At 39.9% G+C, this 230,686-nt stretch carries 205 protein-coding genes, 3 tRNA genes and 5 pseudogenes (2 of these 213 only partly in view); 88 read left to right on the forward strand and 125 right to left on the reverse strand.

The genetic code is table 11. From position 1 onward, the window contains the following. The 3 genes from QL986_RS00255 to QL986_RS00265 all read left to right on the forward strand — a co-directional run. Positions 1 to 984: the 3' portion of a SulP family inorganic anion transporter gene (locus QL986_RS00255; RefSeq protein WP_008110467.1), read on the forward strand. It extends 573 nt beyond the left edge of the window; only the last 984 of its 1,557 coding nucleotides appear in the window; its start codon lies beyond the left edge, outside the window; its stop codon occupies positions 982 to 984. Positions 985 to 1,242: 258 nt separating this feature from the next. Beyond that, positions 1,243 to 2,316 (forward strand): histidine kinase, encoded by a 1,074-nt coding sequence (locus tag QL986_RS00260; protein ID WP_008110465.1) that lies wholly within the window; start codon positions 1,243 to 1,245, stop codon positions 2,314 to 2,316. Further along, the gene (locus QL986_RS00265; RefSeq protein ID WP_024601033.1) at positions 2,313 to 3,137 is read left to right on the forward strand and encodes a LytTR family DNA-binding domain-containing protein; all 825 of its coding nucleotides are present in this window, start codon (positions 2,313 to 2,315) and stop codon (positions 3,135 to 3,137) included. Before QL986_RS00260 ends, QL986_RS00265 begins: the two co-directional genes overlap by 4 nt. A 61-nt stretch (positions 3,138 to 3,198) precedes the next feature. Here the strand turns inward: QL986_RS00265 and pyk are convergent, their stop codons facing one another. Then, on the reverse strand, positions 3,199 to 4,635 hold the full coding sequence (gene pyk / locus QL986_RS00270) for a pyruvate kinase (protein WP_008112452.1): 1,437 nt from the start codon (positions 4,633 to 4,635) through the stop codon (positions 3,199 to 3,201). A gap of 350 nt (positions 4,636 to 4,985) precedes the next feature. Between pyk and gndA the strand changes: the two genes are divergently transcribed. Continuing rightward, complete coding sequence (gene gndA / locus QL986_RS00275) at positions 4,986 to 6,359, forward strand: NADP-dependent phosphogluconate dehydrogenase (protein WP_013464864.1); 1,374 nt, start codon at positions 4,986 to 4,988, stop codon at positions 6,357 to 6,359. Positions 6,360 to 6,425: 66 nt separating this feature from the next. On the opposite strand, the gene ansA is transcribed toward gndA, so the two are convergent. Next, positions 6,426 to 7,436, reverse strand: coding sequence for an asparaginase (ansA, locus tag QL986_RS00280; RefSeq protein WP_290190966.1), 1,011 nt, complete (start codon positions 7,434 to 7,436; stop codon positions 6,426 to 6,428). 70 nt (positions 7,437 to 7,506) lie between these two features. Then, positions 7,507 to 9,372 (reverse strand): signal peptide peptidase SppA, encoded by a 1,866-nt coding sequence (sppA, locus tag QL986_RS00285; protein WP_290190967.1) that lies wholly within the window; start codon positions 9,370 to 9,372, stop codon positions 7,507 to 7,509. Positions 9,373 to 9,694: 322 nt separating this feature from the next. Here sppA and QL986_RS00290 point away from each other — a divergent pair, with 322 nt between their 5' ends. The 6 genes from QL986_RS00290 to QL986_RS00315 all read left to right on the forward strand — a co-directional run bounded on the left by QL986_RS00290 (position 9,695) and on the right by QL986_RS00315 (position 14,495). Further along, the gene (locus QL986_RS00290) at positions 9,695 to 11,656 is read left to right on the forward strand and encodes an NADPH-dependent 2,4-dienoyl-CoA reductase (protein ID WP_024601030.1); all 1,962 of its coding nucleotides are present in this window, start codon (positions 9,695 to 9,697) and stop codon (positions 11,654 to 11,656) included. Between the two features lie 395 nt (positions 11,657 to 12,051). Continuing rightward, entirely contained in the window at positions 12,052 to 12,600 is a 549-nt protein-coding gene (locus QL986_RS00295) for an NAD(P)H nitroreductase (RefSeq protein WP_013464866.1), read from the forward strand. A 203-nt stretch (positions 12,601 to 12,803) separates the two neighbouring features. Beyond that, entirely contained in the window at positions 12,804 to 13,181 is a 378-nt protein-coding gene (locus QL986_RS00300) for a hypothetical protein (protein ID WP_024601029.1), read from the forward strand. A gap of 98 nt (positions 13,182 to 13,279) precedes the next feature. Next, positions 13,280 to 13,370: transfer RNA gene (locus tag QL986_RS00305), tRNA-Ser, on the forward strand. A 114-nt stretch (positions 13,371 to 13,484) separates the two neighbouring features. Continuing rightward, the gene (locus tag QL986_RS00310; RefSeq protein WP_013464868.1) at positions 13,485 to 13,808 is read left to right on the forward strand and encodes a hypothetical protein; all 324 of its coding nucleotides are present in this window, start codon (positions 13,485 to 13,487) and stop codon (positions 13,806 to 13,808) included. 69 nt (positions 13,809 to 13,877) lie between these two features. After that, positions 13,878 to 14,495, forward strand: a complete 618-nt coding sequence (locus QL986_RS00315) for an FKBP-type peptidyl-prolyl cis-trans isomerase (RefSeq protein ID WP_008112467.1) — start codon at positions 13,878 to 13,880, stop codon at positions 14,493 to 14,495. A 78-nt stretch (positions 14,496 to 14,573) separates the two neighbouring features. Here the strand turns inward: QL986_RS00315 and QL986_RS00320 are convergent, their stop codons facing one another. Both QL986_RS00320 and QL986_RS00325 read right to left on the reverse strand, forming a co-directional pair. Then, positions 14,574 to 16,964: a TonB-dependent receptor gene (locus QL986_RS00320; protein ID WP_016899921.1), complete on the reverse strand. Its 2,391-nt coding sequence runs from the start codon at positions 16,962 to 16,964 to the stop codon at positions 14,574 to 14,576. A gap of 173 nt (positions 16,965 to 17,137) precedes the next feature. Further along, positions 17,138 to 17,527, reverse strand: a complete 390-nt coding sequence (locus tag QL986_RS00325) for a YkgJ family cysteine cluster protein (RefSeq protein ID WP_008465669.1) — start codon at positions 17,525 to 17,527, stop codon at positions 17,138 to 17,140. Positions 17,528 to 17,735: 208 nt separating this feature from the next. On the opposite strand from QL986_RS00325, the gene QL986_RS00330 reads away from it, so the two are divergent. The 3 genes from QL986_RS00330 to QL986_RS00340 all read left to right on the forward strand — a co-directional run bounded on the left by QL986_RS00330 (position 17,736) and on the right by QL986_RS00340 (position 19,394). After that, a complete protein-coding gene (locus QL986_RS00330) occupies positions 17,736 to 18,161 on the forward strand; it encodes a tetratricopeptide repeat protein (RefSeq protein ID WP_008112472.1) in 426 nt (141 codons plus the stop codon). A 135-nt stretch (positions 18,162 to 18,296) separates the two neighbouring features. Further along, on the forward strand, positions 18,297 to 18,770 hold the full coding sequence (locus tag QL986_RS00335) for a hypothetical protein (protein ID WP_016899922.1): 474 nt from the start codon (positions 18,297 to 18,299) through the stop codon (positions 18,768 to 18,770). A 27-nt stretch (positions 18,771 to 18,797) separates the two neighbouring features. Further along, positions 18,798 to 19,394, forward strand: coding sequence for a DUF1287 domain-containing protein (locus tag QL986_RS00340; RefSeq protein WP_016899923.1), 597 nt, complete (start codon positions 18,798 to 18,800; stop codon positions 19,392 to 19,394). A 97-nt stretch (positions 19,395 to 19,491) separates the two neighbouring features. Here QL986_RS00340 and yfaE read toward each other — a convergent pair whose 3' ends face one another. From yfaE to ubiG, 5 genes are all read right to left on the reverse strand, one after another. After that, the gene (gene yfaE, locus QL986_RS00345; RefSeq protein WP_008112475.1) at positions 19,492 to 19,764 is read right to left on the reverse strand and encodes a class I ribonucleotide reductase maintenance protein YfaE; all 273 of its coding nucleotides are present in this window, start codon (positions 19,762 to 19,764) and stop codon (positions 19,492 to 19,494) included. Continuing rightward, entirely contained in the window at positions 19,764 to 20,894 is a 1,131-nt protein-coding gene (nrdB, locus tag QL986_RS00350) for a class Ia ribonucleoside-diphosphate reductase subunit beta (protein ID WP_013464873.1), read from the reverse strand. The genes yfaE and nrdB overlap by 1 nt, the downstream gene beginning before the upstream one ends. Before the next feature lie 73 nt (positions 20,895 to 20,967). Beyond that, positions 20,968 to 23,250 (reverse strand): class 1a ribonucleoside-diphosphate reductase subunit alpha, encoded by a 2,283-nt coding sequence (gene nrdA, locus QL986_RS00355; protein WP_016899924.1) that lies wholly within the window; start codon positions 23,248 to 23,250, stop codon positions 20,968 to 20,970. A gap of 411 nt (positions 23,251 to 23,661) precedes the next feature. Beyond that, entirely contained in the window at positions 23,662 to 24,342 is a 681-nt protein-coding gene (locus QL986_RS00360) for an HAD-IA family hydrolase (protein ID WP_024600989.1), read from the reverse strand. Further along, positions 24,342 to 25,052, reverse strand: coding sequence for a bifunctional 2-polyprenyl-6-hydroxyphenol methylase/3-demethylubiquinol 3-O-methyltransferase UbiG (gene ubiG, locus QL986_RS00365; protein WP_016899926.1), 711 nt, complete (start codon positions 25,050 to 25,052; stop codon positions 24,342 to 24,344). The genes QL986_RS00360 and ubiG overlap by 1 nt, the downstream gene beginning before the upstream one ends. A 178-nt stretch (positions 25,053 to 25,230) precedes the next feature. On the opposite strand from ubiG, the gene gyrA reads away from it, so the two are divergent. The 10 genes from gyrA to QL986_RS00415 all read left to right on the forward strand — a co-directional run bounded on the left by gyrA (position 25,231) and on the right by QL986_RS00415 (position 35,968). Beyond that, the gene (gene gyrA / locus QL986_RS00370) at positions 25,231 to 27,930 is read left to right on the forward strand and encodes a DNA topoisomerase (ATP-hydrolyzing) subunit A (protein WP_008465686.1); all 2,700 of its coding nucleotides are present in this window, start codon (positions 25,231 to 25,233) and stop codon (positions 27,928 to 27,930) included. A 98-nt stretch (positions 27,931 to 28,028) separates the two neighbouring features. After that, positions 28,029 to 29,111 (forward strand): 3-phosphoserine/phosphohydroxythreonine transaminase, encoded by a 1,083-nt coding sequence (serC, locus tag QL986_RS00375; protein ID WP_016899927.1) that lies wholly within the window; start codon positions 28,029 to 28,031, stop codon positions 29,109 to 29,111. Continuing rightward, positions 29,111 to 30,388 carry a 3-phosphoshikimate 1-carboxyvinyltransferase gene (gene aroA / locus QL986_RS00380; RefSeq protein WP_016899928.1) on the forward strand — a complete coding sequence of 426 codons (1,278 nt, stop codon included), beginning with the start codon at positions 29,111 to 29,113 and terminating at the stop codon, positions 30,386 to 30,388. Before serC ends, aroA begins: the two co-directional genes overlap by 1 nt. Positions 30,389 to 30,495: 107 nt before the next feature. Then, positions 30,496 to 31,206, forward strand: a complete 711-nt coding sequence (gene cmk, locus QL986_RS00385; RefSeq protein ID WP_016899929.1) for a (d)CMP kinase — start codon at positions 30,496 to 30,498, stop codon at positions 31,204 to 31,206. 95 nt (positions 31,207 to 31,301) lie between these two features. Further along, positions 31,302 to 32,969, forward strand: coding sequence for a 30S ribosomal protein S1 (gene rpsA / locus QL986_RS00390; RefSeq protein ID WP_002961176.1), 1,668 nt, complete (start codon positions 31,302 to 31,304; stop codon positions 32,967 to 32,969). Between the two features lie 66 nt (positions 32,970 to 33,035). Beyond that, positions 33,036 to 33,323, forward strand: coding sequence for an integration host factor subunit beta (gene ihfB, locus QL986_RS00395; RefSeq protein WP_024600987.1), 288 nt, complete (start codon positions 33,036 to 33,038; stop codon positions 33,321 to 33,323). A 21-nt stretch (positions 33,324 to 33,344) separates the two neighbouring features. Next, positions 33,345 to 33,626: a LapA family protein gene (locus QL986_RS00400; protein WP_008114742.1), complete on the forward strand. Its 282-nt coding sequence runs from the start codon at positions 33,345 to 33,347 to the stop codon at positions 33,624 to 33,626. A 2-nt stretch (positions 33,627 to 33,628) separates the two neighbouring features. After that, positions 33,629 to 34,765 carry a lipopolysaccharide assembly protein LapB gene (lapB, locus tag QL986_RS00405; protein ID WP_024600986.1) on the forward strand — a complete coding sequence of 379 codons (1,137 nt, stop codon included), beginning with the start codon at positions 33,629 to 33,631 and terminating at the stop codon, positions 34,763 to 34,765. A 33-nt stretch (positions 34,766 to 34,798) separates the two neighbouring features. Beyond that, complete coding sequence (gene pyrF / locus QL986_RS00410) at positions 34,799 to 35,503, forward strand: orotidine-5'-phosphate decarboxylase (RefSeq protein ID WP_016899932.1); 705 nt, start codon at positions 34,799 to 34,801, stop codon at positions 35,501 to 35,503. A 90-nt stretch (positions 35,504 to 35,593) separates the two neighbouring features. Continuing rightward, positions 35,594 to 35,968 (forward strand): hypothetical protein, encoded by a 375-nt coding sequence (locus QL986_RS00415; protein ID WP_016899933.1) that lies wholly within the window; start codon positions 35,594 to 35,596, stop codon positions 35,966 to 35,968. A gap of 55 nt (positions 35,969 to 36,023) precedes the next feature. Here QL986_RS00415 and QL986_RS00420 read toward each other — a convergent pair whose 3' ends face one another. After that, positions 36,024 to 36,854, reverse strand: coding sequence for a S1-like domain-containing RNA-binding protein (locus QL986_RS00420; protein WP_010389931.1), 831 nt, complete (start codon positions 36,852 to 36,854; stop codon positions 36,024 to 36,026). A gap of 2 nt (positions 36,855 to 36,856) precedes the next feature. Continuing rightward, the gene (locus tag QL986_RS00425) at positions 36,857 to 38,179 is read right to left on the reverse strand and encodes a DEAD/DEAH box helicase (RefSeq protein ID WP_290190968.1); all 1,323 of its coding nucleotides are present in this window, start codon (positions 38,177 to 38,179) and stop codon (positions 36,857 to 36,859) included. A 205-nt stretch (positions 38,180 to 38,384) separates the two neighbouring features. Between QL986_RS00425 and QL986_RS00430 the strand changes: the two genes are divergently transcribed. Continuing rightward, a complete protein-coding gene (locus tag QL986_RS00430; protein WP_013464881.1) occupies positions 38,385 to 39,392 on the forward strand; it encodes a rhodanese-related sulfurtransferase in 1,008 nt (335 codons plus the stop codon). Positions 39,393 to 39,451: 59 nt separating this feature from the next. Here QL986_RS00430 and QL986_RS00435 read toward each other — a convergent pair whose 3' ends face one another. Next, complete coding sequence (locus QL986_RS00435) at positions 39,452 to 39,889, reverse strand: hypothetical protein (RefSeq protein WP_016899934.1); 438 nt, start codon at positions 39,887 to 39,889, stop codon at positions 39,452 to 39,454. A 221-nt stretch (positions 39,890 to 40,110) separates the two neighbouring features. Between QL986_RS00435 and QL986_RS00440 the strand changes: the two genes are divergently transcribed. The 4 genes from QL986_RS00440 to QL986_RS00455 all read left to right on the forward strand — a co-directional run bounded on the left by QL986_RS00440 (position 40,111) and on the right by QL986_RS00455 (position 46,897). After that, positions 40,111 to 41,127, forward strand: a complete 1,017-nt coding sequence (locus tag QL986_RS00440) for an efflux RND transporter periplasmic adaptor subunit (RefSeq protein WP_016899935.1) — start codon at positions 40,111 to 40,113, stop codon at positions 41,125 to 41,127. Positions 41,128 to 41,129: 2 nt separating this feature from the next. Next, positions 41,130 to 44,210, forward strand: coding sequence for an efflux RND transporter permease subunit (locus QL986_RS00445; protein WP_016899936.1), 3,081 nt, complete (start codon positions 41,130 to 41,132; stop codon positions 44,208 to 44,210). An 86-nt stretch (positions 44,211 to 44,296) separates the two neighbouring features. Continuing rightward, positions 44,297 to 46,192, forward strand: coding sequence for a putative nucleotidyltransferase substrate binding domain-containing protein (locus tag QL986_RS00450; RefSeq protein WP_016899937.1), 1,896 nt, complete (start codon positions 44,297 to 44,299; stop codon positions 46,190 to 46,192). A gap of 3 nt (positions 46,193 to 46,195) precedes the next feature. Then, a complete protein-coding gene (locus tag QL986_RS00455; protein WP_016899938.1) occupies positions 46,196 to 46,897 on the forward strand; it encodes a 3'-5' exonuclease in 702 nt (233 codons plus the stop codon). 78 nt (positions 46,898 to 46,975) lie between these two features. Here QL986_RS00455 and QL986_RS00460 read toward each other — a convergent pair whose 3' ends face one another. From QL986_RS00460 to pxpB, 4 genes are all read right to left on the reverse strand, one after another. Continuing rightward, the gene (locus tag QL986_RS00460) at positions 46,976 to 48,556 is read right to left on the reverse strand and encodes a BCCT family transporter (RefSeq protein ID WP_013464887.1); all 1,581 of its coding nucleotides are present in this window, start codon (positions 48,554 to 48,556) and stop codon (positions 46,976 to 46,978) included. A 799-nt stretch (positions 48,557 to 49,355) separates the two neighbouring features. Then, the gene (gene asnB, locus QL986_RS00465) at positions 49,356 to 51,020 is read right to left on the reverse strand and encodes an asparagine synthase B (protein WP_016899940.1); all 1,665 of its coding nucleotides are present in this window, start codon (positions 51,018 to 51,020) and stop codon (positions 49,356 to 49,358) included. 295 nt (positions 51,021 to 51,315) lie between these two features. Beyond that, positions 51,316 to 52,257, reverse strand: coding sequence for a biotin-dependent carboxyltransferase family protein (locus QL986_RS00470; protein ID WP_016899942.1), 942 nt, complete (start codon positions 52,255 to 52,257; stop codon positions 51,316 to 51,318). After that, positions 52,254 to 52,910, reverse strand: a complete 657-nt coding sequence (gene pxpB, locus QL986_RS00475; RefSeq protein ID WP_013464891.1) for a 5-oxoprolinase subunit PxpB — start codon at positions 52,908 to 52,910, stop codon at positions 52,254 to 52,256. Before pxpB ends, QL986_RS00470 begins: the two co-directional genes overlap by 4 nt. Positions 52,911 to 53,270: 360 nt before the next feature. Between pxpB and msrA (QL986_RS00480) the strand changes: the two genes are divergently transcribed. Continuing rightward, positions 53,271 to 54,557, forward strand: coding sequence for a peptide-methionine (S)-S-oxide reductase MsrA (gene msrA / locus QL986_RS00480; RefSeq protein WP_013464892.1), 1,287 nt, complete (start codon positions 53,271 to 53,273; stop codon positions 54,555 to 54,557). A 642-nt stretch (positions 54,558 to 55,199) separates the two neighbouring features. Here msrA (QL986_RS00480) and QL986_RS00485 read toward each other — a convergent pair. From QL986_RS00485 to QL986_RS00525, 9 genes are all read right to left on the reverse strand, one after another. Beyond that, on the reverse strand, positions 55,200 to 56,078 hold the full coding sequence (locus QL986_RS00485) for a LysR family transcriptional regulator (protein ID WP_013464894.1): 879 nt from the start codon (positions 56,076 to 56,078) through the stop codon (positions 55,200 to 55,202). A gap of 247 nt (positions 56,079 to 56,325) precedes the next feature. After that, positions 56,326 to 56,982 carry a 3-oxoacid CoA-transferase subunit B gene (locus QL986_RS00490; protein WP_013464895.1) on the reverse strand — a complete coding sequence of 219 codons (657 nt, stop codon included), beginning with the start codon at positions 56,980 to 56,982 and terminating at the stop codon, positions 56,326 to 56,328. Between the two features lie 15 nt (positions 56,983 to 56,997). Beyond that, complete coding sequence (locus QL986_RS00495) at positions 56,998 to 57,696, reverse strand: CoA transferase subunit A (RefSeq protein WP_013464896.1); 699 nt, start codon at positions 57,694 to 57,696, stop codon at positions 56,998 to 57,000. Between the two features lie 29 nt (positions 57,697 to 57,725). Continuing rightward, positions 57,726 to 58,622, reverse strand: coding sequence for a hydroxymethylglutaryl-CoA lyase (locus tag QL986_RS00500; RefSeq protein ID WP_013464897.1), 897 nt, complete (start codon positions 58,620 to 58,622; stop codon positions 57,726 to 57,728). After that, positions 58,622 to 60,613: an acetyl/propionyl/methylcrotonyl-CoA carboxylase subunit alpha gene (locus QL986_RS00505; protein WP_290190969.1), complete on the reverse strand. Its 1,992-nt coding sequence runs from the start codon at positions 60,611 to 60,613 to the stop codon at positions 58,622 to 58,624. The genes QL986_RS00500 and QL986_RS00505 overlap by 1 nt, the downstream gene beginning before the upstream one ends. Positions 60,614 to 60,621: 8 nt before the next feature. Next, positions 60,622 to 61,392: an enoyl-CoA hydratase/isomerase family protein gene (locus tag QL986_RS00510; RefSeq protein ID WP_016899945.1), complete on the reverse strand. Its 771-nt coding sequence runs from the start codon at positions 61,390 to 61,392 to the stop codon at positions 60,622 to 60,624. A 12-nt stretch (positions 61,393 to 61,404) separates the two neighbouring features. Next, positions 61,405 to 63,012, reverse strand: coding sequence for a carboxyl transferase domain-containing protein (locus QL986_RS00515; RefSeq protein ID WP_016899946.1), 1,608 nt, complete (start codon positions 63,010 to 63,012; stop codon positions 61,405 to 61,407). A gap of 10 nt (positions 63,013 to 63,022) precedes the next feature. After that, on the reverse strand, positions 63,023 to 64,198 hold the full coding sequence (locus tag QL986_RS00520) for an isovaleryl-CoA dehydrogenase (RefSeq protein WP_013464901.1): 1,176 nt from the start codon (positions 64,196 to 64,198) through the stop codon (positions 63,023 to 63,025). Between the two features lie 37 nt (positions 64,199 to 64,235). Further along, complete coding sequence (locus QL986_RS00525; RefSeq protein WP_008114692.1) at positions 64,236 to 64,670, reverse strand: MerR family DNA-binding transcriptional regulator; 435 nt, start codon at positions 64,668 to 64,670, stop codon at positions 64,236 to 64,238. Between the two features lie 329 nt (positions 64,671 to 64,999). Here QL986_RS00525 and QL986_RS00530 point away from each other — a divergent pair, with 329 nt between their 5' ends. The 7 genes from QL986_RS00530 to QL986_RS00560 all read left to right on the forward strand — a co-directional run bounded on the left by QL986_RS00530 (position 65,000) and on the right by QL986_RS00560 (position 72,649). Beyond that, complete coding sequence (locus tag QL986_RS00530; RefSeq protein ID WP_013464902.1) at positions 65,000 to 66,181, forward strand: acetyl-CoA C-acyltransferase; 1,182 nt, start codon at positions 65,000 to 65,002, stop codon at positions 66,179 to 66,181. A 70-nt stretch (positions 66,182 to 66,251) separates the two neighbouring features. Next, on the forward strand, positions 66,252 to 67,742 hold the full coding sequence (locus tag QL986_RS00535; RefSeq protein WP_013464903.1) for a CoA-acylating methylmalonate-semialdehyde dehydrogenase: 1,491 nt from the start codon (positions 66,252 to 66,254) through the stop codon (positions 67,740 to 67,742). Between the two features lie 118 nt (positions 67,743 to 67,860). Beyond that, positions 67,861 to 69,018 (forward strand): acyl-CoA dehydrogenase family protein, encoded by a 1,158-nt coding sequence (locus QL986_RS00540; RefSeq protein ID WP_016899947.1) that lies wholly within the window; start codon positions 67,861 to 67,863, stop codon positions 69,016 to 69,018. 10 nt (positions 69,019 to 69,028) lie between these two features. Beyond that, positions 69,029 to 69,808: an enoyl-CoA hydratase gene (locus QL986_RS00545; RefSeq protein WP_024600975.1), complete on the forward strand. Its 780-nt coding sequence runs from the start codon at positions 69,029 to 69,031 to the stop codon at positions 69,806 to 69,808. Then, positions 69,808 to 70,965 carry an enoyl-CoA hydratase/isomerase family protein gene (locus QL986_RS00550; protein WP_024600974.1) on the forward strand — a complete coding sequence of 386 codons (1,158 nt, stop codon included), beginning with the start codon at positions 69,808 to 69,810 and terminating at the stop codon, positions 70,963 to 70,965. The genes QL986_RS00545 and QL986_RS00550 overlap by 1 nt, the downstream gene beginning before the upstream one ends. A gap of 4 nt (positions 70,966 to 70,969) precedes the next feature. Continuing rightward, on the forward strand, positions 70,970 to 71,869 hold the full coding sequence (gene mmsB / locus QL986_RS00555; RefSeq protein WP_290190970.1) for a 3-hydroxyisobutyrate dehydrogenase: 900 nt from the start codon (positions 70,970 to 70,972) through the stop codon (positions 71,867 to 71,869). Positions 71,870 to 71,878: 9 nt separating this feature from the next. Continuing rightward, entirely contained in the window at positions 71,879 to 72,649 is a 771-nt protein-coding gene (locus QL986_RS00560; protein ID WP_024600973.1) for an SDR family oxidoreductase, read from the forward strand. Positions 72,650 to 72,755: 106 nt separating this feature from the next. Here the strand turns inward: QL986_RS00560 and QL986_RS18850 are convergent. After that, positions 72,756 to 73,188: pseudogene (locus QL986_RS18850) on the reverse strand (phage integrase N-terminal SAM-like domain-containing protein); the annotation flags it as partial. A 253-nt stretch (positions 73,189 to 73,441) separates the two neighbouring features. On the opposite strand from QL986_RS18850, the gene QL986_RS00570 reads away from it, so the two are divergent. The 5 genes and pseudogenes from QL986_RS00570 (at position 73,442) to QL986_RS00590 (ending at position 77,229) form a co-directional block, all read left to right on the forward strand. Then, a complete protein-coding gene (locus QL986_RS00570; protein WP_013464909.1) occupies positions 73,442 to 73,717 on the forward strand; it encodes a hypothetical protein in 276 nt (91 codons plus the stop codon). Between the two features lie 190 nt (positions 73,718 to 73,907). Further along, positions 73,908 to 75,022: pseudogene (locus tag QL986_RS00575) on the forward strand (transposase). 211 nt (positions 75,023 to 75,233) lie between these two features. Beyond that, positions 75,234 to 75,559: pseudogene (locus QL986_RS00580) on the forward strand (IS3 family transposase); the annotation flags it as partial. Positions 75,560 to 75,742: 183 nt separating this feature from the next. Then, entirely contained in the window at positions 75,743 to 76,225 is a 483-nt protein-coding gene (locus tag QL986_RS00585) for a hypothetical protein (protein WP_290190971.1), read from the forward strand. Positions 76,226 to 76,677: 452 nt separating this feature from the next. After that, positions 76,678 to 77,229, forward strand: a complete 552-nt coding sequence (locus QL986_RS00590) for a cytochrome b (protein ID WP_290190972.1) — start codon at positions 76,678 to 76,680, stop codon at positions 77,227 to 77,229. Between the two features lie 49 nt (positions 77,230 to 77,278). On the opposite strand, the gene QL986_RS00595 is transcribed toward QL986_RS00590, so the two are convergent. Next, positions 77,279 to 78,826 carry a methyl-accepting chemotaxis protein gene (locus QL986_RS00595; protein WP_290190973.1) on the reverse strand — a complete coding sequence of 516 codons (1,548 nt, stop codon included), beginning with the start codon at positions 78,824 to 78,826 and terminating at the stop codon, positions 77,279 to 77,281. A 183-nt stretch (positions 78,827 to 79,009) separates the two neighbouring features. Next, on the reverse strand, positions 79,010 to 80,527 hold the full coding sequence (locus QL986_RS00600) for a leucyl aminopeptidase (protein ID WP_024600968.1): 1,518 nt from the start codon (positions 80,525 to 80,527) through the stop codon (positions 79,010 to 79,012). A 239-nt stretch (positions 80,528 to 80,766) separates the two neighbouring features. Here QL986_RS00600 and QL986_RS00605 point away from each other — a divergent pair, with 239 nt between their 5' ends. Beyond that, entirely contained in the window at positions 80,767 to 82,584 is a 1,818-nt protein-coding gene (locus tag QL986_RS00605) for a phosphotransferase (protein WP_290190974.1), read from the forward strand. Positions 82,585 to 82,642: 58 nt separating this feature from the next. Further along, the gene (locus tag QL986_RS00610) at positions 82,643 to 83,074 is read left to right on the forward strand and encodes a DUF3859 domain-containing protein (RefSeq protein WP_024600966.1); all 432 of its coding nucleotides are present in this window, start codon (positions 82,643 to 82,645) and stop codon (positions 83,072 to 83,074) included. A 63-nt stretch (positions 83,075 to 83,137) separates the two neighbouring features. Here QL986_RS00610 and QL986_RS00615 read toward each other — a convergent pair whose 3' ends face one another. The 3 genes from QL986_RS00615 to QL986_RS00625 form a co-directional block, all read right to left on the reverse strand. Further along, a complete protein-coding gene (locus tag QL986_RS00615; protein WP_008114664.1) occupies positions 83,138 to 83,554 on the reverse strand; it encodes a VF530 family DNA-binding protein in 417 nt (138 codons plus the stop codon). Between the two features lie 72 nt (positions 83,555 to 83,626). Then, positions 83,627 to 84,619 carry an MDR family oxidoreductase gene (locus tag QL986_RS00620; protein ID WP_290190975.1) on the reverse strand — a complete coding sequence of 331 codons (993 nt, stop codon included), beginning with the start codon at positions 84,617 to 84,619 and terminating at the stop codon, positions 83,627 to 83,629. Positions 84,620 to 84,668: 49 nt separating this feature from the next. Beyond that, a complete protein-coding gene (locus QL986_RS00625; RefSeq protein ID WP_016900341.1) occupies positions 84,669 to 85,304 on the reverse strand; it encodes a TetR/AcrR family transcriptional regulator in 636 nt (211 codons plus the stop codon). Positions 85,305 to 85,667: 363 nt separating this feature from the next. On the opposite strand from QL986_RS00625, the gene rmf reads away from it, so the two are divergent. Continuing rightward, positions 85,668 to 85,838, forward strand: coding sequence for a ribosome modulation factor (gene rmf, locus QL986_RS00630; protein WP_008114656.1), 171 nt, complete (start codon positions 85,668 to 85,670; stop codon positions 85,836 to 85,838). Positions 85,839 to 85,901: 63 nt separating this feature from the next. Here rmf and fabA read toward each other — a convergent pair whose 3' ends face one another. Further along, positions 85,902 to 86,417 (reverse strand): bifunctional 3-hydroxydecanoyl-ACP dehydratase/trans-2-decenoyl-ACP isomerase, encoded by a 516-nt coding sequence (gene fabA / locus QL986_RS00635; protein ID WP_008114654.1) that lies wholly within the window; start codon positions 86,415 to 86,417, stop codon positions 85,902 to 85,904. Between the two features lie 195 nt (positions 86,418 to 86,612). Here fabA and QL986_RS00640 point away from each other — a divergent pair, with 195 nt between their 5' ends. The 3 genes from QL986_RS00640 to QL986_RS00650 are packed head-to-tail and all read left to right on the forward strand — an operon-like array spanning position 86,613 to position 88,721. Continuing rightward, positions 86,613 to 87,470, forward strand: coding sequence for a 6-carboxytetrahydropterin synthase (locus QL986_RS00640; RefSeq protein WP_290190976.1), 858 nt, complete (start codon positions 86,613 to 86,615; stop codon positions 87,468 to 87,470). Beyond that, the gene (locus QL986_RS00645) at positions 87,463 to 88,281 is read left to right on the forward strand and encodes a M23 family metallopeptidase (RefSeq protein ID WP_138764561.1); all 819 of its coding nucleotides are present in this window, start codon (positions 87,463 to 87,465) and stop codon (positions 88,279 to 88,281) included. The genes QL986_RS00640 and QL986_RS00645 overlap by 8 nt, the downstream gene beginning before the upstream one ends. A 5-nt stretch (positions 88,282 to 88,286) precedes the next feature. Next, positions 88,287 to 88,721 carry an acyl-CoA thioesterase gene (locus tag QL986_RS00650; RefSeq protein WP_008114650.1) on the forward strand — a complete coding sequence of 145 codons (435 nt, stop codon included), beginning with the start codon at positions 88,287 to 88,289 and terminating at the stop codon, positions 88,719 to 88,721. 185 nt (positions 88,722 to 88,906) lie between these two features. On the opposite strand, the gene QL986_RS00655 is transcribed toward QL986_RS00650, so the two are convergent. The 11 genes from QL986_RS00655 to QL986_RS00705 form a co-directional block, all read right to left on the reverse strand. Further along, positions 88,907 to 90,229 (reverse strand): Na+/H+ antiporter family protein, encoded by a 1,323-nt coding sequence (locus QL986_RS00655; protein ID WP_138764560.1) that lies wholly within the window; start codon positions 90,227 to 90,229, stop codon positions 88,907 to 88,909. Continuing rightward, positions 90,226 to 92,199 carry a DUF3488 and transglutaminase-like domain-containing protein gene (locus tag QL986_RS00660; RefSeq protein ID WP_290190977.1) on the reverse strand — a complete coding sequence of 658 codons (1,974 nt, stop codon included), beginning with the start codon at positions 92,197 to 92,199 and terminating at the stop codon, positions 90,226 to 90,228. The genes QL986_RS00655 and QL986_RS00660 overlap by 4 nt, the downstream gene beginning before the upstream one ends. Continuing rightward, entirely contained in the window at positions 92,192 to 92,953 is a 762-nt protein-coding gene (locus tag QL986_RS00665) for a DUF58 domain-containing protein (RefSeq protein WP_290190978.1), read from the reverse strand. Before QL986_RS00665 ends, QL986_RS00660 begins: the two co-directional genes overlap by 8 nt. A 232-nt stretch (positions 92,954 to 93,185) precedes the next feature. Next, positions 93,186 to 94,091, reverse strand: coding sequence for a MoxR family ATPase (locus QL986_RS00670; RefSeq protein ID WP_215521665.1), 906 nt, complete (start codon positions 94,089 to 94,091; stop codon positions 93,186 to 93,188). Between the two features lie 8 nt (positions 94,092 to 94,099). After that, a complete protein-coding gene (locus QL986_RS00675; RefSeq protein ID WP_013464929.1) occupies positions 94,100 to 94,483 on the reverse strand; it encodes a response regulator in 384 nt (127 codons plus the stop codon). A 414-nt stretch (positions 94,484 to 94,897) separates the two neighbouring features. Next, positions 94,898 to 95,263, reverse strand: a complete 366-nt coding sequence (locus QL986_RS00680; RefSeq protein ID WP_290190979.1) for a DUF1090 domain-containing protein — start codon at positions 95,261 to 95,263, stop codon at positions 94,898 to 94,900. A gap of 27 nt (positions 95,264 to 95,290) precedes the next feature. After that, a complete protein-coding gene (locus QL986_RS00685; RefSeq protein ID WP_290190980.1) occupies positions 95,291 to 96,259 on the reverse strand; it encodes an ATP-dependent 6-phosphofructokinase in 969 nt (322 codons plus the stop codon). Positions 96,260 to 96,449: 190 nt separating this feature from the next. Next, positions 96,450 to 97,022, reverse strand: coding sequence for a tRNA-(ms[2]io[6]A)-hydroxylase (locus tag QL986_RS00690; RefSeq protein ID WP_013464932.1), 573 nt, complete (start codon positions 97,020 to 97,022; stop codon positions 96,450 to 96,452). Positions 97,023 to 97,096: 74 nt separating this feature from the next. Further along, on the reverse strand, positions 97,097 to 97,729 hold the full coding sequence (locus QL986_RS00695) for a sulfotransferase (protein WP_096040833.1): 633 nt from the start codon (positions 97,727 to 97,729) through the stop codon (positions 97,097 to 97,099). Between the two features lie 6 nt (positions 97,730 to 97,735). Continuing rightward, complete coding sequence (locus tag QL986_RS00700; protein WP_290190981.1) at positions 97,736 to 98,410, reverse strand: hypothetical protein; 675 nt, start codon at positions 98,408 to 98,410, stop codon at positions 97,736 to 97,738. A gap of 231 nt (positions 98,411 to 98,641) precedes the next feature. Next, positions 98,642 to 99,010: an MAPEG family protein gene (locus QL986_RS00705; RefSeq protein ID WP_290190982.1), complete on the reverse strand. Its 369-nt coding sequence runs from the start codon at positions 99,008 to 99,010 to the stop codon at positions 98,642 to 98,644. Between the two features lie 120 nt (positions 99,011 to 99,130). On the opposite strand from QL986_RS00705, the gene QL986_RS00710 reads away from it, so the two are divergent. Further along, a complete protein-coding gene (locus QL986_RS00710) occupies positions 99,131 to 100,492 on the forward strand; it encodes a DUF2254 domain-containing protein (protein ID WP_028835242.1) in 1,362 nt (453 codons plus the stop codon). A gap of 85 nt (positions 100,493 to 100,577) precedes the next feature. Here the strand turns inward: QL986_RS00710 and QL986_RS00715 are convergent, their stop codons facing one another. The 3 genes from QL986_RS00715 to ggt all read right to left on the reverse strand — a co-directional run bounded on the left by QL986_RS00715 (position 100,578) and on the right by ggt (position 105,242). After that, the gene (locus QL986_RS00715; protein ID WP_290190983.1) at positions 100,578 to 101,288 is read right to left on the reverse strand and encodes an SIMPL domain-containing protein; all 711 of its coding nucleotides are present in this window, start codon (positions 101,286 to 101,288) and stop codon (positions 100,578 to 100,580) included. Positions 101,289 to 101,400: 112 nt separating this feature from the next. Next, positions 101,401 to 103,095, reverse strand: a complete 1,695-nt coding sequence (locus QL986_RS00720) for an NAD-dependent malic enzyme (RefSeq protein WP_028835240.1) — start codon at positions 103,093 to 103,095, stop codon at positions 101,401 to 101,403. A gap of 368 nt (positions 103,096 to 103,463) precedes the next feature. Then, on the reverse strand, positions 103,464 to 105,242 hold the full coding sequence (gene ggt / locus QL986_RS00725; protein ID WP_064664136.1) for a gamma-glutamyltransferase: 1,779 nt from the start codon (positions 105,240 to 105,242) through the stop codon (positions 103,464 to 103,466). Positions 105,243 to 105,339: 97 nt separating this feature from the next. Here ggt and rrtA point away from each other — a divergent pair, with 97 nt between their 5' ends. Continuing rightward, positions 105,340 to 105,933 carry a rhombosortase gene (gene rrtA, locus QL986_RS00730; RefSeq protein ID WP_290190984.1) on the forward strand — a complete coding sequence of 198 codons (594 nt, stop codon included), beginning with the start codon at positions 105,340 to 105,342 and terminating at the stop codon, positions 105,931 to 105,933. Between the two features lie 37 nt (positions 105,934 to 105,970). On the opposite strand, the gene QL986_RS00735 is transcribed toward rrtA, so the two are convergent. The 7 genes from QL986_RS00735 to QL986_RS00765 all read right to left on the reverse strand — a co-directional run bounded on the left by QL986_RS00735 (position 105,971) and on the right by QL986_RS00765 (position 114,345). Further along, entirely contained in the window at positions 105,971 to 108,472 is a 2,502-nt protein-coding gene (locus tag QL986_RS00735; protein ID WP_290190985.1) for a prolyl oligopeptidase family serine peptidase, read from the reverse strand. Between the two features lie 105 nt (positions 108,473 to 108,577). Continuing rightward, positions 108,578 to 109,747, reverse strand: a complete 1,170-nt coding sequence (locus QL986_RS00740) for an endonuclease/exonuclease/phosphatase family protein (RefSeq protein ID WP_033103442.1) — start codon at positions 109,745 to 109,747, stop codon at positions 108,578 to 108,580. Beyond that, complete coding sequence (locus QL986_RS00745) at positions 109,747 to 110,676, reverse strand: putative sulfate exporter family transporter (protein ID WP_064664140.1); 930 nt, start codon at positions 110,674 to 110,676, stop codon at positions 109,747 to 109,749. The genes QL986_RS00740 and QL986_RS00745 overlap by 1 nt, the downstream gene beginning before the upstream one ends. A 4-nt stretch (positions 110,677 to 110,680) precedes the next feature. After that, positions 110,681 to 110,905 carry a DUF2798 domain-containing protein gene (locus QL986_RS00750; protein ID WP_013464944.1) on the reverse strand — a complete coding sequence of 75 codons (225 nt, stop codon included), beginning with the start codon at positions 110,903 to 110,905 and terminating at the stop codon, positions 110,681 to 110,683. Positions 110,906 to 110,974: 69 nt separating this feature from the next. Further along, positions 110,975 to 112,120, reverse strand: coding sequence for a 5-(carboxyamino)imidazole ribonucleotide synthase (locus tag QL986_RS00755; RefSeq protein ID WP_290190986.1), 1,146 nt, complete (start codon positions 112,118 to 112,120; stop codon positions 110,975 to 110,977). Between the two features lie 2 nt (positions 112,121 to 112,122). Beyond that, positions 112,123 to 112,605, reverse strand: coding sequence for a 5-(carboxyamino)imidazole ribonucleotide mutase (gene purE, locus QL986_RS00760; RefSeq protein ID WP_013464946.1), 483 nt, complete (start codon positions 112,603 to 112,605; stop codon positions 112,123 to 112,125). Between the two features lie 153 nt (positions 112,606 to 112,758). Further along, positions 112,759 to 114,345, reverse strand: a complete 1,587-nt coding sequence (locus QL986_RS00765) for an ABC-F family ATPase (protein WP_082918352.1) — start codon at positions 114,343 to 114,345, stop codon at positions 112,759 to 112,761. Between the two features lie 617 nt (positions 114,346 to 114,962). Here QL986_RS00765 and QL986_RS00770 point away from each other — a divergent pair. Next, positions 114,963 to 116,171: a porin gene (locus QL986_RS00770; protein ID WP_028835233.1), complete on the forward strand. Its 1,209-nt coding sequence runs from the start codon at positions 114,963 to 114,965 to the stop codon at positions 116,169 to 116,171. A gap of 96 nt (positions 116,172 to 116,267) precedes the next feature. Here the strand turns inward: QL986_RS00770 and QL986_RS00775 are convergent, their stop codons facing one another. Further along, entirely contained in the window at positions 116,268 to 116,450 is a 183-nt protein-coding gene (locus tag QL986_RS00775) for a hypothetical protein (protein ID WP_024602491.1), read from the reverse strand. 111 nt (positions 116,451 to 116,561) lie between these two features. Here QL986_RS00775 and QL986_RS00780 point away from each other — a divergent pair, with 111 nt between their 5' ends. Next, entirely contained in the window at positions 116,562 to 117,083 is a 522-nt protein-coding gene (locus tag QL986_RS00780; RefSeq protein WP_290190987.1) for a TetR/AcrR family transcriptional regulator, read from the forward strand. 333 nt (positions 117,084 to 117,416) lie between these two features. On the opposite strand, the pseudogene QL986_RS00785 reads toward QL986_RS00780, so the two are convergent. Together QL986_RS00785 and QL986_RS00790 are read right to left on the reverse strand one after the other, a co-directional pair. Then, positions 117,417 to 118,290: pseudogene (locus tag QL986_RS00785) on the reverse strand (alpha/beta hydrolase-fold protein). Then, positions 118,287 to 118,796: a GNAT family N-acetyltransferase gene (locus QL986_RS00790; RefSeq protein WP_290190988.1), complete on the reverse strand. Its 510-nt coding sequence runs from the start codon at positions 118,794 to 118,796 to the stop codon at positions 118,287 to 118,289. Before QL986_RS00790 ends, QL986_RS00785 begins: the two are co-directional and overlap by 4 nt. A gap of 99 nt (positions 118,797 to 118,895) precedes the next feature. Between QL986_RS00790 and QL986_RS00795 the strand changes: the two genes are divergently transcribed. Then, complete coding sequence (locus QL986_RS00795) at positions 118,896 to 119,099, forward strand: hypothetical protein (RefSeq protein WP_013464954.1); 204 nt, start codon at positions 118,896 to 118,898, stop codon at positions 119,097 to 119,099. A gap of 15 nt (positions 119,100 to 119,114) precedes the next feature. On the opposite strand, the gene QL986_RS00800 is transcribed toward QL986_RS00795, so the two are convergent. The 3 genes from QL986_RS00800 to QL986_RS00810 form a co-directional block, all read right to left on the reverse strand. Next, positions 119,115 to 119,585 (reverse strand): GNAT family N-acetyltransferase, encoded by a 471-nt coding sequence (locus QL986_RS00800; RefSeq protein ID WP_290190989.1) that lies wholly within the window; start codon positions 119,583 to 119,585, stop codon positions 119,115 to 119,117. A gap of 17 nt (positions 119,586 to 119,602) precedes the next feature. After that, positions 119,603 to 119,797, reverse strand: a complete 195-nt coding sequence (locus QL986_RS00805) for a CPXCG motif-containing cysteine-rich protein (RefSeq protein ID WP_036956501.1) — start codon at positions 119,795 to 119,797, stop codon at positions 119,603 to 119,605. Positions 119,798 to 119,891: 94 nt separating this feature from the next. Then, positions 119,892 to 120,491, reverse strand: a complete 600-nt coding sequence (locus QL986_RS00810) for a MepB family protein (RefSeq protein WP_290190990.1) — start codon at positions 120,489 to 120,491, stop codon at positions 119,892 to 119,894. 123 nt (positions 120,492 to 120,614) lie between these two features. Here QL986_RS00810 and msrA (QL986_RS00815) point away from each other — a divergent pair. Next, positions 120,615 to 121,211 (forward strand): annotated as a pseudogene (msrA, locus tag QL986_RS00815) (peptide-methionine (S)-S-oxide reductase MsrA). A 143-nt stretch (positions 121,212 to 121,354) separates the two neighbouring features. Here msrA (QL986_RS00815) and QL986_RS00820 read toward each other — a convergent pair. After that, the gene (locus QL986_RS00820; RefSeq protein ID WP_167380509.1) at positions 121,355 to 121,522 is read right to left on the reverse strand and encodes a hypothetical protein; all 168 of its coding nucleotides are present in this window, start codon (positions 121,520 to 121,522) and stop codon (positions 121,355 to 121,357) included. A 394-nt stretch (positions 121,523 to 121,916) separates the two neighbouring features. On the opposite strand from QL986_RS00820, the gene QL986_RS00825 reads away from it, so the two are divergent. The 3 genes from QL986_RS00825 to bktB all read left to right on the forward strand — a co-directional run bounded on the left by QL986_RS00825 (position 121,917) and on the right by bktB (position 125,864). Then, positions 121,917 to 122,798, forward strand: coding sequence for a LysR family transcriptional regulator (locus QL986_RS00825; protein ID WP_033103433.1), 882 nt, complete (start codon positions 121,917 to 121,919; stop codon positions 122,796 to 122,798). A 182-nt stretch (positions 122,799 to 122,980) separates the two neighbouring features. Next, the gene (locus QL986_RS00830) at positions 122,981 to 124,438 is read left to right on the forward strand and encodes an aerolysin family beta-barrel pore-forming toxin (RefSeq protein ID WP_290190991.1); all 1,458 of its coding nucleotides are present in this window, start codon (positions 122,981 to 122,983) and stop codon (positions 124,436 to 124,438) included. 232 nt (positions 124,439 to 124,670) lie between these two features. Next, complete coding sequence (gene bktB / locus QL986_RS00835) at positions 124,671 to 125,864, forward strand: beta-ketothiolase BktB (protein ID WP_290190992.1); 1,194 nt, start codon at positions 124,671 to 124,673, stop codon at positions 125,862 to 125,864. A 239-nt stretch (positions 125,865 to 126,103) separates the two neighbouring features. Here the strand turns inward: bktB and QL986_RS00840 are convergent, their stop codons facing one another. The 8 genes from QL986_RS00840 to QL986_RS00870 form a co-directional block, all read right to left on the reverse strand. After that, on the reverse strand, positions 126,104 to 126,412 hold the full coding sequence (locus QL986_RS00840; RefSeq protein ID WP_290190993.1) for a DUF6419 family natural product biosynthesis protein: 309 nt from the start codon (positions 126,410 to 126,412) through the stop codon (positions 126,104 to 126,106). Positions 126,413 to 126,533: 121 nt separating this feature from the next. Then, the gene (locus QL986_RS00845; protein WP_290190994.1) at positions 126,534 to 127,112 is read right to left on the reverse strand and encodes a cold shock domain-containing protein; all 579 of its coding nucleotides are present in this window, start codon (positions 127,110 to 127,112) and stop codon (positions 126,534 to 126,536) included. Positions 127,113 to 127,224: 112 nt separating this feature from the next. Further along, positions 127,225 to 127,458 carry a hypothetical protein gene (locus tag QL986_RS00850; RefSeq protein ID WP_290190995.1) on the reverse strand — a complete coding sequence of 78 codons (234 nt, stop codon included), beginning with the start codon at positions 127,456 to 127,458 and terminating at the stop codon, positions 127,225 to 127,227. Positions 127,459 to 127,657: 199 nt separating this feature from the next. After that, positions 127,658 to 128,110 carry a GNAT family N-acetyltransferase gene (locus QL986_RS00855; RefSeq protein ID WP_273179913.1) on the reverse strand — a complete coding sequence of 151 codons (453 nt, stop codon included), beginning with the start codon at positions 128,108 to 128,110 and terminating at the stop codon, positions 127,658 to 127,660. 572 nt (positions 128,111 to 128,682) lie between these two features. Then, positions 128,683 to 129,033 carry a hypothetical protein gene (locus tag QL986_RS00860; RefSeq protein WP_290190996.1) on the reverse strand — a complete coding sequence of 117 codons (351 nt, stop codon included), beginning with the start codon at positions 129,031 to 129,033 and terminating at the stop codon, positions 128,683 to 128,685. An 81-nt stretch (positions 129,034 to 129,114) separates the two neighbouring features. Then, positions 129,115 to 129,489 carry a hypothetical protein gene (locus tag QL986_RS00865; RefSeq protein WP_290190997.1) on the reverse strand — a complete coding sequence of 125 codons (375 nt, stop codon included), beginning with the start codon at positions 129,487 to 129,489 and terminating at the stop codon, positions 129,115 to 129,117. Positions 129,490 to 129,609: 120 nt separating this feature from the next. Beyond that, positions 129,610 to 129,789, reverse strand: a complete 180-nt coding sequence (locus QL986_RS18855; protein ID WP_356741458.1) for a toll/interleukin-1 receptor domain-containing protein — start codon at positions 129,787 to 129,789, stop codon at positions 129,610 to 129,612. A gap of 124 nt (positions 129,790 to 129,913) precedes the next feature. Then, the gene (locus QL986_RS00870) at positions 129,914 to 131,356 is read right to left on the reverse strand and encodes an amidohydrolase family protein (RefSeq protein WP_290190998.1); all 1,443 of its coding nucleotides are present in this window, start codon (positions 131,354 to 131,356) and stop codon (positions 129,914 to 129,916) included. A gap of 75 nt (positions 131,357 to 131,431) precedes the next feature. Here QL986_RS00870 and QL986_RS00875 point away from each other — a divergent pair. Together QL986_RS00875 and gloA are read left to right on the forward strand one after the other, a co-directional pair. Then, positions 131,432 to 132,969, forward strand: a protein-coding gene (locus tag QL986_RS00875; protein ID WP_290190999.1) for an IS3 family transposase whose coding sequence is annotated in 2 segments (ribosomal slippage) — positions 131,432 to 131,894 and positions 131,894 to 132,969 — 1,539 coding nt in all. Because the reading frame shifts where the segments join, the coding sequence is not laid out codon by codon here. A gap of 411 nt (positions 132,970 to 133,380) precedes the next feature. After that, positions 133,381 to 133,908, forward strand: coding sequence for a lactoylglutathione lyase (gloA, locus tag QL986_RS00880; protein ID WP_013464970.1), 528 nt, complete (start codon positions 133,381 to 133,383; stop codon positions 133,906 to 133,908). A 72-nt stretch (positions 133,909 to 133,980) separates the two neighbouring features. Here gloA and htpX read toward each other — a convergent pair whose 3' ends face one another. From htpX to bioB, 5 genes are all read right to left on the reverse strand, one after another. Then, on the reverse strand, positions 133,981 to 134,844 hold the full coding sequence (htpX, locus tag QL986_RS00885) for a protease HtpX (RefSeq protein ID WP_016900359.1): 864 nt from the start codon (positions 134,842 to 134,844) through the stop codon (positions 133,981 to 133,983). A gap of 139 nt (positions 134,845 to 134,983) precedes the next feature. Then, positions 134,984 to 135,667: a dethiobiotin synthase gene (gene bioD / locus QL986_RS00890; RefSeq protein WP_016900360.1), complete on the reverse strand. Its 684-nt coding sequence runs from the start codon at positions 135,665 to 135,667 to the stop codon at positions 134,984 to 134,986. Positions 135,668 to 135,685: 18 nt separating this feature from the next. Further along, positions 135,686 to 136,504, reverse strand: coding sequence for a methyltransferase domain-containing protein (locus tag QL986_RS00895; protein WP_016900361.1), 819 nt, complete (start codon positions 136,502 to 136,504; stop codon positions 135,686 to 135,688). Next, the gene (locus QL986_RS00900) at positions 136,501 to 137,655 is read right to left on the reverse strand and encodes an 8-amino-7-oxononanoate synthase (protein ID WP_016900362.1); all 1,155 of its coding nucleotides are present in this window, start codon (positions 137,653 to 137,655) and stop codon (positions 136,501 to 136,503) included. Before QL986_RS00900 ends, QL986_RS00895 begins: the two co-directional genes overlap by 4 nt. A gap of 55 nt (positions 137,656 to 137,710) precedes the next feature. Next, positions 137,711 to 138,751, reverse strand: coding sequence for a biotin synthase BioB (bioB, locus tag QL986_RS00905; protein WP_016900363.1), 1,041 nt, complete (start codon positions 138,749 to 138,751; stop codon positions 137,711 to 137,713). Positions 138,752 to 138,846: 95 nt separating this feature from the next. Between bioB and bioA the strand changes: the two genes are divergently transcribed. From bioA to QL986_RS00935, 6 genes are all read left to right on the forward strand, one after another. After that, positions 138,847 to 140,148 carry an adenosylmethionine--8-amino-7-oxononanoate transaminase gene (bioA, locus tag QL986_RS00910; protein WP_290191000.1) on the forward strand — a complete coding sequence of 434 codons (1,302 nt, stop codon included), beginning with the start codon at positions 138,847 to 138,849 and terminating at the stop codon, positions 140,146 to 140,148. Positions 140,149 to 140,328: 180 nt separating this feature from the next. Continuing rightward, entirely contained in the window at positions 140,329 to 141,141 is an 813-nt protein-coding gene (locus tag QL986_RS00915) for a hypothetical protein (RefSeq protein WP_028835208.1), read from the forward strand. After that, positions 141,142 to 142,188, forward strand: a complete 1,047-nt coding sequence (locus tag QL986_RS00920) for an extracellular solute-binding protein (RefSeq protein ID WP_016900366.1) — start codon at positions 141,142 to 141,144, stop codon at positions 142,186 to 142,188. Further along, positions 142,188 to 143,687, forward strand: coding sequence for an iron ABC transporter permease (locus QL986_RS00925; protein ID WP_076921319.1), 1,500 nt, complete (start codon positions 142,188 to 142,190; stop codon positions 143,685 to 143,687). Before QL986_RS00920 ends, QL986_RS00925 begins: the two co-directional genes overlap by 1 nt. 13 nt (positions 143,688 to 143,700) lie before the next feature. Next, on the forward strand, positions 143,701 to 144,711 hold the full coding sequence (locus tag QL986_RS00930; RefSeq protein WP_213608202.1) for an ABC transporter ATP-binding protein: 1,011 nt from the start codon (positions 143,701 to 143,703) through the stop codon (positions 144,709 to 144,711). 30 nt (positions 144,712 to 144,741) lie between these two features. Then, on the forward strand, positions 144,742 to 145,371 hold the full coding sequence (locus tag QL986_RS00935; RefSeq protein ID WP_013464981.1) for a Vat family streptogramin A O-acetyltransferase: 630 nt from the start codon (positions 144,742 to 144,744) through the stop codon (positions 145,369 to 145,371). Between the two features lie 3 nt (positions 145,372 to 145,374). Here QL986_RS00935 and QL986_RS00940 read toward each other — a convergent pair whose 3' ends face one another. Beyond that, the gene (locus tag QL986_RS00940; protein WP_013464982.1) at positions 145,375 to 145,809 is read right to left on the reverse strand and encodes an ATP-binding protein; all 435 of its coding nucleotides are present in this window, start codon (positions 145,807 to 145,809) and stop codon (positions 145,375 to 145,377) included. 291 nt (positions 145,810 to 146,100) lie between these two features. On the opposite strand from QL986_RS00940, the gene asnS reads away from it, so the two are divergent. Next, positions 146,101 to 147,498, forward strand: coding sequence for an asparagine--tRNA ligase (gene asnS, locus QL986_RS00945; protein ID WP_013464983.1), 1,398 nt, complete (start codon positions 146,101 to 146,103; stop codon positions 147,496 to 147,498). A 57-nt stretch (positions 147,499 to 147,555) separates the two neighbouring features. Here asnS and QL986_RS00950 read toward each other — a convergent pair whose 3' ends face one another. The 3 genes from QL986_RS00950 to QL986_RS00960 all read right to left on the reverse strand — a co-directional run bounded on the left by QL986_RS00950 (position 147,556) and on the right by QL986_RS00960 (position 150,499). Next, positions 147,556 to 148,635 carry a heparan-alpha-glucosaminide N-acetyltransferase domain-containing protein gene (locus QL986_RS00950; protein ID WP_016900370.1) on the reverse strand — a complete coding sequence of 360 codons (1,080 nt, stop codon included), beginning with the start codon at positions 148,633 to 148,635 and terminating at the stop codon, positions 147,556 to 147,558. A 187-nt stretch (positions 148,636 to 148,822) separates the two neighbouring features. Further along, positions 148,823 to 149,749, reverse strand: coding sequence for an FAD-binding protein (locus QL986_RS00955; RefSeq protein WP_013464985.1), 927 nt, complete (start codon positions 149,747 to 149,749; stop codon positions 148,823 to 148,825). Then, entirely contained in the window at positions 149,750 to 150,499 is a 750-nt protein-coding gene (locus QL986_RS00960) for an electron transfer flavoprotein subunit beta/FixA family protein (protein WP_138765401.1), read from the reverse strand. Between the two features lie 219 nt (positions 150,500 to 150,718). Between QL986_RS00960 and QL986_RS00965 the strand changes: the two genes are divergently transcribed. The 5 genes from QL986_RS00965 to QL986_RS00985 all read left to right on the forward strand — a co-directional run bounded on the left by QL986_RS00965 (position 150,719) and on the right by QL986_RS00985 (position 156,477). Then, a complete protein-coding gene (locus QL986_RS00965; RefSeq protein ID WP_024602546.1) occupies positions 150,719 to 152,365 on the forward strand; it encodes an electron transfer flavoprotein-ubiquinone oxidoreductase in 1,647 nt (548 codons plus the stop codon). Between the two features lie 101 nt (positions 152,366 to 152,466). After that, positions 152,467 to 152,931 carry an acyl-CoA thioesterase gene (locus QL986_RS00970; protein ID WP_024602547.1) on the forward strand — a complete coding sequence of 155 codons (465 nt, stop codon included), beginning with the start codon at positions 152,467 to 152,469 and terminating at the stop codon, positions 152,929 to 152,931. Between the two features lie 249 nt (positions 152,932 to 153,180). Further along, a complete protein-coding gene (locus QL986_RS00975) occupies positions 153,181 to 153,750 on the forward strand; it encodes an outer membrane beta-barrel protein (RefSeq protein ID WP_013464990.1) in 570 nt (189 codons plus the stop codon). A 168-nt stretch (positions 153,751 to 153,918) separates the two neighbouring features. Continuing rightward, positions 153,919 to 154,623 carry a tRNA (N6-threonylcarbamoyladenosine(37)-N6)-methyltransferase TrmO gene (tsaA, locus tag QL986_RS00980; protein ID WP_024602549.1) on the forward strand — a complete coding sequence of 235 codons (705 nt, stop codon included), beginning with the start codon at positions 153,919 to 153,921 and terminating at the stop codon, positions 154,621 to 154,623. A gap of 129 nt (positions 154,624 to 154,752) precedes the next feature. Next, entirely contained in the window at positions 154,753 to 156,477 is a 1,725-nt protein-coding gene (locus QL986_RS00985; RefSeq protein WP_024602550.1) for a proline--tRNA ligase, read from the forward strand. Positions 156,478 to 156,636: 159 nt separating this feature from the next. Here QL986_RS00985 and QL986_RS00990 read toward each other — a convergent pair whose 3' ends face one another. Genes QL986_RS00990 through QL986_RS01000 form a run of 3 tightly spaced genes read right to left on the reverse strand, consistent with a single transcriptional unit; the run spans position 156,637 to position 159,435 of the window. After that, positions 156,637 to 157,845, reverse strand: a complete 1,209-nt coding sequence (locus tag QL986_RS00990) for an ABC transporter permease (RefSeq protein ID WP_024602551.1) — start codon at positions 157,843 to 157,845, stop codon at positions 156,637 to 156,639. Continuing rightward, positions 157,838 to 158,626, reverse strand: coding sequence for an ATP-binding cassette domain-containing protein (locus QL986_RS00995; protein WP_033103409.1), 789 nt, complete (start codon positions 158,624 to 158,626; stop codon positions 157,838 to 157,840). The genes QL986_RS00990 and QL986_RS00995 overlap by 8 nt, the downstream gene beginning before the upstream one ends. Continuing rightward, the gene (locus QL986_RS01000; protein ID WP_024603029.1) at positions 158,623 to 159,435 is read right to left on the reverse strand and encodes a DUF3025 domain-containing protein; all 813 of its coding nucleotides are present in this window, start codon (positions 159,433 to 159,435) and stop codon (positions 158,623 to 158,625) included. The genes QL986_RS00995 and QL986_RS01000 overlap by 4 nt, the downstream gene beginning before the upstream one ends. A 107-nt stretch (positions 159,436 to 159,542) precedes the next feature. On the opposite strand from QL986_RS01000, the gene QL986_RS01005 reads away from it, so the two are divergent. Continuing rightward, complete coding sequence (locus QL986_RS01005; protein ID WP_024603030.1) at positions 159,543 to 161,171, forward strand: M28 family metallopeptidase; 1,629 nt, start codon at positions 159,543 to 159,545, stop codon at positions 161,169 to 161,171. 85 nt (positions 161,172 to 161,256) lie between these two features. Then, complete coding sequence (locus QL986_RS01010) at positions 161,257 to 162,426, forward strand: putative manganese transporter (RefSeq protein WP_024603031.1); 1,170 nt, start codon at positions 161,257 to 161,259, stop codon at positions 162,424 to 162,426. Positions 162,427 to 162,506: 80 nt separating this feature from the next. Here QL986_RS01010 and QL986_RS01015 read toward each other — a convergent pair whose 3' ends face one another. The 6 genes from QL986_RS01015 to seqA form a co-directional block, all read right to left on the reverse strand. Further along, a complete protein-coding gene (locus QL986_RS01015) occupies positions 162,507 to 164,075 on the reverse strand; it encodes a dihydrolipoyllysine-residue acetyltransferase (RefSeq protein WP_290191001.1) in 1,569 nt (522 codons plus the stop codon). An 8-nt stretch (positions 164,076 to 164,083) separates the two neighbouring features. Continuing rightward, entirely contained in the window at positions 164,084 to 165,061 is a 978-nt protein-coding gene (locus QL986_RS01020) for a transketolase C-terminal domain-containing protein (RefSeq protein WP_013464999.1), read from the reverse strand. Then, entirely contained in the window at positions 165,061 to 166,275 is a 1,215-nt protein-coding gene (locus QL986_RS01025) for a thiamine pyrophosphate-dependent dehydrogenase E1 component subunit alpha (RefSeq protein WP_024603033.1), read from the reverse strand. The genes QL986_RS01020 and QL986_RS01025 overlap by 1 nt, the downstream gene beginning before the upstream one ends. Before the next feature lie 265 nt (positions 166,276 to 166,540). Then, on the reverse strand, positions 166,541 to 167,593 hold the full coding sequence (astE, locus tag QL986_RS01030) for a succinylglutamate desuccinylase (protein WP_290191002.1): 1,053 nt from the start codon (positions 167,591 to 167,593) through the stop codon (positions 166,541 to 166,543). Positions 167,594 to 167,674: 81 nt separating this feature from the next. Then, a complete protein-coding gene (gene pgm / locus QL986_RS01035; RefSeq protein ID WP_013465002.1) occupies positions 167,675 to 169,312 on the reverse strand; it encodes a phosphoglucomutase (alpha-D-glucose-1,6-bisphosphate-dependent) in 1,638 nt (545 codons plus the stop codon). 9 nt (positions 169,313 to 169,321) lie between these two features. After that, on the reverse strand, positions 169,322 to 169,906 hold the full coding sequence (seqA, locus tag QL986_RS01040; protein ID WP_008113782.1) for a replication initiation negative regulator SeqA: 585 nt from the start codon (positions 169,904 to 169,906) through the stop codon (positions 169,322 to 169,324). A 489-nt stretch (positions 169,907 to 170,395) separates the two neighbouring features. Between seqA and QL986_RS01045 the strand changes: the two genes are divergently transcribed. The 5 genes from QL986_RS01045 to fur all read left to right on the forward strand — a co-directional run bounded on the left by QL986_RS01045 (position 170,396) and on the right by fur (position 172,928). Then, positions 170,396 to 171,163 (forward strand): alpha/beta fold hydrolase, encoded by a 768-nt coding sequence (locus tag QL986_RS01045; protein ID WP_290191003.1) that lies wholly within the window; start codon positions 170,396 to 170,398, stop codon positions 171,161 to 171,163. 95 nt (positions 171,164 to 171,258) lie between these two features. Next, positions 171,259 to 171,480 (forward strand): DUF2788 domain-containing protein, encoded by a 222-nt coding sequence (locus QL986_RS01050; protein WP_008113777.1) that lies wholly within the window; start codon positions 171,259 to 171,261, stop codon positions 171,478 to 171,480. Between the two features lie 2 nt (positions 171,481 to 171,482). Continuing rightward, the gene (gene ybfE, locus QL986_RS01055) at positions 171,483 to 171,761 is read left to right on the forward strand and encodes a LexA regulated protein (RefSeq protein WP_008113775.1); all 279 of its coding nucleotides are present in this window, start codon (positions 171,483 to 171,485) and stop codon (positions 171,759 to 171,761) included. A gap of 13 nt (positions 171,762 to 171,774) precedes the next feature. Next, a complete protein-coding gene (gene fldA, locus QL986_RS01060; protein ID WP_008113772.1) occupies positions 171,775 to 172,302 on the forward strand; it encodes a flavodoxin FldA in 528 nt (175 codons plus the stop codon). 182 nt (positions 172,303 to 172,484) lie between these two features. Next, complete coding sequence (gene fur / locus QL986_RS01065; protein ID WP_013465004.1) at positions 172,485 to 172,928, forward strand: ferric iron uptake transcriptional regulator; 444 nt, start codon at positions 172,485 to 172,487, stop codon at positions 172,926 to 172,928. A gap of 72 nt (positions 172,929 to 173,000) precedes the next feature. Here the strand turns inward: fur and glnS are convergent, their stop codons facing one another. Then, positions 173,001 to 174,665, reverse strand: a complete 1,665-nt coding sequence (gene glnS, locus QL986_RS01070) for a glutamine--tRNA ligase (protein ID WP_128583830.1) — start codon at positions 174,663 to 174,665, stop codon at positions 173,001 to 173,003. Positions 174,666 to 174,879: 214 nt separating this feature from the next. Between glnS and QL986_RS01075 the strand changes: the two genes are divergently transcribed. Beyond that, complete coding sequence (locus QL986_RS01075; protein WP_128583832.1) at positions 174,880 to 175,950, forward strand: DUF3083 family protein; 1,071 nt, start codon at positions 174,880 to 174,882, stop codon at positions 175,948 to 175,950. 77 nt (positions 175,951 to 176,027) lie between these two features. Here QL986_RS01075 and sucD read toward each other — a convergent pair whose 3' ends face one another. From sucD to sdhC, 8 genes are all read right to left on the reverse strand, one after another. After that, complete coding sequence (gene sucD / locus QL986_RS01080; protein ID WP_024603036.1) at positions 176,028 to 176,900, reverse strand: succinate--CoA ligase subunit alpha; 873 nt, start codon at positions 176,898 to 176,900, stop codon at positions 176,028 to 176,030. Further along, a complete protein-coding gene (gene sucC, locus QL986_RS01085; RefSeq protein WP_008464053.1) occupies positions 176,900 to 178,066 on the reverse strand; it encodes an ADP-forming succinate--CoA ligase subunit beta in 1,167 nt (388 codons plus the stop codon). Before sucC ends, sucD begins: the two co-directional genes overlap by 1 nt. Positions 178,067 to 178,241: 175 nt before the next feature. Continuing rightward, positions 178,242 to 179,759, reverse strand: a complete 1,518-nt coding sequence (gene odhB / locus QL986_RS01090) for a 2-oxoglutarate dehydrogenase complex dihydrolipoyllysine-residue succinyltransferase (protein WP_290191004.1) — start codon at positions 179,757 to 179,759, stop codon at positions 178,242 to 178,244. 3 nt (positions 179,760 to 179,762) lie between these two features. After that, positions 179,763 to 182,582, reverse strand: a complete 2,820-nt coding sequence (gene sucA, locus QL986_RS01095; RefSeq protein WP_064662497.1) for a 2-oxoglutarate dehydrogenase E1 component — start codon at positions 182,580 to 182,582, stop codon at positions 179,763 to 179,765. Positions 182,583 to 182,669: 87 nt separating this feature from the next. Beyond that, on the reverse strand, positions 182,670 to 183,386 hold the full coding sequence (locus QL986_RS01100; protein WP_008112091.1) for a succinate dehydrogenase iron-sulfur subunit: 717 nt from the start codon (positions 183,384 to 183,386) through the stop codon (positions 182,670 to 182,672). 10 nt (positions 183,387 to 183,396) lie between these two features. Next, positions 183,397 to 185,169, reverse strand: coding sequence for a succinate dehydrogenase flavoprotein subunit (sdhA, locus tag QL986_RS01105; RefSeq protein WP_013465011.1), 1,773 nt, complete (start codon positions 185,167 to 185,169; stop codon positions 183,397 to 183,399). Then, positions 185,170 to 185,517: a succinate dehydrogenase, hydrophobic membrane anchor protein gene (sdhD, locus tag QL986_RS01110; RefSeq protein ID WP_290191005.1), complete on the reverse strand. Its 348-nt coding sequence runs from the start codon at positions 185,515 to 185,517 to the stop codon at positions 185,170 to 185,172. It lies immediately after the preceding gene. Beyond that, positions 185,508 to 185,885 (reverse strand): succinate dehydrogenase, cytochrome b556 subunit, encoded by a 378-nt coding sequence (gene sdhC, locus QL986_RS01115; protein WP_076916082.1) that lies wholly within the window; start codon positions 185,883 to 185,885, stop codon positions 185,508 to 185,510. The genes sdhD and sdhC overlap by 10 nt, the downstream gene beginning before the upstream one ends. A gap of 406 nt (positions 185,886 to 186,291) precedes the next feature. Between sdhC and QL986_RS01120 the strand changes: the two genes are divergently transcribed. The 3 genes from QL986_RS01120 (at position 186,292) to QL986_RS01130 (ending at position 189,345) form a co-directional block, all read left to right on the forward strand. Further along, the gene (locus tag QL986_RS01120; protein WP_013465014.1) at positions 186,292 to 187,578 is read left to right on the forward strand and encodes a citrate synthase; all 1,287 of its coding nucleotides are present in this window, start codon (positions 186,292 to 186,294) and stop codon (positions 187,576 to 187,578) included. A gap of 111 nt (positions 187,579 to 187,689) precedes the next feature. Continuing rightward, positions 187,690 to 188,916 (forward strand): SufS family cysteine desulfurase, encoded by a 1,227-nt coding sequence (locus QL986_RS01125; RefSeq protein ID WP_290191006.1) that lies wholly within the window; start codon positions 187,690 to 187,692, stop codon positions 188,914 to 188,916. A gap of 12 nt (positions 188,917 to 188,928) precedes the next feature. Continuing rightward, positions 188,929 to 189,345 (forward strand): SufE family protein, encoded by a 417-nt coding sequence (locus QL986_RS01130; RefSeq protein WP_024603040.1) that lies wholly within the window; start codon positions 188,929 to 188,931, stop codon positions 189,343 to 189,345. Positions 189,346 to 189,381: 36 nt separating this feature from the next. Here the strand turns inward: QL986_RS01130 and tcdA are convergent, their stop codons facing one another. Genes tcdA through QL986_RS01165 form a run of 7 tightly spaced genes read right to left on the reverse strand, consistent with a single transcriptional unit; the run spans position 189,382 to position 196,842 of the window. Then, complete coding sequence (tcdA, locus tag QL986_RS01135) at positions 189,382 to 190,179, reverse strand: tRNA cyclic N6-threonylcarbamoyladenosine(37) synthase TcdA (protein ID WP_290191007.1); 798 nt, start codon at positions 190,177 to 190,179, stop codon at positions 189,382 to 189,384. Then, positions 190,180 to 190,860, reverse strand: coding sequence for a TIGR01621 family pseudouridine synthase (locus QL986_RS01140; protein WP_058154677.1), 681 nt, complete (start codon positions 190,858 to 190,860; stop codon positions 190,180 to 190,182). Then, positions 190,853 to 191,617 carry a 3-deoxy-manno-octulosonate cytidylyltransferase gene (gene kdsB, locus QL986_RS01145; protein WP_058154678.1) on the reverse strand — a complete coding sequence of 255 codons (765 nt, stop codon included), beginning with the start codon at positions 191,615 to 191,617 and terminating at the stop codon, positions 190,853 to 190,855. The genes QL986_RS01140 and kdsB overlap by 8 nt, the downstream gene beginning before the upstream one ends. Further along, positions 191,605 to 191,802 (reverse strand): Trm112 family protein, encoded by a 198-nt coding sequence (locus QL986_RS01150; RefSeq protein ID WP_008112074.1) that lies wholly within the window; start codon positions 191,800 to 191,802, stop codon positions 191,605 to 191,607. The genes kdsB and QL986_RS01150 overlap by 13 nt, the downstream gene beginning before the upstream one ends. Then, positions 191,792 to 192,772 carry a tetraacyldisaccharide 4'-kinase gene (gene lpxK, locus QL986_RS01155; protein ID WP_058154680.1) on the reverse strand — a complete coding sequence of 327 codons (981 nt, stop codon included), beginning with the start codon at positions 192,770 to 192,772 and terminating at the stop codon, positions 191,792 to 191,794. The genes QL986_RS01150 and lpxK overlap by 11 nt, the downstream gene beginning before the upstream one ends. Then, on the reverse strand, positions 192,769 to 194,514 hold the full coding sequence (gene msbA / locus QL986_RS01160) for a lipid A export permease/ATP-binding protein MsbA (protein ID WP_013465021.1): 1,746 nt from the start codon (positions 194,512 to 194,514) through the stop codon (positions 192,769 to 192,771). Before msbA ends, lpxK begins: the two co-directional genes overlap by 4 nt. A gap of 60 nt (positions 194,515 to 194,574) precedes the next feature. Continuing rightward, on the reverse strand, positions 194,575 to 196,842 hold the full coding sequence (locus QL986_RS01165; RefSeq protein WP_290191008.1) for a DNA internalization-related competence protein ComEC/Rec2: 2,268 nt from the start codon (positions 196,840 to 196,842) through the stop codon (positions 194,575 to 194,577). Between QL986_RS01165 and QL986_RS01170 the strand changes: the two genes are divergently transcribed. Next, complete coding sequence (locus QL986_RS01170; protein ID WP_013465022.1) at positions 196,822 to 197,328, forward strand: DUF2062 domain-containing protein; 507 nt, start codon at positions 196,822 to 196,824, stop codon at positions 197,326 to 197,328. The genes QL986_RS01165 and QL986_RS01170 overlap by 21 nt on opposite strands. A 97-nt stretch (positions 197,329 to 197,425) precedes the next feature. Here QL986_RS01170 and QL986_RS01175 read toward each other — a convergent pair whose 3' ends face one another. The 21 genes from QL986_RS01175 to QL986_RS01275 all read right to left on the reverse strand — a co-directional run bounded on the left by QL986_RS01175 (position 197,426) and on the right by QL986_RS01275 (position 226,418). Continuing rightward, positions 197,426 to 199,165: a DUF3466 family protein gene (locus QL986_RS01175; protein WP_013465024.1), complete on the reverse strand. Its 1,740-nt coding sequence runs from the start codon at positions 199,163 to 199,165 to the stop codon at positions 197,426 to 197,428. Positions 199,166 to 199,176: 11 nt separating this feature from the next. Next, positions 199,177 to 201,090 carry an ABC transporter ATP-binding protein gene (locus QL986_RS01180; protein ID WP_024603048.1) on the reverse strand — a complete coding sequence of 638 codons (1,914 nt, stop codon included), beginning with the start codon at positions 201,088 to 201,090 and terminating at the stop codon, positions 199,177 to 199,179. A gap of 15 nt (positions 201,091 to 201,105) precedes the next feature. Next, positions 201,106 to 201,345, reverse strand: a complete 240-nt coding sequence (locus QL986_RS01185; protein ID WP_290191009.1) for a glutaredoxin family protein — start codon at positions 201,343 to 201,345, stop codon at positions 201,106 to 201,108. After that, positions 201,338 to 203,455 (reverse strand): bifunctional 23S rRNA (guanine(2069)-N(7))-methyltransferase RlmK/23S rRNA (guanine(2445)-N(2))-methyltransferase RlmL, encoded by a 2,118-nt coding sequence (gene rlmKL, locus QL986_RS01190; protein ID WP_024603050.1) that lies wholly within the window; start codon positions 203,453 to 203,455, stop codon positions 201,338 to 201,340. Before rlmKL ends, QL986_RS01185 begins: the two co-directional genes overlap by 8 nt. Positions 203,456 to 203,545: 90 nt before the next feature. After that, complete coding sequence (locus QL986_RS01195) at positions 203,546 to 204,076, reverse strand: cell division protein ZapC (protein WP_036954637.1); 531 nt, start codon at positions 204,074 to 204,076, stop codon at positions 203,546 to 203,548. A 131-nt stretch (positions 204,077 to 204,207) separates the two neighbouring features. Then, positions 204,208 to 205,218, reverse strand: a complete 1,011-nt coding sequence (gene pyrD, locus QL986_RS01200) for a quinone-dependent dihydroorotate dehydrogenase (protein ID WP_024603052.1) — start codon at positions 205,216 to 205,218, stop codon at positions 204,208 to 204,210. 106 nt (positions 205,219 to 205,324) lie between these two features. Continuing rightward, entirely contained in the window at positions 205,325 to 210,166 is a 4,842-nt protein-coding gene (locus tag QL986_RS01205; protein ID WP_290191010.1) for an NAD-glutamate dehydrogenase, read from the reverse strand. 210 nt (positions 210,167 to 210,376) lie between these two features. Beyond that, the gene (locus QL986_RS01210) at positions 210,377 to 212,698 is read right to left on the reverse strand and encodes an MMPL family transporter (protein WP_138686943.1); all 2,322 of its coding nucleotides are present in this window, start codon (positions 212,696 to 212,698) and stop codon (positions 210,377 to 210,379) included. Continuing rightward, positions 212,698 to 213,693 (reverse strand): YCF48-related protein, encoded by a 996-nt coding sequence (locus tag QL986_RS01215; RefSeq protein WP_290191011.1) that lies wholly within the window; start codon positions 213,691 to 213,693, stop codon positions 212,698 to 212,700. Before QL986_RS01215 ends, QL986_RS01210 begins: the two co-directional genes overlap by 1 nt. Before the next feature lie 124 nt (positions 213,694 to 213,817). After that, positions 213,818 to 215,182 carry a DUF1329 domain-containing protein gene (locus QL986_RS01220; RefSeq protein WP_138686945.1) on the reverse strand — a complete coding sequence of 455 codons (1,365 nt, stop codon included), beginning with the start codon at positions 215,180 to 215,182 and terminating at the stop codon, positions 213,818 to 213,820. A gap of 13 nt (positions 215,183 to 215,195) precedes the next feature. After that, positions 215,196 to 217,292, reverse strand: a complete 2,097-nt coding sequence (locus tag QL986_RS01225) for a DUF1302 domain-containing protein (protein WP_290191012.1) — start codon at positions 217,290 to 217,292, stop codon at positions 215,196 to 215,198. Between the two features lie 253 nt (positions 217,293 to 217,545). Further along, complete coding sequence (locus tag QL986_RS01230) at positions 217,546 to 217,767, reverse strand: DUF2835 family protein (protein WP_016900377.1); 222 nt, start codon at positions 217,765 to 217,767, stop codon at positions 217,546 to 217,548. Between the two features lie 3 nt (positions 217,768 to 217,770). Continuing rightward, positions 217,771 to 220,365 (reverse strand): aminopeptidase N, encoded by a 2,595-nt coding sequence (pepN, locus tag QL986_RS01235; protein WP_290191013.1) that lies wholly within the window; start codon positions 220,363 to 220,365, stop codon positions 217,771 to 217,773. Positions 220,366 to 220,415: 50 nt separating this feature from the next. Beyond that, positions 220,416 to 221,879 carry a Na+/H+ antiporter NhaC gene (gene nhaC / locus QL986_RS01240; protein ID WP_290191014.1) on the reverse strand — a complete coding sequence of 488 codons (1,464 nt, stop codon included), beginning with the start codon at positions 221,877 to 221,879 and terminating at the stop codon, positions 220,416 to 220,418. Positions 221,880 to 222,058: 179 nt separating this feature from the next. Beyond that, positions 222,059 to 224,083 (reverse strand): carboxy terminal-processing peptidase, encoded by a 2,025-nt coding sequence (prc, locus tag QL986_RS01245; protein ID WP_290191015.1) that lies wholly within the window; start codon positions 224,081 to 224,083, stop codon positions 222,059 to 222,061. A 27-nt stretch (positions 224,084 to 224,110) separates the two neighbouring features. Next, entirely contained in the window at positions 224,111 to 224,749 is a 639-nt protein-coding gene (gene proQ / locus QL986_RS01250) for an RNA chaperone ProQ (protein WP_290191016.1), read from the reverse strand. A gap of 16 nt (positions 224,750 to 224,765) precedes the next feature. Beyond that, entirely contained in the window at positions 224,766 to 225,044 is a 279-nt protein-coding gene (locus QL986_RS01255) for a hypothetical protein (protein WP_008112039.1), read from the reverse strand. Next, positions 225,044 to 225,502 (reverse strand): GAF domain-containing protein, encoded by a 459-nt coding sequence (locus QL986_RS01260; RefSeq protein WP_008112037.1) that lies wholly within the window; start codon positions 225,500 to 225,502, stop codon positions 225,044 to 225,046. The genes QL986_RS01255 and QL986_RS01260 overlap by 1 nt, the downstream gene beginning before the upstream one ends. A gap of 128 nt (positions 225,503 to 225,630) precedes the next feature. Next, positions 225,631 to 226,011 (reverse strand): hypothetical protein, encoded by a 381-nt coding sequence (locus QL986_RS01265; RefSeq protein ID WP_290191017.1) that lies wholly within the window; start codon positions 226,009 to 226,011, stop codon positions 225,631 to 225,633. 174 nt (positions 226,012 to 226,185) lie between these two features. Beyond that, positions 226,186 to 226,276, reverse strand: a tRNA-Ser gene (locus QL986_RS01270). A 51-nt stretch (positions 226,277 to 226,327) separates the two neighbouring features. Then, positions 226,328 to 226,418, reverse strand: a tRNA-Ser gene (locus tag QL986_RS01275). 252 nt (positions 226,419 to 226,670) lie between these two features. On the opposite strand from QL986_RS01275, the gene QL986_RS01280 reads away from it, so the two are divergent. Genes QL986_RS01280 through QL986_RS01305 form a run of 6 tightly spaced genes read left to right on the forward strand, consistent with a single transcriptional unit; the run spans position 226,671 to position 229,371 of the window. After that, positions 226,671 to 227,336, forward strand: coding sequence for a Bax inhibitor-1/YccA family protein (locus QL986_RS01280; RefSeq protein WP_008112034.1), 666 nt, complete (start codon positions 226,671 to 226,673; stop codon positions 227,334 to 227,336). Positions 227,337 to 227,391: 55 nt separating this feature from the next. Beyond that, positions 227,392 to 227,745: a sulfurtransferase complex subunit TusD gene (tusD, locus tag QL986_RS01285; protein ID WP_008112031.1), complete on the forward strand. Its 354-nt coding sequence runs from the start codon at positions 227,392 to 227,394 to the stop codon at positions 227,743 to 227,745. Next, complete coding sequence (gene tusC / locus QL986_RS01290; RefSeq protein ID WP_008112028.1) at positions 227,742 to 228,098, forward strand: sulfurtransferase complex subunit TusC; 357 nt, start codon at positions 227,742 to 227,744, stop codon at positions 228,096 to 228,098. The genes tusD and tusC overlap by 4 nt, the downstream gene beginning before the upstream one ends. After that, on the forward strand, positions 228,095 to 228,361 hold the full coding sequence (locus QL986_RS01295) for a DsrH/TusB family sulfur metabolism protein (RefSeq protein ID WP_028835169.1): 267 nt from the start codon (positions 228,095 to 228,097) through the stop codon (positions 228,359 to 228,361). The genes tusC and QL986_RS01295 overlap by 4 nt, the downstream gene beginning before the upstream one ends. A 3-nt stretch (positions 228,362 to 228,364) precedes the next feature. Beyond that, positions 228,365 to 228,694: a TusE/DsrC/DsvC family sulfur relay protein gene (locus QL986_RS01300; protein WP_008112024.1), complete on the forward strand. Its 330-nt coding sequence runs from the start codon at positions 228,365 to 228,367 to the stop codon at positions 228,692 to 228,694. Continuing rightward, entirely contained in the window at positions 228,694 to 229,371 is a 678-nt protein-coding gene (locus QL986_RS01305) for an rRNA large subunit pseudouridine synthase E (protein WP_008112023.1), read from the forward strand. The genes QL986_RS01300 and QL986_RS01305 overlap by 1 nt, the downstream gene beginning before the upstream one ends. Positions 229,372 to 229,428: 57 nt before the next feature. Here the strand turns inward: QL986_RS01305 and QL986_RS01310 are convergent, their stop codons facing one another. After that, on the reverse strand, positions 229,429 to 230,686 hold the 3' portion of the coding sequence (locus QL986_RS01310; RefSeq protein WP_024603062.1) for a diguanylate cyclase. It continues 17 nt past the right edge of the window; the window shows 1,258 of its 1,275 coding nt (coding positions 18–1,275); its start codon lies beyond the right edge, outside the window; its stop codon occupies positions 229,429 to 229,431.

A 230,686-nucleotide genomic window follows, 5' to 3' on the forward strand; every position in this document is an offset into this window, starting at 1 on the left:
TTAGTGATTGGTCTTGATTTAGAAGCACGTACGGTACTTGATTTCTTAAAAGGCATGACAGGAAATGAAGCTGCAACCATTGCCGGTGGCTTACCACAGTTTCATATTCCTATGGTCCCTTTTAACCTAGAAACACTACAAATTATCTTTCCATATGCGCTTATTCTTGCAGCTATTGGCTTAATTGAATCGCTGTTAACGCTAAGCTTGATTGACGAAATTACAGAAACCCGTGGCCATTCTAATAAAGAATGTATTGGCCAAGGTGCGGCCAACGTCACATGTGGTTTCTTTGGTGCAATGGGTGGCTGTGCCATGATTGGCCAATCTATGATCAATATTAATTCAGGTGGGCGTTCGCGTTTATCAGGTATTAGTGCCGCATTGATGTTACTTGCATTTATTATCTTCGCTTCAAGCTTAATCGAAATGATCCCACTGGCCGCATTAGTTGGGGTTATGTTTATGGTGGTGCTGGGTACGTTTGAATGGGCGAGTTTCAAAATGATGAAACGCGTGCCTTTATCTGATGCTTTTGTAATTGTATTAGTTTCGGGTGTAACGGTTATTACCGACCTTGCGATTGCGGTGTGTGTAGGTGTTATTGTCTCTGCGTTAGTGTTTGCATGGCAGCATGCAAAACATATTTACACAACTAACTATATTGATAAAGAAGGTTCAAAAGTGTACGAGCTACATGGGCCTTTATTTTTTGGTTCGGTTAAAAACTTTGCTGATTTATTTGATGTTAAGAACGACCCCAAAGATGTGATTGTTGAGTTTAAATACAGTCGCGTTGCGGATCATAGTGCGATTGAGGCCATCGACAGCTTAGCTGACAAATACAATAAAGCGGGTAAAAAGCTGCACTTGCGTCACTTAAGTAAAGACTGTACAGAACTACTGCATAAAGCACGTGACTTAGTTGAAGTGAACGTAATTGAAGATCCGACTTATAAAGTTGCTTCAGATAAGCTTGCTTAAAAAATAAAAGTAAACATTGATAAGCGAAAGGTGGATGCCTTTCGCTTTTTTTATGCGTTTTAAATCATCCGCAAGGGGTAATTGCAACACGAGTTTTAGTTTGTTTGACGTAACCACTAAACCAGAACTGAGCATCCATCCTGTATTTATTTAATTTATTGTTTGCGATAGGGCTATTAAAAAGTAAGACAGTTGGTAGTGCTATACCTGACGATAAATCGATATAATAGTGACAAATTTACAAGGTAATAATTAATTTTGAATTGGCAGTCTTTAATTGATAACAGACAACGTTTTTTCTGGCTTTTGCAAATTGCAGGCTGGATAGGTTATGCGTTAGTTAACTATATTGGTTCTAAAGTATTCGAAATGCGTGATATTTACGTATTCGTTATTTTACTAAACGCCTATGCGGGCTGTTTAATGACTGTGCCTCTGCGTTATATTTATCGCAAAATTTGGAATGCCTCACCTTGGGTATTAATTATTGTTGTATTTGGCGCCTCTTATATAACCGGTACATTATGGGCCGTGGTGCAAAAGTTTAACCTGTGGGAAATTTATCGCCACGGATATCGTCCTGAAGAATGGTTTTATTATTTACAACAAGGACTCGATTCTGTTTATATTATTTTGTGTTGGAGTGGTTTGTACTTTGGGGTTAAGTATTACCAGTTATTACAAAGTGAACGTCAAAAAGCCTTAAAAGCAACCACGATGGCGCACGAAGCGCAGTTAAAAATGCTTAGATACCAGCTAAATCCTCATTTTTTGTTTAATACGCTCAATGCAATATCAACCTTAGTTTTGGTAAAAGAAAATAAAGATGCTAACTTGATGGTATCTAAATTGAGTGACTTTTTACGCTATACACTTAATACTGATCCAATTAAAAAAGTGCCGCTGGAGCAAGAGTTACATGCATTAATGCTCTATTTAGAAATTGAACGTGTACGTTTTGATGAGCGCTTACAAGTTAATGTGGACGTGAGTGAGCAGGCCAAACAAGCATTAGTGCCAAGCTTAATATTACAACCGATCATCGAAAATGCCATTAAGTACGCCATTGCCCATATGTCAGAAGGTGGTGTTATTGATATAAAAGCGCAAGTTTTTGCTAATGAATTATTACTTGAAGTGGGCGATAATGGGCCTGGCACTGATATTGAAAATGGTCAGTTAGTTAATGCACAAGGCGTAGGGGTGGCAAACACCCGAGACAGATTAAAAACGCTCTACGAAAATAATTACTCGTTTGTATTATCACATAATACGCCAAGTGGATTAAAAGTTAATCTGCGAGTCCCGTTTGAGAAGGCTGTGAAGAAATGACAAGAATAAAAACGCTTATTGTTGATGATGAACCATTAGCACGTAAAGGTTTAGCCGTCAGGCTTGAAGAGTTTTCTGATATTGAAGTGATCAAACTGTGTAGCTCAGGTTTTGATGCGATTGAAAGTTGTAAAAACGAAAAAATTGATCTTGTCTTTCTTGATATTCAAATGCCTGGTATGAACGGTTTTGAAGTCGCACGTGTTTTAAGTGAAAGCAGTAAAGATTTACCTGCCATTGTGTTTGTTACGGCGTTTGATCACTTTGCTGTTAAAGCATTTGAAATTCATGCTTTAGATTACATTTTAAAACCCGTTGATGATAACAGATTAAAACAGGCGGTAGAAAAAGTGCATACCTATTTAAAAACTCAGCAGGATAACGCCCATAAGAAAAAACTAGCGAGTTTCGTAGCAGGGATAACAGGCAATAACTGCGAAGAAATTTTAAAGAAATTAGCCACTGGCGATACCCTTACAGATCGTCGTTATCCTGAATCATTGGCCGTAAAAGAGCAGGGCGAAATTGTCAGAGTACCCGTTGCTACTATACAGTGGGTAGATGCGGCAGGTGATTACATGTGTCTGCATTGCCAAGATGGGCAAACGCATATATTACGTAAAACCATGAAAGAGCTTGAACAAGAATTAGATCCAAGCTTATTTGTACGTGTTCATCGCAGCGCGATTGTTAACACCAAACAAATTAGCAAGCTGGTAACTCAGGTTAGTGGTGAATATTTATTAGTGTTAGATAACGGACAAGAGCTCAAAGTAAGTAGAAGTTACCGTGATAAAGTAAAAGCAGCATTAGCAAGCTAATTTTAATAAATAGCATAAAAAACGCGAGCATATAGCTCGCGTTTTTTTATGCGCGTTACAGTTACGAAACAGTGACTATTTTCATCGTGTTGGTTGCACCAATCGTTTCCATCGCATCGCCGTGGGTAATAATCACGGTATCGCCTGCTTGTAAAGAGCCTGCGGCTACGAGTGTGCTTAATGCATCTTTAACCATGCTATCTTTTTCACATTTTGTAGAGTCAAAAAATACAGGGTAAACACCACGATACAGCGCTGTTTGACCTAATGTACTTGCATGACGTGAAAGTGAATAAATAGGCAGTCCAGAGCTAATACGCGACATCAATTTTGCCGTGCTACCTGACTCAGTAAGGGTGATAATCGCTTTAACAGAGTCTAAGTGGTTAGCTGCATACATAGCTGATAAGGCAATTGATTCGGCATTAGAAGAAAAACGGCTGTCTAAACGATGTTTAGAAACGTGTGTTTCTTTTTGCGACTCAGCACCTAAACAAACACGCGCCATAGTAGCAACGGTTTCTTCCGGGTAATCACCAGCGGCTGTTTCAGCAGAAAGCATCACTGCATCTGTGCCATCAAGTACTGCATTGGCAACATCCATAACTTCTGCACGTGTTGGCATAGGGTTATCGATCATCGATTCCATCATTTGCGTAGCGGTTACAACGGTACGGTTCAATGAACGAGCACGACGAATAATGAGTTTTTGTTTACCCATTAGTGCAGCATCACCAATTTCTACACCTAAGTCGCCACGGGCAACCATAACAGCGTCAGACGCTAAAATAATGTCATCAACTGCTTCTTGTGTTTCTACTGCTTCAGCACGCTCAATTTTAGCTAAAAGCTGTGCATTAGAGCCTGCAGCCTCCGCTAATGAACGCACATAACGCATATCATCGCCACTGCGAGGAAAAGAAACTGCAATGTAATCAACGCCAATTTCAGCAGCGGTGATTAAATCTTCTTTATCTTTTTCCGTAAATGCAGGTGCCGTTAAGCCTCCACCTAGACGGTTAATCCCTTTATTATTAGAAAGTACGCCGCCAACAGTCACAATGGTATGAACTAAGTGACCTTCAACACTTTCTACGGTGAGTTGAATTAAGCCATCGTTTAATAGCAATAAATCACCAGGGGCAACATCTTGTGGTAGCTCTTTATAGTCAATACCGACGGCGTTAATATCGCCTTGGCCTTTTTCCATTTTGGCATCAAGAATAAATTTTGCACCAACAGATAAGGTCACTTTGCCTTCTTTGAAGGTTGAAACGCGAATTTTTGGGCCTTGTAAGTCAGCGAGAATCGCGATGTGCTTACCAAGTTTAGTTGCAATATCTCGAACAGCTTGTGCACGGTCTTTATGATCTTGTGCAACACCGTGTGAGAAATTTAATCGAACGACATTTGCGCCTGCACGAATAATTTTTTCTAAGTTATTATCTCTATCTGTTGCAGGTCCAAGTGTCGCGACTATTTTTGTACGTCTTAACATTAAATTCTCCTGTGTGCTTTTTTTAAGCAAGTTGACGGTTATTTTGTTTTTAGCGATTACTAATAAAGAGCAATCTTTAGTTTTATGCAATTTTTATAACATTGCGACTATTATATACAAAATGAATATGTCATCATTATGACACCGGTGTCACAGGGCGTCAATGATCTAAAAATTTAAATAGCACTGCTATTTCTTCCCCTGAGAGGGCGGTTGTTTGATATAATTGCGGCGTTTATTTTAGCTGTAATAAATGCATGTAGCTTTGCTCATGGCTGCGGTCTGAGTATAATGCACGCGGTATTATTTTAATTTACTAACCAAATAGTTGTTACCGAGGAGGGCACTAAATGCAAGTTGCATTAGTAGGGTTAGGCGTTATGGGGAAAAATCTTGCCCTGAACTTGATTGAAAAAGGGATAACGCTTGTCGCTTATGACAAAAACCCAAATGCGGGTGAAGAATTACTAAGTTGTGCTAAATCACAAGGCATGGCTGATAAACTTCACATTGTCTCTGATTTAGGGGATATGGTTAGGCGTTTAGAAGCACCGCGTTCTATTTTATTACTTGTGCCTGCTGGTGAGTTAGTTGATGCGGTTTGCAACGAGCTTATTGAAGCGGGTGTTCAGTGTAGTGATATTATTGTTGATTGTGGTAACAGTAATTATAAAGACGGTATTAACCGTAAGCTCAAATACCAAGATAAGTTTGAATTTGCCACTATGGGTATTTCAGGCGGTGCCGAGGGTGCACGTCACGGTCCAGCTATGATGGCCAGTGGTTCTGAAGGTGGTTGGGAGCGTGTCGAGCCATGGTTTACAAAGGTTGCTGCAAGCTATAAAGGCGAGTCGTGTTTTGCGCGTGTAGGGCAGTCAGCTAGCGGCCATTTTGTAAAAATGGTTCACAATGGAATTGAATACGCACTCATGCAACTGATTGCAGAAATGTATCAGCTATTGCGTCACGGCACTAATCGCTCACCTAAAGAAATTGCAGAGATATTTAACGAATGGTCTCAAGGGCAACTAAATAGCTATTTACTGTCAATCTCAAGCCATATTTTATCACTTGAAAATTCGCATAATGTGCCGCTTGTAGATTTAATTGACAATAAAGTAGGCGCAAAAGGCACCGGTTTATGGACAGCACAAAACGCCCTTGAATTAGGTATTGCGGTACCGTCGTTAGTGGCTGCTGTACAAGCTCGTCATTTAACCAATGCGTGTAATACCACTGCCGCACAAGAAATGACATACAGCGCACAAAATACCACGCAAGTTGATATTGATTTAGATGAATTAAAAGATGCGTTTACCCTTGCGAGCCTGTTGGCCTATCGTCAAGGACTTGCATTAATTAAAGGCGCTTCACGAACTCATCAATGGAAAGTTGATTTAGCGAAAACGCTACAAACATGGCGTGCAGGGTGTATTATCCGTGCTGATTACCTTGATAGTGTAGCGCAAGGCGTTGAGTTTATTGATACCCTTGAAAAAGAGTCATTAGCGATGCGTAAAGTGACTGGCCAAGCCGTTATGACGGGTCTGGCGTTTCCTGTGCTTAGTGCAACACAAACCTACTTAGCAACGCTAACAACACCAAGTAATGGGCACTTAGTTCAAGCCCAGCGTGATTACTTTGGTGAGCATGGCATTAAAACCCACAGTGGTGAAACGTGTCATTTAACTGACTTAGTTGATATTGACGCAAAAGTTCGTTAATAAAATCTAAGTAATTAAAAAGGACGCTAAGTAGCGTCCTTTTTTGTTATTCGCTTAACTGATTACTTAACGGGTCAGCTCACCACGCAGGTTATCTTGCATTAAATGGCGAATTGTTTCAATTTCTAGGTTTTGACTAAACAAGTAATGCAGCTTAGTTAAGCATGCTTCTAAGGTCATATCGTAACCGCTGATCACGCCTATGTTTAACAGCGCATTACCCGTGGCATAACCGCCCATGTTCACTTGGCCTTTTAAACATTGGGTTAAATTAGTAATAATAACACCCCGTTTACTTGCTTCATCCAGAATCGCTAAAAACTCAGGGTCTTGTGGCGCATTGCCTACACCAAAGCTTAGCAGTACAAGGGCTTTAATATTGCCATTAACTAAGCTTTTTACTACTTCTTTGCTGATCCCTGGGTATAAATACAGCACGCCAATAGCTTGCGGTGTAATAGGGGTAACTTGGAGTTCATTTTCTACATACGGGCTTAATTGCCCTTTGAACAGCTGAATATTAATACCTGAAAGTGCAAGCGGCTCTAAGTTAGGTGAGGCGAATGCATCAAACCCATCTGCATGGGCTTTAGTGGCACGATTACCTCTGAACAACTGATTATTAAAAAATAAGCTGACTTCTGCAATGGGATAGTTAGCCGCTAAATACATTGCATTAAGTAGGTTAACTTGGCCATCTGAGCGTAATTGAGACAGCGGAATTTGTGAGCCGGTCACAATAATAGGTTTAGTTAAGTTTTCAAACATAAACGAAAGAGCTGATGCAGTATAGGCCATAGTATCGGTGCCATGCAGTACCACAAAGCCATCGTAATCTTGGTATTTACTTTTTATGTCATCGGCGATGAGTTGCCAATGAGCCGGTGACATATCTGAAGAATCTATAAGCGGGCAGTATTCATGAATATCAAATAGTGGCATTTCTTCACGATTAAACTCTGCGTTATTAACCACGGTTTCGGTTAAAAACCCTTCAGCAGGAATATAGCCGCGGATTGATTTTTTCATTCCTATGGTACCGCCAGTGTAAGCGATATAAATGCGTTTACGTTTCATAAAAAAAGCCCAGTAAAAAAACTGGGCTTAGTATAACGCTAACTGCTAATCAATACAGCCTGTTAAGGCACTATTGTGCAACTGTACACTCTAAACAGCGGGCATAAACACCTTGTGGATCGTTATAATCTTTTAGGTTTTCTACTTCAATGCTTAATTGTTTAATAACACTTTGCAGATTAGCTTGGCTGGCTAATACTGCTGTTTTTTGTGTTTCAAGCCCAAGTACTGATTTAACGGCGGCACTGCCGAAAATATCTTGAAGCATTTTTTCTTGTGGGCTAAGCGATTGCTTAATTGTTTTAACGTCATAGTAGTTAAGCTTTGCAAGCTCTGCAGCTGCTTTAATCGCATCTTGTTTATTACCAAGTTTATCAACTAAACCAAGCTCTTGAGCTTGAGAGGCAATCCATACCCGACCTTGGGCAATTTTATCAACTTGCTCTGGGGTCATATTACGTGCCTCAGCAACCACATCTAAAAAGCGTCCATATGCTTCTTCAACACTCATTTGAATAACTTTAGCCATTTTCTCGTTAAGTGGGCGAGTGATTGAAAAACCTGCCAATTCGGTGGTCGCTACGCCATCTGAATACACGCCTATTTTAGCGAGGGTATCTTCAAATGTCATAAAGGTACCAAATACGCCAATTGAACCGGTAATTGTACTCGGCGCTGCCCAAATTTCATTGGCCGCCGATGCAATCCAATAACCGCCTGATGCAGCTACTGAGCTCATTGATGCAATAACGGGTTTACCAGCAGCTTTAAGTGCAAGTACTTCAGCACGAATTACTTCTGAGGCAAACATGCTGCCACCGCCTGAATCTATTCGTAAAACCACCGCTTTAACCTTGTCATCAAGTCGGGCTTTGCGAAGGAGGGCTGCAGTTGAATCACCACCAATTTCACCAGCACGGCGTTCACCATCAACAATAGTGCCTTTAGCAACCACAACAGCGACTTTTTCAGTCATAGGGTTATCAAACTCAATAGGCGGTTTTACTAAACTTAAGTATTCACCAAAAGAGACTTGTTTAAATGTTTTTCCATCTTCATTTTCTCCAACCAATTCAATTAATTGTTGGCGAATTTGCTGATTGGTTTTTAATGAGTCAACCCATTGGTTATCCAGTGCATATTTACCGGCATCACCATTAGCGGCTTGCATTTTAGCTAAATAAACATCCATTGTTTCATCAAAGTTTGACTCATCAAAAGGACGTACAGCACTAACGTCTTGCTTATATTCATTCCATAAAGCACCAAGCCATACGCGGTTTGCTTCTTTAGCTGCCTCTGACATATCATTTCTGATAAACGGTTCAACGGCCGATTTAAAGGTACCTACACGGAATATATGCTGAGTGACTTCTAATTTTTCTAATGCGTCTTTGAAGTAAAGCGGGTACATACCGTAGCCTTCAATAAGCACACTACCATAAGGATGCATCGCAATTTCGTCTGCATGCGCGGCAATGTAATATTGTGCTTGGGTGTAGTAATACCCTGAGGCAATCACTTTTTTACCAGTTGCTTTAAATGTTTCAAGTGCCTGCGTAATTTGTTTGAGCTTATTTAAATGTGCTTTTGGCATTTCTTGTAAATCAAGCAAAATAGCGCTTATACGCGAGTCTTGTGCTGCTTCATTAATTACTTCAACTACATCGTCGAGCAATATTTCACTGGGTGAGTCAGCACTGGCCGTTGCATCATTGATAGCGGCTTCAACAGGGTCTATATAGGTTTTTTCTTCGACAATAGGGCCATTAAGGTTAAGTCTAAGAACAGAGCCCTCTTCGACAATAATTTTATCACCGTCACTTGATACCGATACGATAAAAATGACGACCAAAAATAAAAACAATACGTTGAGTATTAAACGACGTGAGAAGTTGATCCCCGTCCATATACCTTTAAATACCTTTGCTATCAAAATAGCTCCTTAAATTGGTACAGCTAAAAAGTTATTGCCATCTTAGCGTAGAATATAAATAAATTTAACTGCTAAATCGTAACGAAACATTTATAAATTCAATTACACTTGAGATTAAACACGTGTTTATTTAATAAATAATTACTGAAATTATGGCTGTAGTCACTACTTTTAACTCACGCTATTGGTCAATATAAACGCAGTCAACAGGTTTTAAGTTAAAAAATTATTAAGTTTAATCTGCTCATATATTGCTTATTGTTGGTCATTAAAGCAGAATTGACTAAATGCACACAGGTTAGACCAGTTATTGGGGCACAGGATGTTAGAACAAAAATTAGAACTAAAACACACACAATTACGTAACCGTTTAGTAATGGGATCAATGCATACCGGCCTCGAAGAGGGATGGCATAATCGTAAACGCCTTCGTGCTTTTTATGAAGCACGTGCTAAAGGTGGCACAGCAATGCTCATTACGGGGGGATATAGCCCTAATCTTCGCGGCAAGTTAACGCCTATTTCATCATCATTTAATAGTTATTATGATGTTTTTAAACACCGCGCTTATACACAAGCTGTTCATCAACATGGTGGTAAAATTTGCCTGCAGTTATTGCATGCTGGGCGCTATGCTTATCATCCATTCAATCAAGCCCCAAGTGCGATAAAAGCACCGATCAATCCTTATAAACCTAAGGCTATGTCTTTAAGTTCAATTAAAAAAACCATTAAAGATTTTGCTCACTCTGCATATTTAGCAGAAAAAGCAGGTTACGACGGCGTAGAGGTGATGGGCTCTGAAGGTTACTTAATTAATGAATTTATGGCACCGCATACAAACAAACGAGACGATGAGTTTGGTGGCAGTCTTGAAAACAGAATGCGTTTAGCTGTTGAGATTGTAAAAGCAGTAAGAGCTAAAGTTTCAGATAAATTTCTAATTATTTTTAGACTGTCTGTTATCGATTTAATTCCGAATGGCTCAACTCCTGAGGAAGTAACACAACAAGCTATTGCACTTGAAAAAGCAGGTGTTGATATTTTTAATACTGGCATTGGTTGGCATGAAGCACGGGTACCGACAATTGCAAGCATGGTACCCCCAGGCGCATTTAAAGAAGCGTCAAAGCGGTTGAAAGATGTTATTAGCGTGCCTGTTATTGCCGTAAACCGCATTAATACACCAGAGATTGCCAACGATATTTTAACGGCGGGTGAAGCTGATTTAATCTCTATGGCGCGCCCTTTACTTGCCGATCCTGAGTTCTTTAATAAATATCAAGCCAAGCGCTCTGAACATATTAATATTTGTATAGGGTGTAATCAGGGCTGTTTAGACCATGTATTTAAAGGTAAACGTGCCACTTGCTTAGTTAACCCACAAGCGGGTTTTGAACTTGATTACCCTCTAGAAAAAGCCGCAACAGCTAAAAATGTATTAGTGGTTGGAGCGGGTCCTGCTGGGCTTTCTTCAAGTTGCTACTTAGCGCAAAAAGGTCACAATGTAACGCTTATTGACCAAAAGCAGCATATGGGTGGGCAGTTTAATTTAGCCATGCAAATACCTGGTAAAGAAGACTTTAACCATACATTGGCTTACTTTACCAATGAACTTAAGCGTTTAAACGTCACCATTGAATTAGGAAAAGCATTTGATGATAGTATGCTAAGTCAGTTTGACGATGTGGTTTTTGCCACGGGTGTAAGGCCACGTGAAGCCTCTATAGAATGTAGTGATGACAAACGTGTTTTTGCCTACGATGAAGTCATTCGCGGTGAGGTTGAACTTGGTAACTCGATTGCGATTTTAGGCGCAGGCGGTATCGGTTTTGATATGGTGGCATTTTTAAGTGAACATAAATCACAAAGTATCAGCGACTTTAAAACCCAGTGGGGAATAGAGTGCGATGCTCAGCCTCATAAAGATGAGCGTCAACTTTATATGCTTAAACGCAGTGAAGGGCGCTTTGGTGGTGATTTAGGTAAAACAACCGGTTGGATACATCGTCAAGTTGCTAAACAACATGGCGTTAAGCAAATTGCCAATTGCCAGTACCATCGTTTTGATAAAAACGGCCTAACTATAAGTGTTTCTGGCGAAACGCAAGTATTGCCAGTTGATACTGTGATTGCTTGTATTGGCCAAGTGTCTAATGACGAACTATTTAAGGCGCAAGCAGAGAATGCCAAGGTTCATGTTATTGGTGGCGCTAAACTGGCAGCGGCTATTGATGCCAAGCGCGCTATATTTGAAGCTTTACAAGTTGCACGCAGTATCTAATATGCAATTTAAGTAAGTACACGGGTCTGATTATTTTTTAAAGATAGTTAACTTATAATCAGACCCTTATATTGTTGATTTTTACCTTATCCCATTCCTTGTATAGCTAATAAATACGCTATTGCGACTTTCAATGGTGCCTCGGCTACAACGCTTAACTGGCAAAATTAAATCTATAAAGCCCCTCATTAGTTCGACCTAATTATTTACACGCAAAAGGCTAGCGCCATTTTGTAATGGCACAAATACACGGCTATTTGGGTTGCGATATTATTTGTGTGCTTTTTTAACCTAGGTACTTTCTTGATAAGCAAATAATAACAGCGGGGTGCCCATTATATTTTAACCTAAGGGTTTCAATGGTATGCTATTGTTTTGTCTTTTGAGTAATTATAATGGATGCTATTGAGCTTTTATTAACCCGCCAGTCAGATGCAAAACTGACAGAGCCAGGCCCTAATGAAGAACAACTAAACATTATTCAGCAGGCTGGGCTCAGAGTTCCCGATCATGGCTGTATTGCGCCTTGGCAATATATCATTGTTCAAGGGGATGCACGTCATAAGTTGGGTGAAATTTATTATCAAAGCGCTTTGGCCGAGCAGCAAGCTGAAAAAGTAATTAATCGTGCTAAAGAGTTACCCCTTAGAGCACCCATGATCATTATTGCCATTGCAAAATATCAACAACATCCAAAAGTACCAAGAATAGAACAAGTTCAAAGTGCAGGCTGTGGCGTGCTGGCTATGCAACAAGCCGCATTTGCACAAGGGCTTGGCGGTATTTGGCGCACAGGTTACTTTGCACAAAGCCCCAGTGTTAAACACGCGCTTAACTTAAATAATGATGATGAAATAGTGGGTTATTTGTATTTAGGGACGCCAGCAGTTGAGTGTAAAAAGTCACCGCGCCATAAGCCAGAAAACTATTTTAGTTTTTTGTAGCAATAGGATGAACTTTTTATATTCAATATAGTCATAATTCATTAAGTTAATCGTGTTACACTACCGCGGTTAATATTGTAGCTGCGAGAAGCGCACGGAAGCACCATACGCAATAAATCTTCTTCAGTTTGTTTTTTAATCGGTTGTTTTTTGGTAATGTATGGAAAGTCTTACCAATAATAACGATAAAGAAGACGAAAATGATGGGAAATTTATTTTTACGTGAAAAAGAAAACTGGTTTGCTTGGTCAATCTGGGGTGTTGTTGGCGCGCTTGCGACATTTTATGTTGCAATGAATACACAAGCAGCTCACTTTATTGCTGCAACTGCGATGGGCGTCCTAGTACTACTAACATGGTGGATGCAACAGTCTCGACGATTTGATTTTGGCAGAGCCTTTAAAATATGCTGCTATGTTCTATTATTCACCGTCCTACCTTCGTTTGTGTTAGTTGTGATCCCAAGTGATGATTTAAACCGCTTCGATTTAATATTTCAAAGTATTGCATTTTTAACTGCCAGCTTATTGGTGTGTTTAGTATGTTCTTGGATTGCCCGCAGACCTAAACAATATTACTAGGGTTTATGACTATCTTGGTTAATATTTAACTATTTAATCAGTTTTAGTAAAATAGGGCTTTACAAGCTAAGCGTATGATCTTATTATGCGCGCCGTACGGAGAGATGGCAGAGTGGTCGAATGCACCGGTCTTGAAAACCGGCAGGGGTTTATAGCCCCTCTAGGGTTCAAATCCCTATCTCTCCACCATTATTTAAAAAACCGCCTTATTGGCGGTTTTTTGCTATCTGGAGCTTTATTATGTCACAGTCCCCGGAGTTATCCTTCTCTAAACGTTTACTTAAGCACATCCTGCTATGGACTGTGTTTGGTTATTGTTACCAAAGTGCCATATCGTTATTACAAAAAATGGCCATTGATGCATACCCAGATAATGCGCTGATGATGACTTTCTTATATGGCATCGGGTTTAATCTTTTATCCGGGCATTTAATCACAAAATACGATCATTTTTGGCCAGTGTGGGGCGCGTTTTACATTGGCATTATCGGTTTGGTGGCTGTGCCTCTTTTGTTGATCGGCGTGGTCGGATTGTTGCCGATGAGCTTACTTGTTGGAATTTTGCTCAGTTTACCTGTGTGTACCTTTGCTATTGGTTTAATTAAAGAAAAACTCAATAAAAACTAGCCCCAAACGGCTTTTATTTTGTGATAGCATATACGGGTCTTTTAACTAACAAAACGTGAATAACACATTATGTCAGATAATTTTACTACAGATGCTGAAAAAGCAAGTTACGGTATTGGCTTACAAATGGGTGAGCAACTTAAGGCTAACCCTTTTGAAGGTTTAAACTTAAATTCAGTATTTGAAGGCATGAAAGATGCGTATGCAGGCAGTGCTTTTCAAGTAGAGATCCCTGAGATCCAAGCTGCATTTGAGAAAATCAACGAAGAGATCCAAGCTCGTCGTGAAGAAGAAGCTAAAGTATTGGCTGCTGAAGGTATTGCATTTTTAGAAGAAAACGCAAAACGTCCTGAAATTACAGTTACTGAGTCAGGTCTTCAGTACGAAGTACTTGCAACAGGTGAAGGCGAAAAGCCAACTGCAGAGTCTACAGTACGTGTTGATTACCACGGTACTTTAGTAAACGGTACTGTTTTTGATAGCTCATACGAGCGCGGTCAACCTGCTGAATTCCCAGTAGGTGGCGTGATCAAAGGTTGGACTGAAGCATTACAAATGATGCCAGTAGGTACTAAATGGCGTTTATACGTTCCTCATGAGCTTGCTTATGGTGAACGTGGTGCCGGTGCTGCAATCGCACCTTACTCAACTCTAGTATTTGACGTTGAGTTACACGCAATTCTTTAATTAGAATTTAGTTGTAAAAAAACCGCATTCATTATTACGAATGCGGTTTTTTATTGTCTGATTAAAAATGAGCGCGTTTTAAAAGTAGCCTCTAACGCCAAATTGGAAGTTACGTCCAGGAAGAGGTGCCGTATCTTTAATAAATGAACTATGTACAAAACCAAGTTCATCAGTAATGTTATCAACACTTAGGTATAGCTGCGTGTCAACTGCGCCTAAATCAAGTTGATAATTGGCTTGTAAATCAATTAATGTATAGCCATCCGTTGCCGTTTCGTAAGCACTAATATCATTTTGCTCAAAGTAATGGGTTCCTGTTAAGGTAAATTGCGCATTACCTAGGGTATATTGTAGTTCTGAGCCCAATTTATTGGCAGGGATACGTGGTAAATTACCTTCATTATCTTTTAGTTTGGCGCGAGTAGAGTCACCAAATACTTTTACCATGGCGCTGGGGTTTATTTGATAATGTACATCAAATTCAAAACCATAAAGCTGCGCATCTTTACTGGTAAATTGATAAACATCAATTGCATCGCTGTGTCCATTGGCAGCAGACTCAAAGCCATCCATCTCATCAAACACTAATCCGGTGTTTTGTTGATAATAAAAGTTTTTAATATCGTTATAGAAAAAGTTGACGGTGTAGCCAAAGTCACCGCTAAAACGACGTAAACTAATATCAAGATTGGTTGAGGTCTCTTGTTTAATTTCTTCAGGTTCAAAATGCGCTTCTGCCCCTTCAATATGATAGCCCAAACCAAGCTCATAAGTACCTGTAGCAACATGCACACCATTAGAGAGTAACTCAGCTGAAAGTGGCGCACGCTCTGAATGTGATAAGCTAACGGCTAGGTTGTGACTTGGCATATACTCCCAAATTGCACCGGCTGAGGCACTTACATTAGTAAAGCTTTGGGTGTAGTTAATAGTCTCATCTGCCGATACAGGTTGTTCATCATGGCTGTGCTGATGTGTATCTACATCACTTTTGATATCATAATCTTCTAGGCGGGCGCCAAGCTCTACGGTGACATCGCCAAATGTGCGTTCTTCAAGTAAATATAACGCATGAGTGGTAGTGACACTTGCAGGCGTAAACGCTTCTTCGCCAATTGCATCGTAATCAGATTCACTATAGTGATAGCCAATCATGCCATGCCATTGGCCTAACTGATGCTCTACATTTAAACGTGCTTCAGTGGTTTCGTTACTAAACGTGGTGCCAATCGCGCCATCTTCAATTTCACTGTGAGTGTAGTCGGTGTAGCCAAGACGAAGATTAATCGATTCAATCCAGTTATCATGAAATGCATAGCTTACCAGTCCTTGCCAACGATCTTGCTCTAAATGAGCATAAACGGGAGTTTCTATATGTTCTTCATCCGCATGATCTTCATGATCGCCTTCTTCTTCATGGGCATGACCGTGATCATGTGAATGCCCTGGAATGCCATAGTCTGTTTCAATATTGCCGTATGAAAAGCCAACGGTTAAATGCTCACCGACATAGCTGGTACCAAAGTTCACTGTTTCACTGTCGATAAAAGTATTTTCAACTGAAGTGGCTGTTTCTTCATCGCCCTCAATGTGTACTTCACCTTCTTCATGTTCATCTGGTAGGTTAAAGCGAGGCGTTTGATAGTCATCACCACTGCGTTTGGTGCCATCAAAATGAAAATTAAAGTTATTGCTGCCTGTTTCTAATTTTGCCGCATAGGTGTTCGCATTTGAAACGGTATCGTGTGTGTATTGTGCCGCTCCCGAGAGTGCGTCAATATTATTGGTTGGAATACGGTTATCAACCACATTTACTACACCGCCAATAGCACCAGAGCCATATAGTAGGGTGCTTGGGCCTCGTAGTACTTCAATTTGTTCAGCGGCTAAGCTATCACTTGATGTCGCGTGATCTGGACCGATACGTGATGCATCACTGCTATCTAAACCGTTTTGAGTAATTTTAACACGAGGACCACCTAGGCCACGAATAATCGGACTTGAAGAGACAGGGCCGAAGTAGCTAGCGTTTACTCCTGGTATTCCTTTAAGTGTTTCACCTAGGGTCGGTTTCGCTTTATTTTTTAGTTCATCCCCTGATAGTACGCTTACAGGTGAAATCATTTCTAAGCTATTTTTATGCAGTGCCGAGGCATACACAACCACAGTTTCAACCGAAGACGGCTTTAATGTAACAGTAATTGTATCGTCTACATTCTCAAGCGATATACGTGAATCGATGTAGTTATCTTTACTAATATGTAATTGGCTTTTAGCATCTATGTCGATGCTAAACTGACCTTGTTCATTGCTTTTCACGCTTTGTGACTTTCCATGAACATGGATAGTTGCATTAGCAATAGGTTGTTTTTTTGAATCTGTTACTGTGCCGTTAATCGTTGCTGCTAGGGCAGAGTGAGAACACAAAACAGACAGTAGCGCTGAGGATATGAGTGTTAACTTTGTCATAATTACTTCGAATCGTGGTTGTTATGTTGTGATATAATATAACACTACAAAATGGCATCATCAACAATGTTATACTATAACTTTTAATTTTGCGTTGAATGGCAAAATAATCGCGTTAAATTTACATTACCAGCTCATTATTACAGATCAGTGCATTTGTTATATTTATTCGCTTAAGAGCGGCTGTCTATCATTAGTATGTCTAATTTTTTTTGTGCTTTGAAAGGATTTTGTTTATCGATTGGTTCAAGCATTTCACAGTCATCGTTTATCATTTCTGAAATTAAACTTGGGTAGTGTCGGCAATCTTGAGGACGGTCATGGTAAATACTGCATGTATATTTATCTTTTTCTTGTGGATATTTTTTACTGCTAAGTACTAAAAATGGGCATTGCGTTAATTGCTCGCCTGTTTTGGGATCAAACCATAACTGATCGTTTTTAACATATTGAAATATTTCTGGGTTGAATAACGCCCACATTTCAATTTCATCCTGATTTGTATCTAAATCTGCCGCACCATATTTAGTGCAGCATTTACCGCATTGATTGCAATTTTGCATAGGGTAGGTATTTACTATTGCGACTTAAATTAAGCGTTAAGTGTAGCACTGTAATATCCAGGTTTTTAAATTAAACCTCTGTTTTTATCGCTTATAATACTTTTGTAACAACGCAGCGCTTAATAATAATGTACTATTAGGGAATATATTTCGAATACGATGCCTTTAATAAGTCAAAAAAGGCGCGTTAATAAGGTAGCGAGTAATTATGAATACTAAAGTATACAAAGCGGTTCACGATTTGGCGGAAAAGCTGATGGCAGCGGCTAATAAAAATGATACTAAACAGTTTGAATCTTTATATGCTGAGCTAAAAGCTATTTGTATTGAAAACGAAAATACAGCGAAGGATCACCCTGTACAGTGGGAAACATTGGCTGATTTCACCGAAGAGCTAGAAGAAGCTATCGAGACTTACGAAAAAGCGTTACAGAAGTCGATAGAAATTAATAACAAAGATCATATGTCGTCTGTTGCCTTTTCTATGGCTACTTTACAGCTTGAGCTGGGTGATAAAGAAGCGGCAATTAAAAATCTGCAAGATGCTAAAATCAGTGCGAATAAAATTGAAGACAAAGAATTAAAATCAGAGATCCATGAGTTATTAGAATCATTGGTTGAAGAAGAAGGCTAGGCAATTTTATAGCCATTATTAATAATCAGCGTCAGTAATAATACCATTGGCGCTTTTTTATTGATAATAGCAAATTCTGCGTCATTAAATGTTTATGCTTAAATTAAGTCACTAAGCAAATTTTTTGGAGAAAACATGCTAGCGCAAATAGAACAATGGATTGATAAAACGAATAGTGAGTATGTTCATCAAAGAATATGCTGTGATACATTTGTTAGCGAATTTGATGGCTTTTACCCACATGATTTTTTGAAAACTGCATTTTATGTGGTTGTTGAACACATTCCCAAGCCTGACTTTACTGGTTTACGTGAAATTGGTTTAAGCGATTTTATTGACATGGATGTAGCAGGGATCACCTACAAAAACACTTATTACATATTACCTCATGTTGCGCGTAATTTAAGAGTGCATTTTCATGAGCTGGCTCATGTCGTTCAATGGCACGAGCTCGGTGCTCACGCTTTTATTATGCGCTACATCAATGAAATCCAAACCTGTGGTTATGATGATGCTCCGCTTGAAAAAATGGCCTATGCACTTGATGCGCACTTTACCAGCAATGGAAATAAATTTAATATTCCTGACTATATTACTCAACAGCTTTAGTTAATAAATATTATAAAAGGAATTTATATGTTGCGCTTTGTGCTCTATTTACTAGCTTTATCTGCCCTTGATGTAAAGGCAGCCGATTTTAATCATGATATTGTCAACGCATTGATCCACAGAACAACGCAACAAGTAACTTACGATAGCGCCTATCATAGGCTTGAATACCCTGGTGGCGATGTACCCGCTAATATTGGTGTATGTACTGATGTTATAATTAGGTCGTATCGACAGCTTGGTATTGATTTACAAAAGTTAGTACATGAAGACATGCAGGCCAATTTTCGCGCATATCCTTCTAAGCGTATTTGGGGATTAACCAAGCCAGATAAAAACATTGATCATCGACGTGTACCTAACTTACAGGTTTACTTTGAGCGCCATGCTCAAGTGTTATCTAAATCGCATAATGCAGCTGATTATAAAACCGGTGACATAGTCACTTGGATGCTGCCAGGCAATTTACCGCACATAGGTATGGTCGTTAATGAAATAGCGCAGGACAGTGGTCAACCGCTTATTGTGCACAATATTGGTCGCGGACCTGAAATGAGCGATATGCTTTTTGCTTATACAATTACGGGTCATTACCGATTTGTACCTGCTACTTATTCAGAGTAAATAACACGGCTATAATCGCGATTACTCGAGTAATAATTGCAGAAACAGGTAAGTGAATAAAGCGAGCTGTTAGGCATTATACTGTGTGGTTTGCTAGTTACTTTAAATTAATACTGATATCACCATTGGGCTTGCAGCAACACAATAGTATTTCACCATCACGCACAAAGGCTAACGGTTCTTCATTGTAATTGACTTCACCAGAGACAAGCGTAGCACGACACGCACCACAATATCCCTCACGGCACTGGTAAGCAACATCAATTTTATTCGATTCTAAGCAGTGTAAAAGAGAAGGGCAGCCAGCGGTAAAATCTAAGCACTGGCTGTTATCTGCAAGCGTGACACTTGCAGTGGTTCTATCAGTCATTATAAATCAAAGTCACCAAATTCAGCTGCATCAACCTGTGAATCAATTTGACCTACAAGGTATGAGCTAATTTCCGCTTCTTGTGGAGCAACTTGCACGTTATCAGAAACAAGCCATGAGTTGATCCATGGAATAGGGTTACTGTTATTATCAAACTGTGCTGGTAAACCAATAGCAGTCATGCGTGCATTGGTAATGTATTCAACATACTGACATAAAATATGTTTATTTAAGCCAATCATTGAACCATCTTTAAACAGGTACTCGGCCCATTCTTTTTCTTGCTCTGCAGCGTCAACAAACATCTTGATTGCTTCTTCACGGCACTGTGCAGCAACAATTGCCATTTCAGGGTCGTCTTTGCCATCTTGCATAATATTTAAAATATGCTGAGTGCCTGAAAGGTGAAGCGCTTCATCACGGGCAATAAGCTTAATAATTTTAGCATTGCCTTCCATTAGCTCACGCTCTGCAAACGCAAATGAACACGCAAAGCTGACATAAAAGCGAATAGCTTCAAGAATGTTCACTGACATCATCGCCAGATACAATTTCTTTTTCAGCTCAAATAAATTAACCACAACGGTTTCACCATTAATGTCATGTTTGCCTTCACCGTACAGGTTGTAAAGCGACACCGAGTTAATTAAATCGTCGTAATAAGTGGTTACGGCATCGGCACGTTCACTAATTTTGTCATTGCTAACAATGTCGTCAAAAATGAGTTCAGGGGCTTGAGTTACATTACGAATAATATGTGTGTATGAACGGCTGTGAATGGTTTCACTAAACGCCCATGTTTCAATCCATGTTTCAAGCTCAGGAATTGACACAATTGGCAATAGTGCAACGTTAGGCGAACGGCCTTGAACACTATCAAGTAAAGTTTGGTATTTTAAGTTACTTAAAAAGATATGTTTTTCGTGATCAGGAAGCGCTTGAAAGTCTAAACGGTCTTTACTTACGTCAACTTCTTCAGGACGCCAAAAGAAAGACAATTGTTTTTCAATCAGCTTTTCAAAAATAGGGTATTTTTGTTGATCGTAACGTGACACGTTAACGGTTTGACCAAAAAACATTGGCTCTTGCATTTGGTTATTATGATTTCTGCTAAAAGTAGTATAAGACATGTTTATCACTCAAAAAACTATCACTAAAACTATCAGGACAAAGCGGGCAAGGCGCCCGCTTTAAGTTTAACTATTAAATTTTACACGCGCCGCCTGCACAATCATCATCTTCCACTTCTGGAGCGTCTTCTTGTGCGTCTGATGCGCCATCACGGGTGTTATGGTAGTACAGCGTTTTAACACCTAGCTTGTAGGCACCAAGTAAGTCTTTTAATAAGACTTTCATAGGTACTCTACCGCCTTCGTATTTATTTGGATCATAATTAGTATTTGCTGAAATCGTTTGGTCGATAAATTTCTGCATTATGCCTACTAATTGTAAGTAACCATCGTTAGATGGGATATCCCACAGTAACTCATAGCTATCTTTAAGGCGTTCGTACTCAGGGACAACTTGTTTTAAAATACCGTCTTTACTTGCTTTAACACTAATATGGCCACGCGGTGGCTCAATGCCATTGGTTGCATTAGATATTTGCGATGATGTTTCTGATGGCATTAATGCGCTCAGTGTTGAGTTACGCATACCGTGCTCTTTAATGCTGGAACGTAACGCGTCCCAATCAAGATGAAGTGGTTCATCACAAATTTTATCTAAATCACGTTTGTACGTATCCGTTGGCATAATACCTTGTGAGTACGTTGTTTCGTTAAATTTAGGACAGGCACCACGCTCTTTTGCCAGCTCATTAGATGCTTTCATTAGGTAGTACTGAATCGCTTCAAATGTTCTGTGCGTAAGCGCATTTGCGCTGCCATCTGAATAACGCTTACCGTTTTTAGCTAGGTAGTATGCGTAGTTAATAACGCCTATGCCTAGCGTACGACGTCCCATAGTTGCATTTTTAGCTGCAGGTACTGGGTAGTCTTGGAAATCAAGTAGGTTATCAAGTGCGCGTACCGCAAGCTCAGCTAACTCTTCTAGTTCATCTAAAGACTCAATGGCACCTAAGTTAAACGCAGATAATGTACAAAGTGCAATTTCACCTTCTTCATCATTCACGTTGCTAAGAGGCTTAGTTGGTAACGCAATTTCTAAACATAAGTTAGATTGACGAATAGGCGCCACTTTTGAGATAAACGGACTGTGTGTATTACAGTGGTCAACGTTTTGTAAGTAAATACGACCCGTGCTAGCACGTTCTTGAGCAAACATAGAGAACAGCTCAATTGCTTTAATTCGTTTTTTACGAATTGACTCGTCTTGCTCATATTTTACATATAGCGCGTCAAACTCGTCTTGATCTTCAAAAAATGCATCGTAAAGGCCAGGCACATCAGAGGGGCTGAATAACGTAATGTAATCATCTTTAATTAAACGTGAGTACATGAGTTTATTAAACTGTACGCCGTAATCTAAGTGACGTACGCGGTTATCATCAACGCCACGGTTATTTTTAAGTACTAATAAGTTTTCAACTTCTAAATGCCAAAGCGGGTAGAAAAGGGTTGCTGCGCCACCACGTACACCGCCTTGCGAACAGCTTTTAACCGCTGTTTGAAAGTGCTTATAAAACGGAATACAACCTGTGTGGTACGCTTCACCGTTACGAATAGGGCTACCTAGTGCACGAATACGACCTGCATTAATACCAATACCAGCACGTTGAGAAACGTATTTAACAATTGCTGATGATGTAGCATTAATTGAGTCTAGGCTATCGCCACACTCAATAAGTACACATGAGCTAAACTGGCGTGTTGGTGTACGTACGCCCGACATAATTGGCGTAGGTAAAGAAATTTTAAATAATGAAACCGCATCATAAAAACGTTTGATGTAATCAATACGTGTATCACGAGGGTAATCAGAGAATAAGCTTGCAGCCACTAAGATATATAAAAACTGCGCGCTTTCGTAAATTTCACCCGTTACACGGTTTTGAACTAGGTATTTACCTTCAAGCTGTTTTACTGCTGCGTAGCTAAAGTTAAGATCGCGAGAATGGTCTAAGTACGCATCTAGCTCATCTAATTCTTGCTCTGTGTAATCAACGAGTAAATGTGCATCGTAGCGTTTTTGTTCAACCATGTTAGTAACATGGTCAAAAAGACGCGGTGGTTCAAACTGGCCATAGGCTTTTTTACGTAAATGGAATACAGCTAAACGAGCAGCAAGGTACTGATAATCAGGCGATTCTTTTGAGATCTGATCCGCAGCAGCTTTAATAATCGTTTCGTGGATGTCTTTAGTACGAATACCGTCATAAAATTGAATATGCGATTTTAGTTCAACTTGTGAAACCGAAACGTTATTTAAACCTTCGGCGGCCCATTCAATAACGCGATGGATCTTATCAAGATCGAGTGGCTCTTTACGACCGTCACGTTTGCTTACAGATAACTGTTGGTTCATAGCTTTGCCTGTATTCCTTGGGAATTAAATATTTTTGACCAATGCGTGCACCTAAAAAAGCGCAGTGCCTATTCGTTTATTGTTATTTTCACCGGTTTGGTGAATTTAATTGAATAACATTTAGCCACAATATCTGGTGTTGTTCAAATTAGAGATCACAAGATAGTGTGGTCTGGGATCTTTTGCAAGGGACAGAAACCGCTCTCATTGTGGATAACGTTGGGATAACGCAATTGTGTTAGTAGGCATTAACCTTTGATCATTCGGTTAAGTTGAAATTTGTAAAAATCAACTAAGGAAAGATTAAATTTACGCTTTTTTAAAATAAATTTTGTCTGCTTTTTTTATCATCAAGCTTTGCGTAAAAACTAACACAATCACAATATGTAGTGTTTATTAATTAACATGGCACTATATGTGGTTAAATGCATCTATAGGACTGTGCCAATTAAAATCCGCATTCCAAGCCAATGCCTCGTCAACACTCGGTACATATCCCCATAGTGCGGTTGCGGTGTGCATATTGGCTGCTTTACCTGCCTGAATGTCACGCTGCGCATCACCTATATATAAGCAACGCGAAGGATCTACACTCATTTGCTCAGCGCAATACAGTAAAGGAAGGGGTGAGGGCTTAGATTCAGCTAAGGTATCACCGCTAACCACAATACGTGCATTTTTTAATGCAGGAATCGCTTTGACTAAAGGATCAGTTAAAAATCCGGGCTTATTGGTCATAATTCCCCAAGGGATTGCTTTGTTATCAAGTGCGATTAGTAATTGCTCTATTCCTACAAAACATTGGGTATGGGTGGCAATGTTGGCAGCGTATTGCGTAACTAGCTCATGTAAAAGTTGCTCTTGCGGCTGTTGTGCCCAGCTTTCTTTAAAACCAGCAGCCAATAAAGCGGCAGCACCGTTTGAAGCCGCGGGGCGATATATATCACTGCCCACTTGGGGTTGTTGATGATTTTGCAGCACGGTGTTTAGTGCGGCGCCTAAATCATCAGCGGTATCGAGTAAAGTGCCATCTAAGTCAAACAGCAATGCTTGATATTCCATTGGGGCAATGGGGGTTTGAGAGCTTGCCATTACGCTAACTTCTCAAAATGCAGCATATAATTTACGCTCACATCATCACTAATTGTATATTGCTTTGAAAGTGGATTGTAACTTAACCCAGCACTGGCACGTACTTTTAAGCCAGCTTGCTCTGCCCATGCAATTAATTGTGCAGGTTTAATAAACTTTTTATGGTCATGGGTACCCTCTGGGACCATTTTTAGTAGTTTTTCTGCCCCGACAATAGCGTATAAATAAGCTTTTGGGGTTTTATTAAGAGTAGAGAAAAAAACATCAGCGCCTGGTTTTGCCAATTTAGCCACCGCATGAATAATAGATGCAGGGTCGGGGACGTGCTCTAACATTTCCATACAAGTGATCACATCAAAGCGCTCAGGGTGCTCATCTGCAAACTGCTCTGCAGGTACTTTTATATACTCAACGGGGACACTTGTTTCTAAGCTGTGTAACTTGGCGACAGTTAAAGGCTCTTGCCCCATATCGATACCTGTTACGTTTGCGCCCATTCGCGCCATGCTGTGACTTAAAATGCCACCACCACATCCTACATCTAGGGTTTCTTTATCAAATAATCCTTTGGTTTTGTCTGCGATGAAATCTAATCGTAATGGATTAATTTCGTGAAGCGGCTTAAATTCGCCTTCTAAATCCCACCAACGTTCTGCGATGGCTTCAAACTTTGCTATTTCTGCGTTATCTACATTTTGATGTTCGGTCATAAAATACTTCCTCGTCAATCTGAGGCCATTATATAGGCCTAAATTGATAAATCGCAAAGTTTTGCGCCTGTAAATTAAAATTAATTGTGATAGCATGGTTACTTAGAAATAATAACAAACACTCTTAATACCTAATACTGGGTTGTTAAGAGCTGATACTGAAGGAATGTGATATCAAATGACTGATCTCGCCAATGAAATTCTGCCAGTCAATATTGAAGACGAGTTAAAAAACTCCTACTTAGATTACGCCATGAGTGTAATTGTAGGACGTGCATTACCAGACGTACGTGACGGTTTAAAACCTGTTCACCGCCGCGTTTTGTTTGCAATGAACGAGCTTAGTAATGACTGGAACAAGCCTTACAAAAAATCGGCCCGTGTGGTCGGTGACGTAATCGGTAAATACCACCCACACGGCGACAGTGCAGTTTATGACACCATCGTACGTATGGCTCAGCCATTCTCACTGCGTTACATGCTAGTAGATGGTCAGGGTAACTTTGGTTCGGTTGATGGTGATTCAGCAGCGGCAATGCGTTATACAGAAGTACGTATGGCAAAAATGTCGCACGAATTATTAGCCGATCTTGAAAAAGAAACGGTTGATTTTGTGCCTAACTACGATGGCACAGAGCAAATTCCTGATGTGTTACCCACTAAAATACCTAACCTATTAGTTAATGGTTCATCAGGTATTGCGGTTGGTATGGCAACAAATATTCCGCCACATAACTTAACAGAAGTCGTGAATGGCTGTTTAGCGCTTATTCAAAACCCTGAATTGACCATTACTGAGTTAATGGATTACATTCCTGGGCCTGATTTCCCAACTGCGGCGATTATTAACGGTAAAAAAGGCATTGAACAAGCTTATCAAACCGGTCGTGGTAAAGTGTACATGCGTGCGCGTGCTGACATCGAAACCGATGAAAAGACGGGTCGCGAAACCATTATTGTTCATGAAATCCCTTACCAAGTTAACAAAGCACGTTTGATTGAAAAAATCGCCGAGCTAGTTAAAGATAAAAAAATTGAAGGGATCAGCGCATTACGTGATGAATCAGATAAAGACGGTATGCGTATCGTTATCGAGATCAAACGTGGTGACGTAGGTGAAGTTATTCTAAACAATCTTTATTCACAAACTCAGTTACAAACTGTGTTTGGTATGAATATGGTTGCGTTAATTAATAACCAACCTAAGTGTTTCAACTTAAAAGAAATGCTTGAAGAATTTATTATTCACCGTCGTGAAGTTGTTACCCGTCGTACGGTATTTGATTTACGCAAAGCCCGCGACCGTGCGCATACGCTAGAAGGTTTAGCGATTGCACTGGCTAACATTGACCCAATTATCGAACTTATTCGTAAGTCGCCAACACCTGCTGAAGCAAAAGTTGCATTAACAGCGCGTCCATGGGAATTAGGTAATGTTAAAGCCATGCTTGATAAAGCAGGCGAAGACAACGTGGCACGCCCAGATTGGTTAGCAAGCGAGCTTGGTATTCGTGATGGTCAGTACTATATTTCTGAGCAACAAGCTCAAGCAATATTAGACTTACGTTTACACAAACTTACTGGTCTTGAACACGAAAAAATTCTTACCGAATATCAATCATTACTTGAGTTGATTGCCGAGTTATTATTCATTTTGGCAAATCCAGAGCGTTTAATGGAAGTTATTCGTGATGAGCTCGTTGAAATTAAAGAGCAATATGGTGATGAGCGCCGCACTGAAATAAATGCTGCAGCACACGATATAAGCCTTGAAGATTTAATCAACGAAGAAAACGTAGTTGTTACGCTTTCACATGAAGGGTACGTTAAGTATCAAGCATTAACTGATTACGAAGCGCAGCGTCGTGGTGGTAAAGGTAAATCAGCAACTAAGATGAAAGATGAAGATTTCATTGAACGTTTATTGGTTGCCAATACGCACGATACTATTCTTTGTTTCTCTACAGCGGGTCGTTTATATTGGCTTAAAGTATACCAGTTGCCACTTGCCAGTCGTGCAGCGCGCGGTAAGCCAATTGTTAACTTATTACCACTTGAAGCAGATGAACGTATTACTGCAATCCTGCCAGTACGCGATTATGAAGATGATAAATACATCTTTATGGCGACGGCGTTCGGTACGGTTAAGAAGACGCCATTAACGGCATACAGTCGTCAACGTGCAAGCGGAATCATTGCGGTTAACTTAAACGAAGGTGATAGCTTAATCGGTGTTGATATTACCGATGGCAGCAACGAAATTATGTTGTTCACTGATGCGGGTAAAGTTGTTCGCTTTAAAGAGGCTGAAGAAACGGCTGTTGTTGATGAAAATGGTAACCCTGTTCTTGATGAAGAAGGTAAGCCTGAAATCCGTTTCAAAGGTGTACGTCCTATGGGCCGTACTGCAACGGGTGTTCGTGGTATTAAGATGCCAGACGATCAGCGTGTTGTATCACTTATTGTACCAAAGAATGATGGTGCAATATTAACAGTGACAGAAAATGGCTACGGCAAGCGTACCCAACTTGAAGATTACCCATCTAAGAGTCGTGCAACTCAAGGTGTTGTATCAATCAAAGTGAGTGAGCGTAACGGTGCTGTTGTTGGTGCTGTACAGGTTGATGACAACGACGAAATAATGATTATTTCGAATCGTGGTACCTTAGTACGTACTCGTGTTAATGAAGTTTCTACGGTTGGACGTAACACCCAAGGTGTTATTTTGATCAGAACTATTGACGAAGAGCAAGTAGTTGGTTTACAACGTATAGAAGAAATTGAAGTGACTGAAAGTGACTTGGTTGATATCGAAGACGTTGAAACAGTAGATACAGTTATTGATGAAGTGGCGGATGACAATCCTCCTTCAGAATAATTAGATTGAAAAAAGCGGCCTTGGCCGCTTTTTTTATGTAGTTGAAAAAAATTAAATTAGTTTAATTCAAGTTAAATTACTGGAATGAGGAAAAGGTAATGAGTATATATAATTTTTGTGCAGGCCCTGCAATGTTACCACCGGCAGTCATGCAAAAAGCGCAAAAAGAGTTTTTAAACTGGCAAGGTCTTGGTGTATCGGTGATGGAAATAAGTCATCGTAGTCATGAATTTTTAGCATTAACCGCTAAATGTGAAGCCAGCCTGCGTCGTTTAATGAATATAAGTGACGAGTTTGAAGTGCTATTTATGCACGGTGGTGGTCGAGGTCAATTCAGTGCCGTACCTTTAAACCTTCATGTTAACGGTAAAAAAGCAGTTTATTGTGAAAATGGCGTTTGGTCAAAAAGTGCAACCAGCGAAGCAGATAAGTTTACAAATACACACGCTGTTGATGTGCGCAATGATGATAACGGCCTGTTTTCTATTAAGCAGGTAGCCGATTGGGTTTTACCTGCTGATGCGTCTTACATTCACTATTGCCCGAATGAAACCGTAGACGGCCTTGAAATATTTGACGTACCCAGTCATCCAACGGCGCCGATTGTGGCCGATATGTCATCGACTATTTTATCGCGCGAAATTGACGTTAATAAATTTGATTTAATCTACGCGGGTGCACAAAAAAATATCGGTCCATCGGGTATTGCTATTGTGATTGTTCGCAAAACGCTACTTGAGCGTGAAGGGCTCGCCAAGCCGGGTATTTTAGATTACGCCCTTGAGGCAAAACAAGGCAGCATGTTTAACACCCCACCGACTTTTGCTTGGTATTTAGCGGCAGAAGTATTTGCATGGCTTGAGCAAACCGGGGGTGTAAAAGCCATGGAAGCTCATAATATTGCCAAAGCGCAGCTGCTTTATGATTTTATTGATGGTTCAGATTTTTATACCAATAAAGTAGCGAAGCATTGCCGTTCACGTATGAATGTGCCTTTTTGGCTGGTTGATGAAAGCTTAAATGATAAGTTTGTTAAAGAGTCAAAAGAAGCGGGCTTGTTAGCGCTTGAAGGTCATCGTATTGTTGGCGGGATGCGCGCCAGTATTTATAACGCGATGCCATTGGAAGGTGTACAAGCCTTAGTTGACTTTATGGCTAACTTCGCCAAGGAGAATAGTTAATGGAGCAACTTTTCTTAGCCCCTATTTCACAAGTGAATGGCAGTGTGACATTACCGGGCTCAAAGAGTTTATCAAACCGAATTTTATTATTAGCAGCATTATCTAACGGCACCACGGTTGTTGAAAACTTACTCGATAGCGACGATATTCGCCATATGCTGGGTGCGTTAAAGCACTTGGGCGTTAATGTAACGCTTAATACTGAACGCACCGTAGCAACCGTAGAGGGCGTGAGTGGCGTGTTTAATACGCCAACTGAGCCGTTGTTTTTAGGTAATGCAGGTACAGCGTATCGACCATTAACGGCAGTACTGAGTGCGATTGCTGGTGAGTATGAGTTAATTGGTGAGCCGCGCATGGAAGAGCGACCAATTGGTCATTTAGTTGATGCCTTACAAGCCTTGGGTGGTAATGTAAGTTATTTAAAAAATAAAGATTACCCACCACTTAAAATTATCGGTGGGCAAATAGCCGGTGGTGAAGTCGAAATTGACGGCAGTATTTCAAGTCAATTTTTAACGGCGCTGCTCATGGCTGCGCCGTTATTTAAAGGCGATACATACATTAAAATTAAAGGTACCTTAGTCTCTAAGCCTTATATTGATATTACTCTGGATGTGATGGCGCGCTTTGGTGTAACTGTTGAGCATGATAATTACACCACGTTCTTCGTTAAAGGTGCTCAGCAATACCAAGCGGTTGAGCGCATAATGGTTGAAGGTGATGCTTCATCGGCTTCTTATTTTATTGCTGCTGCAGCAATTGCCGGTGGCGAAATAGAAATTAAAGGCGTTGGCGCTAAATCAGTTCAAGGTGATATTGGCTTTGCTAAAGTGATGGAGCAGGTTGGTGCCAAAATTGATTGGTATGACGAGCATTTAGTTGTTCGTAAAGGCGAGCTTAACGGTATCGATATAGATGCTAATGCGATACCTGATGCTGCAATGACCTTGGCGACTGTTGCCTTGTTTGCTAAAGGGCCAACCGCTATTCGTAATATTTATAACTGGCGGGTAAAAGAAACTGACCGTTTACATGCAATGGCCACCGAGCTTAAAAAAGTAGGGGCCGAAGTGGTTGAAGGGCACGACTTTATTGAGATCACACCGCCAAAGCAATTTAATAATGTGGCTGTAGATACCTACGACGATCACCGTATTGCCATGTGCTTTGCAATGGTGGCAGTAGGGGGTAAGCCCATAACGATTAACGATCCGGCCTGTACTTATAAGACATTCCCAACATTTTTCAAAGTGTTAGCATCTGTCAGTAAATAGGCTATTTATAAGTATTTATAAAAAGTTACATACTAAAAGCGGATAATCTTTATTAATTGGCGTATAATGTGGCGGTTTATTTTGGTGTGCATTGAAGGAGGTTTTAAATGCCGGCGTTATTAATGCCCGTAATCACCGTAGATGGCCCAAGTGGTTCTGGTAAAGGAACTGTTTGTCGCCTATTGGCTGAAAAATTAGGCTGGGATGTGTTAGATAGCGGAGCAATTTATCGCGTACTATCACTTGCAGCACTTCATCACCAAATTGCGTTAGATAACGAAGAAGCACTCGTCCCATTAGCTGCAAATCTTGATGTGCAGTTTTTGATAGACAGTGACACTAATGCAGGAAAGATTATTTTAGAAGGCGAAGATGTCACAACCACTATTCGAAATGAAGAAGTGGGTGCTGCAGCGTCTAAAGTGGCCGCATTGCCGCGTGTTCGAGAAGCGTTGCTTCGCCGCCAGCGTGCGTTTAGAACAGAAAACGGTTTAATTGCCGATGGCCGCGATATGGGCACTGTGGTATTTCCAGATGCGCCATTAAAGATATTTCTAACCGCAAGTGCAGAAGAACGTGCTCGCAGACGTTTTGTTGAGTTGAATGAGCGCGGGCTTGATGTTACACTAAGTGGTCTATTACAGGACATTCAAGCACGTGATGATCGCGATATGAATCGCGCCGTTGCGCCGCTTGTACCTGCAGAGGATGCGATTGAGCTTGATACTAGCGAACTCAACGCACAGCAAGTCTTTGATAAAGTTATAACTTTATTAGATGCGAGCATCTCAGAAGGTAAGCTTCCTAAACGAAGCTAAATACATTTTATGCACCAGCAGGATGCCAGTGCTATTTTAACAACCCCATGCAGCATGGTTGCTTATTGGTATTAATATATGAGACGTATATTCGTATGTCAGAAAATTTTGCGCAGTTATTTGAAGAAAGCTTAAAGGGTTTTGAAGCAGAGCAAGGCTCTATCGTTAAAGGTACAGTAATCTCAATCGAGAACAACATTGTACTTGTAGATGCTGGTCTTAAATCAGAAAGTGCTATCCCTGCAGAGCAGTTCAAAAATGCTGCTGGTGAACTAGAAGTTGCTGTTGGCGACGAAGTAGATGTTGCACTAGATGCAATCGAAGACGGTTTCGGTGAAACTATCCTTTCTCGTGAGAAAGCGAAGCGTCACGAAGCGTGGATCCGTCTTGAGAAAGCATGTGAAGAGCAAGAGACTGTTACTGGTGTTATCAACGGTAAAGTTAAAGGCGGTTTCACAGTTGAAGTTGATTCAATCCGTGCTTTCCTACCTGGTTCACTTGTTGATGTTCGTCCAGTACGTGACACAACTCACCTTGAAGGCAAAGAGCTTGAATTTAAAGTAATCAAGCTTGATCAAAAACGTAACAACGTTGTTGTTTCACGTCGTGCAGTTATCGAATCAGAAAACTCACAAGAACGTGAAGAGCTTCTTGCTAACCTTGTTGAAGGTCAAGAAGTTAAAGGTATCGTTAAGAACCTTACTGACTACGGTGCATTCGTTGACCTTGGTGGTGTTGATGGTCTACTACACATTACTGATATGGCGTGGAAGCGTGTTAAACACCCTTCAGAAATCGTTAATGTTGGCGACGAAATCGCAGTTAAAGTTCTTAAATTCGACAAAGATAAAACTCGTGTATCTCTAGGCCTTAAACAGCTTGGTGAAGATCCATGGGCAGCTATCGCTGGTCGTTACCCAGAAGGTTCTAAACTTTCTGGCCGTGTAACTAACCTTACTGATTACGGTTGCTTCGTAGAAATCGAAGAAGGCGTTGAAGGTCTAGTACACGTTTCTGAAATGGATTGGACTAACAAGAACATCCACCCTTCAAAAGTTGTTTCACTTGGTGACACTGTTGAAGTTATGGTTCTTGAAATCGACGAAGAACGTCGTCGTATTTCTCTTGGTCTTAAGCAATGTATTGCTAATCCTTGGCAGGAATTTGCTCGTCTACAAAACAAAGGCGATCAAGTTACTGGTAAGATCAAATCAATCACTGACTTCGGTATCTTTATCGGTCTTGACGGTGGTATTGATGGTCTTGTACACCTTTCAGACATTTCTTGGAATACACCTGGCGAAGAAGCTGTACGTGAATTCAAGAAAGGCGACGAAATCACTGCTATCGTATTGCAAGTTGACCCAGAGCGTGAACGTATCTCTCTAGGTGTTAAGCAAATCGAAGCTGACCCATTCAATAACTACCTTGATGCAAACAAAAAAGGTGCTATTGTTAAAGGTAAAGTGACTGAAGTTGATGCGAAAGGCGCAACTGTTGAACTTATCGAAGGCGTTGAAGGTTACATCCGTGTAGCTGATATCGCTCAAGAGCGCGTTGAAGATGCAACTACTGTTGTTTCTGTAGGCGACGAGATTGAAGTTAAATACGTTGGTGTTGATCGTAAGAACCGCACTTTAAGCTTATCTGTTAAAGCTCTTTTCGAAGCAGAAGAGAAAGAAGTACTAGAGAAGCTTAAGAAAGAAGAGCCAGTGTTCGAAAACGCAATGGCAGCTGCTTTCGCAAATGCACAAAAAGACTAATTAATTATAGTCTTTTAATTGGAAGGGCAGTTTATGCCCTTCCACTATTTCTTTTAAGGAAACGCTATGACTAAGTCAGAACTGATAGAAACACTTGCTGAACAACACGCACATATTCCTGTGAAAGATGTTGAGAACGCTGTTAAAGAAATTCTTGAACAAATGGCCGGCTCATTATCTTCTTCAGATCGTATTGAGATCCGAGGTTTTGGAAGTTTCTCTTTGCATTACCGTGCGCCTCGTACAGGCCGTAACCCTAAAACAGGTGAAACTGTAGAGTTAGATGGTAAGCATGTACCTCATTTTAAACCAGGCAAAGAACTACGTGACCGTGTAAACGAGAGCATTGCTTAGTAAACTTATTGGAGTAGTTACTTGTTCAAGGTATTAAAAATTATTCTGGCGGCACTTTTTTTAATTGGTGCATTTGTATTGGGTTCTCAAAACCCACAATTAACACAAATTAACTACATAATAGCCAGTAATACATTACCTTTAGCCGTTATAATAAGTATCTGCTTTTTGCTAGGTGTTGTAGTGGGTTGTTTTGTGAGTTTTAAATTGTTCACGCAATTAAAGTGGCAAAATTACCGTTTAAAAAAGCAATTAACGCCTGAAAAAGATAATAAAAAGCGTATTGCCAACAAAGACACCTAATTATGATTGAGCTGTTGTTTTTACTGCTTCCCGTTGCTGCCGGTTATGGTTGGATCATGGGGAAAAACAGTGCAAAAAATCAGGCTCATCAGTTTAATCGTCAAATTACTTCTGAATACAGTAAAGGCTTAAAGTTTTTACTGGATAGAGAAGAAGATCAGGGGCTTGAGCATTTAATTAATTTGCTCGAAGTAGCTGCTGACTCTGTTGAACATTATTCTACTTTAGCCACCATGTTTCGCCGCCGTGGTGAGCTTGACCGCGCAATAAAAATTCACGAACTACTGCTAAAACACCCAAGTCTTAACGAAAAACAAGCCGCTAATAGCCGTTTAGAACTAGCCGAAGATTATATTATGGCTGGCTTATTAGACAGCGCAGAAGAACATTTAATATGGCTGGTAAAAAATAGCCATGCAGATGCACTCGATCCTATTATTTCTTTATATTCACAAACCCGTGAATGGGAAAAAGGCATTAATATGTTTGAAGCGCATACTGAGCTTTTTTCAAAAGAACAACACTTTAAAGCCATCGCTAATTTTTACTGTGAGCATGCCATTGCCAGTAATAACCCACAACTTATGCGCAAAGCCATTAGCTTAAACTTTAAAACAATTAGGCCTTTATATGAGCTTGGACTGTCAGCTTACACCAAAGAAGATTACGTAAAAGCAATTTACTATTGGCGAGAATTAATCTGCCAATTTACTTTTTTTGCGCCATTGTTTATTGAAAAGTTAGCTCACAGCTATAAGCAATTAAAATTAACTCACCAATTCCATGAACTCATTACTGAGTTACTAGAAAAGGGTGGGGTGATGATAAAAATACAGCATTGCCAAGCCTTGCTTGAGCAAGGACACACTGAACAAGCCTTTGAATTTTTAACTGATAATTTAAAACGTCAACCCACTATTCGTGGCTTTAGTTTTTTATTACAGTTAATGAGTACAGAAAATAAAAATACAAAAGATGTGCTTAATCAAATCGATAAACTTGTTACTTCTTACATTGCCACTAAACCTGACTTTCAATGTCAGCATTGTGGCTTTACTAGCTACACCATTTATTGGAATTGCCCTTCATGTAAACACTGGGAAACCATTGTGCCTAGCAGAGGCTTAGACGGATTTTAATCTTTATACTTTTCGCTCACTAGTAGGATAGTTATGTCTTTCGAAAAATCAAAAAAAATTCTTATCGCGCTTGATTATGATGATCAGCAAACTGCTTTAGCATTTGTAAAACAGTTATCACCAGATACCTGTCGATTAAAAGTGGGCAAAGAAATGTTTACTTATTTTGGTCCTGCATTTGTTAAAGAATTGGTCGATTTAGGTTTTGATGTATTTTTAGATTTAAAGTTTCACGATATTCCAAACACCGTTGCTAAAGCGGTGACTGCTGCGGCTAAAATGGGTGTATGGATGGTCAATGTACATGCATCGGGCGGTTATGAAATGATGCATAAAGCTAAACAAGCACTTGAGCAGTTTGGCGACAAAGCGCCATTACTGATTGCGGTAACTGTATTAACCAGCATGGACGAAGCTGAACTTGAGCGTTTAGGTATAACTAAATCACCACAAGAGCAAGTTATGCATTTAGCTAAATTAACAAAGCAAGCAGGGCTTGATGGTGTAGTGTGTTCCGCGCAAGAAGCGCAAAGTTTAAAGGCTGCTTTAGGGAAAGAGTTTAAATTAGTTACGCCAGGTATTCGCCCAGCGGGCAGTGATGCAGGCGATCAAAAACGTATTATGACACCTAAAGAAGCGATTGAAGCGGGTAGTGACTATTTAGTGATTGGGCGTCCGATCACTCAGGCACAAAATCCTGTAAAAGTACTAAATGATGTAAATGAATCAATAGCTTAAATTAAAAATTAGCATAATTGAGAGCAGTTCCTTACAACTGCTTTTCTTTGTGCTACATTTAAATTATGGGTGTGCAGTGAGGGATTTGCTTTGCGTATAATAATATTTTTAGTTGTAATTATCATTAGTGGCTTTGCTGTTAATAAATATGTTTTTTCAACTAAAATGTATGATGATGTTTCAAACGTTACTGACTTGGTATCTGGTTACCCCGTTGATTTATTCAAGTTTAAAAAAATTGCTCAAAATTATGCCCAGCATCTGTGTTACACCAATGAAGGTGTGTTAGCAGGAATAGATGTTAGCAGCAGAGACTGTGTTGCGACACATGATGAAATGCAAAATGAGTGTACAGAAAAAGTTTTTAGGCTAGCGCCGTTAAATCTAGATTCTAAAAAAGAATTAATTGAATACTCAAATGAATATTCTCGCTGTACCTTACCTTATAAAAATATTAGGTTATAAATTTCAGATACTAAAAAGCCACTTAGGTTTAAAACTTAAGTGGCTTTTTATTTAATTATTTTAAACGAATAGACTTAGCTTCAATATCAATTAAGCCTTGTTTAAATAAACCGCCAATGGCTTTTTTGTAATTTGCTTTGCTGGTCGAAAACACTTTTTTAATTAATTCAGGTTCAGACTTATCGCCTATGGCTAATATGCCACCTTCATCTTTTAGTTTTTCCATTATTTTTTCACCAAGCTCGCTTACTTTACCCATGCCTGGTTTTTCAAGTATGACGTCAATTTTTCCGTCTTCACGTACTTTTTGAATAAATCCTTTTAGCTTTTGACCAACAAACAGGTTTTTAAACACCATGTTGTAAAACACGACGCCAAAATGGGATTCTTCAATAAGCACCTTGTAACCAATATCAGTTTTGCCTGCAACAATTAAGTCAACTTCTTGTAAGTGACTATACTGAGGCTCATCTTTTGATAAAAAACGGTTAAAGTTAGTTGAGGCACAAATACGCTGACTGGCGTTATCAAGATATAAACGCACTAAATATGAGTAGCCTTCTTGCATACGTGGTTTTTGTTCATTAAACGGTGCGAGTACGTCTTTTTCTAAGCCCCAATCTAAAAATGCGCCTATGCTGTTTATTTCTTTTACACGCAGTAGGGCATATTCACCCACTTGAGCATGCGGCTTTTTAGTTGTGGCTGTTGGCAGGTTTGCATTATCTAAAAATGTGAATACGCTGATGCTGTCGCCGGCTTCAAGCTCATGTTTTATTTCATGTTTAGGTAAAAAAACTTCACCTAAGTCATGCCCATCTAAATAGGCACCTTCGTTGCTGACTTCTTTAACAAAAAGGGTTTGGGTGGTTCCTAGGTAACTCATAATTATTCCTGCTCAGGCTTTTTTTTACGACGCATCGGGGTATCACCATCAATATTAAGAGGTGCTTTAATTGGGGCCGCTGGCTTTTTCGGTTTAGCTTTTCGTTTTGGCTGTGGCTTATTCGTGATCACTGCTTTTTTAGTCGGTTTAATTGGCGCTACTTTTTTCTCTTTAATACCTTTAAATTTCGCTTTTAAACCCTCAACAGCAGCAAACGATAATTCATCATTTAAAAATGATTTTATTGCCAAGTAACTTGCCCAATCTTTAGGGCCCACAAGTGATAATGCGTTACCTTTAAAACCAGCACGACCAGTTCGACCAATACGATGAACGTATTCTTCTGCGTGTTTTGGTAAATCAAAGTTAATAACATGGGTAACACTGAGTAAATCTAAACCGCGCGAAGCAACATCTGTAGTAATTAATATTTTAAAGTTTTCACGGCTAAACGCATCCATAATATCAAGGCGCTTACTTTGAGTTAAATCCCCAGCTAATGCGACAGATTTAAAGCCTTTACTATTTAATGATTCACTTAAACGGCTGGTATCAGCCCGTGTGGCAGTAAATATAATGCACTGGCCGACGTTATCTTGGTTTAAAAAGTGCTCAAGCAGTGCTTCTTTATGATCAAGATGGTCAGCTAAATACAGTGTTTGTTTAATATCACTGTGTTGCTCATTGGCTGCACTGAGCATAATTTGTTTTGGTTTTTTTAATAAATTACGCGATAACGCATCAACTTGAGCATGATCTAATGTCGCCGAAAACAATAAAGTTTGACGAAGACGATGATCGGCTAGTTCATTAATTAGTTTAAGTTGATCGGTAAAACCTAAATCTAAAATACGGTCAGCTTCATCAAATATAAGTAACTCTAGGCCACTTAATTGTAATGAACGTTGCTTTAAATGATCGGCTAAACGCCCAGGTGTGGCGACCACAAAGTGAGGGTCGTTACGCAGTGCTTTAATTTGGTCGTTAAAATTTTCGCCACCGAGGATTTTAACGGCCTTTATGTTGGTACCGGCAATAAGTAATCGAAGTTGAGTAAAAACTTGGGTCGCAAGCTCACGAGTTGGAGCAACAATAAGTACACGAGGATCACGTTTACTGAGTGCTTTTTGTTTCATTACACGCTGCACAGCCGGTAATAAAAACGCTAAAGTTTTGCCTGACCCAGTTTTTGACTGAGCGAAAATGTCATGTCCCGCCAGTGCCGTTGGCACAGCATGAGCTTGAATATCGGTAGGCTGGGTGATCCCTTGGTGCGCTAATTGTGTTTCTAGGCGAGTATCAATCCCAAGATCAGTAAAGTGCAATGTATGTTTCTCCAATATGAGCAAGTCTGTATAAATTTATCCGCGCATTATAGCCCACTGAGCTACTGCGCTAACAGTAAAAAGCGCATTATCATCCATTTTTTTGCATTTAAATAAAAAAAGCGTAAAATACGCGCCCCATATGCGCCGGATTTACGATTCGGTAAACGCCCCTTGCGGGTTTTAAAAGCAAAATAGGAATACCATGACTGCTGTCCATAAAGATAATGTAACCAGCGAACACTTTGTTGTATGCGCTCTGTATAAATTTGTTTCTCTGCCGGATTTTGAAGCACTTCGCCAACCTTTACTTAATGTAATGGAGCAAAACGAAGTACGAGGCACTTTATTAATTGCTGCAGAGGGGATTAACGGTACTGTCTCTGCAAAACGTGAAGGCATAGATAATTTACTTGCGTGGTTAGACACCCAACCAAATTTAGACAACATTGTTACCAAAGAATCATTTGATGACGAATGCCCGTTTTATCGCACAAAAGTTAAGCTGAAAAAAGAAATTGTGACTATGGGTGTTGAAGGCGTAGACCCATTAAAAGTAGTGGGCAGTTATGTTAAGCCACATGAATGGAATGCCCTTATTTCTGATCCAGAGGTGATCCTTGTTGATACCCGTAATGATTACGAAATTGAAATTGGTACGTTTCAAAACGCAGTAGACCCAAACACTAAAACGTTCCGTGAATTTCCTCAGTGGGCCAAAGAAAACCTAGACCCATCAAAACATAAAAAAGTAGCCATGTTTTGTACTGGTGGTATTCGCTGTGAAAAATCAACAGCCTATATGAAAGAGCAAGGTTTTGATGAGGTTTACCACCTTGAAGGCGGCATATTAAAATACCTAGAAGAAGTGCCAAAAGAAGAAACCATGTGGGAAGGCGAGTGTTTTGTATTTGATAACCGTGTAGCGGTAAATCATGACTTACAAAAAGGCTCATACGATCAGTGTCATGCATGTCGCATGCCTATCACAGAAGAAGAAAAGCAAAAGCCAGAATACATGGAAGGGGTGTCTTGTCACCACTGTATTGACAATGTAACCGATGAACAACGCGCTCGCTTTGCAGAGCGCCAAAAGCAAATAGAGCTTGCTCAAGCGCGCGGTGAAGGCCACATTGGTAACGAAGCACAAGCTGTTTTACAACAACGTAAAGAAGCTAAAAAAGCGCAAAAAGAAGCACAGCGAAATAAATAAGCGGTACTTTTTTGTTTGTACGTTATTAATAAAAAAACCTCAGTTTTAACTGAGGTTTTTTATTTTATACTCTTTTCACAATTGCTTGTATCTGTAGTAGAGAGCGTGACCTTGTTGGCAGCATTGACGAGCACACATTTTGTGTTTTTATCGAGCTTTTTCTTTTGAATAACGGTAAATTTACCTTCATCAGCAGCATATAGATTATACTGATACGCGGTGTTGCCCCCTTCAAATAAAGCAGTAAATAATCCACCGACTAATCCACCAACAATGGCGCCGCCAATCATTTCTTCTTTATTGCCATCTAAGCTATCTACAAAGCCAAACCCCGCACCAGCAGCTATTCCAGTTCCCACTTCTGAGGAGAGTGTTACTTTTTGTATTGATTCAACAGACGCATAATAACGTTTAACAACTTGATTTTGATCTGCCCGATCAATCCCTGGTGATGCACAGCCTGATAGTAAGATCACCATAATTAAACTCTTTTTCATAAATGTGCCTTTATTAAAAATATTGATGAGCTAAATCATAGTCATAAATGTAATTTAAATATGTGTGGATTTTGTATGCAGCTGTAAAAATATGTAAGAGTGGCTAGCATGCTTAATTTCAGCTTATTGTTTTGCTAATTTATCGTACTTAGCTATTTATTGATCATAGAGCTGTTAAACTGCGTAACATAATGGAAATAATAATTAATTAGGGTCACCCTTTGAAATCGCGAATTCTTTTTACCAGCGTGTTTTTTTCTTTAATGTCGTTAAGTTTATCTGTAAAGAGTGCCAATGTCGTGGTGGAGCAGGTAGCGATGGAACGTGCTAAAGAGCAAGTTCAGGCTGTCGGTAACGCCGAAGCAATTCATTCGGTTATTTTATATCCGGCTGTGGGCGATAAAGTAACGGCGGTCCATTTTAAACCGGGTGATAGCGTAAAGGCCGGTGATGTGTTACTTGAACTTGATTCACGAAGACAAAAAGCGGCACTTGAAGAGGCAAAAATAAAACTTGCTGACACCCAAAGAACCCTCGCACGTTTAAAGCAAAGCCAAGCAAAAGGGGCTGTGCCACAAAGTGATGTGGATGATGCAAAAACAGTTGTTGAATTAGCAAAAGTGACCCTTACCCAAGCAGAAACAGAATTTGAAGACCGCCAAGTTCGTGCGCCTTTTAACGGCACTATGGGACTTACCGACGTTGAAGTGGGTGACAGAATTACTCCCCAAACGGCGATTGCAAGTATTGATGATACGCGTGCTTTATATATAAATTTTAACGCCCCAGAATCGGCCGTTTATATGCTGCGCAATAAAGGCAATGTAAAAGTATTCCCTTGGCAGTCACAAAATGCTGTAAACGCAAAAATTGCTTATCTAGATTCACGAATAGACCCACAAACCCGCACCTTACGTGTAAAAGCGCAGCTTGAAAACCCGCAGCAAAAGTTCTTACCTGGCATGAGTTTTCGTGTTCATATTGAAGTAGAAGGGCAACGTTTTGCTGCTGTACCTGAGGCGGCATTACTGTGGGGAGCAACAGGCCCTTACGTATGGACAAGTGTTGATAAAAAAGCCACTCGAATTGATGTTAAAATTGAACAGCGCCTTGCAGGTCGTTTATTAGTTTCGGGGGCTTTAAAAGAACAAGATAACTTAGTGGTAGAGGGCGTACAACGCTTACGAGCTAACCAAGAGCTAAGCTTCTCAGCGCCAATCGCTAATACGCAGGAGTAGCCATGAAACAGCAACCTATGATGCAAGACTTGCCATCAATGGCTATTCGCCGCCCAGTGCTTATTGTGGTACTGAATTTACTGATTATTATTGCCGGAATTGCCGCCATAGCAGGCGTAGAAGTTCGAGAGCTTCCAGATGTAGACAGACCCCGTATTACTGTATCAGCCTCGTTCCCTGGTGGTTCACCTGAAACCGTTGATACCGAAGTTACCAGTAAACTTGAAGGTGCCGTGGCCCGCGTGAGCGGTGTTAAATCGATTCGTGCACAAAGTGAAGAAGGTAATTCACGCATTGTGGTTGAATTTAGACCGGGTGTTAACCTTGACGACGCTGCGAATGAAACGCGTGAGTCAGTTGCTCGAGTGCAAAGAGAGCTCCCTGAAGAGGTAGAGCGCGTTTCTATTATTAAGGCTGATAACGACGCTGAAGCGGTGGTTTCATTAACAGTATCAAGCGAAAGTTTATCGTTAGAGGCATTAACAGAGCGGGTTGATGTTGACTTAGCGCCGCAGTTTTTAACTATTCCTGGCGTTGCCGACGTACGATTAAACGGCGATAGAGAACGTGTGCTCAGGGTTCGCATTGATCCATTAAAGCTCAGCAGTTTTAATTTAACGATTCCAGATGTCGCCGATGTACTCAGGCAAGCCCCCTTTGATGTGCCTGCAGGGAGTTTAAAATCAAACGATCAGCAAATAATAGTGCGCGCTGATGCAACGTCTGTTACCCCCGCACAGGTGGGCGACATTATAATTCAGGGCGATACTCGTATTAGCGATATTGCTGCCGTGTACTTTGGTCCGGCCGATCCGCGCTCTATGGTAAGACTTAATGGTAAACCTGTTATTGGTATGGAAATTATTCGCCAAGCACAGTCCAACACCATCGAAATTTCTGATGAAGTACTCAACCTTATAGAGGGGATGCGGGAGCGCTTTCCTGAGATGGAGTTTACGCTAACATCAGATGACGCGCAGTTTATTAGAAGCTCAGTAGATGAAGTGATTAACTCATTGGTACTGACGGTACTGCTAGTGATCATCACCTTGTGGGTGTTTATTGGCTCATGGCGTGCAACATTAGTCCCAGCATTTGCCATTCCTGTTGCGCTTATAGGTTCATTAGCACTGATATGGGCACTTGGGTTTTCAATTAATATTTTAACCTTATTAGCACTGGTATTAGCGACAGGATTAATTGTTGATGATGCAATTGTAGTGAGTGAAAACATTCAACGCCAGCGAGGGTTAGGCCTTGGAAGGCGTGCCGCAGCGGTTGTTGGTACCCGCGAAGTATTTTTTGCCGTTATTGCCACCACTGCAGTATTAGCGGCTGTGTTTGTACCCATCGCATTTTTACCCTCTACAGCAGGGCGTTTATTTAGGGAGTTTGGTGGCGTACTAGCTGGTGCGGTAATTATATCTAGCTTTGTTGCTTTATCGTTAGTACCGGCGCTCACCTCAAAACTAAAGCTTAAGCAAGGTGGTTTTCACCCCTTTGCGAAATTTGGTAACGTGCTTGCCAATATTTATACCAAAACAATTCATAAAGTACTGGATCATGCGTGGGTTACCTTTATTGTTTGTTTATTAGTTGCAGGCGGTTCGGGTGCTTTGTATATGAGTTTAGATAACGAACTGCTCCCTACTGAAGATCGCGGTAAAATTAGAATATTTGCCCGCGGACCTGATGGCGTAGGCTTAAACTTTATGGATAGACAAGCCATTAAAATGGAAGATACCTTATTGCCTTTCGTTGAAAGTGGTGAAATTGAGTCTATTTACACTGTGGTTGGGCAATGGGATCCCAATATTGTGTTTATTACTGTGCCATTAAAGCATTGGGATGAACGTAACTTTAGCCAACAAGAAATTATTAATAAAATTCGCCAGCCTTTAGGCAACATCCCAGGCGCACCAGCTTACCCTGGTGGGGCAAATAGCTTAAATTTACGTGGCCAAGGTGGCGGCATAGAAATCGCTTTACTTGGACAAGATTATCTTGAAATATTTAAGGCTGCACAGCAGTTCTCAGCTGATCTTGAAAAAGCCGTGCCAGAAGTTGCGCCGGTAAGAGTATCGTATCAGCCATCGCAGCCGCAATTGCGTGTTAATATTGACAGACGACGCGCAGAAGAACTTGGCGTGTCTTTAAGTGATATCGCAATTACATTAAGAGCCGCTATTAATGGTGACGATATCGCTGATTTAAACATTGGCGATCAATCTATTCCTATTATGCTACAGGCACAAAATCAAACTATTAACGACCCAAGTGATTTAGCAAACTTGTTTATTAGAGCTCGTAATAATCAATTGGTGCCGCTCAGTAGTGTCGCTAACATTTCAGAGGAAGGGGTTGCTGCCGAGCTTGAGCGTCATGCTCAGCGCCGTGCCATAGAGCTCAGTATGGAGCTGCCTGAGGGCTTAACAATTGCCACCTTAGTGGAACAAATAAAGCAAGTGTCTGAGCAATCATTACCAGCAGGTATTACTCTTGCATTTAAAGGGGAAGCACTGACATTTGAAGAAACCTCCAACGAAGTATTAATGACCTACGTATTGGCATTTTTAATTGTGTTTTTAGTACTTGCGGCGCAATTTGAAAATGTTAACAGTGCAATCGTGGTAATGATCACTGTACCATTTGGGATTACATCGGCCATTCTAGCGCTGTATTTAACCGGTACCTCACTGAATATTTACTCGCAAATAGGCCTAGTGATGTTAATTGGGTTAATCGCTAAAAATGCAATTTTATTGGTCGAGTTTGCTGATCAATTAAGAGATCAGGGGCTGAGTGTTCGAAAAGCGGTTGAACGAGCTGCATTGGTACGTTTAAGACCAATCACCATGACCTTAATATCGACCTTACTCGGTGCGTTACCCCTCATTATGTCAACAGGTGCCGGAGCAGAAGCACGTAATGCCATTGGTTGGGTGGTATTTGGTGGACTTGCGTTAGCAGTATTGTTTACGCTTTACTTAACACCGGTGATTTATTTAGGATTAGCCCGCTTTACCAGTCCTCGTGGCGATGAGTCAAAGCAATTAGCCCAAGAGCTGGAGCAACTTGACTAACTAATTACGCTAATTGGCTATTTTTCTTTGAAAAAATAGCCAATTAAGCCCACAATTCAACTAGATTAAAGCCACAAGGATCACCCATGCAGGCCGAGCAAGTTGAAATAGCCCAATTTTTAGTTGAACACCCCCCCTTTGATACGCTTGAGAGCGAGGCACTAAACGAACTAGCAATGCAAATTGAAGTTGCTTATTTTCGTGCGCAAACTGATATTTTACATTTAGGCCAAGATATTAGTGACTTATATATTATTCGTAGTGGCTCGGTTGAAATTTCACGTCGTAATGGCGAGCTCTATAATCGTTTAGCCACAGGCGGCATTTTTGGCCAAATGGGCCTATTGATGAACCGCAAAGTGCGCTTTCCGGCTCGAGCCCTAGAAGACACCTTAACCTATTGTATTAACGTTAATACCTTCAACGAATATTGTGATAAATACGAAACCTTTGCCGATTTTTTTGAAGTGGATGGTAACGTACGTTTGCACCAAGCCATTGTAGAGCAAGCCGACAGCAATGATTTAACCACCGCGAAAGTGAAGTCATTATTACACCGTGATGTGGTCACAGTAACAATGCAAACTGCTATTCAAGACGTCGCATTTTTAATGACGCAAGAATCGGTCTCTTCAGTGTTAGTTACCGACATAGAAAAACAAATAAGCGACGACCCAGAAGAAGACGACGGTCAAGTTGTTGGGATCATAACCGACAGAGATATTCGCACTAAGGTGGTTGCCCAAGGGTTAACATATGATACACCCGCCAAAGAAGTAATGACATCAAGCTTAGTACTACTTGATAGCAACGCCTATGTGTTTGAAGCCGTATTAGCCATGCTAAGAGATAACTTACATCATTTACCTGTGGTACATAAAAAACGGCCTATTGGGGTAATATCGCTGTCTGACATTTTACGTTATGAATCACAAAGTAGCTTACTGTTAGTACGCGGTATTTTAGCGCAGCAATCAGTTGATGACTTAGTTCATTACGCGCGCCAATTACCTAATGTATTTGTACGTATGGTTAATGAAGATGCAAATTCGCATATGATAGGAACCGCTATGGCGGTCATAGGCCGTACCTTTAAACAGCGTTTGTTAGCACTGGCCGAAGAAAAATTTGGCGAGCCGCCTATTCCTTATTGTTTTATAGCCTTAGGCTCAATGGCCCGCGACGAGCAGCTAATTGTGACTGATCAAGATAATGCTCTCATTTTGGATAATAGTTTTGATGAAGCACTGCACGATGAGTATTTTCAAAACCTATCAGATTTTGTGTGTGATGGTTTAGCTAAATGTGGCTATACCTATTGTGACGGTGAAATTATGGCGTCGTTTAAAAAATGGCGTATGACCCGTACACAATGGAAAGAAAAATTTGCTAGTTGGATGGCCGAGCCGAAACCGCAAGCACTGCTTAATAGTTCGATATTTTTTGACTTAGATGGTGTATGGGGCAAGCTAAAATGGGCCGATGAGCTTAAAACGCTGGTGGCCAAAGAAAGCAAAGTAAACAAACGCTTTTTAGCGAACCTTGCTGCCAATGCCCGCAATAGAACGCCGCCATTAGGATTCTTTAACGGTTTTGTGCTTGAGCATAATGGCCAGCATAAGCGGTCAATGAACTTAAAACGCCGTGGTACGGCGCCGCTATCTGATGTGGTGCGCGTGCACGCCTTAGCGGTTGGCTCACGTAAACAAAACTCCTTTGAGCGCTTAGAAGATATTATAGAGGCAAATTTACTGCCTAAAGGTAAAGCACAAGATTTACGTGATGCGTTTGAGTATATTGCCACAGTACGTATTCGTCATCAGGCGTGGCAAATAGAGCAGGGTGAAGCCCCAGATAACGATCTAGACCCCCATTTACTTTCACCCTTTGAGCAAAGTAATTTAAAAGAAGCCTTTGCTATTTTAGAAAAAGCGCAAAGCTTTTTAAAATTTAGCTATTCTGCGCACCCGGGTGTGAAATAAGTTATGGCTAAATCACCGTTAGATTGGTCACAGCGCTACGAGCAGTTATTGCAAACTGCGCAAAACCCGTTACTTAAAGACTTTTATCAACAAGCGTTTACCAATCAGGCTGCTCCAATTAAAGATGTCCCTTTTGTGGCGCTCGACTTTGAAACAACCGGCCTTGATGCGAATAGCGATGATATTGTTAGTGTGGGGCTGGTGCCTTTTAATGTGAATCGTATTTATTGTAAAGAGAGCCGTCACTGGGTGGTGCAACCACGACGAGATTTAAGTGAAGAGTCAATAGTTATTCATGGAATTACTCATTCAGAAGTGGATGAAGCCCCTGATCTTAATCGAATTTTAGCGCCACTGCTTGATGCCCTTAAAGGCAAAGTGGTGGTGGTACATTATGCTGCAATAGAACGTCATTTTTTTTATAACGCGCTACTTATGCGTATAAAAGAGGGCATTGAGTTTGCACTAGTTGATACGATGGAAATAGAAAGGCGGGCGCTTAAAGCGCGGCAGGGGTTATTAGGCAGGCTGTTTAATTCAAAGCTAGGATCACTTAGGTTAAGTGATACACGGGAGCGTTATTCATTGCCACTGTATCAAAACCATAATGCGCTTACTGATGCACTAGCCACTGCCGAGCTGCTGCAAGCGCAGCTGAGTTACCACTATAGATCAGACACGCCAGTGAGTGAAATTTGGCTTTAGCTATTGAAGCATTACTGTTAAAAATAGAGCACAAAAAAAGCCGCAATTTGCGGCTTTTTTATTATGGAATGTGTTGTGTTATTTAACTGGGCGAGGCTCAGTTCGTAAACCTAAAATTAAGCTTACACACATCAATAACAATACAATGGTAAATGGCAGACCGGTTGATATAGCCCCCGCTTGCAGTGCTTCAATCGCTTGAGTGCCACCAATCCAAAGTAATGCAGCAGCGATAGCACCCTCAACAGACGCCCAAAAAATACGCTGTGGTACCGGCGCATCAATCTTACCACCTGCTGTGATTGAATCGATTACAAGTGACCCTGAATCAGAAGAAGTAATAAAGAATACCAGTACTAAAACAATAGCAATGAAAGATAAAACGTTCGCCATTGGCATTTCATCAAGCATTTGGAACATCGCCATAGGCACACTTGTTAAACCGTCAGTTCCTAGGGCACCAATTCCATTAACTACTTGGTCAATTGCGATGCCGCCATAAATAGACATCCATAAGATAGTGACTGCTGTAGGAATAAGTAGTACAGCGGTTAAAAACTCACGAATTGTACGACCACGTGAAACACGGGCAATAAACATACCTACAAACGGTGACCACGAAATCCACCAAGCCCAATAAAATACTGTCCATCCATGCATCCATGTTTCATCTTCACGACCATGTGGGTTACTTAACGGAATAATGTTTTCTACATAGCCCATTACCGTGTTTGGTATATTACCCATAGATACAGCAAAACCAACTAAACATACAAATACCAGTAGCACTAAAGCAATAAGCATATTGACGTTACTTAGTAGCTTAACGCCACCATCAATGCCTCGAATAACTGAGACAATGGCTAATAACGTCACCCCTGTAATAACCAGAATTTGTGAACCTACGCCACCTTCAAGGCCAAATACGTGGTTAATACCCGCTGAAGCTTGTTGAGCACCTAATCCTAAAGACGTTGCCAAACCAAATAAGGTCGCAAGCACAGCTAAAATATCGATTATATGCCCCGGCCAGCCCCATGCTTTATCACCTAAAATAGGGTAAAAAATTGAGCGTATAGAAAGCGGTAAGCCTTTATTGTATGTGAAAAACGCTAAAGAAAGCGCGACAACCGCATAAATGGCCCAAGGATGAAGACCCCAGTGGAACATAGTTGCGCCCATTGCAAGCTTTGCTGCTTCTGGGGTGTTGGCAGCCACATTAAGCGGTGTTTCATACCAGCCGGTGTAATAAGCCACCGGTTCAGCAACTCCCCAAAACATTAAGCCAATACCCATACCTGCTGCAAATAACATTGCCAGCCAAGAAATACGAGAGTGAGATGGTTTAGCATCGTCGCCGCCTAAACGGATATTGCCGTAAGGCGAAAAAATTAAAACTAAACAAAAAATAACAAAGAAGTTAGCAGCCCACATAAACAGGCCGTCAAAATTATTAATAATATCGGTTTTAATACCATCTAGCGTTGTTTTAGCAACTTCGGCATCAGATACTAATACGGCAATTAAAAACAGCGCTATTAACCCTGCACTTATTCCGAATACAGGGTTATGTATATCAAACCCCCATTTTTGCACGTTGTCTTGACCTACGGTGTAGTCCGTATTGTCAATACTGTACTTGTCATGATTCTCGCTCATGCAATACCTCATTGGTTAATGAAACAGGCTGGCTTAATGCCAGTTTTTTATAGTTCACTGTATTCGTCTTATTAGATTCTTTGCCAAAGCTAACAACACGAATAATTAGAAGACTAACTAATTTAATTGCCCATCATACCTTTACTGCTAGGGGAGTTAAATATTAAATACGAAAGAATTAACACTTTGCTAAAATTTTGAGCTGACTTTGTCTTTTTATTGTACATGTCTGGTCGCTAAGAAAATGAAAACTAACGCGTTAGCACTTTATTTTATAGTCGTAAATAGCAATGAATGCAAAAGCTAAGTTAATGAATATTCATATTAATAGGGCGTATAAACAGATAAATCACTTAATTTGATACGCTAAAAGCGTACTCTGATTTTTAAAACTAAGAGTAATTTGTTAAATGGGCTTTTTTATGACTTTTTAATTACATTTTTATAGCTTTGGATTTTTAGCCAAGGGGAGGTTAATAGAATCAGCAATGAAAATAGCGATGTTAAAGTAGTTTTTATAAAAAGGTGGCATACTTATTTTGCAGTTTAAACTAATTTGCTTTCTCATTTATTTTGAGTCTTAACAGCTTAACTCACGAAGAGGGTAAAGAGACGCTGCGCTTTTAGAGAAGTAACAAAGCCACATAATTAAACAAAAATGATGAGGCAGAATGGCTTTTACTTTCTCATTTTCTTCTCATTCACTTCTCTCAGTGCAATAAGCATTTTAAGAAAATTACGCACAAAGACACCAAAAAAAGCTGCAGCTTTAACACTGCAGCTTAGGATGGTTAAATTTTCATTTGTACGCTTCGTTATGAACGCCCGCGGCGCGCCCTGATGGGTCGGCATTATTTTGAAATGATGCATCCCATGCGAGTGCTTCTGGGGTTGAACACGCAACTGATTTACCATGTGGTACACACTTAGCCGAGGCATCGCCTGGGAAGTGCGACTCAAAAATACTGCGGTAAAAATACGCTTCTTTAGAGTCTGGCGTGTTAATTGGGTATTTAAATTTGGCATTCGCCAATTCTTGATCCGTTACTTGCTCATTAACAAATTCTTTTAAGGTATCTATCCAGCTGTAGCCAACGCCATCAGAGAATTGCTCTTTTTGACGCCATAACACTTCATCTGGGAGGTAGCCGTCAAAGCCTGCACGTAAAATGTGTTTTTCAATTTTGCCGTCTTTACACATTTTAGCTTCAGGGTTAATGCGCATTGCCACATCAACAAACTCTTTATCTAAAAATGGTACGCGTGCTTCAACACCCCAAGCCGCCATTGATTTATTGGCACGTAAACAGTCAAACATATGGAGCTTTGAAACTTTACGGTTCAGCTCTTCATGAAATTCTTGTGCATTAGGCGCTTTATGAAAATATAAATAACCGCCAAATAATTCATCTGCACCTTCACCTGAGAGCACCATTTTTATACCCATGGCTTTAATTTGACGGGCCATTAAGTACATTGGGGTTGATGCACGAATGGTGGTTACATCGTAAGTTTCAATGTGGTAAATCACTTCTTTAAGTGCATCAATACCTTGTTGAATAGTAAAGATAATAGGGTGGTGAATAGTCCCTATCATATCAGCTACTTTTTGCGCTGCGGCTAAATCGGGGGAGCCTTCTAAACCCACCGAAAAGGAATGCAGTTTAGGCCACCAAGCATCGCTTTCATCGTTATCTTCAATTCGTTTTGCAGCAAAGCGCTGGGTAATAGCGGAAATAACCGATGAATCTAAGCCACCCGATAGCAATACGCCATAGGGTACGTCACACATAAGCTGGCGCTTAACCGCCGCTTCCAATGCATCTTTTACATCTTCTGCTTTGGCATCGTTGTTTTTAACAGCGTCGAAGCGTTGCCAATCACGTTTATAGTAAGGGGTTAATTTACCGTCTTTGCTGTACAGGTAATGCCCCGGCGGAAACTCTTCAATGTGCTTACAAATAGGTGACAGCGCTTTGAGCTCTGACGCTACATAAAAGTTACCGTGCTCATCGTGACCTGTGTACAGTGGAATAATACCAATGTGATCGCGACCAATTAAGTACGCGTCTTGCTCTTCGTCATATAAACAAAAAGCAAAAATACCATTTAAGTCATCTAAAAATGCCGGCCCTTTTTGTTTATACAGGGCTAAAATCACTTCACAATCTGACTGGGTTTGAAAATCAAAGTCGACCTCTAAATTAGCGGCCAGCTCTTTGTGGTTATAAATTTCGCCATTAACCGCTAAAATATGGGTTTTTTCTGGGTTGTAAAGGGGTTGAGCACCGCTTGATACGCCAACAATGGCTAAGCGCTCATGCACTAAAATTGCTTTATCAGATGAATACACACCAGACCAATCAGGCCCACGATGACGTAACAGTTTAGACATTTCGATTGCCTGAGTGCGTAACTGGCTGGGATCCGATTTAATATCGAGTACACCAAAAATTGAACACATAATTTTTCCTCATTCCTATTAAGTGCCTACGATAGCGAGTTTGCTAAAGACTAACCTTGTTTTATCAGAAATAAATAACTAAGTCACACGGCTTTTTTAAATTAATAAGAATAATTTATGCACCAAACAAGTTACTGGTGCACCAACATGGTGAGGTTGATAGTGTGATAGCAACTGATTGTACAATTTTTAATTTAAAACAGGCAGGGATAAGCATTTAATGCTCATGAAAATTTATATTTGCACCAAGTGGGTGCAAATATAATCATTAAGAAAACAGCGTTATCGTATTATGTTAATTAGCCCAATAGTGATTTAAACTCAGTTTAAGCTGAGATAGATGCGCATCGAGTTTACTTTTTGCCGCGGTTGCTTGTTCAAGCGTTACAAACTCAAAAGTAATAGAATCGGCGGTTCTAAACTGAGCAAACTGATGTAAATCCGCCTCTATTACATGGCCTATCAATGGGTAGCCCCCCGTTGTTTGTGCATCATTTAACAGCACAATTGGGTTGCCATCAGGTGGGAGTTGCACGCTTCCCGGTGCTACCGCGAGTGAGTGCAGTGAGAGCGAGTGTTGCATTATTTGGCTGTTATTATGATCTAAGCGTACTCCCATTCGATTACTATTCGGGTTAATAGTAAATGAGGTGGTACAGAAAGCGTTTATACACTCAGGTGTAAGTAGTTCATGATGTGGGTCTTGATGTAGCCGAATAACTTTTCGTTTAGGCGGTGTTAATGCACCTTTATTGCATAGCCAAGGCTGAGTATATGGGGTTATTTTTATAATATCGTCGCTTTGTAATGCTCGGCCATTAAAACCACCAATGGCTGCCCCTAAGTCGGTTGATTTAGAACCCATAACTTCAGGGCATTCAATTCCACCTTTTACGGCAATGTAAGCTCTGGAGCCACCGCGTCCTGTATCAAATTTAAGTGTTTGTTTTGCTTTTACCGGATAACTCCACCCGGGGTAAACGGCTTGAGCGTCAAGTTTAGCGTTTAAGTCGGCTCCATGCAGAGCAATGACGGTATCGCACTCAAATTGCAATTCACATAACCCAACGGTGAGTTCAAGTACGGCATCGTTATCGTGATTATTTACTAAGCGATTGGCAATAATGTGCGCATAGGCGTCTAAGCTACCCGAGCGGCTAACCCCTAAATGACGAAAACCCACACGGCCTAAATCTTGGATTGTAAGCTGTATACCGGGTTTGATTACTTTAATCATTGTTTACTCCTTTTAACAGGCACAAATTCAAGGGTGTCACCGGGTTTAAATAAACAAGGGTTTGAGGCGGTTGCATCAAATAAACAGGCATCAGTATGAGCAATAATATGCCAGCCACCAGGTGAGTTTTCAGGATAAATGCCTGTTTGGTCTGCCCCAATCGCAATCGCGCCTTTAGGAACACTGACTCGTGGGTTATCACGCCTTGGGGTAAACAGTTGAGAATTGAGCCCATGTAAATAAGGAAAACCGGGCACAAAACCTAAAAACAACACATGGTAAATTTCTTTACTGTGTAAATTAATTACCTCATCTATTGTTAGCTTGTGATAATTAGCCACATAGTTTAAATCCTCACCTTGGTAATAGGTGTCTATTTTATGATGCTGACTTTCAAAGGCGTAATCATCAACCTCATCCCATAGTTTTGTTAAGGTGTTTTGCCATTGATGTAAATTACTGGCTGATTTTAAATACAAGGTTAATGAGTTCATCCCGGGGACTAAATCTATAAACTCATTGGTGTTTTTACAATACTGTGACAGCGCCCAGAGTTTTTTTTGCGTCGCAAGTATGTGTTGTTCGCTGTAGTGAGAAACATCAAAAAGCAGACTAGAATTTGTTAATATTTTTATACTTGGCAAAGTGCTCATACAGATAACTTATTAATATTGTTTGTATTTAAGCTATCACAGTCGTTGTGCTATTACGATATTAATAGACAAACTCGGATCGATTAAATTCCCGTCTTCGTAAAGTTTTATTGCGTGTGAAATTTATTCTTGAGTTTACAGGTCTGCTTTAGGGTCTGTTGACCTTTGCGGATTAAAATCGCTCCTAGGCAGAACCCGAAGGGCAGCGCCTGTTTGGCATTGATGCTCCGTTATCGCCTATTTATGGGGAATAACCACACCACATAGGCTCTGCCTTGCCTAAACACCAAACAAACTGCTGCAAATTTAACCTTGAAAGGTCAACAGACCCTAGAGTAACTAAAACTAAGAGGTCATCGTATGTTTAAGCGGGTAATACTATCGGCGTTTGCCATTGTGGGCTTACTAAGTGCAATGAGTGCTATATCGTCAGATGAAATAATCAAACCAACTGATTTAGATGCAACTATGCATGTTGAAAAAATAGTGCTGGGTTCGGGCTGTTTTTGGGGTGCAGAAAAACGCTACGAAGCACTTAATGGTGTGTTAGACGCTGAATCGGGTTACGCCGATGGCCGGGGGTTTAAGCCAACTTATAGAAATATCACTAAGTTATCCCGTCGCTTTGATGAAGATAATTACGCCGAAGTGGTGCAGGTTACCTTTAATAGTAATATTATTTCAGCAAGAGAGCTGTTGCAAAATTACTATGAGAGCCACGATCCAACGCAAAAGAATCGTCAAGGTAATGATGTAGGCACGCAATATCGCTCTATTATTTTAACCACTACCGATCAGCAAGCGAGCATCGCAAAAGCGGTCACGAGTGAGTATCAGCAATTATTAAGTAAAGCCGATTATGGAAAAATAGTGACGCAAATAAAGCCACTTGAGCGCTTTTATTCGGCTGAAGAGTATCATCAAAATTACCTTGAAAAAAATCCAAACGGCTATTGCCCTGATCATTCAACCGGCGTTGTATTTACTCAAAGTGATAAACCTAAGGTAGATAATACTGCATTATTAAATGGCAAACAGATTGTTATTTTAGACTCGCAAAGTTATTGCCCTTACTGCGAAAAGTTTAAAGCGGCCGTTGCCAATGATTATAAAGGCACAATTCCAATGACTTTCCGCCATGCTGATCAGCTTGATGGGTTAACGATTAAATCGGCAACATGGGCTACACCTACCATATTATTTTTAGAAAATGGGGTTGAAGTCTATTCTCGCCAAGGCTACATGAACCCAGAGCAATTTTATAAAGCATTAGGTGCGTTTAAGCTTGGCAACAGTGAAGCTTATAAGGTGGCTTTTAATGCTAAAACCGACAGCCCTTACTGCAAAGAATATGCTATTTTTAAAAACACGCCCGATGGCATCTTTATTGATAAACTAAGCGGTGAGCCATTATTTGATACCCGCGATAGATTTAACTCAGGCACCGGTTGGCTTTCATTTACCCACCCAATAAAAGACAGTGTAACGCAACATGAAGATAATAGCTGGGGAATGCAGCGCATTGAGCTTAAGTCTAAAAGTACCGGTATTCACTTAGGGCATTTATTTCCGGGTGAGGGGCCTAGAGGGCAAGATAGATATTGTATTAATGCGACTGTTTTAGAATTTGTAGCCAGAAAACAGTAAATTTTAAGCAAAAAAAGCAGCGATGATTAAGTAGATACTTAACGGTCGCTGCATTTCAATTGACAACATCTTCACACACAATAAAGATTCGGGGGGTTGTATTAGTACAAAACTAACTCTGGCTTATTGTTGTTGATGAGAATGAAAATAAAAACAACCCAAGCTCAGTCACCACCGGACTTGAGTTGTTTTTTACACTGACAACATCTTCACACACAATAAAGATTCTTAAGTTTATTGGCGGGTGTAAGGGTAAAAATAAAAACAACTCAAGCTAAGTCACCACCGAACTTGAGCTGTTTTTTACACTGACAACATCTTCACACACAATAAAGATTCTTTTTTACTAGCTCGTTGTTACAAACTAATGAAATCTGATTTTGGTAACACGTTTTATATTTTTTAGCGTGTTGCCGTTTGGTTGAGTTAACTTTAGAGCTTTTACTCAATTTCGACAAGCGATAAAAACAAAACTAATAAGTGAAAAAAACTAACTTATGGGGTTTTAGATTTTTCCAATAAGTAAAGCACTGATAAATAGTCGCTTTTGTTGTTTTTCCGGTAGGGGAATTTTAAAAATAAAAGTTGCACACTTTAAAATTAACTAATAAGCGCTCAACAAGGAGCGCTTAATTGAATGTGCTATTTAGTTTGCCTAAAGGTGTTAATCACCCATTTTGCAAACAAATCGAGAGGGTGATTAGCGGTACTTGAGCCATGCTGAACTAAATAGTATTTGTCTTTTGTTGTTAGTGGTTGCTCAAACAGTTTGTAAAGCCATTGCTCATCCAGCCAGCTTTGACTTATTGGCAAAGGAATAAGTGCAATGCCCATACCTTGCTGTGCAGCGCGTGCAACGCCAAACATACTATCTATTTGAATAATTTGTGCAGGGGAAAAGTCATCAATACCGACTTTTTCAGCCCATTGATGCCATGCCCAAGGCCGTGCTTTATGAACAATAAGCGGCACTTGATTGAGCGCCTGGCAGTGATCGTTTTGCCACTGATCGAGCAGCTTTTTATTACACGCTGGAATATATTCTAAATTAAATAACTCAGTAGCCAGCCCATCAAGCGGTTTACTTGAAGATAAAATGATTGATAAATCACTTTGGCGAGTCAGCTCTTTGCGCGTTTTAAGGGTGTCCATGTGTAAATTAATATTAGGATGCTCACTCGTCCACTCACTCAGTTTTGGCATTAGCAATTCACTGGCAAAAAACTCGGGCAGGGTAATGGTTAAATTTACATTTTGTTGTAACTGACTAAATTCGGTAATGGTGCTTTCCAGCATATTTATAATGGGGTAAATCGCTTCAAAAAAGTTTTTTCCAGCTGGCGTTAAGCTTATGGAACGGGTTTGCCTTTGAAATAAATCAATGCCCAGCTGCTCTTCTAGCTGCTTTATTTGATGGCTGACCGCCGATGGCGTTAAATACAGCTCTTTGGCGGCATGTTTAAAACTTAAGCTTTTTGCGGCAAAACAAAAAGAGCGAAGGCCGCGAATAGGTGTTTGCATGGTATCCAATATAAAGTTATTTCAATCACCTTATTACAGGCAATTATTAAACCAAAAATAAAAGTTAACTATATCAGTTATTTAATTTTTTTATTAGGGCGAATTCACCTAAGTGGTGCGTTAAATTCTCACTATAGTGCAAAAACTAAAATAAAGGCAAAAAAAATCCCTCTTGCGAGGGATTTTGGGTAACTCAGCGCCATTGGCACTGGGAATGAGGTCGGTACAGGGTGAAATTGTGAGTGGTTTAAAACACCATCTCAGGAATATCACCGTCAACAAGCAATTTACCTGCCGTTTTACTAATAATTTCATCAACTGATACGCCTGGTGCGCGTTCTAGCAAATGAAATGCGCCGTCTTTAACTTCTAATACGGCTAAATCGGTTACTATTTTTTTAACACAGTTAACGCCCGTCAGCGGTAATGTACAGCTTTCTAATAATTTAGAATCGCCGTGTTTACTGGCATGGGTCATAGTAACAATAATGTTTTTTGCACCAGCAACTAAATCCATTGCTCCGCCCATGCCTTTTATTAATTTTTTAGGGATCATCCATGAGGCTATAGACCCGTTTTGGTCTACCTCAAATGCACCCAGAACCGTTAAGTCTACATGACCACCCCGTATCATGGCAAAACTATCTGCACTATTAAATATAGCTGCACCGGTAGCTGCCGTCACGGTTTCTTTACCCGCGTTGATCATATCTGCATCTACTGTGTCTTTGGTTGGGTATTCACCCATACCTAATAGGCCATTTTCGGACTGTAGCATAACTTCTATGCCATCGGGTACATAGTTTGCGACGAGTGTCGGAATACCTATGCCTAAATTAACATAGTACCCATCTTGTAGCTCTTGAGCGACGCGCATTGCGACTTGTTCACGTGATAATGCCATTTTAAGTACTCCTGCTTAATCTCGTGTGGTAACACGTTCAATGCGTTTTTCAAAGTTGCCCTTGATCACGCGATTTACAAAAATGCCAGGGGTATGAATTTGACTTGGCTCTAGCTCACCGGGTTCAACTATCTCTTCCACTTCAGCAACGGTAATTTTACCTGCGGTTGCGGCCATTGGGTTAAAGTTCATTGCGGTATGGCGAAATACTAAATTACCGTAACGGTCTGCTTTCCATGCTTTTACAATGGCAAATTCACCCGTGATTGACTCTTCTAAAATATAAGGGCGACCATTAAATTCTTTTACTTCTTTACCCTCAGCTACTGGCGTACCGTAACCCGTGGCGGTATAAAAAGCAGGAATACCGGCACCACCAGCACGCATTTTTTCTGCTAGAGTCCCTTGCGGTGTTAGCTCTACATCAATTTCGCCATTCAGTAGTTGTTGCTCAAAAAGAGCATTTTCGCCCACATAAGAGGCAACCACTTTTTTAATTTGTTTGTCTTGTAATAAAAGTCCTAAACCAAAGTCATCAACGCCGCAATTGTTCGATACGACCGTTAACTCTTTGGTTTGCATTTTTTTAATTTGGGCTATTAATCCCTCGGGAATACCGCATAAACCAAAACCACCAGCGATGATAGTATCGCCGTCTTTTAAACCTTCCATTGCAGCTTCGTAACTCGAAACTACTTTATCAAAACCGGCCATGAGTGACTCCTCATTCTATGCTATTGCAATTATTGTGTGTGTAATGCCACTGAAACTTTACTAACAGGCTGTTTATTAAGCGCATTAGTAATTTGCCAACCTGCTTGTGCAAGCCTTTTTAAATCAATTCCATGTTCAATGCCAAGCCCTTGCAGTAAGTAAACAACATCTTCGGTGGCAACATTTCCTGACGCACCCTTAGCGTAAGGGCAGCCACCAAGGCCAGCAACGGCAGCGTCAACCGTTGAAATACCAAGGCTTAAGGCAGCGTAAATATTTGTGAGCGCCTGTCCATATGTATCATGAAAGTGTACTGCAAGCTTACTTTTATCAATATGCTTGAGCAGCAATGTAAGCAGCTCAGTCACTTTACCTGCGGTGCCGACACCAATAGTATCGCCAAGGCTCACTTCATAGCAGCCAAGTGCTAATAACTTTTGTGCCACGTTTAAAACAACCTGAGGGTCAACGTCTCCCTCATAAGGGCAGCCTAAAACACAGCTTACATAGCCTCGAACGCGTATATTATTCGCTTTAGCAAAAGTCATTACCTCGCTAAAACGATCAATACTTTGCGCTATTGAACAATTTATATTTTTTTGACAAAACGCTTCGCTGGCCGCCGTAAATATAGCAAATTCTTTAATACCAACAGCATGCGCAGCTTGTGCGCCTTTTAAATTTGGCGTTAAGGCACTTAAATTAATCTCTGGAAGGTCAAGCGCACTGATCACCTCACTTGAGTCTGCCATTTGTGGCACCCATTTGGGAGATACAAATGCACCAGCTTCTATGTCTTTTAATCCCGCGGCGGCGAGGGCATTAATAAGTGTTACTTTATCTTCAGTGCTGACGGTTTTTTCATTTTGTAAACCATCACGTGCACCCACTTCAACAATACGAACTTTGTTTGCAAAGGCACTCATTAAGCACCTTCCTGCACAGTCGTATCTTCAACAATGGCTAACAGTGCGCCGTGTGAAACTAGTTCACCTTCACCAAAGCAGTAACTCTGTAATATGCCGTCATGCGGTGCATTAAGTGTATATTCCATTTTCATGGCTTCAATAATAACAACGGCATCACCTTTGGTGATAGTGCTACCTACTTCAATTAAATGTTTTACTACCGTGCCATTGAGTGGCGCAGCGAGCGGCAGCGCGTCATTTTCGTGTGAACTAATATAATGTTTATCAACACATTCAATCTTAGTTTGCAGTGCTTTATTCATTACAGTAATTTCATTGTCAGTTATGTTGACATGCGCACTGTGCTTTTCACCGTTAATAAATACGCAGCACTCACCATTATTTAGCGTCCCTTGTACACTGTATACGCCCGCGCTGTGTGTCACATTGTAACCCTGCGCTGTTTTGACGGCGCTTAGCGGTAAAGCTACAAATGGGATTTTAATTGCCTGCGGTGCATTTAAAGTAAACCCACTCAGTTGTTGCCAAGGGCTGGCACTATTGTTTTGTGCTTGGTGCGTGTTTAACGACTCTAAATAGGCAAAAGCGGCAATAAGCTGGCTTGATAGCAATAATGACTCATCAACTGCAGCGAGTGAATCACCTTGCTCAGCAATAAAGTGTGTACTTGGCGCGCCTTGTTTAAAACTTGCGTGGCAAGCTAAGTTATGTAAAAAGCCAATATTGGTACTAAAGCCTGCTAAATGAAATTGCTCAAGCGCCTGTTGCAAACGAGAAAGCGCTTGTTCGCGATTATCATCATGAACAATTAACTTTGCAATCATTGGGTCGTAGTAGGGGCTTATTTCATCACCTTGGGCAATCCCGGTATCTATGCGTACAAATTCACTATTAACGGGGACATGTAGCGCTTCAATGGTGCCTGAGCACGGAATAAAGTCATTTGCAGGGTCTTCGGCGTAAATACGCGCTTCAAAGCTATGGCCTTGCAGTTGAATATCAGATTGCTTTAACGGCAGTGTTTGCCCGCCCGCAATATTAATTTGCCAGTTCACTAAATCAACACCGGTTACCATTTCGGTCACTGGGTGCTCTACTTGCAGGCGAGTGTTCATTTCCATAAAGAAAAATTCATTACCGCAAAGTAAAAACTCAACAGTACCCGCACCACGGTAATTAATGGCTAATGCACAGCGTACAGCCGCTTCGCCCATTTCTTTACGCAGCGCGTCAGATAAACCTGGAGCAGGGGCTTCTTCAATCACTTTTTGGTGTCGGCGTTGCAACGAACAGTCACGATCACCCAAATAAACACAGTTGCCGTGATTATCTGCAAATACTTGTACTTCAATATGGCGAGGTTGATTAACGTAGCGCTCTAATAGCACTAAATCGTTACCAAAACCGGCAATGGCTTCACGTTGGGCGCCTTCAAGTGCAGTTATAAAGTCTTTCGGCTTTTCTACCACTCGCATCCCTTTACCGCCACCGCCAAAGGCCGCTTTGATAAGAACAGGGTAACCAATTTTTTCAGCCTCAGATTGCAAAAAAGCAGGGTCTTGTTTATCACCATAGTAACCAGGTACTAAAGGAACGTTTGCCGCGGCCATTATTTCTTTAGCACGGGTTTTTGAGCCCATTGCTTCAATACTCGTTGCTGGTGGGCCAATAAAAGCAATGTTATGGGCTTCACAGGCTTTAGCAAATTCACTGTTTTCTGATAAAAAGCCGTAGCCTGGATGAATGCAATCAGCGCCACTGGCTTTAGCAACCTGCAAAATTTTATCTGCGACTAGGTATGAATCTTTACTTGGCGCAGCACCAATATGGTAGGCTTCGTCGGCCATTTTTACATGTTGCGCGTTTTTATCTGCATCTGAATACACCGCAACCGTGGTTAAGCCCATTTGCTTTGCGGTGCGCATAATACGACAGGCAATTTCGCCACGGTTAGCAATCAGAATTTTTTGTAATTGTACTGTGTTCATAATGCGTCCTAGAGTTGCCATTGGGGAGGGCGTTTATCAAAAAAGGCGCTCAGTCCTTCTTGGCCTTCAGTTGATACACGAATTTTAGCTATACGCTCTGCAGTCAGTGCAATTAGCTCCTCGTTTATCTCTTTATTGGCAACATCGTTAATAAGTGCTTTTGCGGCTTTAACGGCAATAGGGCCGTTATCAATCAAGGTTTGCAGCAAATTATCGAGGGCTGTTTCTAAGTTCCCAGTAATTTGATGCACTAAACCCAGTTGCTTTGCGGTATGGGCATCAAAAACCTCTGCAGTTAAAAAATATCTTCGTGCAGCACGTTCACCAATGGCCTTAATCACATAAGGGCTGATCACGGCAGGTATTAGCCCAAGTTTAACTTCACTTAAACAAAATTGTGCATCGTCTTTACTAAGCGCAATATCACAGCAGGCAATTAACCCTAATGCTCCACCAAAGGCGGCACCTTGTACCGCACAAATTGTAGGATGTGGGCTCTGTGCTAATACTTGCATAAGTTTAGCCAGTTGCATTGAATCAGCTAGGTTATCGTTATAGTTATTATCTGCCATCGATTTCATCCAGGCTAAGTCGGCACCGGCTGAAAAATGTTTACCTTCGGTTTTGAGGACTAAGGCACGAATATCGAGCGTATTAGCATGTTCAATACATTGAATAAGCTCATGGATAACGTCGCTATTAAACGCATTACGTTTTTCTGGGCGGCTTAAAACGAGTACAGCCACATTAGATTTTGTTATTTGTAGTGTTACTGACATTGTGCGCTCCGGTTACATTCTAAATACGCCAAACTTAGACTCACGCTGTGGTGCATTTTTAGCTGCAGTTAATGCAAGCCCCAACACATTACGTGTATCGATAGGGTCTATAATGCCATCGTCCCATAAGCGGGCACTGGCATAATAAGGATGACCTTGTTGTTCGTATTGGCTAATAATTGGCTTTTTAAAATCGCTAACTTCTTGCTCGCTCATGCTTTCGCCTTTACGGGCTAATCCATCTTGTTTAACTTGTGCCATAACACCTGCAGCTTGCTCACCACCCATGACTGAAATACGGGCATTTGGCCACATCCACATCATGGTCGGTTCAAATGCACGGCCACACATTCCATAATTGCCGGCGCCATAAGAGCCACCAATAAGCACGGTGAATTTTGGTACATCAGCACACGATACCGCCATCACCATTTTAGCGCCATGTTTAGCAATGCCTTCGGCTTCGTATTTTTTACCGACCATAAAGCCTGTAATGTTTTGTAAAAATACCAATGGAATGTTGCGCTGAGCACACAGCTGAATAAAGTGCGCGCCTTTTTGCGCTGACTCACTAAATAAAATACCGTTGTTAGCCACTATGCCCACAGGGTTACCATAAATGCTGGCAAAGCCTGTCACTAGTGTTTCGCCAAAGTAACGTTTAAATTCATCAAAAGACGAGTCATCGACAGTGCGGGCTATTACTTCACGCACATCAAATGGCTTTTTAAGATCAGTACCAACAATGCCGTAAAGCTCGTTAATATCGTATCGTGGAGCTTTTACGTCATCTAATAATGGGGCGGTAGGACGTGTGTAATTAATTCGCTCTATACATTGGCGTGCAATTGATAATGCATGCGCATCATTTTCAGCGTAATGATCGGCCACACCCGATGTTTTACAATGAACATCGGCGCCGCCAAGCTCTTCTGCGGTGACTTCTTCACCGGTTGCCGCTTTTACCAGTGGTGGACCTGCTAAAAATATAGTGCCTTGCTCTTTTACAATAATACTTTCATCGGCCATAGCAGGCACATACGCACCACCTGCGGTACATAAGCCCATAACCACTGCAATTTGTGGAATGCCTTTACCCGACATACGTGCTTGATTGTAAAAAATACGCCCAAAATGCAGTTTGTCTGGAAATACATCGTCTTGCTCTGGCAAATTAGCACCACCAGAATCAACTAAGTAAATACACGGTAAGTGGCAACGCTCAGCAATATCTTGTGCGCGTAAATGCTTTTTAACAGTAAGCGGGAAATAGGTGCCACCTTTAACTGTCGCGTCGTTTGCAATCACCATACATTCAACGCCTTTTACGCGACCAATACCTGCAACCACACCGGCACAAGGTATCTCTTGTTCATACACACCAAATGCAGCAAATTGCGATATTTCTAAAAAGGGTGAGCCTTCATCTAATAAAGTACTGATACGGTCGCGAACAAACAGCTTTCCTCTGCTTTCATGGCGCTCTTTAAGTGCAGCGCCACCACCTAAGCTAATATTGGCAACTTTATCGCGTAAATCATCCACCAGCGCCGACATTTTTTTGTGGTTTTGCACAAAACTAGGATCGTGGGGATTAACGCTCGATTTTAAAATCGTCATAAATTAATCCTTAACGGCTTTCAGTAAATAATTCACGGCCAATCAACATGCGGCGTATTTCTGAGGTGCCTGCGCCAATTTCGTAGAGTTTAGCGTCACGAAGTAAACGCCCTGTTGCGTATTCGTTTATGTAGCCATTGCCGCCTAAAATTTGGATTGCATCAAGGGCCATTTTAGTTGCAAGCTCTGCAGCGTATAAAATTGCGCCAGCTGCGTCTTTACGGGTGGTTTCGCCGCGATCACAGGCTTTTGCTACTGTGTACACATAAGAGCGGGCTGCATTCATTTGTGTATACATATCGGCAATTTTGCCTTGAATTAACTGAAATTGACCAATAGGACTGTCAAACTGCTTACGCTCATGAATGTAAGGCACCACAATGTCCATACATGCTTGCATAATTCCTAACGGGCCTGCAGCTAAAACAACTCGCTCGTAATCAAGGCCGCTCATAAGTACCTTAACGCCTTCGTTTAAGTTACCTAAAATGTTTTCTTCGGGTACTTCGCAGTTATCAAATACCAGTTCACAGGTGTTTGATCCGCGCATACCGAGTTTGTCGAGTTTTTGTGCGGTAGAAAACCCCGGGAATGTTTTCTCAACAATAAAGGCGGTAATACCTTTAGCACCGGCATTTAAATCTGTTTTTGCGTAAATAACCAAGGTATCGGCATCAGGGCCATTGGTGATCCACATTTTATTGCCGTTTAAAATGTACTTATCGCCTTTTTTCTCGGCTTTAAGTTTCATTGATACAACATCAGAGCCCGCGTTAGGCTCACTCATGGCCAAGGCACCAATGTGTTCACCGCTAATTAATTTAGGTAAGTATTTTTCTTTTTGTGCTTGTGAGCCATTACGGTTTATTTGATTAACACACAGGTTTGAATGCGCACCGTAGCTTAAGCCAATAGAGGCACTTGCACGGCTAATTTCTTCCATGGCAATAACGTGCTCTAAATAACCTAAACCCGCACCACCAAATTCTTCATCGACGGTCATGCCTAAAACGCCCATTTCACCCATTTGCGGCCAAAGTTGATTGGGAAACGCATTATCAAGGTCTGTTTTTTCAGCTAGTGGGGCAATTTCTTGACTTGCGAAGCTATTAACATGACTGCGGATCATGTCCGCTGTTTCGCCAAGACCAAAATTCATTTCTTTATATAGTGAAATAGTGCTCATGATTCATTCCTGTGTGTTTGATGATGTTTATTATATTTTATTCATCTATTTTACTAAGCGTGTCGCGACAACGACGTTCTGCGGTAACCAACTCCATTAGTACAACTTTAATGTCGTCCATTTGTTGAGATAGGTCGGCCTTTTTTTCGCTGATGAGGTCAAGCATAGTAACTAACTGTTTAGCGCTTGATTTGTCTGCATCATAAAGTTCAAACAAACGACCGGTTTCAGCCAAGGTAAACCCTAAACGTTTACCACGTAGTATTAACTTTAGGCGCACTTTATCGCGCTTTGAGTAAATACGAGTTTGGCCGTTGCGCTCTGGTGATATAAGCCCTTGGTCTTCGTAAAAGCGAATAGAGCGAGTGGTAATATCAAATTCTTTCGCTAATTCGCTGATACTAAAAGTTTGTTCGTTTTTAGCCGGCTCATTGGCTGAATTTGCAAAGTTTGTTTGATTATCTGATTTCATTGTAATGTTTACCTCATTCGAATATCACCAATATAAGTGAAGTTTACGTAAAGGTAAAGTGCGATCTGGTTGTTATACTTTAGACGTACAAAATAAATGCGGATTTACAGTAGAAGTTGAGTGTTTATAAACGTTATAAGCCATTTGTGGAGGTTGTCATACATTTTTAGCAAGCTTGCTTTACAGTTTTCACACTAATTAGAAAGTTGATTTTAGATTTACGTTGGCGTAAACGTAAATTTTATGTATGCTCGTATTTATCAGATTAGTTTAAACATTAAGCTAAACATAATAAAACATGTTTGCGTTAATTGAAAATGGAGCCTTTTATGTCTTTCGAAAGCGTTGTAATTGTAGCAGCAAAACGCACCCCAATGGGTGGATTTATGGGCGCACTAAGTGATGCGCAGTCTACTGAACTAGGTGCTACAGCTATTGCAGGTGCACTTGCTCAAACGGGTTTAAGCAATGATGCAATTGATGAAGTGATTATGGGCTGTGTATTACCAGCTGGCTTAGGCCAAGCGCCTGCACGTCAAGCAATGCTTAAAGCGGGGCTTGCACTTAGCACCGGTGCTACCACTATTAATAAAGTATGTGGCTCGGGTTTAAAAGCAGCGATGTTAGCGAATGATTTAATTAAGGCGGGTTCTATTGAATCAGCAATCGCTGGTGGTATGGAAAGCATGACCAATGCGCCTTACTTTATTCCTAAAGCCCGTGGCGGTATGCGTATGGGACATGGTGAAATAAAAGATCATATGATGAGCGATGGCCTTGAAGATGCTTACGACAATAAAGCAATGGGTTGTTTTGCTCAAGACACAGCCGATGAATACGGTATTGGTCGTGAGCAAATGGATAATTTTGCATTAAGCTCACTGACTAAAGCAAAAGCTGCAATTGAAAATGGTAGCTTTGAGAACGAGATTACTCCGCACACTATAAAAACGCGTAAGGGTGACATCACCGTTTCAATCGATGAGCAACCTGGCAACGCACGACCTGAAAAAATTCCAAGCTTAAGAGCTGCATTTAAAAAAGACGGCACCATTACTGCGGCAAACTCATCGTCTATTTCAGATGGTGGCGCAGCACTGATTTTAATGAGCGAATCAAAAGCAAAAGCAGAAGGTTTAACACCACTGTGCAAAATTGTTGCTCACAGCACGCATTCTCAAAAACCCAGTGAATTTACCGTAGCGCCTGTTGGTGCAATGAACAGTGTGCTTGAAAAAGCAGGGTGGACAACCGCAGATGTTGACCTATGGGAAATTAACGAAGCGTTTGCCATGGTTACCATGCTAGCTATTAACGAGTTAAAGCTTGATGAGAACAAAGTTAATGTTAACGGTGGCGCTTGTGCATTGGGTCATCCTATTGGTGCCAGCGGTGCGCGTATTTTAGTAACACTTATCCATGCACTTAAAAACCGGGGTCTTAAAAAGGGCGTAGCCTCTTTATGTATTGGTGGCGGTGAAGCCGTTGCTATGGCCGTAGAAGCACTTTAACTAATAATAAAGCCGCAGCAACTATAACAAAAACGCTGCGGTACCCAATTTAATCAATAGGATTTTAATTATGCACCAAGTACCCTTACTCATTAACGGCGAATTTATTCAATCAACTTCAAATGAACTAATTGATGTTGTAAATCCTGCTAATCAAGAAGTGTTAGCGCAAGTACCTTGTGCTACAGACGCTGAAATGGACGCGGCTATTGCCTCTGCCAGCGAAACGTTTAAAACGTGGAAAGACGTACCAATTACAGAACGTGCGCGCATTATGATGAAATACGCAGCGCTATTAAAAGAAAACCATGATGAATTAGCCACTATTATTTGTCATGAGCTAGGTAAAACATTTGAAGATGCAAAAGGCGATGTGTGGCGTGGTATTGAAGTAGTCGAGCAAGCTGCTAATGCACCATCATTAATGATGGGCGAGACGATGGAAAACGTAGCGCGTAAAATCGATACCTATTCATATATGCAGCCACTGGGTGTATGTGCAGGTATTACCCCATTTAATTTTCCGGCCATGATCCCACTTTGGATGTTCCCACTGGCAATTGTGTGCGGTAACACCTTTATTTTAAAACCCTCTGAGCAAGACCCACTTACGCCAATGCGTTTAGCTGAGCTATTTATTGAAGCGGGTGCACCAAAGGGTGTTTTACAAGTTGTGCACGGTACCAAACCACAAGTAGACCGTTTATTAGAAGACAAAGCGGTTCGCGCTATTTCATTTGTAGGTTCATGTGGCGTAGGTGCATACATTTATTCTAAAGGCACACAACATCTAAAACGTGTGCAAGCCTGTGTGGGCGCTAAAAACCACATGGTAATTATGCCTGATGCAAGCAAGTCTCACGTAGTTAATAACTTAGTAGGCGCATCGGTTGGTGCGGCAGGCCAGCGTTGTATGGGTATTTCAGTGGCGGTATTTGTTGGCCAAGCAAAAGACTGGGTTGATGAAATTAAAGCTGGCTTTGAAGGTGTACGCCCAGGTGTATGGGATGATGCAGACGCTGCATATGGTCCGCAAACATCACCAGCTGCAAAAGCGCGTATTTTATCATTGATTGCCGATGGTAAAGCGCAAGGCGCAACCTGTTTAATTGATGGCTCTGACTTTACTGTTGAAGGGTTTGAGCAAGGTAACTGGATAGGCCCAACGTTATTTACTGATGTAACCAAAGAGATGAACTTGTACAAAGAAGAGATTTTTGGCCCAGTACTGGCGTGTATGTTTGTAGATACGCTTGAAGAAGCCATCGCCCTTATTAACGAAAGCCCTTACGGTAACGGTACCTCATTATTTACATCAAGTGGTGCAGCTGCACGTAAGTTCCAACACGAAATTGAAGTGGGTCAAGTGGGTATTAATGTGCCTATTCCTGTGCCGTTGCCATTTTTCTCGTTTACTGGCTGGAAAGGCTCATTTTATGGCGATACGCATACATACGGTAAACAAGGTATTCGTTTTTACACAGAAACCAAAACCATTACTTCTCGTTGGTTTGAGGATGACATTGCCTCAGGTCCAAACATGAGTATTAATCTTAAATAATATTGCACTGAATAATTAATAAAAAAGAGGGGCACAACACACCGTGTTGTCGCTCCTCACTAATTACTCCCGTTATGGGATGCACCGACAACAAACAAAACACAACAAGAGGTCTACCATGGACTTTAACTTATCTGAAGATCAACAAGCCTTTGCGCAAACCGCTCGCCAATTCGCAGAGTCTGAACTAGCACCACACGCTGCCAAGTGGGACCGCGAACATATTTTTCCTAAAGACACAATTAAAGCCGCTGGTGAGCTAGGTTTTTGTGGTTTATACACCCCAGAAGAAGCCGGTGGCTTAGGTTTATCTCGCTTAGATTCAAGCATTATTTTTGAACAGCTGGCGATGGGCTGTACCGCAACAACGGCCATGTTAACTATTCATAATATGGCAACCTGGATGATAGCCAGTTTTGCGACCGATACCGTAAAAGAGCAATATGTTGAACAATTAGTAATGGGTGAGTTGTTAGCCTCTTACTGTTTAACTGAGCCAGGCTCTGGCTCTGATGCTGCGTCATTAAAAACTAAAGCAGTTCGCGATGGCGATGAGTATGTTATTAACGGCTCAAAAATGTTTATTTCAGGCGCTGGTGAAACCGAAATATTAGTAGTCATGGCGCGTACGGGAGCCGACGGTCCTGGTGGTATTTCGGCTTTTGTTGTACCTGCAGATGCACAAGGCGTTGAATACGGTAAAGCAGAAGAAAAAATGGGGTGGAATGCACAGCCCACACGTTTAATTAGCTTTGAAGATGTGCGTATTCCAGCCGCAAACTTATTAGGCCAAGAAGGTGAAGGCTTTAAATTTGCAATGCAAGGTTTAGACGGCGGCCGTATTAATATTGCCACTTGCTCTATTGGTACAGCACAAGCGGCACTTAATACCGCACGTGAGTATTTAAAAGAGCGTACCCAATTTGGTAAGCCATTGGCTGCGTTTCAAGCGCTACAATTTAAAATTGCTGATATGAATACCGAGCTTGTAGCAGCACGCCAAATGGTGCGACTCGCGGCGTTTAAACTTGATACTAACGACAGTGAAAAAACCACTTATTGTGCTATGGCTAAACGCTTTGCAACCGATGTAGGTTTTACTGTTTGTAATGACGCGCTGCAAATTCACGGTGGCTACGGATACATAAAAGAATACCCGCTTGAGCGCCATGTTAGAGATGTACGTGTTCATCAAATTCTTGAGGGCACTAACGAAATTATGCGTGTGATTATTGCGCGTCGTATCTTAGCCGAATCAGCCAGCGAAGTTTTATAAGGAGATTAGTATGTCAAATCCTAGCATTGAGTTAACTATTGAAGGCCATGTAGCTATTTTAACCATGTCGAATCCGCCAGCGAATACCTGGACGAAAGACACCTTAGTGGCGCTTAAAGACACGGTTAACCAATTAAATACCAATAAAAATATTTATGCGTTAGTACTGACTGGTGAAGGCGAGAAGTTTTTTAGCGCCGGTGCCGACCTCAATGTATTTGCCAGTGGCGATAAAGGTGTAGCTGCAGATATGTCACGTGTATTTGGTGACGCGTTTGAAGCGCTAACTAATTTTAGAGGTGTGTCGGTTGCAGCCATTAATGGCTATGCAATGGGTGGCGGCCTTGAAGTAGCGCTTGCTTGTGATATTCGTATTGCAGAAGAGCAAGCACAAATGGCGTTACCTGAAGCAAAAGTGGGTTTATTACCGTGTGCTGGTGGAACGCAAAACTTAGCATGGCTCGTAGGTGAAGGCTGGGCAAAACGCATGATTTTATGCGGTGAGCGCTTAAAAGCCGATAAAGCCCTGCAAATTGGTTTAGTAGAAGAAGTGGTTGCACAAGGTGAAAGTTTTGCCGCAGCATTAAAACTGGCAAACCAAGTAGCAGAGCAAAGTCCATCGTCGGTTGCTGCATGTAAAACCTTGATTCAAAAAGGGCGTCATCAACCAATGGCGAATACATTGCCACTGGAGCGTGAACTGTTTGTTGGTTTATTTGATACCGAAGATCAGCAAGAGGGCGTGAACGCCTTTTTAGAAAAACGTAAAGCTATTTGGGTGAATGGCTAATGACAGAACTTACTCGTTTAAATTCAGCTGATGCTGCCGTGGTATTTGAAACGGCAACCACAGACAATGGCCGACTCATTGGTTTTGCAACCTTAAATGCGCCTAAATCGTTAAATGCCCTTAATTTTGAAATGATCAGCTTACTCGAGCCGCAACTACAGCAATGGGACAAAGACGATAACATTGCATTAGTGGTTCTTAAAGGCGCTGGTGAAAAAGCATTTTGTGCCGGTGGCGATGTAGTGAGTTTGCACAAAGCCATGAGCGAAGGTAAACCAACGTCACTGGTTGAAGAATTTTTTACTCAAGAGTATCAGCTCGATTATCTAATTCACTGTTACAACAAACCCATTTTAGTGTGGGGTAACGGGATTGTAATGGGCGGCGGTTTAGGTTTAATGGCCGGTGCTAGCCACCGTGTGGTTACCGAAACATCACGCATTGCCATGCCAGAGCAAACTATTGGGCTTTACCCTGATGTAGGCGGCAGTTATTTTTTACATAAAATGCCCGCCCATGTTGGTTTGTTTTTAGGGCTGACCTCGGCATCTATAAATTGTGAAGACGCTAAGCTTGTATCGCTTGCCGATCACTTTGTAAATGCCGACAAGTACCCAGAGCTTGTTGAAGCATTACTCAATACTAAATGGGGTAAAACAGCAAGTTTAAATCACGACAAGCTAAGTACCTTGCTTATTGAGTTAGATAACAACTCTAGCCGTATGCCAAAAGGCAATTTAAAAGCAAACTTAAGCTTGATTCAAAAGCTTGGCGAGTTTGACACGTTACAGCAGCAGGTAGATTACATTTTAAATCTAAACACTGATGATAAATGGCTACAACGCGCACAAAAATCGTTGGCGCATGGTTGCCCATTAAGTTGTGCCTTAGTAAGTGAGCAGCTCAAACATAGCAAAGGTAAAAACTTAGCTGAGTGTTTTAAAATGGAATTGGGCATGTCGGTTCGTGCCGGTGAAGTGGGCGAGTTTCAAGAAGGTGTACGTGCCTTACTAATCGATAAAGATGGTGCGCCACAGTGGCAGTTTAAATCGTTAGCTGATGTACCAAAAGAAGTAGTAGAGAGCTTTTTTGCAAACCGCTTTGGCGAGCAACATCCGCTAGAGCCGTACTTTTCACAACTAAATTTACAAGGGTAAAGCGATGAGTAAACTTAATATAGGATTTATTGGTTTAGGAAACATGGGCGGCCCAATGGCAGCAAACTTAGTTAAAGCAGGCCACAGTGTGCGCGTGTTTGACTTAAGTGCAGAGGCCGTGAAAGAGCTTGTGAATCATGGGGCTAGTGCGGCGCAAAGCGCCAGTGACTGTGCTCACGAGGCTGATGTGCTAATTAGCATGCTACCGGCAAGCAAACATGTTAAATCACTTTATTTAGGCACAGACGAGCAATCGGGTTTAATTAAAGTACTGAGTAAAAGTACCTTAGTGATTGATTGTTCAACTATAGATGCACAATCAGCACGTGACGTTGGCCATGCCCTAAGTGAGCAAGGTATTGCGTTTGTTGATGCACCGGTATCGGGTGGTGTAGCAGGTGCAACAGCAGGAACGCTTACGTTTATCGTTGGTGGTGAGCAAGCTGCATTCGATAAAGCCAATATTGTATTAGTCGATATGGGTAAAAACATATTCCATGCTGGTGATATTGGTGCTGGGCAAGTTGCCAAAATATGTAACAATATGCTGTTGAGTATTTTAATGGCAGGCACCAGTGAAGCCATTCAAATGGGCATTAATAACGGCCTCGACGCAAAAGTACTCAGCGACATAATGAGCGCAAGTTCGGGTCGTAACTGGACGTTAGAACTTTATAACCCCTGCCCAGGTGTTATGGAAACCGCACCAGCTAGTAACGACTATAAACCCGGCTTTATGGTCGATTTAATGGCTAAAGACTTAGGCCTTGCTATGGAAGCAGCGCAACAAAGTAATTCACTGACGCCAATGGGCTCAATGGCTAAAAATTTATACACTATGATGCAGCACCAAGGTGCAGGCAGTGATGATTTTAGTGCCATTTTTAAATTGTTTTCGAAGTAGGAAAGTATTGTGGAAATAAAAAATAATACCGTAGTTATTACCGGTGGCGCACAAGGCTTAGGTTTTGCAATGGCGCAAAAGTTTGCCTTAATGGGCGCTAATATTGCCTTAATTGATATGGCGCAAGCCCAATTAAATGAAGCAACCGAGCAGCTATCTGCATTAGCAGGCGTAACAGGCACTATTAAAGGCTACAGCGCTAATGTAACCGTAGAGAGCGAAGTTGAAGACGTATTTAATACCATTAACAGTGACTTTGGTTACATTGGGGTATTAATTAATAACGCCGGCATTTTACGCGATGGCATGTTTATAAAAGCCAAAGACGGCAAAGTGGTAAAGAAGATGTCGCTTGATCAATTTCAATCAGTGATTGACGTTAACCTAACAGGTGTATTTTTAGCAGGGCGCGAAGCTGCAAGCCACATGATTGAATCAGGCAAAGGTGGCGTAATTGTAAATATGTCGAGCGTAGCGCGTGCGGGTAATATTGGCCAAACTAACTATGCTGCCTCAAAAGCCGGTGTTGTGGCACTAACCACTACATGGGCTAAAGAGCTTGGCCGTTTTGGTATTCGCGTTGGCGCCATTGCCCCAGGTGTTATTAGCACCGCAATGACCGATGTAATGAAGCCCGAAGCAAAACAACGCATGCTTGCTGTAACGCCCGTAGGGCGCTTAGGTGAAACCGCTGAAATAGCCCATACCGCACAGTATATTATCGAAAACGACTTTTTTACTGGCCGTGTAGTAGAGATAGACGGCGGTATTCGTTTGTAAACTAATGTTTATAAACGTATGAGTGTTAGTTGATTAAAAAGCACAGCCTTTTCGGTTGTGCTTTTTTTGTTTTAAGTCGGACATTTATAATTTTGAAAAAGGGCTGATGTATCCGTAAACGTAGTACCTCCATTAATCGCATACCACTGCCATAAAGTAATCCACAGGGTAAATAATGCTTCGCAGAGCACACTTTAAAAAATTGTTTATTTCTTGTTGCGTTAAAACTACCGGTAGTTTAGTTGCTCGTTTACCCTTAATAAAACCTAATGATAATGAGAGTGGCTTTTTAATCACTTCTTTAAATAAAAAGTTAAACGCATTTAAGGCTTGTGATTGAGTATTAGAAGCAACATTTTGTTGGTTGACTAAATGATTTAAAAAAGTTCGACCTCATTATCTCACATCGTTGTAGGGTGCCTCATAGAGTTAAAACGAATAAACGAAGCTATCCAGTATAAATAAGCTTTAACGGTACTTTTAGCATAACGCTTTAGATACATTTGTTCGGCTATCATAGTTAAAAAAGGTGATTTCATGACATGAATCTTTAGTAAAAAAAGCAACTGTATATATGGACAGTGTTTATCGTCTTGTCCAATATTACTGATCTCCACCATTTTGGTGTATTTCTAAATTAAAGAAAAAAACTTAAAGTTAACTAATTATTTACAGGTGTTTATTAGATGGTTAAGATAAATGCATTGTAATATATGGACATTTGTTGGTTTATAAAGCGACAAATGTCGTAGACAAAACTGTTAAGTTGCACACACATATGGAGTAGTAAAATTGGAAGTTTTGAAAGATGTAGTTTTAGAATGGGCACTTTGGATTGACGTAATTGCACTTGTACTAATAGCATTAACTAGATTTTTCTCAAATACGAAATCTAGTTGGGCGGGTGTTGGCTGTATTTTAATTGTAATAGCACTTGGTAATGCTATTTCGTTAGTTAGCGTTGGTATTAACCCTACAGAACATATTGCTTCGTTATTTGGTTTAGCAGTGTTGGGATCATTAGGAGTTAGATTATTTAGTAATTGGCTCACTGATGGAGCAACTTAACAAGGCAAATCACGCGGAGGGCTAAAGCTGTCGCATTTTTTGCTAAAAACCAAAGGCGCAAAAAATGCGCCAGCACGCCGCCAGTGTTTGCGGCGTTGAGTAAATAAATAAACTGACACCCACTCTAATTTTTGCAGTTTGGCGAACTAAGTACTAGGCTTTAATCAGTGTGAAAAAAGCTGGGTGTCTTATGGCAATCGCAAGAAAGCGTCAAGTAAGCTTGGTTGATACAAAGTATTATCACTGTATTTCACGTTGCGTTCGTCGTGCTTTCTTGTGCGGTGAAGACCATTTTATTGGTCAATCGTATGAGCATCGCAGAAGGGTGGGTTGAAGATAAGTTACTCGCACTAACCAAGGTATTTTGTATTGACGTATGTGCTTATGCTGTTATGAGTAACCAGCAAAATGTTGGAACATTTTACAACAGCGCAGCTGGCCCGGAGGGCGGAAGGCAGGATGCCTGAAGTACACGCATTTAGTGTTGTATGTAGATGATAAGAAAGCTAATAGGTTAAATGATAAAGCGATTGTTATTCGCTGGCACAAGCTGTGCAAAGGCACCGTACTTACGCAAAAGTACATACAAGGCGAAAAGCTAAGCAAAGCCGAACTTTTCTTTTTTAATCAAACAGTAAAGGAATACCGAGAGCGCTTATCAAGTATTAGCTGGTTTATGCGGTCGTTAAATGAAGACATTGCGCGCAGAGCAAATAAAGAAGATAACTGCACTGGCAGGTTTTATTCGCTGCCATCCATGGCGCTCACCCTTCGGGCTGCCTAACGGCATTCAAATTTATTCCCTATAAATTTATGGGAAGGTCGCTTTAAATCACAAGCACTCCTTGATAAGCGGCGCTTGCCGCGTGTATTGCATACGTCGATTTAAACCCTATTAGGGCTAAGATGGCTATCACTCCAGAAGAGTCTCACCATACCAGTTTACAAAAACGCTTAATATACGCAAAAGAAGGCAAGCAGCCAAAACAACTACTTCGCTTTGCAGGTATGCCGAGTCAAATTATGCCAAAAGGGCTGCCGTTTAAGCTTAAGTCGTATCTTGAATTAGTTGAATTAACAGGGAGAATAATGCGAAAGGATAAACGCGGCCATATTGATAACACTCAACTTCCTTTACTGGAAAGACTCAATATATCTCCTGAAAACTGGTTAAAACTCACTACACAATTTACACTCGTATTTCACGGCGCAGTTGGCAGGCCGACCTCACAAGCAAGTTATTGTGAAAATTTGAATCGAAAACGGCGAGCTAATACAAGTAATTGTGAAAGGCTATTAGCATAAACTATAAATTACTCAGTAGAAAAGTTGAAACTGCATCATGCAGTTATTTTTATGCGTGGAATTTAGATTCAAGTGTAATAATGGCTTATTTGCTAGATGAAACGAAAGTAACGTAGTCGTAAAGCATAAATTATTAACCTATAAAATAAATATAAGAACTTAGCTTTTGCTTGTTAAATTAAAGTGGGTGTCATGTTAGTTCATCATGTTAGTTAGAGCGCTGTCAGATGCTAATTTGTTGTTGATAATAAAGTACGTGTTCAATGTCAATTATCAAACCTATGGTAGCCCGCGCGTATTTCATTCGCTAAAAAAGAAGGTGTGAACATAAGCCAAAAGCGTGTTGCCTGCTTAATGCTAGAAAACGGTTTAAGAGCCAAAGCATTTAATAATTACAGTAAACCGGCGAAGGTGAAGTTCTTTTATAAAGAGGTGTCAAAATTAAAGGGTTATCTAGACTATTTTTATAATAGACAGCGATTGCATTCAAGTTTAGGATATAAATTGTCTGCTGAGTTTGAATCGGCAGTTAATTGAAACGTGGACGGTGTCAACTTTATCGGGTGAAGATCACTTGTGAAAGCTATCGTCTTTTTTGTTTCAAAAAAACGCTATCTCACCAAATCGGTGTTTAAGGCTTTAAATGGCTTCGTATTTGCCATCATTTTAGTTAAGGAATAATAAAGAATAGATAATAATAAGTGGTATAAAAACCCTGAGATGATAGTTGCTTTATCTGCTCTTCTTATAGGGTTAGTTACTGCTTTTACGTCAATTTATTCAGCCTATGTTGATCGTGAATATGCAAGAGCATCAGTTTGGCCAAGGTTGGAAATATTCAGAAGTTTTAGCAAAGATTCATTTGGTTACGGTGTAAGTAATAATGGAACTGGCCCTGCATTGATAAAATATGCAAAAGTGAAGGATGATTCTAAATACATAAAAAAATGGATTGAAATAGAGGCATTTCAGAATATCAGACAATCACACCTTAGCAATCGCACATTGTCACCTCAAAGCAACATTACCCCAGTTTCTTACAAAGGAGAGAATGCAAAAGCTCTTGTCAAAGCCGATGATTTAATAAGTATAGAACTTTGTTATTGCTCTATTTACAAAGAATGTTGGGTTATTGATAGAGAAAACCATCCAAAATCAGTGGAAGCTTGTATTGCCGACAATAAGCAAACATTTCTACAATAAACGCTAGTAAACAATAATTTAAAGCGGTACTGCTAACAGTTTACTCGGTTTCGTGCGCCGACACAGTTTTAGAAACAATTATCACCCCCTCGAAACAAAAGGGGGTAAATCTTGACTTCAGACATCAAAAGAGCCAATGCTGCAAGTGTTGGTTAGTCAAAACCACTCGCACTCAATACTCTGCGGTTTATTAATGTTTAAACGCGTGATAATTTAAAAAACGGTAACTTAAGGTTGCCGTTTTTTTATGCCTATTATTTAAGTTTATTTTAAGCTTGCTCAGTTATTATAACTAATACTTAAATTCCAGAATCATTAAACTATTGAACTGACTTATTAACTCATTCTATGTTTCAGATCATTAAACTGTGAGTGATTAAAGGTTAGCCTGTATACATGTACTCATATGCATAAGTGAGCTTTTAACTTTAATGCGTTTATTAGGAGGTATTATGAATTTTAAAAATACAGATACTCATTACAATACACTCTCTGTTGCTTTGCATTGGTTGATGTTTATTTTAATTGTGACTGTGTACGGTAGTATTGAACTTCGCGAATTATTTGATAAAGGCACTGAAACCCGTGATGCCTTTAAAATGTGGCACTTTATGTTGGGTTTATCGGTTTTAGTTTTAGTAAGCGTGAGGGTAGTTGCGCGTGTAGTGGGTGGTGCAGCACCTGCTATACAACCTGAGCCTGTAAAATGGCAAGATAAGTTAGCTAAATTTGTACACCTTGCGCTGTATGTGTTTATGTTTGCTATGCCAATTGCGGGTTGGTTAATATTAAGTATGGCAGGTAAACCTGTGCCATTTTTTGGTTTAGAGCTGCCTCCATTGGTAAGTGAAAACAAAGAGCTGGGTAAAACCATTAAAGAAATACACGAAACAGCGGGCGAAGTTGGTTATTACGTAATAGGCTTACATGCGGCGGCTGCATTATTTCATCATTACATTTTGGCTGATAACACCTTTAAACGTATGCTGTTTTCTAAAAAATAAACACATCACCTATAAAAAGGGAGACCATGTGTCTCCCTTTTTATATTAATTAATGATGTGTACTCTTAAACCCAATTCTAAACCCGCCCCAATGTTTACCGTTTACATAAATTGGCACCGAGAGGTCATGCAGTATTTCACCGGTATCACGTTTATAGGTTTGTAATAAAAAGCTTTCGGTGTGGCTACCACAGCGAATTCCTGTCGGGTCATTAAAAATACGTTTAGTACGGTTGTTTACTAAATCTTTTTCAAAGTTACCGGTTAGGGCTTGGCTATAGCGTTTGTTATGAGTAGGAAAGTAGCCCTTTGTATCAACGGCACCTGCAAAAATAATGTCTTTATTTTCCAGTATTGGTTCTTGAATAGCCGGCAGTGATTGATCTGTAAGTTTATCGTAATCGGTTGTGTACTTGGTTGGATTAGTATTCTCGATGGGTTTATAGTTTTGCGAAAAAAGTTGTTGCTGGGTTATTTTTCCGCTTTGGATCCAACCCTCAAAACATTCGCCAATTGCTTTACTGGCGTGTTTAGCCGACATCAGGATTGGTTTAAAGAATGCGTCATACTCTATGTTTTCAAGCTCTCTAAATATTGATTCTGATCCCAGCGATAAAGAAGACGCTTGCTGAGAAATTGTACTGCCTTTTTTAGTAACTTCGCCCAATAAACTACTGATGCTAGTGACTGAGCTATTTATTTGGGTGGTTGCATGCTGAAATGCCGAAACAGACTGATGCATACTATCAAGCGCGGTAGATGAGGCACCAATATCTTGGTTAATCGTTAAAAAGGATTGAGTCACGTTTTCTAGCTCTGATTTTACAGAAATACTTTGCTGTGAAACCTGCTTCATATCTTCATTGGTTTTTATACTGTTGGCGTTAATGTCTGTGAGCATGTCTGCAATTTGTTTGGTTGCTTCATTGGTTTTATTTGCAAGGTTACGCACTTCGTCGGCAACAACCGCAAAACCACGACCTTGCTCACCTGCACGAGCGGCCTCTATGGCTGCATTTAAAGCAAGTAGATTGGTTTGCTCTGCAATGTTTTGAATAACTTGGGTAATGCTTTGTATATCACTGGCACTTTTTAATAATAAATCTAATTGCTGGGCCACTTTATCTATAGAGCCTGATAACGAATCAATTTGGCTGGTGGCCGTTTGTAAGCGGCTATCGGCAGAGCTTGAGGCTTGCGCTGTTTGTACCATTGCTTGATTAATAGTGGTCATGCTGTCACTGAGTTCAGTACTATTTTGTGAAAGCTCGTGTGTGGCAAGCCCGACAGTTTCACTCTCGTTATAACAAGCGTCTATTTCTTTAGATAAGCTATCAACATAAAATGACACTTCAGCTGCGCCTATGGCATTTTTTGAGGTGGCTTTGGTAATGTTTTGTGCAATTTTGTTATTGAACGACTGCACGGCACCTAGTGACGAATTGTCATTTGCTGTTTCAGATTTTGCTGGTTTTATATAAAAAATTGCAGATAACAGCACTATAATTGCTGTAGCAGTGGTGGAGAGCTGTTCAAAATAGAAAAGAAAACAAATGCTTAAATAAAAAATGCTGTAGAACAGGTAGGTTATTTTCATTCCTTTGACCTCGTTACTAATTGTTCCTTCTATCTTTGACTATAAATCAAACAAAATCAAATAATAAACACACTTTTAAGGATTTATTAATAGTGATGTATTGAGCTCTATAAAACTGTTTTCGTACAAAAAGCGCCAAAGTAGTAAACCTACTTTGGCGCTTTTATTAGTATTAATAAACAATTAGTTAGCTAATAACCATTCGCTTAATAAGCGAACACCAAACCCCGTTCCCCCTGGTGAAAGCTCATCTTTACCTTTTTTCACTAAGGCATTACCTGCAATATCGATATGCACCCAACGGGTATCGCCAGCAAAATGCTCTAAGAAAGTGGCAGCAGTGGTTGCGCCTGGGCCACCTGACCCCACATTTGTTAAATCAGCTATGTCAGACTCCAACATATCTTTATACCCTAAAGGTAGGCGCCATAGGTTTTCGTTTACTTGTTTACCGGCTACCGTTAGTTGAGATACTAGCGTATCGTCATCTGAGAACACTGCCGCGTATTCATTGCCGACAGCACGGATTTTTGAACCGGTGAGTGTTGCAACATCAATCATAATTTCTGGTTTGTAGTGCTCACGTGCATACCACATAGCATCACTTAATACTAAGCGGCCTTCGGCGTCGGTATTTAAAATTTCAACACTTAAGCCCTCAGCGGTGCGAACAACATCACCAGGAGCTACAGCGAACTGCGATACCATATTCGCAGCCATACCCATAACGGCTACAACGTTTTTGTCAGCTTTAGCTAACGCCATTGCTTTAACTGTACCAAGCACTGCAGCAGCACCGGCCATGTCTGACTTCATACGTGCAATAGATGCACCGGTTTTAATACTGTAACCACCTGAGTCAAATGTAATGCCTTTACCAACAAGGGCAATAGGGGCATCGTCAGACCCTTTATAATGGGCAACCACTAAACGGGCACCTTGCTGGCTACCTCGGCCAACAGCTTCTAATGCACCCATACCCAGTTCTTTTATTTCTTTAGGCTCCAATACTTTGATGGTTACGCCCAAAGATGATAATTCTTTTGCCGCATTAGCAAAATCAACAGGTGTCATTTCGGTAGCGACTTCAGAGGTTAAATCGCGGGCTAAAAACACACCGGCTTGAATGCTTTCTAATTGGGTGTAAAGCTTGCGAGTTTGCTTGGTGTTATCAACATCAAATGTGTAGCTAACTGTTTCAGTGTTTGGTTCTTTTTTATAGTTTTCAAAACGATGATCGCGTAAGTTTGCACCATGGGCAAAGTTAGCAGCAAGTAATGCATTGTCACTTACACCGGTTACATCTTCAAATACAACGCTTGCAGTGCCTACTTTGGCTTTAACTAGTTGAGCGTGAATATTACCGCCTAACTTAGCTGCTTTTGCTTTATCAAACTCGCTTGTATTACCAGTACCTACGACTAAAACGCGGCTGTAGTTACTTTTACTTGGCGCAACAAGTTGTGCCACTTTAGCGTAATCGCCGGTAAAATTTTCTATATCAATAACGCGTTTCAATTGGCCATCGAACTGCTTGTCGAGCGCTTTAAATTGGCTGTTATTTCCATCTTGGCTATAAAATACAACCAGCGTATTTGCATCGCTGTTCACTTTTGAAGAAAAATTAAAGTCTGCGGCTTGGGCATTCATGCACATACTCAGAGCAAGCGCGATTGAAGAGGCTTTTATAATACGTTTCATTTTTTAACCTAAGAATAATATAAAGGTGTGTTTTACCCTATTTACGATGCTGTGGTTAAGTAGGATACGGCGAAATAGCAAATAACAGCGATATATGTCTAAATCATGACTAAATATCATGACATAACGGCTTGATAAACATATTGTGATGCTTAAAGGTTTAATTAACACAATGCTCGCGTTACTATCAAATATAAAGGTAACACTGCGCTTTTAACAACTAACCTAGAGAACCCGCATTGAAAGCTAAAGAAATTCGCAATTTTTATATCAACGAAGAACAGTCGGTTTATTTGCTGTCACACCGTGATGCAAAAAAACACCGCCAATGGCTTAATATTTGTATTAAACAGCTCACTTTGCTTGGGTATAAAAAGGTAGAAATGATTGGCTCAGGGGCATTTGGGTTTGTATTTGCAGGGGATGATGAACATGGCCTGCCTTGGGTGTTTAAGTTTTCTAGAATTACGCTCGCGCAAAGTGTACGTGATCGTCTTGAAGATGAAGCGTATATGCTTTCGCAAATCAAAAATCCCTTAGTGCCAACATTTTATGGCTTTGAGCGAATAAAAAAACAAGGTATTTTGATGATGGCGCGCGCCATTGGTGAAGACCTTGAAAAAGTATCACTAAAGCAAGGGCGCTTACCGGCCGCCAAAATAATGAGCTTAGCGGTTAAATTAAGAAATGTGTTGCTTGATTTACGTCGTCATAAAAATGGTTTAAGCCCGCAGCCTATTGTACATGGTGATATTAAACCCTCTAACTTGGTGTGGGATGAAAATGAAAAGCAGCTTTCATTGGTTGACTGGGGGAGTTCGGTATATGCCCAAGTAGATGAACAAGGGAACCCAATTGCCAGTAATTTTATGGATTTAATGTCCGGCGATTTAAGTACCACTAACGCACGAATGGGTGATGTTTATTTTATAGGTGATGCGCAAATGTCGGGTGAAAAGTCATCCCCTCGTTTTGATGAGCAGGGGGTTGCATCAACGCTATATGCACTTGCCTCAGCGCAGTCTTGCCGATTTGGTGCTCAGGCTATACCGGCCAGTAGTTTAATGTTACCTAAGGAGCTGGCAAACGTTATTGATGGCATGCTTTCAAAAGAGCGAAGTGTAAGGGACAAAGCGGGTGACTATTTTATGCGTAACATAGAAACCATGGCAAAAGCGTATTTACCACAACTACCAAAAACAGAAACTAAAGCGGCAATTCCGTTTTGGTTTAGCCAAGACCCCGAACCCGAAACCGTAGTTTATAGCTCTAGAAAACAGTTTTTACGCCAAGCTGATCATAAACAACAACTACTCGATGTAAACGATGCTCAGTTAGATAGGTATTATAAAGAATTTTTATTTGATACTGGGGATACTGAAAAAGCGTTTTTAGCTTCTATTAGCCGTCTAGCTAAATATCCTGTAGTAGGAGGGCTCAGCTTTCATTGGAAAGATGAATCTTTGTATGTTGAATCGTCACTCATCATGCATGACGAGACCCTCGCATCCGCATTCACCGATGCAGTAAACAACACAGTAATGTTAGCCCAGGCTATTAGCCAAAAAGGCTTATTTAAGTGCTGTTTATTTGATGCCCGCAAAACAATTCAGTTAGAACGTGATGGGACTGGCGCGTTTAAATTTAACCAGTTACCTGAGCTTGATTATGAAGTGGTTAATGTAAAAGCCAGCGATGTAACCCGTCCGCATTCATATTTTGAAGATGGTAAAGACCCCGATGAGCAACTGCAACTGCCTAAAAAAGTGATTAAATGTGTATTTGAGCTAAACCAGATACATCATACCGGCTGTATTATTTTTGAAGCGCTGCCAGATAGAATGAAAATTCATCATTACTACAGATTACTTGATGCCAGCAAAGAAGTAGAATTTAAACGTTTACTAAATAAGCTTATGCAATACGCGGTAAATATTACCGACGTGGGGGTGGCTGGCTTTATGAAGTTACCTTATAAAAACACTCGTGAGTTTGGTTTATGTGAACAACAACCAAGCAATTATTACCCTAAAAATCCAAAGCAACTACTTAATTAATAAACCGCTCGCTTAAGCTGGTGGTTTAAAAATTGAAAGTACAAAAATAGAAAGTTCAATGGCAAAATCTAAACCACAAATTACATTACAAAGTTTCGGCATATATAGTCACTGGGACAAAGACAGTAAATCACTACCGCAAATCACTCAATTCACTACGCAAGTCAAAGCAGAACTTGATGTAGAATTTGGTCTGATAGTTAATATTAAAAAAGCCAAAGGCGAAAAACTACATTTTTGTATTTACCACCCAGGTATTATAGATACCAATGGCGAAGTGATGCTGCCTTTTGAGGGTACTGTATATGTTAAAGACAACGACTGGTCGTTTTATTTAGGCGATACGGTATGGGTGCCTATTGAGGATAAAATAGGTGTCTGGCGTATGACCTTATCTTTAGCGGGGAAAGTCATTGCGGATAAAACATTTAATCTTATTAATGAAAAAACTAAAACTGAAGACGACTTTTGGAAATACCGCGGTTATTAATGACTACAGTTTGCAGTAACGCAAGAGCTAACGTTTATTGTTAACTCTTGCCTAAAATACGTATTAGTTACCCCACGGGTTACTTGAATTTGAACGCTGCTTACGGGTACGCGCACGTTGTTTTGCTGCTTTTTTTTCTTGAATACGTTTTGCATCAGAAAAGCTTAACTCGCAAGGCTCACCTGGTTTATCGCCTTCAGGAATAATGCGGTCGCGTGGAGGCAGTTCGTATTGTACGTCATCTGGGCGAGGTAAGTTTTTAAGGCGGTACAAATAGAAATTATCTACTTTTTGTTGTGCCCACTCGGTTTTACGCAAAAATTTAACTGCAGATTTAATGTCAGGGTTATTTTTAAAGCAGTTAAGTTGTAAGTAGGCATGCAGGAGTTCCCACCCATATTGCTCAACCAGTTCTTCAACCACTTGCTCTAATTTAACGCCTTGCAGTGGGTTATTACTGAAAAGTTCTTGGTTGCTCATAGGTGTTCTCTCGTTATTAAAAAATCAGCGAACATTATAAATTTAATAACGAGAGTTTAGTAGCAAAAATGCTTAACTTTGACAATTAACCACTACACGACCACGAATTTGGCCCTGCATTAGTTGCTCGGCGCTTTCAATGACTTGATCAAGATTTATTTCAGTTGAAATTTTATCCAAGTAATCGGCATTAACTAATGAAGCTAAACGATCCCATGCTTCAACACGATCCGCTTTAGGGCGCATAACGCTATCAATGCCCATTAATGAAACCCCACGTAAAATAAATGGTGCAACCGAGGCCGGTAAGTCCATACCTTGAGCAAGCCCGCAAGCAGTAACAACCCCCCCATATTTAAGTGATGCACAAATATTTGCAAGTGTGTGACTACCTACAGAATCAATAGCTGCAGCAAAGCGTTCTTTTTGCAAAGGTTTACCAGGGTTAGAAAACTCATTTCTATCAATTACATTAGTTGCTCCTAATGATTTTAAATAGTCTGCTTGCTCCATACGACCTGTTGCAGCGGTGACTTGATAACCTAGCTGGCTTAGTAAATAAATAGCAAAACTGCCTACGCCACCATTAGCACCGGTCACTAAAATTTCACCTGACTCGGGAGTAACGCCTTGCTTTTCTAGTGCAATAACACTGAGCATTGCCGTATAACCGGCAGTACCAATTTGCATAGCTTGTTTAGGTGATAAGTTAGCGGGTAGGGGAATTAACCAATCACTGCTCAGTGCCGCTTTTTGAGATAAGCCACCCCAGTGTTTTTCGCCAACACCAAAACCATTTAAAATAACGTTGCCGCCACTTTTAAATTCAGCACTGTCGCTGCTAGTCACTGTACCCACTAAATCAATCCCCGGCACCATAGGAAAGCTACGTACAACAGGGCCTTTACCCGTGATGGCTAAGCCATCTTTATAATTTAAGGTACTGTAAAGCACATCAATTAATACATTTTCGTTTGGCAGATCGTCACTGTTTATGGTGCTTAGGGCTGCAGTGTAGTTGTCGTCTTGCTTATCTATAACAATAGCTTTAATAGAATTGCTCATTAGATTTCCTTTTAGACCGATCGTCTTTAAATTAGTAATAAAAAATGCATTAACTGAGTAATGCGCGTAAAAACATTTCTGTGTATAAAGTAAGTGGCTTACTTGATTGGGTTAGTTTAGCTCGCATTACTGCGCCTTCCCAACCCACCCAAAAATATTCACTCATTTGTTCGGTATTAATGTGTGGATTAATAGTTTGTTGCTGCTGGGCTAAATCTAAACATCGTTTTAATTGTTGTTGCCAAGCGATGTAGCTTTGCATTAAACGGGTTTTAAAGTCGTCACTTAAATGATTAAGCTCTTGATTTAAGTTACCCACCAAGCACCCGCGTTTGTAATCATATTTTTGCATTCCAGCAATTGCGCTTTGTGTGAAATTAACAATGCGCTCAAGTGCGGGGACTTCAGATTGCTCTAGGTAAAATTTAAGTTTATTTATAAAAAAATCGTCGTAGGCATCAACAAGAGCCAAGCCATAGGCTTCTTTACTTTTAAAGTAATGATAAAAAGACCCTTTTGGTACTTTTGCTTTTTTTAATATGGTATCGAGCCCGGTGGCACTAAAGCCAAACTCAGTTAAGGTTTCTAAGCCCACACGAATGAGCAGCGCTTTTGTATCGGCACTGTCTCTGGCTATTTTGGGTGGGCGGCCACGCCTAGTTGCAACTGCTGGTGTTTTGTTCATGCTTCATATTAGACCGATCGGTTTTAATTAATCAAGCTTTTATTTGGAATGTTTTTAAAACAGCTCTGACGTTCATTTTTTGATTACAAATTAATTGGGAACTTAAGGGTATATTGTTAGTCACAAATATGACACTTATGTGTTTTGAACCGATGTACCGGAACATTTTAATAAAGTTAAATTGGTTAAAGTTGATCAATAAAATTATTTTTAAATTAATTTATCATTGCATCAGCAGCTTAGTTAAAGTCAAACAAATTAATTGTATTTTGTGTTTGAATTTAACATTTTTGTTGGCTATTTATTAAATGTAGATGAATTTAATGCTACAAAAATATAAATATAAAGGTGAGGATTTTACCGATGAAGAGACAGAAAAGAGATCGTTTAGAAAGAGCTCATTCTCAAGGTTTTAAAGCTGGTTTAGCTGGTCGCTCAAAAGAGCACTGCCCTTATCAACAAGTTGATCCTAAGTCTGAGTGGCTTGGTGGTTGGCGCGAGGCAATAGAAAATCGCAATATGTATAAAACATAAACTCACAACGAATTTAAGCAAAAAAGCCTCTAGTTAGAGGCTTTTTTGTTGCGTGCGTTAAAATTAAAATGCGCTAGTGTCTTGGAATAAGCCCACTTTTAAATCTTTTGCTTCGTATATAACGCGGCCGTCTACTTCTACGGTTCCATCAGCCATACCCATAAACAATTTACGCTTAATAACGCGTTTCATGTCTAGACGGTAGGTTACTTTTTTAGCTGTTGGCAATATTTGACCGGTAAATTTAACTTCACCTACACCGAGTGCACGACCAAGACCTGGACCACCAGACCAGCCTAAGAAAAACCCAACCAGTTGCCACATTGCATCTAAGCCTAAACAACCCGGCATTACAGGGTCGCCTTTAAAGTGGCAGTCAAAAAACCAAAGGCTAGGGTCAATATCTAGCTCAGCAATAATTTGGCCTTTACCGTGCTCACCACCATCATCGGTGATAGAGATGATACGATCCATCATTAACATGTTGTCACTTGGTAAACGACAATTTCCTTCACCAAACATTTCACCTTGACCACAAAGGATCAAATCTTCTTTTGTATAGCTATTTTTAGGTTCCATAACACTTTATCTTTGCTTAGAAATTGCCCCGTACTTTAGCGTACACTTGTACGCTAAACAACTCGGAGCAGTTAAAAAATGGTTTAAATATAGCCAATCAGACAATGCAACTGATTTTAGTATGATTAAACCGCGCAATTACTAACAGAAATCATTATAATTAGGGCTGACTTTTAATCAGTTTAAAGGAAATTTATGACCCTTTTTGTTAACTCACTCACTGTGATTGATTTTTCTTACTTATGCAATAAACGCGGTGCAGTTGGCGAAAGTTGGATTGTTGATTTGACTTTACATGGCAAACTAAATGAAGAGTCTATGGTTTTAGACTTTGGCTTAGTTAAAAAGCAAATAAAAGGCATTATTGATGAGTGTATTGATCACCGTTTAGCTGTTCCAAATAACATACACGGTAGCATTAATGAATTTGCTGATCATAAAACATTAGATTGTACATTTGGTGAGAATAAGCACCTTGCAATGAGTGCGCCTCATCAAGCTTTTTGCCTGATAGATACCGATAAGATAACCATTGAGTCGGTCACAGAGTATTTAATTGCCACAATACTGCCACAGCTTCCTGATAATATTGAAAAAATTGAACTGGTATTAAAGCCTGAGCACAACCAAAGTTTTTACTACCACTACAGCCATGGCCTTAAAAAGCATGATGGTAATTGCCAGCGCATTATTCATGGCCATCGTTCACAAATAGGGATCAGTTTAGGTGGTATCTCTATGCCTCGTTTACAAAAACAGTGGGCTGATAAATGGCAAGATATTTACTTAGCTACCAGCGAAGATCAAATCAGCGCCTCTGAATTAAAGCATATTATCGCCAAAGAGGATGACGTGTGTTTTGCATATGCAGCCGCGCAAGGTTATTTTGAAATGGCAATTAGCGAATCGCGTTGCGACATTTTACCCATAGATACCACAGTAGAATGTATTGCTGAGTATATTGCCGGCCAAGTAAAACTGCAGCATCCAGAAAAAGACGTAAAAATTACTGCTTATGAAGGCGTTGGTAAGGGGTCAATTAGTTATGCTTAAATCCTTATTAGTGTCAGCGTTAATTGCATCATTTAGTTTTAGTGCTTTGGCAGTTGAACTAAAAGGGCATTTAACTCAAGGCGGCTTGGTTACAGGGCAATTAAATAACGCAAAATCAGTTAGTTTAAATGGTAAGCCATTAAAGCTATCTGATACTGGCTTATTTGTATTTGGTTTTGGTCGTGATGCAAAACCAAACCACACTTTATCATGGGTTGATAAAAGTGGAAAAAACCACAGCCAAGATTTAGTTATAACTCTTCGTGACTACAACATCGATAAAATAACCGGTGTTGCAAAAAAATATGTATCGCCACCAAAAGCGGTCAGTGAACGTATTAGCCGTGAAGCGGTCGCGGTAAGAAAAGCGCGCGCTGTTGACTCTGACCTAGAGTACTTTTTACAGCCTGTGCTTAGGCCTGCCGAGGGCCGTATTTCAGGTGTTTATGGAAGCCAGCGTTACTTTAATGGTGAACCACGCAGACCACACTTTGGTTTAGACATAGCAAATAAAACAGGCTCTCCTGTGTATGCGCCGATCAGCGGTACCGTGGTATTTGCTGAACCAGATTTATATTACTCAGGTGGTACTTTAATTTTAGATCATGGCCACGGTGTTACCTCGACTTACATTCATCTAAGCAAGCTAGATGTAAAAGTGGGGGATAAAATTACACAAGGTATGAAAGTGGCTGAAATAGGTGCTACGGGACGTGTAACTGGCCCGCATTTAGATTGGCGATTTAATTGGCAAGGTGAACGCCTTGACCCTGCATTATTGATGCAAGACACATTAGCAAACAAAAAGTAGAGATTATGACTCAAGTAGAGCGCGAAGCAATTATTGCGCAACGTATAAAAGATTCGACCACATCGGTAACAAAAGCGGTATTTCCTGGGCGTACTAATCACCACAATACGCTATTTGGTGGTGATGCATTAGCGTGGATGGATGAGGTTGCTTTTATAGCAGCTACCCGTTTTTGCCGTAAGCCATTAGTGACTATTTCATCTGATAGGGTAGATTTTAAAGAGGCTATTCCGGCAGGTTCATTTGCCGAATTAATCTCAAAAGTGTCGCATGTAGGGAATACAAGCCTAAAGGTAGATGTTGAAATATTCCTAGAAACCATGCACAAAGATAATAAGCATTCTGCTATTACGGGTAGTTTTACTTTTGTTGCCGTGGATGATAACCACAGACCAACACCGGTAGTATGCGATAAAATGCTACATGGCTTTGAGTTATAACGCAAAATAGTAAATTAATATAAGCATCAAACTAGGTGCTTATATTAAAACCCATTAAGAACACATCATACTTTATTTTTTAATGTTTAAAACTTAGCATTAATGTTTGTTTGAGATAATAAGTAAAAAAGGAGGGTGTAAATTTCAAAATAAAAAGGCGTGCACAAAGCACACCTTTTAAAAAATTAAAGTACCATGGCGGCTATCCAGCCGAATACCAATAGCGGTATATTAAAGTGAATGAAGGTTGGTACCACTGAATCCCAAATATGGTCGTGCTGACCATCAGCATTAAGGCCGGAAGTTGGCCCTAATGTGGAGTCGGAGGCAGGGGAGCCAGCATCACCTAATGCGCCAGCAGTACCAACAAGTGCAGCGGTTGCCATAACCGAAAAGTTTAGCTCTAAACATAAAGGAACAAATAAGGTGGCAATAATAGGCACCGTTGAAAACGAGCTGCCAATTCCCATCGTTATAAATAAGCCAACTAATAAAATTACAGCCGCAGCCATCGGCTTATTACCATCAAAAATTGCGGCGCTACTGTGAACTAAGCTGGCTACGTGTCCGGTTTCTTTCATGACCGCGGCAAAACCTTGTGCTGAGATCATAATAAAACCAATCATGGCCATCATTGCCACGCCTTTACTAAATACGTCGCCGTTTTCTTCCCACTTAACCACACCAAATACACTAAATATAACTACGCCAACTAGGCCGCCTAATATCATAGAGCCACTGGCATTTTGAGCAATTAACGACGCAACAACAGCAAATAAACCAACCATCATTACTTTTTTGGGGTTATCAATTTCTGTTTGTTTACTCTCAACGGTAAGGGCGGTATTTGTATATTCTCGGCGTTTTCTATAAGTAATAAACAGCGCAATTAACAACCCCACGAACATGCCAATAGCAGGAATAATCATTGCCAAAGGTACGCTGGTATTGACTATTTCAAGGCCATTATCCACTAGGTTTTTATGTAATATAGAGTATAAATAAATTCCACCAAACCCATAAGGGAGTACCATATACGAGGTGGCTAAACCAAAGGTTAAAATACAAGCAATAGCGCGTCTGTCTAATCGCAATTTGTTAAACACCACTAATAACGGCGGAATTAGAATAGGAATAAACGCAATATGAACAGGGACTAAATTTTGTGAAGAAATAGCACAAATCAAAATAATAAACAGAATAAAGTAGCTTAATATGGTTTCACTAGAGCCCGTTTGTGCATTTACTTTAGCGAGTAACTTAGCGGCCAAAATACGCGTTAAGCCTGACTTAGAGATAGCGACGGCAAATGCACCTAACATCGCATAGCTTAAAGCAATTTCGGCGCCTGATGATAAGCCAGAATTAAATGCATCAATACTTTCTTTTAAGCCCATGCCTGCGGTTAATCCGGCAACAAGCGCACTTATTGTCATTGCAACAATCACATTTACACGGACTAAAGTGAGTCCCAGCATTAAAATAACGCCGATAATAACTGCGTTCATAGATTTCTCTGTTTTGTAGATTTAATTAATTTTATCAGATCTTTAGCCTGATTTTTACGTTCTTTAGTAAATGGATGCCTTGCATAGCGCACTTGCTTAAATAACTCACAAAAAGCGGTTATTTGTTGCTCTGCATGGGGCGCTTGATTGCTAATGTGTTCTAAAGTTTGGGTTGGCGTGGCATTTTCAGGATAGCTAATCGCGTGTTTATTAGCCCAACGAATAATTTCATAAAATTCACTTACCAGTGGCGGTTGCTTTGTTGAGGCTTTAGGTCTGTTTAAATAAATAAAGTAAGCCGTAAAACTCAAAATTAAAATAATAATAGCCCCAAGTGGCACCAGCCAAATAAACTTATTACCAAATAAGGTAGCAAATAAATCTTGTTGCTTGTCTTTATCAAACCCAAGTACCCAACTAGACCATTGATAATCTAAGTTTTCTAATTCAAGTCTAAGCCAATTAATGGCGGCATAGTTACTTAAACTAACAAGTCCAAAGCTAATATTATTTTTAAATTCGTCATTAAGGGTGGTACTTTGTGACAAGGAGCCGTTTAACCGCTCGGGTGCGACAACCGCTGTGGTATCAAATACTTTCCAACCGGCACCGGTATATACTTCAACCCAGGCATGCGCATCGTATTGACGAATAGTCATATAATCACTGTTTTTATTTAGCTCGCCTCCTAAATAGCCACTGACAACACGCGCAGGAATACCTGCACTTCTAAAAATAAATGCGGCGGCACTGGCATAATGCCCGCAAAAACCGCGTTTATTATCAAACATAAACTGATCGAGCGTATTTTCGCTGCGCATGGGTGTGGGTGTAAGTGTATAGCTAAATTCATTTTTTGAAAAATAGCTTAAAAGTCGATTAAAAAATTCATCGGCATTGGCGCTATTATTTTTTAATTGTTGCGCTAACTGCTGAGATTTTTGATTATTACTAACAGTTAATTGGCTATAAAACCGCTGTTGGGACTTATTAAGCGATGTACTAGATAACGGTTCACTATTAACTGCATATTGTAAAACCTTGGATTTATATTGTTGTTTTCGTAATAAACCTAAAGTATTGGCAATAACATTGGGGCTTTCACTGCTTGAAAAACCAAGCCCATATAGCCAATCTGAAATAGCAGGCTCAGCTATAACCGTATACTGAGCCTCATTTTCACTCGTGCTTTTTTTAGCGGGTAATATCAACGCTTGCTTTAAAAAGGAGGATGTTTTCCACGCTGCACCATCAAATTCATCATGTACAATAGCGCGCCAATAATAGGGCGTAGGGGGTGGTGTACCATTAAATTTTGCTCTAAATACCAGTTCATCAGAATTTGATAACTTTGCTATATCAAACGGATCGACTTGTTCAGATAATCCTGTTTGTGCCATTTTTGGACCGGGTAGTTGCCAAAATGCCGGAAGTTTAGGTAAAAATAATAAAAGTATTACGGCTAAAGGAAAAGCCAGTAGCATAATTTTAGCACTTAGTTTTGAAGAGAGTTTTAAGCTATGACTAGACTCTAATAACCCTAGCACCGCAAAGTTTAAAATATAGAAGGTGCTTATAACTAAGGTAGTAAAAATGGTTTGGCTAAACAAATATACCGCTGAGAGTGAAAAGAACGTAAGGGTAATGATCAATTGGTAATGCTGTTTTGATTTTGCCTGCAATAATTTAAAAACACACGACAATAACAGCATGGCTACAAACAATACGACGGTATCTTTAAAGCCTATGCTGCTTAGCATAATAATTAATGCAATGGCGGCCAATCCATTAGCAAACCACGCGTTGGGTTTTTGCTTTTGCTTAACTGTTAAATAAACATTCCAGCCACATAACACGCTAAGCATTGCAATAAAGGGCAGGGGTAAGTGCTCTGTAAAAAAACTGACTAGCCCTAAGTAAATAAACGATAGAGCAAAGTTAATAACACGATGGTTTTTAATCTTATTCATTATCATTACCGACTAAGCTTAACGCTTGTAAACAGCGCTGATGATGCAGCTTGCCTGAATTGCTGGCGATTAAATTATTGGGAAGTTTTAAAGAATAATTAATGTCGCTTTCAAATGCTTGGCAAACTAAAAAACAGAGTTGCCCTAAACGCTGTTCGGTATCGCCCGTGACTAAGTTAAAATCGAATTGTGCATCGGCTGATTTAAAATCACTAAATTGTTTTACAAGTAATTGCTGTGTTTTTGCATAGTGCTTCCATGATATTCGCTGTAACCCCATTTCTGGCAAATGAGTAATTAAACTTTCAAATTCATCGTCACCTTTATGTTTTTCAGTGCCTTCATCGGTATTATTTGCAACTAGGTTTTGGTGTTTTTGATTTGTTGTTTTAATAATTGACGGATAAACATACACCACTTTATTAGGTTGTATATAACTCCACACACTGACTAAACCAAAGGGGTAATTACTGGCAATTTTTATTGGCTTTAACTGATAACAGCCTCGCTTGGTATAAGGTAATGATAATTGAGATTTTATTGCTTCATTTTTAACGCGCGTAATGTAACATGCATTTTTTAAATCATTGGGGTAACTTAATGTAATTGATTGACAAGGATCAGCTGCTTCTATTTGCCAAACTAGCTGTGGTGCCTGAGGCGCAAAACTGTCAATGGCGTATTTAAAGCTGACAGTTAAACCTCTGGCATTACTGTAGCCCAATAACAATGCAAAAATTATAATCACAAACATTAAATAAGCCATAAACAGAATTAAATTATTTTGATAATTAATCCCCATTACAAAATTTAATGATGCAACAACGCTAAAGTAAACGCCAAGCGTGGATGGTAAAACATAAATAGTATTATGTTTTAAGGTGATGCTATTTTTTTTGTGCTTATTTTTTAATAAGGCAGTTAAAATCGCGCTTTTTATATCGTGAATAAAAGTAGGGCGCTTAAATTTATAAATACGCATTTACCTAAACGGGCACTAAAACATGTTTTAAAATGGCCGCTATTTGTGTATCGCCCGCATCACTATGTAAACCTAATCGATGCTGACACACACTTGAAAAAACAGCCTGTACATCTTCGGGTAGTACATAATCACGGCCTTCAATATAAGCCCACGCTTTGGCCGATTTAGCCAGTGCCATACTGGCTCTTGGGGAAAGCGAAGTCGTTAATGTTTGAGACTCACGAGTATAAGTCACTAACTCAATTATATAATCAACCACTGGCGAACTTAGCGTGATATTTGATATAGCATCTTGAATTTGCATAAGTTGATGTTGTTCAATTCGCTGCGGTAACTGAGAATAGTCACGTTTTTGATTATTTAACAGTAACCGTTTTTCTGCATCTTTAGGTGGAAATCCTAAACTAATTCGCATTAAAAAACGATCTAGTTGTGATTCTGGTAACGGGTATGTACCTGCCTGATATAATGGATTTTGAGTCGCAATTACAAAAAATGGAGTAGGGAGCGGGTACTTGTCTCCATCTACTGTTACTTGATGTTCTTCCATCGCCTCCAATAAAGCACTTTGTGTTTTAGGACCCGCGCGATTTATTTCATCAGCGAGCACCACTTGGCTGAAAATTGGGCCTTTATGAAATGAAAAACTATGTTCATTATTATTAAATATATTGGTGCCAATAATATCAGCGGGCAATAAATCGCTGGTAAATTGTATACGCTGATACGATAACCCCAGTACTGCAGCTAATGCATGCGACAAAGTGGTTTTTCCCATGCCGGGTAAGTCTTCAATTAGTAAATGGCCTTCACTAAATAAACAGGCTAACGCTAATTTTATTTGTTGTTGTTTACCAAATATAACGGTAGATAGGTCATCAATTATTGTCGTAACAATGTGCTGCATAATTTCCTTTAATCTATGAGTTCTAAACGTTTCATTACCGCATCAACTTTTTGCGCGTTAAAGGGCTTAGCTATAAATTCTTTTGCGCCTAGCTCCCAGGTATTTTGCACTGTTTCAAAGCTATTGTGGCCTGAACACATAACAACATGTGCATGAGGGTGTTCGTTGTTAATCGACTCTAAAATTTCAATGCTTTCAGAATCAGGTAAATCAACATCTAAGAATATAACGTTGGGTGATTTTTCAATAAGCAGAGGTTTAGCACAATTAAAATTATCGCACTCAATAATGTCATCAAAACCTAAACCGGCTAATACTTGGCTTAAATCAGCGCGGATCTGTTTAACATCATCAATAATTAAAATTGGTTCGAGTGGGCGTACAAATTCCATATGAATACTTCAATATTTTTTACGGCTTGTGCTTTAATATTAAGCTAAGCATTAAGGAACCTCAAGGTGATAACTATGAATAACCATAATAGTTGTTTAAAGTCACACAATGTCCGATACCGTCTAGTATTGGACTTAGCGGACTTAAAGCTTTTAAAATAGAGCGCTGCTTATGTATAGATATATTACTACCTATAATTTATATTATGTTAAATAGCATATATATGTACTTAAGCAAACTAACTATCGGCAATTACGTCACTTATAAACATGGTATTTTAGCCCTTTTATTCGCACATTATTTTTATAGTAATATGCTCTACTTTATTAAATATAAAAACGCTGTAATGACATTTTAATTAATCAAACTATTTAGCTCATCAATTAATTGCTTAAGCTGTTTAGTTTCGTCGTTTAGCTTTTGCTGATACTTTTCAACTTTGTCATGCTTACCTTGGCGCTTAGCTTTTTTAAGATCGTTTTATATTCTTCAATTTCGCTATTGGTATCATGTATTTTTTGTTGTAACTCTGCTTTTAATCCATCCTGGGTGCAGTATTCGTTTATATTATTGAGTGCTTTATTAAGACCTGCAGCTTGGTGTGAATTACCTTGGCGTTTTGCAGTTAATAACTGGTGGTTAACTTCACAGGCTTTTTTCGCACACCCCGTTAAATCTGCACAATCATCTTTGGCCAATACGACTGTTGAACCGGCAAATAAAAAACTTATTGTAATACCTTTAATAATCGTTATTTTAGAGTTTTTATTATCTCGCATTAGTCATTATTCCTCTTTAATTCATTGTTAGCGGCAAAATACAGATAACAGCCCTTGCAGCTCTTCATTTATAACATGTTGTTTTACAACATCTTGCATAGGAGTATTTGATACTTTGTTATTTAAAATACCCACCATTTTAGCGCTTTCTCCAGCACATAAAGCCTTAACACTGTGTACGCCTAATCTTATTGCTAACATACGATCCGCTGCAGATGGATTACCGCCGCGTTGTAAGTGCCCTAGCTTTGTTACGCGCAAATCTATACTGGGATTAACGGCACTTATTTTCTCACATATATGTTCAACGCCAATTTCATCACCTTCAGATACCACCACAATAAAAGCATGCTCACTGTGATAATCGCTAATTTTATCCACTAAATAAGTTATGTCTTCATCACTTTCAGGTATTAATATCGAATCGGCGCCAGAGGTTAAACCGGCATAAGTGCCAATATAACCAGAATCACGTCCCATTACTTCAATAACAAACACCCTATTATGTGATTCTGCAGTATCTCTAATATTATCAATACATTGCATTGATGTGTTTACTGCCGTATCAAACCCTAAGGTGTAATCTGTACCCGCAATATCATTATCAATAGTGCCTGGAATGCCTATATACGGTATGTCAGTAATTTGTGATAACCATAAACACCCTCTAAATGAGCCATCTCCACCTATCACAATTAAAGCGTCAATATTATTATGTTCAATTGTGGCTAGTGCTTGATTTCTACCGGCATCACCTCTAAATCTTTCACTACGCGCTGTTTTTAACACAGTACCACCTAAGTGCATGGTTTGTTGTAGGTTTTTGCAATCAAGTGTCACTAAATCATTATCAATTAAACCCTCAAACCCTTTTCGAACGCCCGACACTTTTATTCCGTGTTGTTGAGCGGTTTTTACTATGGCAAATAATGCGGTGTTCATCCCAGGCGCATCGCCCCCTGAGGTTAATACGGCAATGTGTTTAATTGGCTGCATCTGTTCACATCCTTCGATAAGCTAAACTTTAATAATTCATAATAGCTGTTTATGAGTAGGCTGTGTAAAGTAAGCGCAGTAAAGTTGATCTACTTAGGGTTTATTTGATTGTTTAATTAGTATGAAGGGAGCAGTTATAAATTGAAAAGTGGTATGTTGCTTTTGCTTTTAAAACAACATACCGTAATTTTTAATGAAGAGCCGCTGTAAAAGGAATGTTTTTACAAATTTCGGCTTCTATTGTTAGTAACTCGTCTAAGCGTTCGTCAACTTCTTGCTTATCAAAGTATTCGTAGGCGAGTTCCACAAATAAATTTTTATGTTTTTCTTCTGATTTAGCAATTGCGACATAAAAATCTTTTTCTTTTCCTTCAGGTAGTGCCTCGGCAACTAAAGAAAAACGTTCATGTCCCCTCGCCTCAATTACCCCACCTACTAATAGTCTGTCCATTAAAAAACCGTCACGACCATGCCTAAAGTGTGCACGAATTTGTTTAATGTATGGATCTTTTTTATCATCACCCAAATTAGTATCGCGTTCAATTAATAGTTTAAGCACTTGTTTAAAATGAATTAACTCTTCAAGAGCTAAGTCAGTCATGGCTTTAACTAATTTACGCTTATCCGGATAATGTGAAAGCATTGACATAGCCATGCCAGATGCTTTTTTCTCAGCAGCAGCGTGGTCTTGTAAGAAGGTTTCGAAGTCAGCTAAAACAACTTCGGTCCATTCAAATGGCGTGTGGTATTTTAATTCAAACATAGGGATACAACTTATAAAATAATGCGTGGATTTTAGCGTATTTAAAAATAAAAATCTTTGATCGCGATTTAAATTTAACTTTCATAAGGCAAAAACTTATCAATTCGCCCTTTCGCCGTCGACTCAATTTTTAATGGGTGCTTTATATCATTCCATGCAGTGACTTTACCGCCCATGTTCATTTTTTCAAAGCCAGCTAAGCTGCTGGTAATATTTAAAAACTCACATAGCTTATTAAAACTCTCAGGGTTTGCTATATCAATGGCTAAAAAATCATTAGGCCGGTCAGCAAAATAAGCATTAGCACTATTAAAATGAGTGTTATAACAATTAGTTAAATATTCATCCTGATTAATGTTTTCGAGTGAAAAATCACTAAACGTATTTAAGTAACAACGCTTTAAATGAATGTTAAAGCCCCCATCAGCACGCGTTAAATTAGTATGCATACGCAGTAAAAGCTGTTTGATTGAAGGCAGCCACGCGCTAAGTTCTCGCTTTAAATATACAAATTTAGAACCTGGGTAATATTTATCTAATGTTTGATAATCGTTAAATACAGGTGTGTCTGCGATAGCCACAGCATTTTCAAAACAAGCGTTAGTGTAAGCAGTATGGGCAGTAGGTATACCAAAATCTAGAAATGCATTACATACGCTAGTCGTCCCAGTGCGTGGTAAACCAATAATAAATATTTTTTGTGTCATGGCGTTTTAAATGTCTTTTTCTGAAAACCAAAGTGATGCATCATTAAGGGGTGTTAATGCGGGTAACTGATTGTTTTTTAATTTAATGATAATTTTATTTTTTATATCTGCATGCTCAATCGCACTGCGATGATAAGCCTTAAACAAACGATCAAACTCACCGTTTTTACGCATAATAGCTAAGCCTTTCTCAACCGCTTGCGCTATTTCGGGCTTTTCTTTACTAAAAAAGAAGTAGATTGCACTTGGGTATTGCAACAATAAGTGTGGCACTATCGTGAGGTTAGCACCGGCTTCATCTTTAAAGGTATTGAGCTCAGTTTCAACCTCTAATACAGATCGAGGAAATACATCACCTCGGCCTTTTATCAACATATTAAATAACGAACTATATTCGATTGATGTCGATACAGTTAAGCCGTTATCCTGCAGTATTTGTGTGTCAGGCCAATCATGCCCTTGAATAAAGTGTATGCTTTTAAAGTCGCTAAGGGTATTGATGTTTAATAAGGTATTCACTTTATCCTGTGTAGTTACCAAAACACGCCACCCATATAACCCCTTAAATATAGGCACTCTAACGGGTAGTAATTGTTGCTCACGCTGTTTAGAGGTCATGGTCCAAGCTACGTTTATTTCATCATTATGAAGAATTTGCTTTAACGATCGGCTCTGTGGCATCGAAATACTTGAGGGTTGTAATGTAAAATTTTCTCCGCTGAATTGCAGAGCTGTTCTTAATAGTACTAACGGGTATAATATTTCATCTTCACCACTGCGCATTGTTTTGGGGTATACAACATGCAAACTAGAAACGGTGTTTTTGCTATTATTTTCTATTGCCCATGCAAATGATGTCAGCGAACTGAAAAAATAAACACATGTAAAAACAATAGCTAACCGCATAGTCGTTTATCTACTTAAAAGTAATAACACCGCGCTTACTATCACAATAGCAAAGGTGAACATCATGCTCAATCCACGTGCCTTTAAATTATTGTTAATAATGGCAGAACCATGAACAACACGGCTGATAAATAATAAACCGCATAGTGCATGCACATAATGACTAGCTAACCCTTGATACTCCAATAAAAAAACTAAAATTAAGCTAATGGGCACGTACTCAATAAAATTACCATGCGCTCGGGTTGCACGTTCAAGCGCGGTATTACTGCCATTACCTAACGAAATCCCTTCGGCTTTACGTATTTTTATAACATTAACACTCAAATAAATATAATAAAGGGCCAATAAGGCCGCATAGCTCGATATGATCACAGTATAGTCCATTTAATTTTTCAGCAATAATAACACATAAGTTAAGCGGTAAATCAGTAGTTTTATCATGAACTATGCTAGAGTAATTTATACATTGGAATAGTAATAAGTAAGGATAATATGTATTTAAGAACAAAAATCACCAATCACTATCGTGAAATAATAAACAGTATTGGCTTTTATCCCTCACTCCTGTCTGTTGCGTTTTTAATTTTTGCTGTACTCACTATGTCTGTTGAGTACTTAGCCCCTATTGAGCAATTTAAATCATTAATCTCATTTGTATTAGTAGACAGTGCAGAAAACGCACGAACCATATTAAGCACCTTAGCTGGTAGTATTATTTCGTTAACCGTATTTAGTTTTTCTATGGTGATGGTGGTTTTAAATGCGGCCAGCGCTAGCTTGTCACCCAGAGTCGTTCCTGGGCTTATTACCCGTAAATCGCATCAAATGGTATTAGGGTTTTATTTAGGCAGTATTATTTATTCTATTATAATGCTCATTAATATTAATAAGTTAGATAACGGAAATACGGCAATACCCTCATTAGGGGTGCTCTTTGCATTAATTTTTGGTTTGATTTCTTTGGGCTTATTCGTTTTCTTTATTCACTCTATTTCAAAAGCAATTCAGGTTGATAACGTATTAAATGGTTTATTTAGACAAACCAAACAAGAGATCCAAGACATCATCAACAAACAAGGCGATAACCCCGTTGATAACTTTCCTGAATTTTCAAATTGGCATTCAATAAAAAGTACTACTGAGGGTTACTACAAAGGGGTTCACACAAATAAGCTGTGTGCTATTTTGGCTGAAGAAAAAATAGAACTTTTTATTACCGTTAAGCAAGGTTACTTTACCGTTAAAGGCTACCCGTTCTTAAAGTGTAATAAAGACATTTGTGAAAACGAAGAGTTAATAGAGAAAATCTTAGACTGCTTTATTTTTTATATAGAAGAATACATTAGCGATCATTACCGTTATGGATTAACCCAAATTTCTGAAATTGCTGTAAAAGCAATGAGCCCTGGGATTAACGATCCGGGCACAGCGGTTAAAGCTATTGATATGCTGAGTATTTTATTGATTGCTCGCCTAAAGATTAATGCGATTAACTACGCGTGTTATCAACCAGAAGAAGCCCCTTTGCTCTATTTTCATGAAACCAGTTTTGATGAATTACTGCACGATAACTTCACTCCTTTGCGTAATTATGCCAAAGCAGATGCCTATGTAATGACCAATGTTATTGAAGCATTTAAAAATATTTTGTTTATTGCCAACGAGGATGTTGAAGCTCGAAACAGTGTGTTTAATTATTTAGGTGCCATTGTTGATGATATTAATCAGCACATTTGTAATGAGTATGACCGGCGAGAAATTAGAAATATGCTACAAGCAATAGTGCGAATTAGTGAGTTACAAGGTAAGCAGTTGGTGGCACGTTTTGAGCAGCACCGACCTATTAGCGAGTAAGCTTTGTAGAGCTATTTATTCTGCCGAGGGGCAAAGAGTTATCGCCCTCGGCAGCGCCTATTTGGTATTGAAAGATCATCAAACCCTAATCTATATAATAAATTGCATAGCTTGACGCACTAATAGTAATTTCACCCGCATGATAGGCATCTGGGACATAATTACCAGGTGCACTGTCTGCCATCATTACTTTTTCACTGCGCATGTACGGTGTAGATGGCATATCAAGCGGGGTTAAAGACGCGCTATATAAGCCTTTTAACTCTACATCAAAGTCGTCACTTAGCTCTTTTGCCGCGACTTTGGCTTGTTTAATTGCCATTTTTTGTGCTTTTTTATGCAGCTCATCGTAGTTGCTAGCTAAAAATTGCGTTTGTCTAATTTCATTAATGCCATTATTAACTAAGCTCTGTAATAATTCAGGGTATTTATTAATTGCAGAGAGTTTAATAGTGAGCGTTCTTGATACTTTAAAGCCAGTAAACTCTTGTTTACCCGTTTCACGGTTATATTGATTATCGCGATAGATTGAGATTTGACCAGCATTAATATCGGCATCAGCAACGCCTATTTTTTTTACTAAACTAATTGCGTTGGCCATAGTGGTATCGGTTTGTTTTTTTGCGGCAATTAAGTCTTTATCTATTTCAGTAATGCCCACCGTTAATAAAACATGATCCGGCATCGTCGTTAGTGAAGCTTCACCTTTAACATAAATATGCGGCTCTTCTGGGGCGTTGCTTGCATAAGCTGATGTACTGAGTAATGCGGCGGTTAAAATCGAAAGCGTTTTCATAAGTCTATCCTTTTAAATTTGATTGCCTCAGTTAACACCTTATGCGGTTAATTAAAGATGAACAAGCATAAAAAAACAGGCAAAAGCCTGTTTTTTTTAATCTCTACTGTAATTAAATGCTGCAACGCTTGTAGTTACGGTATTTTGGTAACCAGTAGTTTTTGTCGATGGCTGCCCACAGCGCATCGTCTGAAATTTCAAGGGCTACGCCCTCCTCAATTGCTTTTTTAGCCACTGCAAACGCAATACGTTTACTAAGCGTTTCAATTTCAGTCAGTGCCGGTAGTAAGCTGCCTTTACCTGTATTAGCTAAAGGTGACGACTCAGCCAACATTTCGCTCGACATTATTAGCATCGCATCGGTAATACGCGTCGCTTTAGCGGCAATAACACCTAAGCCAATACCTGGGAATATGTAACTATTATTACATTGTGGAATTGGGTAAGTCACACCGTTATAAACAACTGGGTCGAATGGGCTGCCAGTTGCAACAATTGCTTTGCCATCGGTCCATTTAATTACATCTTCTGGATACGCTTCAACTTGTTTAGATGGATTACTTAACGGGAAAATAATTGGCGATTCACATTTAGCATGCATAGCGCGAATGACTTGTTCGGTAAATAAGCCAGGTTGGCCTGATACACCAATTAAAATATCTGGTTCAGCACAATGCATTACATCTAATAACGACGCGTATTCACCGCTGTAGGTCCAATCAGCTAAGCAGCTAGTTGGTTGTGCAAGCATTTGTTGAAAGTCACGTAAGCCTTGCATACCATCTGTTAATAAGCCAAAACGGTCAACCATAAAGACTTGGCTACGTGCCTGTGCTTCACTAATACCCTCAGCAACCATAGTGCTAACAATTTGTTCAGCAATACCACAGCCTGCAGAGCCTGCGCCTACAAAAACAACTTTTTGAGTTGATAATTTAGCACCTTTAACACGACATGCTGCTAATAAAGAACCCACAGTGACCGATGCAGTGCCTTGAATATCATCATTAAAGCTACAAATTTCGTTGCGGTAACGCTTTAATAATGGCATTGCATTAGGCTGAGCAAAATCTTCAAACTGCAGTAACACATTTGGCCAGCGACGTTTAACTGCTTTAATGAATAAATCTAAAAACTCATCGTATTCATCTTGTGCAATACGTTTATGGCGGGCACCCATGTACATTGGGTCGTTTAATAATTTTTCGTTATTGGTTCCCACATCGAGCATAACCGGTAACGTATAGGCTGGGCTAATACCGCCACACGCGGTATACAAAGAAAGTTTACCAATTGGAATGCCCATACCGCCAATACCTTGGTCGCCAAGGCCTAAAATACGCTCACCGTCGGTAACAACAATCACTTTTACTTTGCCTTTTGTGGCATTACGTAAAATATCGTCAATGTGAAAGCGATCTTCATAGGAAATAAATAAACCACGGGCACTGCGATAAATATCAGAAAACTTTTCACACGCATCACCCACCGTTGGGGTGTAGATAATAGGCATCATTTCTTCGATATGATCGCGCACTAAGCGGTAATAAAGCGTTTCGTTGTTATCTTGAATGGCGCGTAAATAAATGTGCTTATTTAAGTTGTCGTTAAAACTTGAGTACTGCTGGTAACAACGCTCAACTTGCTCTTCTATTGTTTCGTAACGAGGAGGAAGTAAACCAGCAAGATTAAAGTTTTCACGTTCTTTTTGGCTAAAAGCACTTCCTTTATTCAATAGCGGGGTTTCAATTAGGCCTGGGCCAGAATAAGGAATATAAAGATAATTTGGATCGGTATTTGTAGTCATATTTCCAAGCTTTACTGAATCTTAAGTAATGATCTGCCATTATCATTGTTAAAGGCTAAATTGCAATGACATTTAAGCTTGTCAGACCATTGAAAATTTACAAATACAAGCGCTACTTTAGTATAAAGCCACTCATATTTGGTGAATATGTTAGCTGGCTGTTGTGAGTTTATAAAAATTAAACGGGCATTAGACCAGCGTTTGCTGTGTATAATGATTACAACAGTGTCAGTTATTTTTAGATTTGCTAATTTTTTTACGTTAGTTAACATACTATTTTCAATCAAATAATCATTAACTATTAAGCTGTTACATAAATAACAGCAGGTAATACATTAGCTGCAAACCTGCTGTTGATTATACATGTTTTAGAATTTAAATGAGGCTTTATTATTACTTAAATCCGATAATGCCATCCCTTCCCTGCGAGGATCGGCGGCGCCATACAAACGGTTGTTTTTAACTTCTACCGCATGCAGCCCAGAGTTTAAGTCAATCACGCGCACATCATGGCCGCGCTTTTTAAGCTTTGGTACCACCGCTTCAAGTGCAGTGCCTTTTTCAATGCTGGTGTAGTCGTTGCGATTAGTGGTTCGCGGTAAATTAATGGCTTGTTGCGCATTCAAATCCCAATCTAAAACGCCAATAACAACTTGTGCAACATAATCAATAATACGACTACCACCAGGAGAGCCGACCACTAAACGTAAGCTCCCATCTTGATTAAATACCATCACGGGTGACATTGAGCTGCGCGGACGTTTATGGGCTTCTACTCTGTTAGCTACTAACTTGCCATTTTTACGCGGCGAGAGTGAAAAATCAGTCAGCTGATTGTTTAAAATGAAGCCATTAACCATGACCGTCGAACCAAACGCCATTTCTATAGAGCTGGTCATCGAAACAGCATTGCCTTTGCTATCAACAATCGAGACATGTGACGTAGACGGAAGTTCAAAAGAGTCATCATTTGCGTAGCTTAAGTAATCAACTGGATCACCAGGAAATGCTTTTTGATCTTTTTCAGTGATCAATTTTGCGCGGGTGGCGATATAGTCTTTGTTTAATAACTCCTCGGTAGGGACTTGGGTAAAATCAGGATCGCCAATGTATTTATTTCGATCGGCAAACGCAATGCGCGATGCTTGGCTAAAGTAATGAATAGCCTCTGCGCTATTAGCTTTAATATTGGCCATGTCTTTGTGTTCAAGCAAGCCTAAAATTTGTAGCACTGCAACACCGCCACTACTAGGTGGTGCCATTGAGCACACTTTGTAAACGCGGTATTTAATACATACAGGGGCGCGCTCTTTGCTGGTGTAGTCAGCAAGATCTTGCTCAGATAATTTACCCGGTGCAATTTTTGATTTCTGCACTGCACTTACCATGGCTTTTGCATTATCACCTTTATAAAAAGCGTCAATCCCTTGTGAGGCAATGTCTTTGTATAAATTAGCAAGCGGCTGATTTTTTTTAATACTGCCTACTTTGATCACTTCACCATTGGGAAAAAAATACTCATTTATGACCGGCATACTCATAACACCAGGGTTTAACTGCCTAACGAGTAAACCATGTAATCGTGGAGATACTTCAAACCCTTGTTCAGCAAGCGCAATAGCTGGCTTAAATAACGTTGCCCATGGCAAGTTACCATATTGTTTATGGGCACTGGCAAACGCATGTAAAATGCCTGGTACACCTACAGAGCGACCACCTACAACTGCTTCAATCCATTTAACAGCTTTGCCATGTTCATTTAAAAACAGGTTTTCATCGGCATTACTGGGGGCTGTTTCGCGACCATCAAAACTGGTGAGTTTATTGTTAGCTTTGTTGTAATACATCATAAACGTACCACCACCAATGCCTGATGATTGCGGCTCAACTAATGTAAGCACTAATTGGGTGGCAATAGCCGCATCAACGGCGCTTCCGCCTTGGGCTAAAATGGCCTTACCCGCTTGTGAGGCATAAGGGTTTGCAGCTGCAACCATGTATTTATCGCCAGGTACTAACTGCTTTTGTACTACCCCTGTGGCGGCTTCTGGTTCACGGGTTTCAATTTGGCTTGCTTGCTGTGCAAATAAAGGTAAAGACAGTGCACTTAAAGAGAGAGCAAATAAAGAGTTGAGCTTAAAATTCATAATTACTGATTAAACTTAAATTGCATGGAAGATAATTTGCATCTTAAAGTTAAACAGGCACAATATGCAAAAATAAATATAAAAAAATGATCATTAAATGCTTAATTTACCCCTTCAGCCGCGTTATGTTTTACCCCCCTTGTGTTTAATTGTATTAAGTACGCTCTTAGCATGGCTTGGTATGAACAATGAGCTTGAGTTTAATCGCCCATTAATTGAACAAGGCCAACTATGGCGTTTATTTACCAGCCAATTTGTACATGCCAACTGGATACACTTAGGTTTAAATTGTGCTGGTATCTCGCTTATTTGGTTATTGCATGGTGAATACACTACATCTAAGCAATACAGCTTTAATATTGCACTCCTTGCGCTTTGGTGTGGCTTGGGGGTTTATTGGTTTTGTCCAACAATCATTATTTATACAGGGCTGAGTGCGCTATTGCATGGCGTGATCGTGTGGGGGGCGATAAAAGATGTCACTGTTGGGCTAAAATCAGGTTATATCTTGTTTATTGGCGTATGGATAAAACTTATTCTTGAGCAAGTTAATGGTCCAAGCGCAGAAATTGGTCAACTTATTCAATCAACGGTGGCCGTTGATGCGCATTTAATTGGCGCAATTGGTGGGGTTTTATTAGCTGTGCCGCTGGTTGTAAAACACATCAAAAACGATAATAAACACAGTTAAAAAAACGCCACATAAGTGGCGTTTTTAGTTTAGTCGATTAAAGCGTTTCTTTAAACAGTTTATAAATTCGACGGTATTCATCTAACCAGCTCGAAGGCTGAACAAAACCATGCGGTTCTACTGGGAAGATTGCTGTTTCAAAGTTTTCTTTTTCAAGTTCTATTAAACGCTGTACTAAACGTACTGAATCTTGAAAGAACACATTATCATCAACCATAGGCGCATTTATTAATAAATGCTTTTTAAGCCCTTCTGCATAATAAATAGGTGAACTACGCTCATAGGCAATCGGGTCAACATCAGGGTGATTCAAAATGTTAGCCGTATAACCTGTGTTGTAATGAGCCCAATCAGTCACTGGACGAAGCGCTGCGCCTGATTGAAACAAGTCTGGTGCGGTAAATAACGCCATGAAGGTCATAAACCCACCATAAGAGCCACCGTAAGTCCCTACCGCTTGGGTATTAACATTGGCATTATCCGCCATCCATTTTACGCCATCGGCTAGATCTTGTGTTTCAGGTGTTCCCATTTGGCGATAAATAGCCGTTCGCCAATCACGACCATAGCCTTTAGATGCGCGGTAATCCATATCCATTACTACATAACCTTCATCTGCTAGTAATGAATGGAACATAAATTCACGGAAGTAGCCAGACCACCCCATGTGTGAATTTTGCAAGTACCCTGCACCGTGGTTAAAAATAACTGCTTTGCGGGTTTTGCCTGTTTCACCCTCTTGGTAATCAGCGGGGTAATAGACTTTGGCGTATATGGGCTGATCTGTATGACTTGATGGCACAGCAACAATTTTAGGCGCTGTGAGTTTTTTAGCTAAAAACGCATCAGATACCGTATTGGTTAAACGAGTCGCGGTTGTGTTTGCTTTAGCCTCTGCCACATAAAGTTCAGTCGGCATAGTGATTTTAGAATGTCTAAGTAATAACTTAGATTGATCAGGGCTTAAGGTGTAATCCGTCATACCGTTTAAGTCGGTTACTTGCTCACTAACACCTGTTTGTGGATTAACGCGGTATATTTCGTAAAGACCCGGATGCTCAATATTCGCTTTATAATAAATAGCACTATTGTCATCAGTAAGCGTTAAGTCAGACACTTCAAACTGACCTTGTGTTAAAGCCATGGCCTTGCCATTTAAAGGTTTTTTATAAAGCTGACTGTACCCCGACTCTTCCGATAAATAATACAGCGTGGTTGAATCATTTAACCAACCAAAGTCGTTAAACGCATACGCAATCCACGCATCGTCATGTAAACGGTGTTGAGATACGAGTTTGTTATTTTCAAAATCAACGGTGGCCAACCAACGATCTTTGTTATCCCACGCTTCAAGCATAATCGCCACTTGGCTGCCATCATCGTTCCAGCTGATAGGCGATTGATCCCATCCCCAGTCTGAAATTACATTAATGCCACGCGGTTGTTTCTTAGACTTATACGTTTTGCCTTCGCGGGCATAGTTTTCTTTTTTAACCTCAGCGAGTACATCTTCATCAAAACCAGGCAAGGTATTAAACCCTAAAGTAGTTTGGCTTTGATCTGTAAGGTTAATATAAACAATTTCAGAAGTTTGCTCTTTAGCGTCAGCCACACGACGGCGAACTTTTTTAGGCTCTATAGTCGCATCATCAGTGATGTAGTTAGGCATAATGTCGCCTTCACCACGCCATGAACTTTTTTCTTGAACAACCACAATTAACGCGTCGCCATTTGGAGAAAGCTGGGCTTCATCAACCGTGTTGCCATCGCCTAAATAGTAATGCGTGTTGGCAATTGAGCTATTTTGGGTTTTAACTTGCTCATTTCGCGCATACTTGTCTTGTTTGTTTTTATGCTGCAGTGCAATGTAATCAATCAGCTTATGTTGTTCTTTGGCAATATAAGTTGTTGGCTCTTTTACGCCTTGTGGTTTGTCAGCCAGTTTTAAATTAGCAATTTCACGGGTTAAACCTGTGATTAAATCTACTTTAAAAAAGATATTACCTTGGCGATACGCTAAATTACCATCGTTTAAAAATTGTGGTTTTGACTCGGTGGCTGAGCTTTGCGTAATTTGCTTAATTACGCCTGACTGTACGTTTTTAATAAATATGTTGCCTTCAAACACATAAGCTTGAAGTGATTTATCGTTAGAAAAAACAGCTTTACTTGAGCCTACGCTGTGAAGCTGATTTAAAGCCACTTGCTCTGCTGTTTTAGCGTTTACAGCTTGAGTGAATAAATCTCTTAGCTCACTACCTTGTTGTTTACGCGCGTAAATAACGGTACTTGAGTCAGCACTCCAAAATGCACTTTGCGGTTGGCGTCCAATCCAATCAGGGTGAGCCATCGCTTGTTCAAGCGTAATTTTTGAGACACCCATGTCTGCAGGTGTGTTAACAACACTTGCAACCTTGGTATTTGTTTGAATAGCTGAGTCATTAGAAGTTGTGGCGGTTGCTGTACAGCCCGCTAACATAACACTTGACGCAACAGCCATTGCAACAAGTGTTTTAGAAGATGAAAATTTAAATATCATAGTGCTTCTTGACGGTTATTATAATTAACCGTATTTAAGCAGAAGCACCTTTATAATTGCAATTATTTAAGATAAACAACGCTGATATCGGGGTGAGTAACCCGTTTATTCAACCGTTAAATCAAGCCATACCATACGGTGGTCACTTGATGCGTTTCTATCTTTGATTAAACGGTACAATTCGCTTTGTTTTTTCGGCCAAAATACGCCACCATCTTTAATGGTTAGTCCATAATTTGAAGGCAGAACGTAATCAACGCGTGCCTGCCAATTAGCAGTATAATTTTTAGCATAAGCTTGTGGGTATTGCTCTTTAGCGCCCTCACTGGTTGGAATAAAACCGGCATTAATCATCGGGCTTTTAAGTAACTGATCTGTTGTATTTGTGCGCTTTTTATCGCCCTCAGGGGCGGCATTTAGGTCACCTAAAATCACAAAGCGTGATTTTGCTGCAAGGCCGCCCTTTTTACCGTTATCGTCATACAGGTAACTTTCGTTATTAACGTAATCAGCAATTAATCTAATTTCATCATGATTACGAATGCCGTTTCTGTCTTCATCACCATCAAACACAGGCGGCGTAGGATGCGAGGCTAACATGTGAACTACTTTATCATTTACTTTTACCGGTATATCCCAAAACGATTTAGAGCTTAAACGTAAAGCATTCCATTCTTCTTCGTTGTACCAATTTGTATTGGTTTTTGGATCTACCGGCATTTTCACATTCGGTAAATCTTTGTGCTTAAACGTTTGCAGGGTTCTGATGTTGTCAAAATCAATGGGGTAACGAGACAAAAACGCCATTGCGTAGTGGCCTTCAAAAAATCCAAAACCTTGCGCATCACCCATCACACCATTTTTTTTGCCATCGTTGTCTAAATCAAACTCTGTGGCTAAGCCTGTGTTAACTGGTGCAATGTAAACATAAGGATAATCGATAGCCGCTTGATCATTTTGCCCTACATTTAAGTAATGGGTTTTAAAGTATTCTATCCCTTGTGATTTAGGGACGTAGTCAAATTCATTTAAAAGCACCACATCTGGACGAACGCGTTGAATTATTTCAGCAATATTTTTAATTTGCTGGTGGTCAGAGCGCAGCGCGTTAACTAAGGCATCGCTTTTTACTTTTTCATTTTTAGCGGTGTAATTGGTTGCATCCATACTGACATTAAACGTTGCGACCCGTAATGACTCTGCGTGAACATAGCTTGCTGAAACCAGTGACAATAAAAAGCCACCAATAATTTTAATACCGAGATCATGTCTCATTATATGAATCCATCTATAATTAATAATAAAATAACACTGCTAACCACGATCCAAAGAATCACAGCCATTAAAAACGGTTTAATTCCCGCTTGCTTTAGTACCGATAACGACAAACCACTGCCAATTAAAAACAATGTCATCACTAGTATTTGCTTCGCTGCAATGTTTATCAGCTCCCAATAAGATGAAAGCGACGGCACATAGGTATTAATTAATGCGGCTAATAAAAAGCCTACAATAAATAATGGAATACTTGCCTTTTCATCTGAGCGCATAAACACACCCGCAAGCGTAGTGTATGGAATAATCCACATAGCACGAGTAAGCTTCACTGTTGTTGCTATGCTCAGTGCCACTGCACCATAAGTAGCCGATGCACCTACCACGCTGCTGGTATCATGAATTGCAAGTGCAGCCCATAATCCAAACTGCTCTTGGGTCAATTCAAAATAGTGCCCAATTGCAGGGAACAATAATAACCCTACACCATTGAGTAAAAATACGATACCCAGCGCCACAGCAACTTCATGATCTTTGGCTTTTATAACCGGTGCCATGGCCGCAATAGCGCTACCACCACAAATAGCGGTTCCAAAGGAAATTAACACGCCTGTGTTACGATTAAGTTTAAACACTTGAGTTAAAATTTCGCCAAGCCCAATTATGGCAGTAATACTGACAATTGTTAACACTAAAGAGCTGCGACCAACCTCAATTACCTGATTAAAATCAACAGCAAACCCCAGCCCCACAACCGCCAACTTTAGCATCCATTTGCTGGCCTTTTGTGATAACTCAGCAAACGGGTTACCCAAGGTAATCGCAAATAACGCCCCCATAACCAAGGCACTACCAGCGCCAATAAATGAAGTGATGCACAAAGCCAGTAATATTATAAATACAGGTTTATGTAATTTAGCGATAATCATAACGTTAAGCGCGAATGAGTTTATTAGTCAGTTTATGGACAACGGGGGCAACAAATATAACCGTTGGAAAGGCAATACAAAAGGCAAATAACCACGCTTTAAGCCAGATAGATACGATGTTATCGACCATACCAACATTAAATAGAGAAATAACTAACGACATAAAACCTGACATGAAAAGTGCCATAAAAAAGGCAAACACAATAGTACGAAACTTTGGATGGATCATTGAAAAGAACCTTTAGAAGGTAAAGCGATATATTGAAGTTAAGTTCAATTTATCGCTTTGTTTTTTAACTTATAATAGCGATTTGCTGGTAGCTAATACACCGGGGTAATCTTGCTCTGGTAAACACATTGCGAGTTCACCAAGGCGTTCACCTAATTGCTGTAAATTATCAGCAGATACATTAATGTGGCCCATTTTGCGACCAGGTTTTACACTTTTACCGTACCAATGGCTGGTTGCATCCGCAGTTTTTAACACATCAGTAGGGATTTGTGCTTGGCCTAATACATTTATCATAGCAGTCGGTTGCTTAAGTTGCGTACTACCTAAAGGTAGGCCGGCAACAGCGCGCATATGGTTTTCAAATTGCGAGCAATGAGCACCTTGTTGCGTCCAATGGCCTGAGTTATGAACTCGCGGCGCAATTTCATTAACCAGTAATGTACCTTGCACATCAAAAAACTCAATGGCGAGTACACCCACATAATTAAGCTCATTCGCAATTCGGGTAAATGCCGTGATTGCTTGTTGCTCTAGTTGGCTATTATTGTTTTTACCTGCAACCGAAAGCGTTAACACACCCTCGGTGTGCTCGTTTTCAGTTAATGGATAAATAGCAACATGGCCGTGTTTATCGCGCGCACCAATAATAGAGACTTCACGATCAAACGGGATCATTTTTTCTGCAATTATGGTGTGCGGAGCGTGCTCAGTGCCTGATGCAATAAAATCAGCCATTTCAGCCCAAATTTGCTCAATTTGATCGTCTGATTTTAAACGCCATTGGCCTTTACCATCGTAACCCGCTTGGCATGTTTTAATGACTAATGGCTTACCAAGTGTTTGAACCGCGAGTTCAAGATGCGCTTTTTCTGTAATTAATTGATATGGCGCGCATGCAACAGCGGTTTTATCTAGGAGCGCTTTTTCAAGCGCACGGTCGCCACCGGTTTTAATGGCTTGTTTGCCCGGATAAAACTTATTGCTATTACAACACTGTGTAAGTACATCATCTGGAATATGTTCAAACTCGGCCGTAATAGCATCAGCGTTTTCTATCGCCTGTTCGAGCGTTGTTGGGTACACTTCGTTTGTAAGCGGATGTACAATCTTTTTGCTGCCTACATCATAAGCAACCACATTTAAATTAAGCGGTGCACCGGCTAAGCTCATCATTCGTGCTAGCTGCCCTGCCCCTAAAATTAAAATATTCATGATCACTCTGCAGGATTTGGGTTAGCTAAAACAGTCTCAGTTTGTTCTTTACGGAACGCTTCGATTTTTGCGAAGATTTCTGGGTTTTGACATCCTAAAATTTGTGCCGCTAATAAACCTGCGTTTGCAGCACCGGGCTCACCAATAGCAAGGGTACCTACCGCAACACCTTTTGGCATTTGGCAAATAGATAACAGAGAGTCTACACCGTTTAGCGCTTTAGATTTAACGGGTACGCCTAAAACTGGCAGAGATGTAAACGCTGCCGCCATTCCCGGTAAGTGCGCCGCGCCACCTGCGCCTGCAATAATAACTTTAATACCGCGTTCTGCGGCTGAACTTGCGTAATCGGCAAGTAATTGAGGAGTGCGGTGGGCAGAAACCACTTTAGTTTCATACTCAATGCCAAATTTTTCTAGCATAAGGGCGGCGTGTTCCATGGTTGGCCAATCTGATTTAGAACCCATAATAATGCCAACAGTCATAAATACTCCTCAGTAATGTATTTTAAAAATAGCGGACTTATGTCCGGTTTTATGGCGGGTATTATATACTTAAATGCTGCACTAATGCGACCAGCAGGCAATAAAAAAGCCATGTTAAACATGGCTTTTTTTAAACAGCGAAACAATCAGCAATTAAGCTTCTTTACTCGCTAAATATTCTGAGTAGTTACCTCTAAAGTCGATAACTTTACCGTCTTTAATTTCCCAAATACGGGTGGCAACTGATGATACAAACTGACGGTCGTGTGACACAAACATCAAGGTACCTTCATACGCTTCAAGTGCTAAGTTAAGCGCTTCAATTGATTCCATATCCATGTGGTTGGTTGGCTCATCCATTAATAAGATATTTGGTTTATGCATCATGATTTTACCAAACAGCATACGACCTTGCTCACCACCAGATATTACTTTTACTGATTTTTTTATATCGTTTTGTGAAAACAACATACGACCCAAGAAGCTACGCACTACTTGCTCATCGTCGCCCTCTTGTTGCCATTGCTCCATCCACTCAAACAAATTCATGTCTTTTTCAAACTCATCGGCATGATCTTGTGCATAGTAGCCAATGTTTGCATTTTCAGACCATTTAAACTCACCGCTTTTAGGCGCTAAACGTCCTGCTAAAGTGTTTAATAATGTTGTTTTACCCACACCATTTTCACCAATAATAGCAATGCGTTCACCTACTTCAACCAACCCCTCAAGGCCTGAGAATAAAGTTTCTTCAAAACCTTGAGATAAGCTAGTCATTTCTAGTGCGTTACGAAATAACTGCTTTTCTTGTTCAAAACGAATAAAAGGTGTTTGACGTGACGACGCTTTTACTTCGTCTAATTGAATTTTATCAATTCGTTTTGCACGTGAAGTGGCTTGCTTTGCCTTTGATGCGTTGGCAGAAAAGCGCGATACAAATTGTTGAAGCTCTGCTATTTGGCTTTTCTTTTTGGCGTTTTCACTTAGTAAACGTTCGCGTGCTTGAGTAGCTGCAAACATGTATTCATCGTAGTTACCCGGGTAAATACGTAGTTCACCGTAGTCAATATCGGCCATGTGCGTACATACCGAATTTAAAAAGTGACGATCATGCGAGATGATGATCATGGTACAGTCACGTTGATTCAATACATCTTCAAGCCACTTAATTGTATAAATGTCCAAGTTATTGGTAGGCTCATCAAGCAGCATGATATCAGGGTCTGAAAACAACACTTGAGCTAGAAGCACACGAAGTTTAAAACCTGGTGCAATTTCTGACATAGGTCCGTAATGCTGCTCTGTAGTAATACCCACGCCTAATAGTAACTCACCCGCTTTAGATTCAGCCGAGTAACCGTCCATTTCAGCAAATTCAGTTTCAAGATCGGCTACTTTCATGCCGTCTTCTTCACTCATTTCAGGTAGGCTATATATACGGTCACGTTCTTGTTTGATATCCCACAATTCTTTATGACCCATAATCACGGTATCAATAACAGAATATTCTTCGTAGGCGAATTGATCTTGGTTTAGTTTAGCAACGCGCTCATTTGGATCAGTACTTACGTTACCCGAAGATGGTTCTAATTCACCACTAAGGATTTTCATAAAGGTCGACTTACCACAACCATTAGCACCAATTAAACCATAACGGTTTGATTCGCCAAATTTAGCTGAGATATTTTCAAATAACGGTTTAGCACCAAATTGCATGGTGATGTTAGCTGTACTAATAATAGCGCTACCCTCCAAGGGAGACTGAAGTATTTAAATTTCGCGCAGTTTAAACCAAATCACCGTTTTTTTCTATGAAAGTTTATAGCACCAAACTCAAAGTAAACGGTGGCTGTTTATTAACTATAAAAGCAATTAAATAGCCAAAGTACTAGGCGAGTAAATGTGCTAAAAAGGTGAGTAAAACTCATTATTGTACTGTTGATGCAGTAAAAAAATGTTTAACAAAAAACAACTAGCATAAAACCCTTTATAAATTATTTAATCGCGTTTACAGGCGACTTGGTCGCATTTTACTTTTATTAACAATTAATACGGCTATATTAACGTTTTTTATAGTATTAGAGTTTTAGCTCTACCCATGCCGACAGGTGCAACTATGAAAAAAATTCAACACACCCTCTCCTACATTTAAGCCTAATGTCTTATTCCAAAATTAAATGGCAGTTTATACGGCTACAAAATAAAAACAGCATTAACTTAAAATGAACAAGCTGCGTGTTTTATGCTAATTGTCATTGATAATTTTTCACTTTTGAGCCTTTTATTGCTTTGCTAGTCTGCACGACTTCGAATTTAGTAACTATAAAAACGTCTTTAATTTAGGCAAGGCACACACAATGAAAAGAAAATTAGTATCGCTAGCAATTGCGGGTATTTTAGCTGCTCCAAGTGTTTCAGCAGTAGAAGTGTTTAAGGATGAAAAAAATACAGTCGCAGTAGGCGGATATATTGATGCGCGAGTGATAAATACTCAAGGTCAAAACGAAATCGTCAATGGTGCCTCACGAATTAATTTTGATTTTAAACGCCAACTAAAAAACGGCTGGGAAGCAATGGCTTTAGTTGAATGGGGTGTCAACCCTGTTGGCAGTAGCGATATTGTATACAACAACCGTTTTGAATCTATTCAGGATGAGTTTTTATATAATCGTTTAGGTTATGCAGGACTTAAACACGATAAATACGGCCAAATTACGATTGGTAAACAATGGGGTGCGTGGTTTGATGTTGTGTATGCAACAAACTACAGCTATGTTTGGGATGGTAACGCTGCCGGTGTTTACACTTACAACAAAGACGATGGTGCAGTAAATGGTACTGGTCGTGGTGATAAAACACTGCAATACCGTAATAGCTACAACGACTTTGACTTTAGTGTTCAAACTCAGTTAAAAAATAGCGCTTTTTATACTTGCGATGTAAGTAATATTACAGAATCACAATGCCAAGCAAATTTTGAGTCTGGAGATGCTGCTGCACAACAAGTTGAATTTAACTATACGTTTGGCGGTGCAGTAACCTATAACGTGACTGATAAGCTAAAACTGACCGCGGGTATTAACCGCGGCGAGTTTGAATTAACGTATGGCGACGGAACAACCCGCTCTGTTGACGATTTAATTTATGGTGCAGGTGTTATTTGGGGCAATATTGATGCGCCAGGCTTGTATGTAGCCGCTAATATCAACAAAAACGAAAACCACGATACAGATAACATAGGTCGTTTAATTAAAGATGCGATCGGTATTGAAACATTTGTGTCGTATCGCTTTGATAACGATTTTAGACCATTTATTGCCTATAACTTATTTGATGCAGGTGATGACTACGTAATTCAACCAAACTTTAATGCCGATCCTAACGATGTATTTAAGCGTCAGTTTGCAGTTATTGGTGTGCATTACTTAATTGACCAAGACACACAACTTTATGTAGAAGCACGTAAAGACTTTGGTGATTTTGAAAGTAATAATAAACAGCAGCAAGCGCTAATGGAGCAATCTGAAGATGACGGTATTGCTTTTGGTTTTAGATACGTTCTTTAATATCAGTTGAGCTTTCAAGCTTAAAATCACAAAGCTAAACTTAAAGCCCTGCAAAATAGCAGGGCTTTTTTTCGATTTGTTTAGTTGAAGCTTGAGCTATTTTTTCTTAAATGCTTTTTTTAACGCACGCGTCCCCTCTGTTGGCCCTAGAATAAGCCATAAAAAAGCAACCCCTCCTGGGACTAAAACTGCTTTTAATATTGGCCCTAGCAAATAAGAATAAAAATAAATTAGTGGAATAAAAAGTACATAACCAATAACACGTTTGATAAACTTCATGTAACATCCTTATAAAAATGAGCATGCTCACAATATTAATTGAGCGCGCTCAACTAATCAAATAATGGTTTAGCCCTTTTATTTAACAAACAAGTAAAGCATTGAAATATAATGAGTAAAAGAGAAAAGACACGCGATAAAATTTTAGCTTCAGCATGGGAATTATTTTTGCTGCAAGGTTACGATCACACATCAACAAGAGAAATAGCGGTTGCAGCCAATGTTGCTGTAGGTACAGTGTTTAGTCATTTTGAAAATAAAATTGATTTATTGATGGCCGGTATGCAACAACAAATAGCCGTTATTATTAACCAAGCAAAGCAGTTAGATACGCAGCACTCCCCTCGCTTAAAGTTACGTCATTACGCTCATCCGCTTTATTCTTTTTATTGTGAAAATAGTGAATTTAGTAAGCTATTAATTAGCGACATCATTTGGAGAACGTCTTTTTTTAAAGCGCAGATGGATGAATTTAAACAACTGCTTTTTAGTGAACAACCGAAGTTTGATGAAACAAAAGCAAGCGTAATGATGGACTGTTATTTTATGACCTTAATCGATGGGTTAAACGATCCCTTACCAAATGCTGAAAATATGCTTAGACAGTTAAGTAATAAAATAGCGCTTTTGTAATTAAGTCCTAAACGTATAGATCGGTGCTGATATAAATAAAGCACCGCCCACCTTTTTTGTTATTTAAATTCTTTATTTAACGATCCAGATAGCCAAACTCAATAAGCGTTATAAACCCACCACTCCACTTATGAGTAAATCCATAATTTATATTACGCCATTGCTAAGATTACATTTAAACACAATTTAGTATGATGTGTTCTTACATGTATTACCTTACATCCTCCAGCCATTTACACCATAAAATAATTTATAGCAAAACGGCTTAACTGTACATATATACAGTTAAGCCGTTTTGCTAGTACTACTCTTAATCAAAGTTCAACAATATTATTAATTAATAAATTCATCATAGGCCATTAAAGCCCCCGTAATACTCAATGCTGGATTATCATTATGCTTTGCATCAGGGTTTACTTTACTGCCCCACACTAACCAGTTACTAGTATGGCTGACTAAACTTTGCTCCAAGTTATTATACGCCTCAAGCATTAATTTATGCTCAGCCCCGCCAACAGTAAAATATAATAAGGCGGGTCTATAGTAGCTCTGTGTTTTAACTTGTAAAAAGGTATTAAGATGATTTACTACGGTCATATCGTCATACCAAGCCGCAGGGCTAAATGCAAAGTAACCATTAAATAGCGATGGTTTGGTATGCAGCGTATATAAAGTAAAACTGCCCCCTGCCGAAAATCCCGTTAATATACGGTTTTCAGTTAACCTGTAGTTAGCCTCTAAATAAGTAAGTAGCTCTTGCTCTATAAAAGCTAAAAAACAAATCAGCTTTACCAAAAATTTCTGGCGAAGTTTCATGTTTAGGTCGAGGATTTGTATTTACGTCCTTCCTGGCATAAGGTGGTACAAGATCACGATTTCGGGTATCAGTAAAAAACTGATTAGGTATAGCAACTAAAATAGCCTCATTTAATATACTTTCAGGATTTAATGCTTTTAGCGCTTTATCCCAATTAGCTAAATTAAAATTACCATCTGTTTTTATAATAAGTGGATACGCTTTATTTTTATCAAAATCATCGGGGAACCTTATAAATACCTTACGAGACTCATTAAGCACTTTCGAATCTAAGGTTACATCAACAAAGTCTGAAACATTATTTTGATAATAACTAAACCCAGTTATTGCAAACCCAAATACACTAACAGCAAACAATACATTTAAAATAATCGCTTTTTTAATTCTCATGCGCCATCCATTTTAGTTAATTGCTTATGCCATACACCGTTATTAAGTTGCTGCTTTAATACAAAGCCAAGTTTAGTAAGCAAGTTATAACAGCGTACGTTTTTACCATGAATTTCTGCATATAAGTGCTCAATGTTTATAGAGCTATGCACTTCACTGACAAAGCCTTTAAGTACTTCTTGCATTAAGCCTTGCTGCCAATAAAAAGGATCGAGTTCGAAGCCCAAATAAGCACTTTGGGTTTGGCTATTTATGTTATATAAACCACAGGTACCAATTAGGTCACCAGATATATTATGTTCAATCGCAAGCCGAACACCTTCACCTTGGTAATAACTCGAGATATCATCTTGAATTAACTGCTTAATATGCTGTTTATTTAGCGGGGTTTTATAATCGTTAAACTCATAAACGAGTGGATTATTTAAAATTGTTAATAGCGCTGCGCCGTGTTTGTGGGTAATTAAACGTAAGGTAACGCGGGGTAATTTTATAGTTTTAAACATGCCTACGCCAAATAAAGTAAACGCGCTTTAAATAGCACTTTATAGAGCGTCATTATTAACTTACCATACCGTATTCACAAGCATTAATTGAGATAAACTATGAGTGACAATTTTAAAGTAATACAACCAACTACTACTGTTTACTGCCCAAAACGTGGTGAAGGTTGGACCCTTACCGGCATTACTAATATTAACGAGTTTACGTCGGTTATGTTTGATGGTGTGCGTTACACCTTACCAGCGAGAGAAATTGTAGAGCAGTTGCTGCCTAACCAATTAGCGCGTGAACAGCAAAATAGCTAAATTAAACAAAATTTATCACTTAACCATATGTACACAGTTTTCTGGTAATGGGCTTAAGTCATGATTTTCTGGGGTATTAGCAGCAACTTTAAAGCCTAGCTTTTTATAAGCCGATACTGCTGCTCGGTTGTATTTATAAATAAACAATGAGCAATCATTAACATTTAAGTTTAATTGCCCATGTTTACATAATGCTTTAATTAGGGAGGCTGCAATTCCCTCCCCCCTTCGTATAGGGTTTACTATTAAACGCGCCAAATGACATTTGTTTTTTTGTTGATAATATTGCCCAAAAGCGAGTAATACGTTTTGTTGTCCAACCAATACAAAAGAAGTCGAGACATCAAGGTTTAAGTCTTCAATAAAAGTCTGCGCCGTAAATGGGTACCTAAAGTAAGGGCCAGCCCATTGAGTTATGTCATGTTGATCATTAAACCAACTCATTAGCTCGATAATATGCGTATTATTAAGTGGTTGTAATGTCATTCGCCTTGTTGATTCCTTCAAAACGCATCATCTTCACTGTATACATTTACATTAAGTTCGTCGTTATCTTCAAATACAACAAACGAAATCGGCTTACAACACACTTGGCAGTCTTCTATGTATTGCTCATCAATATCAGCCACATCAATTAATACTTCTATGGTTTCGCCGCAGTAAGGACAACTAATTGACTTTTCGGTTAACTGGTTCATGATTTCCCCTTTCAAATTTACATAAGGTTATAATTTCACTTTAGTAAACAACCTTATATATGACAATGCTCGTAAAGTGACTTAATATTCAAATTTAAACAGCGTTAGCTAAAATATTGTTTAACTTAATTAAATCAACTAAGCCATGTTGGTTCTGATTTAAAAAATAATCGCATTGCCAACGCTGAGTGACTTTAGCAGAATTACTAAATGCGCCAGTCCCTTTTAATGCCCTACTTTCGCTCCAAGGCGGAAATACTCTAAAAGCCGTTTTGCCTTTTTGGTTTCTACCTGTGACGATGCCTTTTTTAACTAACAACTCAACCGGAAATAAAAAGAAACCGCTTTGTGTATTTGCTACTTGGTTGTTACTAGTGGTTAATCCATCACTTGAAACCGCTACTAATAAATAGTCAAACTCATTGGCCAATGGAATTGGTTTAGAATTACTCAAATCCGCTGGGCGTTTCCATAGTGCTAAAAAAGCGCCAGGTCTGTCGGGTGTAATTTTAGCTTTTCTGTAAATTATACGTTTTTGGTTTAAAGTAAATGCATAGCCATGGTATTGGGCATTTTGATTATGAGGTATCAACTCATCAGCGTTTGGTAGTTTATACCCTGAGGGAGCAAAGTTGTTTTGTAAAATGATTAATAATTCATCATGCAAATGATCATTCGTCATTAAACTTTTCATATCTCGCATCCGTTTTATATAAAGTGAGTTCAAACCCTTAAGCAACTTTGTAATGAAAGAGTTTTTAAAGTTAGCGGGTCTTACTATACAAGTATTTATACATAACTAAAGGTGAACATTTTTATGAAACACACATTAGCGCTAGTATTGACCTCTATGGGGATTTTGTTTAGCTCATTAACATACGCTAAAACCGAACAAGCTATTTTAGCCGGTGGCTGTTTTTGGTGTATGGAAAGTGACTTTGAAAAACTCGAAGGTGTAACCGATGTGATCTCAGGGTTTACTGGTGGTGAACTTAAAAATCCAACCTACAATGGTAATCACCAAGGCCACTACGAAGCTGTGCTGGTTACCTACAACACTAATGTATTAAGCTATCAAGATATTTTAAACCATTACTGGGTGAATATTGATCCTTTTGACGCAAAAGGTCAGTTTTGTGATAAAGGCCTAAGCTACCGTAGTGCGATTTTTGTTGCTAATGAGCAACAGCGACAATTAGCTAAGCAATCTAAACAGGCGGTAGTTAACGAATTTCCTGAGCAAACGGTAGTAACCCCTATTCTCGATGCTAAAACCTTTTACCCGATAAAAGGCGATGAAAGTTATCACTAAGATTATTACAAAAATAATCCTATTCGTTATAACACCTATCGCTGGCGTTGTGGCCGTGATAGTCGCCTAGAAGACATTTGGGGCGATAGAGTTACCCACTGAGTTTAAAAAACCAAAAGGCTGCAAAAAATGCAGCCTTTCTAATATTTAAGCAAAGTAATAGCAGACTAATTATTTATTCTATGCTCAAAGCTGCAAGCCCACTTAAACAATTCATTTTTTAAGACGGTTAAATAGGCTTCCTATCATGACGATTTCTTTTTTATAGGAAACACCTTAAACCAAAATGCCATTTCAAAAACAAAGCCCGCAATAATAAAAATAAATAAGCCAGTAGTGCTACCATAAGAATAACAGGCAATAGCAGCAATAATTAATGCAGCTAAAATCAACCATTTTATAAACACATTCATCTTTAATACCTTCGGTTCTGTTGATTTATCGTGGCAAATTCCATTTAGGTAATCAGATCCTATGCATCATGATTATTCACCAAAAAAGTGTGTCTAGCGTAATTACTCGTTTATTGTTTGTCTATTAAAACGTATCGTAAAATGTTACGCATTGTTTCTACTAAGTTTTTATTTTAAAAAACGCGTTATTTGCAGAATCTTTAATTACTAATACCTCAAGTAAGTACACCTTCGCTCACAATAATTTATTAAATATTCTAATACAAAGGTAAATTTCTTGTTGCCACAAAAGGGACTAATGAGTACTTTAATTAAATAATTAGTTTTATAACTTTAACTAATTATTAAGTACTAAATACAATTTCATGTCTTAAATTAATACAGGAGATTTACCTTGCTTGATATCATAGCGCTTTTTATAAAAGTAAATCATTACAAAACATTTAATGAAGCGTCAGTAAAGTTAAATATTCCTTTACCCACTTTACAAAGAAAAATAAAAAAACTTGAAGAAGACTTATCGTTAGCGTTGTTTTATCGTGAAAAAGGAAGTTTGCGATTAACAGAACCTGGAAAGAGTTTTTATAGCCACTGCCTAGCCCATGTAGAAGGTTTACAAACTACGCTGTGCAATTTTAAGAATTTCAGTGAAAATAAAGTGAGTAAAATTAAACTAATAGCGCCGCAAAACTTTATAAAGAGTGTGTACTTCTCAGGCGTTATAAATCAATTCACATTACTTTATCCAAATATTAAAATTCATATGATGCTATCGGATGAACGCCTTGATTTAAAAGCTACCGAGTTTGATTTAGCCATTAGAATTGGAAAACTAGATAGCTCTCAAAATATATGTAAAGTTATTAACCAAATGAGTTTTGTTTTAGCTTGTTCATCGAGTTTAATTGAGCAATATGGCATACCAAGTAATTTTGACGATTTAGCTAAACTACCCCACATATCGTGCTCGCCATTCGAAAACTGGTCCTTTAAAACAAATAAAAATGAACAGGTAATTTTTAAACCTCAACCTAACTTTATTTCTAACGATATAGAAATGTGTGCCTTAGCTGCTATTGAAGGAAGAGGTGTATATTATGGCCCTAAATATTGTTTATTACCGCATATAAAAGACGAAAGCTTGGTTGAAGTATTAACGCAATTCAAACCCATAAAGCGAGATGTAAACCTGATATGGCCTGATAAATTAATTCCAAAAAGCACACGCTATTTAATTGATTTTTTAGAGCACTCTCTCAAAGGAATCAAAATGTAGCTACCGCAGCATTAATAATTTAATTAATTTTTGTAATGTTTAAGCAACTAATATTTTTGAAAAATCAACTTTCATATAACACTCTATAAAAATAAAGCGAGTTCTTTAGAATCAAAATCGGTCCAAAATTAGATTATTTAATTAGGACCTCATTTAAATATAATTTTAAAGGATGTAACTTAATGAAAAAAATATTACCCCTATTGCTGTTGTCGCATACAAGTTTTGTAAGTGCTAATACAACTGCAATTTATCCAGATCAACTTAAAAATGAAAGCTTAGGTGCTGGAGTTTGCTCAACTGATAATAGACTAATTACAAAGGCTGAAGCGCAAACCTACAGAAATGAACTTACTAACAAAATGGGTAAGTGGCAAATAACGGGATTAGCTAATGGCTGGGTTATTATGGGTTCTGGCTACGCAGGTGAAATAAAACAAGGGACTGCTGCAAATTCTTGGTGCTACCCTAACGATCCTATTAATGAGTTCCCTACATTAAGTCCCGTAAAAGTATCGCCAGGCAGTCAAAGCCAAATTGAATGGGACTTAGTGAATCAAAAAGAGGGGTTTATAAAACCCCTTTCATACCTTGCCCATACAATGGGATTTGCGTGGGTTGGTGGAAATCGCTCTAGCTATGTGGGTGATGACATGGAGGTAACCAAAACGGGCTCAGGGTGGAAAATACAAGGTTACAATGGTGGCAGTTGTGATGGTTATCGATGTGATGAAAAGTCAGCTATTACCGTATCTAACTTTGAATATGTGATGGATAACGAGTCATATAAAATAACAGGTGATATTGTTGCTGCCGACAAAGAACTAATAAAAACGTTAACAGTCCCTGCAGTGAATGACACGTCAGCAGCTCAAATGTCAGTGGTTACAATTGAATACGATGCGGCAACCAACTGGTCTAAAACCAATGATTACAGTATTTCTGAGTCTGTTACATTATCTAATACATGGAAGTCTCCCTCTGTTACTGGCGGATCAGACACTTCGCTATCAGTCACAATCGCAGCGGAGCAAGCATGGGGAACAAGTAATGGCGGCTCAGAAGCTGAGCGAGTAGTTGTACAGGCAAGAACCAATGTACCAGCATACACACAGCTTAATGCAAAGGTCGATTTGTTTAAATCATCAATATCGTATCCTTATGCATTCGATGCTGATATTACCTATGATCTATCTATAAATGGCTTTATGCGATGGGGAGGCAATGCTTTATTAACCCACCCAGAAAACAGACCTAACGACACTGCTAATTTTGTAATTGGCCGTTGGTCAGGTCAAGATAAAAGCATTGAGTATCAATGGGAACACCGCTATATACCAGGTGAGAATAAAAAATGGGATTGGCCTTGGATGATACAACAAACAAGCTTATCAACAATGCAATACTATTTAAGCCATGTTTTAAGACCTAAAAAAACAACCCTAACAGGCCACTTTTATGCACAAAGCCAATTTGCGGGCAGTGTTTACTTTGGTGACGAAACCCCAATTGTCACTAACCAAAGAAGTAAGCGAAGTGTTTCATCTAATGAGTACTCTAGTGCAGAAAAGTTAAAAAAAGAGTTTGAAGATGCGGGTTTTAAAAATGTCGTTGTTAATATTGAAATGATTGATTTATAAACACCTGTGGGCTCTCATAATGAGAGCCCTACTTCATAAATTTAAACAAAAATATTATTACTACTCACCTACTTTACTATTCCCTTTATTAAAATACATATACAGCTGAACCAACGTCGCCTTTAGTTTATTGAGAAATTATGCTTTGATGCATTAATAAAACTATTAATCACATTAGTCTATTAAACATACACCAGCACAAAATGATTATAAAAATAATAAGAGAACAACAATGGCACAAAATACAAACAACAGCGTAGTAATACTCAGTGCGGTTCGTACCGCTATCGGCAGCTTTGGTGGCAGCCTAAAAAATTTTAGCCCGGCTGAGCTTGGCACTTTGTGCGCAAAAGAAGCCCTAAATCGGTCTAAAGTTTCTCCTAACCAAGTAGGTTCATGTGTTGTGGGCAAAGTTATTCATAACGGCCCTAAAGACGCCTACCTATCAAGAGTCATTGGTCTCGATGCTGGGTTGCCTATAAGCAGCCACGCTGTAACGCTTAATCGCTTATGTGGCTCTGGCCTTGAAGCCATTATTCAAGCGGCACAACAAATTCAATTAGGTGATGTAGATGCAGCCCTTGCTGGCGGAGCAGAAAGCATGAGTAGCTCTGCCTATACCCTCGAAAGTAACCGCTGGGGGCAAAAAATGGGTAATAGCACTATGGTCGATGAGCTCACCACGACCTTACAAGACCCATGGGATAATAACCCGATGGGAATAACTGCTGAAAACATCGCAGAAAAATATTCAATTAGCCGTCAGCAGCAAGACGAGTACGCAGCAAAAAGCCATCATAAAGCCGCAAAAGCGATTGCTGCAGGTCATTTTAAACAGCAGATTGTGCCTATCGAGATTAAATCACGTAAAGGCACGAACGTTTTTGACACCGACGAACACGTTCGCGCCGATACCACAGCCGATAAACTTGCAACTTTAAAGCCCTACTTTAAAAAAGATGGCACCGTTACCGCAGCAAGCTCATCCGGTATAAACGATGGTGCAGCCATGTTGGTACTTATGTCAGAGCAAAAAGCCAATGAGCAAGGCTTAAAACCGCTCGCTCGTTTAGTGGGTTATGCCAGAGCAGGCGTTGATCCTACTTTAATGGGTATCGGCCCTATTCCTGCAGTACAAGGGGTATTTGAAAAAACGGGTTTAACTATTGACGATATAGATGTGATTGAGTCTAACGAGGCCTTTGCAGTACAAGCACTGTGCGTTGCCAACGAGTTAAACTTCCCTGCGCATAAGGTAAACCCGAATGGCGGCGCCATTGCATTAGGCCACCCTGTTGGCGCAACGGGCGCTATACTAACCACCAAATGCTTGTACGAACTTAAACGAATTCAAGGCAAATATGGGCTAGTCACAATGTGTATTGGTGGCGGGCAAGGCATTGCAGCCATTTTTGAAGCGCTTTGATTCTAAGTTTATAACAACTATTTAATATCACATTAGGTTTAAACATAAAGGCTTTATACACAAGGAGTATTAAGAGACGCTTTGCTTTTAGAGGAAATAAAAACGTGGAAGTTATATTCTTTCGTACTCCCCCTCTTGAGTTTCTCTTTGTGAAAATCGATTTTAAGGCTTTTTTCACTTAGGGAGATAAAAGTTGCGTCAACTTATAGGTTAACTATCAAACATAAAAAAACTCTCGTCTACAAAACGTGTTTTATAGTTAACTTTCTTACGCCTACTAAAACACCACCAAATGAGATTAAAAATAATATTGGCAAAAACAGTAATGTTTCTGTGTTTTCTATATTTATAGCTGGGCTGCCAATAACTGCCAGCGTATTAATTAACAGCAGTATTAAGCTTGATTGCAGATAGCCCTTGTATCCAATAGCTCCTGCAAATAACAGCATAATAAATGATCCTGATATCGCAGGCGTAAAAGGTGCGGCGGCGAGTAACATGCAAACAAACGAAAATATAACAGCACAACCAATCATTACTTTAAACATAACAACCTCTATGATAAATGGCTTTAATCCACCATCTATTTATAACTGTATTACTAAAAATCGTATTCCACTTAACAGGTATCAACTAATTTTTAGTTTATTAATAACCCCAATATAAAAACTACCTATTTCCAAACTGCCGTTCACAAGGCTCGCCATCTTTATCCCCGTCCATTTTGGTATTTGGGCAATGTTGAATAAAAAATAATGCCTCTGCATAGGACGTCATTTGGCTACAATGTTGGCGGCCATCACAACGAAATGTTGGTGGTGTTTTATTAAGTGAGTTTGAACTAGCGGGCATAAATGACTCTAAATTAGCATTAGTCACTACAGGTGTTTGCTTGGTATTTAAATAACCGGTTTTATACACACTAAAACCAATACTAAAAATAATACCAAGCGTTATAAGTTTCATTAATGGTGAGTTTTTACGTGACGTTTTACTTATTTTAACCGGCCTTGTAGAGGCTTTTATTTGTGGTTGTGCTAATACGCCCTCAATACGGCAATTTACAGCTTTGGTTTTACCGTTAGGCTCAGTCGCAACCTCAAAGTAGATAATGTCGCCCACTTTAGGTTTACGGCTCATGTGTTTGAGCGATGATATGTGTATAAAGGTATCGTGTTGCAGTGTAGTTGATTTGATAAAGCCAAAACCTTTCTCGTCATTCCACGATTTTAATAATCCTTTGTTCATCCTTAAATCGTCCATTTAATAACTGTTAATTTTACACCCGTTTTAAAAGAGGCTTAAAACCAAGCAAACCTAGCGAGCCCACCAACAAACGTACTTTTCCTTATTAACTAACTCATTTTACAAAAAAGCGTATTTTTGCTTCTTTTAATGTGTTTAAAAATACAGAAAACGCACAAATTCCGCCCCCCATAAACGCAATTTGAAAGCTTGATAGTGACGAGAAACTAAATTGCTGAGAATACATGTACTGCCCAAATAACTGTGCAAAGGTAGCCACACCTAAAATAATTAATAATGGGCACACAACAAGCGTAAACCAAAACCAAATACGTTTAATACCTTTCATAAAAAATCCTTTTATTTTAAATTTAACTTAGAGATTAATTAGCTTATAAGCTACCAGCATTTTAAAAGCCGCTTATAAGGTTGCCACATGAGTTTGATGTTTGAAGTCAAGATTTGACCCCATTTGGTTTTTACGCGGCAACTCCAAAATTAACGCAAACCAAAATCGCCGAGCGTTGAGGGTCTGCTTCAATTGTTTGTTAATGCTCTTTACCCAGGGCCATAATCTGATAATCAGACAAAGAAAAACCCGACTTTTCGTAAGCTCGCTTGGCAACAGCATTGTCTTTATGTACGTATAGCCTCAGCTCTAAACCGCCTTCGCGATACATTTCTGACTCTACACATGTGATCAACTCGCTCATTAAACCTTTGCCTCTATACTCGGGTCTTAGGTACATGCTTTGAATCCACCAATAATAGCCAGCATTCCAATCACTCCATTCTCTTATCGAGGAAACACTACCTATCGGAATATCATTTTCATCAGTCATAACCCAATAACTTGCAACATCTCGGTCACAAAGTGCGACTTCTATACCACGCTTTAGAGTTTCGGGTATCTTGACAGCATTCTCAGCTTCACGAGCTTCTTCGGAAGTGAACTCGACTAAAAATGACAAATCTCGTAACTCTGCTTTTCGTATATTCAAACTATTTCCTCTCATAGAGCACTAACGCCACAAATAAACGGTAAAAATTAGTTGGCTAAAATTTGTGAGGTACGAACAAAGCCAACTAGTTTTGGTCCGCACTTTTTAATTTGCTTTGTTATATGCCGATTACCAATTCGCCTGCTTAGTTTTTTTTATAACCTAGCCACATAGTAATTGCTAGCGTTAAACATCCCAACAAAATGAAAATAGCTGTTACATTTGGGGACTCTTGCACAATGCCAAGATTTCCATTTAACCATGCAGGGAAGAATATACTAAATGGGATGTAGGTAACGATAAACAACAGAAACCAAATATATTGGCTAAACACGTTTAACAAACTACGACGATTAACCAGTTTAAGTTTATCTGCTAAATGTTTATGGAACTTTACGATACTCAAGCAGAGCCAAACATAGACCACAAATGAAACTACAAAAATAGCAATATTCACATAACTCTCTTAGGCATATAACGCCCCATTAATGGGCTAAATATTGTTGGCTAAAATAAGCGACGAAGGAGCAAAAGCCAACTGTTTTAAGTCCTTGTTTATTTTCTTGTTATGTTTACTCATCACCGTAGCACTTTATGTCAGATGGATTTGATTTAACGTAGAAACATGGGATAAATGATTCTTTATTTAAATCCGCACCATCTTTAGGTACTTCGAATTGGCGCTTAGCTAATTTAGCTTCCACTTTTTTAACATAGTTAGAAGGTGGCTGAAAATTAATATCGATATTTTTTATTGGGTTAGTTGCTTTTAAAAAGCGTAGATTTGATAATTTACCGTCTTTATCTACTTTAACTGCAAATATAACTCCGTAAATATTTACATTATCTCCACTCGAATTATTGGTACTTTGACAAACGAATAATGACACCAATATCGATAATATAAATAGCTTTTTAAACATACGCCGAATTTCCTTGTAAACATAACGCCGTAATGTGCGGCTAATGGTGCGAAGCAACATTAGTCCGACACCATTACCTTGTTATGCATTTACCAATTTATGTTGTATGGCGTATTTTTTACCTTCGGGCTGCAGACGGATGTCTCCGTCACGATCTAAAGCTATATATCCTTTTTGGACAGCTTCGTTAATTATTATGTCAAGCATGATGCGAGACATATCGACAGCTTGGACCAAATTTTTGTAAATTGTGTAATCATCACCATTTTCAAAATCACCAACGATGTGTTTCATTATTTCCCTTATCGGATCGCCTGTTTTTTCAGGTGGCGTTTCACTTACAGGTGTAAATGGATTATTGCCAATTTCGGGTTTCTCAAAGAGAGGAGCTCCGTGAAATGTTCTAACGAGCTCATCAAAGCTGAATTCGTAATCATCGTCTTTTGAAAAATTCACAAACAATTTTGTTTTTAGAAATGTTGGTACATTGTGCGTACCATGACTACATAATCAGAATCTGCTAGGTGTGTTTCCATGAAATATGGCAGGTCGTCACCTGGGCGCAACTCCCATTGATCAAGAATCTGCTAGGTGTGTTTCCATGAAATACGGCAGGTCGTCACCTGGGCGCAACTCCCATTGATCAATAATTGCATCTACGCCGCTATTCCTCAGCCGTGTCGCCAAATCTAGAACCCACTTTTTGTGCTCTTGCGAGTCGTGCGAGTATGATATAAACACCTTAGGAGTTGACATAACTTTCCTTAACCTTTCTATTCATTGCATAACGCCCTGTTAACAGGCAAAAAATAGTTGGTTAAAATTAGCGACGAAGGAGCAAAAACCAACTGTTTTTTGTCCTTGTTTAACAGCTTGTTAGCTATTTATTGACCACCAAACTTTCTCTAGCTATGGGATCTCCATGCAGGATAATCGTTTCTATACGGTTCCACGATTCTATAGAGTCTAAAGGATTAGTTTTAAGTAGCAGAAGGTTAGCAATTTTGCCAACTTCTACTGTACCGTAATCATTATCAATTCTGAATTGTTTAGCATTATTAATGGTTGCCGCCGCTAGTACTTCTTCCAGCGATAGCCCTGCAGTAACCATAGCTTTCATTTCTTGGTAGGTTGTCAGTCCAGGTTGATTGGCAAAACTAGGGCTTCCAGGGAAGTCCGAAGCCAATAAAATAGGATGGTTAGAACTTCTTAGATATTGAATGACTTTATTACCTTTTACTATTCGCCCATATAAAAATGCATCTGAGATTGATTGATCAGGCATACCATCAAAGCCAATTCGAAGTTCTTCCTTGAACCATTGCGCTTCAGTGGTTTTATACCAATCAATAAGTGACTTAGGTGTAATGGATGAAAATTCAGGAGAATTAACAATTGTAGGGTTCATTACTTCACCTAAGCCAGCAATCACTCTTTGTGTTGGCATATAACCTACTCTGTCATTAATCATTTTATCCAGAGTGTTAGATATTTCTTTAGGTATATTTTGTTCTCGATTATATTGCCCCCAATTCCACATACCATGAGCGATAACATCAACACCTGCGGCAAGTGCTAATTGCTGCATATCTAAGGCATTAGCATGAGCGACTATAAGCAAATTAGACTTTTTAGCAGATAATTTAATTCGTTTTAGTGTGTTAGTTGAAAGTGTTGCCCATTGGTTAGCATTACCATAACCGTCTTCAAAATAAAGCTTTATACACGAAGCACCTGAATGGGCAATTTTTCCAATTAACCTTTCTACTGAATTTTCTGCAGTTGCTTCTGCACTTTCATCAATTAAATAAGTAAACATTGATCTTGATAGGTCGTCTGTTTTCTCTACATATGGAAAGGTGTTTTTTGATGTTAATACTTCACAACGAAAATAATCAGGGTGATGAGGCGCCGAAGTAAAATAATTGAAACTCACTCCCGGATTCGGATCAAGTATTTGAGTTACCCCATGAAATAAAAAGCTTCTTGGTTGTTGTTCAAAATAAGCTTGTGTGAGTTTAGGATTTTTAATCGCCACTGGCTCAACACCAAAACCCATACCGGGGATTGACGATACGTGTGCATGGCTATCCATAAGACCTGGCGTTAAAAACTTACCTAAACCATTTATTTTAAGATCGTAGGATGTAATCTTTTTACTAGTTATTTCGGTAATTCGTCCATCACTTATTAATACATTCATTTGAATTTTTGGAGCTTGCAAATGAGATGAAACGATAGTGACATTTTCTATTAGAATTTTGTTTTCCGCTAATGAAGCAAAAGAAAACAAATAAATTGAGAGTAATAATACTTTAATCATGATACCCCCCTATGTCAGGATTGTTGTCGCCTCAATTAATTTAGTAAATAAACAGGGAGCGGTAAGTTAACAACAGTGCATTACCAAAGGCATTCAAGCCAATTTAAAGAAGCAATATTAAATAAACTAAGTCAGAGTGGCTTATCGGTCAGAAAGTTTGCAGAGCAAGAAGGTATTAATCTTTCAACCCTGTATAGTTGGCAAAAGCAATTTAATACCTCAGGTTTAAAAGTGTCGAAAGTTAGTTCAACAGATAAGTGGTCAAGCGAAGAAAAGTTTGCTGCTGTACTGGAAACCTCAGCCTTATCGGAAGTTGAGTTAAGTGAGTATTGTCGAGTTAAAGGTTTATATCCAGAGCAGATTAAAGCCTGGAAACAAGCTTGTATCGCAGGCAACACAACAAAGCCGAGTAAAAGAATAAAGCAAACACCTGAGCAAAAGGCTGACAAGAAACGCATTAAAGAATTAGAGCGAGAGCTGCGTAGAAAGGAGAAGGCCTTAGCCGAAACCGCTGCGTTGCTGGTATTAGGAAAAAAGTACGATGCCTATTGGAAGGAAAAAGAGGACAGCTAATACCGCTGACCGATAGGCAAAAACATGCACGGCTGATTAGTAAAGCTGTAGCGGCTGGTGCGAGGCAAGATAAAGCCTGTGAAGTTATTGGCTTATCTACTCGAACGTTACAGCGTTGGCGTATTGAGGGTGTTATTAGTGAAGATAAAAGACCAACAGCCATTAGGCCAGAGCCACTGAATAAGCTAAGTGCTAAAGAGCGACAAGCAGTTATTGATGTTTGTAATGTCGCAGAATTTGCTTCATTACCACCAAGCCAGATAGTACCGATATTAGCTGATAGAGGTGAGTACATTGCATCTGAGTCGAGTTTTTATCGCATATTAAACGCTGAAAACATGCTCCATCATCGAGGTAAAGCGAAGCCAAGAAATGCTCATAAAAAACCAACCAGTTATACAGCTGAAAAAGCGAATGAGGTTTGGAGTTGGGACATATCATATTTACCGACAACCGTGATAGGTCAACATTATTACCTGTATATGATAGAAGATATCTACAGCCGTAAAGTGGTTGGTTGGGAAGTTCACCACAACGAAACAGGTGAACAAGCGGCAGAATTACTTGAGCGCAGTGTGTGGAGTGAAAAATGCTTAAAAACAGATTTGGTATTGCACTCAGATAATGGCGCACCGATGAAGAGCTTAACAATGCGAGCTAAAATGTATGATTTAGGTGTTGTTACCTCGCGAAGTCGCCCAAGAGTAAGTAATGATAATCCGTACTCAGAATCACTATTTAGAACGGTAAAATATCACCCTCGCTGGCCTTCTGAGGGTTTTAAATCATTAGATGAAGCACGACAATGGGTGAAAGAGTTTGTTTACTGGTACAACAATGAACATCGCCATAGCAGGATCAAGTTTGTCACGCCAAACCAAAGACATGATGGCCTTGATATTGAAATACTAGCAAAACGAAAAGTGCTGTATCAACAAAAAAGAAATGAGCATCCTGAACGATGGTCAAAAAGTGAAAGAAACTGGCAGCCAATAGGCGCTGTGGAGTTAAATCCAGAGCAATATAAAGAAGCTGCTTAACAATTTAGGCGACAACTGCCTTGAAAAACGCCGATACTTCCATGTGAGATTAATTAAATAGCTAACAACTTTGTCTACGACATTTGTCGTTTTATAAACCGACAAATGTCCATACATTACATAGAATTTATCTTAGCCCTCAAATAAACACCTGTAAACAACTAGTTAACTTCGGCTCATACTTCATAAATGCACAAATATACCAAAATGGTAGAGATCAGTAATATTGTACAAAATGCCACAAACTGTATAAATATACAGCACCCATAAATATGCCATTTTCTGCTTACAAAGCACCCAACAATTTAGCAAGGTGGTTTTAATTTTTGCTGCTGTTTATTATGATGAGCGTATGCCCTGCCTTTTTAAATCCATTAAGGTTTTTTCAGTCATTTTATTAAGGATTATCTCATGTCTAGCTATAACGAATCTCCAGAGCAAATTGCACAGGCCACTGAGGGCTATGTGATGCAGCAAACCATGTTGCGTATTAAAGATCCAAAACTGTCGCTGGCATTTTATGAAAATGTATTGGGTATGAAGCTGTTAGGAAAGTACGACTTTCCTGGTATGGAGTTTACTTTGTACTTTTTAGGCTATGAGCAAGATATGCCTAAAGGCGATGATAAAGAAAAAACTCAATGGGTGTTTCGCCGCCCTGCGCTGATTGAACTTACCCATAACTGGGGTACTGGAAACGACGAAAGCTTTAACGGTTATCATAGTGGTAATGAAGAACCAAAAGGCTTTGGCCATATTGGTATTAGTGTGCCCGATGTATACGCTGCCTGCGAGCGCTTTGCTAAGTACGATGTGGAGTTTGTAAAACAGCCAGATGGCGGCTCAATGAAAGGCCTTGCCTTTATTAAAGACCCAGACGGTTACTGGATTGAAATACTCTCGCCAGAGGGCATTACTGACATAATTCAATCGCAATAAAAACCATTAAACATAAAAAAGCCTGCAAATGCAGGCTTTTTGTTTACAAGTACTGTGAAAAACTTGAATTTTTTAACGACGTAGTGCGTCTATACGTGCATCAAGCGGTGGGTGAGATGAAAACAACTCAGCCATGCCTTTACCACTGGCGATACCAAAGGCCATCATTGAGCCTTCTAATTGCGATGGGTGGTTTTGCTTTAATCGCTCAAGGGCTGAACGCATTTTGTCTGCGCCTACCAACTGAGCTGCGCCGTTATCGGCTGCAAATTCACGCTTACGGCTGTAATGGGCAACCACAATGCTTGCCAATACGCCAAATAATACTTGGAATAACATATCGAATAAGAAGTAAGTCCAGCTGCTGCCGCCCTCTTCCTCATCGCTATTGATAAAGTTATCTACAATGTCAGCCAGTACTTTAGCGGCAAAAATAACAAAGGTATTAACCACACCTTGAATAAGCGTTAGCGTTACCATGTCGCCATTAGCCACATGCGATACTTCGTGCGCCAGTACGGCTTCGGCTTGATCTTGGCTCATGTTATGTAATAAACCCGTACTTACCGCCACCAGCGAATTATTTTTACTCGGGCCCGTTGCAAACGCGTTCATTTCTGGGCTGTCGTAAATAGCCACTTCTGGCATGTTAATACCGGCTTTTTTAGCTTGAGCAGCCACAGTGCTTACCAGCCATTGTTCGGTTTCGGTACGAGGTTGGGTGATCACTTGCGCACCGGTTGATTTTTTGGCGATCCATTTCGACATAAATAACGAAATAAACGATCCACCAAAACCAAATACAGTCGCAATTAGTAAAATTCCGCCAAGGCTACGATGGCTTAAGCCCAGCGCACTCATTATTATTGAAAGCACCACACCTAATACCAACATAACCGCGAGGTTAGTTAATAAAAACAAAAATACACGTTTCATACGAGTTCTCCAAAAATAACATTTATTGCTGAGCGATTTACTATGTTTGATCGACTTTGAGCAATCACTGCGTTATGACACACTATGTCATAACGTCAGCGCTATTCTGTGACAAACTATGTCACAACACAAGGGTTATTTATGGATTTATCGATAATTTTTCAAGCAGGGTTTTATAAATTTGTAATTTAGGGGTTTGCTCTGTGTATGGGCTAATGGCAAGCAGTGGAAATGGTAAACGTGTTTTCAGTGAATCTAGGTTTGCTTGGTATTCATCCATAGTGGCATCAACTTGGTTTGCAATCCACCCTACACAATTAATCCCTAAGCTTTGCATGTGTGCAGCAGTGAGTAAAGCATGATTAATACAGCCTAGTTTCATCCCCACCACTAATATTACGGGTAGTTGCTCTGCTTTTACCCAGTCGTATAAATATTCGTTGTTATTAATTGGTAATGCCCAGCCGCCAGCGCCTTCGGTTAACAGGTAATCGGCACCTTGCTGCTTAACATGTTGATAAGCCGTGCTGAGCTTCTCTACTGTTATGTTTAGTCCCGCTTGCTCTGCAGCAATGTGCGGAGCTATTGGCGGCGCAAATGCAAATGGGTTAATTATGTCGTATTTAGCGCTGACTGTGGCACTTTCCATTAGCATTAGCGCATCGGCGTTTACGAGCTGCTCAAACGCCATTTCACACCCAGAGGCAATCGGCTTAAAACCTATTGCGCGCTTTTTATGTTGCGCGAGTAACTTTAACAGCAAACTGGTTACATGAGTTTTACCGGCGTCGGTATCGGTACCGGTAATAAAAAACTGGTGCATGGCATGGCCTTATTATTTTTACTGGGCTTTTTCTAATGATAACAATACCACATGGTAAGATACATGGGCTTTATTGTTTATAATCGGATAGGCATCACATACTTTTTGCAGCGCTGATTTGGTTAATAAACCACGACGACTTGTTGCATGATTTTGTGTGGTGGCACCAATGGCTTTAATCGATTTTATAGCCGCTAATGCACTGCTGTGCTGATCGGTATAAATGACTTTTTTTGATGCGTTGATCTTAAACCCGGCCTTTTCGACCGATTGGTTTATACTATTATGGCTTGCAAACTGATTAATATGATTATGTGAATCAAGCACTGCAAAGGCGGTTTTGATCTCGTTTAATGACCCTGCAACAACCGTACTAATATAGGCTTGCCCGCCTGGTTTTAATGCTTGGTAAAGCGAGTGCATTAAGGCTTCTAAATTAGCAGACCACTGCAGCGCAAAATTACTAAATAGCACGTCAATACTGCTAGCTTGCAGCGGTAAATTATCCATGTCGGCGCACAGTTTTGGGGTGTTTAAATCACTACTTTTTAGCATGTTAAAACTTAAATCTATGGCAACAACTTGGCCAAATAATGTCCTTAAAGCCTGAGTATTAACAAGCGGCCCTGCGCCTAGGTCAACACAGAGCTTATTAGGGTTTGCACTAATGAGTTTAAATAAATCATTTGCCGCTTGTTTTTGCACATTGGCATGCTGGCTGTAACTGTTTGCTGCCTTTGAAAAGTTATGCGCTGTTGTTTTTTTTAAAACCTGAGCAGCTAAACACACAGTTGTAGGGCTAAGTGGCTTAGTTTTAATTGCCTGCGGGCTTATCATGAAATGACCTTTTGTAAGCTACCAACGAGTTGTTTTATATCGTCATGGGTGTGGGCTGCACTTAAGGTAATACGCAAACGCGAGGTATTGTGTAAAACAGTTGGCGGGCGAATAGCCGTTAGCCAAATGCCCTGCTGCTTTAGTTGCTCACTGGCTTTTAACGTTTGCTCGGCGCAGCCTAAAACAATTGGCTGAATCGCGGTGTTAGAGTCCATTAGCGCAATGTGCTGCTCTTTTGCTAAGCATTTAAACAGCGCAATATTAGCGTTTAATTTAGCTCGCCTGTCGTTGGCGTCTCTTATGCTTTTAATACGCGCCAAAGTATGAGAGGCAATAAACGGCGACATAGCGGTTGAGTAGGTATAATCACGATTAAACTGCAGCATGTAATCTATAAAATGCTGCGAACCTAATACGCACGCCCCACTACTAGCAACCGCTTTACCAAAGGTGATCACTAAAATATCGGGCAAGGTGTCGGCTGCAATTAAGGCTTCACAACTGCCAAGCCCCGATTTTCCTAAAACACCAAAACCATGGGCATCGTCTATCATTAACCACGCGTTATGCTGCTTTGCTAAGGCAAATAGCGCTTTAATTGGCGCGGTATCACCATCCATGGAGAACACACCTTCAGACACAATGAGCTTATTGCGCGCTTTTGATTTTTCTAGCCGTGAACGTAAATGGTTTATATCGTTATGGTTAAAGCGTATTAACGCGGCGTTGGCGTGTAATGCGCCATCAATTAAACTGGCGTGATTGAGTTTATCTTGAAAAATCGCACTGTGTTGCGCTGTCGCTTTATCTTGAAACAAGGCTTTAATCACACTGCTATTTGCGCTAAAGCCCGAATTAAACAACATGCCTGCTTCATAACCCAAAGCACTACATAAAGCTTGCTCAAGCGCTTGCTGTGGTTGTTGATAACCCGTCACTAATGCTGAACTGTGGCTACCGAGTAATGGCGCACTGGTTAACTCCACCGGCGAATCGCCAAACCCTAAATAATCGTTACTCGCAAAGTTAAGGTAGGTTTTATCTTTAACCGTAATAGTACGCGCCGTTGCGCTTTGTACTACATAGCGTTTACGCAAGAGCTGCTGTGCTTTGCGTTCATCTAAATGGGTGTTTATAAATTCAAATGACATAAATGCTTTAACCTTCAACGCAATACTTTAAACCATTACCATAGTACTGAGCCCTTTATGCTTCGTAAAACAATTCTGAGGTTGCTTTATCGGCCACTTGCGATGACAAAGACGCAGCAACGGCTTCATCTGAATAATCGTGGCGTGTTTCTGGGTTCATCCCGAGCTTTTTAATTAATTGCATGTCGGCATCGGCTTCTGGGTTTTCGGTAGTAAGAAGTTTATCACCATAAAATATAGAGTTAGCACCGGCAAAAAAGCACATTGACTGCATTTGTTCGTTCATTGCTGTGCGCCCTGCTGATAAACGTACGTAGCTATGGGGCATCATAATACGTGCTGTGGCAATGGTACGAATAAACTCAAACTGGTCTAAGTCATCAACGTTTTCAAGCGGTGTCCCTTTTACCTTTACTAGCATATTAATTGGCACGCTTTCGGGCTGCTGGGGTAAATTAGCCAACTGCATTAATAAGCCATAGCGGTCGCTTGCTTGCTCACCCATACCGACAATACCGCCGGAGCATACTTTCATACCAGCGTCTCGCACATTGCCTATAGTATCAAGGCGGTCTTGAAAGGTACGAGTTGATATAATTTGCTCATAGTATTCAGGTGAAGTGTCGAGGTTGTGGTTATAGTAATCAAGCCCTGCACTGCGCAGTTCATGGGCTTTTTCGTTATTTAACATGCCTAAAGTCATACAGGTTTCAAGGCCAAGGGCTTTTACTTCTTTTACCATTTGCGAAATGTATGGCATGTCTCTGTCTTTTGGATCTGACCATGCAGCCCCCATACAAAAACGGGTAGCGCCTTTTTGTTTTGCTAACCGCGCTTGCTCTACCACCTTTTCAACTTCTATTAGGCGTTCGCGTTCTAAATCAGTTTTGTAATGACCCGATTGCGGGCAATATTTACAGTCTTCTGGGCAGGCACCGGTTTTAATAGATAACAACGTAGAAATTTGTACTTCGTTTGGATTAAAATTAGCGCGATGCACAGAGGCGGCTTTAAACAATAAATCGTTAAATGGCATTTCAAATAAGGCTTTTACCTCACTGTGGGTCCAATCGTGTCGAACAGGTGCTTGCTCCATAATACTCTCTTTTATTTTTTGCTCTTGGTGTTATTGGCTTAGAATACGTATTGCCGTACCATTGTCAACGAAGCTCACCTAGTTAAAGTTTACATATGATTAATAAACAAACAATAGACCTTAGTTTTGATCGTCAGCACATTTGGCACCCCTACACCTCAATGACTCAACCTATTCCGGTTTACCCCGTAACGCATGCAAGTCACAACCTTATTCACTTAGAAACGGGCGAACAACTTATTGACGGTATGGCCTCATGGTGGAGTGCTATTCACGGCTATAACCATCCGGTTTTAAATGAAGCGATGCACGCCCAGATAGATAAAATGAGCCATGTAATGTTTGGTGGCATAACCCACCAGCCGGCAGTAGAGCTCTGTAAAAAGCTGGTAGCGATAACGCCAGAGGGATTAACAAAGGTGTTTTTAGCCGACAGTGGCTCAGTAAGTGTGGAAGTAGCTATAAAAATGGCGCTGCAATATTGGTTAAGCCAAGGGGTTACAACAAAACAAAAATTAATGACCCCGTTTAAAGGCTACCATGGCGATACGTTTGCAGCGATGAGTGTGTGCGATCCTATTAATTCTATGCATAGTTTGTACGCAGGTTTTTTGCCTGAGCATATTTTTGTGCCTGCCCCTATTAGCCAATTTAATAGTGCGTTTAATCAAGCTGAGGCCGATGAACTCGAAAGCTATTTTTTAAAGCACCACCAGCAAGTCGCCGCCTTTATTATTGAACCTATAGTGCAAAACGCCGGGGGGATGAATTTTTATCATCCTGAGTATTTAGCCTGTGTGCGTAAGCTCTGCACTCAATACGATGTGCTGCTTATTTGCGATGAAATTGCCACCGGATTTGGCCGCACCGGCAAATTGTTTGCTGTAGAGCATGCCAATATAGAGCCCGATATACTGTGTATAGGTAAAGCGCTGACTGGTGGCGCAATGACCCTTGCAGCAACCATAACTAGCGACAAAATAGCCACAGGAATCAGCGAAGGAGAAGCTGGGGTTTTGATGCACGGGCCTACATTTATGGGAAATCCGCTGGCCTGCGCTGTTGCTTGCGCCAGTATTGATTTATTACTAAGCCAAAACTGGCAACACTGTATCAGCGAAATAAATACTCAATTACAGCAGCTGCATAAATGCCAAGCGCTCAGCGCCGTAGCGAATGTACGTACTTTAGGAGCTATTGGCGTAGTAGAGCTTACAGAAGAGGCTGGTAGCATTGATGTCGCTAAAATTCAGGCTTATTTTGTATCTCAAGGAGTATGGATACGCCCCTTTGGTAAGCTAATTTATCTAATGCCACCGTATATAAGTGACAAAAACAGTATTCGCGCTTTATGTGATGCTATTTATAACGCCATAAAAGGTAAACATTACGTATAGATAGGTTAACTATTATTAAGGGTTACGTTAAAATTTATGCAAATAATTAGTTTGCTGCCTATTCGTCCCAAAACATTGGTATTTTTAGCCCTGACCTGTCATTTAGTGTGTTGATCTGAGTGATCTTTAGGGATATGATAATGCCTATCATTTACAATAACATTTATGGACTCACTTGCTATGAAAATATTACTTAAGCCTGCCAAGACATTAAGTGCAAGTTTTTTACTCGCCTCTGCGATTTTTGCACAACCGGCACTTGCTAATGGCCCTATTGGTGAGCATGTTAATCACCTTCAAGCTAATTTAAAAACTTACAATGAAGACGTTGAATGGATGATCTCTAAAGTCGATACCATGGTAAGCGATTACGAGAAAAAAGGCGCAAAAGCAGTCAATAGTGATGATTTGGTTGAGTACTGGGAATCAGTTAAATTCCACAGCGCAATAGAAACTAATTACGTGCCTGTCTATGCCTCTATTTGGCAAGGTTTGTATGGCATAAAAATGGCTATCGATAATAAAAAACCAGCGCTAGAAGTACGCAAACAACAACAAGCAATGAACAATGCCCTATGGCAAGGATTAGGCGCAGTTAAATTGGCGGCTAAGTTTCAACAAAAAGGGTTATTAGATAGCGTTAAAGCAACAGCAACCAAAGAAATGACGCAAAGTGCGACCATTGACGAAATTAAACACAAATTAGACCGAGTGGTCGCTAAATACGCAGAACGTTTAAGCGATGAAGCCACCAACATAGTGCACGATACTTACCTACATTTATTTGAAGGTGTTGAAGGTACACTAATTGAACAAGACGCTAAGTTAGTAGAAGTTCTAGAAAAAGACTTTAACGTAACACTTCCACAAGCAATTTCTAATAATAAAAGTGTTGATGAAGTTCGTGATGTGGTTGTTGATATGCAAACCAAACTAAGCCGCGCTCAAACGCTGATTGAAAAAGCAGAAAAAGCACGTAAGGATGTATTTTAAGTGAAACGCAGAACCTTTATTCAAGGCTTAGCTGCGTTAGGGGTAGCGGGTGCTTTACCGCTATCGCTTTCACGCGCTTTTGCCGCTGATATTGCTATTGCAAACCCCGTGTCTGTTGATACATTACCTAAATTAAAAGGTGCATTGACGCTTTATTTAGGCCGTGGTGAAGGTGGCTTATACGAAAACGTATTACAAGCCATTCAAAAAAAGAACCCTGATCTTGACCTTGCCATTCGTCGCGGCCCTACCGCAGCGCTTGCCAACACCATTGTTGCCGAAGCAAATGCAGGGGTTAAACGTGCCGACTTATTTTGGGCAGTCGACTCTGGGGCAATTGGTTTAGTTACCGATGCCGGCCTTGCCAAGCCCATGCCCAGTGATTTATCAGCGCAATTACAGCCACAATTTAGATACGATGAATGGGCACCTGTTACTGGTCGTATACGTACTTTGCCTTTTAATACTGAGCGTTTAACCAAAGAGCAAATTCCAACAAGCATTATGGACATTGCCGACAGTGATTTAAGTATTGGTTGGGCGCCTGCTTATGCTTCTTTTCAATCGTTTATTACCGCTATGCGACTTTTAGAAGGTGATGATAAAACGGCTAAGTGGCTCAAAAAAGTTAAAAAACGTTCTAAAACCTACGCAGGTGAACTCGGTGTGGTAATGGGCGTTGAACGTGGTGAAGTAGACATTGGTTTTGCTAATCATTACTACACGCTGCGCTTAAAATCAGGTAAGCCAGATGCAAAACTTGATTTAGCCTTTACGCAAAATGATGCTGGCTGTTTAGTTAACGCTTCAGGTATTTTATCGTTATCTGAAGACCCACTGGCAATCAACTTTATGCGCTATTTACTTAGCATTGAAGTGCAAAATTATTTAGCAAGCGAAGCCTATGAAATCCCACTGGTTAATGGCATTACTCAACCCGATGGATTGCCTAAGTTAACCAGTATTTCGCCACCTAAAATTGATTTAACCCAGTTGGCTGATTTACGCCCAACTATAGATTTAATGCGCAGCAGCGGCGTTTTATAATGCGAATACCTACATCTTACCCAATGGCGCTGCTTGCAGCGCTAGTGACCCTGACTCCTATTTTTGTTTTAATTACGCTTGCCTCTGACGCAAGCTCTTTTTTTGATAGCCATAATTTAACTATTTTAGGCAATACCCTGTCGTTAATGGGATTAACTGTATTAGGTTCAATTTTAATTGGTGTGCCCTTGGCATTCATTAGCGCCTATGTGCAGTTACCGTTTAAAAAGTTTTGGCTGGTGGTGTTTGCAGCCCCGCTTGCTATTCCCAGTTACATTGGCGCTTTTACGCTTTATGCTGCATTTGGTCCCGGCGGTGAAATAAATAACTTACTTGGTTTTGAAACCCCTTCTATGTATGGCTTAACGGGAGCCGCCATTGTCATGACCTTGTATACTTTTCCGTTTGTTATGATGACTACCCGTTCGTCTTTACTTAGTTTAGATGCCAGTATGGTCAACGCTGCTCGCACACTGGGTATGTCGATGACGCAAAGCGTATTTAAAGTTATTTTACCCCGCGTAATAAATGGCATTGCTGCAGGGTCATTATTGGTTGCGCTGTATACCTTATCTGACTTTGGTACCCCCGCAATGATGCGCTTAGATACGTTTACCCGTGTTATTTATGTGGAATACAATGCCTTTGCCTTAAGCCGTGCGGCTATGTTGTCACTGCAACTGATGGTGATTGTTGGCTTTTTATTAATGATTGAATCACAAATAAAAACCGCCTCAGAGCGTCAAGGTCGTTCGCTTATTTTATTCCCTAAAAAATGGCAACTAGGCGCTATGTTTGCCACCTTTGCGCCTATTTTATTACTCGCTATTGGCCTACCTTTGGCAGTATTTACTTTGTGGTTAGTGCGTGATGGCTTTAGCTCGTTTGATTTTAGTATTGCCTGGCATTCAACTTACGCTTCAGCCATTGCCGCTATTGTTACAGTTATTGTTGCCATTCCAGTTGCCCATGCGGCTTTAAGTGGTAAGGTTGGTAAAGTAATGGAACGTGTTACTTACTTTGGTTTTGGTATTCCGGGTATTGTTATGGGCACAGCGCTTGTGTATGGCGGCTTACAACTACCCTTTTTATATCAAACGCTGGGCTTATTGATTATTGCTTATATGCTACGTTTTTTACCACTTGCGGTAGGTTCTGTGCGTACCAGCACCGAGCATCTTGACCCAAGTTTGGTAAAATCAGCACGGGTATTAGGGGCAAGCCCGCGCGAAGCTTTTACGCGAATTACTTTACCCCTAACTATGCGTGGTATTATTGCAGGTGGCGCCTTGGTCTTTTTAGAGTCAATGCGCGAATTAGAAGCCACACTTTTATTAGGCCCCACCGGCTTTGAAACGCTATCTACCTACTTATGGCGTGTTTACGAAGCCGGTTATTTTGGCCGTGCCGCTATTCCTGGCTTATTGTTGGTGGTGATTTCTGCGGGTGCTTTAGCTATTATGATGTCTGGCGAAAAACGCAACCAGTTTGAACATTAAGGATTTATAAAAAATGCTATCTGTAAGTCAGTTGTCTATAGATTATGGCAGTAATCGTGTTGTTAGCGATTTAAATTTCACCTTAGGTGAAAGCGAAATATTAATGCTTGTTGGTCCAACAGGTTGCGGAAAAAGTACTATTTTACAAGCGTTAGCGGGGCTTTTACCGATTAGCGAGGGTGAAATTAAAGTGGCTAAATGGACAGCGACACCAAAGCATACTGTGGCGCCTGAAAAACGCAGCGTAGGTATGGTGTTTCAAGACTTTGCGTTGTTCCCTCATTTAACAGTTGAACAAAACGTATGTTTTAAACTTAAAGACAGCAGCCCTGCCGATCACTGGTTAAAACTTCTTGGTTTAGATGCATTTAGGCATAAAAAACCAGCCACACTGTCAGGCGGGCAAAAGCAACGCGTAGCATTAGCGCGTACCCTTGCCCACCAACCTGACTTTGTATTACTTGATGAGCCGTTATCTAACCTTGATGCTGCCTTAAAAGATATGTTGCGTTGGGATATCCGCAACGCATTAAAAGAAGCTGGTGTACCGGCAATTTGGGTAACGCACGATCAAGAAGAAGCGCTTTCGGTGGGCGATCGTGTGGGTGTTTTAAAAGGCGGTAAAATACAACAAATTGACACCCCAGAGCAGTGTTTTAGTACCCCAAACAACCGCTTTGTGGCCCGCTTTTTAGGTGAAGCCAGCTTTATAAAAGGAACCCTAAATAACGGCCAAGCGCTTACCGATATTGGTAATGTACCTGCAAACGGCGTTGATTGTGACACTGGTGAGGTAGAAGTTTTGCTTCGTCCAGATGATGTATTATTAGTACAAAGCAGTATTGGTAATAATGGTGAAGTAATTTGGGTACGCTTTGAAGGCGGTAGCCGTTTATGCGCGGTTAAACTTGCATGCGAAACCGTGGTAACTAGCCGAGTAAGCCATGAGGTGGTTGTACACCCAGGTGACAAGGTACATGTTTCGCTCAGTACATCTCATCCCCTAGCGGCATTTAAAAGCTAGTAGCCTATTTATCTTACTTGAGAGGAAACCATGAACGGACCAAATCCAAACAATCCATCACCTATGGACGGTTTTCCTCAAGTAGGTTATTTAAAAAACTTTATTAAGTCACCTAATATAGAAGTAGGTGATTACACGTATTACGACGACCCTGATGGGCCTGAACATTTTGAAAAAAATGTGCTCTACCATTTCGATTTTATCGGAGACCGTCTCATTATTGGTAAGTTTTGCGCCATAGCTAAAGACGTTACTTTTATAATGAATGGGGCTAACCATCAAACCTCCGGCTTTTCTACTTATCCATTTTTTATATTTGGCAACGGTTGGGAACAGTCTGCTCCTCAACAAGGTGACTTACCTTTCAAGGGCAATACTGAAATAGGTAATGATGTATGGATTGGTTACAACGCCACTATTATGCCGGGGGTAAAAATTGGCAGCGGCGCCATCATAGCGAGTAAATCTGTGGTAACCAATGATGTACCTGCCTATAGCATTGTAGGCGGTAATCCTGCAAAAGTAATAAAAAAGCGTTTTAATGAAACAACTATCAATCAACTTTTAGCGATTGCATGGTGGGATTGGAGCAGTGAAAAAATCACCGCACATTTAGATGCCATTACCCACGCTGATATAGACGTATTAGCTAACATTTAATAATTACCACTCAAACATGTAGGCCATTTTACTAATGGTTTTAAGCGGTATGTTATGGCTGTTGCGCTTGGCATATAAGTGCTGCATTGATTTGTCTTTTACTTCACCAACAATCACTTCTTTTACTTGATACCCTAAAGCTATCGCTGCTTGCGAATAGGCAATGAATTCCCATTTTTTAATGTTAGTGTTATCAACAATAACCAGTTCAATACCTTGTGCTAACGCGTTAATAAAACGTGCTAGGTTTAGGTTATGATATTGCGATAATTTAAACTTATCGAAATGATATTCACCCTGCTCGTTTACAAAGTAATCATCTGTTGAGCAAATAAAATAATTGCTTTCATCTGCGCCCGATAATTCGTCAGCGAGATTTTGCGCATAATATGACTTACCACTGCCTGGCAGTCCTCGTAAAATAAAAACTTGTTTCATAGCATCCATTTTTTATTAATGGTAAACGTAAATTTGGTTTGTTTACTAATAATGCCACAAATTGATGAATTTTCAGAGTAACAAATGGTAATAGTGGCCATTTAACACTAAAAACTGGTTAAAAAAACCGCGCATGACTAAAAACTTTTAAAGAGTTGCCCACAACAGTTTTTTTATTTTACTTTACTAGGTATTATACAAGGTTCAAGTGCAGTGACCTTACATACATAAATGCATGAGTAACGCACAATTAATTTATATAGTTAGGCAACTTATATCATTGGAGTGAAGATGAGCCATTTAGCGATTTCAGAGCTATTAAAAGGCAATGTTGCGGTAGACAGCCAAGTAACCATTAAAGGCTGGATCCGTACACGCCGCGATTCAAAAGCAGGAATATCATTTTTAGCCGTTCATGACGGTTCGTGTTTTGATCCTATTCAAGCGGTAGTTCCTAATTCACTGAATAATTATGATGAAGTTACAAGCTTAACAGCAGGCTGTTCTGTGTCGGTTACCGGTGTATTAGTACAATCAGCAGGACAAGGGCAATCTTTCGAAATTCAAGCTAACTCAGTGACTGTGTTAGGTTGGGTTGAAAATCCAGATACTTACCCAATGTCGGCTAAGCGCCACAGCATTGAGTATTTACGTGAGCACGCTCACCTTCGCCCGCGCACCAACATGATTGGCGCAGTAACGCGTGTACGTAACTGCTTAGCACAAGCGATTCATCGTTTTTATCATGAGCAAGGCTTTTACTGGATCAGTACACCAATCATCACAGCCAGTGACTGTGAAGGTGCGGGTGAAATGTTCCGCGTATCAACCCTTGATATGCAAAACCTACCAATGACAGATAAAGGCGAAATTGACTACAGCGAAGACTTTTTTGGTAAAGAAGCATTCCTAACGGTATCTGGCCAGCTAAACGGTGAAACATATGCATCTGCTATGTCAAAAATTTACACCTTTGGTCCTACGTTCCGTGCAGAGAATTCAAATACATCTCGCCACTTAGCTGAATTTTGGATGGTAGAGCCAGAAGTTGCGTTTGCTGATTTAGAAGATATCGCAAAATTGGCTGAAAACATGCTTAAGTACGTGTTTAAAGCTGTACTTGAAGAACGCCGTGACGACATGGAGTTTTTTGCTCAACGTATCGAAAAAACAGCCATTAGCCGTTTAGAAGAATTTGTTGAAAAAGACTTCGCACAAGTTGATTACACAGACGCTGTAGAGATTCTAAAAGCGTGTGGCAAGAAATTTGAGTACGCTGTTGAATGGGGTGTAGATTTACAGTCTGAGCACGAGCGTTACCTAGCAGAAGAACACTTTAAAGCACCGGTTGTTATTAAAAACTACCCGCGCGATATTAAAGCATTTTACATGCGTCAAAACGAAGACGGCAAAACTGTTGCGGCTATGGACGTAGTAGCACCTGGCATTGGTGAGATCATTGGTGGTTCACAACGTGAAGAGCGTCTTGATGTATTAGATGCACGCCTTGACGAAATGGGCTTAAATAAAGAAGACTACAGCTGGTACCGCGACCTACGTAAATACGGTAGCGTGCCACACTCTGGCTTTGGTTTAGGGTTTGAGCGCTTAGTTGCTTATGTTACCGGTATGGGTAACGTACGTGATGTAATTGCATTCCCTCGTACTAAAGGCAGCGCAACGTACTAAGCCACGCTTTGTAACGTTAAATAAAAAAACCAACCTAAGGGTTGGTTTTTTATTGTCCTAAATCTTTATAAATATCTTTCGCTTATAAAGCATATTTGAAATTAACCAAAAGCCAATAACATGTAATAAAGCAAAGGTGAACGATGCCAATTTAGCACTCATAACTAAAGCGAGTTGCTCATACATCCAATCCCCCAAGTTTAGCTCGCCAATATTAACCAGTGAATAGCTCAGTACCCACACACCCGATAACACATAAATAAACAACGGATTCGAGCCATATACAATTAATGGATTAACAAGACGTTCGGGTTTTACTATGTCGCAAAGCCACACAAAAAAGGCCAGTACAATACAGGCAATCCCTGAGGTGTAAATAACAAAGGTGCTGGTCCAAAGCGATTTATTAATTGGCATAATCAGCGAGCCTAATTGCCCTAAAGCGATACCAACAACCCCAATGACCAACAAACGCTTAATACTTGTCCATTGACTGCTAGAGCTGGTAAGTAAACGGGTAACCTCAAAGCCAAATAAAACACTTACTACACTTGGTAAGGTGCTCAAAAGCCCTTCTGGATCAAACGCTAATCCTTTACCTTGCCACAAATGCGATTCACCTAATACCGCTATATCAACCGTTCTAACTAAGTTATTCTCTAGTGTATACGCATTATTAGGACCAACACTTAAAAGCAGTAACCAATATGCAATTAAAATAACAACCGATAAGCTGATCACCCCTCGCCTGTTGAGTAACAATACACAGATAGACGCTAAAATATAGGCAATGCCTATTCGCTGTAATACGCCCAGTATTCTTAAGTTTTCAATGCTCGTGGTAAAGGGATACATATTTAACGCTAAGCCAATAGCAAAAATAATTGCTCCTCGTTTTATCAGCCGTAACACTTGGCTTGCATTAGCTGTGCTGTTGGTTTTTTTAAATGAAAAAAACATCGCAGAGCCAATAATAAACATGAAAAACGGAAAAATTACATCCGTTGGTGTACACCCATGCCAATCGGCATGAAGTAAAGGGGCATACACGTGGGACCACGAACCCGGTGTATTTACCAGTATCATTAATGCGATGGTTAACCCTCGCATAGCATCAAGCGCTTTATACCTTGTCATTTTGGCTCCTATTTAATAATTTGCATGACTACAAATGACAACGCTGTCACTTTGTTATAAAAAAAAGCCAAGCGCAAGTAATTTAGATAAGTGGCGTTATTGAATTAAAAAAGCCGCAGAATCAAGAATGAAACGGCGGCTTTAAATCAGAATATTTAACTTTATATAATGCTGTGGTTATTAAACTTTATAAAGCTTGTTCAAGTTCAGGTAATACATCAAATAAATCAGCAACTAAACCGTAATCAGCCACTTGGAAAATAGGCGCATCTGGGTCTTTATTAATGGCCACAATAATTTTTGAGTCTTTCATGCCTGCTAAATGCTGAATGGCACCACTTATACCTACGGCAATATATAAATTAGGCGCTACAATTTTACCTGTTTGACCTACCTGCATGTCGTTAGGAACAAAGCCTGCGTCAACCGCTGCACGTGAAGCGCCAATTGCAGCTCCCAGTTTATCGGCAATACCATTAAGTAGCGCAAAGTTTTCACCATTTTGCATGCCTCGACCACCTGAAATAACCACATCAGCTGCGGTGAGCTCTGGGCGTTCAGATTCAGTTTGCTCAACACTTACAAAGCTACTTAACTGTGAATCAGAGACCGTATCTAAGGTTGTGACATTAGCTGGTGCTTGTTCGCCTTGTAAATCAAAGCTACTTGCACGCACGGTGATCACTTTTTTATTATCGAGTGATTTAACCGTTGCTATGGCATTTCCCGCATAGATTGGGCGTTTAAACGTGTCTGCGTCAATAACATCAATAATTTCTGAAATTTGTGCAACATCTAATAATGCGGCAACACGCGGCATAAAGTTTTTACCTGTCGTTGTGGCACTTGCCACAATATGGCTGTAGTTATCTGCAAGTGATAACACTAAATCTGTCATGCTCTCAGCGAGTTGATGTTCGTACACCGCGTTATCTGCAAGTAATACACTTGCAACACCCTCAATGCTCGCAAGTGACTCACTCATCGCACCTAAATTTATGCCAGCTAACAATACATCGACATCAAGACCTAATTTTTTAGCGGCATTAATGGTTTTTGAGGTTTCTGGTTTTAAGGCACCGTTATCGTGCTCTGCAATTACAAGAGTTTTCATTTAAATCACCTTTGCCTCTGTTTTAAGTTTTTCTACAAGCTGTGCAACGTCTTCAACAATAATGCCGCCGCTGCGTTTTGCTGGTTCTTCTACACGAACGACTTCAATACGCGGTGTTAAATCGACACCTAACGAATCAACCGCAATAACTTCTAGCGGTTTACGTTTAGCTTTCATAATATTAGGTAGCGACGCATAACGAGGCTCGTTTAAACGTAAATCGGTGGTTACAATCGCGGGTAAATTAAGTGCAACAGTTTGCAAACCGCCATCAACTTCGCGGGTTACATTCACTTTGCCATTTTCAATAACAACTTTTGAAGCAAATGTACCTTGGCCGCGATTAGTTAATGCTGCTAGCATTTGGCCCGTTTGATTATTATCAGAATCGATAGATTGCTTGCCTAAAATAACCAGCTCAGGAGATTCTTGCTCAACCACTTTAGCAAGTAACTTTGCAATATGGAGAGATTCTAGGTTTTGCTCGGTTTCAACATGAATCGCTTTATCAGCGCCAAGGGCAAGTGCTGTGCGTAATTGCTCTTGTGATGCTTTAGCGCCAATAGTCACAACAACCACTTCGCTTGCAGTACCCGCTTCTTTTAAACGAATCGCTTCTTCTACCGCAATTTCACAAAATGGGTTCATTGCCATTTTTACGTTTGTTAAATCAACACCGCTGTTATCAGGTTTAACGCGAGCTTTTACGTTGTAATCAATCACTCTTTTTATTGGTACGAGAACTTTCATAGGGACTCCATAATTATTTAAACCTATAAGCTAACGTATACGTCAACCTATTTATTTTATGAAATCAGACTACTTCCTGTTGACGTAAACGTCAACCTAAAATAACCTTAAACTATTCACAACCTGTAACGTTTAATTTGCATCACAAAATAACAGGTTGCTTAGCTTACTTATTGCCTATAGGGCAAGAGTGAGTCCGTCATAGATAAAGAGGTTATTATGATTGAACGCGAAACCATGGAATTTGATGTTGTTGTTGTAGGGGCAGGCCCTGCTGGGCTTTCAACAGCAATTAAACTCGCGCAGCAAGCACAAGAAAAACAACAAGAGTGTATGATTTGTGTGGTTGAAAAAGGCTCTGAAGTGGGCGCGCATGTATTATCGGGTGCTGTTTTTGAAACCAAAGCATTGGATGAGCTACTGCCAAACTGGCAAGAATTGGGCGCGCCTGTTACGACTAAAGTCCAAAGCGATGAAATTTATTGGTTTAATAACGAACAAAAAGCAACCTCTATCCCTCATTTTGCAACCCCTAACACATTTCATAATAACGGTAACTACATTGTTTCTATGGGGAATGTATGTCGTTGGCTTGCTGAGCAAGCAGAAAACTTGGGCGTTGAAATATTTCCAGGCTTTAGTGCTCATTCACTTATTATTGAAGATGATGTTGTTAAAGGCATTATTACCGGTGATATGGGGCTGGATAAAAACGGCGATGAAAAAGACGGTTACATGCCGGGTATGGAGTTACGTGCTAAATACACGGTATTTGCTGAGGGCTGTCGCGGCCATTTAGGTAAGCAACTGATCAATCAGTTTGCTTTAGACGATGAAAGCTCGCCACAGCATTACGGTTTAGGCTTTAAAGAAATTTGGCAAGTGAATGAATCTAAACACCAGCTTGGTAAAGTAGTTCACGGAACCGGTTGGCCATTGAGTGGCGATACTGGCGGTGGTGCTTTTATGTATCATAGCGAAAACAACCAAGTGGTGGTTGGTTTAATTGTTGATTTAAATTATTCAAATCCACATTTAAGCCCATTTGATGAGTTTCAGCGCTTAAAACACCACCCGGTATTTAAAAACACCCTTGAAGGGGGTGAGCGTATTGCTTATGGTGCGCGCGCCATTGCCAAAGGCGGTTTACACTCTTTGCCTAAAATGCATTTCCCGGGTGGCTTGTTAGTGGGCTGTGATGCAGGCACGCTTAATTTTGCAAAAATTAAAGGTAATCATACGGCTATGAAGTCAGGCATGATAGCCGCTGAGGTCATTTTTAATGCGCTACAAAACGATTTAGCTAACACGGATTTAACCCAGTACACCGCTGAGTTTAAAAAGTCATGGGCGTATAAAGAGCTGTATCAATCTCGTAACTTTGGCCCTGCAATGCATACATTAGGTAAATTTGCAGGCGGTGCATACAACACCCTTGATCAAAACATATTTAAGGGTGCCCTACCGTTTAGTTTTAAAGATAACGTACCCGATCACGCCACTTTAAAAGACGCTGATCAAGCTGAAAAAATTGCCTATCCAAAGCCTGATGGCAAACTCAGCTTTGATAAGCTTTCTTCGGTATTTTTATCAAATACTAATCATGAAGAATCGCAGCCGTGTCATTTAAAACTCAAAGATGCATCAATTCCGATTAAGGTAAATTTAGTTAAATTTGATGAACCTGCACAGCGATACTGCCCTGCCGGCGTTTATGAAGTACAAGAAGTCGAAGGCGAGCAAGCCTTTGTGATCAATGCACAAAACTGTGTGCATTGTAAAACCTGTGATATTAAAGATCCGAGCCAAAATATCACCTGGGTCACCCCTGAAGGTGCTGGCGGTCCTAACTACCCCAATATGTAACAACCTTTCTAAAGAAATTATAAACTTATCCTAAATTGCAGGGGCTTCGGCCCCTTTTTTGCGCTATGCTGTTAAGTAATATGAATAAATGAGAGTGTGTTATGGCGTCGTCGAGTGTAATTTTTCGTTTTTTAGCAGAGCCTACCGATGTAAATTTTGGTGGTAAGGTGCATGGTGGTGTGGTCATGAAGTGGATTGACCAAGCAGGCTATGCCTGTGCTGCAGGTTGGAGCGGTCATTACTGCGTAACCGTATCGGTTGCGGGCGTTAAGTTTAGCCGTCCTATTTTGGTTGGCCAAATTGTTGAAGTGGAAGCCAAAATTGCACACACCGGTAAAACCAGTATGCAAATTTTCATACAAGTACGCTGTGGCGACCCTAAAACCCAAAACTTAGTTGAAACTAATCATTGTGTAATAAGTTTTGTTGCTATGGATGAGACGGGTTACCCTGTTGCCGTTCCTGAATTCACATCTGTTACTGACGAAGATAAAAAGCTAGAAAATTACGCCATTAAAATGAAACAAATAGCGATAGAAACAGAAAACTTACTTTATCAAGTCTAATTCGGTACCTTTTGCAGGTATGTATAAACTACAACAAGCTGTAAATTCTACAATTTTTATTTTTTACAAATTAACAGTACGCTTAACAGTTGAATGTTTTGCGTACTAAAACCACCAAAAAAGTTCAATAAACATACTTCAAGGGCAAATATTAAACAAAAAAATTATTGGCATGTTCACTGCAATAAGTAAATCGACGTTTGATGAATCTATCGAACATTAGATATTATTTTTTAAAGGAGCTATACAATGATTAAAACACTTTCTCTTTCTGCACTTGCTTTAGCAACACTGGGTTTTAATTCAGCAGCACAGGCTGATGTTACCGACATGGACTCTCCACGTATTTATACGGGTATCGGTTACGGCCAATATTCATTTCAATTTGAAGATAGCGAAAACGACACCGATTTCGATGACGACGCGCAAATGTTAAAAGGTTATATCGGTACTCAATTTAATGAACATTTAAGTCTTGAGCTTGCCTATCAAAATTTTGATGAAGTGAGTGACATAGACAGTAAAGCAGAAATTGATGGGGTATCACTGGCAGCGCGTTTTGCAGCGCCAATCACTGAAGATTTTTCTGTTTATGCAAAAGGCGGTTGGTTTGAATGGGATGCTGATTTAACTCAAGAACTACCAGTAGGCAGCGTTAGCGTATCACAAGACGGTGGTGACGTATTTTATGGTGCAGGTATTGAATATGCTTTCACAACCAATATGCAAGTGCGTTTAGAGTATGAGCGTTACGAATTAGATGATGATATTGATCCAGAAATGGACGTTGCGTCAGTATCATTCCAATACATGTTTTAATAATAGCTTGATTATTAAAACGTTAGGTAAGGCTATTTGTAGCCTTGCCTTTTTTATTTCACATTTAAACCTGTTAGTCTAAAAATAAAATACTCTCCAAATTAAGCTAATGCCAGCAACGTTAATAAAAGGTAGAATAACGCTCTATTTTTTCTATAACCGAGCATTATGAGCGATTATCAAATTTCGGCTATTGGCCATATCCAATCACCGTATAAACAAAAATTTGCCATTCCTAGACAACCTCGATTAGTGCCAGAAGCAAAAGCTAAACTAATTTTTGCTCCAGATTTTAATCGTGAAGAATTTGTTCGTGGTTTAGATGAATTTAGTCACATTTGGCTGTTATTTCGTTTTCATGAAACCGCGGATAAAGGCTATTCAGCAATGGTGCGCCCGCCGCGCCTTGGTGGTAATGAACGTAAAGGCGTTTTTGCTACCCGCGCCACATTCAGACCTAACGCTATAGGGATGAGTGCTGTTAAGTTAGAGGGAATTGAATACAAAAATGGTCAGTTAGCGTTATTGCTCGCCGGTATTGATTTACTTGATGGTACACCTATTATTGATATTAAGCCTTATTTGCCCTATTCAGACGCTTTACCTGATGCCAGTGCAGGCTTTGCCGACACGCGCCCAGAAACTCACATGAGTGTCGAATTTAGTGAGCAAGCTTTGGAATTTATAAATAAACAAAGCCACTATCCTGAGCTACAAGCGTTTATCAGCAATGTGCTAAAACAAGATCCTCGCCCAGCGTATAAAAAGCAAAAACAAGGCATGCAAAGTTATGGTATGAATTTGTATGAATACAACATTACCTGGCAAGTGACTGACTCTCATCATCTGGTTACTCATATAGAGCCCAGTTAAACTAACTTTAAAACCCTGCTATGGCTATAAAATGCGATAAAAAATCACTTAGCGCTTTAGTGTCAATGCATCCGCTGGTAAACTGAGCGCCTTAATTAAAAGAACATATTACTCTATTTCGGAAAAAACATGCGTACTAGTCAATATATACTCGCTACACTTAAAGAAACGCCATCAGATGCGGAAATTGTATCGCATCAATTAATGCTTAGAGCCGGAATGATCCGTCGCGTCGCTTCGGGTTTATACACTTGGCTACCCTCTGGTTTACGTGTGCTTAGAAAAGTAGAAAACATTGTACGCGAAGAAATGGATAAAGCAGGCGCAATTGAAATGCTAATGCCAGTAATTCAACCGGCTGACTTATGGGAAGAATCGGGCCGCTGGAGTGAGTTTGGTCCTGAGCTTATGCGCTTTACCGATCGTCACAATCGTGAATTTGCTATGGGTCCTACCCATGAAGAAGTGATCACCGATTTTGTCCGCAAAGAAATTAACAGCTACAAGCAACTGCCTATTACTTTGTACCAAGTACAAACTAAAGTACGTGACGAACGTCGTCCGCGCTTTGGTGTTATGCGTGCTCGTGAATTTACTATGAAAGATGCCTACTCATTCCATTTAACCGATGAATGTTTAGATGCAACTTATCAAGTTATGCACAAAGCCTACTGTAATATTTTTGAACGTTTAGGCCTTGATTTCCGCCCTGTTATTGCTGATACCGGCTCTATAGGCGGTAGTGTATCGCATGAGTTTCACGTACTTGCTGAATCTGGCGAAGACGCTATTGCCTTTAGTGATGCCAGTGACTACGCCGCTAATATTGAAAAAGCTGAAGCGCTAGCGCCAACTGAATCCCGCCCTGAAGCAAGCAAAGAGCTAAAAGCATTCCCAACGCCTGATGCTAAAACAATTAATGAGCTGAAAAAACACTATGGTGTAAAACCACATCGCGGTGTTAAAACACTGATTGTTTATGGCGCCCCTGATGAAGACGGAAAACGTGGCTTAGTTGCACTAGTACTGCGTGGCGATCACGAGCTTAATGAACTTAAAGCTGAAAAACACCCACTGGTTGCTGCACCATTAGAAATGGCAACCGAGGCAGATATTGTGGCTGCCATTGGCGCAAAACCGGGTTCATTAGGCCCTGTTGGCTTAAACATGCCAATTATTGTTGATAGAACAGCGAATGTAATGGCTGATTTTGTAGCTGGTGCCAACAAAGACGATGAGCACTTTAGTGGTATTAACTGGGATCGCGACGTAACAGACTATGAAGTTGCTGATATCCGTAATATTGTTGAGGGCGATCCTAGCCCGTGTGGTCAAGGCACGTTGCAAATTAAGCGCGGTATTGAAGTTGGTCATATTTTCCAACTAGGTACTAAGTACTCAGAAGCAATGAAAGCAGGTGTATTAAGCGAATCGGGTAAAAACCAAACAATGACTATGGGTTGTTATGGTATTGGTGTATCGCGCGTAGTTGCCGCTGCCATTGAACAAAATAATGACCAATACGGTATTACCTGGCCTAAAGCCATCGCCCCTTTCGATTTAGCAATTGTGCCAATGAATATGCATAAATCGCATCGTATCCCTGATATTGCTAATAATCTATATCAAGGTTTGAAAGATGCAGGTTTAGATGTGCTATTTGATGACCGTAAAGAGCGCCCTGGTGTTATGTTTAACGACATGGAATTACTCGGTGTACCTTACACGCTTGTAATTGGTGAGCGTAACCTTGATGAAAACAAGGTAGAACTTAAAAACCGCCGCACTGGTGAAAAGCTAATGATAGATATTGATAGCGCGATTGAAGCAATCAAAAATCAATTTAATGCATAAGCTTAAAATTAATTAAAAAACCGCTGTATGATTTTTTCATACAGCGGTTTTTTATTAATTCCTGTAAGCCAAGCTCGATTTTTAAGTACTCATTTCAGCACTAAAACCTAATAATAATTAATAAAAAAGGTCGCTCTGCGACCTTTTTATACTTATGAATTATCTAAACAACACATCTTCACGGTTAAACCATTTCACACAAAATGCCAGTAGTGCCCCAGCGATGAGTGCTGTTGCTAGGAATATCAATCCCACCAGCGTGTAATCAACAGTGCCTTTAACAATTTCTTTAATCGCTAAGGCGACGTTAGTTACCGGAATAAACGCCGTTTTAGAAGTCAGTTCCATGTTAGGCATTATTGAAATAATAATCGGGAAAAACACGACCATGCTTAATGGCGTCATGTAATTTTGCGCTTCTTTAAACGAGCGTGCATAGATTGATATTGCCAGAGCTAATGCAGAAAAGGTTGCTGCTATAGGCAATAATAATACAAAAATCATTAGTAAGTCTGTGATAGCCAATGTACTAAAAGCGGCTTTGATAAATTCAAGATCAGCAAAAGCCAGCGCTAAGGCTATCCAACACCCCATACTAATAACGGTTATCGTGGTTGATGCAATTGACGTAGTGAGTAGAGTAATGAATTTACCCAATACTAGCTCGGTACGAGTAATAGGTGTAAGTAATAAAGTTTCTAAGGTACCTCGTTCTTTTTCACCGGCCCCTAAATCAATAGCCGGATACGTTGCGCCTACCAGTACTAACGGAATAAGTAGATAAGGTAAAAACCCACCCACTTTTTCACCTAGGTTTTCGCGCTTATCGGCAGTGTCTACTTTAACTACATTAACTGGCTTTAAAATAGATTCTTGTGCGCTTTTATCTATACCAAAGCTCAATAATTTACTTTCTTGTAAAATATCGCTGTACTCTTTAGCAAGCTCTTTGACACGCTCAAATAAGAAGTTAATTGATTTTGAATCATTAAATACAACTTGCCATTCGCTTTGCTTTTGCTCATTTAATGTTTGCACTGCATCACTTGGCAGGTATATTCCCATGTCGATATCGCCGGCGTTTACACCAGCTTTTAGCTCCTCAATACTGTTGAAGGTTTTATCACCTTTATATAACTCAAAGCTTTTGTGATAAAACACTTTATCAGTAAATTCTGGTGCATAGTCGCCATTGATAATCACATAGGTATTTACTTTTTGTTCAGCATCAAGCGCAGCTTGCGAGGATATAAACGCAACCACAGCAAATAACAACGGGAAAACTACAATAGGAAATACCACCACGAACAATAAGGTTTTTTTATCGCGTAGTAGCTCGGTTAATTCCTTTTTAAATACTTCAAACATCATGTTTCTCCGTTAATATGTTCATAAACGCTTGATTTAATTCTTCACTGTTGCCTGCCTGTTTAAATTCAGCAAGCGTGCCATCAAAACAACTAACGCCTTCATTAATCACCGCAACGCGGTCACATAAAAGCGCAACTTCATCCAAATGATGCGTAGAAAAAATAACAGGAGTACCTTGTGCTTTTAAGCCTTTAATAAAGTTGATCACCGTTTGGGTGGTCATAATATCGAGGCCGGTAGTTGGCTCATCGAGAATAACAACGTCTGGATGATGTACCACAGCACGCGCAATGTTGGCTTTTTGCTTCATGCCGGTTGATAGGTTCTCAGCGCGTTTATCAATAAATTTATGCATATCAAGTAAGGTAAATAATTCTTCACAGCGTGCCTTAATAGCCTGCTTGCTCATGCCGTGCAGTTTTGCAAAGTACTCTATGTTTTCTTTTACCGTTAAACGACCATATAAACCAGTCGAGCCGGATAAAAAACCAATACACTTGCGCCCAATGAGTGGCTTTTTAATTATGTCATTTCCTGCAATAGTAATACTGCCATCATCAGGTTTTAAAGCGGTAGAGATCATTCTTAATGTTGTGGTTTTGCCCGCACCATTAGGCCCTAACAGCCCTAATACTTCGCCTTTTGCACAGCTAAAGCTGACATTTTTGACCGAGTGAAAATAATCTTTATCTTCACGGGGGTCTATATCATCTATTTTATTTTTTTTATGATCTTTAGTGAGCTTAAACTTCTTTTTAAGCGCGGTAACTTCTATCATTTTCGTGTCCTTCGTTTCGGTCTAAAATAGTCCGTGTTATCGTAAAATGATGGATTGTTATTCTCATCAAACCAACCAGGAACACCTAATAAAGGTAAAGGTGAAAGCTGTTTGTTATCGGCTAAACAATCATCAGTTTTAATCATCTCATAAAGGCGCTGATCTAGGTACTGGTATTGCGTTACTAAATCTTTACAAAATATTTCATCCGGTACATTTACAAATAAGGCTTTGCCAGTCAGTCCAATATAAGGTTTGGTTAACATTTCATAATTGGCATGGCCAAACATGAAAGGTGCAATGGTTTTACCCCACTGCTCTCTATGTTCGATGAAGGCTGTTTTCCATTGATGATCTCTTAACCACTCTTTCCACTGTGATTCGCTAATAGCTAAAACCACACCGCATTCGTCAAACAAGGTCAGTGCGTTACGGTGTTTACTTCGTTGTTTTAACCCATGCAACGCTATTTCATCAACATGACGCTGATTAATAAGGGCTTTTGTTTTTGGAAATAAGCACCAAATAAAACCACCAAACAGATCATGCCAGTTTTGTTGTCGGGTGGGCACGTCCCCTGTTTCAAAAATGACTTGTTCATAATAGCGCTCAGCAAAATCAACCTTGGCATCATCGACAAAACGAATGGGCAGATTATTAGCATTGATGGCGTTTAAATACGGGGTAAAGTACGCAGGCTCAGGCCAGTCTGTTTGCTGATCTATTTTAAACAGCTGACGAAGGTGCTCAAATGCACCTCCATTTATACTCGTTACTTGAAATTGTTCTGGGGGAGTAAAACGCTTCATTGTTACCTTTACTGTACATTTTTATCAGCAACAGTTTACCGCAAAAACTGGTTCTAATTAACAGAAGTTCATATACTAACGCCACTTAGAACAAAAAAAGAGCTAATATGAAACGTTATTTTTCTTTGACCCTAATAACAACGGCAATTTTAGCCGGCTGTGCAACAACAAGTATTACATCTGATGATGTCGCTAAAGGCTACAACAGCATTCAAGCGGATGAAATTGCTAAGCATGTAAAAGTGTTAGCTTCTGATGAATTTGGTGGACGTGCTCCTTCATCTGAAGGTGAAAAGCTTACGCTTGATTACTTAACAAAAGAATTTACTGCTTTAGGCTTTGAGCCGGGTAATGGCGACAGCTTTTTCCAAGAAGTGCCGCTTGTATCGTTAGAAGCAGACTCTGATATGGTGCTTAATATTGGCGGTAAAGACTACCAATACAAAAAAGACATGGTTATGGGTAGTAGCCGTATTAGTGCGCAAGAAGGAATTGAAAACTCGGAGCTTGTATTTGTGGGCTACGGTGTTAACGCACCTGAATATAACTGGAATGATTACGAAGGCCTAGATGTTAAAGGTAAAACCGTTGTTATGCTGGTAAACGATCCGGGTTTTGCAACTAAAGATCCTGCTTTATTCACCGGCGATGCAATGACCTATTACGGGCGTTGGACTTACAAATACGAAGAAGCAAGCCGTCAAGGTGCTGCAGGCGCTATTATTATTCATGAAACTGCTCCAGCGTCTTACCCTTGGTCTGTGGTTGAGAACTCATGGAGTGGCGAGCAATTTGGTTTCGTAAAAGAAAACAATAATATGGACCGTGTTGCTGTTGAAGGTTGGGTTACTGTTGATGTAGCAAAAGAGCTTTTTTCTAAAGCAGGCCTTGATTTTGAAACCGCCAAAGCAAACGCTGCCAAAGGTGCTTACCATGTTGATATGGGCGATTTAACAGCCACTGTAAATGTAAAAAACACCATCAAAAAATCGGTATCTTATAACTTTATTGCCACTCTTCCTGGTAGTAAAACACCCGATGAGCATATTATTTACTCTGCGCATTGGGATCATTTAGGAACGGATAAAAACCGTAAAGGCGATCAAATTTATAACGGCGCACACGATAACGCAACAGGTACAGCCGGTATGATAGAAGTTGCCGAAGCCTTTACCAAACTAGGTAAACGCCCTGACCGTTCAATGACCTTTTTAGCGGTAACCGCTGAAGAGCAAGGTTTATTAGGCTCGAAATATTATGCTGCGAATCCAGTTATTCCAGCTAATAAAACCGTTGCAAATATTAATATGGACAGCTTAAACCTATTAGGTAAAGTAAAAGATATTAGTGTGGTGGGTATTGGTAAATCACAAATGGATGAGCTATTAGCAACTGCGGCCAAAGAGCAAGGCAGAACAGTATCGGGCGACCCTAAACCATCTTCAGGTGGCTACTACCGCTCAGATCACTTTGCCTTTGCTAATATGGGTGTTCCTGCCATGTATGCCGGTGGCGGTACACAAGCGTTTGACGATGAAACTGCAAATTACCGTAAGCGTATGAGCTTAGTACTGCGTGGTTGTTACCATCAACCTTGTGATAGATACCGCGATGAGTGGGATTTATCAGGTGCGGTTCAAGATTTACAATTATTTTATAAAGTAGGTTTTGATATTTCACAACAAACTCAGTGGCCTACGTGGAATGAAAACTCAGAGTTTCAACGTAAAAAGTAACTACTGCGACAACACGTAAATGATATTGATTATCATTTAATAAAATAGTACAGTGCGATCTCATTCTTTAATTAGGTCGTACTGTATGTTTTTAACATCCCATTTAGGAGTTATTTCGCCAGCTGCAAAACGTGTTTTTCATCAAAATAAACGCCTAATTTTACCTCTGTTAATTTTAGTCTGTTTAGCCCTGCCCGATTTACGCGCCATAACAATTACTGCACTCAGTGATGCTTTTTTTCAAGTCAGTGTGTTTGTTGCTGCGACCTTATTTATTTACTACTACGCGATTGATCATTTACCCCAACTAGAGCTTCGTTACCTAAATGCTAAGTCACCGGTATTAGAGGTCAGCTTTGCTGCTTTTTTAGGCATGTTACCAGGCTGTGGTGGCGCGATTATTGTGGTGACTCAATTTACAAAAGGCCAAGCTAGCTTTGGCGCAATTGTTGCTGTATTAACGGCCACTATGGGTGATGCCGCGTTTTTATTGTTAGCGACTCGCCCTACCGAGGGTTTAACCATCATGGCAATAGGGTTTGTGGTTGGCTCAGTAACGGGTTTAATCGTCAACACACTTCATAAAACAGGCTACTTATGCCCAACTGATCAAAAGCACACACCACAGGTTACCCTTTTACCGACGAAAATAATTACGCTCAGTAAGCCTATTTGGTACATCGCTATTATTCCGGGGTTACTCATTGCCTTTTTACTCGCTTTTAATATTGATTTGAGCCAATTTGGGCAGTACACCACATTCACTGTTACTCATTTTGGCGCATTAATGGCGTTGTTTGTCGTATTTATGTGGGCGTTATCTTCAAAAGGTGAAAGCTATAAAGAAGTAACCTCAGAAGATGATATATGCAGTCCACCTTCAAAACTCACAAAAGTACTGCAAGATACTCATTTTGTAACCGCGTGGGTGGTTGCCTCCTTTATATTATTTGAACTACTGGTTACCGTGTTTGGCCTTGACTTAAAAACATGGTTTTTAAATTATGCTTATATGGCCCCGCTCATAGCGGTTTTAATTGGTTTTTTACCTGGCTGTGGCCCGCAAATAATTGTTACCACTTTATATATTCAAGGGGTTATTCCGTTTAGCGCATTAGCGGCCAATGCCATTTCCAACGATGGCGATGCGCTTTTCCCAGCCATTGCCATGACACCTAAAGCGGCTATTATTGCCACGCTATATACCGCTATTCCCGCGTTATTAGTTGGTTATGGACTGTATTTTTTTAGCTAAATCAGTCTAGCTTTTATTTATTAAGTTATAAAAAAACCAGCTAATTGCTGGTTTTTTAATTTATAAATGAATATAAAGACTTAGCGCATAGCCATCATCATTTTAGCTGGCTGCTCTAAGTATTCTTTCCATAAATTATTAAAGCGCGCAATAGTGCCGCCATCAATTACACGGTGATCCCCTGACCAACTTACTTGCATAATTGCACGCGATACCACTTGCCCTTGCTCGTCAAAGCGCGGAAGGTGCTGTAATTTACCTAAGGCAACAATCGCCACTTCTGGCTTATTAATAATTGGCGTAGCTATAGTGCCACCAATCGCACCAATATTAGAAATACTAATAGTACCGCCTTTTAAATCATCTGGTGCTACGCGGCCTTCTCGAGCTGAGTTAGTTAATTGCGTTAAATTATTAGCTACCTCTACAATACTTTTAGTTTGGCAGGCTTTAATATTTGGTACTAATAAGCCCACTTTAGAATCCACTGCAACCCCGATATTGTGATCATCGTAGTAGGTAATTTCACTGCAATCATCGTTTACTTTTGAGTTAAGTACCGGGAATTCAGTCATTGCCAAGGATAACGCCTTAATAAAGAACGGCATCATAGTTAACTTAACACCCTGTGCTTTATATTGCTCTTTAAGATCAGTTCGAAGTGCAATTAAATCAGTTAAGTCAATTTCATCACTGTAGGTAAAATGTGGAATAGTAGAAACCGACGCCACCATTTGTTTTGCCATGGCCGCTTTAATGCCTTTAATCACTTCTGTTCGCGTTCCACCCGAACTAGTTGAGTTCTCAGTACTACGAGTGTTTTTACTCTGAGTCGTTTGTGGCTTGTTAAGCTCAGAGGTATCCATGCCAGATGGCACTTCATTTTTTATAAACGCCTCAATATCTTGTTTATAAATACGGCCATTTTTACCACTACCTGGTACGCAGGTTAAATCAACGTCAAGCTCACGCGCTTTACGCCTAACCGCCGGTGATGCAACCGCTTTTTCGTTAACTATTGCAGTTTGCGTTTGCTTAGCAGGTGCGTCTGACGTTGCGTTACTTTGCGCTTTTACAACTGCTTGGTTAACATCAACGTCTTCTTTTGCGACTTGCCCTGCAACCGTCATTTGAAATAATGGGCTATGCACCTTTGCAATTTCACCTTTTTGATAATACAGCTTTTGCACTGTACCGGTGTATTTAGCCGGTATTTGTACTAATGCTTTATCGGTCATTACATCACAAACGGCTTGGTCTTCTTCTATTTCATCGCCTTCTGCTACTAACCACTCTACAATTTCACACTCAACAATACCTTCACCAATGTCGGGTAAAATAAAGTCTTCTAAGTGTTCACGAGCACTTGTTGGTGAAGAAGCTGTTTGAGTCTCTTCACTAGGCGCTTCCCCGGCAACATCCATTGCAAATAACGGCGCATGTACTTTAGCAATATCGCCTTTTTTACAATGCAGCTTAGTGATCACCCCATCGTGTACCGCTGGAATTTGCACTAAGGCTTTATCTGTCATCACATCACAAATAGGCTGATCTTCTTTTACAGTGTCGCCCTCTTGTACCAGCCATTCGACTACTTCGCATTCAACTATGCCTTCACCAATGTCAGGTAATATAAAATCTTTAGCCATGGAAACCCCTAAAAGTTCACTGATTGTTTAATTGCGGCCATTACTTTTAATGCATCTGGAACATATTCTTTTTCGAGCGCCAGCGGGTATGGCGTATCTAGACCACACACACGTAAAATAGGCGACTCTAAATGCAGAAAACACTCTTGAGCGATGGTTGCGGCTATTTCTGCGCCAAAACCGTTAGTAATAGGTGCTTCATGACTAACAATAAGACGGCCTGTTTTAGTCACTGATTTAGCAATCGTTTCAACATCCCATGGTAAAATACTGCGAAGGTCAATCACTTCACAGCTAATGCCCTGTTCACTGGCTTGCTTTGCCGCTGCTTCTATAATTTCCATTTGTGCACCCCACGCTAGTAAAGTAACGTCAGTACCCTCTTGAACTACTTCAGCTTTACCAAGTTCAATGCTGTAATCTTCTTCAGGCACTTCACCAGTTGAGGCGCGGTATAAACGTTTGGGCTCAAAAAATAGCACTGGGTTGTCGTCTTTAATACACGCACGCAGTAAGCCTTTAGCTTGGTACGGGTTACGCGGCACGACAATTTTTAACCCTGGCGTGTGAGCAAAGTACGCTTCTGGCGATTGCGAGTGATACAAACCACCAGCAATACCGCCACCGTAAGGTGTACGAATCGTTAGATTACCCACATTAAACTCATTACCACTACGATAACGAAACTTAGCCGATTCATTCACTATTTGGTCAAACGCAGGAAAGATGTAATCAGCAAATTGAATCTCTGCCAATGCAGGTGCACCAAAGGCTGCCAAACCATTAGCAAAGCCTAAAATACCTTGCTCTGTGAGCGGGGTATTGAATACGCGATGCTTACCGTACTTTTCTTGTAACCCTGATGTTGCTCTAAAAACACCGCCAAAATAACCCACATCTTCACCAAAAATACACGCTTGAGGATGTTCATTCATGGTGATATCTAAAGCAGAATTAATTGCATGTAGCATGTTCATTTTAGCCATTACTTAATTCTCCCTGCTGTTGTTGGGTAGGCCTCTGGATGTGCTTTTATATGCGTTTTAAGTTCATCATATTGACGTTGTAAAGATGGAATTGGCGTATCGTAAACATCTGAAATTAGCTCTTCTAACGCCGGCTTATCAATTACTTCAGCGCGTTTTAGTGCCGCTAAAATATCATCACGAATTGTTTCTTTCGCTTTGATATCTTCTGCGTCATCTAACCAATTTTGTTTTACTAACCATTTTCTAAAGCGCTCAATTGGGCATGTTTTATAGTTTGCTTCTTCATCTTTTGAACGGTAACCGCTTGGATCATCTGATGTTGAATGCGCACCTAAACGATACGCTATCGATTCAATTAATACCGGTTCACCTTGTGTCGCAGCAATTTCGCGAGCTTTTTTAGTTGCCGCGTAAACGGCGAGCGCATCACTGCCATCAACACGAATGGTTTTAATACCATAACCCACACCACGCGATGCAATCCCATCGCCTTTAAATTGCTCATCGGCTGGGGTTGAAATAGCATAACCATTGTTACGTGCAAAAAAGATAACCGGTGCTTTATGTACTGCAGCCATATTTAAGCCTGCATGAAAATCACCTTCTGAAGCAGCCCCTTCACCAAAATAACAAATAGTAACGTTATCAATAGTACTTGCTAGTTCACCTGTTTTAGCATCAATGTGTTTTATTTTTTGACCATATGCGTAACCCGTAGCCTGTGGAATTTGTGTTCCCAAAGGTGATGAAATGGTCATGTAGTTAAGTGCTTTAGAACCATAATGGATCGGCATTTGACGGCCTTTACCTAAATCTAATTCATTAGAAAACATTTGGTTCATAAATTGATCAAGGGTAAAACCACGATAGTGTAAGGCTGCTTGTTCACGGTATTGCGCCATGATCATGTCATCTTGATCAAGGGCTGCAGCAGAGGCTGTTACCGCCGCTTCTTCCCCTAAACACTGCATGTAAAAGCTAACACGCCCTTGGCGTTGAGCACCCTGCATACGTTCATCCAATAAACGAATAAAACGCATGGTTTCGTATAATTTAATCGCGGTGTGTTTAGAAATATCAGGTGCAGGAGCACTAGGATGAATGTCGCCGTCCTCAGTTAAAATACTCAGGGTTGGAATATTAAGTGCGTGGCCGTCAATAAACTCAAGCTCATGATTAATATTCAGCGATACGTTATTGGGATTACTCATAACCTACCTTCTTTTGTTGTCGGTATCACAGCGCCCCTTTGGATTATTATTATGGGTGATAGTTGCTGAATAAACTTTGCAACATCTGCACTGTATTTAATTAAAGCTGCCAACACTTTACGTTAACGTAAAGTGTTATTCAACAAAACTGTGACCAAACAAAAGTAAATAATGAGCAAAAAACTGGCAAGTTAACTATACATATAATTAACCACTTATTAATCAGTTGGTTAAACTTTCATAACAAGTGGTCTGATGTGTTGATTTAGCTAAAGCGGCTATCCACTTGCATAGGGACTACTGTAAGTAATGCACGTTGCCCAATGGCAACCTGTGCGTTAGGAAAAATAATTGCTTCCCCTTCTACGTCGGCATATATGGCATTATCGCCATCGGTGGCTAAAAGCTCACCCTTTGCAAACCCTGTAAAATTCTCGGCATCGTCAGAAAACGGAAAACTAAAGTTTTGCTCTGTGCGGTTAATAGTACGATGAACAGAAAACAACTCAAAGTCGCTTGCATTAAATTCTGGGTATTTTACTTCTTCTTGGCTAATTAATGCAGTTAAAGTTTGTTTTGTTTTTGCAAAGCGTGACATGTCGTTTTCACCAAAGGGTTTCACTTGCCCAAGCTCTACAGTAAATGAGTCAGCCCCATGCACAAACGACGAATAGTAGCTAAACGTGGTAGCAGGCGACTTCATCATCAATACTGTATTTACACCACAGCTTAATAAGAACTGCAGTTGCGACTTTTTCCAAGGCTTGCCATGTAAGAATGGGTAAACAGCAAATTTTTCGTTTTTAGAACCGCGAATAGCGGTATGTAAATCATAATGACAGCGATACGTACCCTGCTCTGAACGCGCATAAAAATCGCTAACATATTGCTCAAGTTTATCAGCACGAACACGTTCGTCGTTCATCGCTATGCCATCAACAGTGTGGTGGCCGTTAAACAAGCGGTTTAAGTTCTCTTCTACAAATCGTTTACCAATATTAATTGACTGAGGATTACCAAAAATAAATAAAACACGTTGTTGTAATTCAAGTTGCTCACTAATAATGTGTTTAATGAGTTCATCGCAAATTTCAATGGGGGCTGTCTCATTGCCATGAATGGCACTGGATAGCACCACATTTTTTGACGTTATACAATCAGGTTCAAACTCAATCACTCCGGTATCGTGTATGGTAACCTGAGTATTGTTATTAAGCGTAAATTGACCTGCCTCTAAATGCCATTCATGGTTTCGCGAAAGCGTTAAAAAATCACCATCTTGTTTTAATTGATTAATATATTCTGCAGTGGCTGACATAACGATAAAAGCCCTTTTTTTTGTAAATTATAGATACAAAAACGGCTGATAAAATCAGCCGTTTTTAGTTGTAATTGAAACTTAGCTAATCACTGAATCAACCAGTTTTTTAGCTTCTTTTTCTAATAAGGCTAAGTGCTCTTCGCCTTTAAATGATTCTAAGTAAATTTTATAAATATCTTCTGTACCTGACGGACGCGCCGCAAACCAGCCGCTTTCAGTTACCACTTTTAGACCACCAATAGCTGCATTATTACCTGGCGCATGAGTTAGCTTTTGTAAAATAGGCTCACCCGCTAAGGTATCTGCTTTTACGTCATCAGCACTGAGTGCTTTTAATCGCGACTTTTGCTCAGGCGTTGCTGGCGCATCTAGGCGTTTATAAAGTGGCGCACCAAATTCTTGCTCTAGTTCTTTATACAGCGCAGACGGTGTTTTACCTGTAACTGCAAGAATTTCAGCGGCGAGTAAGCCCATGATAAAGCCATCTTTATCTGTACACCAAACCGTGCCATCAAAACGTAAGAAAGCCGCACCAGCGCTTTCTTCACCACCAAAGGCCAATTTGCCTTTGTTTAAACCCTCAACAAACCATTTAAAGCCAACGGGTACTTCTTTTACTTTACGCTTGTTGCGCTCAGTTACCTTGTCAATCATTGAGCTAGAAACAAGGGTTTTACCGATTTCAACACTGGCATCCCAATCACGATGCGTTAGTAAATAGTCAATCGCTACGGCTAAAAAGTGATTAGGATTCATTAACCCATCTGGTGTTACTATACCGTGACGGTCATAATCAGGGTCATTACCAATCGATAAATCAAAATCATCTTTAAGGGCAATTAAATTAGCCATTGAATAAGGTGATGAGCAATCCATACGAATTTTGCCATCTTTATCAAGCGGCATAAATGCAAAACGTGGATCAACACTGTCATTAACGACCGTTAAATCTAAATTATATTTTTGCGCAATCACTGGCCAAAAGTTAATGCCTGAGCCACCTAATGGATCAATACCAATCTTGATGCCTGCATCGCTAATCGCTTTTAAATTAATAATGTTTTTTAAATCATCAATATAAGGCGTCATTAAATCTTCGTAGCGAATAAAACCAGAACGTGAAGCTTTAGCAAAAGGAAACAGTTCTACTTCAACTAAGTCTTCTAATAATAATTGATTGGCTCTGTCTTCAATCCATTTTGTAACGTCTGTGTCTGCAGGACCGCCATTGGGCGGGTTATATTTAAAACCGCCATCTTCTGGTGGATTATGAGATGGAGTCACTACAATGCCATCGGCAAGCTCATTAGGATGATTTTTATTATAACTAACAATAGCATGGCTAATAACTGGCGTTGGAGTAAAGTCACCATTTTCTTGGGTGATCACTTGGACTTCATTAGCAACCAACACTTCAATTGCTGAGTTAAAGGCCGCCTCGCTCAGTGCGTGGGTATCTTTACCTAAAAATAACGGACCAAATATATCGTTCTGTTTTCTGTAATCACAAATAGCTTGGGTAATTGATAATATGTGTGATTCGTTAAATTTTACATCGTAGGCACAGCCTCGGTGCCCTGAGGTGCCAAATGCAACACAATGCTCGGGGTTTTGCTCTAAGTCAGGCTCATTTAAATAATACGCAGACACTAACTTTGGTACATTCACTAAAGCCGATTGTGGTGCAGTTTTACCTGCGCCGGAATGAATTGCCATGGTCTTTCCTTAAAGATAATCACGAATTTTTTCAGCTTGCTCGTTGCTATAGCCTAAACTAAGTGCAACTTCATGCAGCATCATTTTTTTACGCGTGGTATTAGAATTGGTCATCACCCAATATTCACTGTCAGTGATATTTTTTGGGTTCATACTACTACCGCTATTCACTAAGTCTTCTTTACTGGTCGCGAAGTAAACACGATCTCGACCTTTAATATCTAGTACCGCAGAGAAGTCTGTTTTATGCGTTCGATAAAATGCACTTAAAATAAATAAAAAACGACCTACAACGCCTTTTTGCATCGCCAATTCTTCTTTATTTAAAATATTAAATACGTTCGCATTCTTTTTATTTACCGGCGGTTTTGCCACTTGGGTTGGCTGTTCAACGTCTGCTATAGGTTGTTCTAGTGATGAATTAGACACACTAACGGTTTCATTTTTATGATCAGTGTCTAATTTAGTGGTGTTAATTTTTTCGCCGTTGAGATTTAATAAACGACGTAAAATAGTGGATGCACTCTCACCAATACTCTGTGTATTGCTTGCAATGTACTGATATAACTCGTCGTCTATGTCGATTTGTTTCATGTTCTTCCTGTCATTACGGGTCACATTTTTCTTTCGATATGATTATACCCAAATCACCTCAAGATGCGAGTTTCAGTTGGAATTAAAAGCGATTTAGGCAAGGCATTGATTGCAAACAATAGTCGTTCTATTGCTAAAACCAATAACGCAGTATAAATCGCTTTTAAACCAACCCTCTGGGCGTTTCACAGGAACTTACTCTCATCGTTGTTAATTTTTAAAAGGGATCACCATTGTTGCAAACTAACGCCTTGATATTAAGCCCCGGTGAAACGCTGAATTCTGTATCTTGTGATGGTTTGGGTATATACCCAATCCAGTTAGAAATGCGAGTTACAACCCACGCGACCCTAAACATAGTAGTAATTAATAATGACCAAATAATCAGGAAGCTAGGTATTTTTGAGTCCAACATACAAATAATACCTGTATTTTTTGCTTTTTAGGGTAATGCTCGGCAAACTATGCGCAAAATTGAAGGAGACGTCTATGCAATTAAATTACAAACAAATTGGTCAAGGTCCAAATGTTATTTTGATCCATGGACTGTTTGGCTCTTTAGAAAACCTTAATGTGATTGCGAAGCCATTAAGCGAGCATTTTTGTGTAACCAACGTTGATTTACGTAATCATGGCCTTTCGCCCCACAGCGATGAAATGGATTATACTGCAATGGCTAATGATGTTGTTGAATTAATGACGGCATTAAACATACAAAAAGCGCATCTGGTTGGGCACTCTATGGGCGGCAAAGTGGCGATGCAAATAGCACTGAGCCATACTGATTTAGTCGATAAACTAGTGGTTCTTGATATTGCGCCTGTGAGCTACCCTGCGCGCCATACTCAAATACTTGAGGCTTTAAATGCAGTTAAAAATGCAGATATTAGTGATAGAAAGCAAGCTGATTTAGTAATGCAACCGTATATAGAGGAGTTAGGTGTACGTCAGTTTTTATTAAAAAGCTTATATAAAAATGATGATGGGCACTTTGTTTGGCGCTTTAATTTACCTGTGCTCGATAATAAATATTCAACTATTACCGCAAACATTAATGCAAATAATTCTTGTTTGTGCGAAACTCTGTTTATTAAAGGTAATGACTCTGACTACATTTTAACCGAGCATCGCGAAGCGATTAATGCGCTGTTTAAAAACGTCAGTGCAAAAATCATTCATGGTGCGGGTCATTGGTTACATGCCAAAAAACCACAGGCTGTAAACAAAGCAATCAATGATTTTTTAACTGCAGTTTAATGTTATTTTTATGGCGTGTTTTTGATTTATCACACTAAATAATTAAAGATTTATGTGCTATAGTACGCGCCGTTTAATTTAAAGGTTATACGTCGATGGTCAGTCAGTTTATTAACGAATTTGATACCTTAGGGTTGTATTTTGGCTTAGCAGGTATTTTTATTTTTATCGGCTTGGCAATTAAAGACGTACTGAAAAGCGGCAATGTGCCTAAATTTGGTCGTTATATTGTGTGGCTGGTACTCTTTTTAGGTTGCTCTGGCTTTATTGCCAAAGGACTTATTCAGGTATTTTGGCAAGGTGCGGGTGTAGGTTAAGCATGGCCAAGTCAGAAACAGATAGAACAACGCTTGATTTATTTGAATACGAGAAACGTCCAGGTAGACCTAAAACTAATCCCCTTCCTCGGGATATGCAGTTAAAGGTTAATAAACGTAATCAAATAAAAAGAGATAAGGCACGTGGTTTAAAGCGTGTTGAATTTAAAGTTTCGTCACAGCTGTATCAGGCACTGAGTGATATGGCAGATGCACAAAATATTAGCCGCAGTGCGTTGATCGAAACAATTTTACAAGAAAGATTGGCTATTGATAGATAAAAGGTTTAAATCCATGGCAAGTGTAGGCATTTTTTTCGGAAGTGACACAGGTAACACAGAACACGTAGCAAAAATGATCCAAAAAGAATTGGGTAAAAAGCTCGTTGCTGTGCATGACATTGCAAAAAGCTCTAAAGAAGAGATTGCTGAGTTTGATCTGATCTTATTCGGTATTCCAACTTGGTATTATGGTGAAGCGCAATGTGATTGGGATGATTTCTTTCCTGAGCTTGAAGAAGTAAGCTTTGAAGGTAAACTAGTTGCTATTTTTGGCTGTGGCGACCAAGAAGACTATGCAGAATACTTCTTAGATGCTATGGGCATGATCAACGATATCGTAACAGAACGTGGCGCTATTGTTGTTGGCCATTGGCCAACAGACAGTTATGATTTTGAAGCATCAAAAGGCATGGCTGATGACAAGCATTTTGTTGGTTTAGGTATTGATGAAGACCGTCAGCCAGAATTGACTGAGCAGCGCGTTAAGCAATGGTGTGCTCAGGTATATGATGAAATGTGCTTAAGTGAGTTAGCAGATTAATCCCCCCTTTTTTATGCTAACTGTTTAAAATATTATCAAACAGTTAGCATTTTCCGCGTTAATGTTGATATAGATCAATTGTTCTTTGCACTTCCTGCTAAGGCACGTTATCCTAACTGTTATTGTGACGAGTACATCTTGCAAGATGTCTAGTATAACTAAATAAAATTGAGACAGATTTAATGACTGATCATAACTTGGAACTTAAAAAAGCCGGGCTAAAGGTAACTTTACCGCGTATTAAAATTTTAGAGATTCTTCAATCTCCAGATAACCAACACATAAGCGCTGAAGATGTTTACAAGGTTTTATTAGATCTAGGCGAAGAAATTGGTCTTGCGACTGTTTACCGTGTTTTAAATCAATTTGATGATGCAGGAATTGTAAGCCGTCACCACTTTGAAGGCGGTAAGTCAGTATTTGAACTTTCTGGCAGCACTCACCATGACCACTTAGTGTGTTTAAAATGTGGCAAGGTTGTTGAGTTTGAAGATGATTTAATTGAACGTCGTCAACTTGAAATAGCTGAAGAAAACGGTATTAAGCTGACCAATCACTCTCTTTACCTATATGGCGAATGTGAAGATAAAGACGCGTGTAAAGCGTTTGCGCAAAGCAATAGTTAAAAGCCTATTTAGTTTAATAAAAAAAAACCTGCGATTAAGCAGGTTTTTTTATAACTAAAAAATAGAGCAGTATTATTTGTGCTCTATTTTAGCCCACGAATCACGTAAGCCAACCGTTTGGTTAAATACCACGTTTTCTGATTTAGTATCACGTGAGAAATAACCGGTACGCTCAAACTGAAAACCTTGTGCAGGTACAGAATTAGCCAATGAAGGTTCAAGTTTAGCATTAGAAATAACCACTAATGAGTCTGGGTTTAACGTGCTTTCAAAGTCCTCTGCGGCTGCAGGGTTAGGCACACTGAATAAACGGTCATATAAACGTACTTCAGCTGTCACTGACTCAGGCGCAGATACCCAATGAATAACCCCTTTTACTTTACGACCATCGCTTGGATTTTTACCCAATGTTTCAGGATCGTAAGTACAGTAAATAGTGGTAATTTCACCATTGTCGTCTTTTTCAACACGCTCTGCCTTAATCACATAAGCACCACGTAAGCGTACTTCTTTATCAAGCACTAAACGTTTAAACTTATTGTTCGCTTCTTCACGGAAATCTTCGCGTTCGATAAAAATTTCACGCGTGAAAGGCACTTCACGGCGACCCATTTCTTCTTTATTTGGGTGATTAGCCACAGAAAGCGTTTCTACTTTATCGGCTTCATAATTCTCAATCACAATTTTCACTGGATCAAGTACAGCCATTGCACGCGGAGCATTTTCGTTTAAGTCATCACGGATACACGCTTCAAGCATACCCATTTCAACCATGTTTTCTTGCTTGGTAATACCGATACGCTGACAAAATTCACGAACAGATGCCGGTGTATAACCACGACGACGAAGACCCGCAATGGTTGGCATACGCGGATCATCCCACCCTTCTACGTGCTTATTAACCACTAAGTCATTAAGCTTACGCTTTGACATAATTGTGTATTCAAGGTTTAAACGTGAAAACTCAATTTGTTGCGGGTGACATTCAAGGCTGATGTTATCCAATACCCAGTCATATAAACGACGGTTATCTTGGAACTCTAGCGTACATAATGAATGAGTAATGCCTTCAAGTGCATCAGAAATACAATGCGTGAAGTCGTACATTGGGTAAATGCACCACTTATCCGCTGTTTGATGATGATTAGCAAAACGTATACGGTATATAATTGGATCGCGCAGCACCATAAATGAGCTGGCCATATCTATTTTAGCGCGAAGGACACATTCACCTTCTTTAAATTCACCGTTACGCATTTTTTCAAATAATGCGAGGTTTTCTTCAGGTGATGTTTCGCGGTATGGGCTGTTTTTACCAGGCTCTTTTAATGTACCACGGTATTCGCGAGCTTGATCTGCAGTTAAGAAACAAACATACGCTAAGCCTTTATTAATAAGCTCTACCGCATAACCATAAAGCAGATCAAAATAGTTTGACGAATACTTAATCTCACCATCCCAATTAAACCCTAACCACTGTACGTCTTCTTTAATTGAATTAACGTAGTTAATATCTTCTTTTTCTGGGTTTGTATCGTCAAAACGAAGGTTACATAAACCGTTATAGTCTTTGGCGATACCAAAATTTAAGCAAATTGATTTTGCATGGCCAATATGTAAAAAGCCATTAGGTTCAGGTGGAAAACGGGTATGCGTTGTGGCATGTTTTCCACTTGCTAAATCTTCATCAATTCGGGTTCTAATAAAGTTATTTGGGCGATTCTCGATTTCCGCCATAGGATTATAAACCTCTGTATATTGCGTGATAACAAAACTACTGCATTATTACAAAAACCAACCTTAACATACAGTAATAGATGCGGGTTTATGCAGTTATTACCAAAGTTTGTTAGATAAGGGGTAGTTTATGAGCAAAATTTGTTTTAGCGCAATATTAAAGTCATTAAAGCGATTTATAGTAAACGAATAACCCCAACTTAAAGGAACGAAGATGGCCTCATTAAATCAACACCGCATATATATTCCAAGTAATGCACGTGCAAATCATTACTTATTAGCCGAAATTACACCTAATGAAGATTTTTATAAAAACTTCAGTAATATTAATGCTTGCTATGAACGAATTGCGCGTCAGTTATTTGCATCATGTGATGAATATGAACTGCATAATGTCCATTTACTCGCAAATGATAAACTCCCCGTGGTGAGATTTCATGATGAGTCTTACCAACTTGAAACCGATAAGCAAATGTTGTTTTTTTATAACCCTCGTTACCATGAAGCGCATAAACTTCATCACACAGAAAATCAGCAAAGTAAAAAAATACGCCTATTGTTTTTAGCTACTGGTGAAGATATACGTGCCTACTCTGCGCAATTTCATACCAATGTACAAAAAGTATTGAGTCATTTACAAGATCAGTTATTCTTAGACCAGCCAAGCTTTAAGCTGCGCGATCATCAACATTTAACCTATGATTTATTCGCTAAAGAAAAAGGTAATAAAGAAAGCTATGGATATAAACTAAGAAGTTTATATCCTCGTTATCAATCCAGACAATGCGCAATACCTAGTAGCCATGCTGAAATGACTTACGTCACCTTCTCTATTCCCGTGTCACGTAATATTAAAACGCAATTTCAAACACAAATTAATAGCCATACTTATAAACCGTTTTATAACCACTTTTTGCAGTTATTTAGTCAACTTTGTGAAGATAATAGACTCACCCATGCAGCGATGGTTGCCAATGGGGCAATGCCAATAATTCGTAATAGTGAAGTAGATAGAAATGAGGGAAATGGTGAGTTACAAAAAATTAGTTTTGATATAGAAGATTCAGCGCCACAAATGAAAGTATTTTTTGATGAAAATAAACTCGTAGAGACGCTGCATTTTGTGATTGTTGCCGCCGCGCATAATAAACATGAGATTGGCTATGGTCGCTTTATGAATCAAGTAGAGAAAACCGTTCATGCATTCTGTGATGAATTAGCAATTAATAAGCAGCGCCAAGATTTATCTCTGCGATTTTTTCAACATATTAGTTACCCGTTTTAAGATTAAGGGCAATACGCTCTAGCCATACATAAAAAAAGGCTCGCAATTGCGAGCCTTTTTTAAAGAATAACCGCTGATTACCAGCCTGTTTTTTCTTTAAGTGCTTTACCGATATCAGCCAGTGAACGTACAGTTTTTACGCCCGCAGCTTCTAATGCAGCAAATTTCTCATCAGCAGTACCTTTACCGCCTGCGATGATTGCGCCAGCGTGACCCATACGCTTACCTTCTGGTGCAGTAACACCAGCAATGTAAGAAACAACAGGTTTAGTTACGTTAGCTTTGATGTACTCTGCAGCTTCTTCTTCTGCAGTACCACCAATTTCACCAATCATTACGATTGCTTCAGTTTGGTCGTCTTTTTCGAACATTTCTAAAACGTCGATAAAGTTAGTACCTGGGATTGGGTCGCCACCAATACCAACACACGTAGACTGACCAAAACCAGCATCTGTAGTTTGTTTAACTGCTTCGTACGTTAAAGTACCAGAGCGTGAAACAATACCTACTTTACCAGGCTTGTGGATGTGACCAGGCATGATACCAATCTTAGTCTCACCAGGAGTGATAACACCTGGACAGTTAGGACCGATCATACGTGTACCTGTTTGATCTAGTTTAACTTTAACGTCAACCATATCAAGTGTAGGAATACCTTCAGTAATACAAACAATTAGCTCGATGCCCGCATCGATTGCTTCTAAGATTGCATCTTTACAAAAAGGTGCTGGTACGTAGATAACTGATGCAGTTGCGCCAGTTGCTTCTACAGCGTCACGTACTGTGTTAAATACTGGAAGACCAAGGTGCGTTTGACCGCCTTTACCTGGGCTTACACCACCAACCATTTGTGTACCGTACTCAAGCGCTTGCTCTGAGTGGAAAGTACCTTGACCACCAGTGAAACCTTGACAGATAACTTTTGTATCTTTATTGATTAATACAGACATTATTTGCCCTCCGCAGCAGCAACAACTTTTTCAGCCGCGTCTGTTAATGATTCAGCAGCGATGATGTTTAGATCAGACTTAGCAAGTACTTCACGACCTAGTTCAGCATTAGTACCTTCTAAACGTACAACTACTGGTACTGTTACACCTACTTCTTTAACTGCGCCAATGATGCCTTCTGCAATCATGTCACAACGAACGATACCGCCGAAGATGTTAACTAAAACAGCTTTAACGTTGTCATCTGAAAGGATAATTTTGAATGCTTCAGATACACGTTCTTTCGTTGCGCCGCCACCAACATCTAGGAAGTTAGCTGGCTTGCCACCGTGTAGGTTTACGATGTCCATAGTACCCATTGCTAGGCCTGCACCGTTAACCATACAACCTACGTTACCATCAAGGGCTACATAGTTAAGCTCGAAGCTTGCTGCGTGAGCTTCACGCGCATCTTCTTGAGATGGATCGTGCATTTCACGGATTTTAGGTTGACGGTAAAGTGCATTACCATCGATACCGATTTTACCATCTAGACAGTGAAGGTTACCTTCATCTGTGATTACTAGCGGGTTGATTTCAAGTAATGCGAAATCGAAATCGTTGAACATATTACCAAGACCCATGAAGATCTTAACAAACTGTTTCATTTGCGTTGGGTTAAGACCCAATTTAAAACCAAGCTCACGTGCTTGGTAAGCTTGAGGACCTACTAATGGATCGATCTCAGCTTTGTGGATAAGTTCTGGTGTTTCTTCAGCAACAGTTTCAATTTCAACGCCGCCTTCAGTAGACGCCATGAACACAACTTTACGAGAAGCACGGTCAACAACAGCACCTAGGTACAGTTCGTTAGCGATGTCAGTACAGCTTTCTACTAAAATTTTAGCAACTGGCTGGCCTTTCTCGTCTGTTTGGTAAGTAACTAGGTTTTTACCTAACCAGTTAGCTGCAAACGCTTTAACTTCGTCGATAGTTTTAACTAGCTTTACACCGCCAGCTTTACCACGTCCACCTGCGTGAACCTGAGTTTTAACAACCCACATATCGCCGCCAATCTTTTCAGCAGCTGCTGCAGCTTCTTCAGGTGTATCGCAAGCGAAACCTTGAGAAACTGGTAAACCATATTCGGCAAAAAGTTGTTTTGCCTGATACTCATGCAAATTCATGATGCTTTATCCAATTTTTTATATTAAAAGAGTTGAATATTTATGCAAATAAACAACTATCCCAAATTGCGTGCCTAGTATAGATCTCATGGCGCTACATGAAAACCCCAGTATGACCATAGGCACAAAAAAAAGCTGTGATTTTAACTCACAGCTTATATTTCATACTACTTAATTAAACATCCAGCAGTAAACGTGTTGGATCTTCAAGTAACTCTTTAATTGTTACTAAGAAACCAACTGATTCTTTACCATCGATTTGGCGGTGATCGTAAGATAACGCTAAGTACATCATAGGTAAGATTTCAACTTTACCGTTTACAGCCATTGGACGATCTTGGATTTTGTGCATACCCAAAATTGAAGACTGCGGTAAGTTAATAATTGGAGTAGATAGTAACGAACCGAATACACCACCGTTGGTGATAGTGAAGTTACCGCCGGTCATATCGTCAAGCGTTAGCTTACCATCACGACCTTTAAGCGCTAGCTCACGAATACCCTTTTCGATTTCTGCAACAGATAGCTTGTCACAGTCTTTAAGTACAGGTGTTACTAAGCCACGAGGTGTAGAAACAGCAATGCTGATGTCGAAATAGTTGTGGTAAACAATATCATCGCCGTCAATTGATGCATTTACATCTGGGAAACGCTTTAACGCTTCAGTCACTGCTTTCACGTAGAAAGACATGAAACCTAAACGGATACCGTGGCGCTTTTCAAATACTTCTTGGTACTGCTTACGAAGATCCATGATTGGCTTCATGTTAACTTCGTTAAATGTAGTTAACATTGCAGTTGAGTTTTTCGCTTCAAGAAGACGATTCGCAATGGTTTTACGTAAACGTGTCATAGGCACACGTTTTTGCGTGCGGTCACCCATAGGTGCTGCTGGCGCTGCTTCTGCTTTTGCTGCTGGCGCAGGTGATTTCAAGAATTGATCAACATCTTCTTTAGTCACACGACCATTTTTACCTGAACCTTTGATTTTTGATGCATCAAGGCCTTTCTCAGCAATTAAACGACGAACTGATGGCGTTAACACATCTGAACTGTCGCTTGAGCTTTCTTCTTTGGCTGCTGGTGCATCCGCTTTTGCGTCAGATTTAGCGGGTGCAGCGCCTGCTTTTACTTTACCAATTACTTGCTCACCAAGAACAGTATCGCCTTCGTCATGAATGATTTCACCCATAACGCCGTCTTCTTGGGCAACCACTTCAAGTACAACTTTATCTGTTTCAATATCAACCAAGTTTTGGTCGCGTGTTACCGCGTCACCTGGTTGAACATGCCAAGTAGCAATTGTTGCATCTGCAACTGATTCTGGAAGTACAGGTACTTTAATATCCACTTCTTTACCTTCTGATGCTGGTGCTGATTGCGCCGCCGGCGCGTCTTCTGATTTTTCTGATGCTGAGCTATCTTCTTTTGGCTCTTTACTTGGTGATGCTTCTTGCGCATCACCAATTAAACCGATCACTTGGTCACCAAGTACCGTAGCACCTTCTTCTTGTGAAATTTCAGTGATCACACCGTCATTTTGTGCAACCACTTCTAAAACCACTTTGTCTGTTTCAATATCTACTAAGTTTTGGTCACGGCTTACTCTGTCGCCAACACTTACATGCCATGTAGCAACGGAAGCATCTGCAACCGACTCAGGAAGAACAGGAACTTTAATTTCTGTGCTCATTGCTTATCCTTTCTTTTCTATAGTAAGCGCGTCGGCAACGAGCGCTTGTTGTTCTTTAGTATGTACTGACATATATCCACATGCAGGAGATGCTGATGCCTTACGGCCTGCATATTTCAATTTTGCACCTTGTGGAATTGCATCAACAAAGTGATGTTGTGAACAGTACCAAGCGCCTTGGTTTTGCGGCTCTTCCTGACACCACACAAAATCAGTAACGTGTTGGTAACGTTCAATAATTGCTTTCATTTCGTCATGTGGGAACGGGTAAAGCTGCTCAACACGAACAATTGCAATATTGTCTTGCTCAAGTTTACGACGCTCTTGTAATAGTTCGTAGTAAACTTTGCCGCTACAAAATACAACACGTTCTACTTTCTTAGCATCAATCTCATCAATTTCATCAATGATATTGTGGAACACACCTTCAGATAACTCTTCAAGTGTCGATGTTGCTAATGGATGACGTAATAACGATTTCGGTGTCATTACAATCAATGGACGACGCAGTGGTCTAACTGATTGACGACGTAACATTGCGTACACTTGCGCCGGTGTTGATGGCACACATACTTGCATGTTGTGATCAGCACAAAGCTGTAAAAAGCGTTCTAGACGAGCCGAGCTGTGCTCTGGACCCTGACCTTCATAGCCATGAGGTAACAAACACGTTAAGCCACATAAGCGACCCCACTTTTGCTCACCTGAACTTAAGAACTGGTCAAATACCACCTGTGCACCATTAGCGAAATCACCAAATTGTGCTTCCCACAATACTAATGAAGTCGGCTCTGCAGTTGCATAACCATATTCAAATGCTAATACCGCTTCTTCAGACAGTACTGAGTCGAACACTTCAAACGTACCTTGATCTTCACTAAGGTTCTGTAATGGTAAATACGTTGCACCATCTTTTTGACTATGAACAACCGCATGACGGTGGAAGAAGGTACCACGGCCTGAATCTTGTCCAGTTAGACGAATATCAGTGCCTTCAGCTGCAATAGTTGCATACGCTAAAGTTTCTGCCATACCCCAATCAAGTGGTTTTTCGCCAGCAGCCATTGCTTTACGATCATCGTATATTTTTTTAACACGAGATTGTGCTTTGTACTCTTCTGGGTAACTTGCAACTATGTTACCAAGTTCTTTAAGCTTTTCTACCGAAACGCTAGCATCGTAATCAACACTCCATTCATGGCCTACATACTTAGCCCAATCTGAAGAGTGTGATGTTTCTGGCTGTATTTCTTCAACAACACAGTTGCCATCGTCTAAACCATTACGGTAATCATCAGCAAGCGCTTTCACTTCATCTTCTGTGAAAGAACCTTCAGAAATCAGCTGATCCGCGTAGATTAAACGAGGTACTGGGTGTTTTTTAATTTTTTGGTACATAATTGGCTGTGTAGCGTTAGGCTCATCAGCTTCGTTATGACCATGGCGACGGTAACAAACAAGGTCAATCACAACGTCACGTTTAAACTGATTTCTAAAATCAAGCGCGAGTTGCGTTACAAAAGCAACAGCTTCAGGATCATCAGAGTTTACGTGGAAAATTGGCGATTGAACCATTTTTGCGATATCAGTACAGTAATCAGTTGAGCGTACATCGTCTTTTTTACTTGTTGTAAAACCAACTTGGTTATTAACAACAATACGGATACTACCGCCACAACTAAATGCATTAGTTTGCGATAAGTTAAACGTTTCTTGAACAACACCCTGACCTGCAATTGCTGAGTCGCCGTGGATAGTGATTGGAAGTGCTTTGCTGCCTGTTTTGTCATTAAGACGATCAAGACGTGCACGCACAGAGCCCATAACCACCGGATTTACGATTTCTAAATGCGACGGGTTAAACGCAAGTGCCATGTGCACGTTGCCACCTTTAGTCGCGAAATCTGATGAATAACCCATGTGGTATTTAACATCACCTGAGCTTAACGTTTCTTTGTGCTTGCCAGCAAACTCATCAAAAAGTTCTGATGGATTTTTGCCTAGCACATTAACAAGAACATTTAAGCGACCACGGTGGGCCATACCAATAACGGCTTCTTTTTGGCCACTTTCACCGGCACGGTGAATAAGCTCTTTTAACATTGGCACTAACGCATCGCCACCTTCAAGTGAGAAACGCTTAGCACCCGGGAACTTAGCCCCTAAATATTTTTCAAGACCATCAGCCGCTGTTAATCCCTTGAGGATTCGTAGCTTTTCATTTTTATCAAATTTTGGCCTAGACTGAACAGACTCTAAACGCTGTTGTAACCAACGCTTTTCTTCTGTTGATGTGATGTGCATATACTCGGCGCCAATAGAACCACAGTAAGTGGTTTTTAGTGCTTGGTATAACTCACCTAAAGGCATAGTATCGCGGCCAACGGCAAACGATCCTACGTTAAATTCGCGGTCAAAGTCAGCATCCGATAAGTCGTGGTACTCTAGCTCTAAATCTCGTACACGCTCTCGTTGCCAAATACCTAGTGGATCTAGGTTTGCATTTTGGTGTCCACGAAAACGGAAAGCATTAATAAGTTGCAGTACTTTAACCTGTTTAAGGTCGCCACCACTGCCCTCTGCTACCACTACTTCTCTATGCTTGTTTTTAGCAAGCGCCGCAAATTGTGAACGAACTTCTGAATGTTTTACTTCAACATCCACACCATCTACTTTTGGTAACTGTTCGAACACTTCTCGCCATTCTTCTGGCACCGAAGTCGCATCGTCTAAATACGCTTCATAAAGCTCTTCAACATAAGCAACGTTACCGCCGTTTAAATGTGAAGATTCTAGCCATGCCTTCATCACACCTTCGTGCATTTATAAGCCCTTTTTTTTAGCGCAGAAATTAATAGTTATATAACAAGATGGCTAATAAATTATTAGCCATCTTTCGTCTACTAGAAATTAAACCGAGCGGTTTAATAACATAGATTTTATTTGTCCAATTGCTTTGGTCGGATTAAGACCCTTAGGACAAACGCTAACACAGTTCATGATACTGTGGCAACGGAACACACTGAATGCATCGTCTAAGTCAGCTAAACGCTCTTCTGTTGCTGTGTCTCGGCTATCAGCTAAGAAACGGTAAGCATGAAGAAGGCCTGCTGGACCTATAAACTTATCTGGATTCCACCAGAAAGAAGGACACGATGTAGAACAACATGCACATAAAATACACTCGTAAAGCCCATCTAATTTATCACGTTCTTCGATAGATTGAAGACGTTCACCTGCAGCAGGCTCATCATTAATTAGATACGGTTTTACTTTTTCGTATTGAGTGTAGAACTGACTCATGTCAATAACAAGGTCTCGAACAACAGGAAGTCCAGGTAATGGACGCACTACGATTTTACCTTTGCCATTTTTTTGCAGCGTAGATAAAGGAGTAATACATGCTAAACCGTTCTTACCATTCATGTTTACGCCGTCTGAACCACACACGCCTTCACGGCATGAACGACGAAACGATAGTGTAGGATCTTGCTCTTTTAATAGTAAAAGTGCATCCAATACCATCATGTCTTGGCCTTCCTCAGTTTGCAAAGTGTAATCTTGCATACGAGGTGCGTTATCAACATCCGGATTGTAACGATAAACTGAAAATTGTACTTGTGCCATCGTCTCGCTCCTAGTAGGTACGTGCTTTAGGTGGGAAAGCTTCACGTGTTTTAGGCTCGTAGTTTACTTTACGCTTGCTCATTTCATCCGTTACCGGATTAAATACTGAGTGACATAACCAGTTTTCGTCATCACGATCTGGGAAGTCAAAGCGAGAGTGTGCGCCACGGCTTTCAGTACGGAAGTTTGCAGCTACTGCAGTTGAGTAGGCTGTTTCCATTAAGTTGTCTAGTTCTAAACATTCAATACGCATGGTGTTAAAGTCTGATGATTTGTCATCAAGACGCGCGTGCTGTAAACGTTCACGGATTTCTTTAAGTTCAGTAAGACCTGTAGCCATTGAGTCACCTTCACGGAATACCGAGAAGTTAAGCTGCATACATTGTTGTAGGTCTTTCTTGATTTGAACTGGGTCTTCGCCTTGACCAGCTGTTGAGTTTTCCCAACGGTTAAAGCGCGCAAGAGACGCTTCTAGGTCAGACTCTGAAGCCGCTTTAGAAATTTCAACGTCATTTAGGTATTTACCTAAGAAGTTACCTGCTGCACGGCCAAATACAACTAAATCAAGTAATGAGTTACCACCTAAGCGGTTAGCACCATGTACAGATACACAGGCAATCTCACCAACAGCAAATAAACCTTGTACTACTTTTTCGTTGCCAGCAGCATCGATATTAAGTACTTGACCATTTACGTTTGTTGGCACACCACCCATCATGTAGTGACATGTTGGGATAACTGGAATCGGTTCTTTTGCAGGGTCAACGTGAGCAAATGTTTTAGCAAGATCACATACACCTGGAAGACGTAAGTTAAGCGTTTCTTCGCCTAAGTGGTCAAGTTTCAACTTAAGGTGAGGACCCCAAGGACCATCACAACCACGACCTTCACGAATTTCTGTCATCATTGAACGGGCAACAACGTCACGAGACGCTAAATCTTTAGCATTTGGTGCGTAACGTTCCATGAAGCGTTCGCCATCTTTATTCAAAAGATAACCACCTTCACCACGACAACCTTCAGTTACTAGCGTACCAGCGCCAGCTATACCTGTCGGGTGGAACTGCCACATTTCCATGTCTTGCATAGAAATACCAGCACGTGCAGCCATACCAACACCGTCACCGGTATTAATGTGAGCATTGGTTGTTGATGCGAAAATACGACCTGCGCCACCTGTCGCTAACACAACTGCTTTTGATTTGAAGAAGGTGATTTCACCTGTTTCAATTTCAATCGCTGTACAGCCTACTACATCGCCATTATCGTTTTTAACTAAATCAAGTGCATACCATTCTGAGAATACATTGGTTTTGTTTTTAACGTTTTGTTGATAAAGAAGGTGTAATAATGCATGACCCGTACGGTCAGCTGCTGCTGCAGTACGCGCAGCCTGTTCACCACCAAAGTTTTTCGATTGACCACCGAAAGGACGTTGGTAAACACGGCCATTTTCAAAACGCGAAAATGGTAAGCCCATGTTTTCTAATTCAGTAATAGCTTCTGGGCCAGTTTGACACATGTATTCGATAGCGTCTTGGTCACCGATAAAATCGGAACCTTTCACGGTATCATACATATGCCATTCCCAGTTATCTTCATGAGAGTTACCTAACGCGACTGTAATACCGCCTTGAGCAGATACAGTGTGTGAGCGTGTCGGGAAAACTTTAGAGATTAGCGCACATGTTTTGCCAGATTCAGTAATAGCAAGGGCAGCGCGCATACCTGCACCACCGGCACCAATTACTACGGCGTCAAATTCACGAACAGAATATTTCACTTAAACACCCCATAAAACGATTAAACCCACAGCTACGTAAGCAACAGCCATTAGGTTTAGTACAAAGCCTAAAAAAGCACGCAATTTAGCGTTCTTTACATAGTCGGTAAGAACCTGCCAAAGGCCGATACGGGTATGAACCATAATGCAAACTAGGGTGATTAACGTTGCCCCTTTCATTGCTAGGTTTGAGAATAGGCCTGTCCAGGCTTCATATGTGACTTCTGGCATTGCTAAAAAATAGCCAATAATAAAGATTGCATACGCGCTGATTATTAATGCCGTTGTGCGTAACGAGACATAATCTTGTACGCCATCACGTTTAAGAGTTGCTTGATTTAAGACCATATCCACACCCCTGCCAATACAGCAAACACAACGCCAAGTGCCATCGCAATTTTAGCGCTAGTATTGCCTGATTCAAGTTCTTCCCAATGACCCATATCCATAATAATGTGACGGATACCACCGATAAGGTGATAACCCAATACAGAAAGGGTGCCCCAAGCTATAAATTTGGCAATGAATCCGTTAAACAGACTCTTGACGAATTCAAAACCTTCAGCTGAAGAAAGAGACTCTGACCAAGCCCAAATGACAAACGTTAAAGCAAAAAATAATGCAACACCGGTGACGCGGTGAAAAATTGAAGCTTTAGCCGTTGCCGGCATAGATATAGTTGTTAGATCTAGATTTACAGGTCTTTGCTTTTTCACAGTTACTTGCCCATCTTGCCCGCAGTGGGGCTCATCTACTTGTTTTTCTAAAACCCACCAAATGTTTCTGGTGGAACTATCAAAATAAACGTATTGATACTAATAAAGTTCACTTTTTATGAAAATTATTATGTAAAAAAAAGTTTACCCAAATACAAATCGGTTAAAAACCTCCGTTAGTATATATAGCCGGAGACTCTTTTACAATTCTTGTTTACTTTGAGTCGTTTGCGAATTAGCCAATGGTATAATATTCAATCTATACCGAATATTTATTATACATATGTGCATAATACTTATAAAAATTGACTTTATACCCCTCTTTCACGTTAAAATGTAAAGATGTGCTTAGAATAGATTTTAGAATATAAAAATCAGAATAGTTATCTTAATAGGAGATACATAGATGGCAGATAAGAAAGCCACGGTCCATATTGATGGGCTAGATCCAATCGAACTTCCAATTTATCAAGGTACTGCTGGCCAAGATGTAATTGACGTACGTACACTCGGCTCACATGGTCACTTTACTTATGACCCAGGTTTCATGTCGACTGGTTCTTGTGAATCTACCATCACTTACATCGATGGTGGCAAGGGTGTTTTATTACACCGTGGTTACCCAATCGAACAGTTAGCAGAAAGCTCTAACTACGTTGAGTTATGCTACTTACTATTAAATGGTGAGTTACCAACTAAAGAGCAATACGATGATTTCGCTACAAAAATCACTCGTAGCACTATGCTAGATGAAAAAATCGCAAACTTCTTCCAAGGTTTCCGTTTTGACGCTCACCCAATGGCGATGCTATGTGGTGTGGTTGGTGCTTTATCTTCTTTCTACCATGAAGATCTGGATATCACTGATGCAGTTCAACGTAAAACAAGCGCTATTAAATTAGTTGCTAAGTTACCAACAATTGCAGCAATGGCGTACAAAACAAACATCGGTCAACCGTTTGTATACCCACGCAATGACTTAAGCTATGCAGAAAACTTCTTACACATGATGTTCTCTGTGCCTGCTGAAGAATACAAAGTAAACCCTGTCACAGCTAAAGCAATGGATAAAATCTTCATGCTTCATGCTGACCATGAGCAAAACGCATCAACGTCTACAGTACGTTTAGCAGGTTCTTCTGGTGCTAACCCTTATGCATGTATTGCTGCGGGTATTGCATCACTTTGGGGCCCTGCTCACGGCGGTGCTAACGAAGCATGTTTAAACATGTTAGAAGAAATTGGCTCAGTTGATCGCATTGACGAATACGTAGCAAAAGCTAAAGATAAAGCGGACCCGTTCCGTCTTATGGGCTTTGGACACCGTGTTTACAAAAACTTCGATCCTCGTGCAACAGTAATGCGTCAAACATGTCATGAAGTGTTAGCAGAGCTAAACATTCAAGATCCATTACTTGATATCGCAATGAAACTAGAGCAAATTGCACTTGAAGACCCGTACTTTGTTGAGAAGAAACTTTACCCTAATGTAGATTTCTACTCAGGTATTATCTTAAAAGCAATCGGCATCCCTACCAGCATGTTCACTGTAATCTTTGCAATGGCACGTACTGTAGGTTGGATCTCACACTGGGACGAGATGCTTTCTCAACCTGGTCATAAGATCAGCCGTCCACGTCAGCTTTACACAGGTGAAACACACCGTGATTATAAAGCAACTGACAAGCGCTAAGCATTAAGTTAGTTTAAAAGGCCGCCTCTGCGGCCTTTTTTATTACCTGCTACTTGAGAATTATCTTAAACAGATTACAATTCCTGCCCACTTGATTAACTTTATGAGCCTATGTCTGTGTCCTCGTTTGATCCTAAAAAAATCCGTAATGACTTTCCTACTCTAAATCAGACAATCAATGGCTACCCTTTGGTTTATTTAGACTCTGCAGCAACAACACAAAAACCACAATGCGTGATTGACGCTACGACACAGTTTTACACCTTACAGAATGCAAATGTTCACCGCGGACGTCATACGCTGAGTGAGCAAGCTACAGCGGCTTATGAGCAAGTACGTCAACGCGTTGCCGATTATTTTCAGGTAACCAGTAGCGAAATTGTCTGGACCAAAGGTGCCACTGAAGCGATTAACTTAGTTGCTCATGGCTTAAGAAATACATTAACAGCTGCTGACACTATTTTAATTAGCCCAATCGAACACCACGCTAATATCGTGCCGTGGCAAGAACTGGCAGCGCAAACCGGGGCAACATTAAAAACTTTACCACTTAACGCAGATGCTACGTTTGATATAGCACAGTGTTGTGAAGTGATTAAGCGCACCAACCCTGCACTACTGGCTATTACTCACGCTTCTAATGCGCTAGGCAATATTACTGATTTAGTCCCCTTAATAGCCTCAGCGAAGGCGGTAGGCGCGCTAACCTTAGTCGATGGCGCACAAGGGGCGCTGCATTTAAGACCGAATTTAAAAAAGCTCGATTGTGATTTTTACGTGTTTTCTGCTCATAAAATGGTGGGGCCAACAGGGCTAGGCGGTTTATATGGCCGTTATACAGCCCTTAATGCACTATCGCCTTATCAAACAGGCGGTGAAATGATTGAAAAAGTAACCTTAACGCACAGTACTTATCGTAATGCACCGGCTAAATTTGAAGCAGGAACGCCAAATATAGCCGGTGTTTTAGGTTTTGGCGCTGCACTTGAGTATTTAATGGCGCTTGATCTGCAAATATTACAGCACTATGAACAGCAGTTGTTTATTTATGCAGCGAACGCATTGAGCAAAATAGACGGTATTATTATCTACAGCGACCTCAAATCGAATATTGGCACACTTTGCTTTAATTATAAAAATGAACATCCTTATGATCTGTCAACTTTACTTGACGGCTATGGTGTTGCTGTACGAAGTGGTCATCATTGTACCCAACCTTTAATGAGTCATTTAAACCTAAATGGCTCACTGAGAGCGAGTTTTGCTTTTTATAATACGACTAAAGATGTAGACCAATTTATTGCCGCACTCAAAGAATGCATTGCTTTATTAGACTAATTTGGATAAATAATGACACACACATATCAACTCGTAACTAAAAGTATTCAAAGCAGTAGTAGCTGGCAACAAAAGTACCGTGAAATTATGTTACTCGGTAAAACGCTGCCACCTTTAGCCGATATATTAAAAACAGATGATGCGTTAGTGCCAGGCTGTGAGAGTAAAGTATGGATGTTTGTTGAGTTTGACCTAACCGAGAATGCACTGGTTGTAATTGGAGACTCTGATACTCGCATAGTAAAAGGCTTATTGGCGTTAATTTTAGCCCTGTATAACGGTTTAACACCCGAAGAAGTGTTAGCAGTAAATGCTTATGATGAATTTGAAAAGCTTGGCTTAATCAGTCATTTGAGTGCGTCAAGGGGTAATGGAGTAAAAGCCATGGTTGAAACAATACAAACCATGGCCAAACAAAAAGCGCTTTAAGCGCTTTTTAAATACTATTAAACCAAAACACTTTATCTAAGTATTTAGACGCGCACGCTTGTCTAAGTATTTTCGAACCGCTTTAGCGGCAACAAAAAAACCAAAACTACCGGTGATCATCGTCACTGAGCCAAAGCCATTATTACAATCCATGTTCATACTACCATCAGCATTTTGCTTCGCATGACACACACTGCCGTCACTACCTGGGTAAACAAGCTGTTCAGTGGAATATACACAGTCAATATTAAATTTACGTTTTGGGTTTGAACTGAAATTATATTGTTTACGCAAAATGTAACGCACTTTTGCAAGTAATGGATCTTGAGTGGTTTTTGCCACATCGCCAAAGGTAATTTGACTCGGATCGGTTTGACCACCTGCACCGCCTGTGGTAATTATAGGCATTTTATTACGTTTACAGTGAGCTATTAACGCCGCTTTTTCTTTAACCGCATCAATACAATCTATTACATAATCAAAACCTTGAATATGTTCTTGAATATTATCAAGGCTAATAAAGTCATCAATCACATTCACCACACACTCAGGGTTGATAAGCTTGCAGCGAGTTTTCATCGCATCAACTTTAGCTTCCCCTATTGTGCCTGTTAAGGCATGAATTTGACGATTTACATTAGTTGCACAAATATCATCTAAATCAATTAAGGTAATTTTACCTACGCCGGTACGCGCTAGTGCTTCAGCAGTCCAACTGCCTACACCACCAATACCCACAATACAAAAATGTGCTTGCTGTAACCACTCAAATTGCTGTTGACCATACAGTCGTTTAATACCACCAAAGCGGATATCAGTTACTTGTTCACTCATTTACCAATCCAGTTTCCACGGCGTTTGCCAAGAATTAAAATCTTGATGTTTTATCAATTGCGCATACTCTTCACCAGATTCTGGCAACAGGGTATGTTGTATTTTTTGCCCTTTCCATAAAAAATCCAGCGCAAATGCATGTAAATAGGTACGCTCTGCAGGGCTGCCTGCATAACTCGCATCACCCATTATGGGGGCACCCAAACTCTTTAAAGCAACTCTGAGCTGATGGGTTTTACCCGAATAGGGTTTTAATAGGTAAGCTCTAAAACCACTTTTAAAACTAAATGAATAAAACCGCGTTATAGCGGGATTTATTTGCGAGTTTAATAGTTTAAAAGTACCCCGACGTGACTTCGCCATGTCTCCTTTAACCCAACCTTGCTTTTTTTTAGGCTTAGAATCACTTACAGCTAAATAAAATTTATTAATAGTATGCTCAGTAAACATCTGGGTAAACTTTGCCGCAGCGTCTTTATGCCGCGCTAATATGATCAGCCCTGAAGTCACTTTGTCTAGACGGTGAACCGCAAACAATTTTTCGTTTAGTTGTTGCTCAGCAAGAAACACAAAACCAGGGCTTTCTTCTGAATGAAAATTAAGCCCTGCAGGTTTAGTTATAATATAAAAATCATCGTGCGTGTATTGCACCTTTAACACAGGCGTATCTGCTTTATTCACGCGCTTTACTTTGAATATGCGCAACGACTTTAGCTAAATCCTCTGGTGTATCAACCCCAGCATGAGGGGTCACCACCGCTTGCTCTATTTTAATCGCATAGCCATGGTAAAGCACCCTTAGCTGCTCTAGTGATTCTAAAACTTCTAATGGTGATACCGATAATTGAATATATTGCTTTATAAAGCCAGCGCGATACGCGTAAATACCCACATGGCGTTGAAAAGGCGCTAAGTTAAGTGGTTGCTGCTCAGCCATCATGGCACTTCTATCAAATGGAATGCTGGCTCTTGAAAAATATAAGGCATTTTTATTGATATCGCTGACCACTTTAACCGCATTAGGGTTAAACACCTCATCACGCTCTTCAATGGCAACACTGAGGGTTGCCATTGGCGCGGTTGATTGCGCTAATAATGTAGCCACTTGTGACACGTTATCAGGGGATAATAACGGTTCATCGCCCTGCACATTAACTACGATAGTATCTTCTGATAAGTTTAGTAAATCAACGACTTCTGCTAACCGTTCAGTCCCTGATTGATGATCTTCTCGAGTCATCAATACATCATTGGTAAAGTGTTTAGCCGCATCAAATACTTTTTGATGATCGGTGGCAATAACCACTTTACTCGCTCCCGACAAACACGCTTTTTCATAGACATGTTGGATCATTGGCTTGCCACAAATATCAGCAAGTGGTTTACCTGGCAAACGAGTAGAAGCGTAACGCGCAGGAATAACAACTACGAATTCCACTTTTCTACCTCTTCAAGAGACAATTCTCGGGCTTCATTTTCAAGTAATACCGGAATATCATCGCGTACAGGATAAGCAAGCTTTGCAGCTGTACTGATCAGCTCTTGGTTTTCTTTATCAAAGCGCAACTTACCTTTACACACGGGGCAAGCAATAATTTCGAGTAACTTCGTATCAAAGGCCATGATGGATCCCTTTTTCTTTTAATAGTAAATTTAATGTGTTTATTACCGCCGCTGTTGGTTGAGCATCAACAGGCAGGTAATACCAATTAGGCTTTGCAAAATCACGGCATTTAACCGCATCTTTTTCTGTCATTAATACACAGTCATCGCCAAATTGAGCGAAATCATCAGCGCTATAAGCATAATGATCGCGAAAATGATGTGTAGACAGTAATTTAATACCTTGTGCTTGCAGTGAAGCCTCAAAACGACCTGGGTTACCAATAGCACTCACCGCATGCGCAGCCTTTAAAGGCGTCGCTATATCCGTGTTATCGGCAACGCGTTTAATAACCGATGGCTGCAAGCGATAACTAAACTCATCCTCAGAGCCATTTTCAATTACTACGTCTACGCTCTTTAATCGAGAGACGGTTTCGCGCAGTGGCCCTGCGGGCATTAGCAAACCATTACCAAATTTTCTTTCGCTATCAACAATACAACATTCTATGCTGCGTGCCATTTTGTAATGCTGCATGCCATCATCAGAAATGATCACATCAAGCTTAAAGTTTGCGTTGAGCTTTTCTATATTGTGTTGCCTATTAGGGCCAACCACTAATGGGCACTGTAAACGATTAAATAAAAGCACCGGCTCATCCCCAGCCTCTCGTGTAGTCGTTTGTGCAGTAACCAATAACGGGTAATGAGTTGCTTGCCCGCCGTAACCTCGACTAATTAAACCAACAGATAAGCCTTTAGCAGTTAAATAATCATAAAGCCACAATACAAATGGCGTTTTACCATTACCGCCAACGCTTATATTACCAACCACAATAACCGGTGTTTTGCTGATAAACGATTTAAAAATGCCGAACTTATAGCAATATCTACGCAGCAAAGAAATACAGCCAAAAATAGCGGACAGTGGTAATAGCAATAACGTAATTAAGCTAAAAGGTTTATACCAGCTTTGCTCTATTTTACTCACCCTTGCTCACCAAACTGCATTTTGCATAACGCAGAATAAGTGCCATCGTTAGCAAGTAAATCCGTATGGGTACCACTTTCAATAACTTGACCACTGTCTATTACATAAATGCGGTCACTATTTTCAATAGTCGATAACCTATGCGCAATTACAATAGACGTTTTGTCTTTCATTAATGTATCGAGGGCATGTTGAATGAGTTTTTCTGATTCAGTATCCAGCGCCGAGGTCGCTTCATCTAAAATTAAAATTGGTGCATCTTTTAATATTGCGCGAGCAATCGCGATACGTTGACGCTGACCACCTGAAAGCATCACTCCATTCTCACCAACCATAGTGTTAAGTTGCTCCGGTAAATCTTTAACAAACTCCCACACATGAGCTTGTTTAGCCACAGCATGAAGCTCTTCCATCGATACATCGCGTTGGAGGCCATAACAAATATTATTTGCAATCGTGTCATTAAAAAGCACCACTTGCTGCGATACTAAAGCAAATTGACGACGTAAATCGGTGAGCTTATATTCATTTAAAGCAATACCATCCAGTAATATTTCACTGGGCGCTTCTAAATCATAATAGCGAGGTAATAAGTTTGATATGGTGGATTTACCCGAGCCTGAGCGGCCAACAAGCGCAATGCTCTCGCCCGCTTTAATAGTCATAGACAAATTATTTAATACCGGCTCGTCTTTGGTTGGGTATTTAAAGGTGACATTTTTTACCTCAATATGACCTTTAACTTTATCAACCGATAAGGTGCCTGTGTCCTTTTCTATTTCTTCATCTAGCACTAAAAATACACTCTGCGCAGCTGAAATACCGCGTTGTAAATCGCTGTTCACATTGGCAAGCTGTTTTAACGGGCGTAGTAACATCATCATCGAAGAAATGAGCACAACAAAATCCCCAGAGCTAATACTGTCTATCATTGAGGGCATAGACACCACCCATAAAATAACGGCCATTGCACTGGCGGCTAAAATTTGAATGATAGAGACACTTAACGCCTTAGTCGCATCCATTTTGATACGTTGCTGGCGATTATGATTATTAATTTTAGAAAATTGATCGATTTCTTGAGTTTGACCACCAAAGCCGTGGATCACTTTGTGACCACTGAGCATTTGCTCTGAGCTGCGGGTAACTTGCCCCATCGCAGACTGAATATTTTTAGATATATGACGAAAACGTTTAGATACCACCGCCACTATAATAGCCACTAATGGAATAATAACTAAAAAGATTAACGATAATTGCCAGCTGGTATAAAACATAACTGCAAGTAAAAACACCACAAAAGCGCCTTCACGAACTACAATAAGCAGTGCTTTGGTAATCGCTTGCTGTACTTGCTCTGTATCAAAGGTAATTTTTGAAATAAGGTCGCCAGTCGAGTTTTTATCATGAAACGATACTGGCAAATGTAATATATGCTCAAATAGTTCTTGGCGAAGCGCACGCACTACCTGCGAACCAACATAGCTTAAACAGTACGATGACATAAAATTAAATACGCCACGCCCGATCACCAACGCAATAACCACAAATGGCGCATAAGTAAGTACCTGACTATTACGCTCATTTAAACCTTCATCGATAAACGGCTTCATCAGTTGGATGAATAATGCATCCATACCTGAATAACCTATCATTCCAATAATTGCGACGATGGCAACCGACTTATAGGCACCAACGTAAGAAACAAGCCGTTTATAAATTTGTGTAGTACTTTGATCCATAACACTCTCTAAAACCACTGACAGCCTCTATTGTATCCTTAGCAACAGCAAAACAAAACGTCAATCTTTGATAAACCAATAACTTTCCTGCGCCCTCGCTGTAGTAAGCTCAAGGTGCTTAGCATAAAAATCAATCCTAACTTGTCCTACATCACCAGTGCTATATTGTTTGGCGTTTATTTTATTGTAACGCTCAACTACCGCTTTACTTGGAAATTGCCACTGACCTTGATAGGCACTTGAATGAATCACAATCGTTGGGTTTACTGCATTAATAAACTCGTCACTCGAGGAGCTGTCACTGCCGTGGTGTGGGCTTATCAAAACGGTACTTTGTAAATCATCTTTCTTTTTAATTAATTGCGACTCTCGCGTCTTTGATATGTCACCGGTAAGTAGCACACTATAGTTTGCAGCTGAGATTTTAACGATACAGGAATTATCATTACTATTATTAAATTCCTCTTTAGCAAAAGTTTGAATACTCAATCCATTAAAATCGAGTGTTGTTGCTATACAGTCGTTATATACACCATTTGGATGAAAATAATCAAAACTCCATGCATAACCGGCCGCTTTAAAATGCGCAACACCTCCGGCATGATCGTTATCTTGATGACTGACAATCGCGGTACTTACCGTTAGATTATGGGCGTCAATATAGGGTAGTAATACACTAGGCACACGACTAAAGCGATTAAAGTAACTCGGACCAAAATCATAAATAAACGCATGCTTATCTTTTTTTATCAGTACCATTAGGCCATGGCCTACATCAAATACGTTCAACTGCCAAAGACTAGATTGCGTAAAATAATAATTAGACAGTAAAGTCAAAAGCGGAATACACGCCAGTACGCGAAGCTCAATAAAATAAAGTAAAGGAACGACACTATAAAGCAGCACCACAGTGGTTATACTTACCTGACCAACATTAAGCCAACGTATGTGCTGTGGTATTGCCAGCAACATTTGATAAATATAGGTCAGTGGAAAATCATACAACACAATAAACGCATGCCAGTCGGTTAATAACCCCAGCAACACACTTAAAAATAAAGCAGGCATTAATACAAAAGATAAAATGGGAATAGCGACAAGATTTAAAACTAAACCTGCTAAACTCACGCCATTAAAAAAGTATAATGACAGCGGTAATAAGCCAATAAATAATCCCAGTTGAATAATAAAAAGAGTGCGAATATTGGCTAACAATGAATGACCTCGCAGCGGAAACTGTTTTAAAACCATAAAAATAATACATACCGCTAAAAAGGAAAAATACAGGCCAGGATTAAGCAAACTAAATGGATTAACCGCTAGAATAATAACCAACGCATATAAAATACTTCGCCATCTAAGCGCTTGCTTCGCTAAATAATAAAGCAACAAATAACAACCCAACATAATTAAGGCGCGGGTTGCCGAAATAATGAAATCACTCAAGTAAACATAAATAAAAGCGGCAACAAAGCCAGCAGCGCTATAAAAAATAGCAATATTTAATGATTGATTTAGTTCAGGCTTAATCAACTTAAGAAAACAGCGCACTGCAAAATAACAAAAGCCGAAAACCAAAGAGATATGCAATCCAGAAATAGCCAGTAAATGACTTAACCCAAGACTTTGCATTAATTGTTTATGCTCAAAGGTCATTAACGACTTGTCTCCGGTTAAGAGCACGTAATATAGCCAATTAAGCTCAGCACTACTTACGAGCTTTTTGACATAAGTCCTATAAGCCGCGATATAATTATTTTGTGGGCGGTTGTAAATCGCTAACTGCTTATTTAATACTGTGCCTTTAAACGCTATTTTTTGTGTAAAGGCATAGAGTTGACTGTCGAACACAGTAAAATTTTTAATCCCCCTAAAATTTTTTAACCTAACTTGAGCAGTAAAAGCATCCCCTGGCTGAATAGGTTGTGTTGAATTAATACTTAATAAGGCATTAGGTGCTCTAAACTGACTATATTCGCTATCTTCCAAACGAGTTATTTTCACTTTTACGTATTGTGGAGGGGCTGAAGAAATAACCTCTTCGACAACAACATTGACTGAATAAGCGTATTTTTCGTGCTGATTAGGTAATTCAAATGAATAAAACAAGATAAAATGTGCCGCTACACAACAAATACCGCAAATAAAGCCTAACAATACAGTTAAAAACGGCTTAAAATACGTGCTCACAATGAGGATTGAAATTGTGATAACTGTAAATTCAAGGGTTTGGTAATAAAATACGGTAACAACAACTCCGATAACAAACCCAAGACTCATCCACACAGAAGTAAATGGTTGCTTTAAATGGCTAAAAAAACGATCCAACGGTTTTTACCCGATCCAAATAAAATTAGACATCACAAATCGCTAAGAATATTTGGCCGTCTTTTACATGATGCTAACCTTTGGCATTTAAATAGACGTTCGGCACGAGGTGCTTTTGCTGTTGGGCTCTTTTTTGCTTTCATCCCTGTTCCTTTTCAAATGGTGCTCGCGGCTGCCGCAGCGATAATTTTGAGAGTTAATTTACCCATTTCTGTTGCGCTAGTATGGATCACTAATCCACTGACTATGCCGCCAATTTTTTACGGCTCCTACCTTGTTGGTACATTAGTACTTAATCAACCAGAACAACACTTTGCGTTCGAAGCCAGTTGGGCATGGTTTATAGAAAGCTTAACGACAATTGGCCCTGCATTCTTAGTCGGTTCTTTGGTATGCGCCTCTATCGCCAGTGTTATTGGCTACTTTGGAATAGATCTAATTTGGCGCCGCTCTGTAAGGCGGGCATGGGGAATGAGAAATAATTAGCCTCTCTTCCTTTAAATGCTTACATTACTATAGACAAAAAAAACCCAACTTAACAAGTTGGGTTTTTTAGTCGTTCTGTTTAACGATTTAAGCTCATTTAAAATCTAAATACACGTCTTAAACCAACAAGTGGTAGTAATAATAAACCAAACCAAGAAAAGCTCGCAGAACTGCGTTCGTAAAATTCAGCATCTGGGGCTTTACAATTCTCAACTTCACCATTAGGGATAGGCGAAAGTTTTACCGCAACGGCTACACTTTCATACTCAATATTACCATTTACATCGGTAACAACTCCGCCCAATGAATTTCGTTTTTCAACTGTTTTAGTTGCAACACCAAATACTTCGTTGTTTTCATTAATCGATTTAGCTTCTACCATTTTATAGCTGAAACTGGTTTCACCATCACTGTCATAACAAGGCAGCAATTTATTTAGGTTAGTGATCTTGTCATCGCCAATTTTATAAATGAAGGCTTCTGAACGACGAGTGTTCTCAGATTCACCAATTTCACCTTCACCAACAATGTAACCTTGATTATTAATGTCATTTGCATATGAGCTTGAGCTTATAAAGTAACCTTCAGGAAACACGGTCGTGTTTGTATTTATATCATGGTAAAAAAGTTTGTTTCTTAGCGTGCCTTCTATTCGCTTGGTCGCATAACCTACAACAATATCGTTATCGTTGATAGCAAATGCTTTACCACTTTGCCAGTCATCTCTTTGTTCAATAAAATCAACCACTTCACCATCTTTAAAGTAAACTGGCATCGTTAAAATTGTGGAATCTCTATCAAAGTAACGGGTATTAGAAAAACCGGCCGCAACGCCATTTTTATTAACCGCTAATGCATTACTAATAAATGGGTTACTGTCTTCATCTTCTTTTGGTGTCAGCGCTAAACCTAACAATTCTGTTGAGGTTACATTATAGGCACTATCTAGTGTCCACTTAACCGCTGTTTTATTAAATAAACCACGTGTGTTACGACTATTAATTGATTCAATACACGTCATTACAGGTTCATCAAGACCATCACAATTATCAGCAATTAAGGTTTGTCTCTCTGTAGGGATACTCACTGATACATTACCAACAACAACGTAACCCGTGTCAGTGGCAACAATATCAGACGCTTTACTCGTCCCACCATGTTCAGTAAATTCTGGAACAAGCGGCACTTCTACACCGCCTTCAGAAATTAAAATACCACGTTCTATAAACTCTCGGGTAAACCAAGTTTCTTCTTCAGTTTCACCATCTGGTGTAAAAGTGATTTTATCAAACGGTGCACTGCCCCAACCTACGGTCGTACCGTCCTGTGCAACAGCATTATAAAAATTGCTGGTCGATCGCGTTAACCCATCATAATCAACCGAAGCCACATCAAACAAAGATTGCTCTGTAATTACACCACTGTTGTAATTTGTAGCAACAATTGAGCTAATTTTTTGATATTCAAAGTTAGCAGATAAGTTTGACAAAAAACGAACCATAAAAGTATGCGCATCAGCATTGGTATAAATAGCGTCGTTGTTTTCGATGTCATCAAGTGTAAACGTAATTTCTTTGTCACTTAGTTCAAATGAATTTACTTCATTAGTATAAGCGTTCTTAATTAAACTATCGGTAAAATCAATATAACTAATATCAATTGGGATATTGTATAAGCCATTAGCAAGCCCAATGACATGTCCGTTTTCACTCACATCGGTAACATAAGTATGTTTTGCGTTTTCAAAGTTACCTAACTCCGTTAACGCATAGGTAGCACTTAATGCCGATGTACTCAGTGTTGCTAAAACACTGGCCGCGAGTAATTTATATTTCATTTTATTCCTTACTACTGATTCTTTAATTCTTCAAGTTCTTCCCAGCGCTCAAAAGCGGCTTCAAGGTCAGACTCGAGTTGGGCTAAATGGTTCAATTCCTTAGCTGTTACATCACTGTCTTGCTTGAAAAAGTCTTCGTGACTTACTCGTTCTTGTTGTTTTTCAAGCTCAGCTTCAAGTTGTTCCATTTTATTAGGTAGTTGCTCTAGTTCAAGTTTTAATTTGTAAGAGAGTTTATTTGCTTTGTTATTACTTTTAACGGGTGCCGGCTCTGATTTTTCAACCTTTTTAACTGGCTGTTGTTGCTGCTGCTTTTGCTGCTCTGCTAAATAGTTGGTATAGGCTTCATAATCGCTGTAACCGCCAACGATATCTGTTACCTTACCATTACCTTCAAAGGCCCATACACTCGAACACGTATTATCAATAAACTCACGGTCATGGCTAACTATCAGCACAGTACCTTGGTATTGATTGATGATATCTTCTAGTAACTCTAACGTTTCTATGTCTAAGTCGTTGGTAGGCTCATCAAGCACTAATATATTTGAAGGTTTCAAAAATAGTTTGGCTAATAACAACCTGTTTTTTTCACCACCTGAAAGTGCTTTTACGGGGGTGCGAGCGCGTGCTGGCGGGAATAAAAAGTCTTGTAAATAGCCTAACACATGACGTGAGCGCCCGCCCATCATGACCTCTTGCTTACCCTCAGCTACGTTATCTTGAACGGTCGCTTCTTCATCAAGCTTTTCACGGTACTGATCAAAATAAGCAAACTCTAAATTAACACCTTGCTTTATTTCGCCACTGTCTGCTTTTAAATCACCAAATAGAAGCTTTAATAGTGTTGTTTTACCAATGCCATTGGGGCCGACTAATCCAATACGATCACCACGCATAACCAAAGTAGAAAAGTCATCAGCAATGATTTTATCTTTAAATGCATGGTTTAAGTGTTTCGCTTCAAACACTAATTTACCTGAACGATCAGCCGTTTCAATATTGAAATCGGTTTTGCCTACTTGATCAACGCGTTTTTTACGCTCATTACGTAATTGTTTAAGCTCACGAACTCGCCCTTCGTTACGCGTACGACGCGCTTTAACACCTTGGCGGATCCACGCTTCTTCTTCTGCTAAACGCTTATCGAACAATGCATTTTGCGTTTCTTCCACTTTTAAATCATGCGCTTTTTGTTCTAAGTAAGTGGCATAATCACCTGGATAAGAAATTAGTTTACCGCGATCTAAATCTAAAATACGTGTTGCAACGGCGCGAATAAAAGCACGGTCATGCGATATAAATACAATCCCGCCTTTAAACTCTTTTAAAAATTGCTCTAACCACATTACACTTGTCATATCTAAGTGGTTGGTAGGCTCATCGAGTAATAATAAATCAGGCTCGCTCACTAGCGCACGCGCAAGTGCAACTTTACGTAACCAACCACCAGAAAGTGATTCTAGTTTTGCATCGGGGGTTAATTCTAGTTGGGTTAAAACCAGTTGAATACGGCTATCAAAACGCCAGCCATCAGCTGCTTCTAACTTATTTGATAAGCGCTCTAATTTATTGAGTAACTGATCAGTACAATCTGTTTGCAATTGTGTACTTACATGATGAAAATCAATCAGTAAGTTAGCAATTTCAGGCATACCTTGGGCAACATAATCAAATACAGTACCGCTTGCCCCTTTAGGCGGATCTTGTTCTAAACGCGATATTTTTAAACTACCGACTTGGTTTATTTCGCCGTCATCGAGTATTACTTGGCCATCTAATACTTTTAGAAGCGTTGATTTACCCGCACCGTTACGCCCTACAATACATACTCGTTCACCGCTTTCTATAACCGCATCGGCATTATCTAATAATGGGTGCGTACCGTAGGCTAATTGTGCTTTTGAAATTCTAATTAAATCCATAATTAATCTTTACTCTTATTCTGCTTGCGCTAAAAACTGCTGCGCCTGAGATGCAGTAAACGGCCAAAACAATTGCTGGCCTTGTTGATTTTTTAAAACCGGAATACTGATTTGATACTCTAAAATTAATGCGTCATCGCTCATAATATCAATAAGTTGTAATTCATCAGCTGATGAAAGTAACGGTTTTAACAGTTGCTCTGCTTGCTCACACAAGTGGCAACCATCTGTGTGATATAAAACCCAATTAGCCATGTTTAATTAACCAGCTATTATGAATTTTTTTATTACGTTTAAAATCGGGAGATAAGGTTTTTTCTGAAATATTTTCCGCTTTTAAGCCTAAGCCCATTAACCCTACTTCGTCCATCACAAAGCCGCGTTTATTGTTAGAAAATATAAGCGTACCCGATGGGCTCAATATTTTTTTAACCCAAGTTAACAGCTTAATGTGATCATTTTGTACATCAAACGCATCTTTCATTCGCTTAGAGTTAGAAAATGTTGGAGGGTCTAAAAAGATCAAGTCGTATTGGCCTTGTGCATGCTCTAACCATTTTAAACAGTCTGCTTGCTCAAACCGATAACGCGTATTGCTAATATCGTTAAGCGCAAAGTTATCTTGCCCCCATTTTAGGTAGGTTTTAGATAAATCAACGGTAGTAATTGCTTTTGCACCGCCTAATGCAGCATGAACCGACGCTGTTCCCGTGTAGGCAAACAGATTTAAAAAGCGCTTATCTTTTGCATTTTCTTGAATGTAACGACGTGCAAGACGGTGATCTAAAAATAGTCCGGTGTCTAAGTAATCAAATAAGTTAACTTTAAACTTAGCACCAAACTCCTCTACCACCATGGTTCTGTTTTGCTTAGCCATGGGGGTATATTGTTCTTCACCTTTTTGCTTTTTACGTACTTTTACCGCAATGTTTTCAGGTGCAATATCAAGTTGTTGCGCTGTTAAGCTAATAACATCTTGCAAGCGTTTTTCTGAGGTTTTTTCATCAATTTCTTTTGGTGCTGCGTATTCAAAAATAACCGCTGAATCACCATAAATATCAACCGCAACGTTATATTCAGGAATATCCGCATCATACACGCGATAGGCATGTACTTGATTTTGCTTAAGCCAATTTTTTAAGCCTTGCTTATTCTTTTTCAAGCGATTAGCAAAGGCCATTGAGCCTTCAAAGTTTAAAGCCGGTTTGTCATCCGTGGTAAGACTCACTTGCTTGTCATCAAGTTGATACAAGTTTAATTCAACATCAAGTGGGCCATTTTTAAATTTATAACGTTTTTGCTTCACCAATTTAAGCAGTTTAAACAGGCTTTCATCCATGCCTAATAAAGCTAGTTTCCAGTGGTTGAAGTGTTTTTTAAAGCCAACACCTAAACTGCGGTGTAAGTTAACCAGCTCAGCCATAGAGCCAATTCGCTCACCATAAGGTAAGTTAGAAATAACAACACCCGGCAATTTAGCAACCGCAGTCAATTTAGTTGCATCGCTTTGTTTAAACTTAATTACCGTATCAAGTTCTGCGCGCTGCGCATTGGCAATGGCTTTATCAAGGACATTTGCGTCGTAATCATGGCCAATTAACCACAATTTAGGATCGGTAATATTTGCTAAAAGCTGCTCTTTAAGTTCTTTAAACTTTGCCACTCTAAAGCTAGGTAAACGTTCAAACGCAAAGCCTTCACGAAATAGACCTGGCGCTTCATTACGCGCCATTCCAGCGGCTTCAATTAAAATAGTACCAGCACCACAACAGGGATCAAATAAAGGCTGATTAACATTTTCAAGCCAGCCACTGCGCTTAATAATCGCTGCAGCTAAATGTTCTTTAATTGGTGCTTTACCTTGACCTTGACGGTAACCACGCTCTGATAAACGCGGGCCAGAGTAATCAATATAAAGTGAAACACCATGGCGATTTAAACGTGCAACCACTCGTACATTCGCATCTTGCTTATCAACATTTGGGCGCTGTTCATACAGATCATTAAAATAATCAACAATCGCATCTTTAATCACTAAGCCTGAAAACTGTGTATTTTTAAGCGAGTCATTGGTGCCGTTAAAATCAACAGCAAAGGTTTGCGTAGGGCCAAACCACTCTTGCCAAGGTTGCAAGCGTGCAAATTTATACAAGCTGTCTTTGTCATTTACGCCTTCTTTTTCTTCAATAAGCATAAGTACACGCGTAGCAAAGCGTGTTGATAAACACACCTTTTGCGCTAGCAATGAGTCAGCCTCAAAGCGAACAGAACCCACAGTTTGTTTTGACACCGTAGCGCCAAGCTCTGTAAGTTCATCAACCAATAAATTTTCGATTCCGATAGAAGTAAGTGCGATAAATTGCAAAGTAAAAACCCTTAATAGCTAATTGCGCGGGATTATAACATAGGTTTGCGTACAAATACGCCATAAACACGGTGGGAAAACTAAATTAGATTAAGCGGTTTGACTATCGTACTGTGAGATAATAAGCGGGTGAACACGGTTGTTTAATACGCGGATCACTTCAAACTGTGAGAGTGATAAATTATCGTCAAGCGCAAAGGTTTCGCTTAAATTAATACACACAGAAGCATCAGGGCAATGCTCCACAATTAAAAACTCGCCAGTTTGAGATTCAGAGCTCAAGTTGATAACGGCTTCAGTACTAGGTGTTGTACCCGTGTAAGTTTTAAAAAACCAACTTTTAGCTAAAACGGGCTTTAATTGAAACTTAACCGCGGTGGCATTGAGCGCTATTTGACATAATTGCGCAGGATTCCATAAGTTAAACTGCTCGAGGTAATAATATACCTGCTCATAAAAAGCGGCGTCTTCTAAACTAAAGTAAGGGTTTTTAAAGGTGCAATCTGTTAATTGCCTTAGTTTATAAGGGGTGCATAGTTGCATATCGTCATTTAAATCAAGCAGTAAGCGGTTTTTTTCAGCACACGCTATCCACTGCCATTGCTTTGACGCTTGTAACATTTGCTCCTCCCTACTTAGTACTTAAAAAAATAAAATAAGACAATAAGCTTAGAGTATAGCTGCTTTTGACCATTTTTAAAACGTCTTTTTAGAACATTTATCGAACGATCAAAAGCTTACATAACTGATCCTTATAAGTCGTTAATGATCGACTTGACCAATTGTGGTCCTTTATAAATAAATCCAGTGTAAACTTGAATCAAATCAGCCCCTGCGTTCATCTTCTCTTTAGCCGATTGAACGTCATCAATACCGCCTACACCAATGATAGGTAATTGATTATTAGTTAAACGTTTTAGTTCAGAAACAATATGAGTTGAACGCTCTCTTACCGGAGCACCCGATAACCCCCCTGCTTCATCAGCATACTGCTGACCTTGCACTAGGCTACGCTCAAGGGTTGTATTTGTGGCAATCACACCATCAATTTTATTCGTTAATAGTGATTCGCTCACTTGTTCAATTTGAATAGGATCTAAGTCTGGCGCAATTTTAACCAGCATAGGTACATTTTTATTATGCTTGGCAATTAAATCTAACTGCTCATTTTTTAAACTTTGCAATAGGTCATCTAATGCTGCGCCATATTGTAAGTCACGCAATCCTGGTGTATTTGGCGATGAAATATTGACGGTTATGTAAGATGCATACTCAAACACTTTTCGCATACAGTGAATGTAATCATCTTTGCCTTGTTCATTCGGCGTATCTTTATTTTTACCAATATTAATACCTAAAATGCCATCATACTTTGCTGCTTTTACGTTATTTACTAAATTATCAACGCCTTTATTATTAAAGCCCATGCGATTAATAATTGCATTCGACTGTGGCAATCTAAACATACGAGGCTTATCGTTACCTGCTTGTGGACGCGGTGTTACTGTGCCTACTTCGACAAAACCAAACCCCATTTGGGCGAATGCATCAATACACTCGGCATTTTTATCAAGACCAGCGGCAAGCCCTACGGGATTTTTAAATTCGAGGCCTAAAAAGTTCACAGGCTTATTTGCCACGCTTTGTGACCACGCGGCACTTAACGGTGTATTAGCAAAGCGACGTAAGTTATTAAGAGCAAAATCATGGGCCCACTCCGCATCACGGGTAAACATAAAACGGCGAGCTAAATCGTAAAACATGAATATAATCCTCTTAAAGTTGTAGACAAAAAAATACCTCAGATAAGGCTGAGGTATTATATAACAAAAAACTGTTTAACGATTAATTTTAATCAGTTGCAGTTTATTACTTTGCAGAGGTATCACAGTTGTGGCCTAGTAACATAAGCTCTCTAAGTGCAACTGAGAATTTTGCAAAGTCATGACTTTGCGATGTTTTAAATTCAGTGAGCATTTGTTTCCAGCGCTGTAACAACAGATCTTGGCTATCCATCCACTGTTCAATTTGGCCATCAACATCACTACTATCACCTTCAAAGCTGTTTAACACTACTTCAGATAATGTACGTTGTTGCCAATCTAACTCTTCACGATATGAAGCACGCGCAAGTGCTTGCCAATGGTTTGAAACAGGTTGATTAGTAATTTGGTCTAAGAACCAATGTAGCCCCATTTGCGCACCAAGTTTGAAGTAAGTGTGCGATACCATATCGATTTTACGATTAGAGTTTTGCGCAATTTGTGTCAAGTCCATTACAGAGAACAAGCTTGATAACGATACAATACGCTGAGCAATCTCAACCGGAACACCGCTTTGCGTTAGCTCTTCACGTGCACTTTCTATACGATCGCTTTCTGTTTTCACGATGTATTTAGTTAAGTTTTCACTTAAATCGGCAAACGTTGGTGCAAATGCTTCAATTGATTGCTCAATTGTTTGTGCTTTCGTACGATGACGTAAGAACCAACGAGTTGCACGACGAACAGTACGACGTAACTGGTACAACATTTCTGTTTGTACGTTAGACGGTATCTTGTTATCTAAGTCACTAATTGATAACCAAGTGTCACGCATTTGGAATATTTCACTTGCGATTGAATAACATAATGCAATCTCAGCTTCGTTTGCACCTGTTTCTTCATTCATACGCACCATAAAGTTTAAGCCCATATCGTTAACAATATTATTTGCTAACTTAGTGGCAATGATCTCTTTGCGTAGTGGGTGATTATTCATAGCATCGTTAAACTTCTCACGTAATGGACGTGGGAATGATTTAACCAATAACTGACGATAGTAAGGGTTTTCGGTAATTTCGTCGGTTACTAATGACTCTTTAAGAACCATTTTCGCATAAGAGACCAACACTGAAAGCTCAGGACGTGTTAAATCTCTGCCTGCGGCAGCACGCTCTGCTAACTCTTCATCCGTCGGAATAAACTCAATCGTACGGTCTAACTTGCCCTCTTTTTCAAGCGCATGAATAAAACGAATTTTTTCTTTAAGCGTTGAAGTCCCTTTTGATTGGGTAATCGATAAAGTGTGTGTTTGACGATAACAGTCTTTAAGCACTAATTCAGATACTTCGTCGGTCATTGAGTAAAGTAACTCATCACGTTGCTTACGTGTTAAATCACCTTCGGCAACTAAACCATTAAGTAAGATTTTAATGTTTACTTCGTTATCTGAACACGCAACACCGCCTACGTTATCGATAAAGTCAGTATTAACACGGCCACCTTTAGCTGCAAATTCAATACGACCTAACTGGGTTGCCCCTAAGTTACCGCCTTCGCCAAAGACTTTAGCGCCAAGGTCTTTACCATTAATGCGCAGTGCATCGTTTGCACGGTCCCCTACATCCGCATCTGTTTCTTTAGAGTGCTTAATGTATGTACCAATACCGCCATTCCACAATAAATCAAACTCCATCATAAGTGAGGCTTTGATCAATTCATTAGGCGTCATGCTGGCTTTTTTAGTGCCCAACATTTTTTTCATTTCTGGGCTTAGCGTAATCGACTTGGCTGCACGAGAGAACACACCACCGCCGCTTGAAATTAACTCTTTGTTGTAATCTTCCCATGATGAACGTGGCAAATTAAATAAACGCTCGCGCTCTGGGTAAGAAGCAGCTGCATCGGGGTTTGGATCCACAAAAATATGTAAGTGGTTAAACGCCACTTGCAAACGAATGTGCTTTGATAACAACATACCATTACCAAATACATCACCGGCCATGTCACCAATGGCAACGGCAGTAAAGTCTGTGGTTTGACAGTTAATATCCATTTCACGGAAATGACGCTTAACAGACTCCCATGCACCACGCGCAGTAATACCCATTTTCTTATGGTCGTAACCTACTGAACCACCTGATGCAAACGCATCACCTAGCCAGAAGTTATATTCGATTGCGATACCGTTCGCAATATCAGAGAAAGTCGCAGTTCCTTTGTCCGCTGCAACCACTAGGTATGCATCGTCTTCATCATGACGAGTAACATCAACAGCAGGTACAACTTCGCCGCGCTCAATATTATCTGTGATATCTAATAAGCCACGAATGAAGATTTTATAACATTCTTGGCCTTCTTTGATAAACGCTTCGCGCTCACTAGGTAGTTGTTTACATACAAAGCCACCTTTTGAACCAACCGGTACAATTACGGTATTTTTAACCTGCTGCGCTTTTACCAAGCCCAAAACTTCAGTACGGAAGTCTTCACGACGGTCTGACCAACGTAGGCCACCACGCGCAACTTTACCAAAGCGTAAATGCACACCTTCAACACGCGGCGAGTAAACGAAAATCTCAAACGCAGGAACAGGCAGTGGTACTTCTGGAATTAAACTTGGTTGAATTTTAAGTGAAATATATGACTTAAACTTACCTTCACCATCTTTTTGGAAGTAGTTTGTACGCAGCGTTGCAACAATCATATCAACGTATAAACGGATAATACGGTCATCATCAAGATTCGCTACGTTTTCTAACTCTGCATAAATTTCTAAGCCTAGTTTTTCAAGTGTTTTAGCACTTGCAGGACTTTTAACTGAGAATTTTTTAGCAAATAAATTAACAATTTTAGCCGCGATGTGTGGGTAATTAGCAAAGGTACTTTCGATGTACGTTTGCGAGAAAGTTACCCCAATTTGGCGCATGTATTTAGCGTACGCACGTAAAATTGATGCTTCGCGACCGGTTAACCCACCCATTAACACTAAACGGTTAAAACCATCGTTTTCTAAACGATTTGCCCACACACTGGTTAGTGCGGCACGAAAACGTGCGGAAATTTTATCAAAATCGGCCATCCCTTTGCTATCAATCAGCATTGAGAAGTCCATGATCCAATTAATGCCACCATCACTGGTTTTAACTGAGTAAGGTGTTTCACCTACAACACGTAAACCAAAGTTTTCCAGCATTGGCATCACATCTGATAAGTGAATTGGCTCATCTTTGTGGAATAAGCTTAAACGAACAATATTGCTGCTCGCCTCTTCTTGTGGACGATAAAACAACATCTCAAGTTTGTTGTCATCGTTTAGCATTTCTAGCTTTTCAATATCAACAACAGCGGCACTTGGAAGTACTTCTTCTTTGTATGAACGTGCAAAAGCGTTGCAGTATTTACGGTTTAATTCGTTACCACGTGCTTCACCAGCAGATTCGAGTAAGGCTGATTGGAGTTTATCTTCCCAGGTACGAGCGGCTTCAATTAGATTATTTTCTATGTCTTTCACGTTATATTCAATATTGTTATCGGTCACACGAACGGTGTAATGAGTACGCGCCAGTGTTGACTCTGAGAAATAGGTAGTAAATTCGACTTTAACGTCAGAATTAAATGCATTCGCTAAAATAGCCTGCGTTTCGCGGCGCAGCGCCGTGTTATAACGTTCACGTGGTACATACACCATACAAGATAGGAAGCGACCGTATGCATCTTTGCGAACAAATAAACGACACATATCGCGTTCTTGAATTTGTAACACGCCCATAGCAACTTCAAGTAGCTCATGTTCGCGAGCTTGCACTAATTCGTCACGTGGGTAGGTTTCTAAGATGTTTAATACCGCTTTGTATGCATGTGTACCCTTAGCAAAATCACACATATCCATAATGCGATTAATCTTGCTTTTAAGAACCGGGACATCAGCAGCGCTGTTGTTATAAAAGTTAGATGAGAATAAACCTATAAAACGGTCTTCACCAATTACATTACCTTTGTCATCAAAACGCTTAACACCCACATAATCAATATAGGCTGGGCGATGAACTCGAGATAATGAATTGGTTTTCGTTAAAATTAATAAGTTGCTACTACGTGCTTCTTGACGAGCCACTTCAGGTAACTCAGAAAGCAAACGTGTATGCTCAGCATCTGAGTTTTTCATTAACCCTAAGCTGGTATCCATTTTACCTTTTAATTGATAATCACCTTGGACTGGCGAAAGCTCATATTGGCGGTAACCCATTAATGTAAAGTTGTCTTTTACTAGCCAATCTAAGAACTCAACGGTTTCATTTATTTCGTTATCATTTTTATCTTTGTGGCTTTTAGGTAAGCTTTTGCTAACTGCGATTAGTTTTTCGCGAATAGGCTGCCAATCTTCAACCGCAACCGATACATCAACGAGTACAGATTCAAGTTCTTTTTTGAAAGACTCAATAACAGTTGCATCTGTTTGACGGTCAATTTCTATAAAGAATACAGTTTTTGTTGATGTTGATTCTTGCTCTGCTTTTAAGCTTGATAACCCAGATATTTTTTCGTTTTTATCACGTTGAATTTTCAGTGGACTATGAAGAAGTAAGTGAGAGGCGATGTTTTCTCGTGTCATGGCCATACGTACAGAGTCAACTAAAAACGGCATGTCTTTAGCAATGATCTCTACAATGGTATGTGATGACTGCCAGCCATCTTTTGCCACTTCAGGGTTGAAAACGCGAATAACTGCGTCATCTGATGTATTTTTTTCTAGCGAATTCCAAAGGCTAAGTGCAGCACCATATAAGTCACTGTCGTTGCGATTTGCCAAATCCTCTTTAGACATATTGCTGTACAAGGCTTTGGCGAATTTCTCAACGAGTAACACATTATCAGCGCGAACTTTTTTCTGGATAAGCTTACAGACGTTATCTAAAATAACCGAGGCTTGGCCTTCATTTCGTGTCATTGTATGTTCCTTAATCTATCACTGCTAGTTTAGCAGAGTATTTGTACAGCCATTTATTAGCGTGGAGTCAGTTAAATTCTAACCCTTTTAAAACTAATAAACAGCCTTTTCGATGAAAACATTTTAAGCATTTCAGCTATTTGGTCATCTATTCACAAAATATAGATATAAATGGCCATTACTGGCCATTTTGGAGCAAATTTATTCACCTTATTTTTTCTGGTCAGTCCAGAGCAAGCTGCCAATTGCAGGTAGAAGTAACACTGCGCCCAACATATTTACTAAAAACATGAAGGTAAGCAGAATTCCCATATCAACTTGGAACTTCAAATCAGAAAAAATCCACGTACTTACACCAATCGCTAATGTAATACCGGTAAATAACACCGCACTACCACGTTCAACTAATGCATTACGATAAGCAATACTCAATGGTACGTTTTGTTTTAACTGCCCCATCATCGATGACAAAATATAAATACCGTAATCAACACCAATACCTACACCCAGAGCAATCACTGGTAACGTTGAAACAGTCAGACCAATCTCAAGCTGCACCATCAGTGCTTGTGCAAGGGTTGATACTATGTACAAGGGTAATACCACCGCAATTGTTGCTTTTACACTCTTAAAACTAAGTAAGCATAAAATAATAACCGCACCGTAAACATACAACATCATAGGTATTTGCGCTGCTGAAACAGACTCATTCGTTGCAGCCATCACACCTACAGGGCCTGATGCCAATTTAAAGGCCAGTTTATCTGTGCCCTCTTCATCGGCAAATTGTTTTACTTTTGCAATCACGTTATCAATTGTTTGTGCTTTGTGATCGTCTAAAAATATAATCACCGGCATTACCGAACAATCACCGTTTAATAACCCTGTGCTTGTTTCCACACGTGACGTTGATTGCACTAAGCTGGCAGAATTGCGCGGCAAACTTTGCCACTTTAAATTGCCCTCGTTGTAACCGGCATTGACTGATTGTGCCACTGAACTTAAGCTCACTGCTGACTGCACGCCCGCTAAGTTTTCAACTTTATATTGAAAACGCGATATACGTTCCATTACATCGTGCTCTGTACAGGCCGCAGGGTATGCTTCCACAATCACTTTTAAAATATCAGACGAAATGGTGTATTTGTCCGATATTAAAAAGGTATCTTGGTTGTAACGTGCATCTTGGTGCAACGATGGCGCACCTGCGTGTAAATCACCGATTCGCATTTTATCCGCTTGCCAATAGCCCAGTGCAAATAAAACCAGAGTGAAACCAATAATGATTTTTGCTGTTTTTGGGTCAGTTGCTTTAACTAATAAATCGCGCATTGCATCGAGTATATTCGGTTTGTTGGCATCACCCGATTGAATATGGATGCTGTTTTCAAAACGCATATACGATGCCCATACAGGCAATAAAATAAGATTAGTAAATATAATAACAGCTACCCCTAAACTTGCTGTAATAGCCAGTTCACGAATGATGCCGATATCTATAGTTAAAAGTGTTAAAAAGCCAACCGTATCTGATAACAACGCAATCCCACCTGGCACCAGCAAAGCTCTAAAGCTAGATTGACAACACACGGCGGTCGTTTTGCCCTCAGTGACTTTTTTACCAATGGCGTTGATCATCTGCACACCGTGGCTTACACCAATTGCAAAAACTAAAAAAGGAACTAAAATTGACATAGGATCAAGGCCAAAGCCTAAACTAGACAATAAGCCTAACTGCCAAATAACGGCAATAATAGAACACACAATCGGTAAGATAGTAAGTTTCAAGCTGCCACAAAATAGCCATACCATGACGAATGTAAACGCAATCGCGATGGCAAAAAATAAAACAACCCCTTTTGCGCCTTCAGCGATATCGCCAGCCATTTTTGCAAAACCGATAATATGAATACTGATATTATCAGTACTTAAAGGTTCACGAATCTCGGTTTCTAATTTTTTTGCAAACGCAAGGGTGTCTAATTTTTCTTGTGTTTGCGGATCAGTCTCTAACAGTTGGGCGGTGACCATGGCACACGAATAATCGCTTGCTATCATACGACCCACTACTTTTGCCTTTTCAATGTTCTCTTTAACAATTCCTAAGCCTTGCTTATCGGCTTTAAAGTTGGCTGGTATAATAGGCCCGCCAGCAAAGCCGTCTTCAACAACTTCAACAAAACGGGCACTGGGTGAAAAGATAGAATTTACTAAAGGACGATTTACCCCTGGAATAAAATAAAGCTGATCGTGCACTGCTTTTAATTGGGTAAAAAATTCAGGGTTAAAAATATCACCACTGTCGTCACATACGGAAATTAAAATACTATTTGCACCACCAAACTGTTTCTCATGTTTAGTGTATACCTTCATGTATTCATGATTGAGCGGGATATTTTTATTAAATGACGCATCAAGTTGAATCTGTGTTGCTTTAAAAACCAATAAACAGGTGATCAACACAAAACTTATGAGCACCACTAAGCGGTGTCTAAAAATCGCTTTTTCTAAAAAATCTAAAATTGCTTGCATTAAGGGGTCAACTCCTTCACTTTAATGCCATTTTCTGTCGCCAGAATAAGTCTATCTTTAACAATTACACCATCAAGTATTGCCTTACCATCGGCCAATTGCTCGTATGACAACTCATCATCTTTTAGATGAAAAATAACACCGCTATTAGCCAGTAATAGCCATTGTTTATTGTTGTAGTTGATAATGCTATTAATAGTGGCGGTTTTGTCATTTTCTAAATGCTGCCATTGTCCACTGTCGGTTTTATTTACGAAAATATTACCGCGTAGCCCTGCGACGATTTGTTGCGATGAATCAGAAGCAAAACCAAAAAACGAGCCAGGGTAAATTTCATCTAAACGTTGCCATGTTTGGCCATCGTCATCACTTTTTGCCATTAAGCCCATCTCTCCCACTAGCATTAAACCCGAACTAGTCGGTTCAATGCGATTAAAGTGAGGTAATATAGACGAGGTTTCTATTTCGTAACCCTCAGGATCGGTTTGTTTTAAATCGTTTAAGTACGCTCTATCTTCACTAAATAACAGTGAATCTAAAAACCGTTTTTGCCAATGTTCGCCGCCATCACTGGTTTGATAAAACATACCGTAGGCGCCCACGGCATAACCATGTAAATCGTCTTTAAAATAAATATCTAAACAGGGTTTATCAAGTGAGGGCTTTGCTTGTTGTAACTGCCAGTTCTCACCACCGTCGGTGGTATTTATAATTGTGGCGTCATGTCCACATGCCCAGCCGTGAGAATCATTAGTAAATTCAACCGCTGTTAGTAATACTTGTGTAGGCACTGATTGTGCTTGTTGCCAATTGTTACCATCAACACTTTTAATTACCGTACCGTGTTTACCCACAGCAATGAGCCCTGCTGAGGTTTGTGTGATATCGGTAAGGAGTGTTTTATCTGCATTAATTGCGCTAATTGCACTTTGAGGTGCGTCTTGTGCAAAACTCGCACCGCTTAGGATCAGGCTGGCATAGACCAAATACTTCATAAATTAAATTCGCCTTGAACTGAGGATTTGTTTGTCTGTTAAAAAGAGGAAAACCTGTTCGTTAATAGACAAACGCGATGTGAAAGAAAAAAGGCACCTAGGAAACTAGGTGCCTGCTTTTATACTATCTGCCAGCGCGACGTAAAGCGCTCGATGTGAACTCATTATCATTAAATGACTGAGAAAAATCATACATCTTTTCTTGATTATCTAAACCAATGGCTAAGTAACGACGTGAGTTAAGGTCGTGGTATACCTCAAGCGTACTCCACTGAGTCGGTACTTCGTAGTAGTTAAGGCCATAAGCCATTGCTACACGATACAGTTGGTCGCGATTATCGTATATATCGGTAACATGTACTTGCCAGCTGTCTTCATCAATGTAGAACACACGTTTTTTATAAATATGGCGCGTGTTATCTTTTAAGTTTGCTTCAACAACCCACACACGGTGTTTTTCATAACGTGTATGCTCTGGGTTGATGTGGCCAGGCTTTAAAATATCATCATAGGTTAGCTTATCACTGTGAAGCTTGTAGCTATTGTATGGGATGTAAAGCTCTTGCTTGCCTTTTAGCGTCCAGTTATAACGATTTGGCGAGCCGTTAAACATGTCAAAATCATCGGTTGTACGTAAGCTATCTGCTGCTGTACCCGGAGCATCATACGCTACATTAGGTGCACGACGAACACGACGCTGACCTGAATTATACGTCCACGCTTGACGTGGTGTTAATATTTGATCCATGGTTTCATGTACTAACAATGCCGTACCTGCCAAACGTGCTGGCTCTGTCACTTGCTGTTTAAACTTAAACAAAATATTAGAGTCTTGTAGTTCAGCCGGCGTTGCACTTGGATCAGAATATTTAACTAATAGTTGCTCATCAAAGCCAACATAGTTGTACGACCCCGATGCTGTTGGCGCTGCCTGACCACCAAAGCGCTCAATTGATTGACCACGATAGCGAAGTAAATGGTTCCAAATTGCTTCTAAACCTGTTTTAGGAATTGGAAATGGAATACCAATTGCTGTGTTCTTAATCCCGTTACCACCTTCAACTAATTCAGCTGTAGTAGCAAATTTCTTTGTCGCATCGTATACAAACTGTGGGTATGACGCTGAACGACGTGTTTTGTAAATAGGCATTTTAAACGTATCTGGGTACGCTTCAAATAATGCTATTTGCCCTGGGCTTAAATTTTCTTTGTACTTATCAATATTGCTTTTATCTATAGTAAACAATACTTCATCAGTTGCGTAAGGGTCTAAGTGGTGCATACCCGGCTCATAACCTGCTGGTGCAGCAGTAATACCACCGTTCCACGCTGGGATTGAACCATCTGCATTCGCTGCTTTTTCTGCCCCAATTGGGCTTAGGTCTTTACCTAGACGCGCAGCTTCTTCTGGACTAATTTTAGCCAGTGCTGTGTGACTTGCAAACAAACTACAAAACGCTGTAGCAATGAGGGTAGGTTTTTTAATCATAATAATGTTACCCCTAGATAGAATATTTTAAGTTAAAAGAAACGTAATCTCGGTCAGAGAAAGTGTTGGTGTCGCCACCACCCCAAAATGAGTTGTAACTTACATCTAAAGACCATGCATTTTGGTAATTAAAGCTCATAGTAGCACCTAGTGACTTACGATCTTCAATGAATAAGAACATTGGATCAGGCGTATTACCATTAACATCATGCGAGAACACAAAACGAGGTGAGAAGTTAATACCATTGTAAATATTAAAGTAATCACCTTTGGCAATTAAGCGATAACCCCAAGACGACGCCGTAGCAAACGATTTTTGCTCAGGACCATTTGATAAAGCCATATGCAATGCAGAATAGTCTGAACTACCTGGGCCTTGCATAATACCGCTTCGACCAGTACCAGAAACATTTAAACGTATTTCATCGTATTCAGGCATATTGTTGATGCGAACACCACCAATTTCACCGACAACTGCCCAGCTATCAGCACCTAATGACGGGCCAAATAAATGCGTGGCCGTAAACTGTAGCTGTGAAGTATTACGTTCAATGTAACCTTTAGCTAGCTCGCCTGGACCTACAACACTTGCAGCATCACCTTTACTCATTTGCGAAATACCCGCAAATTCAGGGCGTAAGCCGGCAATCGCTAATTGCTCAGGCATAGCTGCATAAAGTAATTCTACGTCATCGATTTGTAGTGGTTCGTCTTCACGGAAAGTGAATTCACCTGCAAACGCAGTTTCACCCAGCGAGGTATTAAAACTCAAACCATATAGTTTAATATCTTCAGGGTATTCGTTTGTCGCTTTAGCAAATGCTGTTAGGTCAGAGACGTTATCAGAGGTAATTTCAGTGGTGGCAATCATGGCTAAATCTTGTTGCAATGATGCTTGCGTGAAATTAGATACGCGGCCCGAAATAAGTGGACGGCGGCTGTGATAATTTACATGATAAAGTGCCACTTCTGTATCGTTCCACTCAGGTAAAAACATACCTAAGCGCAGACCATATTGACCGCCATCATCAGGCTCTGTTTTTCCATCATAGCCTTTACCTTTAAGGGTAACCTTAGTTGGGTACGCTAAGTACATATTGGCCAGTAATTGTTGTCCAGCTGCACTTGAAGGGTCAATACCTTGGCTCGCAGCCACTTGGCCATAAGTTGCCATCAGGTTATTCAAGTTATCTGTTAAAAACGCTAAGTCAATATCAGGGTTTGAAGTAAAACCAAGCTGTACATTTTGTTGATAACCGTTTTCTGCCGCAAAATCATTGGTAGAAAAATAAGTCCCTGCTGCAGGTAAACGTGTTTCATGCCATTGGTATTGATAAAAGCCCTCTAAGGTCATGTTTTCTGTAAGCCCTAATGAGGCCCACAACATACCAACCGGAATAAACGCTTCTTTTAGTTCAGCACCTGGTGCTTTTAATCGGTCAATATCAACCGGGTTTACGTTAATACCATGAGAGATTAATGTACTTTCCCCCCAGTTAACCACTTGTTGACCAACTCGAATAGAAAGCGGGTTTTTGCCTTCATTTAAATCAAAGTTTGCCCACACATACGCATCAAGTAAACGAATGTCAGCACAGCTTTGCTCTTTAGTATCATCATCATCACACGGATCTACACCCTGACCAGATGTTGGATTAACGTAGGCACGATCGCCGTCCATTAATTCAAAATCATAAAAGTACATAAAACGAGTAAATAAGCCGTAGTTATCTTTACTTATTGATAGGTCATGCGTGCCTTTTAATAGCTTTGAAAAAGTTTCGCCGCTATCAAAGTTTAAATCGCCTGCATCACCATTATTTGAGTAAGAGCCCGGTTGAGCCCAGACATCTTGAGATGAATAAATTGTATTGATTGCTGGGTTATAACCTGTCCAATCAAATGATGGGTTATTACTTTTACCAATGAGGTTAAAGTCACGGTCTTCTACGCGAATACTTTGCCCATAAGAAAAAGTAGAGTCGAAAGCGATATCAAAACCGCCTACCTCAAATGTTGCAGCCTGTGTCTGTGCTGCTGATAAACCGATAGCCGCAGCTGTTAAGCCGAGTACTATTTTATTTTTAACAAAAAGCGATCTTCTTATCATTTTGGTTCCCCCCTGTCGCGGGTATTTTTTGTGTGATCAAGTTATTGTTTTTAGTGTAATCGTAACGATAGAAGCGAATTAAACAAATTACAAATGGTCGCCTTCAATCAGTTATAAGTTTTTTATTTGTTTAACGTTTACGTATTGGTAAGACGTCATACCAGATAATTTATACACGTAAATTAACAATAGAACAAATCGAAATTAACAAAAAGGCAATATTTGTGTATATCTATATCACAAAAAACAACAGCTAGGCTACTCGTTCGAGACGGATGAACTTGTTTTCATTACTTAAAATTAGTCTAAACCGACCACGAATACCTAAACTAGACATGAAGGGCCGAAGATAATGCGCAGCAAAACGAATTGTTTTGCCGCTATCAGCTGTTACTTGAATTGAGCTATACCGGCCATGGTAATAATCCATGCACTCGTTATAGCTTAAATTTATATAAAAATAATGTTCTATCATGATTTATTGTAAAGCTTTTTCAACCTTTTCAAATAAATCATCACTTAAACCTTCTAAATTCGAAAGGCGCTCTAATTGCGCTTTCATTGCAATTGCACGGGTTTCATCATAGCGGCGCCATGACATAAACGGCGTTAACATACGTGATGCATTTTGCGGGTTAATCGAATTAAGCTTAATTAATAAATCGCCAAGTAATGTATAACCTTGACCATCTAAGCGATGAAATTGTGCGGTATTAAAGTGCGAAAAACTCCCCACTAATGCACGAACTCGATTCGGATTTGAAAAATCAAAACATGGATGTGTATACAAGGCCTTAATTTTCTCAATGGCATCATCAGCGCTGTTCATTGCTTGTAAAGCAAACCATTTATCCATTACTAGTACATCATGGCGCCATTGGCTGTCAAAATGCGCAAGTAATTGATTTGATAATGGGTGCGCAGCTTTAACTACACTACTCAAAGCGCCAAGCACATTAGTCATATTTGTTGATGCTGCTGCCTGCTCAATTAAGCTTGCCGCCTTAGCACTGTCTGTTTTTGCTAAATAGTGCAAGCAAAGTTGTTTTAAAGCGCGAATAGCCACCGCTTTGGCACTCACACTACCATCATCCGTGATTGCCTGATAACAACTTAAAAACTCAGTATGTAGTTGTTTGGCAATTTGTTTTTCGAATAGCTCAATATTGGCAATAATGTCATCAACCGGAATAACGTCAAACTCCGCAGCTAAAGTATCAAAACTAGGCAGTTTTAAGAGTTCAGCAATCAGCGCTAAATCACCCTCTCGTTGCGATATTAGCACCCTAAGTGCATCAATAACGGCATCGCTTAGTGGTGCATTACTAGCTGAAATAACGTTTGCCTTGAGTGCATTAATAAACAATTGTTGTTGTGCATCCCAGCGTGAAAAGTCACTGCGTGCAAAACGCATAATATGTAATAAATCAGCTTCAGTGATCTGTTGATTCAAAATACACGGTGCTGAAAAATCTTCTAGCAATACGGCGGTTGGACTGTGTTCAATATTATCAAAATGAAATGTTTGTTTAGCTTGAGTAACATTTAACACGCTATCAACCTTTTTACCTTGGTATTGCAATGCAATACTTTGGCCTTGCTGATTTAAAAGTTCAATCGCAAAAGGAATATGTAACATCGCATTATCAGGCTGATTCAGGGGCGCAAGTTGCTCTATAGTGAGCGTGAAGATTTGTGCACTTTCATCATACGCTTTGGTAACGTTTAAACGTGGTGTCCCACACTGATTATACCAACGCTTAAATTGTGATAAATCAATTGATGATGCATCACTCATTGCCGCAACAAAATCATCGCAGGTAACCGCTTGGCCATCATGACGCTGAAAATACAGTGTCATGCCTTTTTGAAAATTTTCCTCACCCAACAATGTATGCATCATACGAATAACTTCAGCCCCTTTGTCATACACTGTAACGGTGTAAAAGTTATTCATTTCGATGACTTTTTCTGGGCGTATTGGGTGTGCCATTGGGCCGGCATCTTCGCTAAATTGATGAGTGCGCATCACTTTTACCGCGTCAATTCTATTTAGCGCACGAGAGCCTAAATCACTGCTAAACTCTTGATCTCTAAATACCGTTAAACCTTCTTTTAAAGACAGCTGAAACCAATCACGACAAGTTACACGATTTCCGGTCCAGTTATGAAAGTACTCGTGGCCAACAATAGACTCAATGGTGTGGTAATCTTTATCGGTTGCCGTTTCTTGATTTGCCAGCACGCATTTGCTGTTGAAAATGTTTAACCCTTTATTTTCCATTGCTCCCATATTGAAAAAATCAACGGCAACAATCATATAAATATCAAGGTCATACTCTAAATTAAAACGTGACTCATCCCAAACCATCGCTTTTTTAAGCGACGTCATAGCATGCTCTGTTTTAGGTAAGTTTCCTTTATCGACAAATAACGCTAGGGTGACATCCTTACCACTGCGGGTAGTGTATTTATCGTGTAAAACATCAAAGTCCCCTGCCACTAGAGCAAACAAATAACTCGGCTTTTTGAACGGGTCTTGCCATTTTACAAAATGGCGTCCATCTTGCGTTTCACCGCTATCAACTTGATTACCATTTGAAAGTAAATGTGGGAATATTGTATCTGCAATTATAGTGACATCAAAAGTAGAAAGGACATCAGGACGATCCATGTAGTAGGTTATTTTTCTAAACCCTTGCGCTTCACATTGAGTACAATAAGCGCCTCCCGATAAGTACAATCCCTCAAGTGATGTGTTTGTTTGCGGTGAAGTTTGCGTCACTATACTTAGCTGACATTCATCAGGCAGATTATTAATGATTAATTGCTGATTTATAATTTTATAATCTGTGAGCTCCTCACCGTCAATCGATAAAGAGATCAAAGTTAAGTCAATGCCATCTAATACCAGGGGGGCATTTGAATCACCCACGCGTTTAAGCGTTAATAAAGCATTTACTTGAGTCGTTAATGGCTGTAAGTCGAAAGTCAGCTCAGTATGCTCGATTGAAAAATCGGGGGCTTTATAGTCTTTTAAATATTCTGCTTGAGGTTTTTGTAGTTCAGTCATGATCACTCCAAAAAAATAGCCCCTTTTAGTGATAAAAGGAGCTACTTAAATTAAGCCGTTTGCTTAGGCTTGATACGCAGTATCTTAATACCTAAGTAAGCATAAATAACGGCTAAGAAAGGATTTATAAGGTTGAAAAATGCATAAAGTGCATAATCAAACGGATTGATTAATAGGACACTTTGCATATACGCACCACAGGTATTCCATGGTATGAGCGGGCTGGTAATTGTGCCACCATCTTCTAGTGTGCGTGACAAATTAACTGGCTTTAACCCGCGCTTTTTATATTCTTCTTTAAACATTCGCCCAGGTACAACAATAGCAATATACTGATCTGCTGCGATAATATTGGTACCAATACAGGTAGCAATAGTTGAAGCAATTAATGAACCGGTACTTTTTGCGATTTTAAGAATACTTTTAACAAATATATCAAGTAGACCGGTTTTTTCCATAATCGCACCAAACATAAGTGCCGTCATGATCAACCATGTGGTTGTTAGCATGCCTGACATACCACCGCCACTGAGTAACGAGTCCATTTTTGCATCACCGGTACTAATAGTAAAACCGTCAAAAAAGGTGGTCCAAACCAGTTTAAAGTAACCAACAAATTCACCTTGGGTCATATCTATTTGGCTAGCAATTAAATCAGATTGAAATAACAATGCCCATACAGCGCCAATGACAGCGCCTATAGAAATAGCCGGAAACGCTGGCATTTTTCTTATTGCTAAAACTAGTAACACAATTAAAGGCACCAACATTTCTAAACCAATATTAAAGTTTTGTTGAAGAATTGATGTTATTTCATCAATTTGACCCGACTCGCCTGCCGCGGTGGCATTGAAGCCCATAAATACAAAGATGATTAATGCAATCACAAAGCTTGGAACAGTTGTCCATAACATATGGTGAATGTGTTCAAATAAATCAGCACCAGCAACAGCCGGTGCTAAATTGGTTGTTTCTGACAATGGGCTAAGCTTGTCGCCAAAGTAAGCGCCTGATATAACTGCACCGGCGGTGACTGTCGGCTCTAAGCCAAGTCCAGAAGCAACGCCAAGTAGTGCGACACCTATAGTCGCTGCTGTGGTCCACGAACTACCAATACTCATTGCTACAATGCCACAAATTAAACAACTCGCGGCGTAAAACCAGCTAGGGTTGATTATTTGCAAGCCGTAATAAATTAAGGTCGGAACCGTTCCTGATAATAACCAAGTTCCGATAAGTGCCCCCACCATGAGTAGAATTAAAATAGCGCTAAGAGATAAGGTAATTCCCTCAATCATTGCATCTTCTAATTTTTTCCATGTGTAGCCATTTTTTAAACCAATTAGTGCTGCAGCGAAAGTTGCAAACAGTAATGCAATTTGATTGGGACCTGACGATGAGTCATCACCAAATAAGTACACAGCGGCACCTAATAAACAAATTAATACAGCAATTGGAATGAGTGCATCAAAAAACGAGGCACTTTTTAGTGGTTTTTCTTCAATGGGCTTCAAAATATAGACTCCTACACACATTCGATGCATGTTGATTATTTTTATTAGCACGTACGCGCATTTATTGAGCACTATTGATCTAGCTCAACTTTTGGTAATCCGCGATTATAACAATTTAGCAAATTATCGATAGTAAAAAAGGCGCCTAGGCGCCTTTTTTTTACAAAGTGAAGCTGAATTTAGCGCTTAGCTACGCGACCATATTTGATATAATCTTGCGTAATAAGAGCAGCTTCTTCAAGAAATGGGTCAAGCTCTTCAATTACCTCAGGCACATCATCCAAGTTTTCTACAGGTTGTTTGCCTAAACGCTTTAAACGCTCGTTAGTGCGTGCTAGTGCTCGCGCTTCATTTTCTTCTTTTTCTTTAATGCGCTTTTTCTCGACTAAAGAAATTGTTTTACGATCTTTTTCTTCGTTGTAACGAGCGATATCCTCAAACACATAATTAAATTCAGGTTCAGTTTTAATTCGCTCATTGTGCTGTTTTTCAAGCACATTTATAACAGGATTTAAACGCCCTATTTGCTTATACTTCGCTTGTACTATGCTATCCCATGGTAGTGCATTATCTTGCTTACTTTCCCCCCACTCAGCAGGGTCAATAGCCGATGGGAACGTAATATCTGGGATCACCCCTTTATGCTGTGTACTACCACCATTAATGCGGTAAAACTTTGCAATTGTATATTGCACACTACCTAGCGGGTTATCGTATAAATCATAAGCACGTGCGAGGCCTTTATGCTGCTGCACAGTGCCTTTACCAAAGGTTTGTTCACCTATGATAACTGCGCGGCCATAGTCTTGCATTGCCGCTGCAAATATTTCAGATGCAGACGCGCTGTATCTATCAACAAGCACTGTCAGTGGGCCATCGTAATAAGTAATGCCATCACGATCTTTTTGCTCTTCAATGCGATTATTTAATGTATGAATTTGTACCACTGGGCCTTGATCAAAAAACAAGCCTGACAGCTGCGTCGCTTCATATAGCGAACCACCGCCATTTTGACGTAGGTCTATAATAATACCGTCAACTTTTTGCTCTTTTAATTTAGCAAGTTCTACTTTTACATCTTTAGAAAGGTTGTTGTAAAAGCCAGGGATTTCGATTACCCCTATTTTACTAGTCAGATCTGAATAGCTGGCTTCAAATACTTCTGATTTTGCTGCTCGGTCTTCCAGACGAATTTTATCACGGGTTATCTCAACTACCTTTGGCGTACCGTGAGCATCTGCACCCTTTAAATATTGTAAACGTACTTTCGTGCCTTTAGGACCTTTTATAAGATCAACCACGTCATCTAAACGCCAACCAATAACATCAACAAACTCTTCGCCCTCTTGAGCCACACCAATAATGCGATCATCGGCTTTAATTTGCTCAGATTTGTCTGCAGGGCCTCCTGGAACTAGACTACGAATAACCGTGTAGTCTTCATCAGGCGTTAATACTGCGCCAATCCCCTCAAGCTCTAAGTCCATGTCCATTTTAAATTGTTCAGCACGACGAGGTGACAAGTATGAAGTATGCGCTTCAATACTGCGTGCTAGCGAGTTCATTACAATTTGAAATGCGTCTTCAGATTTTGACTGAACAAGGCGTTTTTCTGCGTTTTTATAGCGCTTAGTCAACACCTCTTTAATGCCTGGCCAATCTTTGCCAGTCATTTTTAAACGCAGTGCATCATATTTTACCCGTTCGCGCCAAATTTCATCAAGCTCAGCTTGGGTAGTTGCCCACGGTGCATCTTCGCGGTCATAAAAATATTCATCTTCTTCGTCAAACGTCATTTCGTTTTCAAGTAGCGACAGTGAAAATTCATAACGTTCAAAACGGCGTTTAAGGCTTAAGTTGAAAATATCAAACGTAAACCCTAACTGACCGCTAAGAAGCGCGTTATCAAAACGGTTACGATATTGCTCCAATGAGTCTACATCGCTTTTTAAAAACACGCTTTTATTAAAATCAAGGGATTCGATGTAACGATCAAATACTTTACTCGAAAGCTCATCGTTAAATCGAACGGGTGTGTAATGTGAACGAGTAAATAGATTAGCCACTCGTTTGCTGGCTGTACCGTGCTGACTTTCTTGTTTTAACAAGGGTAAGTCTTCTAATGTTACCGGCTCTACTGCAGCAAATAACGAACCTGAAAACAGCGCAGCAACTAACGGAATGAGCGTAAACTTTTTACTCATACACAACTCCTTAATTTTTTTCGCAACTTAAATAATGTATAAGCTGTCGGCTTTGGTTTTTACTTGCATACCTGTCACTAGTTCAACGTGAACATCGTCTTTGTTTACTTCAGTGATTACTGCATTAACAAGTGCTTGGCCAAGTTTAACTTTAACCTTGTTATTAACCTTGACCTCGCCTGCAGGTAAAGGTTCAACTTTTCCTGAACGCTTAGGCGCAGCGGCTTTGGCAGGTTTTGCTGCAGCTGATGGATTTTTAGCTGAATGCGCTGGCTTCTTCTTAAAAGGTTTTGCATCTGAGTCTTGACGTGGGCGTTGCTGCTTTTTGCGCTTTGCCATTTTAGCACGGCTTTCTTCCAACGCTTTTTGTGCGTGGTCGATATGCTCTTGCTCAACTTTCTCGCCTTGATTTCCGTCAAGATCAATACGGAACTCAGATTTAGTAACCGCTTCAAGATAGCGCCAGTTAGATGTGTATTTTCTAAGTGCTTGGCGTACTTGTGTTTTACTAACTTTTTCAGACCCTTCAATACGCTCAGCGATATCTTTAAAGATACCTACTTTAAGCGGCTGAATGCCTTCTTTTTGTTTAAAACATTGTGGAAATTCTTGGTATAAGAACTCCAATACTTCATTAATATCTTTTAGCTTGTTTGTGGTTTCCATTTTAGAACCTATTTAATCACATCTTTTCATCAAGGGCAGAATCAACATAGTGGATGCTCCAATCGACTAACTCTTCAAAGTCAGTTTCAATCACAGCCATATCACCACGTAAATGTTCCCAAATACCATTTATAATTTCATCAATTGAATCACAGTCTAAATCATCAGGTAGACGATCCCAGGCCATGTGAATCAAATCATTGAGCGTTTCCGCTACATGTTCTTCTTCACCTTCCCAATCACCTACATCTTGAACGGCGAATAGGTAATCTTGAACATTTAGCAAATCTTTCATTACAGGCTAGCCTCTAAGCATTTTACAAGTGCTTCAAGCCCTGCTTGGTCATCAGTATCAAATCGGCCAATACTTGGGCTATCTATATCAAGTACCGCAAATACACGGCCGTTTTTCATGATAGGTACAACTATCTCAGAATTTGACGCCGCATCACAGGCTATATGACCGTCAAACGCATGCACATCTGAAATTAACTGGGTTTGCTCGGTTGCCGCAGCAGTGCCACATACCCCTTTCCCTACCGGAATACGAATACAAGCTGGATTGCCTTGAAATGGACCAAGTACCAATTCAGTTGGTGAATCCATAAAATAAAAGCCCGCCCAATTTACATCTTCTAAAGAGGTAAATAACAGCGCGCTAATATTTGCCATATTGGCAATTATGTTTGATTCACCGCCTATCAGCGATTCAGTTTGCTTAACTAATGACTGGTAAAAATCGTGCTTTTGCATACCAAACTACTTCTTATTAAACATACAGTAGCTAAAGGTACTCTTTGTCACTAAAAATTGAAACCTTTTGCGGGTAAAAAAAAGGAAATTACATGGTTTTACGACACACTTGATTAAATATTCTGCAATTAGCTTTGTACCGATTTACGCAGGCCAAATAAAAACAGTCCTGCAGCAAATCCCGACATCACACTATTGATTAAAAATATCTCGCCAGTAGTCGCACTAAGCAGATAGCTAAAAATAGCGCCCCCCAGTAAGCCAAGAGTTAATACCCCAGAATAATTCACCTTAGAATACTTAAACATAAGTAAGTAGCCTGGCACCACAAACGCAGCCATCGTTAACCCTACTATGTGGGCATTAGCAACGGCCGTCATCAATAGCCCTAAAAAGATAGACACCGCGTCACCACGCATAGTCAATGCGTAATATATTCCTAGCATACTGCCGATAATAACAGGAGATAATAATGAAAGTGCGACGCTTTTAGCTAGTTGATGTTTCATAGTAAGAACCTTAAATACACAAGCATAAATCTTATTTCTTAGCATGCCCTAAGAGCTGTAGCTTATAAATAGAGACTATGGTCGTATTTTTTAACTAAATATACTTGGTTTTGAGGTTAGGTATAGCGAATATGAGACACAAAAAAGCCCGCTAATAAGCGGGCTTTAATATAATGGTGGAGAGATAGGGATTTGAACCCTAGAGGGGCTATAAACCCCTGCCGGTTTTCAAGACCGGTGCATTCGACCACTCTGCCATCTCTCCGAAAGTGCATAAACTACAAGTAAGTGCGTACTCATAGTTATTTTAATAAGGTGGTGGAGAGATAGGGATTTGAACCCTAGAGGGGCTATAAACCCCTGCCGGTTTTCAAGACCGGTGCATTCGACCACTCTGCCATCTCTCCGCACGGCCTGAATAATAGGGAAACCCATGGGCTTTGTGAAGCTTTTTTTTCAATTATTTGTTCAAGTGATTAAAAAACAACTAATTTGTTTAAACATAAAGCAAAAAGGGCGATTCCTATACGCCGAGTGAACTTTTATTTAAATTTAGTTGTCTATTGATCTACAAAGGTTTGCCCAAACATATAAGAGTTGGTAATCTAATTTTAGTTAAATTACAGGAACTACTTAGTTTCACTTACAGGAGCTCTACAATGGCATTTAATCAATCGTACAATACTGCAAAGCCGGTAATGTCGACCATTGAAACAAACAAAGTGCTTAAAAACACTTATTTTCTACTTGCAATGACACTTGCATTTAGTGCCGTCACCGCCGGCATTTCAATGGCACTGCAATTACCTTATTTCATGGGACTAGTGTTCACTCTGGTTTCGTTTGGCCTTCTTTTTGTTGTAAACAAAAAAGCCGACACAGCATCTGGTGTATTTTGGGTGTTTGCGTTTACAGGATTAATGGGAGCTGGTTTAGGCCCACTCCTTAATCACTATGCACAATTACCTAATGGCCCTATGCTAATTATGCAAGCGCTAGGTTCTACGGCGTTAATCTTCTTTGGTTTATCTGCTTATGCACTTAACACTAAAAAAGATTTCTCGTTTATGGGTGGTTTTTTAACTGTGGGCTTAATTGTGGTTATCGTGGCAAGTATTGTAAATATTTTCCTAGGTAGCTCTTTAATGTTTATGGTACTAAACGCAGCTGTGGTATTAATCATGTCTGGCCTAATTTTGTTCGATACGAGCAGAATCATTAATGGCGGCGAAACGAATTATATCCGCGCAACGGTTTCTTTATACCTGAGCGTTTATAACTTATTTACGTCTTTACTTGCGTTACTTGGCGCAAATAATGACTAATTAAATAGTTCTGTTAAAATAGCCTCTTTATTGGGGCTTTTTTATTGGAATAGTTTTGGCACGCTTTGTACTTTCTTTACATACTCCACCATCGGATCACGATACCACACAGCGTATTGTTAAATTTGCTCACGCTTGTTTAGCACAAGGGCATAGTATTGATGCAATATTTTTATACCAAGATGGTATCTATCATGCTTCTACTCATTTTGAGCTTGCCTCTGATGAGCTCAATTTATCCTCACTTTGGCAGCAGCTAGCCGACAAAAATATTAATTTAATGCTGTGCGTTACGGCAGCTGAAAAGCGTGGCTTAGATATGCAAAATACTGGTGTATTCGCTGTCGCAGGCCTCGCTGAATTTGCTATGTTAGCCAGTGAAGCAGATAAATGGATACAATTTAAATGATTAATGTACTCGTTATCAGTCAATCAAGTCCATTTGATGACATGCATATTCGCGATGCACTCGATATGACGCTTATTTTTGCCGCAGTTGATCAAAATATAAGTTGGTTGTTTAGCGGTCCTGCGGTGCTAGCTCTAAAAAAAAATCAAAGCCCGAATAGTTTGGGGCTTAAAGATTTTTTTAAAAATATTAAAACCCTAGAAATATATGATGTTGACAATATCTACGTGTGTGAGAAGTCACTTATTGACTACGGTTTAAGTAAAAATGAGCTACTTATTGAAGTAAAAACCGTTAACTTTAATGCCCAAAAACAGTTAATTCAAAATCAGCAGCACGTGGTAACGCTATGAGCACTTTACATATATTTTCAAAACCGCTGAATTACTACAGTGCAAACAGTCTCGATAATCTGATTATGCTAACAGACTCGGTTTTATTAGTGGGTGATGCCTGTTTTGCTAAAGGGCAATACAGACAATTTGCCGATTCGCTTTATATTTTAAAGGACGATGCAGCGGCGCGTGGTATCTCTTTAAATTTGAATGATAAAGCGATTAGCTATGATGAGTTCGTTACCCTAAGTTTATCATCTAAACAATCAATTACTTGGTGATTTATGCTGGAATTTAATAATCAAACAATAGACACTGATAAGCAAGGTTACCTGCTAGATCATACTGATTGGTCTAAAGAATTGGCCGATGTTATTGCACAACATGAAAGCATTATATTAACCGAACAGCATTGGGAAGTTGTTAACTTTGTGCGCGCATTTTATCTTGAATACAACACCAGTCCAGCCATTAGAATGTTAGTCAAAGCGATGGCTAAAGCGCTCGGTGAGGATAAAGGTAATAGCATGTACTTGTATAAACTTTTTCCAAAGGGACCGGCCAAACAAGCGACTAAAATTGCGGGCTTACCTAAACCTGCACGGTGTATTTAATGAAACAAAAAGCTAAAAACACGTCATCTTCAACAAGTAAACGCAATACAGGTCGTACATATTCGCGCAGTGCTGTAAAAAAGAGCCCGATAAAAAGAGCAATTAAGCCACAGATAGCCCAAAGCGATAAAAAAGTTATTTTATTTAACAAACCTTATGATGTCCTTTGCCAATTTACAGACGAGCAAAATAGACAAACACTGGCTAATTTTATTCCTATTAAAGATGTTTATGCTGCGGGTCGCTTAGACAGAGACAGTGAAGGCTTGTTATTATTGACCAATTGCGGGAAATTACAAAATACCTTAACCGCTCCTGGTAAAAAAACCAACAAAACGTACTGGGTACAAGTTGAGGGGGTGCCTACAGAAGCATCTATTGATGCGCTCAGTCAAGGGGTCGAACTCAAAGATGGATTAACCTTACCTGCACAGGTAAAGTTAATCGATGAACCAGCGCTTTGGCCACGCACTCCCCCAGTGAGAGAACGTAAATCAATTCCAACATCTTGGTTGAGTATCACTATAAACGAGGGGAAGAACCGTCAAGTTCGACGAATGACCGCTCATATTGGCCACCCAACGTTACGGTTAATTCGCTATAGTATTGGTAAATACACACTCGATGGAATTGAAACAGGTCAATATAAAATCAGTGGGCCACCAACCAACAGTTAATACTTTACGTTAGCCTTTGCTTATCTGGTATTAAAAGCAAAGGTTAAACATACTGTGTTATTCATGCCTTCCTAAGGCAATACAATTTCTGCCCTGCCTTTTTGCATAATACAGCGCACTATCCGTTGCTTTAAAGAAATCGACATGGTTAGTTTTTTCGCCATGTTTTACCGTATGAACTCCCATACTCACAGAGAGAAAGCCAGTAAAACTATCTTCATGAGCTATCGCTAAATCTTCAATAGATTTTTGTATTTGTTCTGCAATAAAGAGTGCACCTTGATTATCTGTTTGTGGGAGTAAAACAACAAACTCTTCTCCGCCATAGCGCGCTACAAAGTCCTCAGGACGACTGACTGTTTCTGCTAGCTTTTGCGCTACGCTATGTAAACACTTATCCCCTGCAATATGACCATACCTATCATTAAATTTTTTGAAATTATCTATATCAATAATGATCATAGAAAGTTGAGTATTTACTTTTATCAGTTTTTTAAATTCAGCATGTAATTTTTCGTCAAAACGGCGTCTGTTGGCAATTTTAGTCAATGAGTCTAAAAAGGCCATATCGCTGAGTATCTCTTGGGTTTTCAAACGCTCCGTCGCATCGTTAAATACAGCAATAAATTCACTTTCTACACTAATACCTGACACTTGCATTATCACTTTCGAACCATCTTTACATACAATTTGATAGTCATTAGCAGGAATATCGTCATTATTTTTATTTGCCTGCGCTAAAGACTCACCCCACATCGTTTGAGCAGACTCTCTATAACTAGGCTCAGGATACGCGACCTTCCACCACTGTTTTAAATTAGGGATATCATCAATTGTATAGCCAAATACATCTACAAAGCGTTGATTAAGCTTTAAAATATCGCCGGTTACCATACAAACATTACACACGGGCAAAGGCAAAATAGTAAATAATTTTGCATAATGGCTCAGCTCATGTTTTCGCATTGGATGTTCAGTTGCACTACTAACAAAACGCTGCTGTTCAACGTGTTTCATTTCAAGAGAAGCATTCATAGTGGCAACAAAATGCCATTCTAACCACCACTTTTCTAGCTGCTTTAAAATGACTTGTTGAAAGGGATTAATAAAGTCTAAAGAATGTTCAATGAGTCTAAATAGCGCTGAAATAGGGTTGGGTTCTTCAAAGCGGTAAGGACGAGGAACCCTAATGGTTTGATAAAACAGTTGGTAAGCTGATTCTTTAACGTTATGTGGTAATTGTTCTGCTACTAAGCAATCATCGCGTTGTACCTTTGTTGATAACTCAACAACGTAAGATTTTACCTTTTGTGCT

The sequence above is a fragment of the Pseudoalteromonas sp. APC 3250 genome, from assembly GCF_030407915.1.
Taxonomy (GTDB): Bacteria; Pseudomonadota; Gammaproteobacteria; order Enterobacterales; family Alteromonadaceae; genus Pseudoalteromonas; species Pseudoalteromonas tetraodonis.

What these genes read in the sequence shown, in the direction of transcription:
- QL986_RS00265 (WP_024601033.1), top strand. Translation starts at nt 2,313, where the DNA reads ATGACAAGAATAAAAACGCTTATTGTTGATGATGAACCATTAGCACGT.
- pyk (WP_008112452.1), bottom strand. Translation starts at nt 4,635, where the DNA reads ATGTTAAGACGTACAAAAATAGTCGCGACACTTGGACCTGCAACAGAT.
- gndA (WP_013464864.1), top strand. Translation starts at nt 4,986, where the DNA reads ATGCAAGTTGCATTAGTAGGGTTAGGCGTTATGGGGAAAAATCTTGCC.
- ansA (WP_290190966.1), bottom strand. Translation starts at nt 7,436, where the DNA reads ATGAAACGTAAACGCATTTATATCGCTTACACTGGCGGTACCATAGGA.
- QL986_RS00290 (WP_024601030.1), top strand. Translation starts at nt 9,695, where the DNA reads ATGTTAGAACAAAAATTAGAACTAAAACACACACAATTACGTAACCGT.
- QL986_RS00295 (WP_013464866.1), top strand. Translation starts at nt 12,052, where the DNA reads ATGGATGCTATTGAGCTTTTATTAACCCGCCAGTCAGATGCAAAACTG.
- QL986_RS00300 (WP_024601029.1), top strand. Translation starts at nt 12,804, where the DNA reads ATGGGAAATTTATTTTTACGTGAAAAAGAAAACTGGTTTGCTTGGTCA.
- QL986_RS00315 (WP_008112467.1), top strand. Translation starts at nt 13,878, where the DNA reads ATGTCAGATAATTTTACTACAGATGCTGAAAAAGCAAGTTACGGTATT.
- QL986_RS00320 (WP_016899921.1), bottom strand. Translation starts at nt 16,964, where the DNA reads ATGACAAAGTTAACACTCATATCCTCAGCGCTACTGTCTGTTTTGTGT.
- QL986_RS00325 (WP_008465669.1), bottom strand. Translation starts at nt 17,527, where the DNA reads ATGCAAAATTGCAATCAATGCGGTAAATGCTGCACTAAATATGGTGCG.
- QL986_RS00330 (WP_008112472.1), top strand. Translation starts at nt 17,736, where the DNA reads ATGAATACTAAAGTATACAAAGCGGTTCACGATTTGGCGGAAAAGCTG.
- QL986_RS00335 (WP_016899922.1), top strand. Translation starts at nt 18,297, where the DNA reads ATGCTAGCGCAAATAGAACAATGGATTGATAAAACGAATAGTGAGTAT.
- QL986_RS00340 (WP_016899923.1), top strand. Translation starts at nt 18,798, where the DNA reads ATGTTGCGCTTTGTGCTCTATTTACTAGCTTTATCTGCCCTTGATGTA.
- yfaE (WP_008112475.1), bottom strand. Translation starts at nt 19,764, where the DNA reads ATGACTGATAGAACCACTGCAAGTGTCACGCTTGCAGATAACAGCCAG.
- nrdB (WP_013464873.1), bottom strand. Translation starts at nt 20,894, where the DNA reads ATGTCTTATACTACTTTTAGCAGAAATCATAATAACCAAATGCAAGAG.
- nrdA (WP_016899924.1), bottom strand. Translation starts at nt 23,250, where the DNA reads ATGAACCAACAGTTATCTGTAAGCAAACGTGACGGTCGTAAAGAGCCA.
- QL986_RS00360 (WP_024600989.1), bottom strand. Translation starts at nt 24,342, where the DNA reads ATGGCAAGCTCTCAAACCCCCATTGCCCCAATGGAATATCAAGCATTG.
- ubiG (WP_016899926.1), bottom strand. Translation starts at nt 25,052, where the DNA reads ATGACCGAACATCAAAATGTAGATAACGCAGAAATAGCAAAGTTTGAA.
- gyrA (WP_008465686.1), top strand. Translation starts at nt 25,231, where the DNA reads ATGACTGATCTCGCCAATGAAATTCTGCCAGTCAATATTGAAGACGAG.
- serC (WP_016899927.1), top strand. Translation starts at nt 28,029, where the DNA reads ATGAGTATATATAATTTTTGTGCAGGCCCTGCAATGTTACCACCGGCA.
- aroA (WP_016899928.1), top strand. Translation starts at nt 29,111, where the DNA reads ATGGAGCAACTTTTCTTAGCCCCTATTTCACAAGTGAATGGCAGTGTG.
- cmk (WP_016899929.1), top strand. Translation starts at nt 30,496, where the DNA reads ATGCCGGCGTTATTAATGCCCGTAATCACCGTAGATGGCCCAAGTGGT.
- rpsA (WP_002961176.1), top strand. Translation starts at nt 31,302, where the DNA reads ATGTCAGAAAATTTTGCGCAGTTATTTGAAGAAAGCTTAAAGGGTTTT.
- ihfB (WP_024600987.1), top strand. Translation starts at nt 33,036, where the DNA reads ATGACTAAGTCAGAACTGATAGAAACACTTGCTGAACAACACGCACAT.
- lapB (WP_024600986.1), top strand. Translation starts at nt 33,629, where the DNA reads ATGATTGAGCTGTTGTTTTTACTGCTTCCCGTTGCTGCCGGTTATGGT.
- pyrF (WP_016899932.1), top strand. Translation starts at nt 34,799, where the DNA reads ATGTCTTTCGAAAAATCAAAAAAAATTCTTATCGCGCTTGATTATGAT.
- QL986_RS00420 (WP_010389931.1), bottom strand. Translation starts at nt 36,854, where the DNA reads ATGAGTTACCTAGGAACCACCCAAACCCTTTTTGTTAAAGAAGTCAGC.
- QL986_RS00430 (WP_013464881.1), top strand. Translation starts at nt 38,385, where the DNA reads ATGACTGCTGTCCATAAAGATAATGTAACCAGCGAACACTTTGTTGTA.
- QL986_RS00435 (WP_016899934.1), bottom strand. Translation starts at nt 39,889, where the DNA reads ATGAAAAAGAGTTTAATTATGGTGATCTTACTATCAGGCTGTGCATCA.
- QL986_RS00445 (WP_016899936.1), top strand. Translation starts at nt 41,130, where the DNA reads ATGAAACAGCAACCTATGATGCAAGACTTGCCATCAATGGCTATTCGC.
- QL986_RS00450 (WP_016899937.1), top strand. Translation starts at nt 44,297, where the DNA reads ATGCAGGCCGAGCAAGTTGAAATAGCCCAATTTTTAGTTGAACACCCC.
- QL986_RS00455 (WP_016899938.1), top strand. Translation starts at nt 46,196, where the DNA reads ATGGCTAAATCACCGTTAGATTGGTCACAGCGCTACGAGCAGTTATTG.
- QL986_RS00460 (WP_013464887.1), bottom strand. Translation starts at nt 48,556, where the DNA reads ATGAGCGAGAATCATGACAAGTACAGTATTGACAATACGGACTACACC.
- asnB (WP_016899940.1), bottom strand. Translation starts at nt 51,020, where the DNA reads ATGTGTTCAATTTTTGGTGTACTCGATATTAAATCGGATCCCAGCCAG.
- QL986_RS00470 (WP_016899942.1), bottom strand. Translation starts at nt 52,257, where the DNA reads ATGATTAAAGTAATCAAACCCGGTATACAGCTTACAATCCAAGATTTA.
- pxpB (WP_013464891.1), bottom strand. Translation starts at nt 52,910, where the DNA reads ATGAGCACTTTGCCAAGTATAAAAATATTAACAAATTCTAGTCTGCTT.
- msrA (WP_013464892.1), top strand. Translation starts at nt 53,271, where the DNA reads ATGTTTAAGCGGGTAATACTATCGGCGTTTGCCATTGTGGGCTTACTA.
- QL986_RS00485 (WP_013464894.1), bottom strand. Translation starts at nt 56,078, where the DNA reads ATGCAAACACCTATTCGCGGCCTTCGCTCTTTTTGTTTTGCCGCAAAA.
- QL986_RS00490 (WP_013464895.1), bottom strand. Translation starts at nt 56,982, where the DNA reads ATGGCATTATCACGTGAACAAGTCGCAATGCGCGTCGCTCAAGAGCTA.
- QL986_RS00495 (WP_013464896.1), bottom strand. Translation starts at nt 57,696, where the DNA reads ATGGCCGGTTTTGATAAAGTAGTTTCGAGTTACGAAGCTGCAATGGAA.
- QL986_RS00500 (WP_013464897.1), bottom strand. Translation starts at nt 58,622, where the DNA reads ATGAGTGCCTTTGCAAACAAAGTTCGTATTGTTGAAGTGGGTGCACGT.
- QL986_RS00505 (WP_290190969.1), bottom strand. Translation starts at nt 60,613, where the DNA reads ATGAACACAGTACAATTACAAAAAATTCTGATTGCTAACCGTGGCGAA.
- QL986_RS00510 (WP_016899945.1), bottom strand. Translation starts at nt 61,392, where the DNA reads ATGTCAGTAACACTACAAATAACAAAATCTAATGTGGCTGTACTCGTT.
- QL986_RS00515 (WP_016899946.1), bottom strand. Translation starts at nt 63,012, where the DNA reads ATGACGATTTTAAAATCGAGCGTTAATCCCCACGATCCTAGTTTTGTG.
- QL986_RS00520 (WP_013464901.1), bottom strand. Translation starts at nt 64,198, where the DNA reads ATGAGCACTATTTCACTATATAAAGAAATGAATTTTGGTCTTGGCGAA.
- QL986_RS00525 (WP_008114692.1), bottom strand. Translation starts at nt 64,670, where the DNA reads ATGAAATCAGATAATCAAACAAACTTTGCAAATTCAGCCAATGAGCCG.
- QL986_RS00530 (WP_013464902.1), top strand. Translation starts at nt 65,000, where the DNA reads ATGTCTTTCGAAAGCGTTGTAATTGTAGCAGCAAAACGCACCCCAATG.
- QL986_RS00535 (WP_013464903.1), top strand. Translation starts at nt 66,252, where the DNA reads ATGCACCAAGTACCCTTACTCATTAACGGCGAATTTATTCAATCAACT.
- QL986_RS00540 (WP_016899947.1), top strand. Translation starts at nt 67,861, where the DNA reads ATGGACTTTAACTTATCTGAAGATCAACAAGCCTTTGCGCAAACCGCT.
- QL986_RS00545 (WP_024600975.1), top strand. Translation starts at nt 69,029, where the DNA reads ATGTCAAATCCTAGCATTGAGTTAACTATTGAAGGCCATGTAGCTATT.
- QL986_RS00550 (WP_024600974.1), top strand. Translation starts at nt 69,808, where the DNA reads ATGACAGAACTTACTCGTTTAAATTCAGCTGATGCTGCCGTGGTATTT.
- mmsB (WP_290190970.1), top strand. Translation starts at nt 70,970, where the DNA reads ATGAGTAAACTTAATATAGGATTTATTGGTTTAGGAAACATGGGCGGC.
- QL986_RS00585 (WP_290190971.1), top strand. Translation starts at nt 75,743, where the DNA reads ATGATAGTTGCTTTATCTGCTCTTCTTATAGGGTTAGTTACTGCTTTT.
- QL986_RS00590 (WP_290190972.1), top strand. Translation starts at nt 76,678, where the DNA reads ATGAATTTTAAAAATACAGATACTCATTACAATACACTCTCTGTTGCT.
- QL986_RS00595 (WP_290190973.1), bottom strand. Translation starts at nt 78,826, where the DNA reads ATGAAAATAACCTACCTGTTCTACAGCATTTTTTATTTAAGCATTTGT.
- QL986_RS00600 (WP_024600968.1), bottom strand. Translation starts at nt 80,527, where the DNA reads ATGAAACGTATTATAAAAGCCTCTTCAATCGCGCTTGCTCTGAGTATG.
- QL986_RS00610 (WP_024600966.1), top strand. Translation starts at nt 82,643, where the DNA reads ATGGCAAAATCTAAACCACAAATTACATTACAAAGTTTCGGCATATAT.
- QL986_RS00615 (WP_008114664.1), bottom strand. Translation starts at nt 83,554, where the DNA reads ATGAGCAACCAAGAACTTTTCAGTAATAACCCACTGCAAGGCGTTAAA.
- QL986_RS00620 (WP_290190975.1), bottom strand. Translation starts at nt 84,619, where the DNA reads ATGAGCAATTCTATTAAAGCTATTGTTATAGATAAGCAAGACGACAAC.
- QL986_RS00625 (WP_016900341.1), bottom strand. Translation starts at nt 85,304, where the DNA reads ATGAACAAAACACCAGCAGTTGCAACTAGGCGTGGCCGCCCACCCAAA.
- rmf (WP_008114656.1), top strand. Translation starts at nt 85,668, where the DNA reads ATGAAGAGACAGAAAAGAGATCGTTTAGAAAGAGCTCATTCTCAAGGT.
- fabA (WP_008114654.1), bottom strand. Translation starts at nt 86,417, where the DNA reads ATGGAACCTAAAAATAGCTATACAAAAGAAGATTTGATCCTTTGTGGT.
- QL986_RS00640 (WP_290190976.1), top strand. Translation starts at nt 86,613, where the DNA reads ATGACCCTTTTTGTTAACTCACTCACTGTGATTGATTTTTCTTACTTA.
- QL986_RS00645 (WP_138764561.1), top strand. Translation starts at nt 87,463, where the DNA reads ATGCTTAAATCCTTATTAGTGTCAGCGTTAATTGCATCATTTAGTTTT.
- QL986_RS00650 (WP_008114650.1), top strand. Translation starts at nt 88,287, where the DNA reads ATGACTCAAGTAGAGCGCGAAGCAATTATTGCGCAACGTATAAAAGAT.
- QL986_RS00655 (WP_138764560.1), bottom strand. Translation starts at nt 90,229, where the DNA reads ATGAACGCAGTTATTATCGGCGTTATTTTAATGCTGGGACTCACTTTA.
- QL986_RS00660 (WP_290190977.1), bottom strand. Translation starts at nt 92,199, where the DNA reads ATGAATAAGATTAAAAACCATCGTGTTATTAACTTTGCTCTATCGTTT.
- QL986_RS00665 (WP_290190978.1), bottom strand. Translation starts at nt 92,953, where the DNA reads ATGTTTGTGATTATAATTTTTGCATTGTTATTGGGCTACAGTAATGCC.
- QL986_RS00670 (WP_215521665.1), bottom strand. Translation starts at nt 94,091, where the DNA reads ATGCAGCACATTGTTACGACAATAATTGATGACCTATCTACCGTTATA.
- QL986_RS00675 (WP_013464929.1), bottom strand. Translation starts at nt 94,483, where the DNA reads ATGGAATTTGTACGCCCACTCGAACCAATTTTAATTATTGATGATGTT.
- QL986_RS00680 (WP_290190979.1), bottom strand. Translation starts at nt 95,263, where the DNA reads ATGCGAGATAATAAAAACTCTAAAATAACGATTATTAAAGGTATTACA.
- QL986_RS00685 (WP_290190980.1), bottom strand. Translation starts at nt 96,259, where the DNA reads ATGCAGCCAATTAAACACATTGCCGTATTAACCTCAGGGGGCGATGCG.
- QL986_RS00690 (WP_013464932.1), bottom strand. Translation starts at nt 97,022, where the DNA reads ATGTTTGAATTAAAATACCACACGCCATTTGAATGGACCGAAGTTGTT.
- QL986_RS00695 (WP_096040833.1), bottom strand. Translation starts at nt 97,729, where the DNA reads ATGACACAAAAAATATTTATTATTGGTTTACCACGCACTGGGACGACT.
- QL986_RS00700 (WP_290190981.1), bottom strand. Translation starts at nt 98,410, where the DNA reads ATGCCACAGAGCCGATCGTTAAAGCAAATTCTTCATAATGATGAAATA.
- QL986_RS00710 (WP_028835242.1), top strand. Translation starts at nt 99,131, where the DNA reads ATGTATTTAAGAACAAAAATCACCAATCACTATCGTGAAATAATAAAC.
- QL986_RS00715 (WP_290190983.1), bottom strand. Translation starts at nt 101,288, where the DNA reads ATGAAAACGCTTTCGATTTTAACCGCCGCATTACTCAGTACATCAGCT.
- QL986_RS00720 (WP_028835240.1), bottom strand. Translation starts at nt 103,095, where the DNA reads ATGACTACAAATACCGATCCAAATTATCTTTATATTCCTTATTCTGGC.
- ggt (WP_064664136.1), bottom strand. Translation starts at nt 105,242, where the DNA reads ATGAATTTTAAGCTCAACTCTTTATTTGCTCTCTCTTTAAGTGCACTG.
- rrtA (WP_290190984.1), top strand. Translation starts at nt 105,340, where the DNA reads ATGCTTAATTTACCCCTTCAGCCGCGTTATGTTTTACCCCCCTTGTGT.
- QL986_RS00735 (WP_290190985.1), bottom strand. Translation starts at nt 108,472, where the DNA reads ATGATATTTAAATTTTCATCTTCTAAAACACTTGTTGCAATGGCTGTT.
- QL986_RS00740 (WP_033103442.1), bottom strand. Translation starts at nt 109,747, where the DNA reads ATGAGACATGATCTCGGTATTAAAATTATTGGTGGCTTTTTATTGTCA.
- QL986_RS00745 (WP_064664140.1), bottom strand. Translation starts at nt 110,676, where the DNA reads ATGATTATCGCTAAATTACATAAACCTGTATTTATAATATTACTGGCT.
- QL986_RS00750 (WP_013464944.1), bottom strand. Translation starts at nt 110,905, where the DNA reads ATGATCCATCCAAAGTTTCGTACTATTGTGTTTGCCTTTTTTATGGCA.
- QL986_RS00755 (WP_290190986.1), bottom strand. Translation starts at nt 112,120, where the DNA reads ATGAATATTTTAATTTTAGGGGCAGGGCAGCTAGCACGAATGATGAGC.
- purE (WP_013464946.1), bottom strand. Translation starts at nt 112,605, where the DNA reads ATGACTGTTGGCATTATTATGGGTTCTAAATCAGATTGGCCAACCATG.
- QL986_RS00770 (WP_028835233.1), top strand. Translation starts at nt 114,963, where the DNA reads ATGAAAAGAAAATTAGTATCGCTAGCAATTGCGGGTATTTTAGCTGCT.
- QL986_RS00775 (WP_024602491.1), bottom strand. Translation starts at nt 116,450, where the DNA reads ATGAAGTTTATCAAACGTGTTATTGGTTATGTACTTTTTATTCCACTA.
- QL986_RS00780 (WP_290190987.1), top strand. Translation starts at nt 116,562, where the DNA reads ATGAGTAAAAGAGAAAAGACACGCGATAAAATTTTAGCTTCAGCATGG.
- QL986_RS00790 (WP_290190988.1), bottom strand. Translation starts at nt 118,796, where the DNA reads ATGTTTAAAACTATAAAATTACCCCGCGTTACCTTACGTTTAATTACC.
- QL986_RS00795 (WP_013464954.1), top strand. Translation starts at nt 118,896, where the DNA reads ATGAGTGACAATTTTAAAGTAATACAACCAACTACTACTGTTTACTGC.
- QL986_RS00800 (WP_290190989.1), bottom strand. Translation starts at nt 119,585, where the DNA reads ATGACATTACAACCACTTAATAATACGCATATTATCGAGCTAATGAGT.
- QL986_RS00805 (WP_036956501.1), bottom strand. Translation starts at nt 119,797, where the DNA reads ATGAACCAGTTAACCGAAAAGTCAATTAGTTGTCCTTACTGCGGCGAA.
- QL986_RS00810 (WP_290190990.1), bottom strand. Translation starts at nt 120,491, where the DNA reads ATGAAAAGTTTAATGACGAATGATCATTTGCATGATGAATTATTAATC.
- QL986_RS00820 (WP_167380509.1), bottom strand. Translation starts at nt 121,522, where the DNA reads ATGAATGTGTTTATAAAATGGTTGATTTTAGCTGCATTAATTATTGCT.
- QL986_RS00830 (WP_290190991.1), top strand. Translation starts at nt 122,981, where the DNA reads ATGAAAAAAATATTACCCCTATTGCTGTTGTCGCATACAAGTTTTGTA.
- bktB (WP_290190992.1), top strand. Translation starts at nt 124,671, where the DNA reads ATGGCACAAAATACAAACAACAGCGTAGTAATACTCAGTGCGGTTCGT.
- QL986_RS00840 (WP_290190993.1), bottom strand. Translation starts at nt 126,412, where the DNA reads ATGTTTAAAGTAATGATTGGTTGTGCTGTTATATTTTCGTTTGTTTGC.
- QL986_RS00845 (WP_290190994.1), bottom strand. Translation starts at nt 127,112, where the DNA reads ATGAACAAAGGATTATTAAAATCGTGGAATGACGAGAAAGGTTTTGGC.
- QL986_RS00850 (WP_290190995.1), bottom strand. Translation starts at nt 127,458, where the DNA reads ATGAAAGGTATTAAACGTATTTGGTTTTGGTTTACGCTTGTTGTGTGC.
- QL986_RS00860 (WP_290190996.1), bottom strand. Translation starts at nt 129,033, where the DNA reads ATGTTTAAAAAGCTATTTATATTATCGATATTGGTGTCATTATTCGTT.
- QL986_RS18855 (WP_356741458.1), bottom strand. Translation starts at nt 129,789, where the DNA reads ATGTCAACTCCTAAGGTGTTTATATCATACTCGCACGACTCGCAAGAG.
- QL986_RS00870 (WP_290190998.1), bottom strand. Translation starts at nt 131,356, where the DNA reads ATGATTAAAGTATTATTACTCTCAATTTATTTGTTTTCTTTTGCTTCA.
- gloA (WP_013464970.1), top strand. Translation starts at nt 133,381, where the DNA reads ATGTCTAGCTATAACGAATCTCCAGAGCAAATTGCACAGGCCACTGAG.
- htpX (WP_016900359.1), bottom strand. Translation starts at nt 134,844, where the DNA reads ATGAAACGTGTATTTTTGTTTTTATTAACTAACCTCGCGGTTATGTTG.
- bioD (WP_016900360.1), bottom strand. Translation starts at nt 135,667, where the DNA reads ATGCACCAGTTTTTTATTACCGGTACCGATACCGACGCCGGTAAAACT.
- QL986_RS00895 (WP_016900361.1), bottom strand. Translation starts at nt 136,504, where the DNA reads ATGATAAGCCCGCAGGCAATTAAAACTAAGCCACTTAGCCCTACAACT.
- QL986_RS00900 (WP_016900362.1), bottom strand. Translation starts at nt 137,655, where the DNA reads ATGTCATTTGAATTTATAAACACCCATTTAGATGAACGCAAAGCACAG.
- bioB (WP_016900363.1), bottom strand. Translation starts at nt 138,751, where the DNA reads ATGGAGCAAGCACCTGTTCGACACGATTGGACCCACAGTGAGGTAAAA.
- bioA (WP_290191000.1), top strand. Translation starts at nt 138,847, where the DNA reads ATGATTAATAAACAAACAATAGACCTTAGTTTTGATCGTCAGCACATT.
- QL986_RS00915 (WP_028835208.1), top strand. Translation starts at nt 140,329, where the DNA reads ATGAAAATATTACTTAAGCCTGCCAAGACATTAAGTGCAAGTTTTTTA.
- QL986_RS00925 (WP_076921319.1), top strand. Translation starts at nt 142,188, where the DNA reads ATGCGAATACCTACATCTTACCCAATGGCGCTGCTTGCAGCGCTAGTG.
- QL986_RS00930 (WP_213608202.1), top strand. Translation starts at nt 143,701, where the DNA reads ATGCTATCTGTAAGTCAGTTGTCTATAGATTATGGCAGTAATCGTGTT.
- QL986_RS00935 (WP_013464981.1), top strand. Translation starts at nt 144,742, where the DNA reads ATGAACGGACCAAATCCAAACAATCCATCACCTATGGACGGTTTTCCT.
- QL986_RS00940 (WP_013464982.1), bottom strand. Translation starts at nt 145,809, where the DNA reads ATGAAACAAGTTTTTATTTTACGAGGACTGCCAGGCAGTGGTAAGTCA.
- asnS (WP_013464983.1), top strand. Translation starts at nt 146,101, where the DNA reads ATGAGCCATTTAGCGATTTCAGAGCTATTAAAAGGCAATGTTGCGGTA.
- QL986_RS00950 (WP_016900370.1), bottom strand. Translation starts at nt 148,635, where the DNA reads ATGACAAGGTATAAAGCGCTTGATGCTATGCGAGGGTTAACCATCGCA.
- QL986_RS00955 (WP_013464985.1), bottom strand. Translation starts at nt 149,749, where the DNA reads ATGAAAACTCTTGTAATTGCAGAGCACGATAACGGTGCCTTAAAACCA.
- QL986_RS00960 (WP_138765401.1), bottom strand. Translation starts at nt 150,499, where the DNA reads ATGAAAGTTCTCGTACCAATAAAAAGAGTGATTGATTACAACGTAAAA.
- QL986_RS00965 (WP_024602546.1), top strand. Translation starts at nt 150,719, where the DNA reads ATGATTGAACGCGAAACCATGGAATTTGATGTTGTTGTTGTAGGGGCA.
- QL986_RS00970 (WP_024602547.1), top strand. Translation starts at nt 152,467, where the DNA reads ATGGCGTCGTCGAGTGTAATTTTTCGTTTTTTAGCAGAGCCTACCGAT.
- QL986_RS00975 (WP_013464990.1), top strand. Translation starts at nt 153,181, where the DNA reads ATGATTAAAACACTTTCTCTTTCTGCACTTGCTTTAGCAACACTGGGT.
- tsaA (WP_024602549.1), top strand. Translation starts at nt 153,919, where the DNA reads ATGAGCGATTATCAAATTTCGGCTATTGGCCATATCCAATCACCGTAT.
- QL986_RS00985 (WP_024602550.1), top strand. Translation starts at nt 154,753, where the DNA reads ATGCGTACTAGTCAATATATACTCGCTACACTTAAAGAAACGCCATCA.
- QL986_RS00990 (WP_024602551.1), bottom strand. Translation starts at nt 157,845, where the DNA reads ATGTTTGAAGTATTTAAAAAGGAATTAACCGAGCTACTACGCGATAAA.
- QL986_RS00995 (WP_033103409.1), bottom strand. Translation starts at nt 158,626, where the DNA reads ATGATAGAAGTTACCGCGCTTAAAAAGAAGTTTAAGCTCACTAAAGAT.
- QL986_RS01000 (WP_024603029.1), bottom strand. Translation starts at nt 159,435, where the DNA reads ATGAAGCGTTTTACTCCCCCAGAACAATTTCAAGTAACGAGTATAAAT.
- QL986_RS01005 (WP_024603030.1), top strand. Translation starts at nt 159,543, where the DNA reads ATGAAACGTTATTTTTCTTTGACCCTAATAACAACGGCAATTTTAGCC.
- QL986_RS01010 (WP_024603031.1), top strand. Translation starts at nt 161,257, where the DNA reads ATGTTTTTAACATCCCATTTAGGAGTTATTTCGCCAGCTGCAAAACGT.
- QL986_RS01015 (WP_290191001.1), bottom strand. Translation starts at nt 164,075, where the DNA reads ATGGCTAAAGATTTTATATTACCTGACATTGGTGAAGGCATAGTTGAA.
- QL986_RS01020 (WP_013464999.1), bottom strand. Translation starts at nt 165,061, where the DNA reads ATGGCTAAAATGAACATGCTACATGCAATTAATTCTGCTTTAGATATC.
- QL986_RS01025 (WP_024603033.1), bottom strand. Translation starts at nt 166,275, where the DNA reads ATGAGTAATCCCAATAACGTATCGCTGAATATTAATCATGAGCTTGAG.
- astE (WP_290191002.1), bottom strand. Translation starts at nt 167,593, where the DNA reads ATGTCAGCCACTGCAGAATATATTAATCAATTAAAACAAGATGGTGAT.
- pgm (WP_013465002.1), bottom strand. Translation starts at nt 169,312, where the DNA reads ATGGCAATTCATTCCGGCGCAGGTAAAACTGCACCACAATCGGCTTTA.
- seqA (WP_008113782.1), bottom strand. Translation starts at nt 169,906, where the DNA reads ATGAAACAAATCGACATAGACGACGAGTTATATCAGTACATTGCAAGC.
- QL986_RS01045 (WP_290191003.1), top strand. Translation starts at nt 170,396, where the DNA reads ATGCAATTAAATTACAAACAAATTGGTCAAGGTCCAAATGTTATTTTG.
- QL986_RS01050 (WP_008113777.1), top strand. Translation starts at nt 171,259, where the DNA reads ATGGTCAGTCAGTTTATTAACGAATTTGATACCTTAGGGTTGTATTTT.
- ybfE (WP_008113775.1), top strand. Translation starts at nt 171,483, where the DNA reads ATGGCCAAGTCAGAAACAGATAGAACAACGCTTGATTTATTTGAATAC.
- fldA (WP_008113772.1), top strand. Translation starts at nt 171,775, where the DNA reads ATGGCAAGTGTAGGCATTTTTTTCGGAAGTGACACAGGTAACACAGAA.
- fur (WP_013465004.1), top strand. Translation starts at nt 172,485, where the DNA reads ATGACTGATCATAACTTGGAACTTAAAAAAGCCGGGCTAAAGGTAACT.
- glnS (WP_128583830.1), bottom strand. Translation starts at nt 174,665, where the DNA reads ATGGCGGAAATCGAGAATCGCCCAAATAACTTTATTAGAACCCGAATT.
- QL986_RS01075 (WP_128583832.1), top strand. Translation starts at nt 174,880, where the DNA reads ATGGCCTCATTAAATCAACACCGCATATATATTCCAAGTAATGCACGT.
- sucD (WP_024603036.1), bottom strand. Translation starts at nt 176,900, where the DNA reads ATGTCTGTATTAATCAATAAAGATACAAAAGTTATCTGTCAAGGTTTC.
- sucC (WP_008464053.1), bottom strand. Translation starts at nt 178,066, where the DNA reads ATGAATTTGCATGAGTATCAGGCAAAACAACTTTTTGCCGAATATGGT.
- odhB (WP_290191004.1), bottom strand. Translation starts at nt 179,759, where the DNA reads ATGAGCACAGAAATTAAAGTTCCTGTTCTTCCTGAGTCGGTTGCAGAT.
- sucA (WP_064662497.1), bottom strand. Translation starts at nt 182,582, where the DNA reads ATGCACGAAGGTGTGATGAAGGCATGGCTAGAATCTTCACATTTAAAC.
- QL986_RS01100 (WP_008112091.1), bottom strand. Translation starts at nt 183,386, where the DNA reads ATGGCACAAGTACAATTTTCAGTTTATCGTTACAATCCGGATGTTGAT.
- sdhD (WP_290191005.1), bottom strand. Translation starts at nt 185,517, where the DNA reads ATGGTCTTAAATCAAGCAACTCTTAAACGTGATGGCGTACAAGATTAT.
- QL986_RS01120 (WP_013465014.1), top strand. Translation starts at nt 186,292, where the DNA reads ATGGCAGATAAGAAAGCCACGGTCCATATTGATGGGCTAGATCCAATC.
- QL986_RS01125 (WP_290191006.1), top strand. Translation starts at nt 187,690, where the DNA reads ATGTCTGTGTCCTCGTTTGATCCTAAAAAAATCCGTAATGACTTTCCT.
- QL986_RS01130 (WP_024603040.1), top strand. Translation starts at nt 188,929, where the DNA reads ATGACACACACATATCAACTCGTAACTAAAAGTATTCAAAGCAGTAGT.
- tcdA (WP_290191007.1), bottom strand. Translation starts at nt 190,179, where the DNA reads ATGAGTGAACAAGTAACTGATATCCGCTTTGGTGGTATTAAACGACTG.
- QL986_RS01150 (WP_008112074.1), bottom strand. Translation starts at nt 191,802, where the DNA reads ATGGCCTTTGATACGAAGTTACTCGAAATTATTGCTTGCCCCGTGTGT.
- msbA (WP_013465021.1), bottom strand. Translation starts at nt 194,514, where the DNA reads ATGGATCAAAGTACTACACAAATTTATAAACGGCTTGTTTCTTACGTT.
- QL986_RS01170 (WP_013465022.1), top strand. Translation starts at nt 196,822, where the DNA reads ATGGCTAAAAAAACGATCCAACGGTTTTTACCCGATCCAAATAAAATT.
- QL986_RS01175 (WP_013465024.1), bottom strand. Translation starts at nt 199,165, where the DNA reads ATGAAATATAAATTACTCGCGGCCAGTGTTTTAGCAACACTGAGTACA.
- QL986_RS01180 (WP_024603048.1), bottom strand. Translation starts at nt 201,090, where the DNA reads ATGGATTTAATTAGAATTTCAAAAGCACAATTAGCCTACGGTACGCAC.
- QL986_RS01185 (WP_290191009.1), bottom strand. Translation starts at nt 201,345, where the DNA reads ATGGCTAATTGGGTTTTATATCACACAGATGGTTGCCACTTGTGTGAG.
- QL986_RS01195 (WP_036954637.1), bottom strand. Translation starts at nt 204,076, where the DNA reads ATGTTACAAGCGTCAAAGCAATGGCAGTGGATAGCGTGTGCTGAAAAA.
- pyrD (WP_024603052.1), bottom strand. Translation starts at nt 205,218, where the DNA reads ATGTTTTACGATTTAGCTCGCCGTTTTATGTTTACCCGTGATGCGGAG.
- QL986_RS01205 (WP_290191010.1), bottom strand. Translation starts at nt 210,166, where the DNA reads ATGACACGAAATGAAGGCCAAGCCTCGGTTATTTTAGATAACGTCTGT.
- QL986_RS01210 (WP_138686943.1), bottom strand. Translation starts at nt 212,698, where the DNA reads ATGCAAGCAATTTTAGATTTTTTAGAAAAAGCGATTTTTAGACACCGC.
- QL986_RS01215 (WP_290191011.1), bottom strand. Translation starts at nt 213,693, where the DNA reads ATGAAGTATTTGGTCTATGCCAGCCTGATCCTAAGCGGTGCGAGTTTT.
- QL986_RS01220 (WP_138686945.1), bottom strand. Translation starts at nt 215,182, where the DNA reads ATGATTAAAAAACCTACCCTCATTGCTACAGCGTTTTGTAGTTTGTTT.
- QL986_RS01225 (WP_290191012.1), bottom strand. Translation starts at nt 217,292, where the DNA reads ATGATAAGAAGATCGCTTTTTGTTAAAAATAAAATAGTACTCGGCTTA.
- QL986_RS01230 (WP_016900377.1), bottom strand. Translation starts at nt 217,767, where the DNA reads ATGATAGAACATTATTTTTATATAAATTTAAGCTATAACGAGTGCATG.
- pepN (WP_290191013.1), bottom strand. Translation starts at nt 220,365, where the DNA reads ATGACTGAACTACAAAAACCTCAAGCAGAATATTTAAAAGACTATAAA.
- prc (WP_290191015.1), bottom strand. Translation starts at nt 224,083, where the DNA reads ATGAGTAAAAAGTTTACGCTCATTCCGTTAGTTGCTGCGCTGTTTTCA.
- proQ (WP_290191016.1), bottom strand. Translation starts at nt 224,749, where the DNA reads ATGGAAACCACAAACAAGCTAAAAGATATTAATGAAGTATTGGAGTTC.
- QL986_RS01255 (WP_008112039.1), bottom strand. Translation starts at nt 225,044, where the DNA reads ATGAAAGATTTGCTAAATGTTCAAGATTACCTATTCGCCGTTCAAGAT.
- QL986_RS01260 (WP_008112037.1), bottom strand. Translation starts at nt 225,502, where the DNA reads ATGCAAAAGCACGATTTTTACCAGTCATTAGTTAAGCAAACTGAATCG.
- QL986_RS01265 (WP_290191017.1), bottom strand. Translation starts at nt 226,011, where the DNA reads ATGAAACATCAACTAGCTAAAAGCGTCGCACTTTCATTATTATCTCCT.
- QL986_RS01280 (WP_008112034.1), top strand. Translation starts at nt 226,671, where the DNA reads ATGGCATTTAATCAATCGTACAATACTGCAAAGCCGGTAATGTCGACC.
- tusC (WP_008112028.1), top strand. Translation starts at nt 227,742, where the DNA reads ATGATTAATGTACTCGTTATCAGTCAATCAAGTCCATTTGATGACATG.
- QL986_RS01295 (WP_028835169.1), top strand. Translation starts at nt 228,095, where the DNA reads ATGAGCACTTTACATATATTTTCAAAACCGCTGAATTACTACAGTGCA.
- QL986_RS01300 (WP_008112024.1), top strand. Translation starts at nt 228,365, where the DNA reads ATGCTGGAATTTAATAATCAAACAATAGACACTGATAAGCAAGGTTAC.
- QL986_RS01305 (WP_008112023.1), top strand. Translation starts at nt 228,694, where the DNA reads ATGAAACAAAAAGCTAAAAACACGTCATCTTCAACAAGTAAACGCAAT.